At 73.8% G+C, this 230,686-nt stretch carries 203 protein-coding genes, 2 tRNA genes, 3 rRNA genes, 2 pseudogenes and 2 riboswitches (1 of these 212 cut by a window edge); of the genes and pseudogenes, 77 read left to right on the top strand and 133 right to left on the bottom strand.

The annotated features are described in order from the left end of the window. The 5 genes from OG994_RS01055 to fabF all read left to right on the top strand — a co-directional run. Positions 1–510, top strand: partial view of a PucR family transcriptional regulator gene (locus tag OG994_RS01055; RefSeq protein ID WP_120330357.1) — the 3' end only. It extends 768 nt beyond the left edge of the window; only the last 510 of its 1,278 coding nucleotides appear in the window; the start codon falls outside the window, past its left edge; it ends in the stop codon at positions 508–510. A gap of 78 nt (positions 511–588) precedes the next feature. Next, entirely contained in the window at positions 589–1,758 is a 1,170-nt protein-coding gene (locus OG994_RS01050) for an acyltransferase domain-containing protein (protein ID WP_328851921.1), read from the top strand. 136 nt (positions 1,759–1,894) lie between these two features. Beyond that, a complete protein-coding gene (locus OG994_RS01045; protein WP_328851920.1) occupies positions 1,895–2,839 on the top strand; it encodes a beta-ketoacyl-ACP synthase III in 945 nt (314 codons plus the stop codon). Between the two features lie 91 nt (positions 2,840–2,930). After that, positions 2,931–3,170, top strand: a complete 240-nt coding sequence (locus tag OG994_RS01040) for an acyl carrier protein (RefSeq protein ID WP_007072348.1) — start codon at positions 2,931–2,933, stop codon at positions 3,168–3,170. Positions 3,171–3,172: 2 nt separating this feature from the next. Further along, complete coding sequence (gene fabF, locus OG994_RS01035; RefSeq protein ID WP_120330354.1) at positions 3,173–4,399, top strand: beta-ketoacyl-ACP synthase II; 1,227 nt, start codon at positions 3,173–3,175, stop codon at positions 4,397–4,399. A gap of 115 nt (positions 4,400–4,514) precedes the next feature. Here the strand turns inward: fabF and OG994_RS01030 are convergent, their stop codons facing one another. Next, on the bottom strand, positions 4,515–4,733 hold the full coding sequence (locus OG994_RS01030) for a hypothetical protein (protein ID WP_120330353.1): 219 nt from the start codon (positions 4,731–4,733) through the stop codon (positions 4,515–4,517). Between the two features lie 94 nt (positions 4,734–4,827). Between OG994_RS01030 and OG994_RS01025 the strand changes: the two genes are divergently transcribed. Further along, a complete protein-coding gene (locus OG994_RS01025; RefSeq protein WP_120330352.1) occupies positions 4,828–5,730 on the top strand; it encodes a helix-turn-helix domain-containing protein in 903 nt (300 codons plus the stop codon). A gap of 48 nt (positions 5,731–5,778) precedes the next feature. Here OG994_RS01025 and OG994_RS01020 read toward each other — a convergent pair whose 3' ends face one another. Then, complete coding sequence (locus OG994_RS01020; RefSeq protein WP_328851919.1) at positions 5,779–7,503, bottom strand: glycoside hydrolase family 3 protein; 1,725 nt, start codon at positions 7,501–7,503, stop codon at positions 5,779–5,781. A 75-nt stretch (positions 7,504–7,578) separates the two neighbouring features. Next, positions 7,579–8,070 carry a DUF3145 domain-containing protein gene (locus OG994_RS01015; RefSeq protein WP_120330350.1) on the bottom strand — a complete coding sequence of 164 codons (492 nt, stop codon included), beginning with the start codon at positions 8,068–8,070 and terminating at the stop codon, positions 7,579–7,581. Between the two features lie 321 nt (positions 8,071–8,391). On the opposite strand from OG994_RS01015, the gene OG994_RS01010 reads away from it, so the two are divergent. The 6 genes and pseudogenes from OG994_RS01010 to OG994_RS00985 all read left to right on the top strand — a co-directional run bounded on the left by OG994_RS01010 (position 8,392) and on the right by OG994_RS00985 (position 14,257). Further along, positions 8,392–8,721, top strand: a complete 330-nt coding sequence (locus tag OG994_RS01010; protein WP_328851918.1) for a hypothetical protein — start codon at positions 8,392–8,394, stop codon at positions 8,719–8,721. A gap of 175 nt (positions 8,722–8,896) precedes the next feature. Beyond that, a complete protein-coding gene (locus OG994_RS01005) occupies positions 8,897–9,835 on the top strand; it encodes an alpha/beta fold hydrolase (RefSeq protein ID WP_328851917.1) in 939 nt (312 codons plus the stop codon). 116 nt (positions 9,836–9,951) lie between these two features. Continuing rightward, positions 9,952–12,063, top strand: a complete 2,112-nt coding sequence (locus OG994_RS01000) for a HelD family protein (protein WP_328851916.1) — start codon at positions 9,952–9,954, stop codon at positions 12,061–12,063. A 45-nt stretch (positions 12,064–12,108) separates the two neighbouring features. Then, positions 12,109–12,257, top strand: a pseudogene (locus OG994_RS00995) (cation diffusion facilitator family transporter); the annotation flags it as partial. A gap of 170 nt (positions 12,258–12,427) precedes the next feature. Continuing rightward, positions 12,428–12,560, top strand: a riboswitch (cyclic di-AMP (ydaO/yuaA leader). Between the two features lie 4 nt (positions 12,561–12,564). Further along, the gene (locus OG994_RS00990) at positions 12,565–13,626 is read left to right on the top strand and encodes a coiled-coil domain-containing protein (RefSeq protein WP_120330347.1); all 1,062 of its coding nucleotides are present in this window, start codon (positions 12,565–12,567) and stop codon (positions 13,624–13,626) included. Positions 13,627–13,741: 115 nt separating this feature from the next. Then, positions 13,742–14,257 (top strand): hypothetical protein, encoded by a 516-nt coding sequence (locus OG994_RS00985; protein WP_120330346.1) that lies wholly within the window; start codon positions 13,742–13,744, stop codon positions 14,255–14,257. A gap of 4 nt (positions 14,258–14,261) precedes the next feature. Here the strand turns inward: OG994_RS00985 and OG994_RS00980 are convergent, their stop codons facing one another. Continuing rightward, positions 14,262–14,732, bottom strand: a complete 471-nt coding sequence (locus tag OG994_RS00980) for an SRPBCC family protein (RefSeq protein ID WP_328851915.1) — start codon at positions 14,730–14,732, stop codon at positions 14,262–14,264. 157 nt (positions 14,733–14,889) lie between these two features. Between OG994_RS00980 and OG994_RS00975 the strand changes: the two genes are divergently transcribed. Beyond that, positions 14,890–15,903 (top strand): PfkB family carbohydrate kinase, encoded by a 1,014-nt coding sequence (locus OG994_RS00975; RefSeq protein ID WP_240033086.1) that lies wholly within the window; start codon positions 14,890–14,892, stop codon positions 15,901–15,903. Continuing rightward, a complete protein-coding gene (surE, locus tag OG994_RS00970; protein WP_328851914.1) occupies positions 15,900–16,724 on the top strand; it encodes a 5'/3'-nucleotidase SurE in 825 nt (274 codons plus the stop codon). Before OG994_RS00975 ends, surE begins: the two co-directional genes overlap by 4 nt. A 180-nt stretch (positions 16,725–16,904) precedes the next feature. Here surE and OG994_RS00965 read toward each other — a convergent pair whose 3' ends face one another. Further along, positions 16,905–17,267, bottom strand: coding sequence for an STAS domain-containing protein (locus tag OG994_RS00965; RefSeq protein ID WP_120330343.1), 363 nt, complete (start codon positions 17,265–17,267; stop codon positions 16,905–16,907). Between the two features lie 351 nt (positions 17,268–17,618). Between OG994_RS00965 and OG994_RS00960 the strand changes: the two genes are divergently transcribed. Next, the gene (locus tag OG994_RS00960) at positions 17,619–17,756 is read left to right on the top strand and encodes a hypothetical protein (protein WP_158610131.1); all 138 of its coding nucleotides are present in this window, start codon (positions 17,619–17,621) and stop codon (positions 17,754–17,756) included. Positions 17,757–18,176: 420 nt separating this feature from the next. After that, positions 18,177–18,584, top strand: a complete 408-nt coding sequence (locus OG994_RS00955; protein ID WP_120330342.1) for a hypothetical protein — start codon at positions 18,177–18,179, stop codon at positions 18,582–18,584. Between the two features lie 172 nt (positions 18,585–18,756). Here OG994_RS00955 and OG994_RS00950 read toward each other — a convergent pair whose 3' ends face one another. Beyond that, positions 18,757–19,395 (bottom strand): maleylpyruvate isomerase N-terminal domain-containing protein, encoded by a 639-nt coding sequence (locus OG994_RS00950; RefSeq protein WP_328851913.1) that lies wholly within the window; start codon positions 19,393–19,395, stop codon positions 18,757–18,759. A gap of 175 nt (positions 19,396–19,570) precedes the next feature. Here OG994_RS00950 and OG994_RS00945 point away from each other — a divergent pair, with 175 nt between their 5' ends. The 3 genes from OG994_RS00945 to OG994_RS00935 are packed head-to-tail and all read left to right on the top strand — an operon-like array spanning position 19,571 to position 21,354. Continuing rightward, a complete protein-coding gene (locus OG994_RS00945) occupies positions 19,571–20,257 on the top strand; it encodes a BON domain-containing protein (RefSeq protein WP_120330340.1) in 687 nt (228 codons plus the stop codon). 54 nt (positions 20,258–20,311) lie between these two features. Beyond that, a complete protein-coding gene (locus OG994_RS00940) occupies positions 20,312–20,809 on the top strand; it encodes a redoxin domain-containing protein (RefSeq protein ID WP_120330339.1) in 498 nt (165 codons plus the stop codon). After that, complete coding sequence (locus OG994_RS00935) at positions 20,806–21,354, top strand: DsbA family protein (RefSeq protein ID WP_120330338.1); 549 nt, start codon at positions 20,806–20,808, stop codon at positions 21,352–21,354. The genes OG994_RS00940 and OG994_RS00935 overlap by 4 nt, the downstream gene beginning before the upstream one ends. 63 nt (positions 21,355–21,417) lie before the next feature. On the opposite strand, the gene OG994_RS00930 is transcribed toward OG994_RS00935, so the two are convergent. After that, on the bottom strand, positions 21,418–24,381 hold the full coding sequence (locus OG994_RS00930; RefSeq protein WP_120330418.1) for a LuxR C-terminal-related transcriptional regulator: 2,964 nt from the start codon (positions 24,379–24,381) through the stop codon (positions 21,418–21,420). Positions 24,382–24,555: 174 nt separating this feature from the next. On the opposite strand from OG994_RS00930, the gene OG994_RS00925 reads away from it, so the two are divergent. From OG994_RS00925 to serS, 3 genes are all read left to right on the top strand, one after another. Continuing rightward, the gene (locus OG994_RS00925) at positions 24,556–25,749 is read left to right on the top strand and encodes a saccharopine dehydrogenase family protein (protein ID WP_328851912.1); all 1,194 of its coding nucleotides are present in this window, start codon (positions 24,556–24,558) and stop codon (positions 25,747–25,749) included. Between the two features lie 70 nt (positions 25,750–25,819). Next, positions 25,820–26,896, top strand: a complete 1,077-nt coding sequence (locus OG994_RS00920) for a DNA polymerase III subunit beta family protein (protein WP_328853635.1) — start codon at positions 25,820–25,822, stop codon at positions 26,894–26,896. A gap of 82 nt (positions 26,897–26,978) precedes the next feature. Next, positions 26,979–28,265 (top strand): serine--tRNA ligase, encoded by a 1,287-nt coding sequence (serS, locus tag OG994_RS00915; RefSeq protein WP_120330336.1) that lies wholly within the window; start codon positions 26,979–26,981, stop codon positions 28,263–28,265. A gap of 156 nt (positions 28,266–28,421) precedes the next feature. On the opposite strand, the gene OG994_RS00910 is transcribed toward serS, so the two are convergent. Together OG994_RS00910 and OG994_RS00905 are read right to left on the bottom strand one after the other, a co-directional pair. Further along, the gene (locus tag OG994_RS00910) at positions 28,422–29,888 is read right to left on the bottom strand and encodes an NADH-ubiquinone oxidoreductase-F iron-sulfur binding region domain-containing protein (RefSeq protein WP_328851911.1); all 1,467 of its coding nucleotides are present in this window, start codon (positions 29,886–29,888) and stop codon (positions 28,422–28,424) included. Beyond that, the gene (locus OG994_RS00905) at positions 29,885–31,624 is read right to left on the bottom strand and encodes a hypothetical protein (protein WP_328851910.1); all 1,740 of its coding nucleotides are present in this window, start codon (positions 31,622–31,624) and stop codon (positions 29,885–29,887) included. The genes OG994_RS00910 and OG994_RS00905 overlap by 4 nt, the downstream gene beginning before the upstream one ends. Before the next feature lie 282 nt (positions 31,625–31,906). Between OG994_RS00905 and OG994_RS00900 the strand changes: the two genes are divergently transcribed. Both OG994_RS00900 and OG994_RS00895 read left to right on the top strand, forming a co-directional pair. Beyond that, positions 31,907–33,352 (top strand): alpha-amylase, encoded by a 1,446-nt coding sequence (locus tag OG994_RS00900; RefSeq protein WP_328851909.1) that lies wholly within the window; start codon positions 31,907–31,909, stop codon positions 33,350–33,352. A 161-nt stretch (positions 33,353–33,513) separates the two neighbouring features. Next, a complete protein-coding gene (locus tag OG994_RS00895) occupies positions 33,514–34,431 on the top strand; it encodes a L,D-transpeptidase (protein WP_328851908.1) in 918 nt (305 codons plus the stop codon). 63 nt (positions 34,432–34,494) lie between these two features. Here OG994_RS00895 and OG994_RS00890 read toward each other — a convergent pair whose 3' ends face one another. From OG994_RS00890 to OG994_RS00870, 5 genes are all read right to left on the bottom strand, one after another. After that, on the bottom strand, positions 34,495–35,118 hold the full coding sequence (locus tag OG994_RS00890; protein ID WP_328851907.1) for a response regulator transcription factor: 624 nt from the start codon (positions 35,116–35,118) through the stop codon (positions 34,495–34,497). Further along, positions 35,115–36,242 carry a sensor histidine kinase gene (locus OG994_RS00885; protein WP_147427277.1) on the bottom strand — a complete coding sequence of 376 codons (1,128 nt, stop codon included), beginning with the start codon at positions 36,240–36,242 and terminating at the stop codon, positions 35,115–35,117. The genes OG994_RS00890 and OG994_RS00885 overlap by 4 nt, the downstream gene beginning before the upstream one ends. 26 nt (positions 36,243–36,268) lie before the next feature. Beyond that, positions 36,269–37,075 carry an ABC transporter permease gene (locus OG994_RS00880; protein WP_328851906.1) on the bottom strand — a complete coding sequence of 269 codons (807 nt, stop codon included), beginning with the start codon at positions 37,073–37,075 and terminating at the stop codon, positions 36,269–36,271. A gap of 2 nt (positions 37,076–37,077) precedes the next feature. Further along, positions 37,078–37,977 (bottom strand): ABC transporter ATP-binding protein, encoded by a 900-nt coding sequence (locus OG994_RS00875; RefSeq protein ID WP_120330329.1) that lies wholly within the window; start codon positions 37,975–37,977, stop codon positions 37,078–37,080. Positions 37,978–38,085: 108 nt separating this feature from the next. Next, positions 38,086–39,552 (bottom strand): MFS transporter, encoded by a 1,467-nt coding sequence (locus OG994_RS00870; protein WP_328851905.1) that lies wholly within the window; start codon positions 39,550–39,552, stop codon positions 38,086–38,088. A gap of 111 nt (positions 39,553–39,663) precedes the next feature. On the opposite strand from OG994_RS00870, the gene OG994_RS00865 reads away from it, so the two are divergent. The 3 genes from OG994_RS00865 to OG994_RS00855 all read left to right on the top strand — a co-directional run bounded on the left by OG994_RS00865 (position 39,664) and on the right by OG994_RS00855 (position 42,617). Next, entirely contained in the window at positions 39,664–40,380 is a 717-nt protein-coding gene (locus OG994_RS00865; protein ID WP_328851904.1) for a TetR/AcrR family transcriptional regulator, read from the top strand. A gap of 179 nt (positions 40,381–40,559) precedes the next feature. Next, on the top strand, positions 40,560–41,414 hold the full coding sequence (locus OG994_RS00860) for an alpha/beta hydrolase (protein WP_328851903.1): 855 nt from the start codon (positions 40,560–40,562) through the stop codon (positions 41,412–41,414). A gap of 57 nt (positions 41,415–41,471) precedes the next feature. Beyond that, entirely contained in the window at positions 41,472–42,617 is a 1,146-nt protein-coding gene (locus OG994_RS00855) for a site-2 protease family protein (protein WP_120330327.1), read from the top strand. Positions 42,618–42,621: 4 nt separating this feature from the next. On the opposite strand, the gene OG994_RS00850 is transcribed toward OG994_RS00855, so the two are convergent. The 6 genes from OG994_RS00850 to OG994_RS00825 all read right to left on the bottom strand — a co-directional run bounded on the left by OG994_RS00850 (position 42,622) and on the right by OG994_RS00825 (position 49,582). Beyond that, complete coding sequence (locus OG994_RS00850; protein WP_328853634.1) at positions 42,622–43,860, bottom strand: FAD-binding protein; 1,239 nt, start codon at positions 43,858–43,860, stop codon at positions 42,622–42,624. Positions 43,861–44,018: 158 nt separating this feature from the next. Beyond that, the gene (locus tag OG994_RS00845) at positions 44,019–44,873 is read right to left on the bottom strand and encodes a hypothetical protein (protein WP_328851902.1); all 855 of its coding nucleotides are present in this window, start codon (positions 44,871–44,873) and stop codon (positions 44,019–44,021) included. A gap of 165 nt (positions 44,874–45,038) precedes the next feature. After that, positions 45,039–45,968 carry an LLM class F420-dependent oxidoreductase gene (locus OG994_RS00840; RefSeq protein ID WP_328851901.1) on the bottom strand — a complete coding sequence of 310 codons (930 nt, stop codon included), beginning with the start codon at positions 45,966–45,968 and terminating at the stop codon, positions 45,039–45,041. Positions 45,969–46,096: 128 nt separating this feature from the next. Beyond that, complete coding sequence (locus tag OG994_RS00835; protein WP_328851900.1) at positions 46,097–46,759, bottom strand: response regulator transcription factor; 663 nt, start codon at positions 46,757–46,759, stop codon at positions 46,097–46,099. Then, positions 46,756–48,867 (bottom strand): sensor histidine kinase, encoded by a 2,112-nt coding sequence (locus OG994_RS00830; RefSeq protein WP_328851899.1) that lies wholly within the window; start codon positions 48,865–48,867, stop codon positions 46,756–46,758. The genes OG994_RS00835 and OG994_RS00830 overlap by 4 nt, the downstream gene beginning before the upstream one ends. A 25-nt stretch (positions 48,868–48,892) precedes the next feature. Beyond that, the gene (locus tag OG994_RS00825; protein ID WP_328851898.1) at positions 48,893–49,582 is read right to left on the bottom strand and encodes a hypothetical protein; all 690 of its coding nucleotides are present in this window, start codon (positions 49,580–49,582) and stop codon (positions 48,893–48,895) included. A gap of 211 nt (positions 49,583–49,793) precedes the next feature. On the opposite strand from OG994_RS00825, the gene OG994_RS00820 reads away from it, so the two are divergent. Next, positions 49,794–51,023 carry an acyl-CoA dehydrogenase family protein gene (locus OG994_RS00820; RefSeq protein ID WP_240033084.1) on the top strand — a complete coding sequence of 410 codons (1,230 nt, stop codon included), beginning with the start codon at positions 49,794–49,796 and terminating at the stop codon, positions 51,021–51,023. A 99-nt stretch (positions 51,024–51,122) separates the two neighbouring features. Here OG994_RS00820 and OG994_RS00815 read toward each other — a convergent pair whose 3' ends face one another. The 3 genes from OG994_RS00815 to OG994_RS00805 all read right to left on the bottom strand — a co-directional run bounded on the left by OG994_RS00815 (position 51,123) and on the right by OG994_RS00805 (position 53,534). Further along, the gene (locus OG994_RS00815; RefSeq protein ID WP_328851897.1) at positions 51,123–52,160 is read right to left on the bottom strand and encodes a hypothetical protein; all 1,038 of its coding nucleotides are present in this window, start codon (positions 52,158–52,160) and stop codon (positions 51,123–51,125) included. After that, positions 52,160–52,429, bottom strand: a complete 270-nt coding sequence (locus tag OG994_RS00810; protein WP_120330320.1) for a hypothetical protein — start codon at positions 52,427–52,429, stop codon at positions 52,160–52,162. Before OG994_RS00810 ends, OG994_RS00815 begins: the two co-directional genes overlap by 1 nt. A 310-nt stretch (positions 52,430–52,739) precedes the next feature. Further along, positions 52,740–53,534 carry a class I SAM-dependent methyltransferase gene (locus OG994_RS00805; RefSeq protein ID WP_328851896.1) on the bottom strand — a complete coding sequence of 265 codons (795 nt, stop codon included), beginning with the start codon at positions 53,532–53,534 and terminating at the stop codon, positions 52,740–52,742. A 120-nt stretch (positions 53,535–53,654) separates the two neighbouring features. Between OG994_RS00805 and OG994_RS00800 the strand changes: the two genes are divergently transcribed. The 6 genes from OG994_RS00800 to OG994_RS00775 all read left to right on the top strand — a co-directional run bounded on the left by OG994_RS00800 (position 53,655) and on the right by OG994_RS00775 (position 59,917). Then, positions 53,655–54,161, top strand: a complete 507-nt coding sequence (locus OG994_RS00800) for an SRPBCC family protein (RefSeq protein ID WP_158610130.1) — start codon at positions 53,655–53,657, stop codon at positions 54,159–54,161. 60 nt (positions 54,162–54,221) lie between these two features. After that, positions 54,222–55,292: a sigma-70 family RNA polymerase sigma factor gene (locus tag OG994_RS00795; RefSeq protein WP_456238362.1), complete on the top strand. Its 1,071-nt coding sequence runs from the start codon at positions 54,222–54,224 to the stop codon at positions 55,290–55,292. Then, positions 55,289–55,828: a dihydrofolate reductase family protein gene (locus OG994_RS00790; RefSeq protein ID WP_328851894.1), complete on the top strand. Its 540-nt coding sequence runs from the start codon at positions 55,289–55,291 to the stop codon at positions 55,826–55,828. The genes OG994_RS00795 and OG994_RS00790 overlap by 4 nt, the downstream gene beginning before the upstream one ends. A 366-nt stretch (positions 55,829–56,194) precedes the next feature. Beyond that, positions 56,195–58,381 (top strand): MMPL family transporter, encoded by a 2,187-nt coding sequence (locus OG994_RS00785; protein ID WP_328851893.1) that lies wholly within the window; start codon positions 56,195–56,197, stop codon positions 58,379–58,381. A 26-nt stretch (positions 58,382–58,407) separates the two neighbouring features. Then, on the top strand, positions 58,408–59,427 hold the full coding sequence (locus tag OG994_RS00780) for a carboxymuconolactone decarboxylase family protein (RefSeq protein ID WP_328851892.1): 1,020 nt from the start codon (positions 58,408–58,410) through the stop codon (positions 59,425–59,427). Then, the gene (locus tag OG994_RS00775; protein WP_328851891.1) at positions 59,420–59,917 is read left to right on the top strand and encodes a DUF1772 domain-containing protein; all 498 of its coding nucleotides are present in this window, start codon (positions 59,420–59,422) and stop codon (positions 59,915–59,917) included. Before OG994_RS00780 ends, OG994_RS00775 begins: the two co-directional genes overlap by 8 nt. 76 nt (positions 59,918–59,993) lie before the next feature. On the opposite strand, the gene OG994_RS00770 is transcribed toward OG994_RS00775, so the two are convergent. The 3 genes from OG994_RS00770 to OG994_RS00760 form a co-directional block, all read right to left on the bottom strand. Then, positions 59,994–60,686, bottom strand: a complete 693-nt coding sequence (locus OG994_RS00770) for an aldehyde dehydrogenase family protein (protein ID WP_328851890.1) — start codon at positions 60,684–60,686, stop codon at positions 59,994–59,996. A gap of 188 nt (positions 60,687–60,874) precedes the next feature. Then, a complete protein-coding gene (locus OG994_RS00765) occupies positions 60,875–61,681 on the bottom strand; it encodes a MerR family transcriptional regulator (RefSeq protein WP_328851889.1) in 807 nt (268 codons plus the stop codon). Next, positions 61,674–62,204, bottom strand: a complete 531-nt coding sequence (locus OG994_RS00760) for a VOC family protein (RefSeq protein WP_328851888.1) — start codon at positions 62,202–62,204, stop codon at positions 61,674–61,676. Before OG994_RS00760 ends, OG994_RS00765 begins: the two co-directional genes overlap by 8 nt. A 136-nt stretch (positions 62,205–62,340) precedes the next feature. On the opposite strand from OG994_RS00760, the gene sigJ (OG994_RS00755) reads away from it, so the two are divergent. After that, positions 62,341–63,282, top strand: a complete 942-nt coding sequence (sigJ, locus tag OG994_RS00755) for an RNA polymerase sigma factor SigJ (RefSeq protein WP_328851887.1) — start codon at positions 62,341–62,343, stop codon at positions 63,280–63,282. Between the two features lie 86 nt (positions 63,283–63,368). Further along, positions 63,369–64,304, top strand: a complete 936-nt coding sequence (locus OG994_RS00750) for an NAD-dependent epimerase/dehydratase family protein (RefSeq protein ID WP_328851886.1) — start codon at positions 63,369–63,371, stop codon at positions 64,302–64,304. Between the two features lie 194 nt (positions 64,305–64,498). Here the strand turns inward: OG994_RS00750 and OG994_RS00745 are convergent. The 4 genes from OG994_RS00745 to OG994_RS00730 form a co-directional block, all read right to left on the bottom strand. Continuing rightward, a tRNA-Ile gene (locus OG994_RS00745) sits at positions 64,499–64,575 on the bottom strand. Between the two features lie 313 nt (positions 64,576–64,888). Beyond that, entirely contained in the window at positions 64,889–66,151 is a 1,263-nt protein-coding gene (locus tag OG994_RS00740; protein WP_328851885.1) for an NAD(P)/FAD-dependent oxidoreductase, read from the bottom strand. Next, positions 66,141–68,261 carry an MMPL family transporter gene (locus OG994_RS00735; RefSeq protein ID WP_328851884.1) on the bottom strand — a complete coding sequence of 707 codons (2,121 nt, stop codon included), beginning with the start codon at positions 68,259–68,261 and terminating at the stop codon, positions 66,141–66,143. Before OG994_RS00735 ends, OG994_RS00740 begins: the two co-directional genes overlap by 11 nt. Positions 68,262–69,009: 748 nt before the next feature. Further along, positions 69,010–69,085: transfer RNA gene (locus tag OG994_RS00730), tRNA-Asn, on the bottom strand. Between the two features lie 285 nt (positions 69,086–69,370). Here OG994_RS00730 and OG994_RS00725 point away from each other — a divergent pair. From OG994_RS00725 to OG994_RS00710, 4 genes are all read left to right on the top strand, one after another. Continuing rightward, on the top strand, positions 69,371–69,763 hold the full coding sequence (locus OG994_RS00725; protein WP_328851883.1) for a hypothetical protein: 393 nt from the start codon (positions 69,371–69,373) through the stop codon (positions 69,761–69,763). Between the two features lie 491 nt (positions 69,764–70,254). After that, positions 70,255–73,635 (top strand): ThuA domain-containing protein, encoded by a 3,381-nt coding sequence (locus tag OG994_RS00720; RefSeq protein WP_328851882.1) that lies wholly within the window; start codon positions 70,255–70,257, stop codon positions 73,633–73,635. Between the two features lie 86 nt (positions 73,636–73,721). Continuing rightward, the gene (locus OG994_RS00715; protein WP_192902223.1) at positions 73,722–74,792 is read left to right on the top strand and encodes a sugar phosphate isomerase/epimerase family protein; all 1,071 of its coding nucleotides are present in this window, start codon (positions 73,722–73,724) and stop codon (positions 74,790–74,792) included. A gap of 104 nt (positions 74,793–74,896) precedes the next feature. Beyond that, positions 74,897–76,081, top strand: a complete 1,185-nt coding sequence (locus tag OG994_RS00710) for an ROK family transcriptional regulator (RefSeq protein WP_328851881.1) — start codon at positions 74,897–74,899, stop codon at positions 76,079–76,081. Between the two features lie 114 nt (positions 76,082–76,195). Here the strand turns inward: OG994_RS00710 and OG994_RS00705 are convergent, their stop codons facing one another. The 20 genes from OG994_RS00705 to OG994_RS00610 all read right to left on the bottom strand — a co-directional run bounded on the left by OG994_RS00705 (position 76,196) and on the right by OG994_RS00610 (position 102,679). Next, a complete protein-coding gene (locus OG994_RS00705; protein ID WP_120330304.1) occupies positions 76,196–77,203 on the bottom strand; it encodes a sugar phosphate isomerase/epimerase family protein in 1,008 nt (335 codons plus the stop codon). 336 nt (positions 77,204–77,539) lie between these two features. Beyond that, positions 77,540–79,657 carry a lectin gene (locus OG994_RS00700; RefSeq protein WP_328851880.1) on the bottom strand — a complete coding sequence of 706 codons (2,118 nt, stop codon included), beginning with the start codon at positions 79,655–79,657 and terminating at the stop codon, positions 77,540–77,542. 72 nt (positions 79,658–79,729) lie between these two features. Then, a complete protein-coding gene (locus tag OG994_RS00695) occupies positions 79,730–82,600 on the bottom strand; it encodes an RICIN domain-containing protein (RefSeq protein ID WP_328851879.1) in 2,871 nt (956 codons plus the stop codon). A gap of 367 nt (positions 82,601–82,967) precedes the next feature. Further along, positions 82,968–84,035: a polyprenyl synthetase family protein gene (locus tag OG994_RS00690; protein ID WP_120330301.1), complete on the bottom strand. Its 1,068-nt coding sequence runs from the start codon at positions 84,033–84,035 to the stop codon at positions 82,968–82,970. Next, on the bottom strand, positions 84,032–85,441 hold the full coding sequence (locus OG994_RS00685) for an alkaline phosphatase family protein (protein WP_192902222.1): 1,410 nt from the start codon (positions 85,439–85,441) through the stop codon (positions 84,032–84,034). Before OG994_RS00685 ends, OG994_RS00690 begins: the two co-directional genes overlap by 4 nt. Further along, on the bottom strand, positions 85,438–86,775 hold the full coding sequence (gene eboE / locus OG994_RS00680; RefSeq protein WP_328851877.1) for a metabolite traffic protein EboE: 1,338 nt from the start codon (positions 86,773–86,775) through the stop codon (positions 85,438–85,440). The genes OG994_RS00685 and eboE overlap by 4 nt, the downstream gene beginning before the upstream one ends. Beyond that, complete coding sequence (locus OG994_RS00675; RefSeq protein WP_328851876.1) at positions 86,775–87,641, bottom strand: TatD family hydrolase; 867 nt, start codon at positions 87,639–87,641, stop codon at positions 86,775–86,777. The genes eboE and OG994_RS00675 overlap by 1 nt, the downstream gene beginning before the upstream one ends. Then, positions 87,641–88,264, bottom strand: coding sequence for an EboA domain-containing protein (locus OG994_RS00670; RefSeq protein ID WP_120330298.1), 624 nt, complete (start codon positions 88,262–88,264; stop codon positions 87,641–87,643). The genes OG994_RS00675 and OG994_RS00670 overlap by 1 nt, the downstream gene beginning before the upstream one ends. Positions 88,265–88,353: 89 nt before the next feature. Next, on the bottom strand, positions 88,354–89,385 hold the full coding sequence (locus OG994_RS00665; RefSeq protein ID WP_120330297.1) for a sugar phosphate isomerase/epimerase family protein: 1,032 nt from the start codon (positions 89,383–89,385) through the stop codon (positions 88,354–88,356). After that, positions 89,382–90,335: an SCO3242 family prenyltransferase gene (locus OG994_RS00660; protein ID WP_120330296.1), complete on the bottom strand. Its 954-nt coding sequence runs from the start codon at positions 90,333–90,335 to the stop codon at positions 89,382–89,384. The genes OG994_RS00665 and OG994_RS00660 overlap by 4 nt, the downstream gene beginning before the upstream one ends. Then, entirely contained in the window at positions 90,319–91,485 is a 1,167-nt protein-coding gene (locus OG994_RS00655; RefSeq protein WP_120330295.1) for an inositol-3-phosphate synthase, read from the bottom strand. The genes OG994_RS00660 and OG994_RS00655 overlap by 17 nt, the downstream gene beginning before the upstream one ends. A gap of 618 nt (positions 91,486–92,103) precedes the next feature. After that, complete coding sequence (locus OG994_RS00650; RefSeq protein ID WP_407942590.1) at positions 92,104–93,321, bottom strand: Gfo/Idh/MocA family protein; 1,218 nt, start codon at positions 93,319–93,321, stop codon at positions 92,104–92,106. A 37-nt stretch (positions 93,322–93,358) separates the two neighbouring features. Beyond that, on the bottom strand, positions 93,359–94,420 hold the full coding sequence (locus OG994_RS00645; RefSeq protein ID WP_120330293.1) for a substrate-binding domain-containing protein: 1,062 nt from the start codon (positions 94,418–94,420) through the stop codon (positions 93,359–93,361). 95 nt (positions 94,421–94,515) lie between these two features. Beyond that, a complete protein-coding gene (locus tag OG994_RS00640) occupies positions 94,516–95,631 on the bottom strand; it encodes an ABC transporter permease (protein ID WP_120330292.1) in 1,116 nt (371 codons plus the stop codon). Between the two features lie 67 nt (positions 95,632–95,698). Then, positions 95,699–97,213 (bottom strand): sugar ABC transporter ATP-binding protein, encoded by a 1,515-nt coding sequence (locus tag OG994_RS00635; protein WP_328853633.1) that lies wholly within the window; start codon positions 97,211–97,213, stop codon positions 95,699–95,701. Positions 97,214–97,391: 178 nt separating this feature from the next. Beyond that, on the bottom strand, positions 97,392–98,570 hold the full coding sequence (locus OG994_RS00630; protein WP_120330291.1) for an ROK family protein: 1,179 nt from the start codon (positions 98,568–98,570) through the stop codon (positions 97,392–97,394). Positions 98,571–98,776: 206 nt separating this feature from the next. Then, entirely contained in the window at positions 98,777–99,823 is a 1,047-nt protein-coding gene (locus tag OG994_RS00625; protein ID WP_328851874.1) for a YihY/virulence factor BrkB family protein, read from the bottom strand. Positions 99,824–99,887: 64 nt separating this feature from the next. Further along, on the bottom strand, positions 99,888–100,697 hold the full coding sequence (locus OG994_RS00620; protein ID WP_120330289.1) for an ABC transporter permease: 810 nt from the start codon (positions 100,695–100,697) through the stop codon (positions 99,888–99,890). Between the two features lie 11 nt (positions 100,698–100,708). Continuing rightward, positions 100,709–101,509, bottom strand: a complete 801-nt coding sequence (locus OG994_RS00615; RefSeq protein ID WP_120330404.1) for an ABC transporter permease — start codon at positions 101,507–101,509, stop codon at positions 100,709–100,711. Positions 101,510–101,746: 237 nt separating this feature from the next. Next, positions 101,747–102,679, bottom strand: coding sequence for an ABC transporter ATP-binding protein (locus OG994_RS00610; RefSeq protein ID WP_328851873.1), 933 nt, complete (start codon positions 102,677–102,679; stop codon positions 101,747–101,749). A 94-nt stretch (positions 102,680–102,773) separates the two neighbouring features. On the opposite strand from OG994_RS00610, the gene OG994_RS00605 reads away from it, so the two are divergent. Together OG994_RS00605 and OG994_RS00600 are read left to right on the top strand one after the other, a co-directional pair. Continuing rightward, on the top strand, positions 102,774–105,089 hold the full coding sequence (locus tag OG994_RS00605) for a TRAP transporter permease (RefSeq protein WP_328851872.1): 2,316 nt from the start codon (positions 102,774–102,776) through the stop codon (positions 105,087–105,089). Beyond that, positions 105,086–106,105, top strand: coding sequence for a TAXI family TRAP transporter solute-binding subunit (locus OG994_RS00600; protein ID WP_328851871.1), 1,020 nt, complete (start codon positions 105,086–105,088; stop codon positions 106,103–106,105). Before OG994_RS00605 ends, OG994_RS00600 begins: the two co-directional genes overlap by 4 nt. A 63-nt stretch (positions 106,106–106,168) precedes the next feature. Here the strand turns inward: OG994_RS00600 and OG994_RS00595 are convergent, their stop codons facing one another. The 10 genes from OG994_RS00595 to ppdK form a co-directional block, all read right to left on the bottom strand. After that, a complete protein-coding gene (locus OG994_RS00595; protein ID WP_328851870.1) occupies positions 106,169–106,702 on the bottom strand; it encodes a hypothetical protein in 534 nt (177 codons plus the stop codon). Further along, positions 106,703–108,595, bottom strand: coding sequence for a DNA primase (gene dnaG / locus OG994_RS00590; protein ID WP_120330285.1), 1,893 nt, complete (start codon positions 108,593–108,595; stop codon positions 106,703–106,705). A 99-nt stretch (positions 108,596–108,694) separates the two neighbouring features. Further along, positions 108,695–108,946: a helix-turn-helix transcriptional regulator gene (locus OG994_RS00585; RefSeq protein ID WP_120330284.1), complete on the bottom strand. Its 252-nt coding sequence runs from the start codon at positions 108,944–108,946 to the stop codon at positions 108,695–108,697. A 10-nt stretch (positions 108,947–108,956) separates the two neighbouring features. Continuing rightward, a complete protein-coding gene (locus OG994_RS00580) occupies positions 108,957–109,811 on the bottom strand; it encodes an ABC transporter permease (RefSeq protein ID WP_120330283.1) in 855 nt (284 codons plus the stop codon). Next, complete coding sequence (locus OG994_RS00575) at positions 109,808–110,779, bottom strand: ABC transporter ATP-binding protein (protein ID WP_120330402.1); 972 nt, start codon at positions 110,777–110,779, stop codon at positions 109,808–109,810. The genes OG994_RS00580 and OG994_RS00575 overlap by 4 nt, the downstream gene beginning before the upstream one ends. A 92-nt stretch (positions 110,780–110,871) precedes the next feature. Then, positions 110,872–112,512, bottom strand: a complete 1,641-nt coding sequence (locus OG994_RS00570; RefSeq protein WP_328851869.1) for a BCCT family transporter — start codon at positions 112,510–112,512, stop codon at positions 110,872–110,874. An 89-nt stretch (positions 112,513–112,601) separates the two neighbouring features. Further along, positions 112,602–113,432 (bottom strand): siderophore-interacting protein, encoded by an 831-nt coding sequence (locus OG994_RS00565; protein WP_328851868.1) that lies wholly within the window; start codon positions 113,430–113,432, stop codon positions 112,602–112,604. 15 nt (positions 113,433–113,447) lie between these two features. Next, a complete protein-coding gene (locus OG994_RS00560; protein WP_407942589.1) occupies positions 113,448–114,779 on the bottom strand; it encodes a deoxyguanosinetriphosphate triphosphohydrolase in 1,332 nt (443 codons plus the stop codon). A gap of 45 nt (positions 114,780–114,824) precedes the next feature. Beyond that, complete coding sequence (locus OG994_RS00555; protein ID WP_120330280.1) at positions 114,825–115,175, bottom strand: VOC family protein; 351 nt, start codon at positions 115,173–115,175, stop codon at positions 114,825–114,827. Between the two features lie 223 nt (positions 115,176–115,398). Then, the gene (gene ppdK / locus OG994_RS00550; RefSeq protein WP_120330279.1) at positions 115,399–118,107 is read right to left on the bottom strand and encodes a pyruvate, phosphate dikinase; all 2,709 of its coding nucleotides are present in this window, start codon (positions 118,105–118,107) and stop codon (positions 115,399–115,401) included. A gap of 310 nt (positions 118,108–118,417) precedes the next feature. Between ppdK and OG994_RS00545 the strand changes: the two genes are divergently transcribed. Both OG994_RS00545 and OG994_RS00540 read left to right on the top strand, forming a co-directional pair. Continuing rightward, a complete protein-coding gene (locus tag OG994_RS00545) occupies positions 118,418–120,304 on the top strand; it encodes a beta-N-acetylhexosaminidase (protein ID WP_328851866.1) in 1,887 nt (628 codons plus the stop codon). A 1,579-nt stretch (positions 120,305–121,883) separates the two neighbouring features. Further along, a complete protein-coding gene (locus tag OG994_RS00540; protein WP_120327401.1) occupies positions 121,884–122,540 on the top strand; it encodes a C39 family peptidase in 657 nt (218 codons plus the stop codon). Between the two features lie 69 nt (positions 122,541–122,609). Here OG994_RS00540 and dusB read toward each other — a convergent pair whose 3' ends face one another. The 4 genes from dusB to OG994_RS00520 all read right to left on the bottom strand — a co-directional run bounded on the left by dusB (position 122,610) and on the right by OG994_RS00520 (position 126,270). Then, positions 122,610–123,782, bottom strand: coding sequence for a tRNA dihydrouridine synthase DusB (dusB, locus tag OG994_RS00535; protein WP_120331080.1), 1,173 nt, complete (start codon positions 123,780–123,782; stop codon positions 122,610–122,612). A gap of 64 nt (positions 123,783–123,846) precedes the next feature. Further along, the gene (locus OG994_RS00530) at positions 123,847–125,226 is read right to left on the bottom strand and encodes a glycine--tRNA ligase (RefSeq protein ID WP_120331081.1); all 1,380 of its coding nucleotides are present in this window, start codon (positions 125,224–125,226) and stop codon (positions 123,847–123,849) included. Between the two features lie 108 nt (positions 125,227–125,334). Further along, complete coding sequence (locus tag OG994_RS00525; RefSeq protein WP_328851865.1) at positions 125,335–125,904, bottom strand: hypothetical protein; 570 nt, start codon at positions 125,902–125,904, stop codon at positions 125,335–125,337. Positions 125,905–125,928: 24 nt separating this feature from the next. Next, complete coding sequence (locus OG994_RS00520; protein WP_328851864.1) at positions 125,929–126,270, bottom strand: antibiotic biosynthesis monooxygenase family protein; 342 nt, start codon at positions 126,268–126,270, stop codon at positions 125,929–125,931. 26 nt (positions 126,271–126,296) lie between these two features. Between OG994_RS00520 and OG994_RS00515 the strand changes: the two genes are divergently transcribed. The 8 genes from OG994_RS00515 to OG994_RS00480 all read left to right on the top strand — a co-directional run bounded on the left by OG994_RS00515 (position 126,297) and on the right by OG994_RS00480 (position 130,920). After that, a complete protein-coding gene (locus OG994_RS00515) occupies positions 126,297–126,554 on the top strand; it encodes a DUF6703 family protein (protein WP_120331084.1) in 258 nt (85 codons plus the stop codon). A 54-nt stretch (positions 126,555–126,608) separates the two neighbouring features. After that, a complete protein-coding gene (locus OG994_RS00510; RefSeq protein WP_328851863.1) occupies positions 126,609–127,556 on the top strand; it encodes a metal ABC transporter substrate-binding protein in 948 nt (315 codons plus the stop codon). Further along, on the top strand, positions 127,553–128,314 hold the full coding sequence (locus OG994_RS00505) for a metal ABC transporter ATP-binding protein (RefSeq protein ID WP_120331086.1): 762 nt from the start codon (positions 127,553–127,555) through the stop codon (positions 128,312–128,314). The genes OG994_RS00510 and OG994_RS00505 overlap by 4 nt, the downstream gene beginning before the upstream one ends. Positions 128,315–128,316: 2 nt before the next feature. Then, positions 128,317–129,189: a metal ABC transporter permease gene (locus tag OG994_RS00500; protein ID WP_120331087.1), complete on the top strand. Its 873-nt coding sequence runs from the start codon at positions 128,317–128,319 to the stop codon at positions 129,187–129,189. A gap of 71 nt (positions 129,190–129,260) precedes the next feature. Then, positions 129,261–129,557 carry an ArsR/SmtB family transcription factor gene (locus OG994_RS00495; protein WP_120331088.1) on the top strand — a complete coding sequence of 99 codons (297 nt, stop codon included), beginning with the start codon at positions 129,261–129,263 and terminating at the stop codon, positions 129,555–129,557. A 31-nt stretch (positions 129,558–129,588) separates the two neighbouring features. Continuing rightward, positions 129,589–129,987: a Fur family transcriptional regulator gene (locus tag OG994_RS00490; RefSeq protein WP_120331089.1), complete on the top strand. Its 399-nt coding sequence runs from the start codon at positions 129,589–129,591 to the stop codon at positions 129,985–129,987. A gap of 150 nt (positions 129,988–130,137) precedes the next feature. After that, positions 130,138–130,743, top strand: coding sequence for a hypothetical protein (locus OG994_RS00485; protein WP_328851862.1), 606 nt, complete (start codon positions 130,138–130,140; stop codon positions 130,741–130,743). A gap of 9 nt (positions 130,744–130,752) precedes the next feature. Next, entirely contained in the window at positions 130,753–130,920 is a 168-nt protein-coding gene (locus tag OG994_RS00480; protein ID WP_192902268.1) for a hypothetical protein, read from the top strand. Positions 130,921–130,952: 32 nt separating this feature from the next. Here OG994_RS00480 and OG994_RS00475 read toward each other — a convergent pair whose 3' ends face one another. The 5 genes from OG994_RS00475 to OG994_RS00455 all read right to left on the bottom strand — a co-directional run bounded on the left by OG994_RS00475 (position 130,953) and on the right by OG994_RS00455 (position 135,632). After that, positions 130,953–132,959 (bottom strand): acyl-CoA dehydrogenase family protein, encoded by a 2,007-nt coding sequence (locus OG994_RS00475; RefSeq protein WP_120331090.1) that lies wholly within the window; start codon positions 132,957–132,959, stop codon positions 130,953–130,955. 115 nt (positions 132,960–133,074) lie between these two features. Continuing rightward, positions 133,075–133,578 carry a DUF6328 family protein gene (locus OG994_RS00470; protein ID WP_120331091.1) on the bottom strand — a complete coding sequence of 168 codons (504 nt, stop codon included), beginning with the start codon at positions 133,576–133,578 and terminating at the stop codon, positions 133,075–133,077. Positions 133,579–133,768: 190 nt separating this feature from the next. Beyond that, the gene (locus OG994_RS00465) at positions 133,769–134,518 is read right to left on the bottom strand and encodes an SIS domain-containing protein (protein ID WP_328851861.1); all 750 of its coding nucleotides are present in this window, start codon (positions 134,516–134,518) and stop codon (positions 133,769–133,771) included. After that, positions 134,515–134,811: a hypothetical protein gene (locus OG994_RS00460; RefSeq protein WP_328851860.1), complete on the bottom strand. Its 297-nt coding sequence runs from the start codon at positions 134,809–134,811 to the stop codon at positions 134,515–134,517. Before OG994_RS00460 ends, OG994_RS00465 begins: the two co-directional genes overlap by 4 nt. After that, on the bottom strand, positions 134,808–135,632 hold the full coding sequence (locus OG994_RS00455; protein WP_120331094.1) for an alpha/beta fold hydrolase: 825 nt from the start codon (positions 135,630–135,632) through the stop codon (positions 134,808–134,810). The genes OG994_RS00460 and OG994_RS00455 overlap by 4 nt, the downstream gene beginning before the upstream one ends. A 100-nt stretch (positions 135,633–135,732) precedes the next feature. Continuing rightward, a riboswitch (TPP riboswitch) is annotated at positions 135,733–135,837 on the top strand. A 75-nt stretch (positions 135,838–135,912) separates the two neighbouring features. Between OG994_RS00455 and OG994_RS00450 the strand changes: the two genes are divergently transcribed. From OG994_RS00450 to OG994_RS00440, 3 genes are all read left to right on the top strand, one after another. Further along, on the top strand, positions 135,913–136,497 hold the full coding sequence (locus tag OG994_RS00450; protein WP_120331095.1) for an ECF transporter S component: 585 nt from the start codon (positions 135,913–135,915) through the stop codon (positions 136,495–136,497). Positions 136,498–136,641: 144 nt separating this feature from the next. Next, positions 136,642–138,078: an ABC transporter ATP-binding protein gene (locus tag OG994_RS00445; protein ID WP_120331096.1), complete on the top strand. Its 1,437-nt coding sequence runs from the start codon at positions 136,642–136,644 to the stop codon at positions 138,076–138,078. Beyond that, the gene (locus tag OG994_RS00440; RefSeq protein ID WP_120331097.1) at positions 138,075–138,875 is read left to right on the top strand and encodes an energy-coupling factor transporter transmembrane component T family protein; all 801 of its coding nucleotides are present in this window, start codon (positions 138,075–138,077) and stop codon (positions 138,873–138,875) included. The genes OG994_RS00445 and OG994_RS00440 overlap by 4 nt, the downstream gene beginning before the upstream one ends. 8 nt (positions 138,876–138,883) lie before the next feature. On the opposite strand, the gene OG994_RS00435 is transcribed toward OG994_RS00440, so the two are convergent. Both OG994_RS00435 and OG994_RS00430 read right to left on the bottom strand, forming a co-directional pair. Then, entirely contained in the window at positions 138,884–139,534 is a 651-nt protein-coding gene (locus tag OG994_RS00435) for a response regulator (RefSeq protein ID WP_120331098.1), read from the bottom strand. Continuing rightward, complete coding sequence (locus OG994_RS00430; RefSeq protein WP_328851859.1) at positions 139,531–140,730, bottom strand: sensor histidine kinase; 1,200 nt, start codon at positions 140,728–140,730, stop codon at positions 139,531–139,533. The genes OG994_RS00435 and OG994_RS00430 overlap by 4 nt, the downstream gene beginning before the upstream one ends. Before the next feature lie 154 nt (positions 140,731–140,884). Between OG994_RS00430 and OG994_RS00425 the strand changes: the two genes are divergently transcribed. Further along, positions 140,885–141,580 (top strand): hypothetical protein, encoded by a 696-nt coding sequence (locus tag OG994_RS00425; RefSeq protein ID WP_328851858.1) that lies wholly within the window; start codon positions 140,885–140,887, stop codon positions 141,578–141,580. A 131-nt stretch (positions 141,581–141,711) separates the two neighbouring features. Here the strand turns inward: OG994_RS00425 and OG994_RS00420 are convergent, their stop codons facing one another. Next, positions 141,712–141,954: a hypothetical protein gene (locus OG994_RS00420; RefSeq protein WP_328851857.1), complete on the bottom strand. Its 243-nt coding sequence runs from the start codon at positions 141,952–141,954 to the stop codon at positions 141,712–141,714. A gap of 371 nt (positions 141,955–142,325) precedes the next feature. On the opposite strand from OG994_RS00420, the gene gndA reads away from it, so the two are divergent. Further along, entirely contained in the window at positions 142,326–143,768 is a 1,443-nt protein-coding gene (gndA, locus tag OG994_RS00415) for an NADP-dependent phosphogluconate dehydrogenase (RefSeq protein WP_328851856.1), read from the top strand. Positions 143,769–143,778: 10 nt separating this feature from the next. Here the strand turns inward: gndA and OG994_RS00410 are convergent, their stop codons facing one another. From OG994_RS00410 to recO, 4 genes are all read right to left on the bottom strand, one after another. Continuing rightward, on the bottom strand, positions 143,779–144,009 hold the full coding sequence (locus OG994_RS00410; RefSeq protein ID WP_120331171.1) for a thioredoxin reductase: 231 nt from the start codon (positions 144,007–144,009) through the stop codon (positions 143,779–143,781). A 203-nt stretch (positions 144,010–144,212) separates the two neighbouring features. Continuing rightward, positions 144,213–144,398 carry a hypothetical protein gene (locus tag OG994_RS00405; protein ID WP_120331102.1) on the bottom strand — a complete coding sequence of 62 codons (186 nt, stop codon included), beginning with the start codon at positions 144,396–144,398 and terminating at the stop codon, positions 144,213–144,215. A 142-nt stretch (positions 144,399–144,540) separates the two neighbouring features. After that, complete coding sequence (locus OG994_RS00400) at positions 144,541–145,317, bottom strand: isoprenyl transferase (protein ID WP_192902272.1); 777 nt, start codon at positions 145,315–145,317, stop codon at positions 144,541–144,543. A gap of 32 nt (positions 145,318–145,349) precedes the next feature. After that, positions 145,350–146,165: a DNA repair protein RecO gene (recO, locus tag OG994_RS00395; protein WP_328851855.1), complete on the bottom strand. Its 816-nt coding sequence runs from the start codon at positions 146,163–146,165 to the stop codon at positions 145,350–145,352. 102 nt (positions 146,166–146,267) lie between these two features. Here recO and OG994_RS00390 point away from each other — a divergent pair, with 102 nt between their 5' ends. Next, positions 146,268–147,092: a DUF4097 family beta strand repeat-containing protein gene (locus tag OG994_RS00390; RefSeq protein WP_328851854.1), complete on the top strand. Its 825-nt coding sequence runs from the start codon at positions 146,268–146,270 to the stop codon at positions 147,090–147,092. Here OG994_RS00390 and OG994_RS00385 read toward each other — a convergent pair. The 8 genes from OG994_RS00385 to OG994_RS00350 form a co-directional block, all read right to left on the bottom strand. Beyond that, complete coding sequence (locus OG994_RS00385) at positions 147,073–148,227, bottom strand: acyltransferase family protein (RefSeq protein ID WP_328851853.1); 1,155 nt, start codon at positions 148,225–148,227, stop codon at positions 147,073–147,075. The two genes, OG994_RS00390 and OG994_RS00385, sit on opposite strands and share 20 nt — an antisense overlap. Positions 148,228–148,451: 224 nt before the next feature. Next, the gene (gene era / locus OG994_RS00380) at positions 148,452–149,351 is read right to left on the bottom strand and encodes a GTPase Era (protein WP_328851852.1); all 900 of its coding nucleotides are present in this window, start codon (positions 149,349–149,351) and stop codon (positions 148,452–148,454) included. Next, positions 149,348–149,734 carry a cytidine deaminase gene (locus OG994_RS00375; RefSeq protein ID WP_120331107.1) on the bottom strand — a complete coding sequence of 129 codons (387 nt, stop codon included), beginning with the start codon at positions 149,732–149,734 and terminating at the stop codon, positions 149,348–149,350. The genes era and OG994_RS00375 overlap by 4 nt, the downstream gene beginning before the upstream one ends. Further along, positions 149,727–151,133, bottom strand: a complete 1,407-nt coding sequence (locus OG994_RS00370; protein ID WP_192902273.1) for a hemolysin family protein — start codon at positions 151,131–151,133, stop codon at positions 149,727–149,729. The genes OG994_RS00375 and OG994_RS00370 overlap by 8 nt, the downstream gene beginning before the upstream one ends. Next, positions 151,109–151,582: an rRNA maturation RNase YbeY gene (ybeY, locus tag OG994_RS00365; RefSeq protein WP_120331109.1), complete on the bottom strand. Its 474-nt coding sequence runs from the start codon at positions 151,580–151,582 to the stop codon at positions 151,109–151,111. The genes OG994_RS00370 and ybeY overlap by 25 nt, the downstream gene beginning before the upstream one ends. A 15-nt stretch (positions 151,583–151,597) precedes the next feature. Then, entirely contained in the window at positions 151,598–152,656 is a 1,059-nt protein-coding gene (locus OG994_RS00360; RefSeq protein WP_120331110.1) for a PhoH family protein, read from the bottom strand. Between the two features lie 211 nt (positions 152,657–152,867). Further along, on the bottom strand, positions 152,868–154,214 hold the full coding sequence (locus tag OG994_RS00355) for a serine hydrolase domain-containing protein (protein WP_407942588.1): 1,347 nt from the start codon (positions 154,212–154,214) through the stop codon (positions 152,868–152,870). 26 nt (positions 154,215–154,240) lie between these two features. Further along, positions 154,241–154,600 (bottom strand): histidine triad nucleotide-binding protein, encoded by a 360-nt coding sequence (locus OG994_RS00350; RefSeq protein ID WP_120331112.1) that lies wholly within the window; start codon positions 154,598–154,600, stop codon positions 154,241–154,243. Between the two features lie 91 nt (positions 154,601–154,691). On the opposite strand from OG994_RS00350, the gene OG994_RS00345 reads away from it, so the two are divergent. Beyond that, positions 154,692–155,453, top strand: coding sequence for an SDR family NAD(P)-dependent oxidoreductase (locus tag OG994_RS00345; protein WP_328851850.1), 762 nt, complete (start codon positions 154,692–154,694; stop codon positions 155,451–155,453). A 25-nt stretch (positions 155,454–155,478) separates the two neighbouring features. Here the strand turns inward: OG994_RS00345 and OG994_RS00340 are convergent, their stop codons facing one another. From OG994_RS00340 to hrcA, 3 genes are all read right to left on the bottom strand, one after another. Continuing rightward, entirely contained in the window at positions 155,479–156,213 is a 735-nt protein-coding gene (locus OG994_RS00340) for a 16S rRNA (uracil(1498)-N(3))-methyltransferase (RefSeq protein WP_328851849.1), read from the bottom strand. Between the two features lie 50 nt (positions 156,214–156,263). After that, positions 156,264–157,409, bottom strand: coding sequence for a molecular chaperone DnaJ (gene dnaJ / locus OG994_RS00335; protein WP_192902275.1), 1,146 nt, complete (start codon positions 157,407–157,409; stop codon positions 156,264–156,266). 71 nt (positions 157,410–157,480) lie between these two features. Next, a complete protein-coding gene (gene hrcA, locus OG994_RS00330; protein ID WP_120331116.1) occupies positions 157,481–158,503 on the bottom strand; it encodes a heat-inducible transcriptional repressor HrcA in 1,023 nt (340 codons plus the stop codon). A gap of 249 nt (positions 158,504–158,752) precedes the next feature. On the opposite strand from hrcA, the gene OG994_RS00325 reads away from it, so the two are divergent. Next, positions 158,753–159,427, top strand: a complete 675-nt coding sequence (locus OG994_RS00325; RefSeq protein ID WP_328851848.1) for a DUF4870 domain-containing protein — start codon at positions 158,753–158,755, stop codon at positions 159,425–159,427. A gap of 40 nt (positions 159,428–159,467) precedes the next feature. On the opposite strand, the gene hemW is transcribed toward OG994_RS00325, so the two are convergent. Then, positions 159,468–160,691 carry a radical SAM family heme chaperone HemW gene (gene hemW / locus OG994_RS00320; protein WP_328853632.1) on the bottom strand — a complete coding sequence of 408 codons (1,224 nt, stop codon included), beginning with the start codon at positions 160,689–160,691 and terminating at the stop codon, positions 159,468–159,470. 19 nt (positions 160,692–160,710) lie between these two features. Here hemW and OG994_RS00315 point away from each other — a divergent pair, with 19 nt between their 5' ends. From OG994_RS00315 to OG994_RS00305, 3 genes are all read left to right on the top strand, one after another. After that, on the top strand, positions 160,711–161,496 hold the full coding sequence (locus OG994_RS00315; RefSeq protein WP_120331118.1) for an enoyl-CoA hydratase family protein: 786 nt from the start codon (positions 160,711–160,713) through the stop codon (positions 161,494–161,496). A 414-nt stretch (positions 161,497–161,910) separates the two neighbouring features. Further along, positions 161,911–162,768: a hypothetical protein gene (locus OG994_RS00310; RefSeq protein WP_120331119.1), complete on the top strand. Its 858-nt coding sequence runs from the start codon at positions 161,911–161,913 to the stop codon at positions 162,766–162,768. A 219-nt stretch (positions 162,769–162,987) separates the two neighbouring features. Further along, the gene (locus tag OG994_RS00305; protein WP_120331120.1) at positions 162,988–163,893 is read left to right on the top strand and encodes a phytanoyl-CoA dioxygenase family protein; all 906 of its coding nucleotides are present in this window, start codon (positions 162,988–162,990) and stop codon (positions 163,891–163,893) included. 130 nt (positions 163,894–164,023) lie between these two features. Here OG994_RS00305 and OG994_RS00300 read toward each other — a convergent pair whose 3' ends face one another. From OG994_RS00300 to OG994_RS00265, 8 genes are all read right to left on the bottom strand, one after another. Then, positions 164,024–164,665, bottom strand: coding sequence for an MOSC domain-containing protein (locus tag OG994_RS00300; RefSeq protein ID WP_328851847.1), 642 nt, complete (start codon positions 164,663–164,665; stop codon positions 164,024–164,026). A gap of 166 nt (positions 164,666–164,831) precedes the next feature. Next, positions 164,832–165,662 (bottom strand): carbohydrate ABC transporter permease, encoded by an 831-nt coding sequence (locus OG994_RS00295; protein ID WP_120331122.1) that lies wholly within the window; start codon positions 165,660–165,662, stop codon positions 164,832–164,834. Further along, positions 165,659–166,645 carry a carbohydrate ABC transporter permease gene (locus tag OG994_RS00290; protein ID WP_120331123.1) on the bottom strand — a complete coding sequence of 329 codons (987 nt, stop codon included), beginning with the start codon at positions 166,643–166,645 and terminating at the stop codon, positions 165,659–165,661. Before OG994_RS00290 ends, OG994_RS00295 begins: the two co-directional genes overlap by 4 nt. Next, positions 166,642–167,931 (bottom strand): sugar ABC transporter substrate-binding protein, encoded by a 1,290-nt coding sequence (locus OG994_RS00285; protein ID WP_120331124.1) that lies wholly within the window; start codon positions 167,929–167,931, stop codon positions 166,642–166,644. Before OG994_RS00285 ends, OG994_RS00290 begins: the two co-directional genes overlap by 4 nt. A gap of 213 nt (positions 167,932–168,144) precedes the next feature. Next, positions 168,145–168,432, bottom strand: a complete 288-nt coding sequence (locus tag OG994_RS00280; protein WP_328851846.1) for a GlsB/YeaQ/YmgE family stress response membrane protein — start codon at positions 168,430–168,432, stop codon at positions 168,145–168,147. A 231-nt stretch (positions 168,433–168,663) separates the two neighbouring features. Continuing rightward, positions 168,664–168,948: a GlsB/YeaQ/YmgE family stress response membrane protein gene (locus tag OG994_RS00275; RefSeq protein WP_120331126.1), complete on the bottom strand. Its 285-nt coding sequence runs from the start codon at positions 168,946–168,948 to the stop codon at positions 168,664–168,666. Positions 168,949–169,254: 306 nt separating this feature from the next. Beyond that, complete coding sequence (gene lepA, locus OG994_RS00270; protein ID WP_120331127.1) at positions 169,255–171,132, bottom strand: translation elongation factor 4; 1,878 nt, start codon at positions 171,130–171,132, stop codon at positions 169,255–169,257. An 87-nt stretch (positions 171,133–171,219) separates the two neighbouring features. Next, positions 171,220–171,756 (bottom strand): DUF4240 domain-containing protein, encoded by a 537-nt coding sequence (locus tag OG994_RS00265; RefSeq protein ID WP_120331128.1) that lies wholly within the window; start codon positions 171,754–171,756, stop codon positions 171,220–171,222. A gap of 173 nt (positions 171,757–171,929) precedes the next feature. Here OG994_RS00265 and OG994_RS00260 point away from each other — a divergent pair, with 173 nt between their 5' ends. Further along, a complete protein-coding gene (locus OG994_RS00260; protein ID WP_328851845.1) occupies positions 171,930–172,925 on the top strand; it encodes a phosphotransferase family protein in 996 nt (331 codons plus the stop codon). Positions 172,926–173,239: 314 nt separating this feature from the next. Further along, entirely contained in the window at positions 173,240–173,506 is a 267-nt protein-coding gene (rpsT, locus tag OG994_RS00255; protein WP_120331130.1) for a 30S ribosomal protein S20, read from the top strand. A 153-nt stretch (positions 173,507–173,659) separates the two neighbouring features. On the opposite strand, the gene OG994_RS00250 is transcribed toward rpsT, so the two are convergent. The 10 genes from OG994_RS00250 to nadD form a co-directional block, all read right to left on the bottom strand. Beyond that, a complete protein-coding gene (locus tag OG994_RS00250; RefSeq protein ID WP_328851844.1) occupies positions 173,660–174,109 on the bottom strand; it encodes a hypothetical protein in 450 nt (149 codons plus the stop codon). Further along, positions 174,106–175,086, bottom strand: a complete 981-nt coding sequence (holA, locus tag OG994_RS00245) for a DNA polymerase III subunit delta (RefSeq protein ID WP_328851843.1) — start codon at positions 175,084–175,086, stop codon at positions 174,106–174,108. The genes OG994_RS00250 and holA overlap by 4 nt, the downstream gene beginning before the upstream one ends. Before the next feature lie 132 nt (positions 175,087–175,218). Continuing rightward, complete coding sequence (locus OG994_RS00240; protein ID WP_328851842.1) at positions 175,219–177,609, bottom strand: ComEC/Rec2 family competence protein; 2,391 nt, start codon at positions 177,607–177,609, stop codon at positions 175,219–175,221. Then, positions 177,606–178,622: a ComEA family DNA-binding protein gene (locus OG994_RS00235; protein WP_328851841.1), complete on the bottom strand. Its 1,017-nt coding sequence runs from the start codon at positions 178,620–178,622 to the stop codon at positions 177,606–177,608. The genes OG994_RS00240 and OG994_RS00235 overlap by 4 nt, the downstream gene beginning before the upstream one ends. A 197-nt stretch (positions 178,623–178,819) precedes the next feature. Next, positions 178,820–179,593 (bottom strand): hypothetical protein, encoded by a 774-nt coding sequence (locus tag OG994_RS00230; protein WP_328851840.1) that lies wholly within the window; start codon positions 179,591–179,593, stop codon positions 178,820–178,822. A 113-nt stretch (positions 179,594–179,706) separates the two neighbouring features. After that, a complete protein-coding gene (locus OG994_RS00225; RefSeq protein WP_328851839.1) occupies positions 179,707–180,474 on the bottom strand; it encodes an SDR family NAD(P)-dependent oxidoreductase in 768 nt (255 codons plus the stop codon). A 347-nt stretch (positions 180,475–180,821) separates the two neighbouring features. After that, complete coding sequence (locus OG994_RS00220; protein ID WP_328851838.1) at positions 180,822–181,685, bottom strand: DegV family protein; 864 nt, start codon at positions 181,683–181,685, stop codon at positions 180,822–180,824. Between the two features lie 126 nt (positions 181,686–181,811). Beyond that, a complete protein-coding gene (locus OG994_RS00215; protein ID WP_120331136.1) occupies positions 181,812–182,441 on the bottom strand; it encodes a histidine phosphatase family protein in 630 nt (209 codons plus the stop codon). Next, positions 182,438–182,845, bottom strand: a complete 408-nt coding sequence (gene rsfS, locus OG994_RS00210; RefSeq protein ID WP_120331137.1) for a ribosome silencing factor — start codon at positions 182,843–182,845, stop codon at positions 182,438–182,440. Before rsfS ends, OG994_RS00215 begins: the two co-directional genes overlap by 4 nt. A gap of 110 nt (positions 182,846–182,955) precedes the next feature. Beyond that, entirely contained in the window at positions 182,956–183,552 is a 597-nt protein-coding gene (nadD, locus tag OG994_RS00205; protein ID WP_120331138.1) for a nicotinate-nucleotide adenylyltransferase, read from the bottom strand. A gap of 173 nt (positions 183,553–183,725) precedes the next feature. On the opposite strand from nadD, the gene OG994_RS00200 reads away from it, so the two are divergent. Together OG994_RS00200 and OG994_RS00195 are read left to right on the top strand one after the other, a co-directional pair. Beyond that, complete coding sequence (locus OG994_RS00200) at positions 183,726–184,373, top strand: PadR family transcriptional regulator (protein WP_120331139.1); 648 nt, start codon at positions 183,726–183,728, stop codon at positions 184,371–184,373. Between the two features lie 190 nt (positions 184,374–184,563). Then, positions 184,564–185,751 (top strand): NAD(P)/FAD-dependent oxidoreductase, encoded by a 1,188-nt coding sequence (locus tag OG994_RS00195; RefSeq protein ID WP_328851837.1) that lies wholly within the window; start codon positions 184,564–184,566, stop codon positions 185,749–185,751. A gap of 123 nt (positions 185,752–185,874) precedes the next feature. Here the strand turns inward: OG994_RS00195 and pepN are convergent, their stop codons facing one another. Beyond that, positions 185,875–188,391: an aminopeptidase N gene (gene pepN / locus OG994_RS00190; RefSeq protein WP_328851836.1), complete on the bottom strand. Its 2,517-nt coding sequence runs from the start codon at positions 188,389–188,391 to the stop codon at positions 185,875–185,877. A gap of 67 nt (positions 188,392–188,458) precedes the next feature. On the opposite strand from pepN, the gene OG994_RS00185 reads away from it, so the two are divergent. Further along, positions 188,459–188,677, top strand: coding sequence for a DUF397 domain-containing protein (locus OG994_RS00185; protein ID WP_091346888.1), 219 nt, complete (start codon positions 188,459–188,461; stop codon positions 188,675–188,677). An 11-nt stretch (positions 188,678–188,688) separates the two neighbouring features. On the opposite strand, the gene OG994_RS00180 is transcribed toward OG994_RS00185, so the two are convergent. Then, positions 188,689–189,120 carry a hypothetical protein gene (locus OG994_RS00180; RefSeq protein WP_328851835.1) on the bottom strand — a complete coding sequence of 144 codons (432 nt, stop codon included), beginning with the start codon at positions 189,118–189,120 and terminating at the stop codon, positions 188,689–188,691. Between the two features lie 467 nt (positions 189,121–189,587). Here OG994_RS00180 and OG994_RS00175 point away from each other — a divergent pair, with 467 nt between their 5' ends. Next, positions 189,588–190,835 (top strand): cytochrome P450, encoded by a 1,248-nt coding sequence (locus tag OG994_RS00175; protein ID WP_328851834.1) that lies wholly within the window; start codon positions 189,588–189,590, stop codon positions 190,833–190,835. Between the two features lie 76 nt (positions 190,836–190,911). Here the strand turns inward: OG994_RS00175 and OG994_RS00170 are convergent, their stop codons facing one another. The 5 genes from OG994_RS00170 to OG994_RS00150 form a co-directional block, all read right to left on the bottom strand. Then, on the bottom strand, positions 190,912–192,087 hold the full coding sequence (locus OG994_RS00170) for a zinc-dependent alcohol dehydrogenase (RefSeq protein WP_328851833.1): 1,176 nt from the start codon (positions 192,085–192,087) through the stop codon (positions 190,912–190,914). Continuing rightward, entirely contained in the window at positions 192,084–192,719 is a 636-nt protein-coding gene (locus tag OG994_RS00165; protein WP_328851832.1) for an SRPBCC family protein, read from the bottom strand. The genes OG994_RS00170 and OG994_RS00165 overlap by 4 nt, the downstream gene beginning before the upstream one ends. A gap of 288 nt (positions 192,720–193,007) precedes the next feature. After that, positions 193,008–193,658 (bottom strand): DUF3618 domain-containing protein, encoded by a 651-nt coding sequence (locus OG994_RS00160; protein ID WP_328851831.1) that lies wholly within the window; start codon positions 193,656–193,658, stop codon positions 193,008–193,010. Beyond that, positions 193,655–194,101, bottom strand: a complete 447-nt coding sequence (locus OG994_RS00155) for a phage holin family protein (RefSeq protein ID WP_328851830.1) — start codon at positions 194,099–194,101, stop codon at positions 193,655–193,657. The genes OG994_RS00160 and OG994_RS00155 overlap by 4 nt, the downstream gene beginning before the upstream one ends. 31 nt (positions 194,102–194,132) lie before the next feature. Continuing rightward, positions 194,133–194,900, bottom strand: coding sequence for a hypothetical protein (locus OG994_RS00150; RefSeq protein WP_328851829.1), 768 nt, complete (start codon positions 194,898–194,900; stop codon positions 194,133–194,135). 259 nt (positions 194,901–195,159) lie between these two features. On the opposite strand from OG994_RS00150, the gene OG994_RS00145 reads away from it, so the two are divergent. Both OG994_RS00145 and OG994_RS31500 read left to right on the top strand, forming a co-directional pair. Further along, positions 195,160–195,642 carry a DUF4383 domain-containing protein gene (locus OG994_RS00145; protein ID WP_120331148.1) on the top strand — a complete coding sequence of 161 codons (483 nt, stop codon included), beginning with the start codon at positions 195,160–195,162 and terminating at the stop codon, positions 195,640–195,642. A 116-nt stretch (positions 195,643–195,758) separates the two neighbouring features. Then, positions 195,759–196,419: pseudogene (locus tag OG994_RS31500) on the top strand (DUF6766 family protein). A 106-nt stretch (positions 196,420–196,525) separates the two neighbouring features. Here OG994_RS31500 and OG994_RS00130 read toward each other — a convergent pair. From OG994_RS00130 to OG994_RS00080, 11 genes are all read right to left on the bottom strand, one after another. Then, positions 196,526–196,975 carry a GNAT family N-acetyltransferase gene (locus OG994_RS00130; protein ID WP_120331150.1) on the bottom strand — a complete coding sequence of 150 codons (450 nt, stop codon included), beginning with the start codon at positions 196,973–196,975 and terminating at the stop codon, positions 196,526–196,528. A gap of 70 nt (positions 196,976–197,045) precedes the next feature. Next, on the bottom strand, positions 197,046–198,530 hold the full coding sequence (obgE, locus tag OG994_RS00125) for a GTPase ObgE (RefSeq protein WP_328851828.1): 1,485 nt from the start codon (positions 198,528–198,530) through the stop codon (positions 197,046–197,048). Between the two features lie 89 nt (positions 198,531–198,619). Next, positions 198,620–198,874 carry a 50S ribosomal protein L27 gene (gene rpmA, locus OG994_RS00120; protein WP_120331152.1) on the bottom strand — a complete coding sequence of 85 codons (255 nt, stop codon included), beginning with the start codon at positions 198,872–198,874 and terminating at the stop codon, positions 198,620–198,622. Between the two features lie 11 nt (positions 198,875–198,885). Beyond that, positions 198,886–199,200 carry a 50S ribosomal protein L21 gene (gene rplU / locus OG994_RS00115; RefSeq protein WP_120331153.1) on the bottom strand — a complete coding sequence of 105 codons (315 nt, stop codon included), beginning with the start codon at positions 199,198–199,200 and terminating at the stop codon, positions 198,886–198,888. A gap of 165 nt (positions 199,201–199,365) precedes the next feature. Next, positions 199,366–199,914, bottom strand: a complete 549-nt coding sequence (locus OG994_RS00110; RefSeq protein WP_328851827.1) for a hypothetical protein — start codon at positions 199,912–199,914, stop codon at positions 199,366–199,368. Positions 199,915–200,061: 147 nt separating this feature from the next. Further along, on the bottom strand, positions 200,062–203,304 hold the full coding sequence (locus OG994_RS00105; RefSeq protein WP_328851826.1) for an Rne/Rng family ribonuclease: 3,243 nt from the start codon (positions 203,302–203,304) through the stop codon (positions 200,062–200,064). Between the two features lie 130 nt (positions 203,305–203,434). Beyond that, on the bottom strand, positions 203,435–204,154 hold the full coding sequence (locus OG994_RS00100; RefSeq protein WP_328853631.1) for a TIGR03936 family radical SAM-associated protein: 720 nt from the start codon (positions 204,152–204,154) through the stop codon (positions 203,435–203,437). A gap of 392 nt (positions 204,155–204,546) precedes the next feature. Next, entirely contained in the window at positions 204,547–206,043 is a 1,497-nt protein-coding gene (mycP, locus tag OG994_RS00095; protein WP_120331155.1) for a type VII secretion-associated serine protease mycosin, read from the bottom strand. A 10-nt stretch (positions 206,044–206,053) separates the two neighbouring features. After that, a complete protein-coding gene (locus tag OG994_RS00090) occupies positions 206,054–207,517 on the bottom strand; it encodes a hypothetical protein (protein ID WP_328851825.1) in 1,464 nt (487 codons plus the stop codon). A gap of 13 nt (positions 207,518–207,530) precedes the next feature. After that, positions 207,531–207,977 (bottom strand): hypothetical protein, encoded by a 447-nt coding sequence (locus tag OG994_RS00085; RefSeq protein ID WP_120331157.1) that lies wholly within the window; start codon positions 207,975–207,977, stop codon positions 207,531–207,533. A 205-nt stretch (positions 207,978–208,182) separates the two neighbouring features. Further along, positions 208,183–210,168: a TIGR03960 family B12-binding radical SAM protein gene (locus OG994_RS00080; RefSeq protein ID WP_120331158.1), complete on the bottom strand. Its 1,986-nt coding sequence runs from the start codon at positions 210,166–210,168 to the stop codon at positions 208,183–208,185. A 213-nt stretch (positions 210,169–210,381) separates the two neighbouring features. Here OG994_RS00080 and OG994_RS00075 point away from each other — a divergent pair, with 213 nt between their 5' ends. Together OG994_RS00075 and OG994_RS00070 are read left to right on the top strand one after the other, a co-directional pair. After that, the gene (locus OG994_RS00075) at positions 210,382–212,361 is read left to right on the top strand and encodes a hypothetical protein (protein ID WP_328851824.1); all 1,980 of its coding nucleotides are present in this window, start codon (positions 210,382–210,384) and stop codon (positions 212,359–212,361) included. Between the two features lie 67 nt (positions 212,362–212,428). Then, a complete protein-coding gene (locus OG994_RS00070) occupies positions 212,429–213,901 on the top strand; it encodes a cryptochrome/photolyase family protein (protein ID WP_328851823.1) in 1,473 nt (490 codons plus the stop codon). Positions 213,902–213,911: 10 nt separating this feature from the next. Here OG994_RS00070 and OG994_RS00065 read toward each other — a convergent pair whose 3' ends face one another. Further along, entirely contained in the window at positions 213,912–214,607 is a 696-nt protein-coding gene (locus tag OG994_RS00065; RefSeq protein WP_120331160.1) for a lysophospholipid acyltransferase family protein, read from the bottom strand. A 292-nt stretch (positions 214,608–214,899) separates the two neighbouring features. Then, complete coding sequence (locus tag OG994_RS00060) at positions 214,900–216,456, bottom strand: alkaline phosphatase D family protein (protein ID WP_328851822.1); 1,557 nt, start codon at positions 216,454–216,456, stop codon at positions 214,900–214,902. A 188-nt stretch (positions 216,457–216,644) separates the two neighbouring features. On the opposite strand from OG994_RS00060, the gene OG994_RS00055 reads away from it, so the two are divergent. Together OG994_RS00055 and sigJ (OG994_RS00050) are read left to right on the top strand one after the other, a co-directional pair. After that, a complete protein-coding gene (locus OG994_RS00055; RefSeq protein WP_120331162.1) occupies positions 216,645–217,085 on the top strand; it encodes a carboxymuconolactone decarboxylase family protein in 441 nt (146 codons plus the stop codon). After that, positions 217,082–217,960 carry an RNA polymerase sigma factor SigJ gene (sigJ, locus tag OG994_RS00050; RefSeq protein WP_328851821.1) on the top strand — a complete coding sequence of 293 codons (879 nt, stop codon included), beginning with the start codon at positions 217,082–217,084 and terminating at the stop codon, positions 217,958–217,960. Before OG994_RS00055 ends, sigJ (OG994_RS00050) begins: the two co-directional genes overlap by 4 nt. Positions 217,961–217,969: 9 nt before the next feature. Here the strand turns inward: sigJ (OG994_RS00050) and ndk are convergent, their stop codons facing one another. Next, positions 217,970–218,395, bottom strand: a complete 426-nt coding sequence (gene ndk, locus OG994_RS00045) for a nucleoside-diphosphate kinase (protein WP_120331163.1) — start codon at positions 218,393–218,395, stop codon at positions 217,970–217,972. A 143-nt stretch (positions 218,396–218,538) separates the two neighbouring features. Between ndk and OG994_RS00040 the strand changes: the two genes are divergently transcribed. Then, a complete protein-coding gene (locus tag OG994_RS00040; protein ID WP_328851820.1) occupies positions 218,539–219,837 on the top strand; it encodes a VOC family protein in 1,299 nt (432 codons plus the stop codon). Between the two features lie 62 nt (positions 219,838–219,899). Here OG994_RS00040 and OG994_RS00035 read toward each other — a convergent pair whose 3' ends face one another. Genes OG994_RS00035 through OG994_RS00025 form a run of 3 tightly spaced genes read right to left on the bottom strand, consistent with a single transcriptional unit; the run spans position 219,900 to position 224,205 of the window. Then, positions 219,900–220,259, bottom strand: coding sequence for a DUF4233 domain-containing protein (locus tag OG994_RS00035; protein WP_120331165.1), 360 nt, complete (start codon positions 220,257–220,259; stop codon positions 219,900–219,902). After that, complete coding sequence (locus OG994_RS00030; RefSeq protein WP_240033159.1) at positions 220,256–221,527, bottom strand: bifunctional folylpolyglutamate synthase/dihydrofolate synthase; 1,272 nt, start codon at positions 221,525–221,527, stop codon at positions 220,256–220,258. The genes OG994_RS00035 and OG994_RS00030 overlap by 4 nt, the downstream gene beginning before the upstream one ends. A 59-nt stretch (positions 221,528–221,586) precedes the next feature. Further along, the gene (locus OG994_RS00025) at positions 221,587–224,205 is read right to left on the bottom strand and encodes a valine--tRNA ligase (protein WP_120331167.1); all 2,619 of its coding nucleotides are present in this window, start codon (positions 224,203–224,205) and stop codon (positions 221,587–221,589) included. A gap of 70 nt (positions 224,206–224,275) precedes the next feature. Here OG994_RS00025 and OG994_RS00020 point away from each other — a divergent pair, with 70 nt between their 5' ends. Continuing rightward, on the top strand, positions 224,276–224,959 hold the full coding sequence (locus OG994_RS00020; protein WP_328851819.1) for a hypothetical protein: 684 nt from the start codon (positions 224,276–224,278) through the stop codon (positions 224,957–224,959). Between the two features lie 382 nt (positions 224,960–225,341). Here OG994_RS00020 and rrf read toward each other — a convergent pair. From rrf to OG994_RS00005, 3 genes are all read right to left on the bottom strand, one after another. Beyond that, a 5S ribosomal RNA gene (gene rrf / locus OG994_RS00015) occupies positions 225,342–225,458 on the bottom strand. Between the two features lie 89 nt (positions 225,459–225,547). After that, positions 225,548–228,659, bottom strand: a 23S ribosomal RNA gene (locus OG994_RS00010). Between the two features lie 368 nt (positions 228,660–229,027). Continuing rightward, positions 229,028–230,541, bottom strand: a 16S ribosomal RNA gene (locus OG994_RS00005). Together the 16S, 23S and 5S rRNA genes form the textbook arrangement of a ribosomal RNA operon. Between the last annotated feature and the right edge of the window lie 145 nt (positions 230,542–230,686).

The raw sequence follows: 230,686 nt of genomic DNA, 5'->3' as shown, positions 1-230,686 counted from the left end.
TTCGGCGACGGACCGGTGGTGGTCGGGCCGGCGGTGCCGAGCCTCGACACGGCCACCGAGTCGGCCCGGGCGGCGCTGGCCGGGTTCCGCGCGGCGCCCGCCTGGCCGGACGCGCCCCGGCCGGTGCCCGCCTCCGACCTGCTGCCCGAGCGGACGCTGGCGGGGGACGCGGAGGCCCGCCGGCGGCTGCGCCACGACGTGTACGGGGTGCTGCTGCGCGTCGGCGGCGAGCTGCTGGAGACGCTGGACGCCTTCTTCGCGGCCGGGGGCACGCTGGAGAGCGCGGCCCGGTCCCTGTTCGTCCACCCGAACACGGTGCGTTACCGGCTGCGGCGGATCGCCGAGGTGACCGGGTTCTCGCCGCTCAGCCCGCGGGACGCGTTCGCGCTCCAGGTGGCCCTGACGGTCGGCCGGCTCGACCCAGTGGCCCCGGTGGTCCCGAGCCAGACAATGAGCCCAGCTGCGAGCAAAACATCACAGACAAGTGACGATCGCCGCCGATCTTTGTAGGATCCCCCCAAACCAGCTAGTGCGGTTTGGTCGAGGGCGGCACAGCGCTACCCACGCGTATCCGGGAGAGTCATAGACGTGCTCGCCGTACTTTCGCCCGGGCAGGGTTCCCAGAAGCCCGGCTTCCTGACCCCCTGGCTCGACCTGGCCGGCGCCGAGGCGCGGCTGCGCTGGTGGTCCGCCCTGGCCGGGGTCGATCTCGTGCACCTCGGCACCGTGGCCGACGCCGAGGAGATCAAGGACACCGCCCGCACGCAGCCGCTGCTGGTCGCGGCCGCGCTGCTCGCCGCCGAGCACCTGCCCCTGCACGACGTCACGGCCACCGCCGGGCACAGCGTCGGTGAACTGGGCGCCGCCGCCCTGGCCGGGGTGCTCACCGCCGAGTCCGCGATCACGCTGGCCGGCGTACGCGGCCGGGAGATGGCGGCCGCCTGCGCGCTGGAGCCCACCGGGATGGCCGCCGTGCTCGGCGGGGACCCCGACGAGGTGCTCGCCGCCATCGAGGCGCACGGGTTGCACCCGGCCAACCGCAACGGCGCCGGCCAGATCGTCGCCGCCGGCGCGCGGGACAACCTCGACAAGCTCGCCGCCGAGCCGCCGGCGAAGACCCGGATCATCCGGCTCCAGGTGGCCGGCGCCTTCCACACCCCGTACATGGCGCCCGCCGAGGCGGCGCTCGCGGCCGTGGCCGGCGGCATCGTCACCGCCGAGCCGGCCCGGATCCTGCTGTCCAACCGCGACGGCGCCGCCGTCGCCCACGGCCGTGAGATGCTGCAGCGCCTCGTCCGCCAGGTCACCGCGCCGGTCCGCTGGGACCTGTGCATGCGGACGCTCGCCGACCTCGGCGTGACCGGTGTGGTCGAACTGCCCCCGGCCGGCACCCTGGCCGGGCTGGTGAAGCGGGAGCTCAAGGGCCCCGACGCCCCCGAGATCGTCACCCTGAACACCCCGGACGACCTGCCTGCCGCGCGGGACCTCATCGCGCGGCACGGCGCGCGGCCGCGCCACGAGCCGGCCCCGTCGTTCCGGGTGGCGGTCGCCCCGTCGGCCGGCACCTTCGGGCGGGCCGAGGGCCTCGCCGAGGGTACGACGGTCCGGGTCGGCCAGGTCATCGGCCACGTCGCCACCCGACAGGGGCCGGTCGAGGTGACCGCCCACGGCGACGGCGTCCTCACCGAGTGGCTCGCCGGCACCGACGACCCGGTCGCGCCGGGCCAGCCGCTCGCCCGCATCGGCGGGCACCTGTGAACGCCGCGACGAGCGAGCCGGGTCCACGAGCCCCGCAGCCGCGAGCCGCGCGGTCACGCACACACGACATCGCTGTGAGTGCGACCAACGAGCCGGGCCCGCGGGCCCCGCGGTCGCGAACGAAAGGCATGAACTGATGGCCGGAAGCCGGATCGTCGCCCTCGGGCACTACCAGCCCTCGCGGGTGGTCACCAACGACGACCTCGCCCGCATGGTCGACACGAGCGACGAGTGGATCCGGGACCGGGTCGGCATCGTCACCCGACGGATCGCCGACAACGAGACCGTGGCCGACATGGCGGCCGCCGCCGCCGGCAAGGCGCTGGCCGCCTCCGGCCTCACCGCCGCCGACATCGACCTGGTCGTGGTGGCCACCTGCACGTCGGTGGACCGCAGCCCCAACGTGGCCTGCCGGGTGGCGGCCAAGCTCGGCATCAACGCGCCGGGCGCGTACGACATCAACACCGCCTGCTCGGGCTTCTCGTACGCCCTGGGCACGGTCGACCACGCCATCCGGGCCGGCGCGTCGCGCAACGCGATCGTCATCGGCGCCGAGAAGCTCTCCGACTTCACCGACTGGACGGACCGCTCCACCTGCATCATCTTCGGCGACGGCGCGGGCGCCGCGGTGGTCACCGCCGCCGGCGAGGACGAGCCGGCCGGGGTCGGCCCGGTGCTGTGGGGCTCGGTGCCGGAGAAGAGCGACGCGGTGCGGATCGAGGGCTGGCGGCCGTACGTCCAGCAGGAGGGCCAGGCGGTGTTCCGCTGGGCCACCACGGCGCTCGCCCCGCTGGCGCTGCAGGCGTGCGAGCGGGCCGGCGTGGCCCCCTCCGAGCTGGCCGCGTTCGTGCCGCACCAGGCGAACGCGCGCATCATCGACGGCATCGCCAAGCGACTCGACATCCCCGACGCGATCATCGCGAAGGACATCGTCGAGTCGGGCAACACCTCGGCGGCGAGCGTGCCGCTGGCCCTGTCCAAGATGGTCGAGCGGCGCGAGGTGCCCTCGGGGGCGCCGGTGCTGCTGTTCGGCTTCGGCGGCGGCCTGACCTACGCCGGCCAGGTGGTCCGCTGTCCCTGAGTCGCGACTCGGCGCGTAGCGTCGAGGCGAACCCCGGTCGGCGAGGCCGGCCGGGTGTGATCAAACCCCCGATGAGAGGAATCATCCGACAATGACCCGTGACGAGATCACCGCCGGCCTCGCCGAGATCCTCGAAGAGGTTGCCGGGGTGAACCCGGACGACGTGGCCGAGGGGAAGTCCTTCACCGACGACCTGGACGTCGACTCGCTCTCCATGGTGGAGGTCGTGGTGGCGGCCGAGGAGAAGTTCGGCGTCAAGATCCCGGACAACGAGGTGCAGAACCTCAAGACCGTCGGGGACGCGGTCAGCTACATCGAGGCGCAGTCCTGATCATGACCCGCCCCGACGTCGTCGTCACCGGGCTCGGCGCGACGACCCCCCTCGGCGGGGACGTCGCGTCGACCTGGGACGCCATGGTCGCCGGCCGCTCCGGGGTGAGTGCCCTCACCCAGGAGTGGGCGGCGGAACTGCCGGTACGGATCGCCGCGCAGCTCGCCGTCGAGCCGTCGGAGGTCCTCGACCGGGTGAAGCTGCGCCGGCTGGACCGCTCCGAGGCGATCGCCATCGTCGCGGCCCGGCAGGCCTGGGCGGACGCTGGACTGGCCGACTCCGGGCTGGACCCGGAGCGGCTGGCCGTCAGCGTGGGCTCCGGCATCGGCGGCGCCACGACCCTGCTCGCCCAGGACGACATCCTCGAGGCGTCCGGGCCGCGCCGGGTCTCCCCGCACACGGTGCCGATGCTCATGCCGAACGGCCCGGCCGCCTGGGTCGGGCTGGAGCTGGGCGCCAAGGCCGGCGTCCACTCGGTGGCCAGCGCGTGCGCGACCGGTGCGGAGGCGATCGCGCTCGGCCTGGACATCATCCGGTCCGGCCGCGCCGACGTGGTGGTGGCCGGTGGCACCGAGGCCGTCATCCACCCGCTGCCGATCGCCGGTTTCGCCTCGATGCGGGCCATGTCCACCCGCAACGACGAGCCGGAGAAGGCCTCGCGTCCGTGGGACAAGGGGCGCGACGGCTTCGTCCTCGGCGAGGGCGCGGGCGTCGTCGTCCTGGAGCGGGCGGACCACGCGGCCGCGCGCGGGGCCCGGGTGTACGCGCGCCTCGCCGGCGCCGGCATCACCTCGGACGCGTACGACATCGTGCAGCCGCACAACGAGGGTGAGGGCGCCATCCGGGCCATCTCGAAGGCGATCGCCGACGCGGACGTGGCCAAGCGGGACATCGTCCACGTCAACGCGCACGCCACGTCGACCCCGATCGGCGACATGCTGGAGATCGGCGCGCTGCACAAGGCGCTCGGTGACCACCCGGTGCTCGCCGCGACCAAGTCGATGACCGGGCACCTGCTCGGCGCGGCCGGCGCCCTGGAGTCGATCGCCACGATCCTCGCCATCCGGGACGGTGTGGTTCCTCCGACGATCAACCTCGACGACCCCGACGAGGACCTCACCCTGGACGTGGCCGCCCACAAGGCGCGGCCCATGGAGATCCCCGCCGCGTTGAACAACGCGTTCGGCTTCGGCGGCCACAACGTGGCTCTCGTCTTCGCGAGGGCCTGAGCCTTCGGCGGGACACCGGCCGCGTCGTCCGCCGCCCGCGGCGGCGACATCCCGCCCCGGCCCTCGTACTCCGAAGGGGCCCGCGCTCGACGAGCGCGGGCCCCTTCCACGTCGCTCACCCCTGGTTGCGCGGGTGCCGCCGGGCGGTCCGTTCGTTGCCCCGGCGGTAGTTGCCGGTCCAGCGCGCCATCACGAGCTGCGGGTCCTCGTCGACCTCGGCGAGGAAGCGCGCGGCACGCCCACCGCGCAGGGTGGCCGCCACCTGCCCGTGGTGTGTGATCAGCACGCTGCCGTCGGCGCGTTCGGTGTACCGGAATCCCTGCGCTGCACCCATGGGGGCGAGGATGCCAGGGGCGGCTCGACCGGCGCGACGCGGTTTCCGGCGGCGAGTTGACTCTCCAGCGGCTGGAGACGGGAGGCTGAACCGCGTGAACGACCGCACCGACCTGTTCAGCATCGGGCAGCTCGCCCGCCGGACGGGACTCACCGTCCGGACCATCCGTTTCTGGTCGGACCTCGGCCTGCTGCCGCCGACCGCCCGGTCGGCCGGTGGCTACCGGCTGTACGACGCGGCCGCGGTGGCCCGCCTGGAGCTGCTGCAGAGCCTGCGCGAGCTGGGCATCGGCCTGGACGACGCCCGCCGGATCCTGGACCGGCAGGCGAGCGTCCGGGACGTGGCCCGGGCGCACGTGCGGGCGCTGGAGGCCGAGATCCGGACGCTGCGGCTGCGTCGGGCGGTGCTGCGGTCGATCACCCGACGGGACAGCACGACCGAGGAGTGGAGACTCATGCACGACCTGGCCCGCCTCTCCGCGCAGGAGCGGCAACGGATCATCGACGACTTCGTCACGGAGGTCTTCGCCGGCCTGGACGGCAGCCCCGGGGCCGGCCTCGCGCAGGCCATGCGCACGATGCCGGCGGAGCTGCCGGACGAACCCACCGACGAGGAGGTGGACGCCTGGCTGGAGCTGGCCGAACTGGTCGCCGACCCGGACTTCCGCCGCCGGGTACGCGAGATGGCGGTCGCCGGGTCGGCGGGCGGCGACACCCCGCCGCCGGGACCGATGCTGCGGATCGACTCGGCCCGGGCCGCGCTGGCCGCCGGTGTCGCGCCCGACTCCGACGAGGCCCGCGCGGTGGTGGACGAGATGGTCGACCCGGCGCTCACGCCCGAGGAGCGGCGGAAGCTCGCCGACGAGATCGCCGCGTTCACCGACCGCCGGGTGGAGCGGTACTGGCAGCTGATCGGGGTGCTCAACCGCCGCGAGCCCTTCCCGCCGGCCGTGCCGGCGGCGGAGTGGCTGATCGCGGCACTGCGCGCCGCCCGGTGACCGGGTACGGCCGCGGCCACACCCGCCGGGGGTGGCCGCGGCCGGCGGTCAGCTGTCGCAGGTGCTGGCGGGCAGGCCCGGCACCGTGACCGGGGACCGGCCGCCGGGGCGAGCCTTGCCGGCCAGCACCTTCGCGAGGGCCGTCATCGAGGCGGGGCTCGACGAGTAGGTCGCCAGGAGCGTCGGCGACTTCGCGGCCGACAGCACGTACGGGGTGTCCATGGCGACGGTCACGGCGGCGTCGGCGCGCAGGTCGCCGGCGCCGTCGCCGTAGCCGACCAGGTGCACCACCGTCCCACCCCGGGGCACCACGCGCACCCCGGCGGCGGTCAGGGCGTCGGTGAGCAGCGCCCGCGTGCGGTCCCGGCCGCCGGAGGAGGTGACCGTCACCGGTCCCCGCACCCCGGCGGTGCCGCAGGAGCCGCGCAGCACCGTGACGGCGGCGGCGGCGAGCGCGTCGGCCGCCTTCCGGTGCGCCGGGTCGTTCAGGGTCGACATCGGGGGCGCCGCCGGGCCGGCCAGCCGGAACTTCATGGTCAGCACCCGGGTCGCCGCGTCGACCAGCCGGGCCCGGGGCAGCGAGCCGTCGCGGAGCGCGGCGAGCAGGCCGTCGTACGCCTGGCCGACGTTGGGGGTCATGAGGATCAGGTCGTTGCCGGCGTTGAGCGCCCGCACCGCGGCCTCCCCCGGCGACCAGCGCTTCGCCGGCGCCATGTTCATCCCGTCGGTGATCACGACGCCCTGGAAGCCGAGCTGGCCGCGGAGCACGTCGGTGAGGAGCTTGCGGGAGAACGTCGCCGGGGTGCCCGGGTCGACCGACCGCACGTCGAGGTGCGCGGACATCACGGCCAGGGTGCCGGCGTCGATGCCGGCCTTGAACGACGGCCACGCCCCGGCCTCCAGGGCCGCCCGGGACTGGGTGAGCGCCGGCAGTTCCTCGTGGGAGTCGTCGGCGCTGTGCCCGTGCCCCGGGAAGTGCTTGAGGGTGGCCGCCACGCCGGCGCTCTGCAAACCCCGTACGGCGGCGCCGACCTGCGGCGACACGCGCTTCGGGTCGGCGCCGAACGACCGCGACCCGATCACGGCGCTGCGGGTGGCGAGCACGTCGGCGACGGGCGCGAAGTCCAGGTTGATCCCCATGGCGGCCAGCTCCGCGCCGGCGGCCCGCCAGGCGGCCTCGGTCAGCGCCGGGTCACCGGCGGCGCCGGCGGCCAGCGCGCTGGGCAGCGTGGTCACCCCGTCGGTGATGCGGGTCACCACCCCGTACTCCTGGTCGGTGCCGACGAGGAACGGCGCGGCGCCGGTGGGCAGCTTCGCGGCGGCCTCGCGCAGCCCGGTGGTCAGCTCCCGGACCTGGGCCGGGCTGTCCACGTTGGTGGTCTCCTGGTTGCCCTGCGTGGGGTCGTCGGCGCTGAAGCCGACGAGGATGAGGCCGCCGAGCCGGTACCGGGCGATCATCTCCGCCGGGGTGTCCACCCCCGCGAGCGCCCGGTTGCCGGCGGCCGACCCGGGCGAGACGCGGGTCGCGGAGCTGCCGTAGGCGTACGGCATCAGCACCTGGCCGACGAGGTCCTCGTCGGCGAGCGTGGCCACCAGCGCGGCGGCCCGCGACGCCGGGTCGTCGGCCGGCGCGGCGCTCGGTGTCGGGCCCGGCGGCGCGGTCGACGCGGACGGCGCCGGGTCCGGGCGGCGCGGGGCGTCCGAGCAGCCGGCGAGGAGAAGGGCGGTCAGGGTGACGAGGGCGGCGTGGCGGCGGAACGACACGCCGCCCATCCCACCAGTTCACCCCGTATCGGGGCAACTTGACCTTCGCTCGCCGCGACGGCGCCCGGGCCGGGACGTCCCCGGTCAGCCGACCCGGGTGAGCAGCGTCACGGGGGCGCCGTCCCCGGCGTACCGGTAGGGCTCCAGCTCGGCGTCCCAGGCCGTGCCGAGCGCCTTGTCGAGGGCGTGCGCGATCGCCTCCGGGGCGCGCGCGGTCGCCAGGATGCTGCGCAGCCGGTCCTCGCCGAGCTGGATGTCACCGGCGGCGCCGACCGTGGCGCGGAAGAGGCCCCGGCCCGGGACGTGCATGAAGCGCTCGCCGTCGGCGCCGGGACTCGGCTCCTCGGTCACCTCGAAACGGATCATCGGCCACTGCCGGAGGGCAGCGGCCAGCTCGGCGCCCGTCCCCGGGCGGCCGGTCCAGCCGCACTCGGCCCGACGCGCGCCGGGGTCGACGGGCTGTGCGGTCCACTCGAGGTTGACCGGCGCGGCAAGGACGCGCGCGATCGCCCACTCGACGTGCGAGCACACGGCGAGCGGGGTCGAGTGGACGTATACGACGCCACGCGTTGGCACGGAGACCTCCCGGAGAGCGAGGTGCGTCTTCCCCTACGACCTCGACCACCCGAGTGGCTCCTGCAACACATGATGACTGGTGGGGCGGATGGTGCGCCAGAGAATCGGAAAATTCGCCGGCCCGATTCGGGGTGGAAATAGCCGGACGGGTGGTCGCCGTTGGAACCCTCGACGCCGCGATGACCAGCAAGACATCGTGGTCGTGTACAGTTCCATCGGCGGCTTGTGCCGCGCACGTCTTTCGCGGGCCCATCCATCCGGTGTCGTCCGCACAGCCCCCGGACGTCCAGTCCTCCCGTACGTCTTGCAAGGAGTACCTCCGTGGCGAGCAACACCTCTAAGACCGCGCGCGCGTCCGTCCGGGCCGGCCAGGCTGGCCAGGGTGGCGCCCTCAGCGTGCTGGGCGAGTTCAAGTACCTCATCCCGCTCAACGGCGGCAAGCACGCCTACGTGCGGAACCTGACCAACGGCAAGACCGCGCACCTGCGCACCGACTCCGAGGCCTTCATCGAGGAGATCCGGACGCTGGCCGCCGCGGGCCACGCCGCCAAGATCCGGGCCGAGATCAACACCCTGGCCGAGACGCACCCCGGCGACGGCTGGGACGCCACCGAGAAGCGCCTGGTCGAGGCCGGCGTCTTCGAGGCCTGAGCCTCGCGCTCACCGCACCTTCCGAGAACCGCCCGTCGGGAACACCCGGCGGGCGGTTCCGCGTCTGGCAGCGGATCTTTCCCGCGTCGTGGTTGGCGTGCTGTCATGGCGGGTAGCCGGTGTTACCGCCGGGTTTCCCCGGCGGTGACGGATCGGGCGGCCCGGGGAGGTGGCGATGCCGGAGCAGTCGGAGGTGCACCTGCCCGACGGCGTACGCCTGCACGTCGAGGCGTCCGGGCCGGCGGACGCGGAGGTCACGGCGATCCTGCTGCACGGCTGGACGCTGGACGGGCGTAGCTGGCACCGCCAGCGCGCCGCGCTGGACGAGGCGCTCGGCTCGGCGGTGCGGGTGGTCGCGTACGACGCCCGGGGCCACGGCCGGTCGAGCTGCATGCCGCTGCGGACGGCGACTCTGGCCCAGCTCGGCGACGACCTCGCCGCGGTGGTCGACGCGGTCGCCCCGACCGGCCGGGTGGTGCTGATCGGCCACTCGATGGGCGGCATGACGATCATGGAGTACGCGCACCGGCACGCCGCGCACTTCACCGAACGGGTGGCCGGGCTCGCCTTCGTGTCGACCACCGCCGAGGGGCACACCCACACCGTCTACGGGCTCTCCCCGCGCATCGCCCGGCTGATCCGGCTCGCCGAGACCACCGGCGCGGGCGTCCTGGCCCGCTGCGGGTCGTGGCGGCCACCCCGGGCGCTGCTGCGCGCCCTGCGGCCCAGCATCCGGTGGCTGCTCTTCGGCGACCGCTGCGATCCCGCCGACATCCGCCTGGTCACCTCGGCGGTGGCCCGGGCCTCGCTCCGCTCCATCGGCGGGTTCCGCGCCTCCATCGGGGCGCAGCACCGGCTGGAGACACTGGCGGACCTCGCGCACCTGCCGGCCGCCGCGCTCGTCGGCGACCGGGACCGGCTCACGCCGCCGCCGTGCGCCGAGTCGATCGCCGCCGCGCTGCCCGCCACCGAGCTGACCGTCTGCCCCGGCGCGGGCCACATGCTCATGATGGAACGGCCCGACGAGGTGAACGCCGCCCTGCTCGGGGTGCTCCGTGAGGTGCTCGGCCGGCCCGCTCGGGACGGCCGGTCCGCTCCCGCCCTCGGAGCCTGAGCCGACGGCGGCGCACCTCGGACGCGGTACGACCGGCCGGGGCGTACCCTCGTTCGGTTGGCCCGGCGCGCGGCCCGCGAGCCGCGGGCCCGCGCCGACGGGGATCAGGAGCGTGTGTGACCGACCAGACCACCCTGGAGCAGGAGATCGCCGTCGAGCAGCGGCATCTCGACCGGGTGTACGCCCGACTCGCCGAGCTGCGGCGGGCGGCGGTCCGCGCCGAGCGGGACGGCTACCGGCTCGCCCGGGTCGGCAATCTCGGTGCGCTCGTCGAGCGCGACGCCATGGTGTTCCACGCGGCGCAGCGACGGCACGTCCTGGACGCCGAGCACGAGGGGCTCGTCTTCGGCCGCCTCGACCTGCGCGACGGCCAGGTGCTGCACATCGGCCGGCTCGGCATCCGGGACGAGAACGCGGCGAGCCTCGTGGTGGACTGGCGGGCCCCGGCCGCCGCCGCCTTCTACCGGGCCACCCCGGCGCAGCCGCTCGGCGTGGTGCGCCGCCGGACCATCCAGTCCAGCGGCGAGCGGGTCGTCCGGATCGAGGACGACCTGCTCGACCCGGCCGCCGCCCCGCCGGACCTGGCAGTGGTCGGCGACGGCGCGCTCCTGGCGACGCTCTCCCGGGCCACGGGGCGGGGCATGCGCGACATCGTGGCCACCATCCAGCGGGAGCAGGACGAGGCCATCCGCTCCCCCGGCTCCGGCGTGACGATCGTCTCCGGCGGGCCGGGCACCGGCAAGACGGCGGTGGCCCTGCACCGGGCCGCGTACCTGCTCTACACCGACCGCAGCCGGTACGCCGGCGGCGGAATCCTCGTGGTCGGGCCCTCCTCCGTCTTCGTGGAGTACATCGCCTCGGTGCTGCCCTCCCTCGGTGAGGAGACCGCCACCCTGCACTCGCTCGGCACGCTCTTCCCGGGCATGAGCGCCACCCGCACCGATCCGCCGGAGGTGGCGGCCGTGAAGGGGTCGCTGCGGATGCGCCGCGTGCTGGAACGCGCGGTCCGGGACGCGGTGCCCGACGGCCCCACCGAGCTGCGCCTGCTCTACCGGGGTGCGCTGCTGCGGCTGGACCGCAAGGAGCTGGACGGGATCCGGGAACGCGCGCTGCCACGGGGCGCCCGCCGCAACGAGGTGCGCCGGGCCGGCTTCGACGGCGTCTTCGCCGCGCTGTGGGCGCAGGCGCGGCGGCTCGACATCGCCCGCCTGCCCGAGCAGCGGGCCTTCGAGGACGAGATCGCCGACCGGCCGGAGTTCCGGGAGTTCCTCAAGGCCTGGTGGCCCCGGCTGCACCCGCGCCACGTGCTGGGCTGGCTGGCCCGACCGGAGCGGCTGCGCCGGTACGCCGGCGGCGTCCTCTCCGGGGCGGAGATCCGGCTGCTGGCCGAGGCGTACCGGAGCCTGGACACCGAGGGGCTGACGGTCGCCGACATCGCCCTCCTGGACGAGCTGGACGCGCTGCTCGGCAAGCCGGTGCAGCCGCGCCGGCCGAGGCGTGACCCGTTCCAGCTCGCCGGCGGGGTGCGGGAGCTGAGCACGCACGCCGACCGGCAGCGCGCCGCGCGGGAGGCGGCCCGGGAGCGCCCGGCGGACTACCGGGAGTACGCGCACGTCGTGGTGGACGAGGCGCAGGACGTCTCGCCGATGCAGTGGCGGATGATCGGCCGGCGCGGCCGGCTGGCGTCCTGGACGGTGGTGGGCGATCCCGCCCAGACGGCCTGGACGGGTGACCCGGCGGAGCTGACCCGCGCCCGGGACCAGGCGCTGGGGCGCCGCCGCCGGCACCACTTCACGCTCACCACCAACTACCGCAACTCGGCGGAGATCTTCGCGGTGGCGGCCGCCGAGATCCGCCGCCTCGACCCGGACCTGCCGCTGCCCACCGCCGTCCGCTCCACCGGCGTCGAGCCGGTCGAGCTGACGGTGCCGGCGGGCGAGCTGGAGACCACCACGGTGGCGGCGGTGACGGGCCTGCTCGCCGAGGTGGAGGGGACGGTCGGGGTGATCACCCCGGTGTCCCGCCGGGACGAGGTGGCCGGCTGGCTGGGCGGCCTCGGCGCGCCCCGCCTCCAGGTGGTGACCAGCCTGGAGGCGAAGGGCATGGAGTACGACGGGGTGGTGCTGGTGGCGCCGGGCGAGATCCGCGCCGATGCCGGCGTCCGGACGCTCTACGTGGCGCTGTCCCGGGCGACCCAGCGGCTCACCACGATCGAGCCGACCGCCTGAGGCGAACGTCGGACGGGCCGGGTCGCGCCTTCTCCGACAACTGCCCTGGAGGTGCCGGGCGACCTGCTCGGCGTGATCGCCGTGGCGGCGCTCATCGCGGCGACCGGCTGGTGGTGGGCCGACCCGGTGGTGGCGTGGCGATCGGCGTTCTCATCCTCCCCCGCACCTGGCGCCTCGGCCGCACCGCGCGGCGCCGGGCGCCTGCGGCGCCATGGAGTGGTGACGAGCACACGCCCGTCTAGCCCGCTTTTGCGCCATTTTTCCGTGTCTGGGTAGACACACAGAGTCACATCTGCTGCATCAACCACACTGGCCCCGGTAGGCTCGGTCCCGGCCTCCGCCAGGCGGCGCCCACCGGCGCCGGCGGCGGCCGTCGCCTAATCGCCGCGACGCGGCGAGCCGGGGAACCATGTTCGTGGGGTGCATCCGCGCCAGCGGTAGGGATCTTCCGTCCCGAACCCGTCAGCTAACCCGGTCGGCGGCTGACGGAAGGACATGTGCATGCCAGTAGTGGCACCCGTACGACGACATGCCGCCCGGATGGCGGCCCTGATCGCCGCGACGCTCGCCCTCGGCGTCGCGATCGCCCCCGGCACCGCCGAGGCCGCCCCGGTGGCCCGCGCCGCCGCCCCCGGTCAGGACCCGGAAGGTGGCACCCCCTCCCTGCGGGCGCAGCTCGACGCGGCCAGCAAGGGCTGGCTCGACGCCAAGGCCGCCCTCGCCCGCTCCGTCAAACGGCAGCAGGAGCTCACGGCGCAGCTCAAGACGACCGAGGCGGAACTCGCCCAGCGCAGCGGCAAGGTCGGTGAGATCGCCGGGGTCGCGTACCGCACCGGCCGCCTCGGGCCCGTGTCGGCGCTGCTCAACAGCAACACCCCGGAGGGTTTCCTGGACCGCGCGGCGGCTCTCGAGGCCGTCGCCGCCAACGAGGACCGCGCCCTGCGCGACCTCATGGAGACCCGCGACCAGATGACCCGCACCCGGGCGGCGCTCGACGGCGAGATCCGCGAGGAACGCAAGCAGGTCGCCGTGATGGCCAAGCGCAAGGAACAGGCCGAACGCGCGCTCGAGGTGGCCAACGCCAAGGCCGCGCGCACCACCGACAGCTCCAACCGCGGCACCTCCACGGCGAACGCCGCACCGGCCCCGCGCAACTCCGACGGCTCCTGGCCGAAGGAGTCGTGCAGCGTCAACGACCCCACCCCCGCGAACGGGTGCATCACCCCGCGCATGCTGCACGCGCTCAACCAGGCCAAGGCCGCCGGCTTCACCCGCTACGTCTCCTGCTACCGCAGCGGCGGCTCCGGCGAGCATCCCAAGGGCCGGGCCTGCGACTTCGCCGCACAGAAGAACGGCTTCGGCGGCGACGCCACCGGCGGCGACAAGACGTACGGCAACAACCTGTCGGCGTACTTCATCCGCAACTCCGACCGGCTCGCCGTGCTCTACGTGATCTGGTACCGCCAGATCTGGCTGCCCAGCAGCGGATGGAAGTCGTACAGCGGGGCGGGCGGGGACCCCTCCAGCGACCACACCAACCACGTGCACCTGTCGGTGTACTGACCGCGGCGGGTGGCCCGTCCCCGTGCCGGGCCACCCGCACTACGTCCCGGAGCGTAGGAGCGGTGTCGTTCCTCGCCGGACGCCCGGGCGGGCCGGCGCGGGCAGCATCGCGGACATGACCCGGACACCGCGCACCGCCCGCAAGGCCCTGCTCACCCTGCACCTCGTCACCTCGCTGGGGTGGCTCGGCGCCGACCTGGTGCTGCTGACCCTCGGCGTCGCCGTGCTGCGCGGCGCCGACCCCGACGTCGTCTACCCGGTCGCCGCGCTGGTCGGCACGGCGCTGTTCGCCCCGCTCAGCGTCGTGGTGTGGGTCGTCGGTGTGCTCAGCGCCCTGCTGACGCCGTGGGGACTGCTCCGGCACCGCTGGGTGCTCGTCAAGCTGCTGATCACCACGGTGATGGTGCTGCTGGTGCTGTTCCTGCTCACGCCGAACCTGCGCGCCGCCGGCGAACTCGGCGCCGCCCTGCCGCCCGGCGACCGGGCCGACCTGGTGATCGCGCCCACCGTGTCGACCAGCCTCATGGTCGTCGCGACAGTGCTCTCCACGTACAAGCCGTGGGGGCGGCTGCGGCGGGCCACGCCCCCGCCGCGCCGGCGCGCCACGGTGACCGGGCGCACCGGCGGCTGACCGCTCAGGCCGCCGGGGTCGGGCCGCCCGCCTCGCGGTCGAGCGCCGCGCCGAGCCGCGTCGCCAGCGCGAGGTGGGCGGCGCGGGCCTGCCGGAAGGCGTACGGGAACAGCGGCGCCGGCGCCGCGAGGGTGATCTCCACGTCGATCCGCACCAGGCCACCCGGCTCGGTGTGCAGGCGGGTGTGGTTGCGCACCGTGGTGGCGGGCCACTGCCGGGCCACCGTCACGATCTCGTCGTCCCCGCTCGTCAGGACGTCGGCCTGGTAGGTGACCGGGAACCGCAGCGGCCCGGCCGCGAGCCGGTCGGTGACGGCGTAGCTGGCCAGCGCGCCCGGCCGGGGCGGCACCCGGCGGACCCGGACGATCAGCGGATGCAACTCGCCCTGCCGCGTGAGGTCACCGAGCAGCGCCATGGCGTCGGCGAGCGCGCACCGCGCCTGGACGGTGTAACTGAACGAATCCCGCCTGAGCACCCCGTCTCCCGCCGACGTCGCTCGGCCGATCCTCACCCACGGCGGCGGGGCTGGCAACAACGCGGGGAGCGCGGCGCGGATGCCGCGCCTTCGGATACCGGTCGCATGACGGTCACCAGGCGGGGAACTGCGACGTCACGGGCCGACGGAGGGGCGCATGGACGGTACGGCGGGCGAGCGCGCGGGCACGGGCACGAACGGGCACGTCATGGTCTTCGCGCCCACTCCCCTGCTGACGGTGACCGTGGACCAGCCGGCCGGCCAGCCGGAGATCCACCTGCACCCGGGCGGGCAGGGGGTCTGGCAGGCCCGGATGATCATGTCGCTGGGCGGCGAGGTGGTGCTCTGCACGGCCCTCGGCGGCGAGATCGGCCAGGTGCTGGAGCCCCTGCTGGTGAGCGAGGGGGTGGACCTCAAGGTGGTCGTGCGCGACTCGGGCAGCGGCGGGTACGTGCACGACCGGCGCGGCGGCACCCGGCGGGAGATCGTCGACGTGCCCGGCCAGCCGCTCGGCCGGCACGAGCTGGACGAGCTCTACAACCTGGCGCTCGGGGAGGGCCTGCGGGCCGCCGTCAGCGTGCTGAGCGGCCCCAACGACCCCACGCTCGTCCCGCCGGAGCTGTACCGGCGGTTCGCCGCCGACCTGGGCGCCAACGGCGGGCGGGTCGTGGTCGACCTGTCCGGCGAGCACCTCACCGCCGTGCTGGACAGCGGGGTCTTCTTCCTTAAAGTGAGCCACGAGGAGCTGATCCGGGACGGCCGCTCCGCCGGCGACGACGAGGACCAGCTCGCCCGCGCCATGTACGACCTGCACGCCGCCGGGGCCGAGAGCGTCGTGGTCAGCCGGGCCGACCGGCCGGCGCTGGCGCTGGTCGACGGCGAGGTGTTCGAGGTGGAGATGCCGCGCCTCCAGGCGGCCGACCCGCGGGGCGCGGGCGACTCGATGACCGCCGGGGTGGCCGCCGTGGTGGCCGGCGGGGGCGACCTGCGCACGGCCATCCGTACGGGCGCGGCCGCGGGAGCCCTGAACGTCACCCGGCACGGGCTCGGCACCGGACGGCTCGACTCGATCAGCGGCCTCGTCGACCGGGTGCGGCTGGTCCCGGCCGTCGCCCGGCCGCAGGAGCGCACCACCCCGGACGAACTGGCCGACCGGGCGGCCGAGCGATGACGCTGCGGGTGCTCGTCACCAACGACGACGGGATCGGCGCGCCCGGCATCCTGGCGCTGGCGCGGGAGGCCGTGGAGCGCGGCCTGGACGTCGTGGTCGCCGCCCCGCTCGAGGAGGCGAGCGGCATGAGCGCCGCGATGACCGCGGTGGAGCAGGAGGGACACGTCGTCGTCCGCGACCACCCGCTGGTCGAGCTGCCGGGCGTCCCCGCGTACGGGGTCGGCGGCTCGCCGGGCTTCATCGCGCTCATCGCGATGCACGGCGCGTTCGGGCCGCCGCCGTCGGCCGTGCTGTCCGGCGTCAACCGGGGCGCCAACGCGGGGCGCGCCGTCCTGCACTCCGGCACCGTCGGCGCCGCCTTCACGGCCGCCGCGAACGGCTGCCGGGCGATGGCCGTCTCGCTCGACGTCCTGTCCGCAGGGGAGGCCACCGCGGCGAGCGGCGGCGCCGCCGTGACCGCCGCCGCGCGGGTACGCGACACCGACCGGCACTGGTCGACCGCCGCCCGGGTCGCCCTCGACCTGCTGCCCCGGCTCACCGCCGCCCCGGTGGAGAGCGTGCTCAACGTCAACGCGCCCGACCTGCCGCACGAACGGCTGCGCGGGGTACGCCGGGCCTCGCTCGCCACCTTCGGCCAGGTGCAGATGACGGTGGCCGAGGCCGGGCACGGCTTCGTCCGTACCTCCCTGGAGGAGCCCGGCCAGGCGGCGCAGGCCGGCACGGACGTGGCGCTGCTCGCCCAGGGGTACGCCTCGGTGACGGCCATCCGGGCGGTCACCGAGGTCACCGACGTGGACCTGTCCGACCTGGACGGGCGCTGACCACGCCCGAGCGGCGGCGCCGTGAAGTGCCGGCCCGGGGCGCTGTCCCGGCCGTCCCATGACGGCGGGCGTGAGGCGGGCGTCAGACGGCGGCGGGCGTCAGACGAGAGCGCGGGCGTGAGGCGGGCGTCCCGCGGCGGCGCGGCCTTCAGACGGGAGCGCGGGCGTCAGTGGCGCGGGTCAGGCGCCCGGGAGCACCTCGGGCTGCGCGGTGCCCGCGTAGTAGGGCTCCGGTGCGCCGAAGAGCCCGAGCAGGCCGGTCACCCAGAGCTGCCGGTGCACGAACCGGCTGGGCTCGGTGACCACCAGCTTGACGCCGCTGACCTCGGCGGTCTGGAAGCCGGCGACCATCGCGCTGATACCGACGGAGTCGATGAACGTGACCAGTCGCATGTTGAGCTCGATGCGGGTCGGGCGGCCCTTGGCCAGGACCTCGGCGATCGCCTCGCGCACCTCGTAGGCGGTGTCGACATCGATCTCGCCCCGCGGGGCGATCTCCACCACACCACCGGACAGAACCGACTTCACGATCGACAGGCTCACGCGAGCACCTCCACCCGCCCGTCCCCCGGGCGCCTCGTCAGTACGCGGGCCGCGACCGAGCGTATTCCTCCGACGGCCTCGGTCGCCACCCCGGGGGATGAGCAATTCGCGGATCAGGGCACGACTCGTCACCCTTGTCCGGACTCTTCTGTTCGTCACTTCGTTCACCGGTTCGCCAGGACCGGCGGTCGCGGACCCAGAGTAACCGGTGGCGGCCAGGGGGGTCGAAACGGCGCGTCCCGGGCGCGTCCACCACGCCCCGGAACGGGACGATCCGGGCAGCACGCCCGGGCCGGAGGTTGCCCGGGCTGCCTAGCATCGGCCGGGAGCCCACGACGGAGAGGACGATCAATGATCAAGAAACTCGCCGGGCTGGCCGGTGTCACCGCGCTGCTCGCCCTCGTACTGGCCTGCGGCTTCGGCGGCGGGGACGACGACGATGACGACGACGACTTCGCCCGCGGCCCGGTGGTGGTCCTGGTCCGCTGACGTGACCACCGGCGCCCGTCGGCGTCCGTGAGAGCAACGCCGGCGTCGCCCGCGAAGCGTCGGGGGCGCGGGCAGCGCCGGGCGCGGGCGGCTCCGGCGTCGCCGGGGACCCTCGCGGGCGGGGGCGTCCCTGCCGCCGGCGCGTGAGCGCGCGGGGAGCATCGGGCGTGGGCAGCGCCAGCGTCGCCGGGCAGCGCCGGGTGCGGGGAGCGTCCGCGCCGCTGGCGCGTGGGGCGCCTTCGGGGCCTCGATGCGTGGCGAGGCGTCTACGGCCGGCCGTCGCGTACCGACCGCCGACGCGGCCGACACGTGGGGAGCGTTTGCGGCGTCGACGGGCGGGGCACTGGCGGGTAGGCCAACCCGCGACGCGCCGGACGCGGCGGCTGCCGCCGCGTCCGGCACCCCGAGGAGGTAAACCCGATGTTCGGAAGCACCCTGCTGGACCGCCGCAGCAGACCGGAACGGATCGCGGACCAGGCGTGGCAGAACCTGCTCTCCGCCGTGAACGCCGCCGGGGACAGCGTCCGCGACACCGCCCGCTCCGCCCGGCGCGGCGGCAACCGGCTCGGTGACGGCGCCGGCGAGCTGGTCGGCTCCGCCGCCGAGGAGGCACGCCGCCGGGCCGTCCTCGCCTTCGACGCGCTCGCCGGCCGGCGGCCGGCGCTGCCGTGGACCCTGCTGGTCGGCGTCGCCCTCGCCGGCGTCGCGATCGGCTGGGCCGTGGGTACGGCCGCCCGGGCGGCGGGCAGCCGGGAGGACCACGCCGTGGAGGACATCGAGTTCGTGGACGTCGACCGCCCCAACTCCCCCGTCAACCTCGACACCTGACCCCACCCTCCGCCCTACCCACCCCGCCCCCGCGCCCACCGGGGTCGATCATGAGGTTATTGCCGCGACACGCCGCGCGGGCCGGCAATAACCTCATGATCGACGCGCAAGGGCCGCGGGAGGACCGCGCAAGGGACGCGGGAGGACCGGGCGGGCCGGGCGGGCGGGCGGGTCAGAAGGCGTTGATCAAGGTTGGGGCGCGCTCGGCTCGGGTCAGGGCGCGCAGGACGGCGGGCTGGCCGTGCCGGCGTACGGCGAGCCGGGCGAGCAGGGACAGCACCGGCTCGATCACCTCCTCGGGCAGCTCCGGCGTGGGTACGCCGACGCTGACCGCCAGGTCGTCGGAGTGCACCGCCAGTTCCATGAGCCGGGTGGTCAGGAAGTCGTCGAGGGTGAGCGACCACGGCCCCCGGGCCAGATGCACGACCCGGTCGGCCGGTTCGCCGGGCAGCGCGCCGGCCAACCGTTCCACCGCCGCCTCGGTCCGCGTGACGAGGGCGGCGGCGCCATCCTCGGCGATCTCCTCCCCCACCCGGCGGATGCCCACGTTCACCTCGTGGTCGACGCCGGCCCCGGCCCAGGTGCCCCGCGCGTAGTGGTCGAGCAGGCCGATGGGTTCGCCCGGCGGCACCGGCGCGGCGAGCATGGTCTCGACCTGGAAGACCTGCGAGGCGAGGTGCCCGGCGAGACCGGCGACGCGGAACTCGGCCAGCGCGCTGGGCGTGTCCCAGCGCGCGGCGACGGCCGGGTCGGCCAGCAGCCGTACGGCTGACCGCGCGGCGGTGAGGTATGACGTCCGGATCGCCGTCATGGCGTACCTCCTCAAGGGGTGGGATCCGACGAGCCTATGACCCTCCATGATCGGCGGCTCGCCGGCCGGGGAGGTCACCCGGCCCGGGCGAGGGCGGCTCACCCGGACCGGCGGCAGCATCGCTGCAGGCGAGGGTGCGTGCCGGAGCCGCCCCACCCGACCGGAGGAGGGAGAGATGGCCACCGAGACGACCACCCGTACGGACCAGGACATCCAGTCCGACGTCCTCGACGAGCTGACCTGGGAACCGCGGGTCCGACCGCACGAGATCGGGGTGACCGTGTCCGAGGGCGTGGTGACGCTCACCGGGCGTGTGGACAGCTACGCGAAGAAGTGGGCCGCCGAACGCGCGGCGCACCGCGTGCCGCGGGTACGCGCGGTCGCCAACGACGTCACCGTCCAGCTGCCCGGCGGTGCGGAGCGGGCCGACCCGGAGGTCGCCGCCGCGGTCGGGCACGCGCTGGAGTGGGACGCGTTCGTGCCGATCGAGCAGGTGCAGGTCACCGTGTCGGGCGGCTGGGTCACCCTGCACGGCGAGGTCGAGTGGGAGTACCAGCGGCGGGCCGCCGAACGGGCCGTGAGCCGGCTGGCCGGCGTACGCGGGGTGAGCAACGGGATCACCGTCCGCCCCTCGGTCCGCCCCGACGGGCGTGAACTGACCGAACGGATCGTCGACGCCCTGGCCCGCAACCGGGCCACCGAGGCCGAACGGGTCACGGTGCGGGTGCATGGCGACACGGTGGTGCTCACCGGGCTGGTGCACTCGATGCCCGAGCGCGCCGAGGTGGAGCGGGTGGCGTGGTCCGCCCCGGGGATCCGGGAGGTGCAGAACCGCCTCGCCGTCGCCCCGGTGCTGCGCTGAACCACCCGGCCGGGGTGAGCCGCCCTCACCCCGTCGCGCGCGAGCGTGGGAGTCATGACTGATTCGAACGGGCTGATCGAACCGGGGCGGCGGGCGCCCGACTTCTCCCTGCCCGCCACCCCGGACGGGCGGCACACCGGACCGGCGCAGTACCGCGGCCGGCCGGTGGTCCTCGCGTTCTACCCGGCCGACTGGAGCCCCGTCTGCGGTGACCAGATGGTGCTCTACCAGGCCGCCAAGCCGGAGTTCGACCGGTACGGGGCGGCGGTGCTGGGCATCTCGGTCGACAGTCTCTGGTCGCACCGGGCGTTCGCGCAGAGCCAGGGGATCGAGTTCCCGCTGCTGGCGGACTTCGAGCCCAAGGGCGCGGTGGCCCGCGCGTACGGCGCCTACACCCCGCGTGGCGAAGCCGCCCGGGCGCTGGTGGTGCTCGACCCGGACGGCACGGTTGCCTGGAGCCACATCTCGCCGCCGGAGGTGAACCCGGGCGCGGACGGCATCCTCGACGCACTGGAACGGCTGCGCAGCGGCCGGGAGGTGATGGCCGGATGACGACCCCCCTGCAGGTCACCGCCCGTCTCCGGACGCCGGTGACCGGAGCCGACCACGTCCGGGGCGCGGCCGACGCCCCGGTGACCGTCGTCGAGTACGGCGACTTCCAGTGCCAGTACTGCGGTGCGGCGTACCCGAACCTGACCGAGCTGCTCCGGCAGCGGGAGGGAACGGTACGCCTCGTCTACCGCTACTTCCCGATCGCCAACGTGCACCCGTACGCCGAGCGTGCCGCGGAGGCCGCCGAGGCGGCCGGGGTCCGGGGCCGGTTCTGGGACATGCACGACTGGCTCTACGAGCACCAGGACCAGCTCGACCCCGTGCACCTGTCGCTCGGCGTCGAGCAGCTCGGCCTGCCACCCGACGAGATCGCCGCCGAGGTGGACAAGCAGGCGCACGCCGACCGGGTGCGGCGGGACTTCGTGGGCGGGATCCGCAGCGGCGTGAACGGCACGCCCACGCTCTTCGTCAACGACGTCCGTCACGACGGGGGCTACGCGCTGCCCGAACTGCTCGCCGCGGTCGACGCCGCCGCGGACACGTGACCGTGCAGGCCCGGCACCCGACGTCGCCGCCCGCGGCCCGCCAGGGTCGCGGGCGGCGCGTGCTCAGATCAGCCGCAGCTCGCGTGCCCGGCGCACCGCCTCGCGCCGGCGGGTCGCGTCGAGCTTGCGGTAGATGTTGCGCACGTGCGTCTTCACCGTGTTGACCGACAGTGACAGCTCGCTGGCGATCTCCACGTTGGAGAGGATGCTCTGCAGGTAGCGCAGGATCGTGAGTTCCCGCTCGGTGAGCGGCTCCTCCAGCGTGGGGCCCGGCTCGGCCGCGCCCCGCTCGGCCGGTTCGTCGGCGACCCGGACCAGGTCGCTCACCATCGACCAGTGGGCGGTGCCGCTGTCGAGGTGGGCGGCGAGCAGGTCCCGCACCGCCGGGTCGGCACGGGTGAAGACCCGGCGGAAGCCGTCCGGGGCGGCCAGGTCGAGCACCTGTTCGAGGAGCCGGCCCGCGCGGCGTGCGTCCCCGTCCCGACCGGCGAGGGCCGCGTGCAGCAGGCCGGCCTCGAGGCGTACGGGCAACGGCCAGCCGGCCGCGTCGGTCCCCTCCCAGTCCGGCAGCACCCGCCCGGCGGCCCGGGGATCGCCGGCGCGCAGCTCGACGCGGGCCAGTGCCACCGCGAGCGGCGCCACCGGCTCCACCCGCTCGTGGACCGGCCCGGCGAGCAGGTCGCGCGCGGCGTCGAGGTCGCCGCGCGCGCCGAGCAGGTCGGCGTCCGCGGCGAGCAGCCGGTGTGTCAGCTCCGCCGCCTGCGGCCGGCCGGCGAGCCGCTGCCGGGCCTCGGCGAGGATCCGGTGGCCGGCGGCGGGTTCGTTGCGGTCGTGCAGCAGCAGCGCCCGGCAGAGCGCCCCCACCGCGGCGGCGGCCGTCTCCGCCTCCCCGGGTCCCGGCGCCGCACCGGGCTCGCCGCCGGTCGCCGGCCCGGCGAGCGCCAGGTCCGCCGCGGCCTCCTCGGGCCGGTCGCGGTGCAGCGCCACGAGGGCCAGGGCCAGGTGGGCGTACGCGCAGTCGAGCCGGCACGCCCAGCCGTGGCAGGGCGGCATCGCGAGGGCCGCCCGCGCCGACGTCTCCGCCGCGCGCAACTCCCCGCGCATCGCCTGCAGCAGCGCGGACCGGCTGAGGCAGACCAGTTCGGTGCGGGGCCGTCCGGCCTCCCGCGCCGCGTGCAGGGCCCGGGCGAAGCGCGCGGCGGGCAGCTGCCCCTCGGCCAGCTCGACGAGGCCGAGCGCCGTGCCGGCGAACGCGCGCAGGTCGGCGTCCTCGGTGGCGCCGCCCCGGGGTCCCGCCGTGCTCGGCGCCAGCGCCTCCGGGACCTCGTTGGCGGTCGACGTCCGTGCCCCGGCCACCCCGGTCCCGGGCGGCGGCGTCCGCGGCTCGGCTGCCTCGCCGGTACGGGGAGAGACCTCCGGGCGCGCCACCCCGCCGCGCGCGGCAACCTCGCCCACGGCTCCGGGGGCGGGGGACGGCGGCGGGGCGCCCCGGGCGCGGATCAGGCGGGCGGCCGCGGCACGTACCTCGTGGTGGTCGCCGGCGAGCCGGGCCAGGGTGAGTTCCACGGCGGTCGCGAGCCGGAGGAACCGGTCCCGGCGGGGCGTGGGCAGCGTGCCAGCGTACGCCGCGGCGGCCCGCAGGTGCGCGGCGGCCGCCGCCCCGTCACCGGCGTTCGCCCGCTCGGCCGCGCAGGCGAGGGCGAGTTCCGGGTCGCGGCGTACGGCCTCGGGCGGCGGGGGCGTCGGGGCGGGACCGGCCGGTTCGCCCCCGTCGTACGGGGCCAGCTCGGGCCACCGCGCGACGAAGAGTTCGGTCGCCCGGTCCCAGTGGCCGGCGGCGAGCGCGTGCCGCAGCCCCTCGGCGGGCCGCCCGTTGTCGGCGTACCAGCCGGCGGCCCGCAGGTGCAGCTCCCGCACCTCCTCGTCGGGCAGCCGGGCCAGCTCGGCCCGGAGCAGGTCGGCCAGCAGCGGGTGGCACCGGTACCACGGCGGTCGGCTCTCGTCGCGGCTGAGCAGCCCGCCGTCGCCGGCCAGGCCGGCCAGGACCCGCTCGGCGTCGGACCCGCCGGTGAGGGCGTCGGCCAGGTCGGCGCAGACGGTCTCGGCCAGCGCGGTGCGGCGCAGCAGGTCGCGGGCGGCCGGGTCGACGGCCGCGAGCACCTCCTCGTGCAGGTACCCGGCGATGTCGGGCTGGTCCCCGCCGAACTGCTCGACCCAGCGGGCCGGGTCGGGCTGCCGGCGCAGCGCCAGCGCGGCGAAGCGGAGCGCCGCCGGCCACCCACCGGACCGCGTCCGCAGCCGGCGCAGGGACTCCCCCGGCAGCGTCACGCCGTGCGCGGCCAGCAGGTCGGCCACCTCGTCGTCGGTGAACGCGAGATCGTCGGGGCCGATCTCGGTCAGCTCCCCGGACAGCCGCAGGCGGTGCACCGGCAGCGGCAGCCCGGCCCGCGCCCCGATGACCAGGCGCAGCCGCTGCTCCGTGTGGCGGAGCAGGAAGTCCAGGCCGGAGAGCGCCGCCGGGTCGGTCACCCGGTGCAGGTCGTCGAGGACGAGCAGCACCGGCCGCTCGCGGGCGGCGAGCGCGGCGGCGAGCAGTTCCAGCTGGTCGGGGCGGGGTGGCCGGTCCGGGACGGGAGCGTCGTCGTGCGCCGGACCCGCGCCGGCGCGCAGGGCCGCCGCGAGGTACGACCAGAGGCGGTCGCCGTCGTCGCCCGCCTCGACGGACAGCCACGCCGGTGCGGGACGGTCGCTGTCGGCGACGCTGCCGTCCCCGCGTACGTCGGCGCCCTCGCCCGCGCTGGCGCCGGCCAGGCGGGTCCAGGCGGCGAGCAGCGTGGTCTTCCCCCAGCCCGCCGGCGCGCTGACCAGCGTGACCGGTCCGGCGGCGCCCGCGTCGAGCCGGCGCAGCAGCCGGGGCCGGGCCACCACCGGCTCGGGCGGCGCGGGCGGCGACAGCCGGGACGCGAGCAGCGGCGGACCGAGCCGGCGCGTGGCCTCCACCCGTACGTCACTTGCCTGCTCCGGCATCCGGCCCACCCCCACGGACGCGTTCCACCCCCGGTCGGCGGGCGGTTACCCGGCGCGGGGCGGTTCACCCCTTCGGGGCGAGCGGCGGGAGCCCGCCGCGTCGCGTGGGACGGACGCCCGGGGACGATCCGGACGCGGACGGCGTGCGAGGCGGACCGGTGGCAGACTCGCGGGATGGCCGGGGAGCGGACGTACGACGTGGTGCTGTTCGGGGCGAGCGGGTTCACCGGCGGCCTGACCGCCGAGTACCTGGCCCGCCACGCGCCGCCCGGGCTGCGGTGGGCGTTGGCCGGGCGTGATCCGGACAAGCTCCGCGCCGTCCGCGACCGCCTCGCCGCCGTCGACCCCGCGCTGGCCGGGCTGCCGATGCTGACGGCCGACGTGTCCGACCCCGGCTCGGTGCGGGCCCTGGCGGAGCGCACCCGGGTGGTCGCCAGCACCGTGGGCCCCTTCATCCGGCACGGGGAACCGCTGGTAGCCGCGTGCGCCCGGGCGGGCACCGACTACGTGGACATCACGGGCGAGCCCGAGTTCGTCGACCTCATGTACCTGCGGCACCACGCCGAGGCGGTGCGCACCGGGGCGCGGCTCGTGCACGCCTGCGGCTTCGACTCGATCCCGCACGACCTGGGCGCCTGGTTCACCGTCCGGCAGCTCCCCGCAGACGTGCCGATCACCGTGGACGGGTTCGTCCGCGCGGGCGGGCGGTTCTCCGCCGGGACGTACCATTCGGCGCTCATCTCCTTCTCCCGCACGTCGGAGGCGAGCCGGGTGGCCCGCGAGCGACGGGCGGTCGAGCCCCGGCCGCGGGGGCGGCGGGTCCGCGCGGTCCCGGGCCGGTTCTCCCGCTCCCCCGAGCTGGGCATGTGGGCGGTGCCGCTGCCCACCATCGACCCGCAGGTGGTCCGCCGGTCGGCCGCCGCCCGCCCGGAGTACGGTCCGGACTTCCGCTACCGGCACTTCGCCGCGGTGAAGCGGCTGCCCACCGTGCTGGCCGCCGCCGTGGCGCTCGGCGGCGCCGCCGGGCTCATGCGGCTGGGGCCGAGCCGGCGCTGGCTGCTCGGCCGGCTCGCCTCCGGGCAGGGGCCCACGCCGGAGCAGCGGGCGCGCTCGTGGTTCCGGGTCCGCTTCGTCGGTACGGGCGGCGGCCGGCAGGTCCGCACCGAGGTGGCCGGCGGCGATCCCGGTTACGAGGAGACCGCGAAGATGCTCGCCGAGTCGGCGCTCTGCCTCGCCCTGGACGACCTGCCCCCGGCCGCCGGTCAGCTCACGCCGGTCACCGCCATGGGCGAGGCGCTGCTCGACCGGCTCACCCGCGCGGGGATCACGTTCCGGGTGCTCGGCCCGACCGCCGGGACGCCGTCGTGACGTGTCCACAGCTCGTGGGTTGACCCTCGACCAGGTTGAGAGGGCAGGATCGGTCGGCGTGGAGAGCGGACTGCGCAGCATCGGCGAGCTGGCCCGGGCCAGTGGCCTCACGGTCAGCGCCCTACGGTTCTACGACTCGGCCGGGGTGCTCGTCCCGGCGCTGGTCGACCCGGTGACCGGCTACCGCTGGTACACCGACGACCAGGTGGCCCCGGCCCGCCTGGTGGCCGGCCTGCGCCGCGTCGGCATGCCGGTCCCCGAGATCGCCGCCGCGGTCCGGTCCGAGCCGGCCGCCGTGCACCGCCTGCTGGACGCGCACCTGCGCCGGCTGGAGGACGGTCTCGCCGACGCCCGCCGGGAGCTCTCCCGCATCCGTACGCTCGTCGGCCCCGAGGAGCCCGCCGTGGCCACCCGCCTGATGTTGTCCCGCACCGACCTGGCGCGGGCCGTGGACGCCGTACGGTTCGCCGTCGGCACCGACCCGGAGCTGCCGGTGCTCACCGGTGTCCTCCTCGACGTCGAGCCCGACGCCGTCCGGCTGGTCGCCACCGACCGGCACCGGCTGGCGCTGGCCCGGGCCGACGCCGCCCGGACGGAGGGGCCGGCGGTCCGGGTCCTCGTCCCGGCCGGCTTCGTCGACGAGGTCCGGGCCCTGCTGGACACCGACGCCGGGAGCACCCCGGAGGCCCACCTGACGGTGGAGGGCACGCGGGTCGCGGTGTCGGTCGCCGGCCGGTCCGCGAGCGCGACGGCCCTGCCGTACGACTTCCCGGACTACCGCCGGCTCGTCCGGGCCGCCACCGGCGACGGTCCGGCGCACCGCATCCCGGTCGACGCGGCGGCGCTGCGGGCCGCGCTGCGCCGCCCCGACGCCCCGACCGTGGCCCGCGACCACGACGGCGTGCCGGTCGCGGTGACCGTGCTCGGCCTCGACGACCGGGGCGGGCTGCGGCTGCTCGACCCGGGCCAGGGCGGTCCGGACGGCGGGCTGCGGATCGGCGTGAACGGCGACTACCTGCTCGACGCGCTGGACGCCGCGGGCGGGCCGCAGCTCGTGCTGGAGCTGGACGGCCCCATCGCCCCGCTGGCCGTACGCCGCCCCGACGACGAGGAGTCCTTCTCGATCCTCATGCCGATCCGGCTCTGACCGGCCGGCCCGGGCCGGGGCGGGGCGCGACGGTAGCATCTGGTGGTCCACCCGACTGCCGGACGGAGGCGTACGGAGCAGCATGCTCGACATGGAGTTGATCCGGAAGGATCGCGAGGCGGTGGCGACCGCGCTGGCGAAGCGTCTGGATCCCGCCGAGGTCAACCGGGCGCTGGACGAGATTCAGCGGCTCGACCAGGAGCGCCGTGCCCTGATCGGCGAGATCGACGCCGAGCGGCAGCGCCGCAAGGCGGAGGCGCGGGCGTACGCGGAGGCGAAGCGCGCCGGCCGTGAGCCGGAGGTCGTCGCGTCCGAGACGGGCCGCAAGCAGCTCTCCGAGCTGGAGTCCGAGCTGGACGAGGTGCAGGGCCGGCTGCGTACCGCCATGAGCGAGCTGCCCAACCTGCCCGCCGACGACGTGGTGGCCGGGGGTAAGGAGGCCAACCGGGTCGTCAGGACCTTCGGCGAGCAGCCGACCATCGAGAAGGTCCGCGACCACGTCGAGCTGTCCCGGCTGCTGGGTCTCGTCGACCACGAGCGGGGCGTGAAGCTCGGCGGCTCCGGCTTCTGGATGTACACGGGGATGGGCGCCCGGCTGGAGTGGGCGCTGCTGAACTTCTTCGTCGACGAGAACGTCCGGGCCGGTTACGAGTTCCTGCTGCCGCCGCACCTGCTGCTCGACACCGCCGGGTATGCGGCCGGCCAGTTCCCGAAGTTCTACGACGACGTCTACCACCTCGACCGGGAGTCGGCGCCGCGCGGGCAGTTCCTGCTGCCCACGGCCGAGACGGCCATCCTCGGGGCGTACCAGGACGAGATCCTCGACCGGGCCGCGCTGCCGCTGAAGCGGTTCGCGTACACGCCGTGCTACCGCCGAGAGGCGGCCGGCGCGCACTCCGACGAGCGCGGCACCGTGCGGGGCCACCAGTTCAACAAGGTGGAGATCTTCCAGTTCACGTTGCCCGAGCAGGCGGACGCGGCGCTGGAGGAGATGGTCCGCCACGCCGAGAGCCTGGTGGAGAAGCTGGGGCTGCACTACCAGCGCAGCCTGCTGTCGGCCGGCGACGCCAGCGCGTCCATGCGCAAGACCCTCGACATCGAGGTGTGGATGCCGAGCATGGGCAAGTACAAGGAGGTGTCGTCGGTCTCCTGGGCCGGTGACTACCAGGCGCGCCGGGCGGCCATCCGCTACCGGGAGCCGGGCGGCAAGCAGACCCGCTTCGTGCACACGCTCAACGGCTCGGCGCTGGCCACCAGCCGGCTCCTGCCGGCCGTCCTCGAACAGTTCCAGCAGCCCGACGGCTCGGTGCTGGTGCCCGAGGTGCTCCGCGACCGGCTCGGCACCGACCGCCTAACCCCAGCCCGCTGACCCACCCCCCGCCCCCCGCCCCCGCGCCCGCCTCCCCGCCCCGCCGATCTTGCACTTTCGGCCCTTGATTCGTGGTGAATCGCGGCTTTTGCCGGGGCGGAAACTGCAAGATCGACGGGAGCGGGGCGCGGGGGCGCGGGCGCGGGGGGCTTGGGGCTACTCGGCCTTGGTTAGGCGTAGGGCTAGCTCGGGGCAGACCTTGACGGCCTTCCGGGCGCCCTCGCGCAGCCACGTCGGCACCGGAGTCGGGGGGAAGGCCGGGTAGCCGTTGGCGTCGAGTCGGATGAAGTCCGGCACGACGTGCGCGCACAGCCCGTGCCCGTCACAGCGGGACCAGTCGAGGGTCAGCGTCTGCGGGTTGGGGTCGGGGGCGCCGGGCAGCCCCATCACACCCTTCACCCGCCGACCGCACCCGTCGCCGGTGGAGTGCAGGCGCAGGTCGTCGGCGAAGACCTCGATGGCGGACAGCGCGAACCGCGCCGTGCCGTCGGGGTGGCTGCACGCCCCGCGCCCCTTCACCTCGCCGGCGGCGGCGCGGACGATGTCGGCGGGCTGGCTGCCGGCGACCGCGAGGTCCACGGCCCGGGCGAGGTCGGGCAGGCCCCGCTTGCACGGCCCGCACTGTCCCGCGGACTCGCCGGCCAGGTAGCGCACCACCTGCGCCGCCTCCCCGAGCGGGCAGGTGTCGGCGGCGAGCGGCACGATGATGCCGGCGCCGAGGGTGCCGCCGACCGCGGCCATCCCCTTGCGGGAGATCTCGGCCCGGTCCGCCGCCTCCGCCGTGATCCACTTGCCGTGGTAGCCGCCGGTGAGGATGCCGGGCCCCTCGGGCACCTCGCAGAGGTCGAGGATGTCCCGCAGCGGGGTGCCGGCCGCGCACTCGACCACGGCGGGCCGGCCGGCCGCGCCGGTGACGGTCAGCAGGACGGTGCCGGGTTCGTCGTCCGTGCCGAGCGCCGCGTACTCGTACGCGCCGAGCCGCGCGGCGACCGCGAGCTGGGCGTACGTCTCCGCGTTGGAGAGCAGTGTGGGCAGACCGCTCACGCCGGAGTCGCTGGAGCGCTTCTTGGTGCCGGGCGGGATGTGCGGCAACCCGTTGATGCCGTTGACGAGCGCCCCGCCCTCCCCGGAGATGAACCGGTGCGGGACGGTGACCACGCTCGCCGGCACCGGCATCCGTCGCTCCGCCAGCGCCTCCAGGAGCGAGTCGCGCCCCACGCCGTCGTCGGCGACGCCGATCACGATCTCCTCGGCGTCCAGGGCGTACGCGGCCAGGGCCGCGCCGTCGAGGACGAGGTGGGGCGCCCGGGTGAGCAGCACCTTGTCCTTCCAGCTCGCCGGCTCCCCCTCGGTGGCGTTGACGACCACCACGGCGCCCAGGTCCTGCCGCTCGCAGGACTCCAGCACCGCCCGCACCTTCCGGGCGAACGGGAAGCCCGCGCCGCCCTTGCCCTTGAGCTGGATCCCCTCGGCGAGCCGGAGCAGGCCGGCGGGCTCCAGCGGCCGGACGGGCCCGTGCACCTCCTCGTGCGCGGCCAGGTCCAGCCGGCCGAACTCGGCGAAGCCGGCGGTCAGCCGGGGCTCGCCCACGCAGGCCACCGGGGGCACGGTGGTCCGCTTCACTTCGCCTCACCCCGCAGCCCGGCCCAGTACGCCCCGTCCACCGCCTCGGCGTTGGCCCGGCGCCGGCGCGCCGAACGGCCCTCGCCGGCGGCCCGCCGCGCCCGCCGGGACGCCAGGTCCACGAGCGTCGGGGTGTCGTCGGCCGGCACCTCCTCGGGCACGTACCGGGCCGGCGGGCGCCAGTAGTCCGGCTCCTCCGGCACGTCGTCCTCGGCGCTGTGCCGGCCGCCGCCGCTGCGCGGCATCGCGGAGATCGGCTCGGCGGAGACCGGCCCCGCCGAGATCGGCCCGACCGAGATCGGTGCCGCCGTCACCGGTTCGGCCGACACCGGTTCGGTCTCCCAGCGACGCGGGCTGGTCCACGGCTCCTCCGGCCGGTCGGCGCCGAGCGTCGCGTACCAGGCGTCGTCGGCCTCGCCGCGGTCCTCGGCGCGCCGGCGGGCCGCCGGCGCCGCGCCCCGGCCGCGCCGGGTCGGTTCGGGCTCCTCGGCACGGCGTCGCCGCGACCGCCGCGCCGGCGACTCGTCGGCGCCTCCCGCCACCGGGGCGAACTCGTCGTCCCGCGGCGGCGCGGGCTCGTACTCCTCCTCGCGGTACCGGGCGGCCGGCCGCGCGTCCCGCGAACGCCGGCCGCGACTGGCCGCATCGTCGGCCCGCCCGCGCCGGCCGCCGGGCTCGGCCGCCACCTCGGCCCGCCCACGCCGACCACCGGAGTCGGCCGCCACCTCGGCCCGCCCGCGCCGGCCACCGGACTCGGCGGCGACCTCGGCCCGCCCGCGCCGGCCGCCGGGCTCGCGGAGGCTGCCCGGCTCGGGAACCACGGGAACCGTGAACCGGTCGGCGTCCCGCCGCCGGCCGGCCGCCGGCACGGACAGCTCGGCGGTGGCCTGCGCCCACTCGGCCTCGCGCCGCCGCCGGGCGATCTCGGCGGCCCGGGCCGCGCCCCGGCGGCCCCACCCGGCCAGGACCGACCGGCCGCGGCCGTCCTCGGCCGGTCGCCCGGCGAGCGCCGTGTTCATGGCGGCGGCCTGCTGCTGCTCGCGGCTGCGCCGGCCGAGCGTGACCGAGAGGCGGACCAGCAGCGCCAGCACGACCAGCACCACGCAGGCCAGGTAGCTCAGCACCACCCAGGAGCTGGCGGGCCGCCCGGCGTTGAGGCCGTGGACGAGGGCGAACGGCCAGGAGACGTACGCCGTCGAGTGCAGCGCCCGCCACAGCCACCTCGGGCCGACGCCGGCGAACCGGGCCCGGACGATCCCGGTCCAGAGCACGCTCACCATCAGCAGGGCGGCCACCGTGCCGAGGCCGACGTAGAGCCCGGCGCCGGAGACGAACGGCACCACGGCGTCGGTGCTCGCCGCCCGGCCCGTGGCGATCTTGGTGAGCACGTGGAACCCGAGCCCGACGACACCGAGGACGCCGGTGGCCCGGTGCGCCGACTGGAGCAGTACCCGGTGCCGGATCAGCAGCACGAGCCGGTCGGTGGCGAGCAGGCCGAGCATGACCGTGAGGCTGAGCGCGACCAGGGTCACCACCCCGGCGAAGAACTCGGTGAAGAAGAAGCCGTACGCGTACGCCCGCTGGCCGGCACCGGTCAGCATGACGGCGGCCCACAGCGCGGCGAGCGTGGACACGATCAGCACGCCCACGGCGGACCGGGACGGCGCCCGTACCCCCCGGCTGCTGGTGCTGGTCCGGACCGCCGTCGCCTTCTGGTTCTCCCTGACCCGGGCCATCTGCTCCTCGATCGTCCACGGCGGCGGACCGCCGGCCGACTCCGCTCCCCCCGTCAGTACGGAGCGGGCCCGTGGACGGATCACCGGGGCCGGGGAAATTTCCCGCGCGATCGAACCGCGCGGTGTCCTCGCGCGTGTAGCGGCACCCGAGCGCCGGCGATAGACGAGCATCCATTGACACTCGCTGCAACGCGCTTGTAACCTTTCCGAAAATTTCAGCTCCTGCTGCAAGGTTCCGGCAGCAGCCCCCGCTGCCCCACCCCCGTCCCCCAGGAGTCACCGATGACGCGTCGCCGTCGATGCCGCTCGGCGATCCTCGCCGCCGGCATGCTCGCCAGCCTGCTCGTCCCCACCGCCGTGACGGCGCCCCCGGCCGCCGCAGCCCCCACCGGCAACAAGAAGGTGATCGTCCAGCTCTTCGAGTGGAACTGGCCCTCGGTCGCCGCCGAGTGCCAGAGCACCCTCGGCCCGAAGGGCTACGGCTTCGTCCAGGTCTCCCCACCCCAGGAGCACGTCCGCGGCTCCCAGTGGTGGGTGGCGTACCAACCCGTCAGCTACCGCATCGAGTCCCGCAAGGGCACCCGGGCCCAGTTCCAGGCCATGGTGAACGCGTGCCACGCGGCCGGCGTCAAGGTGATCGTGGACGCCGTGGTCAACCACATGTCCGGGCAGGACGCCGGCGGCACCGGGTGGGCCGGCTCGTCGTACGGCCACTACGACTACCCGGGCACCTACCAGACGCAGGACTTCCACCACTGTGGCCGCAACGGCAACGACGACATCGTGAACTACCAGGACCGCTACGAGGTGCAGAACTGCGAGCTGGTGAACCTCGCCGACCTGAGGACCGAGTCGACGTACGTCCGCGACCGGCTCGCCGCGTACCTCAACGACCTGCTCTCCCTCGGTGTCGACGGCTTCCGGATGGACGCCAGCAAGCACATGCCCGCGGCGGACATCGCGGCGCTCAGGGCGCGGCTCTCCCGCCCCGCGTACCTCGTGCAGGAGGTCATCCACGGCGCGGGCGAGCCGATCCAGCCCGAGGAGTACACCGGAAACGGCGACGTGCACGAGTTCCGCTACGGCCGGGACCTGGCCCGGGTCTTCCGGTCGGAGCGGCTGGCCTACCTGCGCAACTTCGGCGAAGGCTGGGGCCACCTGCCCAGCGGCTCGGCGGCGGTGTTCGTCGACAACCACGACACCCAGCGCGACGGCGGGGTGCTCACCTACCGCGACCGGGGCATCTACGCGCTGGCCAACGCCTTCATGCTGGCCTGGCCGTACGGCTCCCCGACGGTGATGTCGAGCTACACCTTCGGCAACCGCGACCAGGGGCCGCCCTCGGACGGCGCCGGCCGCACGCTGAACACCACCTGCTACTCCGGCTGGGAGTGCGAGCACCGCTGGCCGGTGATCGCCAACATGGTCGGCTTCCGCAACGCCACCGAGGGGGCCGGCGTCGCCAACTGGTACGACAACGGCAACAACCACATCGCGTTCAGCCGGGCCGGCAAGGGCTACATCACCATCAACGACGAGGACCACGCCATCACCGGGCGCTCCTACCACGCCGGGTTGCCCGCGGGCCGCTACTGCGACGTCATCCACGGCACCTGGAGCAACGGCTCCTGCAGCGGGCCGGTGATCACCGTGGACGGCAACGGATGGTTCGCCGCCGACATCCCGGCGCACGACGCGGTCGCCATCCACGTCGGCGCCCGCCTGTAGCACCGGACCGGGCGGTCCACCGGCCCACGCGCCGGCCGGACCGCCCGGCCACCCCGGCCCGCCCGGGCCGTGCCACGCCCGGCCGGTGCGCGCGCCGGTCCGCACGGCGCGTTTCGCGGCATCGGCCTGTTCGGGGCGTTGATACCTCGTACAGTGCCTTTGTGCCGTTTGACCGAATGAGCCCTCGGGGCCGTCGGGGCTGGATCGCCGCCGGCCTCGGCGTACCGGCGCTGCTCGTGACCGCGCTGCTCACCGGCCTGGCCCTGACGCCCCGGGCGGAGCCGGTGGCCCGGCAGGCCGCACCGGCCACGTCCGTGCCCGGGCCCGAGCCGAGCGACGTCGACCAGGGCGCCGAGGAGACCGTGCCGCCCGCCGCGCCGGCGCCGCCCGGGCTGCCGGTGGTCACGTACGATCCCGCGCCCGCCGGCTTCCCGGCCGATCCCGCCACCATGGACACCACCCCGCTGACGGAGGCGCTGCGACCCAGCCGGAAGATCGCGGCGTACGACGCCCCGGGCGGGCGGCCGGTGGCGTACCTCGCCCCGACCATCAGCGGCGTCGACCTCACCATGCCGATCGCCGAGCGCCGCGCCGGATGGACGGCCGTGCTGCTCCCCTCGGCCAACCGCCGGCTCGCCTGGCTCCCGCCCGGCGGGTTCACGACGGTGCCGCTGCGCGACCAGATCGTCGTGGAGCGCCGCCACCACCGGCTCACCTGGTACCGGGCCGGGCGGGCGGTGCGGTCGTGGGAGGTGAGCCTCGGCCAGCGCGGGCAGGAGACGCCGCTGGGCCGCACCTTCATCCTGGGCCGCACCCCGCCGCCGCAGGACGTGTACGGCGGGGTGGACATCTTCGCCCTCGGCTCGGTGCCCGACGACCCGGACGCGGTGCCGACCGGCCTGCGCGGGGCGCACATCGGCCTGCACACCTGGTACCACGACGGCGAGCTGGGCGAGAACACCACGAACGGCTGCATCCGGCTGACCCGCAGCGGGCAGCGGGAGCTGCTCGCCGAGGTACGCCCCGGCAGCAGCGTCGTGGTGGTCGAGGAGCTGCCCGAACCACCCCCCACGGCCTGAGCGCCCCGCCTCCCCTCTCCGTCCGGCGCGAAGGACCGGGACCACAGCGCCGGCGGGGCGGGTTCAGTCGCCCAGCAGCCAGCCGTTCTGCTCGGCGATCCGCACGGCCTCGGCCCGGTTCCGGGCGCCGGTCTTGCCGATGGCCGCCGACAGGTGGTTGCGCACCGTCCCCTCCGACAGGTGCAGCGCGGCGGCCAGGTCGGCGACCGTACCCCCGTGGCGGGCCGCGCGCAGCACGTCGGTCTCCCGCTCGGTGAGCGGGCTCGCGCCCGTGGCCAGCGTCTCCGCCGCCAGCGTCGGGTCGACCACCCGGAGCCCGGCGTGCACCCGGCGCACCGCCTCGGCGAGCTGCCGGGCCGGGGTGTCCTTCACCACGAACCCGTTGGCGCCAGCCTCCATGGCCCGCCGCAGGTAGCCGGGGCGGCCGAACGTCGTCACCACCAGCACACGGCAGGTCGGCAGCGCCGCGCGCAGGGCGGCGGTGGCGGCGATCCCGTCGAGCCCCGGCATCTCCACGTCGAGCAGCGCCACGTCCGGCGTGGTCCGCCGCGCCTCGGGCACCACCTCGTCGCCCCGGCCCACCTCCGCCACCACCGTGAGGTCCGGTTCGAGGGAGAGCAGCGCGGCCAGCGCGCCGCGGACCAGCGCCTGGTCGTCGGCGAGCAGCACCCGGATCGGCTCGCTCACCGGGCACCCGCCGGCAGGCCGACCCGCAGCACGAAGCCGGGCCCGTCCGGGCGCCGGCCGACGGTCACCGTGGCGTCGAGCCGCTGCGCCCGCTCGCGCAGGCCGACCAGGCCGTGCCCGGCCGTCGCGGCCTCCGCCGTCGGGCCCCGCCCGTCGTCGCTGACCTCCACGGCGTCCGGGCGCACCCGGACCGTGCAACGCCGTGCTCCGCTGTGCCGGACCACGTTGGTCACCCCTTCCCGTACCGCCCACGCGAACAGTTGGTCCCGCTCCGGCGGCAGCGCCGGCAGCTCGGCCGGCAGGTCGGCGGCGATGCCCGCGGCGGCCAGCGCGGTACGGGCGCCGGCCAGCTCCTCGACCAGCCGCACGTCGCGGTACGCCCCGACGGTCCGCCGTACGTCGGCCAGCGCCGCGCGGGCGAGCTGCTCGACCTCGGCGATCTCCGTGGCCGCCCGGGCCGGGTCCACCTCCACGAGCCGTCCCGCCAGCTCGGCCTTGATCGCCACCACCGTGAGCGAGTGGCCCAGGATGTCGTGCAGGTCCCGCGCCGTCCGGGCCCGTTCCTCGGCGACCGCCAGCCGGCGGATCTCCTGTTGCGCCGCGCGCAGTTCGCCGTTGCGCTGGGCCAGGGCGGACACCCCGAACATGGCGAACGAGGCGAGCAGGACCGCGAAGACGATGGTGCTCTCCGTCGCCCAGGCGGGCACCAGGTAACTCAGCACGACCGGCACCAGCACGGCCAGCACCACGACGACCAGCGCCCACACCCGGGGCAGCAGGAACACCGCGGCCGCGGCGACGAAGACCAGCGTGGTCATCCAGTCCCCGTCGGTGCCCGGGATGCCGAGCACGCCGAGGGCGAGCAGCCCCAGCAGGCCCGCCACGGCCGGCGCCGGCGGGATCGGCCGGTTCCGCTGCCGATGCGAGCGGGCCCACTCGAACAGCAGCACGTACGCCACGCCGAAGGCGATCAGCGTGCCCACGCCGAGCGCCCTGCGCCAGATCTCGTCCTGGCGCAGGGCGGTGGCCAGCGGCACGTTGAGGAAGAACAGCCAGACGGCGGCCAGCAACCAGCCGAGGAGCCGCCACTTGCGGCCCACCGGCTGGTACGGGCCCGTCGTCATCGCGTCCACGCTAGCGGTCGGCGCGGTCAGACCCGCGCGGTGTCCCGGCGGAACAGCCGGGCGGCGCCGACCGCGAAGACGACCGTCCACACGGTCAGGTTGGCGATCGCCCCCGTACTCACCCCGTCGCCGGTCAGCGGGGCGCGGGCGAGTTCACCGACGCCGTAGACCGGGGTGAACCGCGCGACGTGCTGGAGCACGTCGGGCAGCACCTCGAGCGGGACGAAGAGTCCGCCGAACATGGCCAGCACGGCCAGGATCGGGCCGATGAACTGCATGACGTTCTCCGCCGGGAACAGGTAGCCGACGAAGAGGCCGAAGGCGGCGAAGACGAGCGAGCCGAGCCAGGCGCCGAGGCCGGTGAGCAGCCACACGTCGGCGGACAGGCGCACGCCGGCGGCGGCGCCCACGGCGAACTCGACGCAGACGGCGATGAGGCCGAGGGCCATCGCGGTGACCACCTTCATGGCGACGTACGCGGTCGGGCGCAGCGGCGTGAGCCGCAACTGCCGGCTCCAGCCCAGTGCCCGCTCGGTGGCGACCGCCGCGCCGATGCTGGTGGTGGCCACCATGGCCGCGTACACGGCCAGGCTGACCATGATGTACGCGATCACCGAGTTGCCGCTGTCGAGCTGCTGCCCGCGCTGCGGCAGGCCGAAGATGAGGAAGAAGACGGCCGGCATGATGAGCGTGAACGCGAGCGTGCGGCGGTTGCGCAGCACCCGGCGCAGCTCGATGCGGAGCGCGGCCGGGGAGAACCCGCCGAGGGCGGGCGGCCGCCGGTCGGCCTGGACGCCGCGGTCGGTGGCGGTGGTGGGCAGGGCGGTGGTCATCGTCAGGCTCCGGTCTGGTCGGTCGTGAGGGCGAGGAAGGCGTCCTCGAGGTTGCGGGAGGTGATCTCGACGTCCCGCGCCTCGGTCCGCGTGAGCAGGTGCCGGGCGATCCGGTCGGAGTCGGAGGTGTGCACGAGCACGCTGTCGCCGCGTACCTCGACGGCGTCGACGCCGGGCAGCGCGGCGAGCGCGGCCTGGTCGGCGCCGGGGAGGGTGGCCCGGACGAGCCGTCCGGCGGCCAGGTTCTTGATCTCGGCGGTGGTGCCGTCGGCGACGATCCGCCCCTGCCGGACGAGCACGATCCGGTCGGCGTACGCGTCGGCCTCGTCGAGGTAGTGGGTGGCGAAGATGACGGTCCGCCCGGACCGGGCGTCGTGCCGCAGCGCCTGCCAGAACTCGCGCCGCCCCTCGACGTCCATGCCGGTGGTCGGCTCGTCGAGCACCATGAGGTCCGGGTCCGGCAGCAGGGCGAGCGCGAAGCGCAGCCGCTGCTGCTGGCCGCCGGAGCAGCGCCCGACGACCCGGTCGGCGATGTCGGTGATCCCGGCCCGCTCGAGCACCTCCTCGGCGGAACGGCTGTGCCGGTAGAAGTTGGCGGTCAGGCGCACGGTCTCACCGACGGTCAGGTCCTTGAGCAGCCCGCCGGTCTGGAGCACCGCGGCGACCCGGCCGCGGGCGATCGCGTCCGCCGGGCTGCCGCCGAGGATCCGCGCCGACCCGGCGTCCGGGCGGGCCAGGCCGAGCAGCATGTCGATGGTGGTGGTCTTGCCGGCGCCGTTCGGGCCGAGGAAGGCGACCACCTCGCCGGGCTCGACCCGCAGGCTCAGCCCGTCGACGGCGGTGACGGCGCCGAAGGTCTTGGTGAGGCCGCTCAGCTCGACGGCCGCGTGCGTACTGGTCATGGCAGCCATGCTCCGGCGGGCCCGGCGCCCGCGCCCCGAGCGGCCGTCACGTTCCGGCCATGACATTTGTCAGGGCGGGGGCGACCTCGGCCGCCCCCGCCCGTCGGGTCAGTGCTGGCCCGGTTCCGGCTCCCGGGCCTGCCGGGGCAGCAGGAACGCCGCCGCCACCGTGACCGCGAGCAGCGCGGCCTCCACCCAGAGCGTGGCCCGGACCGCGCTGCCCGCGCCGTCGTCGGGCAGCCGGGCGAAGAAGACGGTGCCGAGCAGCGCCACGCCCAGCGCGCCGCCGAGCTGCTGCACGGCGGTGAGGGTGCCGGAGGCCGAGCCGGTCTCGGCCGGTTCCACCCCGGAGAGCACGATGTCGAAGAACGGGGCCATCACGAGGCCCATCCCGAACCCGACCACGAGCAGCGCCGGGACCAGCCGCCACGGCGTGACGTCCGGGCCGGCCAGCCGCAGGGTCAGCAGCATCCCGCCGACGCCGGCGAGCACGACGAGCAGGCCGGCGTGGATGAGCGTACGGCCGAGCCGGCGGGCCAGGCCGGCGCCGGCGATCACGAAGGCGATCACCATGCCGAGCGCCTGCGGCACACCGGCCAGGCCGGCGTGCAGCGGCGAGTACCCGAGGCCGAGCTGGAGGTAGAGGCTGAACACCAGGGAGAAGCCGGTGAGGGCGGTGAAGAACGCCAGCCCGGCCACGAGTCCGCCGGTGAACGCCCGGCGCCGGAACAGCGTCGGCACGACGAGCGGGTCGCGGCCGGCGCGCTGGCGGCGTACCTCGTAGCGGGCGAAGATCGCGAAGACGACGGCCGCGGCGGCGAGCATGGCGAACATCCAGCCCGGCCAGCCCTGCTCCCGGCCCTGCACGAGCGGGTAGACGAGCAGCACGGCGCCGACCGCGACCAGCCCGACGCCGGGCAGGTCGAGCCGCGAGGCGTGCGTCGAGCGCGACTCGGGTAGGAAGCGCAGCGCCCCGAGCGTCGCGAGCAGCCCGATCGGCAGGTTGATCAGGAAGATCGCGCGCCAGCCGGTGCCCGCGATGTCGGCGTCGACCAGCCAGCCGGCGAGGATGGGGCCGCCCACCGCGGAGATCCCCATGACCGGGCCGAACGCCCCGAAGGCGGCGGCCATCTCCCGGGGCGGGAAGACCTCCTTGATGATGCCGAGACCCTGCGGGATGAGCACCGCGCCGAACAGGCCCTGCGCCACCCGGGACGCGACAAGCATGCCGGGGGCGACGGAGAGGGCGCAGAGCGCCGAGGCGGCCGTGAAGCCGAGCACCCCGACGAGGAACATGCGGCGGCGGCCGTAGAGGTCGCCGAGGCGGCCGCCGGTGACCAGGCCGACGGCCATGGCGAGCGTGTAGCCGGCGCCGAGCCACTGGATCAGGGTGGCGGAGCCGCCCAGGTCGGCGCGGATCGCCGGGCCGGCGAGGTTGGTGACGAGAGCGTCGAGGAGGTCCATGACCTCCGCGGCGAGGATGACGGCGAGGGCGAGCCACCGCCAGCGGTACGGCGCGGGTGTGGTGTCGGTGGACGGGGCGACGCCCGTCTCCCCCAAGGCGGCCTGGGACATGGGATCTCCTCGGAACCAGAGTCGAACACCGTTCGTTAACGAACACTGTTCTATCAACGAACAGGGTTCGTCGGCAAGTACGATGTTCGTGTCCCCGACCCGGAGGTCCCCGTGAGCGAACTGCCCGACCCGCCCTGGCGCACCCCGTCCCGCGGCCGCACCCGCCGCCCCCTGAGCCAGGAGGCGGTGGTGGACGCGGCGCTGGCCGTCCTCGACCGCGAGGGTCTGGGCGGGCTGAGCATGCGGCGGGTCGCCCAGGAGCTGGGCACCGGCCCGGCCTCCCTCTACGCGCACGTCTCCGGCAAGGAGGAGCTGCTGGAGCTGCTTCTGGACCGGGTGAGCGCCACCATCACCGTCCCCGAACCGGACCCGCGGCGCTGGACGGAGCAGATCAAGGACGTGGCCTGGCAGGCGTACCGCGTGTACGCCGCCAACACCCACCTCGCGCTGGCCTCACTGGCCACCATCCCCACCGGCCCCAACGCGCTGCGGGTCACCGAGGGGATGCTGGCCATCCTGTTCGCCGGCGGCGTGCCGCCCCAACCGGCGGCGTGGTTCCTCGACCGGCTCTTCCTCTACATCGCCGGCGACGCGTACGAGGGGGCACTGTTCGGCGAGAAGGTCCGCGCCTCCGGCAAGGACGTCGGGGGGTACTGGACGGGGATGCTCACGCAACTGCGCGAGTACTACCTCAGCCTGCCGGCCGAGCGCTTCCCGCACACCCTCGCGAACCTGGACGCCCTGATGGCCGGCGGCGGCGACGAGCGCTTCGCGTTCGGCCTCGACCTGCTCGTGCAGGGCGTGGCCCGGTACGCCGAGCCCGCCTGACCGCCCCGCGCACGAGCGCTCCCACCCGAGGCAGACGCGGCCCGTGCCCTGCGCCGGCCCGGGCGCGTCCTCGCCGCGGGACGGCCACCCACCACCCGGCACCGGACCGGCCGGCAGGATTCCCGCCGCGCGAGCCGGGTAACCGCCGGTCCGCACGCGGACACGGGGAGGGGACGCTCATGGGCAGCGCGCCGCAGGGGGACGCCGACACCGTCGTACTGATCCACGGGCTGTGGATGACCCCCCGCAGCTGGGAACACTGGGTCGACCGCTTCACCGCCCGTGGCCTGCGGGTGCTCGCGCCCGCCTGGCCCGGCATGGAGGGCGAGGTCGAGCAGCTGCGCGAGGATCCCACCCCGATCGCCGGGCAGCGGCTCGGCCGGATCGTCGACCACTACGCCCGTACCATCCGCGGCCTCATGCGCCCGCCGATCATCATGGGCCACTCCTTCGGCGGGCTCGTCACCCAGATCCTGGTCGGCCAGGGGCTCGGCGCGGCCGGGGTGGCCATCCACCCGGCCCCGATCAAGGGGGTCGTCAAGCTGCCCCTGAGCACCCTGCGCTCGGGCTTCTCGATCCTGCGCAACCCGGCCAACCGGCACCGGGCCGTGCCGTTCACCCAGGACGACTTCCACTACGCGTTCGGCAACACCATGAGCCGGGCGGACTCCGACCGGGCCTGGGAGCGCTACGCCGTCCCCGGCGCCGGGCACGTGCTCTTCGAGTCGGTCTTCGCCAACCTCGACCCCAACTCGGCGGCCGAGGTCGACACCCGCCGCGACGACCGGGCCCCGCTGCTCCTGATCGCCGGCGGCGCCGACCACGTGATCCCGCCGGGTGTGGTGCGCAGCAACGCGGCCCTGTACACGAAGTCCCGGGCGCTGACCGCGTACCACCCGTTCCCCGGCCGGTCCCACTTCACCGTCGGTCAGGACGGCTGGGAGGAGGTCGCGGACTACGCGCTCGACTGGGCACAGCACGCGGCCGCCATGCCCCGCGAGTCCACCATCTCCAGCGAGAACCCCCGCCGCTGACGGGAGCCGGACCGCCCGTCTCCGCATGGCGGGGCGCTCACCGGGTACCACCGGACCATGAGGGCGAGTTTCCGGCTCGGCCGGGTCGCGGGTGTACCCGTCGGGGTCAACTGGAGCGTCCTGGTCATCTTCGCGTTGATCTGGTGGGGCCTGTCCGCCAGCCAGTTCCCCCGTTCCTACCCGGACCGTCCGGTGATCCTCTACGTCCTGTCGGGGCTGGTCGCGGCCGTGGTCTTCTTCCTCGGGCTGCTGGCGCACGAGGTGTCCCACGCCATCGTGGCGAAGAACAACGGCCTGGAGGTCGGCGGCATCACCCTCTGGCTGTTCGGCGGGGTGGCCGAGCTGCGCGGCGAGGCGAAGAGTCCCGGCGCGGAGCTGCGGATCGCCGGCATCGGCCCGCTGGTGAGCCTCATCATCGGTGTCGTCTTCGGCGCGTTCGCGATCATCCTGGCCCAGGTCGGGTACCGCGGGCTGCTGCTCGGCGTGCTGGCGTGGCTGGCCGGCATCAACATCCTGCTGGCCGTGTTCAACGTCCTGCCGGCGGCCCCGCTGGACGGCGGCCGGCTGCTGCGGGCGGGGGTCTGGCGCTGGACCGGCGACCGGACGAAGGCGTCGGTGGTGGCGGCGCGGGCCGGCTGGGTGCTCGGCGCGCTGCTCATCGTCGTGGGTCTGTGGCAGTTCATCGCCGGCCGGGGCTTCGGCGGGCTCTGGCTGGCGCTGATCGGCTGGTTCCTCATCGGCGCCGCCGGGATGGAGGAGCGGCAGGCCCGGATGGGCAGCGCCCTCCAGGGTGTCCGGGTGGCCGACGTGATGACCCCGCAGCCGCAGACGGCCTCGGGGGACATGACCGTCGCGGACTTCGTCGACCACTACCTGTTCGCGTACCGGCACTCGGCCCTGCCGCTCACCGAGGACGGGGGCCGGCCCGTCGGCCTCGTGACCCTCGACCGGGTACGCGGCATCCCGGCCGACCGCCGGCCGGCGACCACGCTGGCCGAGGTGGCCTGCCGGGAGGAGCAGCTCGTGCTCGCGACGCCCGACGAACCGCTGAACGAGTTGCTGCCCCGGCTCAGCGAGTGCGCCGACGGGCGCGCCCTCGTGGTCACCGAGGGCAGGCTCGTCGGCATCGTCTCCCCCAGCGACATCAGCCGCGCGGTGCAGCACGGCAGCCTCCGCGACCAGATGGCCGACCGGCCGGGCTGAGCGGTCAGCGCGGGAAGTACCGGTCGAGCAGCGCCGTCCGGAAGACGCCCTCCGGGTCCATCCGGCGCAGCAGGTCGGCGAAGTCCGCGTACCGGGGGTAGGCGGCGGCCACCTGCTCCGGGGCCATGTCGAAGACCTTGCCCCAGTGCGGTCGGGGCCGCCACGGCGCCAGCCGCTCCTCGACGGCCGCCACCACGGGCAGCACGGCGTCGGCGTCGTCGATCCACGTGAAGTGGACGGCGAGGCTGTCGCGGTCGTGGTTCGGGCTGAGCCACAGCGGGTCGGCCGCGACCGCGCGCAGCTCGCAGATCTGCAGCACCGGGGCGATGAGGTGCGCGATCGGGTCGAGCGCCGCGAGCACCTCGGCGGCCGCGGCGCGCGGCACGTGGTACTCCGACTGCAACTCGTCGCCGCTGCTCGGGGTGAAGCCGAGCCGGAAGTGCGGCAGCCGCTCGTGCCAGGGCCCGGGCACACCGAGCTGCCGCGTGCAGTTCTCCGCCGGCATGCCGGGCACCGGGTGCAGGGGCGCGCCGGCCGCCGTCGTACCGAGCCAGCCGGCCGGCGGCGCCGGCTGGTCGGCCCGCTGCTTGCGCCACACCTGGTTGATCCGGGGGGTACGCCAGTCGGTGAAGAGGCTGACGCTGTACGCCGAGGCGAACGCCGGGTCCAGCTCCTCCCGGGGCAGGTTGAGGTGGACGTACTGCCGGATCTCGAAGGCCGGCACGAGGTCGAGGGTGACCCGGGTGACGACGCCGAGCGCGCCGAGGTTGACCACCATGCCGGCGAACGTGTCCCCGTCGGCGTCGCGGTCGACGCGCAGCAGGTCGCCGTCGGCGGTGACCAGTTCGAGCCCCGCCACGGCGGTCGCCAGGTTGCCGTTGCCCTCCCCCGAGCCGTGCGTGCCGGTGGCGACCGCGCCGGCCACCGAGATGTGCGGCAGCGAGGCGAGGTTGGCCAGTGCCCACCCCTCGGCGTGCAGGTGGGTGGCCACGTCCCCGTACCGCAGGGCGGCGGCCACCGTGACGCGCCGCCGCTCCCGGTCGATGCTGATCTCCGGCGGCAGCCCGGCCAGGCTGACGAGGTCGCCGTCGGTGTCCCCCAGCCGGTTGAAGGAGTGCCCGCTGCCCACGGCCCGCACCCGCCGGCTGCCGGCGACCAGCCGCCGCAGCTCGTCGACGCTGGTCGGCCGGTGGTACGCCCGGGCGGAGTACCGCACGTTCCCGGCCCAGTTCCGCCGGGGCACACCGCCGCCGGTCACGCCATCGCCGCCGGTCGCGGCACCGTCGGCGGTCACGGCGCCGGCGGCCGTCGCGCTGCGCGGCACGCTCGCGGCCGGCACGGGCGCGTCCGGTGCGACGGCCTCCACCTGACGCGGTACGGCGGGGTCGGTGCGTTCGTGGGTCACGTGCTCGGCTCCCGATCGGTCGTGCGGTCGTCGGCGAGGGCGGCGCTGAGCGACCGCAGCGCCTCGTCGACCTGTGCGGTGCTGTAGCCGCGGGCGGCGACCGTGAGACCGGCCGCCCGGGCCTGCTCGACGGCGGCGCGGGCCGCCTGGCGTTCCGGTGCCCCACCCCAGGCCAGGGCTTCCTGCCCCTGGCGGATGAGGCGGTCGACGGGGTTCGTCTCGTAGCCGCGCAGCCCCATCGTGAGGTCGTCGACCGGGAAGGCGGCCCGCCGGCGGGCGAGCAGGTCGACGAACCGCTCCCCGCCGTGCCGGGCCAGCGCGGCGGCCACGTCGTCGGGCCTCTCCCGCACCTGGCCGAGGTCGAGCAGCTCCACCGCGGGACGGCCGTCGACGGGGTGCCGCGCGGTGGCCGGCGCGCCGAGGGCCACCCCCGGGGCGGGCACCACCAGCAGGCGGGGCGGGGCCGGGACGCCCGCGACGGGCGGCGGCGCGTCGAGCACGAGCGCCTGGATCTCCGTCCACCGGATGAGCCGGCGCAGCCCCGGCCGCCGTACCGTGATCCCGTCCGGCCCGATGCCGAAGCGGAACGGACGCAGCGCGCCGAGCAGCACCACACCGCCCAGGGCCACGGCGCCGATCGCCACGAGGTTGCGCAGCAGCGACCGCTCGCTCGGCAGGGCCAGCAGGACCACGCCGCCCAGTACGCAGACCGCCGGCAGCACCAGCGAACCGTGGTTGCGGCGCAGTTCCACGTCCTGACCCCCGTCCTGACCGTGGTCGTCGGTGTGCGCATCCTCCCGGCGGGCCGGCCGGTGCGGCACCCGCCGATCGGGCACGGTTGGCACCGGCATCCGGGGGAACCCTACGCCCATGAGCAGTCACCGACTCCCGCGACGTTCCGGGGGGTTCCCGGACGCGTCGTCGCCCGGGCCCCGGCCCACGCCGGCGCCCCCGCCGGCCCCGACGCCGGTGCCGACCCCCGCGCCGCCGCCCCGGCGGGAGCACCGTCCGGGCGGTCAGAGCTTCGACATCACCTCGGCGGCGACCAGCTCGATGTGGTCCAGGTCGCTCAGGTCGAGCACCTGGAGGTAGATGCGCTGGCTGCCGACGGCCGCGTACTGGCCGATCTTGTCGACGATCTCCGCGGGCGTGCCGGCGAGGCCGTTGGCGCGCAGCTCGTCCGGCTCCCGGCCGATGGCCGCGGCCCGGCGGGCCACCTCGGCGTCGTCCCGCCCGCAGCACAGCACCAGCGCGTTCGACCAGCACAGCTCGGCCGGGTCACGGCCGATCTCGGCGCACGCCGCCCGGACCCGGTCGAACTGGGCCGCCGAGTCCGCCACCGAGGCGAACGGCAGGTTGAACTCGTCGGCGTACCGGGCGGTGAGCTGCGGGGTGCGCCGGCGACCCATGCCGCCGAGCAGGATCGGCGGGCGCGGGGACTGCACCGGCTTCGGCAGGGCCGGCGAGTCCGCCACCGGGTAGTAGCGCCCGTCGTAGCTGAACGTCTCGCCGCGCGGCGTCGCCCAGAGGCCGGTGATGACGGCCAGTTGCTCCTCCAGCCGGTCGAACCGCTCGGCCAGCGACGGGAAGGGGATGCCGTACGCGGTGTGCTCCTCGGCGAACCAGCCGGTGCCGATGCCCAGCTCGACCCGGCCGCCGCTCATCTGGTCGACCTGCGCCACGGTGATCGCCAGCGGGCCGGGAAGGCGGAAGGTCGCGGCGGTCATCAGGGTGCCCAGCCGGATGCGGCTGGTGTCGCGGGCCAGGCCGGCGAGGGTCGTCCACGCGTCGGTGGGGCCCGGCTCCCCGCTCACCTCACCCATCTTCAGGTAGTGGTCGGAGCGGAAGAACGCGCCGTAGCCGGCGTCCTCGGCGCAGCGGGCCACGGCGAGCAGGTCGTCGTAGGTGGCGCCCTGCTGGGGTTCGGTGAAGATCCGCAGTTCCATGCCCCGAGCATATGGAGCCGGTCCGGGCGCCGCCCGGGCGACCGGCCACTCGGGCCGGCGCCACGGCGCGCCACCGGCGGGGCCGGCGGCACACCGGCGCACAGCCCCGGCCGCTCGTCGACGACCTCTCAGACCTGGCCCAGCCCGGCCTGCCGGGCCCGCTGGATCGCCTGGCCTCGGTCGGCGACCTGGAGCTTGGTGAGCACGTTGGAGAGGTGGTTGCGCACGGTCTTCGGGCTCAACGTGAGCCGGCGGGCGATGACCACGTTGCTCAGGCCCTGGGCGACCAGGTCGAGCACCTCGCGTTCCCGGTCGGTGAGTTCCGGGAACGGCACCGGGCCGGCCGTGCGCGCCCCGGCCAGGAAGCCCACCGCCCGGCTGGCGATCACCGGGCCGAGCAGCACCTCGCCGTTGGCGACCGCCCGCACGGCGCGCTCCACCTCGGCCGGCGCGGCGCCCTTGAGGAGGTAGCCGCGGGCGCCGGCGCGCAGTGCCGCGAAGACCGAGTCGTCGTCGTCCAGCATGGTGACCACGAGCACGCCGATGTCCGGGTGCCGCCCGACGATCTCCCGGGTCGCCTCCACGCCGGAGCGCCCGCCCAGGTGCAGGTCCATGACCATCACGTCGGGGCGTACGGTGTCGGCGACCCGCAGCGCGCCGTCCGCGTCCGCCGCCTCGCCGACGACCCGCAGCCCGGCCGTGGACGACAGCAGCGCGGTCATGCCCAGCCGGAACACCGGGTGGTCGTCGACGACGGCCACCCGGATCTCGTCCGCGCCGCCCGTGCTCACGACGGCACCGCCGCCGGACGCGCGACCGCCGCCGCGTCCGGGTCGCCGGCCACGGCGCACCGGTCGTCGGGGACGTGCACGGTCACGACGGTGCCACCGGCGGGGCCCGGGCCGATCCGGCAGCTGCCGCCGATCCCCTCGGCGCGTTCCCGCATGGACAGCATCCCGATGCCGGTCGGCGCCCCGGACGGGATGCCTCCGCCGTCGTCGCCGACCCGGACCGTCACGCCGGAGGCGTCCCGCTCCACGCTGATGTCGCAGTTACGGGCGCCGGAGTGCCGGTACGCGTTGGCCATCGCCTCGGCGACGATCCCGTAGACGGCGGTGGCCACGGGCTCCGGCAGCGGCAGGGCGGGCGCCGCCACCCGCACGGTGAGACCGGACCGCTCGTACCGCTGGGCCAGCTCGTGCAGCGCGGGCGCCAGGCCGCGCTCGCCGAGCACCGGGGGGAGCAGGTCGCGGGCCAGGTCGCGGATCTGCTCGACGCCCTGGTCCAGCTCGTCCCGCAGGCGTTCGAGCAGGTGGCCGGCCGCGGCCGGGTCGGTGGTGAGCAGGTTGCGGGCGGCCTGGAGGCCGAGCGCGACGCCCGCGAGGGCGGGGCCGAGCCCGTCGTGGAGATCGCGGCGCAGCTTGCGGCGCTCGGAGTCACGCGCGTCGGCCAGCCGCGCGCGGGAGGCGACCAGCGCCCGGCTGGTCGCGGCGAGGCTGGCCGCCGAGGAGACCACCGGCACCAGGTCCACGAGAGCGGCCCTGGTCCGCCCGTCCAGCCGCTCGCCGGCCGGGGCCCACGCGGTGAGCCGGCCCACCTCCCGGTCACCGCGACGCAGCGGCAGGACCAGGGGCTCCCCCACCGGTCCGGCGGACGCGTGGTGGGCCGTGCACGGCTCCGGTCCGTCCACGACGATCCCGCAGGCGCCGAGGCGGAGCAGGTCGGTGAGGCTCTGCGCCACCCCGGTCAGCACGTCGGCGGGGTCCTCGGCGGCGCTGATGCGGTGGCCCACGCGGCGTACGACGCCGAGGGGCTCGGCCGCGGCGCCGTGGATCAGCCGGTCGACCCAGCGCTGCACCCGGATCCGGCCCGGCTGCACGCCGGCCGCCACGAGCGCGGTGACGAGCACGCCGGGCACGGCCGGGGTGGTCGGCAGCAGCGCGTCGAGCGCCGAGACCCCCAGCACGTACGCGGCGACCAGCAGGAACGTCATGAGGAACCAGACCAGGGTGCGGCGGACGGCGATCTCGATGCCCCAGAGCCGTTGCCGCAGCACCACCGCGAGGACGGCCGCGGGGAAGAACGCCTGTGAGGCGAGCATCGCCGTGGGCGCCAGCCAGTCGGCCAGGTGCGCGACCGGGCCGGCGGGCAGCGCCACCGGACCGAAACTCAGGGCGAGCAGCACCGTGCCGACGGCCAGCCAGCCCAGACCGACCCGCTCGGTGGCCGGGCCGGCCCGCCAGCGCCACGCCACCCCGGTGGCGGCCACCAGGCCGAGCAGCGGCACGGCCGCCATCACCACCGGCTGGACCGCCACGATGAGGTCCGCCCAGGCGGCGCTGCGGATCGGCAGCGGCGCGCGCGGACCGGAGGTCGGGCCGGGCCACGTGAGCTGGAACAGCTCGAAGGTGGCGACGACCAGCGTGCCGGCGAGCACCGCCGCCCGGGCGGGCCACGGCAGCCGTCCCTCCCGGACCAGCCAGGGCAGGACGACGATGAGCGAGAGCATGCCGGGCGCCCAGGCCCAGTACTGCGCGGAGGTGAGCAGCACCGGGTCGGGCAGGGTCGGATGCACGGTGAGGAGGTCGGCGTACTGGGCGCTGAGCGCGCTGACCCCGCCGCCGACCCCGGTGGCGGCCAGCAGCCACGCCACCGGGTGACCGCGGCGCAGCAGGATCAGCCAGGCCACCGCGCCGTAGACGGCGCAGTCGGTGAAGTCGACAAGGAAGTACAGCTGGGACAGCCCCCACGGCCGGCGGGCGGCCGCCCAGCAGACCGCGGTGGCGACGACGAGGAGCGCGCACCCGACGAGAACCGACCACGCGGCGGCCGGGTGGCGACGGTCGCCACCGGCCGCCGCCCGGTCCGCGGCGTCCGGTCCGCCCGGCTGAACTGGCATGCCCGGAATCCTGGCAGCCGAGCGGTCAGTTGCCGATCCTCCGACGCTCCAGCGCGAATGTCAGTCCGGCGACAGTCGCCCACAGGCCGCCCGGCACCAGCGCGAGGTACTGCAACGGGACCAGCTGGGTGGCGGCCACCAGCAGGGCGACCAGCAGGCTGAACACCGCGAACCAGCGGCTCACGGCGCGGCGGCGCAGCCCGGCGACCGCCACGGCGGCCGCCGTCAGCCCCACACCGGCCCACACCCACGGGAACGTGTTGTAGCCGGCGGCGAGGCCGGCCAGGGTGTCCGGGTCGGTCTCGTCGAGGTGCAGCAGGCCGAAGTACAGCTCGGTGGCGACGCCGCCGCCGACCAGCAGCAGCGCCGCGGTCAGCAGCAGCCCCACGGCGGCCACGTCGGGAAGCAGGCCGCCGGCGGGTTCCCGCGCGGCCAGGCGGCGCCGCAGGCCCGCCGCGAAGACGGCCAGGCAGCCGGCGGCCAGGCTCGTCACGATCTGGTACGCCCAGACGTACGCCTCGTTGCCGGCCAGTGAGCCGACGTAGCGGGCGTTGTCCGCGAACAGCGCGGTGTCGGCGTCGGTGGCCGCGACCGTGACGAAGAGCCCGACGAGCCCGGTGAGACCGCCCACCGCGCCGGCCAGTGCCCAGCCGCGTCCGTGGGACGCGGCGGTCGTGGCGGCCGGGGTCGGGACGGTGTCGACGGAGACGGACATGCGGTACCTCCTCGGGACGTGCGCCGCCGCGTGCCGGCCGCGCTCTGCCCGCGAGCGTCCACGTCCCGGTGTCCCGGCCGCATGTGCGCGGTGTCCCGACCGCCCGGGCGTCTTCCGCTCGTCGCCGGACTCCGGCCGTTCGGACGTCCGCGGGATCCTCCTCGACGTCCCGGCCGGACGGTGCCGATGTCCCTGGCGGTCGGGTCGCCCGGTGCTCCACGGTGGAACCCGCCCGCCGGGGGCGGCGGAGCGGGCCGACGAGCGCGAGGAGGAGCCGATGGAGCAGCAGGACCGGCTGGTCGAGGCCGTGACGGAACTCGCGCCGGAGCTGTCGCGGCGCGCCGGCGAGATCGAGGCGGCCCGCGACATCCCGGGCGACCTGCTCGACGCGCTGCGGGCGGCGGGCTGTTTCCGGATGTTCGTGCCGCGCAGCCACGGCGGGTACGAGGCGGACCTGCGGACGGGGCTGCGGGTGCTGGAGACGCTCGCGCGGGCCGACGGCTCCACCGGGTGGACCGTGATGATCGGTTCGGAGACGCCGCACCTGCTGGCCATGCTGCCGAGGGAGCGGTTCGACAAGATCTACGCCGACGGCCCGGACGTGGTGGTGGCCGGCGGGTTCGCCCCGCAGGGCCGGGCGGAGCTGGCCGACGGCGGTTTCCAGGTGACCGGGCGCTGGGCGTACGCGAGCGGCAGCCGGCACGCCGACCTGATCTTCGGCAACTGCGTGCTGACCGGCGACGGGGAGCCGCTGCCCGGGCCCTCGGGCGCACCGCCGGAGCTGCGCTCGATGCTGTTCCCGGCCGGCCGGGTCACCGTGCACGACACCTGGCACGCGCTCGGCCTGCGCGGCACCGGCAGTCACGACATCGAGGTGTCGGACGAGTTCTGCGCCGCGAGCGACAGCTTCGACCTGTTCACCGGTACGCCCTGCGTGCCCGGGCCGGGCTTCGTCGCGCCGCTGGTCCACTTCGTGCTGCACCTCGGCGCGGTGGCGGTCGGCATCGCGCAGGGAGCGCTGGACGACATGGTGGCGATGCTCGACGGCGGCCGGCAGCGGCTCTACGCCCGTCAGTCCCTGGCCGACTCACCGGCGTTCCGGATCCAGCTCGGTCGGGCGGAGCTGGACGTGCGGGCCGCGCGGACGCTGCTGCGCGAGCTGGCCGACGACCTGTGGGCGGCCTGCGCCACCGACCCCGCGGCGGTGGCCGGGCTCCACCCGCGGGTCTCCGCCGCGCTGCCGTGGGTGACCGAGCGGGCGATGGCCGCGGTGGACACCTGTTACCGGGCGGCCGGGGGCGGGGCGTCCCGGGACGGCGCACCGCTGCAACGCCGGTTCCGGGACATCCACACGTTCAGCCAGCACGCCGCGGCGGCCGAGGGCTGGCTGGGCAACAACGGCGCCCGCCTTTTGGGTCGCCCGGTGGAGCTGGCGTACTGAGTTCCCGCTCCGGGCACCGGGGGGTTGCCCGCGAGCGGGTGGAAGGCGCGGCCGGCCGCCCGGGGCACCACGGGCGGCCGGCCGTCGCCGTCGTGGCGGTCAGACGTACGGGCGGGTGGCGTACGCGGACTTGAGCGCCGCGAGGCCCGGCGCCTTGGGCGACAGCGTGCCCCAGCCGGAGTTGAAGTAGTTCGTGCGGACGATCCTCGGCCCCCGCTCGGCGTTCAGCTTCGCGATGGCCGCCGGGACGGTGGCGATCCAGGCTGCCTGGTTCGGGATCTCCGCCACCCGGACGCCCCACTCGGCGATGATCACCGGTCGGGAGAGCGCGACGGGGCCGAGGTCGGCGACGGCCCAGTCCCTCGTACGCCGGAAGCGGTCCAGGGCGGTGTGGTTGGCGGCGGTCGCGTAGACGTTCCACTGGAGGTGGTCCAGGCGCGACATCAGCGACTCGGGGTGGGTGCGCTGGAAGCACGCGCGGTCGAAGCCGCCGACCCCGACGGAGAACGTCGTGCCGGCCGGCAGCGAGCGCGCCCGGAACCAGTTGACGATGTACGTCATGGCCTGCACCGCCCGGGCGTCCGACTCCGCCCAGGTGTACGCCCGGCCCGCCTCGGACGTGCCGAACTCGTGGTCGGTGTCCAACTCGGAGGCGAGCTGGATGTTCACCGGGAAGCCCAGGGCGCGGTACTGGGACAGCGCGCGGGCCAGCAGGCCGTCGCACTGCCCGGCGAGCACCTGGCCGTAGCCGTACGCCTTGGGCCAGGTCGTCCCGGGGCGCTGCTGGATGGTCATGGCGGGCGCCGGGACGGTGTACGACGTGCCGTCGACGGCGAAGGTCTGCGGGCCGGCGTTCGGCGCGCCGTAGTGCTTCAGCTCCAGCACCATGTTGACCTGGACGCCCGACCTGCCGAGCGTCGTGAGCCACTGTTTCTGGTAGCCGGGGAACACGTACCCGTCGGCGAGGCTGCGGTACTGGGTGAGCGAGCGGATGTTGCCGCCCGCGATGTCGGCCGTCGGGTCGGCGCCGCCGGAGAGGTAGTAACCGCCCAGCACCGGCGCGGCGATCGCGTAGTCGGCGGTCGCCGTGGCCGTGCGCCCGCCGGAGTCGCGCACCGTGACCGTCACCCGGGGCATCACGCCACCGCCCGGTAGACGGCCACCGCGCCGTTGTCGGACAGCCGGGCCCAGGATCGGCCGGAGTCGTCGGTGACGGTGACGGTGAGCGGGTCGATGACGGCGGCCACGCGGACGGGGGCGCTGCTGTTGCCCTGGGCGTCGGTGACCACGATCGTGACGGTCAGCGGTCTCGTGTCGGCGTCACCGTAGGTGACGGTGAGGGTCATCTGGTCGCCGGATGAGTAGGTCGACGCGTTCAGGGTCGCGGTCGCGGTGGGAGCGGCCATGCCGGCCCCTCCTTCCTTCCTCGGCGCCGGACCGGCTCGTGGCCGGCGGACCGGCGGTGGTCGTGGGTTGCGGCAACGACCGGAGCTGCCGGGGCGTGGTCCGCCGCGGCTCCTCCGGGATGCCAGGTTCCGGCCGGCCGGGGGCCGCTCGTGCGGGCGGGTGGCCGGTGGCGCGGCGGTGCGCCGGTCCTGGTGGCGGTGGCTCGGGCGCCTCTGACCTGCTACAACAGTGCGACGTGAAGCCGCCCGGCGTCCTGTCCGTTATCAGACAGATCAGCCGGTACGCGAGAACTGCCCGCGTTGTCGCGCGTCAGGCCGGCACGGTGCCGCGTACGGCCCACGCTCGGGCGGTGAGGCGGATCGCGCCGTCCGGGCCGGCCGGCACCCGGGAGGCCAGCAGGTCGCGCAACGCGTCGCGGTGCGGCGCCGGCAGCGCCATGAGGTACGCGGGCGCCGCGCCCTGCCCGCCGAGGAACGGCCGCCAGTAGTCGTCGAAGTCCGCGAAGTCGGTGGGCACCTCGATGGGGCGCACCGTCACGGACCGTAGACCGGCGTCCGCCCAGAGGGTGCCGAGGGGCGTCGGCGCGCAGATCGCGAAGCGGGCGGCCTCGTCCAGCTCGGCCGCGAGCGGGTCGAGTTCCGCCGCGGCGTCCCAGAAGTGCCGCATCAACGCCATGCCGTCGGCGTAGTCCCACACGTACGCGGCGACCGTCCCGCCAGGCCGGACGACGCGGGCGAACTCGGCGACGGCGGCCGCCGGGTCGGGGACGAAGTTGAGCGTGAGCCCGCTGGCCACGACGTCGACGCTGCGGTCCGGCAGCGGCAGCGCACGGGCGTCGCCGACGTGGAAGGCGGCGCGCGCGTCGGCCACCCGGTCCCGCGCGTGGGCCACGAACCCGTGGGACGCGTCGACGCCGGTGACCCGCGCCGGCTCGGCCCGGTCGAGGACGGCCGCGGTCAGCGCGCCCGTGCCGCAGCCCACGTCCAGCCACCGGCGGCCCGACGGCGGGGCCAGCCAGCGGACGATCTCGGCGGCGACCAGACGGCTCCACCGGCCCACGTACGCCTCGTACGCCTGCCCGTCGGCCCAGACCTCGCGCGTCATGCCGGAACCCTACGCCCGGACCGGCCGGCCGACCATCGGCGGATCCTCCGTGAGCAGGTTTGACGGGCGGGTGCCCGGGCAAGCGCCACCGACGAGCCGGACGAGCCTGTGGAGGTCGCCGTGCGCCACCCACCCCGCCGGGACGGCTCGGCGGTCGAGGCGCGGGTGACCGTGGAGCGCCCGGTCGCCGACGTCTTCGGCTTCTACCGCGACCTGGAGAACCTGCCCCGCTTCCTCGGTGACGTCACCGAGGTCCGGCGGACCGGGCCGGCGACCTACCGCTGGACCGTCGTGGGCCCGCTCGGCGTCCGGGTGCGGTCCACGATCAGGCTCACGGAGGCGCGCGCCGACGAGCTGATCCGCTACGAGACGACCGGCCCGCCCGGACTGCGCGCCCGCTGGACGGTCCACTTCACGCCCGGCCCCGGGCGCACGGAGGTGCACCAGGTCCTGGCGACGCCGCTCGGCGCGGTGGGCCACGCCCTGCTGCGCCTCGTCGGCAAGCCACCGGGCGCCGAGGTGGCGGCGAACCTGCGCCGGTTGAAGCAGGTCCTGGAGACGGGCGTGGTGACCGACACCGACCACGCGGTCGCCGGCAAGTTCGGCCGCCGCCCGCCGGAGCGCTGACGCTGACCGGCCTCCCCCGCCGGCGTCGACGCGACGGGTTCGGCCGGGCGGCGGGGTAGCGTGCGAGGCGTGAGCGACGACGGGGCCACCACCGGGAGCGCCCTGGCCCGGGACGCCTTCGCCGAGGTCGCCGAGCGGTACCGGGGTGAGCTGCGGGTGCACTGCTACCGGATGCTCGGATCGTTCGACGAGGCCGAGGACCTGGTGCAGGAGACGCTGCTGCGGGCGTGGAAGGGCCTCGACGGGTTCCAGGGGCGCTCGTCGGTGCGCGCCTGGCTGTACCGGATCGCGACCAACGCCTGCCTCGACGCGCTCGACGGCCGGGCCCGGCGAGCCCTCCCGCACCACGTCGGGCCGCCGTTCGACGGACGCCAGCCGCCACGCGACGGCGTCGACGTGCCGTGGTTGCAGCCGTTCCCGGACCGTCTGCGGGAGCCCTCCGCGCCGCCCGCCGACGGGCCGGCGGAGGCGGTGGTCGCCAGGGAGACCCTGGAGCTGGCGTTCCTCGCCGCGATCCAGCACCTGCCGCCGCGGCAGCGGGCCGCGGTGATCCTGCGCGACGTGCTGGGCTGGCCGGCCCGGGACACGGCCGACGTGCTGGGCAGCAGCGTCGCGTCGGTCACCAGCGCCCTGCAACGGGCCCGCGCCACGCTGCGGGAGCACCTGCCGCCGGGCAGGGCCGACTGGGCGCCGCCCGCGCCACCCACCGAGGAGCAGCGGGCGGTGCTGCGCCGGTACATGGCCGCGGTCGAGCGCGGTGACCTCGCCGCCATCGCCGATCTGCTGGCCGAGGACGTGCGTACGTCGATGCCGCCGTACCCGCAGTGGTTCGCCGGACGGGCCGCGGTGCTCGCGGCGCTGGCGACGAGCTGGGACGCCGGCTCGCCGGAGTACGTGGGGATGTTGCGCATGGTGCCGGCGTACGCCAACGGCCAGCTCGCCGCCGCGACCTACGCGCGGCGACCCGGGGAGTCGTCGTACACGCCGTTCGGGATCGGGGTGGTGAGCGTCGAGGGGGGCCGGATCGTGGAGATCGTCGCCTTCCACGACCCGGCGCTGTTCCCGGCGTTCGCGCTGCCGCCCACGTGGACCGATGAGCTTTTCCGGCAACCACCGTCTCCACACACATGACCAAGGTTCTCTACTCCGCCACCATGTCGCTCGACGGGTTCATCGCCGGCCCCGGCGGCGACATGTCCTGGCTCACCGAGCACGTCGGCGGCCCCAACCCGCTGGCCGACGACCTCCTCGACCGGATCGGCGCGCTGCTCGTCGGCGCCCGCAGCTTCCACGGCGACGACCCGAACCGCGGCACCGACAAGGAGGGCGCCTTCGGCGGCGCGTGGAAGGGACCGCAGTTCGTGCTCACCCACCGGCCGCCGGCCGACCCCGTGCCCGGGGTCACCTTCGTCAACGACCTGGAGCGCGCGGTGACCGCGGCCAGGGCCGCCGCCGGTGACCGGTACGTCAACGTCATCGGAGCGAACGTCGCCGCGCAGTGCCTGGCGGCGGGCCTGCTCGACGAGATCCTCGTGTTCGTCGCGCCCGTGCTGCTCGGCGACGGCGTGCGGCTGTTCGACCACCCCGGCGGCACCCGCGTACGACTGGACCCGGTCACCGTCGCGGCGGAGCCGGTGCCGGCGTTCTGGATGTCGGTCCGGCGGTGAGGCCGGCGGGCGCCTGTACCGCCGGCAGGTGGTGCGGACGCCCGGCGTGCCACCGAGCGGCGTACCGCGTACGTGGTAGGGGGCGGCGCGCCGTGCGGCGGGCACAGTAGGCACGTACCACGTGGGCAGTAGGCACGAGTGTCCACGTCCGCGGGACGCCCGGCGGCAGCTTCGCGACCACGATCAAGTCACCGGCGAACACCGGCCTGATCGTGGGAGGACTCACGTGCCTGAACTGACTGGACGCGGCGTATCCCGGGCCGTCGGCCCGGGCCGCGCACCGGGCGTGGCGGAACGAGGATGGGCGACGGCCGCCGTCACCGCGTCGCCGGCCGACGACGCCCGCGCACGCGACGAGGACGCGTGATGCGGGGACTCACCCGGTGGGTCCTGTCCCACCGCCTGCTGGTGACCCTCGTCTGGGTGGTTCTCGCTGTGGCGGGCGGCGCCACGGTGAGCGGCACCATCGACAGCCTGAGCAACGAGTCGCGGCTGCCGGACGCACCCGCCCAGCTCGCCAACGACGCGATCGACGAGCACTTCTCCGGCACCGGCGGCAAGAACGCGCCGCTGCTGCTGACCGTCACGGCGCCCGACGGCGTACGCCTGGACGCCGCACCGTACCGCGAGCAGTGGGGCGAGCTGGTCGAACGGGCGACCCCGGCCGGCGGACGGAGCGTCTCGTACGCCGACAGCGGCGGAGGGCAGTCCCTGTTGTCGCCCGACGGGCGCAGTACCGTCGCGCTGATCTATCCGCCCGCGGCCCCGGGCCCTGCTCCGTACGCCCAGTCGCTGCCGGCGATCCGGCAGGCGATCGCAGGCGCGCGGATCGCCGGAGCGCCTGTCGAACTCACCGGCCAGCCCCTGCTGTCCGGCCGCGACAGTGGCGCACCGCGCAGCCCGATCGTCGAGACGCTGATCGGCGCGGTCGGCGCCCTGGTCGTCCTCGCGGTGGTGTTCGCCAGCGGCCTGGCCGTCGTGCCGCTGCTCATCGCGGCGGTCGCCATCCCCACCACGTTCCTGCTGGTCCGGCTGCTCACCGGCGTGACCGAGGTGTCGTTCATCGTGCAGTACCTGGTGGCGCTCATCGGTCTGGGCATCGCCATCGACTACGCCCTGCTCGTCGTCACCCGCTGGCGTGAGGAACGGAGTCGGATCGATGTGACCGACCCCGGGCAGCGCCGGGCCGCCATCGTCGCCGCCGCCACCAGCGCCGGGCACGCGGTCGCCCTGAGCGGTGCCACCGTGGCGATCTCCCTGGCGGCACTCGTCGTCCTGCCCGTGCCGTTCCTGCGCAGCGTCGGCTACGCCGGCCTGCTCATTCCGCTGGTCAGCGTCGCGGTCGCCCTGACCCTGCTGCCCGTCCTGCTGCACACCCTCGGCGGACGGCTCGACCGGCCACGCCGTGCCTACCGCGCCGACAGCCGGCTGTGGACGCGCATCGCCCGGCTCACCACCCGCCGCCCGGTCCTCGCCGCCGTGGTGAGCGGTGGACTGCTGCTCGCCCTCGCCGCGCCGGCGTTCACCATCCGCCTGGGTCAGCCGGACACCAGCACCCTCGGCCACGGCGGTCGGCCCGCCGCCGTGTACGCCCAGCTCGTCGAGGCCGGACTCGGCGCGGGCATCGCCCGGCCGGTGGAGGTGCTGACCACGGCCGACCCGGCGGCGACGGCGAACCGGCTGCGGAGCGTCGACGGCGTCGCCGGAGTGGCCGCGCCCGCGGACTGGTCGACGGCGGACATGCACGTGATCGACGTCTGGACCGTCCACGATCCGGCCGACGACGCGGGACGCGACGCGGTGGCCGAGGTCATCGCGAGCGCACGTTCCCAACCCGGCACCCTCGCCGGCGGCGGCGCCCCGCTGGACACCGACTTCGTCGACGCCGTCTACGGCTCCCTGCCGCTCATCCTCGTCGTGGTCGCGCTGCTCACCTTCCTCGTCCTCGCCCGCACCCTGCGATCGGTGCTGCTCCCGCTGAAGGCCCTGGTCCTGAACGGGCTGTCCACCGCCGCCGCCTACGGCGCCGTGGTGCTCATCTGGCAGCAGGGGTACGGCAGCGACGCGCTCTTCGACACACCCGCCACCGGCGCGATCACCATCTGGGTGCCGATGGCGGTCTTCGCGTTCCTCTTCGGCCTGTCCATGGACTACGAGGTGTTCATCCTGCACCGCATCCGTGAGGCGCACCTCGACCTGACCCGACAGGGAGGGCGGGACACCACGGCGGCCGCGACGGTCACCGGCATCAGCCGCACCGGCCGACTGGTGACCTCCGCCGCGCTCATCCTCTTCCTGGCCTTCACGGCCCTGTCCACCATCCCGATCACGGATGTGAGGATCTTCGCCACGGCGCTCGCGGCGGGCATCATCATCGACGCCACCGTCGTACGAGGGCTGCTGACGCCCGCGCTCGTCGCTCTGCTGGGCAGGGCCAGCTGGTGGTTCCCCGCGCCACTGGCCCGTGTGCTGATGACCCGGCCGGAGCCCTCGCCTCCCGCCGCGGCGACCCCGACCACCGACACCCGCGCCGAACTCGCGGGTCGTCCGTAACTCCCGTAACCCCTCTGGAGGACACCATGTCACCGTACGTACGGCACGTCACCCCCGTCGCTCCCGAGCAGGCCAGCGGCCTGGTGGCCCGGGTCTACGACCAGGTCGACGCCGAGGCGAGCAGCATCGGTCCCGCGGTCCGGATGACCTCCCCCGCACCGGAGATCCTGGCCGCCGGATGGGTGCTCAACCGCGAGGCGCAGTTCGTCGGCACCGCTCCCGTCCTCGACAAGACGCTGGTGGCGCTCGGCGTGTCCCAGGCGAACCGCTGCGACTACGACACCCTCGCCTGGCTGGGCGCCCTGCGGCTGCTCGGTCGGCCGGAGCTGGCCGACGCCATCGAACAGGGCGAACCGCTCGCCGACGCCCGGCTCGACACGCTCCTGCGCTGGGCCCGCTCGACCGCCACCGCCGGGGCGCCCGCGCCGCTGCCCGGCGAGCCGGTCGCCGAGTACGTCGGCACGGCGCTGTTCAGCCACTTCATCAACCGCATGGTGCTCGCCATGCTCCCTCCGGGGCTCACTCCCGGCACCCTGGACCCCGCCGACGAGCCCGCCTTCGAGGGAGCCCCGGTGTTCCGACGGTGGGAGCGCGATCGGACCCCGGGTTCCAGCCTGTCCCTGCTGGCCGGCCTGCCCAAGGGACGGGTGCCGGAGTGGGCGGGTGACGCACCGGCGGGCCGGGCGTACGCCACCCTCGCCGCGGTCTCCCGCCAGGGAGCCGGACTGCTCGGCGAGGCGGCACGCGACGTCGTGCACGAGGTCGTCGCGGCGCATCGAGGCCGTCGTACGGCGGACGTCGACCGACTCGACGCGCCGCTCGCGACACTGACCGAGCGGGACCAGACGGGGGCGCGCGTCGCCATCCTCGCCGGCCTCGCTCCCGAAGCCCTCACCGACGAGCAGGTCGCCGCCTGGCGGGCCACCGACCCGCGGTACTCCGACCACTGCACCGTCTACCTGCTCGCGTACGGCGCGATGGCCGCCGTCGGTCATGTCGAGGCGGACCTCGCCGCGGCGCGCGGCGCCGGAGCGGCGGATGCGTGACCGGCTCGCCCTGGGCTCCGCCCTGCTCTCCACCGGGCTGCTCGCCGGCGCCTTCTCCTATGCCCTCGTCTCCGTCGTGCCGACCTTCGACGCGGTCCCGCTGGACGTCCACCTGCAGTACCGCACGGCTCTGATGCGCATGAACGGCATCTTCATGCAGGCGCTCATGGCGGTGAGCCTGCTCACCTCGTTCTGGCTCGCCGTCACGATGCGGGCCAGGGCCCGGTGGTACGCCGCCGGAGCCGGCCTGCTCGCGCTGACCTCGCTGCTCGTCACCCGCTTCGGGAACGTCCCGATCAACGGGAAGATCAAGACGTGGTCGGCGGCTTCGCTCCCGCCCGATCACGCCGAACTCCTGCGGCGCTGGGAGGTCTTCCACAACGTCCGTACGACTACCGCCGTCGCCGCCTTTCTCCTGCTGGTCGTCCTCGTCAACGCGGCACGACGGGGCCCGGCGGGCAGCCCGCGGACGGGCCTCGCCGTCCGCTGACCGCGGCCGGGACCCCGTGCCGGAGGTGCGCCACGAGGTGCGGACGCACACCAGTCACGGGGTCCCGCCGCGCCCGTCACCGCATCACGGACCGGGGCTCCAGGAAGCCCTCGAGGCCGAAGCTGCCGTACTCCCGCCCGAGGCCCGACTGCTTGAACCCTCCGAACGGGGACAGCGGCTCGTACCCGCCGTTGACCGACACCCGGCCCGCCTCCAGACGGGACGCGACGCGGCGTGCCCGCGCCGGGTCGCCGGAGAACACGTAGGCGTGCAGGCCGTAGGTGGTGTCGTTGGCGATCTCGACGGCGTGGTCCTCGTCGCGGTAGGTGATGACCGACAGGACCGGTCCGAAGATCTCCTCCCGGGCGATCGTCATGTCGTTGGTGACGTCGGCGAACACCGTCGGCCGCACGTAGTAGCCGTCGGGGAGTCCGTCGGGACGACCGGGTCCGCCCACCACGATGCGGGCGCCTTCCGCCAGGCCACGGTGGATGTAGGACTGGACCCGTTCCCACTGCCGCTGGCTCACCATCGGCCCGATGCGGGTCGCCGGGTCGCGCGGGTCACCGACGGGGTGGTCGGTCGCCACCTTCCTGGCGATGAGCGCGAGGACGTCGTCGAGCTGGTTCTCCTGGACGAGGATGCGGGTGCCGGCGGTGCACGCCTGCCCGCTGTTGACGAATCCGACCCCATGGTCCGCCCGACCTCGGCGGAGCCGCTGTCCGCGCCCACCCCTCCCCCGCGCCCAACCCTCCCCGCGATCTTGCACTTCCTGCCCCGGCGAAAGGGGATAGATGGGTCATTTCAAGGGCACAAACTGCAAGATCGGCGGGGCGGGCGGGGGCCGGGGTGGGCGGGGCCGGGGCGGGGCGGGGCCGGCAGGCGGCGATCGTCCCGGCGCCGACGGGCGGCGATCGTCCCGGCACCGCGCCTCGTCGGCGGCGTCCGGCCCGCGCTCTACTGCCAGGTGGCCGTGTCGGGGTCGATGCCGTGGGCGCGGGCGCTGGCGTCGATGCTGCGACGGAACCACGTGGCAAGGCCGGCGCGGATGCCATCGTAGTGGGCGGCGAAGGCCGGATCGGCCTCGAACATGCGGCCGAGACAGACCTGCATCTGCCTCGTGAGGGGGAAGTACGACGAACTGAACAGCTCGCGGTGCCGCTCGACGAGGTGATCCGCTTCCGGGCTGCCAGGGGTCACACCGGCGTCGACCGCGTACCCGAGGGCACGGTCGAGGTCGGCAACGGCGTCGGCGACGGCCTGCCATTCCTCGGCACTGCGCGAGGCGGAGCGTTCGGCGTACTGCTGCCACTGCGCCGTGTCTCCGTAGCGCTGACGGGCCTGCGCGTGCTGGTCCGCGTTCCACTCCGGGCCGAAGATCGCGGCCTGCTGCTCGGCGGTCAGCAGCAGGCCGCGCTCGTGGGCGTCGATCATCCGGTCCAGCCCGGCGCTGAGCTGCCGGAGGCGGTCGATCCGCTGGGCAACCTGGGTGCGCTGCGCGCGCAGGGCGCCGAGCACGTCCGCGGTCGGGTCGTCCAGGACGGCCCGGATCCTCTCCAGGCCGAGGCCGATCTCCCGGTAGACGACGATGCGGTGCAGGCGTTCCAGGTCGCCGGCGGTGTAGAGCCGGTATCCGGCCGCCGTACGCAGCGACGGCCGTGCCAGACCGATGTCGTCCCAGTGGTGCAGCGCGCGGACCGTCACGCCCAGCCGCGTCGAGACCTGACCGACGGTCAGGCCATCGGCGTCGGCGGCATCAGGCATGCTCCCCATTGTCGCCGCGGGCGTCCGGGTGGGTGATCCCGACGGCGGCGAGGTCGCGCGCCTCCTGACTGGCCGGATCCCACGGCTTCGCCGCCGTGAAGACGATCCGCGCGTTCTCCGGAGTGATCACTTCCACGTCCCGGGTGTTCCAGGGAGTGTCCCGTGGGCCGTCGACCGAGTTCGGGCGCAGCGCACGACAGGCCTCGACGATGCCGTCGACCTGATTGAGCACGCAGGAGAAACTGACGCTCAACGCCGGCGTCTGCTCCGGAACGCTCGCCGCCGGGACGAGGAGCACGTCCTGGAACGCCCACCGGCGCAGATGCACCACCTGCTCGGTGCCGAACAACTCGATGAACCCGAGCCCGCGAGTCCAGAACTCCACCGACGCCGCCAGATCGGCCGTGGGGATCCGCACGAACGCGGGCATTCCGTAGATGCCCCGGAACGGCTCCGGCGCGACGGCGTCCGGGCCGGGAGTGGGCACGGGGCTGATCTCGAAAGCGTTGTAGTAGTCGCTCATGTGCCCCACCCTCCTGCCTCACGCGGCGTGAGGGTCAAGCCCGGCGTGCGGTGCCGCGACCGACGTCGGGGCCGGGTACCGCCGGCGTGGGGTCTCCGCCTGGGGCGGGAGGCGTTGCGGGAAATAGGATCAGGTCATGCCTCTGACCGCGGACGACGTCGCCCGATTCGAGCTGTCGAGGCGCCGTCTGGAGGCCATCGCCTACCGCCTCCTCGGGTCCGCGGACGAGGCGGAGGACGTGGTGCAGGAGACGTTCCTGCGCTGGCAGGCCGCCGACGTCGACCACGTCGAGGTTCCCGAGGCCTGGCTCACGAAGGTCCTCACCAACCTGTGCCTCAACCAGCTCACCTCCGCGCGGGCCCGCCGCGAGACCTACGTGGGCCGTTGGCTCCCCGAGCCGCTGCTCGCGGGGGACCCGATGCTCGGCCCGGCCGACACCGCCGAGCAGCGCGAATCCGTGTCGTACGCGGTCCTCACCCTCATGGAGCGTCTGTCCCCCAACGAGCGGGCCGTGTACGTGCTGCGGGAGGCCTTCGACTACCCGCACCGGGAGATCGCCGAGATCCTCGACATCACCGAGGCCGCCAGCCAGCAGATCTTCCACCGCGCCAAGAAGCACGTCGCGTACGGCAAGGCCCGCACCGAGATCGACCAGTCCGCCGCCCGGCGGATCGTCGAGGAGTTCCTCGCGGCCGCCACCAGTGGCCGGACCGACGAACTCGTGCGCCTGCTCACCAAGGACGCCATCTCCGTCGGCGACGGCGGTGGGAAGGTGCCGGCACGCACCAAGGCGTTCGAGGGCGCCGTCGCGGTCGCGACGTTCGTGCGCGCACTGTTCACGCCCGCCCAGGCCAAGCGTGCCATCGTCGGCGGCTCGCCCGAGCTGTACGCCTGGGCCGCCAACGGCGAACCCGCCGTCGTGGCCGTCGTGGAAGGCCGGGTCGTCGCCATCATGTGCCTGGAGGTCACCGCCGAGGGCATCACTGCCTGCCGTACGCAGGCGAACCCCGACAAGCTCGAACGCGCGACCGCACAGTGGGCCGCGACCCACCACGGGGAGCCCCTGCTCGTGCTATGACGCGCGTCACCCTCGCCTCCTGTCAGGGATCGGCGGGCCATCCGGTTCAAGTGGCAGATCCGAACCGGACAGCAAGGGAGCCGACGATGAGAGTGCTGGTGGCAGGAGCGACCGGGGCGATGGGCACGGAACTGGTGCCGCGGCTGGTCGATGCGGGACACGAGGTGTTCGCCATGGTCCGCAGCGAATCCAGCAGGGCCAGGGCATCGCAGCTGGGCGCCGTACCGGTCGTCGCCGACGCGCTGGACCGCGCCCAGGTCGAGGCGGCCGTGCGCCAGACGGCCCCCGAGGTGATCGTCAACCAGCTGACCGCCATCGGGCACATCGACACCCGGCGCTTCGCGCGCAGCTTCGCGGCCACCGACCGGCTGCGCACCGAGGGCACCGACAACCTGCTCGCGGCCGCACGCGCCACCGGAGTACGACGGTTCGTCGCCCAGAGCAACGGCGCGTTCGCCTACACGCGGACCGGCGGGCCGGTCAAGACCGAACAGGACCCGCTGGACCGCTCGCCGGTCGCCGAGATGGCCTCGATGATCGCCGCGGTCGAGCACCTGGAGAAGGCCGTGCTGGGCGCCACCTGGGTCGAAGGGATCGTGCTGCGCTACGGCGCGTTCTACGGCCCCGGCACCTCCATGGCGCCGGGCTCACAGCAGCTCGAGATGATCCGCAGGCGCAAGTTCCCGATCGTCGGCGACGGCGGCGGGGTGTGGTCCTTCGTCCACGTCGCCGACGCCGCCGAGGCCACGGTCGCGGCCGTGGAGAAGGGCGGCCGTGGTGTCTACAACATCGTCGACGACGACCCCGCCCCGGTCGCCGAGTGGCTGCCGGAACTGGCCGCGATGCTCGGCGCCAAGAAGCCGCTGCGCGTGCCGCGGTTCGTCGGACGGCTGGCCGCCGGAGAGGCCGGCGTCGTCCTCATGACCGAACTGCGCGGCGCGTCCAACGCCAAGGCCAAGCGCGAACTGGGCTGGCACCCGAAGCACCCCACCTGGCGCCGCGGCCTCCAGGTGGCGTCGTGACCCGCTGAGCGTCGTCTTGCACGTCAGCAGGTGTTCGGGGAGTTCGAGAGCCGGTCGGGAGGGCGGTCCGGTGAGGAGGGCCGCCCTCCGACCGTTCGACCTGTCGCTGCTCGTGCGGAAACGGTGCGGACCGAGGGCGGCGGCCCTGACGCGCTCCCGCGTCGCCGTCGGCACGCCTGACCAGCCGTTTTTCGTGGTGGGGCGGGCGGGACTCGAACCCGCGACCGAGGGATTATGAGTCCCCTGCTCTAACCGGCTGAGCTACCGCCCCCAGCACCGCGCCGGATCCTATACCCGCCGAACGATCACGGACCAGGGGCGAATCGGGCGCTGTCGCTCATCGGCGTCCGGCTCAGCAGCACGATGGGCAACGCGAGGATAACAGCGCGCAGCCGGCGCGGCGGGGCCACCGCACCGGCTGGCGGCGACCGGCCGGCTCAGGCCCCGGAGCCCTGGCGACGGCCGATTCAGCCGCGAGGCCCCGGCTCACGCCCCGGGTCGTGGCGACCGGCCGGCTCAGCCCTCGATGCCCTGGCCACGAGCCGTCGCCCACGCTCACCGCGCTGGCGAGCCGTCGCTCGCGTTCACCGGGCCGGCGAGCCGTCCCGCCCCTGTGCCCGCAGCTCGGCGAGCACCGCGCCGGCGGCCCGCCACCCGCTGGTTAGCGCGCCCTGGATGGACGGGCTGTCGCGGTGGTCGCCGGCCACGAAGATCCCGTCACCGAGCGCCACCGGCTTGCGCAGCCGCCCCTGGGGCGGGGGCGCGGCGGGCAGCGCGTGGGGAACGGTGACCGTGGTCAGGTGCGTCCAGTCGGCCGTGGAGCGGCCGTAGAGCCGGGTGAGTTCGGCCCGTACGGTCGGCTCGGGCGGCGGTGTCGGACCGACCACCGAGGTGGCCACCAGGTGCCGCCCGGCCGGGGCGTACGTGGGCGCCGCGTTGCTCACCACCACCGTGTTGGCGATCAGCTCGCGGCGGTCACCGTCGAGCACCAGGGTCGGCTCGTCCAGGGGAGGCCGCCCGGTGGCGTGGTAGTAGGTCGTGTAGCTGTGCATGCGTACGCCCGGAAGAGCCGGCAGGAGCGCGGCCGCCGTCGGCGGGTCGACGGCGACCACGACGGCGCGGCACCGGATGTCACCGGCCTGGGTGCGGACCCGGCGGGGCGCGACCTCGGCGACCGGGGTGTCCAGGGCGACGAGGTCGGTCGGCAGCGGTTCGGCGATGGCCCGGGGCAGCGCCGCCATCCCGTCGGCGGGCAGGCCGATCCGGCCGCGGGCGAACGAGCGCAGCACCATGGCGAACACATGGCTGGAGGTTTCCAGCTCCCGGTCGATGAGGACGCCGGAGAGGAACGGGCGGAGCAGTTCCTCGACGATCGCGTCGGAGAGGCCGGCTCGGCGCAGCGCGACCTCGGTGGTGGTCTCCGGAGCGGCCAGCAGCCGGGCGGCGGGCAGGGTGGCGCAGCCGGCGGCGAGCCCGGCCAGCCGGAGCCGGTCGCGCAGCGTGCCCACGTCGGCGAGCGCGGTGCCGGGCGCGCCGGCCGGCTCCCGGAGCGGGTTGACCAGCCGGATCAACCGGTCCCCCTTGCGCACCAGCACGCCGGAGGTGAAGTGCCCGAGGCGCAGGCGGCCCAGGTCGAGCAGGGTGCCGAGCCGCGGGTAGGCGGTGTTGAGCACCTGGAAGCCGCGGTCGAGCAGGTAGCCGTCGACGGCGTCGGTGGCGATCCGGCCACCGAGCCGTCCGCCGGCCTCCAGGAGCCGCCAGGGCACGCCGGCGCGGTGCAGCCGGCGGGCGGCGGCGAGCCCGGCGAGGCCGCCGCCCACGATGACCACGTCCGTGTCAGCCAGCATTCCGCGCCACCTCCACATGGTTCGTCCGGGCCAGCCGGCCCGGCCACCAGACGACCGGCCCGATGTCGTACGCGAGCGCCGGCACCAGCAGCGAGCGGACGACGATGGTGTCGATGAGGACGCCCACCGCGACCGCCGTGCCGAGTTCCACGAGCACGACGAGCGGGAGTACGGCGAGCGCCGAGAACGTCGCGGCCAGCACGATGCCGGCCGAGGTGATCACCCCACCGGTCACGGCGAGGCCGGCCAGCACCCCGGCCCGGGTGCCGCGCCGCACCGCCTCCTCGCGGACGCGGCTCATCAGGAAGATGTTGTAGTCGATGCCGAGGGCGACGAGGAACACGAACGCGAAGAGCGGGAACGCCGCGTCCACCCCCGGGAAGTCGAAGACGTGCCGGAACAGCAGGCCGCAGAGCCCGAGCGTGGCCGCGAAGGAGAGCAGCACGGTCGCGATCAGCAGGACGGGCGCGACCAGCGCGCGCAGCAGCAGGGCCAGGATGACGGCGATGACCGCCAGCACCACCGGGATGATGACGTTCTGGTCCCGTTCGGCGGCCGTGGCGGTGTCCACGTTGATCGCCGTGAAGCCCCCGACCACGACGTCCGCGTCGGGTACCCGGTGCACCGCGGCGCGCAGCTCCCGGACGGTCCGCTCGGCGGCGTCGCTGTCCGGCGGGTCCGCAAGCGTCACCTCCAACTGGACCCTGCCGTCCACCACCAGCGGCGGGCCGGCCGGTCCGGCGCCCGCCGCCCGGTCCCGCGTGAGAGGGCGTACGGCCGCCACGCCCGGCGTGGCCCCGGCCGCCTCGGTGACCTGCCGTGCCGCTTGAGCGTTGGCGATGACGGTGGCCGGGCTGCCGGTGCCGCCCGGGTAGTGCCGGGCGATCGCCTCCTGGCCCGCCACCGACTCCGTACGCGTGGTGAACAGGTCGGACTGGCCGAGCGTGGTGGTGCCGAGCTGGGTGAGGCCGAGCGCGAGGACGCCCAGCGCGACGGCGGTCACCACCCAGAGCAGCCGGGCACGCCGGGCCACGAAGCCCGCCACCCGGGCCCAGAGACCGTGCTCGACCTGCGGTTCGGCCCGGTCGTACCGGGGCCGGCGTGGCCAGAACGCCCAGCGTCCCCCGAGCACGAGCAGCGCGGGCAGGAACGTGAGCATCACGAGCAGGGTCGCGGCGATGCCGACGGCGGCGACCGGGCCGAGCGCCCGGTTGGAGTTCAGGCTGGACAGCAGCAGGCAGAGCAGGCTGAGGATGACGGTGCCGCCGGAGGCGACGATGGCGGGGGCGGCGCCGCGCCACGCGGCCCGCATCGCCTCCCACGGGCGGCCGTGCCGGTGCAGCTCCTCGCGGTAGCGGGCGACGAGCAGGAGCGCGTAGTCGGTGCCGGCGCCGAACACCAGCACCGTGAGGATGCCCTGCGCCTGCCCGTTCAGGGTGACCAGGTCGGCGTCGGCGAGCAGGTAGACGAGCAGCGACGCGAGGGCGTACGACATCCCGGCCGACAGCAGCGGGAAGACCCAGAGCACCGGGCTGCGATAGACGACGAGCAGGATGACCAGCACCACGCAGAGGGTCACCAGCAGCAGCGTCCCGTCGATGGCGGAGAAGACCTCGATGAGGTCGGCGAGCAGGCCCGCCGGCCCGGCCACGTCGACGGTCAGCCCGCCGCTCCCGCCGCCGGTGATCGCGCGCAGCCGCTCCACGACGTCGCCGATCCGTTCCCCCTCGGCGTCGTCGATCGGCACCACCAGCTGGAGCGCCTGCCCGTCCGCGCTGGGGATGGGCGGTGGCAGCGGCCCGACCACCCCCGGCACCTCGGCGAGACGGGCGGCGTCGGCGGCTGCCTTCTGCCGGTCGGCCTCGGTGAGCCCGGAGCGGCGTTCGTAGACCACGAGGGCGGGAGTGGTCTGCCGCGCGACGAAACCGCGGGACAGCTCCTGCGCCCGGGTGGCCTCGGCGTCGGCGGGGAGGAACGCGGCGTTGTCGTTCGTCGCCACGTCACCGAGGCGCCCCGAGTACGGGCCGGCGACCGCGCCGACGGCCAGCCAGGCCAGCACCACGACCGCCGCGATCAGCGTGGCCCGGCCGCGGCCCACCGCTGCGGACATCCGCCCCCATCCGTGATTCACGATCGACGCGGCTGAACCCGAATCGACGCCCCCATCCTGCCGCAGACCACAACTTTCCGGGCAAAAACCCCCTTCTCCGCTCCCCGCTCCAAGGCCCCACGGAGACCCCGAACCCAACCCCGCCCTGCCCCGGTCCCTGTCCGAGCCATGTCCGAGCACTGTCCCTGTCCTAGCCCCACGCCCGCGCCCGCTCCCCGCTCCCCGCTCCCCGCTCCCCGCTCCCAGCTCCCAGCTCCCGTCGATCTTGCAGTTTGTGCCCTCGAAATGACCCTTATTGCCCCTTCTATCCGGGCCGAAAGTGCAAGATCGCGGAGAGGAGTGGGCGCCGCGGGGACGGGTTGCGCGTGTTAGCACGGGGGGCCGGGCGCGGGACACGGGGACCCGGGCATCGGGAGCCCGGGCGCGGGAGCCCGGGTACGCGGAGCCCAGGGGCCGGAAGCACGAGGCACGGCGAGCACGGAGAGCACCGAAAGCGCACGGTCTCGCACCCCTGCTCTCGCCCAGCCCCGCCCCGTCCCGTCCCGCGATCTTGCAGTTTGCGCCCCTGAAATGACCCGTATCGCCCCCTTTGCCAGGGCAGAAAGTGCAAGATCGCGGGGAGCGGGGGCGGGGCGGGGCGCGGGGCGGAGTGCGGCGAAGGGTGGGGCGGGGGAGGGTGGAGCGCGCGAGCGCGAGCCGAGAACGGCGGACGCCCGCTGGCCTCGGGCACAGCGGGCGTGAAGTGGAGTGGCTCCCCCGATTGGACTCGAACCAATAACCTGCCGGTTAACAGCCGGCTGCTCTGCCAATTGAGCTACAGGGGACTGCAGCCACACGTCAACGGATCACTCCGACGCCGTGCGACGGGACAAGAGTACAGGACACCCGGGGGTGTTGGTCCAGGGGGTTACCGAGCGCGCGGCGGGACCGGCAGCACGGACAACAGACTCAACATTTCGGACAAATCGCCATCACGGCACAAGGAGGCATGAGCGCGGAGCAGGATGGGTAGTTAGCTGCGGACGACAGGACGCAGGCGCGAGTTTGGTCGTACCCGCCGGGGTACTCCCCGACGGGGCGACGGCGCGTCAGGTACGGAAGGAGCCGCCATGCGCGGAAAGATCATGTTTCTTGGCGGGCTGGCTGCGGGATTCGTCCTGGGCGCCCGTGCCGGCCGGGAGAAGTACGAGGAGCTGGTCATGCGGGGCCGCAAGGTACTCGACCACCCCACCGTGCAGGAGGCGGCGGGCGTCGCGCAGGCCCAGGCGACCCGGCTCTACAGCGAGGGCAAGGACAAGCTCGGCCAGACCAAGCTGGGCGAGAAGCTGAGCGGCAACGGCAGCAAGCAGCCGCTGACCGCCGCCGACGACGCGTTCGCCGGCACGCCGGCCACCGTCGGCGCGAAGACCGGTGGCAGCTCGTCGGCCGGTGGCTCGACCTCCGGGTCGACCTCGTCGACCGCCGCCACCCCGCGTTCCAAGCCGTCCGGCTCGGGCAGCTAGTCGCCGCACGTACGGGCCCGGTCGCCATCTCGGCGGCCGGGTCCGTAGCGTTTCCGGGCCCTCCGACGCTGTTCCTCACGACAGGTCCACCAAGCCCCCGCAGTCACACCACAAGCCCCCGCACTCCCGGCGACAAGCCCCGCACCCCACACCACAAGCCCGCCAAAGCCCCGCACCCCACACACGACAGCCCCGCACCCCACACACGACAGGGCCGCGGCCCACCACACTCCCCACGGCAGCTCGCCAGGCCCGCCGCACCACTTTCGCTCTGGGCAAGCCGATCTATCGCCACAACACTGGGAGACTTTCTCCGGTTTGGAGCAAAAGCTCGGCCGTACGGTCAGAAACTTTTGCTGGTTACCTCTTCTCTTTAGTGCCGCTCGCAAATATCGTCCTGCGTAGATCCTGGCCAGGCTCTCGGAACTCCCCCGGACCCCCTCAGCGGTGCCGACCGCTGGGGCGGACCCGCCCGACCAGAGCGAGGTTCGATGCGCAGATCCATCGGCCGAAGAGCCGCGACCCACCTCAGCCTGCTCACCCTCGTCGGCGCGACCCTCGTGGCGACCGGCCCGCAGCAGGCCGCGTCGGCACAGGCAGCCGCCGCACAGGCAGCCCCCCTACAGGCGGCCCCCGTACCGGCGGCCCCCGCGCCGGCGCCGGACGACAACGGCATCCAGTACAAGGTCCTCGTCTTCACCCGGTCGGCCGACGGCGGCCACGCCGCCACCACGGCGGGCGTCGAGGCGATCCGGCAACTCGGCAAGGACCGGCGGTTCACCGTCGAGGTGACCGACGACGCCCGCAAGTTCGACGAGCCGCACCTCAAGCAGTTCCGCGCCGTGGTGTTCCTGAACACCTCCGGCGACGTGCTGAACGACGCCCAGCAGGCCGCCTTCGAGCGCTACTACCGCGACGGCGGCGGCTTCGTCGGCGTGCACTCCGCCATCGAGGCGGAACCCGGCTGGGCCTTCCTCGACAACGTGCTCGGCACCCGCGCGGCGGGCGCCCCCACGGAGGCCAGCGCGGCCACCGTGACCGTCGCCGACCGGGTGCACCCGGCGTCCGCGTCGCTGCCGGAGCGGTGGACCACCACCGACCGGTGGTACAACTTCGCGGCGAACGTGCGGGGCGTCTCGCACGTCCTGGCCACGGTGGACGAGAAGACGTACGCCGGCGGCGCCATGGGCTTCGACCACCCGATCACCTGGTGCAAGGACTACCAGGGCGGGCGGTCGTTCTACACCGGACTGGGTGCCACCCCGGAGAGCTACGGGAGCGCCGACCTCCGCGCCCACCTGGGCGGGGCGATCCAGTGGGCGGCGGGCGTCACCGACGGGGACTGCGGCGCCACCGTGCTCGCCAACTACCAGATGACAGTGATCGGCGCGCAGCCCAACGTGAACGAGCCGATCGGCTTCGACGTGCTGCCCGACGGGCGGGTGATCCAGACCGACCGCCGCGGCGGCGTACGCCTGCACGACCCGGACACCAACGAGACCACCGTGCTGGCGCAGATCCCGGTCTACACCCACAGCGAGGACGGGATGTACGGCCCGGCGATCGACCGGGACTTCGCCACGAACAGGTGGGTCTACCTGTACTACGCCCCGCCGCTGGACACGCCGACCGGCAGCGCCCCGACCACGAGCACGGACCCGGCGGCCTGGGACCGGTGGAAGGGCTACTTCCAGCTGTCCCGGTTCAAGTTCGTCGACGGCGAGAACCCGACCCTCGACCTGGCGAGCGAGCAGAAGATCCTCCAGGTCCCGGTCGACCGGGGCGCCTGCTGCCACGTGGCCGGCGACATCGCGTTCGACTCGCACAACAACCTCTGGCTGGTCACCGGGGACGACACGCCGGCCGGCGGCGGCGGCTCCGGCGGGTTCTCCCCGCACAACGACTCGGTGAGCGCCACCGGCGTCTACCAGGCGCCGTTCGTGGACGCCCGGCGCAGCTCGGCCAACACCAACGACCTGCGCGGGAAGATCCTGCGGATCACCGTCCAGCCGGACGGGAGCTACACGGTGCCGGACGGGAACCTGTTCCCCGAGGCGCAGGATCCGGGCGACAAGACCCGGCCGGAGATCTACGCGATGGGCTTCCGGAACCCGTTCCGGATCACCCTCGACAAGAACGACGTCGCGTACGTCACGGACTACTCGCCGGACTCGTCGACGGCGGCGGTGGGCCGGGGACCGGCGGGCACCGGCCGGATGATGGTGGTCGACAAGCCTTCCAACTACGGCTGGCCGATGTGCGTGCAGCCCAACCTGCCGTACATCGAGATGAACTGGACCACCAACCCGATCTCGCCGATCGCGCCGTTCGACTGCGCGGCGCCGCGCAACACCTCCCGGCACAACACGGGCCTGACGGACCTGCCGCCGGTGGAGAAGTCGGAGCTGTGGTACTCGTTCCAGGCCCCGACCCCGTGTCCGGAGTCCTACCTGTCCACCCCCACGCAGACCTGCCCCGTGCTCTTCCCCGAGCTGGGCACCGGCGGCGTGGGACCGCACGGCGCGGCGCGCTACGACTACGACCCGGAGCTGAGGTCGGAGACGAAGTTCCCCGCGTACTTCGACGGGTCGATCTTCTTCGGCGAGTTCACCCGGGACACGCTCAAGGAGATCCGCCTCGACGGCCAGGGCGACATCCTGAAGATCAACAATGTGTTGAACTGCGGGCAGGCGCCGACCACCCCGTCGCGGCCGTTCCTCTGCGACAACCCGATGGACATGAAGTGGGGCCCCGACGGCAACTTCTACCTGCTGACGTACGGGGACGGCTTCTTCAACGTCAACCCGGACGCGGCGATGCTGAAGTTCAGCTACGTCAAGGGTCTGCGGGCGCCGATCGCCGCCCTGTCGGCCGACCGCACCAACGGCACGGCGCCGCTCACCGTGGCGTTCAGCAGCGAGGGGTCGCGCGACCCCGACCCGGCCGACTCCATCTCGTTCGCCTGGGATTTCGACGGCAACGGCACCACCGACTCCGTCGACCCCAACCCGACGTACACCTACACCGCCAACGGCGTCTACACGGCGCGGCTCACGGTGACCGACTCCAGCGGCAAGACCGCGTCGGCCAACACCACCATCACGGTCGGCAACACCGCGCCGACGGTCACCGTCGACACCCCGCTGGAGGGCGGCTTCTTCCGCTGGGGTGACAGCATCCCGTGGTCGGTGACCGTCACCGACCCGGAGGACGGCCCGGTCGACTGCGCCAAGGTCGAGGTGACCTTCGTCCTCGGCCACGACAGCCACGGGCACGGGCAGGCCAACCAGTTCGGCTGCTCGGGCGTCCTGCCCACCCTCGCCGACGACGCCTCGCACGGCGGCTACATCTACGGCGTCGTCAGCGCGTCCTACACCGACGGGGGCGCCAACGGCCAACCGGCCCTCACCACCGTCGACCAGCAGATCATCCAGGACAAGCGGCAGGAGGTCGAGTTCGCGGCCGACCAGTCCGGCACCACGGTCGGCACCACCGCCGACACCGGTGGCGGCCAGCAGCGCGGCAGCCTCGACCCGGGCGACTGGATCGCCATCAACAACACGGTGAACCTCCACCAGATCCAGTCGGTCACCCTGCGCACCTCGGGCGGTAGCGCGGCCACCGCCGGGCAGCCCCGGTTCGGCGTCCAGTTCCGGCTGGACTCCCCCACCGGACCGCTGCTGACCACCGCCGTCGTCAACGCGACCAGCGGCAACAACGCGTACGCCAGCACCACCGTGCCGATCACCGACCCGGGCGGCACACACCGGCTGTACCTCGTGTTCACCACCATCCCCGGCGGCCCGACCAGCGGTTTCGGAAACCTCAACTGGGTCGAGTTCACCGGTCCGGGCATCGGCGTCACACCGTGACGTCCGTGGTCGCGGGTCCGCCGGCGCGGACCCGCGACCACCGCCCGCCCCGTCCCCCCGGCACCACCCGAGAAAGGCAGCAGCAGATGAACGACAGTCAGCACGGCCTGAGCCGGCGCAGCATGCTCGGCGCCCTGGCCGGCCTCGCCGGCGCGGCCGCCGTCGGCGGCGCCGCCCTGGGCTCCCCCGCCTTCGCGGGCAACGGCCTGCTCGTCCCGGCCGGCAAGCGCGGCATCATCCTCTACAGCGTCCGGGACCGGATCGGCGCCGCCCCGGACGGCACCGGAGTGCCGTACGGCTTCGAGCGGGTGCTCGCCCGCCTCGCCGAGATCGGCTACAAGGAGGTCGAGTTCGCCGGCTACACCCAGCACACCTCGATCCTCGGCCGGCAGATCACCCCGCAGGAGATCCGCAAGATCCTCGACGACAACGGGCTGCGGGCCAACGGCTCGCACGCCTCGATCCCGAGCACCGTCAACCCGACCACCATCGCCCAGTTCGAGCAGACGCTCGACACCGCCGAGATCCTCGGCATGAGCCACATCGGCACCGGCAGCGACCCGACCGGCAGCAACTACAAGGCCGACTGGGACGCCGCCGTCGACCGGTGGAACACCTTCGGCGAGATGGCCGCCGCCCGCGGGCTGAAGCTGTACACGCACAACCACGACGCGGCGTACAACTTCCTGCTCGACAGCGGCCCGCTGGACGCGCAGGGCCGGCCGACCCGGTCCTCCGGCGTCCGCAAGCTGGAGTACTTCATCGCCCGCACCAACCCGGAGTGGGTGTGGTTCGAGATGGACATCTACTGGGCGCACGTGGCCCAGCACCGCTTCCGCACCTACACCGACCCGGACGGGGTGACGCAGACCAGCATCTTCGACCCGCTGGCCGTGGTCGCCGCCCAGCCGATCCGGTTCCCGCTGTTCCACGCCAAGGACGGCGCGTTCAACCCGGCCAACAGCGCCGGGTACGACATGGTGCCGCTCGGCCAGGGCGACATCGACTACGGGCACTTCTTCGCCAACATGGGCGCGAAGGGCTACCACAACCCGATGTGGGAGCAGGACAACGCGCCGGGCGGCGCCGCCGACCCGGGACGCTCCCTGCGTTACGCCGAGGTCAGTTTCCAGCACATGTCGGGTCTGCGGGGCTGACCGACCCGGCACGTACGCCAGGGGCCGCACCTGCCGGGTGCGGCCCCTGGCCGCTACAGGGCCGAAACACCGACCTGCGAGACTCGGGTCCGGAGGTGGTGGTGATGGCCCTCGTCCGGCTGGAGAACGCACACCAGGCGCGGTTGGTCCGGTTGCTGCGCGACGACGGCCCGCGGTCACGCGTCGAACTGGGCGACGCGCTGGGCCTGTCCCGGTCGACGTTGACGAGCGAACTGGACCGGCTCGTCGCGCACGGCCTCGTCGAGGTCGCCGGGCCGGCGGCCTCCCGGGGCGGGCGCCGGTCCTCGCTGCTGCGCCTCTCCGGCGGGATGCGCTTCGCGGGCGTCGTCGTGGCACCCGACCGGATCCGCGTGGCGGTGACGGACGGCGAGCTGAACGTCCTGGCCGAGGCCACCGAGCCGTCCGACGTGGGCGACGGGCCGGAACCGGTGATCGGCCGGGTCGTCGACCTGGTCGAGAAGCTGCGGGCCGAGGTGGGGGCGGCCGAGCTGACCGGCGTCGGCGTCGCCCTGCCCGGCCCCGTGGACACCGAGTCCGGCACCTCGGCGGCGCCCGCGGCGCTGCCCGGCTGGCAGCGGTACCCGGTGCGGGACGCGTTCGCCGCCGAGCTGCGCTGCCCCGTGCTGGTCGACAACGACGCGAACCTGCTGGCCCTCGGCGAGCAGCACGCCGGCATCGGCCGGACGTTCGACGACTTCCTCTACCTGAAGCTCGGCACGGCGGTCGGCAGCGGCCTCGTGCTCGGCGGCGCGCTGTACCGGGGCGCGACCAGCAGCGCGGGGGACATCGCGCACCTGCCGCTGGGCGAGGACGGCCCGGTCTGCGCCTGCGGCGAGACGGGCTGCTTCGAGGCGTACTGCGGCGACGCCGCGCTCGTCCGGTCGGCGCTGGACGCGGCCCGGTCGGGACGGTCCGCCGCGCTGGCCGACCGACTCGCGGCGGCGGGCTCGCTGACGGTACGGGACGTGGCGGCGGCCGCCACGGCCGGCGACCCGGAGGCGCAGACGCTGGTCCGGGACGCGGCCCGCCGGATCGGCCGGGTACTGGTCGGCCTGGTCAGCTTCTTCAACCCGGGCATCGTGGTCATCGGCGGGGCGGCCGACGGCCTCGGGCACATCCTGCTCGCCGAGATCCGGGCCGTGGTCTACCGCCGGTCGGCGCCGCTGGCCACCGGCACCATGCCGGTCGTGCTCTCCGACCTGGGCGAGCGTGCCGGTCTGGTCGGCGCGGCGCGCCTGGCCAGCGAGCACGTGTTCGCCGCCGCGTGACCCGGGACGCCGTCGGGCGGGCGGACCATCGACCGGCCCCGAGCGCTGCCGGTGCGGACCGCCGGGTGACCCGGGGACACCGCCGCGCGGGCGGGCCCCCGGGCCAGCGTCGGCTCAGCCCTTGCTGCTGAACGCCGCGTCGAACGCGGCCGCCGGGGCGTCGAAGGCGAGCCGGCGGACGAACTGGAGCGCCTCCGGGGCGCCGACCAGCCGGTCCATGCCGGCGTCCTCCCACTCGATCGAGATCGGCCCGTCGTAGCCGATCGCGTTCAGGGCGCGGAAGCAGTCCTCCCACGGCACGTCACCGTGGCCGGTGGAGACGAAGTCCCAGCCGCGGCGCAGGTCCGCCCACGGCAGGTGCGAGGAGAGCCGGCCGCGCCGCCCGTCGCCGGTGCGTACCTTCGCGTCCTTGCAGTCGACGTGGTAGATCCGGTCGGCGAAGTCGAAGATGAAGTTGACCGGGTCCAGCTCCTGCCACACGAAGTGCGACGGGTCCCAGTTCAGCCCGAACGCGGGCCGGTGGCCGATCGCCTCCAGCGTCCGCTTCGTCGTCCAGTAGTCGTACGCGATCTCACTGGGGTGCACCTCGTGGGCGAAGCGCACACCGACCTCGTCGAAGACGTCGAGGATCGGGTTCCACCGGTCGGCGAAGTCCTGGTAGCCGCGCTCGATCATCGACGGCGGCACCGGCGGGAACATCGCCACGGTGTGCCAGATCGACGAGCCGGTGAAGCCCACGACGGTGCGCACCCCGAGCTTCGCCGCCGCGCGGGCGGTGTTCTTGATCTCCTCGGCGGCTCGCTGGCGTACGCCCTCCGGCTCGCCGTCGCCCCAGATGCGGGACGGGAGGATGTCCTGGTGCCGCTCGTCGATGGGGTGGTCGCAGACCGCCTGGCCGACGAGGTGGTTGGAGATCGCGTAGACCTTCAGGTTGTGCTTGGCGAGCGTTTCCAGCTTGCGCTCGACGTACGAGTCGTCGGCCAGCGCCTTGTCGACCTCGAAGTGGTCGCCCCAGCAGGCGATCTCGAGCCCGTCGTAGCCCCACTCCGAGGCGAGCCGGCACACCTCGTCGAACGGAAGGTCGGCCCACTGGCCGGTGAAGAGCGTGATGGGTCGCGCCATTGTCCTTCTCTCCCCTGTGGTGATGGGGATTCCGTGCGGGCGGACCGGGGCGAGGGTGACCGGTCGAACCGGTGCGGCGGGCCGTGACGGATCGCCGGCGGGGTGGCACCCCGAACCCGCCGGGTTGCGCCTCCCGACGGGCCACCGGCGCCCTGCACGGTCGCCGCCCCCACTCTAGGTGCCGTACGAGCGCCAGGAAACCCCCCGAGCCCCGCCCCCACCCCCGCGATCTTGCACTTTCGGCCCCTGTTTCGCGGCTTTTGCCAGCTATGCCGGGGCACCAAGTGCAAGATCGCGGGGAGGGTCGCGGGGAGGGTCGCGGGGAGGGGCGGGGGCCTAGGGCAGGGTCCACTTCTGGTTTGCCGCGCCCGTGCACGTCCACAGGTGTACCGGCGTGCTGTCGGCCGAGTTGTTGCCCGACACGTCCAGGCACTTGCCCGACTGCGGGTTACGCAACGTCCCGTCGGCCTGCGCCGACCAGTTCTGCGCACCCGTACCGTTGCACGTCCACAACTGGATCTTCGTACCGTCCGCCGACCCACCACCGGACACGTCGAGACACTTACCCAACGCCCGCACCGTCGAGTTCGGCGTCACCGACCACGTCTGCGCGGCGCTCCCGTTGCAGGTGTAGATCTGGATCTGCGTACCGTCGGCCGTACCGCCGCCCCGCACGTCCAGACACTTGCCCGCGAGACCCCGGATCGGCCCGGTGCCGGGCGTACCCCCGCCGCCGTCACCCCGCACGAGGGTGAAGTCGTCGACGTCGAAGAGCCCACCGCCGGACCCGGTGAAGGTCAGATAGAGGTTCTGCGTACCCGACGGCACGCTCGACAGCGCGGTCGTGACGTCGGCGAACGTCGTCCAGCTGCCCGTGTTGGGCACGGCCACCGAGCCGAGCACCGGGCCGCTGGTCGAGCCGGTGCGCACCTGGATGGTGCCGCCCGGCCCACCGGAGACGACCCGCGCCCGGAACGACGTCACGCCCGTGAGGTCGACCCCGTTGTACGCCGCCCAGTCGCCCGGGTCGATGTAGCCGAGCGTCTGGCCGCCGTTCGCGCCGGCCTTGGCGAACGGGGTGACCCCGCTCGCCGAGCTGAACGCCTCGGCCTGGACGGTGGTGTTCCCGCCGCCCGGCGTACCCCCGAGTTCCTTGATCCGGACGTTGCGGAACGAGACGTCGTCGCCGGTGCCGTGGTTCTGCAGGCCGATGTGCCCGGCGAGCGAGCGGGCCGGGTCGGTGTTGGTGAAGTCGTTGATCTTCACCCCGTTGAGGAACACCTGGAGCCGCTCACCCTCGACGAGCAGTTCGTAGGTGTTCCACTCCCCCGCCGGGTTGAGCGCCGCGTCCCGGGCCGCCAGGTCGGCCGACTTGAAGGTGTAGACGGCCCCGGTGGTCCGGTCGGGGGCGTCGGTGGGGTCGATCTGCACCTCGTAGCCGTTGTTCACGGCCGACCAGGGGTCGCTCGACGGCGGGAAGCCGATGAACACGCCCGAGTTGTCGTCGCCCGCGAGCCGCCAGTCCAGCTTGAGGGAGTAGTTGGTGAACTGCTTCGCGCTGTACCAGAACAGGCCCATCCCGCCCACGGAGGTGAGGGTGGCGTCGGCGTTCGTGAAGCTGCCCGGCCCGGCCTGCGACCAGCCGATGGTGGAACCGTTGTAGAGGGTCGTGTAGCCGGTCTCGGGGCGGCAGTCGGCCTTGGCCCGGCCGGCCGCGTACCGGATGCCGCCGAGCAGGTGCGCGCGGAACGCCGGCTCGGCGTACGACGCCTGGGTGTGGCCGCCGCCGGTGTAGAAGGCCCGGCCGCCGTTGTACGTCTTGCACCAGGAGTGCGGGTGGTCCCCGCCCATCGAGCCGCCGGAGTACGACGACTCGTCGAGGGTGGCGAGCACCCGGGCGGTCGAGCGGGCGTTGGTCTGGTAGTTGTACCACTCGTCGGTGCGGGTCCACGTCTGCGGCAGGTGGGCCGTCGCCGCGTGGGCCCGGTTCTCGACCTTGACGTTCGCCTGCTGGATGGCCGGGTGGGAGGCGAAGTACGCGCCGACGAGGTTGCCGTAGAACGACCAGCCGTACTCGGTGTCGGCGGCCGCGTGCACCCCGACGAAGCCGCCTCCGCCGCCGATGTACGACTCGAAGGCGCTCTGCTGGCTGGCGTTGAGCACGTCGCCGGTGGTGTTGAGGAAGACGACGGCCTCGTACTGGGCGAGGTTGCCGGTGGTGAAGGCCGCGGCGTCCTCGGTGGCGGTCACCGTGAAGTTGTTCGCGGCTCCGAGGTCGCGGATGGCCTGCGTGCCGACCGCTATCGAGTCGTGCCGGAAGCCGGCGGTCTTGGAGAAGACGAGCACGTCGTACGGGGTGTCGGCGGCGTTCGCCGGGTTGGCCGGGGTCGTGCAGGCGATGACGGCGAGGGCGGCGGTGGCCCCGCCGAGGACGGATCGCAGGAGTCTGCGCATCTCAGCTCTCCTCAGGTTGACAGGAGGGGCCCCGGGACAACGCTATCCGTTGAAAGGGCCCCTCCGCGCACATCAGGGCAGGGTCCACTTCTGGTTCGCGGCGCCGGTGCACGTCCACAGGTGCACGGGCGTGCTGTCGGCCGAGTTGTTGCCCGACACGTCCAGGCACTTGCCCGACTGCGGGTTACGCAACGTCCCGTCGGCCTGCGCCGACCAGTTCTGCGCACCCGTACCGTTGCACGTCCACAACTGGATCTTCGTACCGTCCGCCGACCCACCACCGGACACGTCGAGACACTTACCCAACGCCCGCACCGTCGAGTTCGGCGTCACCGACCACGTCTGCGCAGCGGTCCCGTTGCAGGTGTAGATCTGGATCTGCGTACCGTCGGCCGTACCGGCGCCCCGCACGTCCAGGCACTTGCCGGCGAGGCCCCGGATCGGGCCGGTGCCGCCGCTGCCCGCGCCGGTGTTGAGCGTGAACGCGTCCACGTCGTAGAGCGCGCCGGTGCCCGACCCCGCGAACGTCAGGTAGAGCGTCGTGGTGCCGGCCGGCGGGCTGCCGACCGTGCCCGTGACGGTGGTGAAGGTGTCCCAGGCGCCGGTCACCGGCACGGTGGCCGAGCCGATGACGGTGCCCGTGGGCGAGCCGGTGCGCAGTTGGAGCGTGCCGCCGGCGCCAGCCGACGAGACCCGGGCCGTGAACGAGGTGACGTTGCCGACCCGGTACGGCTGGAACGCGATCCAGTCGCCGTTGTGGATGTCACCGACGGTCTTCCCGCCCTCGGCGGTGGCCTTGTCGAACGTGTTGATCCCCGACGAGGTCTTGAAGTGCTCGGCCTGGCGGTGCCGGGGCTGGAGCGTGTGCTGGGTGTGGGTGGTGAGGCCGCCCGCGTCCGTGTACTCCGCGTCGAAGATCGCGAAGATGTTCGCCGCCTCGTCGTGCTCGCCGTCGACCGGGATGGTGATCGCGCCCGTGCACCCGTTCTGCGAGGTGATTTGGTGCCCGTGCTGGTCGTGCCCGAGCACGTAGGTCATCTTCACCTTGGCGCAGTCGATCGTGCCGTCCTCCGGGTCGGTGACGGTGATGCTGAACGGCACGGTGTCGCCGTAGGAGAAGAGGCTGCCGTTGCCGGGGCTGTTGACGGTCACCGTGGGCGCCGTGTTGCCCACGCTGACCACCACACTCGCGCTGCCGGTCGCGCCCTGCGGGTCGCGTACGGTCAGGGTCGCCGTGAACGTCCCGTTGGCCGTGTACGTCTTCGTCGGATTCGCCGCCGTGGAGGTGGTGCCGTCGCCGAAGGCCCACGCGTACGTCAGCGCACCGCCCTCAGGGTCGGACGAGCCGGCCGACGAGAACGCCACCGTCAGCGGGGCCGCGCCGGAGGTGCGGTCGGCGGTCGCCACCGCGGTCGGAGCCCGGTTGCCGCCGCCGATGTAGTCGAAGCGGTAGAGCGCGGAGTTCGCGTCCCCGTTGAAGTACCCGGTGCCGTAGTCGAGCACGTAGTACGCGCCGTCCGGGCCGAACGCCGAGTCCATGACCTGCTTGCCCGTCCAGGGGAAGCTGTCGATGGTGCCCCGGGAGCCGTCGGCGTTGACGTGGATCGGCTTGATCCAGCCGCGGCCGAACTCGGTGGCGAAGAACTGGCCGTCGAAGGACTGGGGGAACTTCGTGGCCGAGGGGTTGGCGGCGTCGTACCGGTAGACCGGGCCGCCCATCGGCGACTCGGACCCGCCGCCGAACTCCGGCGGGCTGCCGGCGTCGCCGCCGTACCGGATCCAGGCCGGCTGCGCGGGCGGCAGCGTGGACCGGCCGGTGTTGCGGAACGAGTTGTTGGTGGGCCCGCCGGCGCAGTTGAACTTCGGGCCGCTGGTGTTGGTGGCGAAGTCCCACTCGTTGTAGGTCTCGGTGCTGGTGTTGGTGCCGGTGCAGTACGGCCAGCCGTAGTTGCCCGGCCCCGTGACCCGGTTGAACTCGACCTGGCCGGCGGGCCCACGGGTGGCGCTGGTCGAGCCGGCGTCCGGCCCGTAGTCGCCGACGTAGACGATGCCGGTGGCCTTGTCCACGCTCATCCGGAACGGGTTGCGGAAGCCCATCGCGTAGATCTCCGGGCGGGCGCCGGGCGTGCCGGCCGGAAAGAGGTTGCCGGCCGGGATCGAGTACGTCCCGTTCGCGTTCACCTTGATCCGCAGGATCTTGCCGCGCAGGTCGTTGGTGTTGCCGGCGCTGCGCTGCGCGTCGTACCCGGGGTTGCGGTTCGTGCGTTCGTCGATCGGGGCGTACCCGGCGGAGTCGAACGGGTTCGTGTCGTCGCCGGTGGAGAGGTAGAGGTTGCCCGCGGCGTCGAAGTCGATGTCGCCGCCGACGTGGCAGCAGAGGCCCCGGTCGGCCGGTACGTCGAGCACGTCGACCCGGCTGGCCTGGTTCAGGGTGAAGTCGGCGTTCAGGGTGAACCGGGACAGCCGGTTGACCCCCTGCCAGGCGGAGAAGTCGCTCCCGGTGGCCGGCGCGTCCCCGGCGGGGGTGGACAAGGGCGGGGCGTAGTACAGGAAGATGTGGCGGTTGCTGGCGAAGTTCGGGTCCACCCCGACGCCCTGCAGCCCCTCCTCGTCGTGGGTGTAGACGGGGATCGTGCCGATCACCGTCGTGGTGCCGTTCGCGTCGGTGCGGCGCAGCGTGCCGTTGCGGGCGGTGTGCAGCACCGAGCGGTCGGGCAGCACGGCCAGCGACATGGGCTCGCCCATCTCGGCGACGCCACGGGCCAGCTCGACCTGCTGGAAGTCGGTGGCGTTGATCGGGTGGGCCTGTGCCGGGGCGGGACCGCCGATTGCGGCGGGACCGGCGCCGAGGGCGACCGTGCCGGCCGCGGCGACCAGCAGCAGCGCCGAACCGGCGGGGAACCATCGTCGGGGTCGGTGGTGCGATCTGTCCGAGTTGGACATGGTGAGCTGTCCCTCCTGACGACTGACCGCCAGGGCGGGGCGCGCGCCGACGCGCCGGGGTGCCGTGGCGGGGGTTGCGGTGGGGGCCCGCCGGGGTGCCGACCCGGCCGGCCGTGAGCACTCCGCACGGTGGAGCCACGTGCTCGGAGGTCACCAGTCGATGGGTTACCGCGCCGCCGGTTCACCTCGACGAAACAGTGGATGCTGGGCACGACCTTAAATTACGTACTTAAATATGTCCATACGTTCTGCCGATCCGGACCTGACTTTCGCTGGATCGGTCGAAAGTCGCGGGGGTGTGCGCCGCGCCGGAACGGACGGCGGGCCGACCGGCGGACCCCGCCGGGGCCCGGCCCGGCCGGGTCCCTCAGGAGCGGCGGTCGATGGCCAGCCCGGCCAGTTCGACGAGCGCCGCGCGGGTCTCGTCGCCGACCGGTGCGCGCTCCAGGGCCGCGAGGGCGGCGTCGGTGCGGACGCGGATCATCTGCTCGATGCGGTCGCGGGCGCCGGTCGCCTCGATGATCGCGCGCAGCTCGGCGGCGCCGTCGGCGTCCAGGTCCGGGTTGCCGAAGAGTTCGCGCAGCCGCGCCGTCTGCACCCGGTCGGCGGCGCTGCGCGCCAGCGCCATCATCACCGTGGGCTTGCCCTCGCGCAGGTCGTCGAGGATCGACTTCCCGGTGACCGCCGGGTCGCCGAAGACGCCCAGCACGTCGTCGCGGAGCTGGAACGCGTCGCCCAGCGGGTCGCCGAACTCCGCGAGCGCGTCGACGAGCTCCGGCGGCCCGCCCGCCAGGGTCGCGCCGATCTGCAACGGCCGGGTGACCGTGTATCGGGCCGCCTTCATCCGGATCACCGTGAGCGCGCTGGCCACCGAGCCGTCCCCGACCCCCGACACGAGGTCCAGGTACTCCCCCGCGATCACCTCGGTACGCATCAGCGCGAACATCGCGTACCCCCGGTGCACCTGCTCGGTGGTCAGCCCGCACTCGTGGAACATCTGGTCCGACCAGGCGGCGCACAGGTCACCACAGAGCAGCGCCGTGTTCCGGCCGTACGCCTCGGGGTCGCCGCGCCAGGACGAGCGCGCGTGCAGGTCGGCGAAGAGCCGGTGCACCGACGGCTCGCCCCGGCGGCGGTCGCTGCCGTCCAGGATGTCGTCGTGGATCAGCGCGAACGCGTGGAACAGCTCCAGCGCGGCCGAGGCCACCACGATCGGCGTGCCGTCCTCGCCGCCGGCGCCCCGCCAGCCCCAGTAGCAGAAGAGCGGGCGCAGCCGCTTGCCGCCGGCCAGCACGAAGCGCTGCAGGGCGGTGAACACCCCGCGCGGCGCCCCGTCGGGCCAGTCCGGCCCCTGCCGCTCCAGGAACGCGGCGAGCTCGGCGTCGAACCGTGCCCGCAGGCCGCTCGCGTCGGTCGGCGCCACGGTGACCGTCACGGCGCCTCCCCCCGCGTCCCGGACGCGGTGAGCCCGGCGAGCTCCAGCAGGAGCCCCTTGACCTCGGTGGCCGCGATCCGTTCCCGGGCCGCGGACCGGTCCGAGCAGAGCAGCACCGGGCCGTCCGCCGGATGGGCCGGCAGCCGGCCGTGTGAGCCGCGGACCGCCCGCGCGCCGGCGTCGAGGCCCACGACGTTCATCAGGTACCGCATGCCGAGCTTCTTGCGGGCCAGCGCCACCGCGGCGCGGCGCTTGGCCGCGGCCGGGGCCGCCGGGTCGAAGAACAGCTCGGCCGGGTCGTAGCCGGGCTTGCGGTGGATCTCCACGAGCCGCGCGAAGTCCGGCGCGCGCGCGTCGTCCAGCCAGTAGTAGTAGGTGAACCAGGCGTCCGGTTCGGCCACCAGCACCAGCTCGCCGGCCCGCGGGTGGTCCAACCCGTGCGCCGCCTTGCCCTCGGCGTCGAGCACCTCGGCCACGCCGGGCAGCCCGGCGCAGAGCTTCGCCACCGCCGGCACGTCCGCCGGGTCGCGGACGTAGACGTGCGCCACCTGGTGGTCGGCCACGGCGAACGCCCGCGACGTCCACGGGTCGAGGTACTCCATCCCGGCCTGGGTGTGCACCCGCAGCAGCCCCTCGGCGCGCAGCAGGCGGTTGACGTCGACCGGTCGGGAGGCGTCGGTGATGCCGTATTCCGACAGCGCCACCACTGTCGCGTCCCGGGCCTCGGCGGCGTCGAGCAGCGGGCCGAGCACGCCGTCCAGCTCGGCCGCCGCGGCGGCGGCCCGGGGCGACGACGGGCCGTACCGTTGCAGGTCGTAGTCGAGGTGCGGCACGTAGACGAGGGTCAGGTCCGGCGAGTGGTCGGCGAGGATCTGCTCGGCCGCCCGGCAGATCCACGCCGAGGAGGCCAGGCCGGCGCCCGGCCCCCAGTAGCTGAACAGCGGGAACGTGCCGAGGCGGCCGGTGAGCGCGTCGTGCAGCTGCGGCGGGTCGGTGTAGCAGTCGGGCTCCTTGCGCCCGTCCGCGTAGTAGACGGGCCGTGGGGTGACGGTCCAGTCCACGTCCGCGCCCATGGCGTACCACCAGCACACGTTGGCCACCGTGTAGCCGGGCTCGGCGCGCCGGGCCGCCTGCCAGAGCTTCTCACCGCCGACGAGCGCGTTGTGCTGCCGCCACAGCAGCACGTCGCCGAGGTCGCGGAAGTACCAGCCGTTGCCCACGATCCCGTGCCCGGAGGGCGGCTCGCCGGTCAGGAACGTCGACTGCACCGAGCACGTCACCGCGGGCAGGACGGTGCCCAGCTCCGCCCGGAAACCCCGCTCGGCCACCGCGCGCAGGCGCGGCATGTGCGCCAGCAGCCGCGGGGTCAGCCCGACCACGTCCAGCACCACCAGTCGGCGACTCATGCCGGCACCTCGCTCCGCTCCACGCCGCCGCGCGGCGTACCCGACTCGTCCCGCTCGACGCCGCCCGGCGCCGCCGTATCGTCCCGCCCGACGCCGCCCCGCGCCGCCGTATCGTCCCGCCCGACGCCGCCCCGCGCCTGCGCGTCCGCGCCGTCCCGCCGGTCGCCCGGCGCGAGGCCGAGCGCGACCAGCTCCGCGCGGGCGAAGGCCAGCTCGGCGGCGATCCCCCGGGCCAGCTCGGCGTCGGTGCGCGGGCGCCGCGCCTCCGGCAGCACCCCCCAGGTGTACGTCTCGACGTCGAGGTGGTCGCAGCCCGCGCCCGGACCCTCGTAGAGCGCGGCCAGCGCGGCGCGCAGGACCGGGAGGGTGGACCGGAGCGGCTCCTCGGGCGGGGCGTGCAGCGGCACGTGGTAGTGCACCCGCCACGGCCCCGGCAGCTCCGCGTCGAGCGCGGCGTCCAGGTCGTCGGCCGCGTACGCGGGATCGGCCGGGTCGGCGCCGCCCGCGCACCCGGCGGCCCGGGTCTGGTGCAGGAACCGGGGCTCGACCCACCGCCGCAGCGCGTCGGCCGCGCCGCCCGGGTCGGGCGCCTCCAACGCCGCCGAGACCTGCACCTTCACCACGGGCAGGCCGGCGGCGCGCAGCCGGGCGAACGCCTCGGCCGGCTGCTCCCAGGCGCAGGCGAGGTGCGCGAGGTCGACGCACACACCGAGACGGTCGGTGTCCACACCGGACAGCAGGCCGGCGGCCTGTCCCGTGCTCTCGACCACGCAGCCGGGCTCCGGCTCGAAGGCGACCCGGATCCGCCGCCCGGTGTCCCGCTCCACGTCGGCGAGGCCGGCGGCCAGCTCGTCCAGCCGCCGCCGGGCCGCGTCGGCGCGGGCCGCGTCCCACGGGTGCCGCCAGGCCAGCGGCAGCGTGGAGATCGAGCCGCGGGCCGCGTCGTCGGGGAGCAGGTCGGCGAGCACCCGGGCCAGGTCGAGGGTGTACGCGAGCCGCTGCGGCGTGGTCCAGTCGGGGTGGTAGACGTCGCCCTTGACCACCGGGGCCTGGAACGCCGCGTACGGGAAGCCGTTGAGGGTGACCACCTCCAGCCCTCGTGCCGTGAGGTCGGCCCGGAGCCGCCGTCGGGCGGACGCGTCGGCGGCCAGCTCGGCGGCGACCGGGGCGGCCAGCCACAGCCCCAGGCCCAGCAGCTCGGCGTCGAGCGCCTCCCGGACCGGCACCGCGTACGTGTCGAGCTGGGCGCGGATGCCGGCGAGGTCCTCGGCCGGGTGCACGTTGGTGCAGTAGCCGAGGTGGACGGTCTCGCCCGAGGAATGTCGCAGTCGCATCAGCTGCCCCCGCGCAGGATCGAGTTGCCGGCGAACGTGCCGGCCGGCCCGTCGGCGTCGGCGAGGTCCGGCTCGGCGAGGTCGAGCCGCCCGGACTGCCCGTAGAACTCCACGGGGTTGCGCCAGAGCACCCGGTCGACGTCGTCGTCGCTGAAGCCGGCCATGAGCATCGCCTCGCCGGTGGCCCGGGTGAGCAGCGGGTCGGAGCGACCCCAGTCGGCGGCGGAGTTCACCAGCATCCGCTCGGTGCCGTGCTCCCGCAGGATCTCCACCATCCGTGGCGGCGACATCTTGGTGTCGGGGTAGATGGAGAAGCCGAGCCAGCAGCCGCTGTCCCGGGCCAGCTTCACGGTCACCTCGTTGAGGTGGTCGAGCACCACCCGACCCGGGTCAATGCCGGACTCGCGGACCACCGCGAGGCTGCGCTCGACGCCCCGGGCCTTGTCCCGGTGCGGCGTGTGCACCAGCGCCGGCAGGTCGTGCGCCACGGCCAGGGCGAGCTGCGCGGCGAACGCCTCGTCCTCCTCCGGGGTCATCGAGTCGTAGCCGATCTCGCCGACCGCCACGACCCCGTCCTTGTCGAGGTAGCGGGGCAGCAGGTCGAGGACAGGCCGGCAGCGCGGGTCGTTGGCCTCCTTCGGGTTCAGCGCGATCGTCGCGTGGTGCCGGATGCCGAACTGTCCCGCCCGGAACGGCTCCCAGCCGACGAGCGAGTCGAAGTAGTCGGTGAACGACGCGGGGCTGGTGCGCGGCTGCCCGAGCCAGAACGCCGGCTCCACCAGGGCGCGGACGCCCGCGGCGGCCATCCGCTCGTAGTCGTCGGTGGTGCGCGAGGTCATGTGGATGTGCGGGTCGAAGATTCGCATCACGCCTCCCGGGCGGCGGTGGGTCGGCCGGAGCCGGCGGTGAGTCGGTCGAGCAGGTCGGTGGCGTCGGCGGGCATGGTGCGGCCGGCGGCGTGCCGTTCGTCGGCCAGGCCGGTGAGCATCGCGGCCAGTTCCCCGTCGGCGCGGGCGTCGAGGTCGGCCACGACGGCCAGCGGCACGCCGGTGAAGACGCACTTGAGCACCGCCTGCCGCCAGGCGGCGGCGTCCAGGTGCCGGGCGTACGGGCCGAGGGCCGCCGCGAGCAGCCGGGTGTCGTTGGTCCGGATCGCGTCGTGCAGCAGGGGCACCGCGTCCGGGCCGATCGGCAGCAGCGGCAGCGCCTTGAGCACGGCACGCTTCTCGGCGGCGTCGCCCTGGCGGTAGAGGGTGTCGGCGTACCGGGCGTGGTCGCCGGGGAGCGTGGCGAGCAGGAGCGCGCGGGCCGCCTCGTCGGCGGTCCAGCCGGGCGCGTCGGGCAGGGCGGCCCGGCCGCAGCGCCGGCCGGCGGCCGGGAAGAACCGGGTGATCGTCGCGGGCTCGTCGGCCACCTGCCGCAGCGCGGTGTCCAGCCAGTCGGGATCCGGTACGCCCCGCAGGGCCGTCCGGAGGTGCTCCGGTGTCATCGTGCCTCCCCTCGGCGCCGGTCCGACCGGCGCCTGCGCGGTCTCGCCGTGGGCGCCCGGGCGTCGCCCGGACCCCCTCTGCTCCGCCCCTACATACGCACCGGGGCCGTTCCGCTCGACGGTGCGTCCGAGGGTGCGGAGCTGAGGGGCGCGGAGGCGTGCGCCGGGGCCGGCGCGGCGGCCTGCGCCGGTACCGCCGCGTGGGCGCGCGTGCCCGTGCGGGGCGGCAGGGTCCGGGCCCGGGCCGCGGCGGCCCGGAGGAACTCCAGCGACCGCGCGGCGACGGTGGGCGCGGCGTGCGAGTGCCGGGGCAGTTCCACCGCGATCAGGCCGCGGTAGCCGGCGTCGCCCAGGGCACGCAGCACGGGCGGGAAGTCGATCTCACCCTCGCCGAACTCGAGGTGTTCGTGGACGCCGCGGCGCATGTCGTCGATCTGGACGTTGACCAGGTGCGCCCCCACCTCGTGCACGCAGTGGGGCACCGGTTGGGGCTCCAGGCAGCGGCAGTGCCCGATGTCGAGGGTGATGCCGAAGCAGGGCGGGTCGTCGAGGGCGGCGCGCAGCCGCCACCACCCGGCGATGTCCTCGACCAGCATGCCGGGCTCCGGTTCGAAGCCGAGCCGCACCCCGGCCCGGTCGGCCGCGTCGGCCACGGTGGCGCATCCGGCCACGAGCCGGTCCCAGGCGGCGCGGGGCGGAACCGGGTCGGGGCGTACGCCGGCCCAGAACGAGACCGCCTCCGCCCCCAGGTCGGCGCCGACCCGGACGGCGCGCCGCAGGAACTCGACCCGCCGCGTCGGGTCGTCGTGCAGCAGTGTGGGCGCGTGCTTGTGCCACGGGTCGAGCAGGTAGCGGGCGCCCGTCTCGACCACCACGGCGAGGTCGAGGGAGTCCAGCCGGCGCCGCAGCGCGGCCACCCGGCGCACCAGACCGGGCGCGAACGGGTCGAGGTGGTCGTGGTCCAGGGTGAGCGCCACCCCCTCGTACCCGAGGTCCGCGATGACGGCCAGCGCGTCGTCGAGCCGGTGGTTGGCGAAGCCGTTGGTGCCGTAGCCGAAGCGCGGCGGGGCGGGATCGGCCGGCGACGTGGCGGGCGCCGGGTCGGGGGGTGGGGCGCTCATGTCGGCGAGACCTTCCGGGCCAGGCGCCGACCGATCGGCGCCGCGGCGGCGACCACGAGCCCCAGCAGGCCGGCCCCGCCACGGGCGGTGAGCGCGCCCTGGAGCGCGGGCAGCCCGGTGATGCCCGCGCCGACCGCCGCCCGGACCCGCCCGGCCGTGGGTTCGGCGACCACGCGGGCCTGCGCCGCGCCGTAACCCGTGGCGTACCAGGTGGCCAGCGCGGCCGGCACGAGCGCGGCGAGCGCGCCGCGACGCGACGCCTCCCTCGGCGTACGGGCACCGCGCCGCCCCGCCGCGGCGGAGGCGTCGGCCGGACCGGGGGTGGCGGTCGCGGGGGTACGGCGTGCTGCCCGGGCCGCGGTCGCCGCGACGACGGCGGTGCCGGCGAGGGTGCCGAGCGGCAGGGTCGGGTCGGTGCCGGTGACCTCCCGGCGGGAGAGCGCGGTGACCGTCCAGGTGTGCGCGGCCACGGTGAGCGCCGCCGGCAGGGCGCGGGCCGGCCGGCCGCCGGTGGCGGCGCCGAGCAGCACGTCCAGCCCCCGGCAGGCGGCCATCACGGCCGGGCCGGCGGCGGTGTTCTTCGCGCGCAGGTCGTACCCCCAGACGGCCGCGGCCAGGGGCACCGCGACCGCCGCGGCGCGCCGGCCCCCGGCGGCGGTGGCGAGGGCCAGCCCGGCCGCGGTGAGGCCGGCGGCCAGCCCGACCGCCGTGCCGGGGCGGACCCGGCCGCTGGGGATCGGCCGTTCGGGCCGCTCGACGGCGTCCAGGTCGCGGTCCGCCCAGTCGTTGGCGGCCATGCCGGCCCAGTACAGCAGCACCGAGGCGCCGGCCAGGGCGGGCGTGCGCCGGTCGAGTGCTCCAGCCGCCGCGGCGCCGGCGACGACGTCACCGGGGACCGAGAGCGCGGCCGGCGCGCGGACCAGCTCGGCCAGGTCAGCCAGCGTGGCCATCGGCGTTCTCCTTCCCGGCGTGCAGGTCGCGGGTGAACTCCGTGAGCCGCGCCCACTGCTCGGCGAGCGAGTGGGTCGGCGCTCCGAGCGGGTCCTTGAAGAAGAACGCCAGCTCGGTCAGCGGGCCCACGCGGCCGGCCGCGTGGGCGGCGGCGGTGAGCCGGGCCAGGTCGAGCACGAGCGGCGCGGCGAGCGCCGAGTCGCAGCCGTGCCAGGTGAACTCCATGCGCATCCGGGTGTCGAGGAAGCCGGTGAACGTGACCAGGTCCCAGGCGGTCTTGAAGTCGCCGAGGTCCTCCACGTAGTCGATGCGGGTCTCGCCCTGCGGCACGTAGCCAAGCGTCTCGCCGAGCACGCGCTGTTTGCTCTCCACCTTGGCGGCGTTGGCGGCCGGGTCGGCCAGGTTGGCGCCGTCGCCGCCGCCCAGCAGGTTCAGGCCGGACCAGGAGCGCACCCGCAGGTGGCGCATCGCGAACATCGGGGCCAGCACCGACTTGACGAGGGTCTCCCCGGTCTTGCCGTCGTGGCCGGCGTACGGCAGGCCGCGCTCGACGGCCAGCGCGTGCAGCGCCGGCAGCCGGGCGCCCGTGGACGGGGTGAAGTCGACGTAGGGGCAGCCGGCCTGAAGCGCCGCGTACGCGTAGAGCGAGCTGGCCGGCAGGACGTCGGGGGTGTCGGCCAGCGCGTCGCGCAGCGCGGCCAGGTCGGCGTGCGCGGGGTGCGGGTGCGCCGCCGGTTCGGTGGACGACACGTTGACCACGACCACCCGGTCCAGCCGGTGCCGGTCGCGGAAGTCGGTGAGGTCGCGGACGACGGCGGCGACCCGGTCGGCCGGGGTGTCGCCGCCGGGCGCGCAGCGCAGCTCCTCCTCGACGGCGGCCAGTTCGTCAGGGAGCGCGGCGACCAGGCGGCCGGGCAGGACACCGGCGGCGGCCAGCGTCTCGGCGCGCTTGGCCAGCGGGGTCGTGGCCACGTCGTGGCCGCCGAACACCAGGTCGGCGAAGGCCGGGAGCGCGGGGCCGCGCAGCTCGGGGAGTTCGGTGACGCATCCGGTCGGCCCCGCGAGGTGGGCCCGCAGGGCGAGACCTCCGACGATGCTCGTGGTCGCGACCGAGCCGCGCGCCCCCACCAGCCAGACACCCGTACGCATGGCGCCCCTTCCCCGGTCAAGGAGGACCGTTGTGCATCGAATTATATTGATATCAGAAGTTGCTCCGGAAAACTATGGGTGTGAGCGGATGGGCCCCGTCCGCCCGTCCGCCCCGGAGCGGCCCGGCGTCGACGTCGGCGGCGACGGCGCCGGACCGGCGACCCGGTGCGGGTGCGGACGGACGGGGCTGGCAGGCAGGGTCGGTCGGCGTCGCGACCCTGCCTCCCCCGTATCCGCGTCGGGGCGGTGGCCCGCCGCCCCGGCCGGACGTCTCAGCGGCCGCGGCCCGCGGCGGGTGGGCGGGACAGGTCGGTGACGGTCGCGCGGGAGGCGGGCGGTGCCATCTGCTCCTCCGGATCGTCGTGGGTGGTGGCGGCCCTCCGGTGCGGCCGGGGAATCCCGGTCCGGCCACACCGGACGGCCGTCCTGCGTGTGCCACCGGGCACGTCGCCCGGGTGCACGCCCTTTCGGACCCGACCTCGTCCCGGCCGCGGGGCGCAACCGCGGCCGGCCCTCGCCGGTCGGTCCGGAAAGGTTCTCGGGCGGGGCGGTGTCGTCACCGCCCCGCGGGCGGACAGGGTCTCCGGCCCGGCCGGGCGGACCCGGCCGGGCCGACGGTCAGACCGCCACCGCGGTCAGGGCCGGCTCCACGTCGGTCCACGACGAGCCCAGCTCGGCCGAGCGGACCACGGCGTCCAGCACGAGCTGGACCTGGAGGGCGTCGGCGAAGGACGGCTCCGAATCGGTGCCGGTGGCGATCGCCTCGATGAAGTCACGCATCTGGTGCGTGAACGAGTGCTCGTAGCCGATGATGTGCCCCGGCGGCCACCAGGCCGACATGTACGGGTGGTCGCCCTCGGTCACCAGGATGCGGCTGAAGCCCTGCTCGGCGGTGGGCAGCGTCGCGTCGTAGAACTCCAGCTCGTTGAGGCGCTCCAGGTCGAACACCACACTGCCCAGCGAGCCGTTGATCTCCACACGCAGGGCGTTCTTGCGCCCCGTGGCGAAGCGGCTCGCCTCGTACGTGGCCAGCGCGCCGCCGTCGAGCCGCGCCACGAACAGCGCGGCGTCGTCGACGGTGACCGGACCGGTGGCCGGGCCCGCGCCGTCGGCGTGCCCGTCCACCGAGCCGTCCACCGTGGCCGCCAGCCCGCTCGACCCCGCCGGCAACGGCCGCTCCTTGACGAACGTCTCCGTCACGGCGCTCACCCCGGTGATCCGCTGGCCGGTCACGTACTGGGTCAGGTCGATGATGTGCGCGCCGATGTCGCCGAGCGCGCCGGAGCCCGCCCTATCCTTCTGCAGCCGCCACACCAGCGGGAACTGCGGGTCCACGATCCAGTCCTGCAGGTAGGCCGCCCGGACGTGCCGGATCACGCCGAGCCGTCCGTCGGCGACCAGTCTGCGCATCATCGCGACCGCGGGCACCCGGCGGTAGTTGAAGCCGCACATCGACCGCACACCGGAGGCCCGGGCCGTGGCCGCCGCGGCGGCCATCGCCCTCGCCTCCTCCACGGTGTTGGCCAGCGGCTTCTCGCACAGGACGTGCTTGCCGGCGGCCAGCGCGGCGAGCGCGATCTCGGCGTGGCTGTCGCCCGGTGTGCAGACGTCGACCACGTCGATGTCGTCCCGGCTGACCAGGTCACGCCAGTCCGTGGTGTACGCGTCCCAGCCGAGCCGGTCGGCGGCCTCCGCCACGTTCCCGGCGTCCCGGCCGCAGATCAGCGCCATCCGGGCCCGCGCCGGCAGGTCGTACACCCGGTTCACGGTGCGCCAGGCCTGCGAGTGCGCGGCGCCCATGAACGCGTAGCCGACCATGCCGACCCGCAGTTGCATGTCTGTAGTGGACAAGGTGGGTCTCCCCCCAGATGTGTCAGAACCCGAGCTTGAGGTAGTTGCTCACGTTCTCCTTGGTGATCGTTTCGGAGGCGAGGATGATCTCCTTGGGCACCTGGAGCTCGACGAGGTCCGACATCCCCTTGCCCTGGGCGATCAGCCGGGCCAGCGAGATGGCCGAGGACGCCATCGACGGGCTGTAGGTGACGGTGGCCTTCAGCACCGTGTTGTCGGCCTGGATGTCCTCCATCGCCTTCTTCGAGCCGGCGCCGCCGACCATGAAGAACTCCTTGCGGTTGGCCTGGTTGATCGCGGCCAGCACGCCGATGCCCTGGTCGTCGTCGTGGTTCCAGATCGCGTCGATCTTCGGCAGCGCCTGGAGCAGGCCGGTCGCCGCCTGCTGGCCGGAGTCCGCGGTGAACTCGGCGGCCCGCCGGTTGGCGACCTTCAGCCCGTGCTGGGCCAGGGTGTCCGCGAAGCCCTTCGAGCGCTCCTGCGTCAGCTCCAGCGAGTCGATGCCGGCGATCTCGCCGATCACCGGGTTGCTGACCCCCTTGGCCTTGAGCTGCTCGGCGATGTACGTCGCCGCGGCCACGCCCATGCCGTAGTTGTCGCCCTTGATCTGGAGCCGGTACGCCTTGGCGTCGGGGAAGGCGCGGTCCAGGTTGACCACCGGGACGCCGGCCTGCATGGCCTCCAGGCCGAACGCGTTGAGTTCCTTGCCGTCGTGCGGCAGCAGCACGATCACGTCCGGCTTCTGGGACAGGAGCGTGGACAGCGCCGCCCGCTGGGCCGCCGCGTCGGCGCCGGCCTCGACCGTCTTGAACTCCACGTCGGAGTACGCGGCGGCCTGCGCCTTGGCGTTGTTGGTGATCGCGGCGATCCAGCCGTGGTCGGCGGCCGGGGCGGAGAAGCCGATGGTCACCCGCTCGCCCGGCGCGGCGTTGCCGCCGGCCGCGGCGTCGGCGCCCTTGGTCTGCGCCGTGGTCGGCTCCTGGCTCTCGTTGCTGGTGCAACCGGCCAGCAGCACGCCGGCGCCGACGGCGGCCCCGCCGAAGAGCAGGCGGCGGCGTGACAGGTCGCGACTGTGCTGGGTCATGACGACCTCCTGTATTCGCGGTGGTGGGAGTGGAAAGGGTGTGCGAGGCCCGGCCACCGTCGCCTGCGCGGTGGCCCGGATGTGCGGTGGTGGGGTCAGGTGGTGGTGAGCCGGTTGCGGCTGAGGAACTGGGTGAGGCTGCGGAAGTGCACCTGCTGGACCAGGACGGCCGCCACGATGATGCCGCCCTTGACCATGTTCTGGGCCTCGGTGGAGAGGCCGTTGATCGCGAAGAGGTTGGTGATCGTCGAGAAGATGATCACCCCGAGGAGGGAGCCGATGATGGTCCCCCGCCCGCCGCTGAGCAGCGTGCCGCCGATGATCGCGGCGGCGATCGCGTCCAGCTCGTACAGGTTCGCCATCGCGGCCTGGGCCGAGGTGGCCTGGGCCGTGAGCATGATCGCGGCGATGCCGCAGCAGAGCCCGGACAGCGCGTAGAGCAGCAGCGTGTGCCGCTTGACGTTGATGCCGGCCAGCCGCGCCGCCTCCGGGTTGCCGCCGACCGCCACCGTCCGCCGGCCGAAGGTGGTGCGGTTGAGCAGCACCCAACCGGCGATGACGACCGCCGCGAGGATGTAGACCAGCAGCGGGATGCCGAGCAGGTTCGTGCTGGCGATGCTGTTGATCGTGTTGTTGTCCGACACCTGGGTCTGCTTGTTGGAGATCTCCGCCGCCAGACCCCGCGCCGCCACGAGCATCGCCAGCGTGGCGATGAACGGCACCAGCCGGCCGTACGAGATGAGCAGGCCGTTGACGAGGCCGACACCGAGGCCCACGGTCAGCGCGCAGAAGATCATGCCGCCGGCGCCGTAGCTCTGGGTGGCCACCGTGGTGGCCCACACCCCGGCCAGTGCGACGATCGCGCCGACCGAGAGGTCGATGCCACCGCCGATGATCACGAAGGTCATGCCGACGGTCACCACGCCGACCACGGACGCCAGCTTCAGGATGGTCAGGAAGTTGCTCCACACCCAGCTCGAGTCGCCGTAGAGGTCGGGCCGGGTGACGATGCCGATCACGATGAGGGCCACCAGGACCCCGATCAGCCCGAGGTTGCGGCGGGCGCCCTCACCACCGTCGCCGCGCCACCAGGAGAGCCGGCCGGTGGCCGCGTGGCCCGCGGCCGCGGTCTCGGCCGGGTCCACCGGCGGCGACTGCGCCGGCAGCTTTGCCGCCCGCTCCGCGGCGGGGGTCTCCGTCACCTCGCTCACGCCGCCACCTCGGTTCCGCTCCACAGCGGCCCGACGCCCAGCCGCGTTGTATGGACGATCCGCTCGCTCATGCCGCCGCGCCTTCCATCAGGGACCCCGCCATGACGAGGTCGAGGACGGTGTTCTCGTCAAGTTCGCCGGCGGGGGCCTCGCGGACGACCCGCCCCTCGCGCATCACCAGGACCCGGTCGGCGAGACCGAGCACCTCCGGCACCTCGCTGGAGACCAGCAGCACCCCCACGCCCTGCTCGGCGAGGGACCGGATGACCTGGTACAGCTCGGCCCGGGCGCCGACGTCGACGCCCCGGGTGGGCTCGTCGAGCAGCAGCAGCTTCGTGTCGCCGAGCAGCCAGCGCCCGACCACCACCTTCTGCTGGTTGCCGCCCGAGAGCGTGCGTACCGGCCGGCGGACGTCGCGCGGGCGCAGCTCGAGGCTGTCGGCGATCCGGTCCGCCTCGGCGCGCTCCCGCCCGGCGTCGGTGAAGCCGGCTCGCGCGTACCGGGCGAAGGTCGCCAGCGTGACGTTACGGTAGATGGGCTCGCCGAGCAGCAGCGCCTGACTCTTGCGCTCCTCCGGCGCCATGCCCATCCCGGCCCGGACCGCCGCGCCGACGCTGCCGGGGCGCAGCACCCGGCCGCCCATCCGCACCGTCCCGGCCTCGGCCCGGCGCGCGCCGTAGATGGTCTCCAACAGCTCCGAGCGGCCGGAGCCGACCAGCCCGGCGATGCCCACGATCTCCCCGGCCCGCACGCGCAGCGACACGTCGGCGAACTCGCCGGACCGGGTCAGGCCCCGCACCTCGAGCAGGTCGGCCCCCGCCGGCTCCGCCTCGGCCGCCCGCTCCGGGAAGACGTACTCGATGGTGCGGCCGGTCATCCGGCTGACCAGGTCGCGGGTCGGGGTGTCGCGGGCCGGCAGGTTCGCCGCCGTGGTCCGGCCGTCCTTGAGTACGGTGACCCGGTCGCCGATCTCGCGGATCTCCTCCAGCCGGTGCGAGATGTAGATGACCGCGATGCCCTGGGCGGTCAGCTCCCGGATGATCCGGAACAGGTTGCCGACCTCGTCGTGGGCCAGCACGGCGCTCGGCTCGTCCATGATGATCAGTCGGGCCTCGTGCGACAGCGCACGGGCCATGCTGACGACCTGCTTGCCGGCCGCCGGCAGCGAGCGCACCATCCGGTTCGGCGGGATCTCGGCGTGGCCCAGCCGGCCGAGGATCTGCCGGGTCCGCCGGGCCATGTGCCCGCGGCGGACGAAGCCGAACCGGCGGGGTTCGTGGCCGAGGAACGCGTTCTCCGCGACGGAGAGGTCCTCCACCAGGTCGAGCTCCTGGTAGATCGTGGCGATGCCGGCCCGCATGGCAGCCTGCGGATTCGGGAAGGTGACCGGCTGCCCGCGCCACTCGACCTGGCCGGAGTCCGGGCGGTGCACGCCGGACAGCACCTTGATGAGGGTCGACTTCCCGGCGCCGTTCTGCCCGAGCAGGCAGTGCACCTCGCCGGCACGGACCTCCAGCTGCACACCGTCCAGGGCGCGTACGCCCGGGAACGTCTTGACCACGTCGGTGAGGCGCAGCACCACCTCGCCGGCCACGGCGTCGGCCGGGGCCTCGACCAGCGGAGCGTCCACGCCCGGACCCTCCGCACCGCCGTCCGCCGGGCTCGCGTGCCCTCCGGTCACCGCACCCTCCTCCCGTTCGCTCACCGTGCCTGCTCCGTTCGCGAACGCCGGGCTCGCCGACCCGGCTCGCTCCCCGCGCTCATGACGCCTCGCCGAACGCCACGTCGCTGGCGAGCACCGCCGCCCCCGCGACACCGGCTCGCGGGCCGAGTTCGGAGAGGACGACGGGCAGGTTGCCGGTGGCCAGCGGCAGCGACCGCCGGTAGACCACGCTGCGGATCTCGGCGAGCAGGATGTGGCCGAGCTGGGCGAGGCCGCCACCGATCACGATCATGGACGGGTTGGCGAAGCTCACCAGCCCGGCCAGCACCCCGCCGACCCGCCGTCCCCCGTCGCGGATCAGCTGGATGCAGGTCACGTCCCCCTCGACGGCGCCCTCGGCGACGTCGAGCGCGGTGACCGCGCCGTTGGCGGCCAGCCGCTCGGCCAGCGCCGGGGAGATCCCGTTGCGGGCGGCGGCGGTCGCGTCCTTCGCGAGCGCGGCGCCGCTGAAGAGGGCCTCCAGGCAGCCGATGTTGCCGCACGAGCACATGGGACCGTGCGAGTCGACCTGGATGTGCCCGATGTCGCCGGCGCAGCCGTCGGTGCCCCGGTAGACCTCGCCGCTGAGGTAGATGCCGCAGCCGATCCCGGTGCCGATCTTGACGAAGAGGAAGTCGTCGACCGAGTGGGCGACACCGCCGTGCCGCTCGCCGATCGCCATGATGTTGACGTCGTTGTCGACCACCGCGGGGCAGCCGTGCTCGCGGGTGAGCAGCTCGCGTACGGGGAACCGGTCCCATCCGGGCATGATCGGCGGGGACACGGGCACCCCGTCGCGGAAGCTCACCGGCCCCGGCACGCCGATGCCGACCGCGTCGAGCCGCTCGTACGCGCCGTCCACCTTGGCCTTGTGCAGCAGCTCGTTGACCCGCTGGAGGGTGACCTTCGGGCCGGAGCGGATGTCGGCCGGCTCCGCGTACGCGGCCACCGGCTCCAGCCGGCCGTTGACCACCTCGACGTCGATCGAGCTGGCGCCCAGGTCGACGGCGGCGAAACGCAGGCGCGGGTTCAGTTCCACCAGGGTGGACCGCCGTCCGCCCCGGGACGCGGCCAGCCCGGCCTCGGCCACGTAGCCGAGGCTGACCAGCCGCTCCAGCTCGGCCAGGAGCCGGGGGCGCGGCATCTGCAGCCGGTCGCCGAGCTCGGCCCGGGAGACCGCCCCCTCGTCGCGCAGCAGCCGCAGGAGGCGTACGTGCAGCGGGTCCTCCGTCCGCACCGGGACTCACCTCCGCATCGGCGTCGCTCACATCGACGCAACGGCAATGTGTTGTGCCCGACACAGTAGGAGGGTTCCGTGCCGCATGTCCAGAGCTTCAGCCAATCTTGATCCAACTTTTGTCCGAACGAACAAAAGCTAATAGTGGACCAAGTAAAGCGGGTGGCCGCCCGTGCGAGCGGCCACCCGGATGTGCGTACGGCGGATCAGCGCTGACGCTTCTTGCGGAGCTTGCGGTCGTCGCGCAGCTCCACGTAGGGCTCCTTGTCCGCGGGGTGCCCCGCCGAGATGGCCCGGCCGCGTTCCAGCTCCGCGTCGAACTCCGCCCCGAGCAGGATGGCGATGTTGGTCAGCCACAGCCAGATCAGGAAGATGATGACGCCGGCCAGGGTGCCGTACGTCTTGTTGTACGAGCCGAAGTTGGTCACGTAGAGGGCGAACAGACCCGAGACGACCAGCCAGATCACGACGGCCAGCACCCCGCCGGGGCTGACCCAGCGGAAGCCGCCGTGCCGGGCGTTCGGCGAGGCCCAGTAGAGGATCGCGAACATCAGGCTGACGAGGATCAGCAGGACCGGCCACTTGGCGATGTTCCAGACCGTCACGGCCGTGGAGCCGAGCCCGATGGCGTTGCCGGCGGCCTCGGCGAGGCGGCCGGTGAAGACCACGATCACCGCGCTGACCAGCAGCATCACGCCGATCACGGCGGTCACGCCGACCCGGATCGGCAGCGTCTTCCAGATCGGCCGCCCCTCCGGCACGTCGTAGATGGCGTTGGAGGCGCGCATGAAGGCCGCGATGTAACCGGAGGCGGACCAGAACGCGGCGAGCAGACCGAGGACCGCGGCGAGGCTGGCCAGGCCGCCGGACTGCTTCGCCTGGTCGATCGCCCGTTCCAGGATGCCCTGGATGTTGCCCTCGGGGATCGCCTGGGTGACCGTGTTCTTGACGGTCTCGGTGGTCTCCGGCCCGAGCAGGCCGAGGATGGAGACGAGCACGAGCAGTCCGGGGAAGATGGAGAGCACCCCGTAGTAGGTCAGTGCGGCGGCCCAGTCGGTGAGCTTGTCCTCCTGGAACTCCCGCACCGTCCGGCGCAGCGTCGCCATCCACCCCGGGCCGGGGATCTGGGCGGGGCTCTGCGGGCCCTCGTCCGGGCCCACGGGCCGGGCGTTCCGAGGTGGGTCGGGCCGGTCGGCGGCCCCTCCCGCGGCCGCCGCGTCGCGGTCGCGGCCGGCAGACTCGTCGGCGGTCATCCACCCCTCCTCGTCGTCGCGAAAGTCCCGAAGGACATGCCCCGACAACGGCGGTGATAACCACCTACCTGTAGAGCAACCGGCCCATCCGGCGCGCCGCCACCAGCAGACCCACGGTCATCACGGCGACCAGGTAGAGCACGTCGAGCAGCGACGACCAGCCGCCGGTGCCGAGCGCGACGCCCCGGATCAGGTGCACCGCCCGGTAGAGCGGGGTGACCTCCACGAGCCACCGCACGATCGCCGGGTAGGCCTCCGCAGGGACGAACGTGCCGGAGAAGAGGAAGAGGGTGAACTGCGCCGAGCCCATCAGGTCGAAGTCCTGCCAGCTCCGCATGAACGTGGCCAGCGCCATGCCGAGCGCGCCGAACGCGAATCCGACGAGCACCGCGGCCGGGAAGGCGGCCGCCGCCCGACCCACGGTGGTGAGGTCCATGGCGGCCATCACCACGAGGAAGGCGGCCGAGTACGCCCCGCCCCGCAGCATCGCCCAGCCCAGCTCACCCAGCGCGATCTCGAACGGCTGCACCGGGGTGGCGATCACCCCGTCGTACAGCTTCATGTACTTCATCTTCCCGAAGAAGTTGAAGGTGGTCTCGGCGAGCGCGCCGGTCATCGCGGAGGACGCGAGCATCGCGGGGGCCACGAACGCCGCGTACGTCACCACCTGGCCACCGGGGAGCGTGAGGTCGCCGACCAGCGCGCCGACTCCCACGCCGATGGAGAGCAGGTAGAGCAGCGGCTCCACGAAGCCGGAGACGAGCAGCAGCCAGTAGACCGACTTCAGCGCCGCGATGTTGCGCTCGGCCACCGACGCCGACCGCCGGGACGCGGCGGAGACGTCGACCAGCCGGGGCAGGACCAGGCTGACCACGGCACTCCTCCCTAGACGACGAGCGTGCGGCGGAACACCCGGCGGGCCAGCAGCGCGCCGCCGAGCGCCCAGGCCGCGAGGTAGAGCAGGTGACCGGCCACCGACCACTGCGGAGCCACGCCGAGGGTCGCCGCTCGGCAGAGGTCGACCGCGTGCCAGAGCGGCGTCGCGTACGCCAGTTGGCGCAGCCCCTCCGGCAGGCTCTCGACGGGGAAGAACACCCCGGCGAAGAGGGTCATCGGGATGACGCCGAAGCGGAACAGCATGGCCAGCCAGCTGTCGCTGGAGACGGACGCGCTGTAGGCGAACGTCGGCGCGGCGACGGCCAGGCCGAGCAGCGCCACGACCGGCAGGGTGGCCAGCGCCCACGGTGAGCGCAGCGCCCCGAACAACCCGGTGACCAGCAGGAACGCCGCGATGGTGGTGAGCACCCGGAACAGCACGTAGAGCAGGTGCCCGGCGAGGATGTCACCGACCCGCAGCGGGGCGGCGCTCTGCGCGTAGTACGTCTTGACCCACTGGAAGTTGCTGAACACCGGCCAGGTCGAGTCGCCGAGCGCCACCTGCAACGCGGTCGACGCGATGAGCCCGGGCACCAGCCAGTCGAGGTAGGGCACCCCGTCGACGCCCTGGTCGATGTAGGCGCCGACGCCGAGGCCGAACCCCAGCACGGTGAGCACCGGCAGCAGGAACGACGAGAAGACCCCGGCCCGCCAGGTGCGCCGGTAGCCGACCAGGTAGTAGTGGAGCACCGCGAACGCCGGCACCCGCGACCGCGTCGGCCGGGCCCGCGCCGATGACGCCACGTCCACCACGATCACCGCCCCCGACTCGCCGTCCACTGCCTTCCTACCCCGGGGGTACGACAGGCCGGAGCCACCCTACGGCCGGCCGCCGGTGCTGTCGCGGCAGTTTCGGGCACGGCGCCGACCATGGCTCCCACTGGACAACGCGCACTCTCCCGTGATCGGTGGCAGCTCAGCCGGTCGGCACGCGCGCCAGATGCCGGCCGGGCCGCCAACGATCGTGGCGGGCCCCGCCGGACGGGCTCACTCGACCAGCGTGCGGCCGGTGAGGTGCAGGAACACGTCCTCCAGGCTGCTGCGCCGGACCAGCACGTTGGCCGGGGTGAGGCCGAGCGCCTGCACCTCGGCCACGGCCGCGTCGCCGTCGGCGACGTAGAGCAGGACCCGGTCGGGCAGCACCTCGACCCGCTCCCCCAATCCGTCGAGCTTGCCGGCGAACGCCTCCTGCGACTCGGCGGCGAAGCGCAGCTCCACCACCTCACGGGTGGAGTAGCGCTCGATGAGGGCGCGCGGTGAGCCCTCGGCGACGATCCGGCCGCCGTCCATGACGACGAGCCGGTCGCAGAGCTGTTCGGCCTCGTCCATGTAGTGGGTGGTGAGCACCAGCGTCACGCCCTGCTGCTTGAGCCGGAACAGCCGCTCCCACACCAGGTGCCGGGCCTGCGGGTCAAGCCCCGTGGTCGGCTCGTCGAGCAGCACGATCTCCGGCTCGTTGACGAGCGCCCGGGCGATCGTGAGCCGGCGCTTCATGCCGCCGGAGAGCGGCTCGACCTTGCTGTCGGCGCGCTCGGCGAGCTGCACGAAGTCGAGCAGCTCGCGCGCCCGCTCCCGGGCGACGCGGCGCGGGATGCCGAAGTAGCGCGCGTAGGTGGTCAGGTTCTCCTGGACGGTCAGCTCGGGGTCGAGGTTGTCGAGCTGCGGGCACACCCCGAGCCGGGCCCGGATCGCCGGCCCGTCACGCACCGGATCCATGCCGAGGATGCGCAGCTCGCCGCCGCTGGGCGGGGAGATGCAGCCGATCATCCGCATGGTGGAGGACTTGCCGGCGCCGTTGGGACCGAGGAAGCCGAACGCCTCACCGGGAAGCACCTCGACGTCGATGCCGTCGACCGCGGTGAAGTCACCGAACCGCTTCACGAGCCCCCGGGCCCGGATGAGTGGCTGAACCGTGGTCACCGCCCGACCCTAACGGCCGGGTCCGACAGCGCCACCGGATTTACCGGCTCCGCGCGGCCCCCGCCCGCCGCGTATCGACGTGTATCGTCCTGTTGTGTCGCCGATCCGTTCCTCCGACGGTCCGTCGCCGACGCGCGAGGCCGGCGAAGCCCCGGCGGCGTCCACCCGCGACCCGGGCGCGGTCTCCGAGCTGGCGGCGCAGTTCGAGGACGAGAAGCCCGGCCGGGTGCTCGCCGGCCGCACCGGCGCGCTCGTCGCCGCCGTGGCGCTCGTGGTCGGCGCGCTCGCCCTCTGGCAGGTCTTCCGGCCACTGCCCCAGGGGAGCAAGTACTACCTGATCATCTTCCTCGCGGGCGTCCTGCCGCTGGTCTTCCTCGCCTACCCCGCCGACCTGCGCCTGCGGCCCCGGCTGCGTCGGCTCGCCCGCCGCCACGACACCCCGGCGCGCGTCCCGCCGCGCCAGCGCGCCGCCGACGCCGCGCCGCCCGAGCACGACAGCGCCGCGCCACCCGAGCACGCCCCACCCCGAGACAGCGCCGCGCCACCCGATGACAGCGACACGCCACCCGATGACAGCGACACGCCACCCGGAGACACCGCCGCGCCACCGTCCGCCGCGGGCCGGTCCCGTCCCACGCCGGCGGACTGGGCCCTCGCCGCGCTGGCGCTGGCCGCCTGTCTCTACCCGGTCCTGCCGTTCTCGATCGGGTCCGGCGGGGGCGGGTACGACGCCTTCCTCGACCGGCAGGGGCTGCTCGTCCCGGCGGACCTCGTGATGGGCACCGTGCTCCTCCTCCTGCTGCTGGAGGCGTGCCGGCGGACCACCGGCTGGATCCTGCCGGCGGTCTGCCTGCTGTTCCTCGGCTACGGCTACTACGGGGGGCTGCTGCCGCAGTCGTGGCCGGTGGCCCACGCCGGGCTCGACTTCAGCCAGCTCGTCGACGCCTTCTACAACTCCGACAGCGGCTTCTACGGCACCCCGCTGGACGTCGCCGCGTCGTACATCGTGCTGTTCACCATCTACGGCGCCGTGCTCGACCACTCCGGCGCCGGGCGGTTCTTCGTCGAGCTGTCCACGGCCGCGTTCCGCCGCTCACGTACGGCCGCCGGGCGCACCGCCGTCGCCTCCGGTTTCCTGCTCGGCACCGTCTCCGGGTCCGGGGCGGCCACCACGGTGAGCATCGGGGCGGTGACCTGGCCGATCCTGCGGCGGGCCGGATACCCGGCGGAGCGGGCCGGCGGCATGCTGGCCGCGGCCGGCGTGGGCGCGATCCTGTCCCCGCCGACGCTGGGCGCGGCGGCGTTCATCATCGCCGAGTACCTGGGCGTCTCCTACCTCCAGGTGCTCGGCTGGGCCACCGTGCCGACGATCCTGTACTACCTCGGCATCCTCCTCGCCGTGGAGATCGACGCCCGCCGGTCGGGTGTGCGTCCGGTGGCGATCGACGCGGCGTCGCCGTGGCGGCTGCTCGCCCGGTTCGGCTACCACTTCGCCTCGCTGGTCGTCATCGTCGTGCTGCTCGCGCTCGGCATGTCGGCGACCCGGGCCGTGGTGCTCGCCACCGCGCTGGCCGCCGTGCTGTCCTTCCTGGACCGGTCCCACCGGCTCACCCCGGCCCGGCTCGTGGGCTCCCTGGTCGCCGGCGTACGCGGCGTGCTGGCGGTGACCGCCGTCTGCGCCGCCGCCGGGATCATCACGGCGACCACGACGAAGACCGGGCTCGGCCCGCAGGCGGCGGCGCTGCTGGTGGACGGCGCCCGGATGCTCACCAGCGACCCGGCCGCCGTCCTCGTGCTCACCGCGGTGCTCGCGGCCGTCGCGCTCAGCCTGCTGGGGCTCGCCGTGCCGGTCACCGCCTCGTTCGTCATCGGCTGGGTGATCATCGGCCCCGCGCTGCTCGACCTGGGGGTGGCGGCGCCGGCCGCCGCGATGTTCGTCTTCTACTTCGCGGTCCTCTCCGAGGTCTCCCCGCCCACGGCGCTCGCCGCCGTCGCCGCGTCCGCGGTGACCGGCGGCCGGCTGGTGCCGACCATGTGGCAGGCCCTGCGGTACGCGCTGCCGGCGTACCTCATCCCGATCGCGTTCGTCATCACGCCCGCCGGGCTCGGGCTGCTCGGCATCGGCGGCGTACGGCGGGTCGTGGTGGCCGCCGTGGTCCTCGCCGTGAGCGTGGCCGTGCTCGCCGTGGCGGCCGGCGGCTGGCTGCCCGGCGTCGGGCCGGCCGGGGTGCCGGAACGGGTGGTGGCCGCGCTCGCCGGGGTGTTCCTGCTGCGGCTGGAGGCGGTGCCGGTGGCGGTCGGCGTCGGGCTGGCCGTCGTGGCGGTCGCGGGCGTGCTCGTACGACGTGGATCCGCCGGCCGGTCCGGCGGGCCGACCGGAACACCGGAGCTGAGGGAGGTAGCACAGTGAGCGGGAAGAAGGTCCGGCTCGTCGCCGGCGTCGGCGTCCTCGCCGTCGTCGCCGCGGGGACGGTGGGCTGCGGCGGCCGGCAGGGCGGCGCGGCCCGGGACGACACGGCCAGCGAGGTCACCTGCGAGGTGACCCGGGACACCCGGGTCGGCATCGCGACCGGCAACGCGACGGGCGTCTACTACGTGGTCGGCAACGCCCTCGCCGGGCAGCTCGCCGACGCCACCGGCGGCAGACTGACCGGCACGGCCGCCGAGACGGGCGCCTCCGTGCAGAACATCGAGCAGCTCGTCGCCGGCCAGTACGACGTGGCCTTCTCGCTCTTCGACACGGCCGTCAACGCGGTGCAGGGCAGGGAGAGCTTCACGTCGGCCCAGCCGGTGCGGGCGCTGACCCGGATCTACGACAACTACACGCAGGTCGTGGTGCGCAGCGACGCGGGCATCGCCTCGGTGGCCGACATGCGGGGCAAGCGCATCTCCACGGGCTCGCCGAAGTCCGGCACCGAGGTGATCGCCCACCGGCTGCTCCAGGCGGCCGGTCTCGACCCGGCGAAGGACGTCCAGGCGCAGCGGCTCGACCTCACCAAGACCGTCGAGGGGATGAAGGACGGCAGCATCGACGGGTTCTTCTGGTCCGGCGGGCTGCCCACCGGCGGCCTCACCGACCTGTTCACGACGGCCCGCGACCGGGTCCGGTTCCTCGACATCAGCCCCCTGCTGCCGAAGATGGCCGAGCTGAACCCCGCGTACCAGGCCGGCACGATCGGCCGGGACGCGTACGGCACGGCGGCCGACACCCCCACCATCGTGGTGCCGAACGTGCTGCTGGTCCGCGAGGACCTGGACGCCAACGTCGCGTGCGCCATCACCCGGACGGTGTTCGAGCGGCGGGACGCGCTGGCCCAGGCGAACCCGGCCGCGAAGGGCATCACGCTGGAGAACGCCCGCCGGACGGACCCGGTGCCGCTGCACCGCGGCGCGGAGAAGGCGTTGCAGGACCTGGGCGCCCGCTGAGCACGGCACCGTCGCCCGCCGACGGCCCGGGAGGTGATTCCGCGCCGGCGGCCGTCCCGCCGGTCAGACGTCGGCGGGGGCGGTCGCGGCGCGGGCCGCGGCGACCAGCCGGTCGGTCTCCGCGACCACCTCGGCGTCGTCGGTCGGGGTGCCCGGGTCGTAGCGGACGGTCCACGTCAGACCGTCCACCCCGGGGACGCGCCGGGCCGCGATCCGGCCGGCGCCCGTGGGCAGCCGGTGGTGCTGGGTGTACGCCACCGAGCGGGTGACCCGGGCCCGCACCTGGTGCGGCAGGTCACCGGGATCGAGCAGCAGGTACGTCTTCGGGTCGGCGTCGGCGACCACCAGGTAGCCGTCCCGTTCGGCGACGTTCTCGGCCGGGGTGACCGTCAGCTCCCGGCCGGACCAGACCGCCTTCAGCAGTTCGTGCCAGCCCAGCCGCTCGTCGCCGGGCAGCCAGAGCCCGCGGTTGGTGGCCACCAGGACGCCGTTGCCCGTCCCGTCTCCGGCCGCCGCCCACGCCAGCACCCGCTCGTCGGACCCCAGCGGCGGGCGGTCGGCCGCGGGCAGCTTGGGTCGGCGGTTGAACAGTCCCATCTACAGCCCTCCCGCGGCCTGCTCCCGCAACGCCCGGGCGTGCTGCTCCAGCGAGAGCAGCTCACCGAAGAGCGCGAAGTACTCGTCCTTGTTGCTCACCGGGTTGATCCGCTGGATCCGGGACTTCAGGTCCTTGATCCGGCCGGTGACCGACCCCCACTGGAGCCGGGCCATCGTCACCGAGACGTACCGCGGATCCGGCTCGCCGTCGATGCGCAGCGGCTCGACGGCGAGTTCGGCCACGAGGGCCTGCCCGGCGAGGTCCGTGCAGGCGTCGCGCACCGACTCGATCCACACCGCGCCGCCGGTGGCCGCCGCGACCCCGCCGGCCGCCGCGATGGCCTCGCGGACGGCCACGTGGACGGGGTGCCGGTACTCCGCGGCCTCCACCGCGTCGAACATCGGCCCGGCGAGCACCGGCTGCTGGAGGGCGAGCTTCAGCGCCTCCCGCTCGACCATCGACTGCGGGCTGTCCACCGCCGGCTGGGCCGCGGAGCGGGTGGCCGGGGCGGGAGCCTCCCGGCCGGCGCCCGTCGACAGGGCCGCCTGCACGGCACGCTGCACCGGCTCGATCTCCATGCCGAGGTCGCCGGCGAGCTTGCGGACGTACTCCGGGCGCTTCTCCCGGTCCTTGATCTTCGCGACCAGCGGCGCGGCCCGGCGCATCGCCTCCACCCGGCCGTCGACGGTGTCGAGGTCGAAGCGGCTGATGACGTGGCGCAGCGCGAAGTCGACCAGCGGCTCCCGGCGGGCGACGAGGTCGCGCACCGCGAGGTCGCCCTTGGCCAGCCGCAGCTCGCAGGGGTCCATGTTGTCGGGGCTGACCGCGATGAACGTACGCCCGACGAAGCGCTGGTCGTCGTCGAACGCCCGCAGCGCCGCCTTCTGCCCGGCGGCGTCGCCGTCGAAGGTGAAGATGATCTCGCCGGCGCGTTCGTCGCTGTCGAAGAGCACCCGGCGCAGGACCGAGATGTGGTCGGCGCCGAACGCCGTGCCGCAGGTCGCCACGGCCGTGGGCACGTCGGCCAGGTGGCAGGCCATCACGTCGGTGTAGCCCTCCACCACGACCACCTTGCCCTGCTTGGCGATCTCCCGCTTGGCCTGGTCGATGCCGTAGAGGACGTGCGACTTCTTGTAGATCGGGGTCTCGGGGGTGTTCAGGTACTTCGGGCCGTCGTCGTCGTCGAACAGCTTGCGCGCCCCGAAGCCGATCACGTCGCCGGTGATGTCGCGGATCGGCCACATCAGGCGGCGGCGGAACCGGTCGATCAGCGTGCCCGACCGGGACGGGCGGGACAGCCCGGCGGTGACCAGCTCGTCGGCGGTGAAGCCGCGCTGGCGCAGGTGCTTCGTGAGTTGGTCCCAGGCGTCGGGGGCGAACCCGCACGCGTACCGCTCGGCCGCCGCCCGGTCGAACCCGCGCGCGGCCAGGAACTCCCGGGCCGGCCGGGCGGGCGCCGTGGTGAGCTGCGACCGGTAGAACTCGACAGCGGCGGCGTGCGCGGCCACCAGGCGCTGACGCTGCCCCTGCTGCGGGCGGCTCCGCGGCGCGGACGAGTCCGACTCCACGTACCGCAGCTGGATGCCGGCGCGGGCGGCGAGCCGCTCGACGGCCTCGACGAAGCTGAGGTGGTCGGCGTCCATGAGGAACTTGATGGCGTCGCCGCCGGCGCCGCAGCCGAAGCAGTACCAGACGTTGCGCGCCGGCGAGACGTTGAACGACGGGCTCTTCTCGTCGTGGAAGGGGCAGAGCCCCTTTAGGTTGCCGCCGCCGGCCGACCGGAGGGTCACCGTCTCGGAGATGATGTCCGCGATCGAGGTGCGCTCCCGGACCAGCGCGATGTCCTCGTCCCGGATCCGCCCCGCCATGTCCGCCACCTCCTCGGCGTACATCCTGCCCTGCCGGACCGACGATCCGCCGCCGGGGGCGTGGCGTGTGACGGGCGACCGCGACGCGGCACCCTCCGGGCAGGGTCGCCCGGAGGGTGGCGGTCACGCCGTGCGGCCGGCCTCCGCGGCGGTGTCCCCGATCCGGGGGAACGGTTCGATCGAGAAGACCACCTCGACCGGCACCTCGAAGTACGCGGCGATCCGCAGCGCCAGGTGCAGGCTGGGGCGGAACTCGCCGCGCTCCAGGTAGCCGACCGTCTGGTAGTGCACACCCAGCGCGTCGGCGAGCTGGCGCCGGGAGATGCCCCGCTCGGCGCGCAGCACCGCGATCCGGTTGTGCACGGTCTCGCTCATCGGCACCCTCTCACATGATGGCCTGCTGCATCGCCCGCTCACGGCGGGCGGCGACCCGGGAACCGGACTCCCGGCGCGCCATCCGCCGCAGCACGACGGGGGCGAGCACCAGCCCGAGCACCGCCCACGCGCCGAGCACACCGAGCGTCTCCAGGTGCCGCCACGAACCGCCGAGCTCGACCGCCGCCAGGTTGTCCGGCAGCAGCGCCGAGCGCATCCCCAACCCTAGCCAGTAGATCGGGAACACCTGGGCGACGGCCTGGACCCACCCCGGGTAGCCGTTGATGGGATAGAAGATGCCCGACAGCGCGATCAGACCCATCATCGGCAGCATGACGAGCCCGAGGTTGCGCGGGTTCTCGATAAGCGAGCCGATCACCGCGCCGATGGGCAGCGTGGCGACAAGGCCGATAACCACGACCCAGAGCAGGGTGAACCAGGCGCTCGCCTCGGTCAGCCGGAGCCCGTCCACCAGGAACAGCGCCGGCACGAGCTGGATGACCATGCTCACCAGCGCGACCGTCGAGATCGACGTGAGCTTGCCGACCAGGTAGCCGAGCATCCCGTTCGGCGTGGCCTTGGCCCGCAGGAGCGTCCCGTCCTCGCGTTCGACGACGAGCTGCTGGGCGAGCGTGATCAGGCCGCCGAACGCCAGCCCCATGCCGAGGATGCTGGGCAGCGTGCGGGTGCCGAGGGAGAAGCCGGTGCCGGGCACCGTCGCCCCGCGCATGAAGAAGATGGTGACCAGCAGGATGAGGGTCGGGAAGACGTAGCCCCACAGGTCCTGCGCGTTCGTGAAGCTGTTGCGCAGCTCGGTGAGGCCGCGCTGGACACCGGCCCGGACGGCCGCTCTGGTCGGGTTCATGCCTCGCTCCCCTGCTTCCACACGGCCGCCGCGCCGGCCCGGCCGCCGGATTCCTGCTCGTGTACGAGCGCGATGTACGCGTCCTCCAGGCTGGCCCGGCGGACCTCCAGCTCCTGCACGCCGTCGCCGTACTGCCGGAACAGCTCCCGCAGGAAGGCGGTGGCGTCGGCCGCGGAGTGCACGAACCGCTCGCCGTCCCGGGTCCAGCGGATCTCGGCGTTGCCGGCCACGCGGCGGGACAGATCGTCCGGCGTGCCCTCGGCGATGATGCGGCCACCGGCCAGGATGAGGATCCGGTCGGCGAGCTTCTCCGCCTCGTCCAGGTCGTGCGTGGTGAGCAGGATCGTCGTGTCGTCCAGGTCGGCCAGCCGGTGCACCAGCTCGTGGAACTCCCGGCGGGCGGCCGGGTCGAAGCCGACCGTCGGCTCGTCGAGGAACAGCAGCTCGGGGCGGCCCACGATGCCGACGGCCACGTCGAGCCGGCGGCGCTGCCCGCCGGAGAGCTGGTTGACCCGCTTGCCCGCGTGGGCGGTGAGGCCGACGGTGTCCAGCAGCTCGTCGACCGGCCAGGGCCGGGGGATCCGGTCGGTGGAGTACGGGGCGTAGAACGCGCCGAGGTGCGCCAGCAGCTCCCGGACCCGCCACTTGCCGTGGTCCCGCCAGGACTGGAGCACGACGCCCAGCCGGGCGCGCCAGCGCTCGTCGCCCCGCCCCGGATCGACGCCGAGGACGCGGACGTCACCGGCCGATCGCATGCGGAACCCTTCGAGGATCTCGATCGTCGTCGTCTTGCCGGCGCCGTTCGGCCCGAGCAGCGCGATGACCTCACCCCGCCGGGCGGTGAGGTCGACGCCGTGCAGCACGTCGACGGTGCCGTACCGCATGCGCAGGTCGCGGACGTGGAGGACCACGTCCTCGTCGGGTGGGTGCGGAGTCGAGGCGACTCCCGGGAGCTCGACCGCAGTCATGACCATCCCCCAGTTGGCGAATTACTGCGGCAAAATGTAGCACCCCTACTACATATCGAGGTACACCCGCTCTCGGTCGGGGGCGCGACACCTCATCCCGGGCGCCGGTGGAACCACCGGGTCACCGGCGGCGGATCCTCCTCCTCGTACGACCGGGCGGCGCGCACGGCGGCGGCCAGGCCGGACCGGCGCATCCGGGGTGGCGGGTTGACGGCGGGATCCCGCGCCATGTCCCGGAGCAGCGCCGCCGCGAGGACGAGCATCACGAGCACGAACGGCAGCGCCACGAGGATCGTCGCCTGTTGCAGGGCGTCCAGCCCGCCGGCGAGCAGCAGCACGGCGGCCACCGCGCCGATCAGCACGCCCCACACCACGACGAGCCAGCGGCGCGGGCGCAACGTCCCCCGGGAGGTCAGCGAGCCGAGCACCAGCGCGGCCGAGTCGGCGCCCGTCACGAAGAAGAGGGCCACGAGCACCATCGCCAGGACCGACGTCAGCCCGGCCAGCGGCAGCGCCTCCAGCAGCCCGAACAGCGCCCGTTCGGTGCCCGCGCGGACGTCGGCGACCAGGTCGCGGGTGCCCGTGGCCTGGGTCCGCAGCGCGCTGCCGCCCATGATCGCGAACCAGACGACGCTGGCCCCGCTCGGCACCAGCAGCACGCCGGTGACGAACTGGCGGACCGTGCGGCCACGGGAGATGCGGGCGATGAAGATCCCGACGAACGGCGCCCACGAGATCCACCACGCCCAGTAGAAGATGGTCCAGGAGCCGAGCCAGGCCGGGTCGGAGAAGGCGCCGGTACGGGTCGACATGAACACGAGGTTGGTCAGGTAGTCGCCGACCGAGGCCGGGAGCACCTCCAGCGTGTAGACGGTCGGCCCGACCACGAACACGAAGATCATCAGCACGACGGCCAGGACGACGTTCGTGGTGGAGAGCCACTTGATGCCGCGGTGCAGGCCGGACACGGCGGAGACCACGAAGGCCAGCGTGAGCGCGGCGATCACCACGAGCTCGACCGCCACCGTGTCCGGCACCCGGGTGACCAGGCCGAGCCCGGCGGCCACCTGGAGCGCGCCGAGGCCGAGGCTGGTGGCCGAGCCGAAGACGGTGGCGAAGACCGCCAGCAGGTCGACCACCCGGCCCAGCACACCGTCGGCACGGGCGCCGAGCACCGGCCGGAACGCGGCGGAGAGGCGGTTCTCCCGGCCCTTCCGGAAGGTCGAGTACGCGAGCGCCAGCGCCACCACCGCGTAGATCGACCACGGGTGCAGCGTCCAGTGGAAGAGCGTGTACTGCATGGCCGCCGCGCCGGCCGCGCCGGTGTTCGGCGCGACCCCGGTGGCCGGGGGCGGGACGGCGAAGTGCTCGATCGGCTCGGCCACCGCGTAGAAGACCAGCCCGATGCCCATCCCGGTGCTGAACATCATCGACACCCACGCGAGCGTGCTGAACTCGGGCTCGTCGTCGTCGGCGCCGAGGCGGATCCGGCCGAAGCGGCTCGCCGCGATCACCAGCGAGAGCACCACGAAGGCGTCGGCCGCCACGACGAAGAACCAGCCGAAGGTGCTGATGACCCAGGCCAGCCCCTCCCGGCCGGCAACGGCGAGGGATCCCCGGGCCAGGACGCCCCACAGCACGACGGCCAGCACCCCGCCGGCGCTGAGCGCCAGCACGACCCGGTCGACCGGTCGGTTCGCGCCGGCCCCCGGCTCCTCCACCTGCTCGCTCATGGGCACCCCCTGCCCATCCTCGGCAGCGGGAGGGCGTCACAGGGTGCATATCGGGCGAAGCGTCGGCGACCGACACCCGCCGGGGCGGGTCAGGCGGCGAGCGCCTCCTCGGCCTCGACCTGCCGCTTCCACTCGGGCTTGCTGGCCCGCCAGCCCTCGTCGTCCATGCCGAGGCGCCAGTAGCCGGAGATGGAGAGCATCTCCCGGGGCACGCCGCGCTCGATCCGCAGCAGCCGGCGCAGCTCCTTCACGAACGTCGCCTCGCCGTGCACGAACGCGTGCACGGCACCGGGCGGGAAGTCGAGGTCCCGCACGGCCGCCACGAGGGCGTCGCCCACCCGCCGGGCGCCCCGGTGCAGCCAGCACAGCTCGACGGCGCCCCGGCTGTGCAGCGCCAGCTCGTCGGCCGGCCCGTCGACCTCCAGGAACACCTTCGCCGGCGCGCCGGCCGGCAGCCGCTCCAGCGCCGCGGCGATCGCCGGCAGCGCGCTCTCGTCGCCCACCATCAGGTGCCAGTCCGCGTCCGGGCTCGGGGCGTACCCGCCGCCGGGGCCGACGAAGCGCACGGGGTCACCGGGGCGCAGGCGGGCCGCCCACGGCCCGGCCAGCCCCTCGTCGCCGTGGTACACGACGTCGACGGTGAGCTCCCCGGCCCACGGGTCGAAGGCCCGCACGGTGTACGTCCGCAGCCGCGGCCAGTACGCGCGGGGCAGTTCGCGGCGGATCGCGTCGAGGTCGAACGGCACGGGGTACGCCACACCGGGCTGCGGGAAGACCACCTTGATGTAGTGGTCGGTGAACTCTCCCACGGGCAGCCCAGCCAGCTCCTCCCCGCCGAGGACGAGGCGGATGAGGCGCGGGGTGGGCCGCTCGGTGCGCAGGACCCGGGCCGACGTGACCTTCGTACGGCGTTCCGACATGTTGGTTAGGCTACCCTAACTTCGCGGGCCGGCCGCCGTGGGGTCGGTCCGGGCGGCTCGACCGCCCTCGCCGACCAGGCGGGCGTGCCAGGCCACCGCGGCCGGGTCGGTGAGCGAGGCCACCTGGTCGACCACCACGCGCAGCCGGGCGGCGTCGTCCGGCGCGGCCCGCCACAGCGGGGCGAAGACCGGGTCGAGCCCGTCCGGCGCCCGGTCGGCCAGGACGGCCACCAGCTCGGCCAGGACCGCCCGCTGCCACTCGTAGCGGGCGTGCGCACCCGGGCGCCGCATCACGTAGCGCAGCGCGATCCCCTTGAGCAGCGCGCACCGCGCCCGCACCGGTCGGGGCACCACGAGGTCGGCGGCGTACCGGCGGTGCGGGCCGGGGCCGAACCGCTCCTCCGTGGCCGCGACGGCCGCCGTGACGAAACGCCCGGTCAGCACACTCGTCGTCGTCTTGAGCGCGGCCTGGGCACGGTGGCTGCCGTCGTAGCCGGCCAGCGGCGCGAGGACCGGGTCGGCGAGCAGTTCGACCAGCACCTCGGCGAGGTCGGACGGGGACTCGCCGGAGTAGGTGGCCGCCACGTCGGCGCAGAGCGCGGCCCGCTCGTCGGCGTCGACCAGCAGCGGGCGCAGCGTCACGTACCCGCCGTGGATGCCGTCCTCGACGTCGTGCACCGAGTACGCCACGTCGTCGGCCCAGTCCATCACCTGCGCCTCCAGGCAGCGTCGCTCCCCCGGCGGCGCGCCCGCCCGGATCCAGGCGAACACGTCGGCGTCGTCGGCGTACACCCCGAACTTGCGCTCCCCCGGCCGGCGCGGCCAGGGGTACTTGCCGACCCCGTCGAGCGAGGCGCGGGTGAGGTTCAGCCCGGCGGAGGAGCCGTCCGGGGCGAGCACCTTGGCCTCCAGCCGGGTGAGCACCCGCAGCGTCTGCGCGTTGCCCTCGAAGCCGCCGCACGGGGCGGCCAGCAGGTCGAGCGCGGCCTCCCCGTTGTGCCCGAACGGCGGGTGCCCCAGGTCGTGGGCCAGCCCGGCCACGTCCACCACGTCCGGGTCGCAGCCCAGCCGGGCACCCATCTCCCGGGCGATCTGGGCGACCTCCAGCGAGTGGGTCAGCCGCGTACGCAGGAAGTCGTCGGTGCCGGCCGTGTGCACCTGGGTCTTGGCGGCGAGCCGGCGGAACGCGGCCGAGTGCAGCACCCGGGCCCGGTCCCGCTCGTACGGCGACCGGCCGTGGCCGGTGTCCTTGGGCGGCTCGGGCACCCGGCGTTCCGCGTCCGGCGCGCCGGGAACGTCCGCGTTCCGTACGGCACGCCCGTCCCGCTCCCGGCCGGCGTCCGGCACGGTGCCGGCGCCCGGAGGCGGCTGCCCGCTCAACCGGTCACCGGCCTAGCCCCGCTGCTGGAGCACGCAGAACTCGTTGCCCTCCGGGTCGGCGAGCACCGTCCAGCCGACGTCGCCCTGGCCGATGTCGACGTGCCGGGCGCCCATGTCGACCAGCCGCTCGACCTCGGCCTCCCGGTCGCTCGGGCGCAGGTCGATGTGCAGGCGGTTCTTGGTCTCCTTGGCCTCCGTGACCGGCACGAAGACGATGCCCGGGAGGCGGTCGGCCGACGGGCGGATCTCCACGGCGTCCGGCTTCTCGGTGACGATCTGGTAGCCGAGGGCCTCGGCCCACCAGCGGGCAAGCCGCGGCGGATCGTGGGCGTCGACGGTCAGGCTCTCCCAGACGCTGGTCATGCAGCCACCCTTCCGCATCCACGGAGTACGAGCGAGCCAAGGTTACGCCCGCGGCAGCCGTACGGCGCGCCGGGCGACCGCACCGCGCCACGCCGAGCGGGCGCCGGGCGATCGCACCCTGCCACGCCGAGCCGCGACCCCGGCGCCCTCCGCACGCCAGCCCGTCGAGAGGGGCCCCGCGCCACCACGGGTGGACAAGGGGCCCCCACCAGGACGTCGGCGATCAGCGGCTGTCCGAGCCGGCGGTCTCCACGGCGGCACGGCCCGCCTCGAGCCGCGCCACCGGCACCCGGAACGGGGAGCAGGAGACGTAGTCGAGGCCCACCGAGTGGAAGAAGTGCACCGAGTCCGGGTCGCCGCCGTGCTCGCCGCAGACGCCGAGCTTCAGTCCGGGCCGGGCGGCCCGCCCCTCCTCGGCGGCGATGCGCACGAGCCGGCCGATGCCCTCGGCGTCGATCGACTCGAACGGCGAGATGCCGAAGATGCCCAGCTCCAGGTAGCGCCAGAAGAACGCCGCCTCGACGTCGTCGCGGGAGAAGCCCCAGCCCATCTGGGTGAGGTCGTTCGTGCCGAAGGAGAAGAACTCGGCGGCCTCGGCGATCTGGCCGGCGGTCAGCGCGGCCCGCGGCACCTCGATCATCGTGCCGATCAGCACCTCGACCCCGCTGTCACCGACCACCTCCGAGATGATCTTCTCGGCCTCGGCGCGGACCGTCTCCAGCTCCTGCACGGCGCCGACCAGCGGGACCATGATCTCCGGGCAGGCCGAGCCGCCCTCGCGCACCACGGCCACGGCGGCCTCCGCGATCGCGCGGACCTGCATGGCGAACAGGCCCGGGATGACCAGTCCGAGCCGTACGCCGCGCAGCCCGAGCATCGGGTTCTCCTCGTGCATCCGCCGGACGGCGGCGAGCAGCGCCTCCTCCTTGGCCACGTCCTCGCCCCGCTCCTGCGCGACGGCCACGTTGACGGCGAGCTGTTCGAGCGGGGGCAGGAACTCGTGCAGCGGCGGGTCGATCAGCCGGACGGTCACCGGCATCCCGTCCATCGCCCGGAAGATGTCCACGAAGTCGGCCCGTTGCAGCGGCAGCAGCGCGGCGAGGGCCGCCTCGCGCTCGTCGTCGGTGCGGGCCAGGATGAGCCGCTCGACCAGCTCCCGCCGGTCGCCGAGGAACATGTGCTCGGTGCGGCACAGCCCGATGCCCTCGGCGCCGAAGCGCCGGGCACGGGCCGCGTCGTCGGCGGTGTCGGCGTTCGTCCGCACCGCCAGCCGCCGCCGCTGGTCGGCGTGGGTCATGATCCGGTGTACGGCGCGGACGAGCGGGTCGTCGGTCTGCTCCGGGTCGAGGGTGCCCTCGAAGTACTGCACGACCTCGGACGGCGTGACCGGCACCTCGCCGAGGTAGACCTTGCCCGTGGTGCCGTCGATGGAGATGACGTCGCCCTCGTTCACCGTCCGCCCGCCGACGGTGAACCTCCGCTGCGGGATGTCCACGTCGAGTTCGTCGGCGCCGGACACGCACGTCTTGCCCATGCCCCGGGCCACGACGGCCGCGTGGCTGGTCTTCCCGCCACGGGAGGTGAGGATGCCCTTGGCGGCGATCATGCCGTTCAGGTCGTCGGGGTTGGTCTCCCGCCGGACGAGGATCACCGACTCGCCCTGCGCGGCCATCTCGACCGCCCGGTCCGAGCTGAAGACGGCCTTGCCGGACGCGGCGCCCGGGGAGGCGCCGACGCCCTTGGCCACCGGCTCGAAGTCGTGGTCGAGCCGGAACCGGGGGAACATCAGCTGGGCCAGTTGCGCGCCGTTGACCCGGTGCAGCGCCTCGTCCAGGTCGATGAGGCCCTCGTCGACGAGCTGCCCGGCGATGACGAACGCGGCGGCGGCCGTCCGCTTGCCGACCCGGGTCTGGAGCATCCAGAGCTTGCCCCGCTCGATGGTGAACTCGATGTCGCAGAGGTCCTTGTAGTGCTCCTCGAGCCGGGCCATGTAGCCGAGCAGCTCGTCGTACGACTTCTTGTCGATCCGCTCCAGTTCCTGCAACGGCACGGTGTTGCGGATGCCGGCCACCACGTCCTCGCCCTGGGCGTTGGCGAGGTAGTCGCCGTAGATGCCCTGGGCGCCACTGGCCGGGTCGCGGGTGAAGGCGACACCGGTCCCGGAGTCGGGGCCGAGGTTGCCGAAGACCATGGTCACCACGTTGACGGCGGTGCCGAGGTCGGCGGGGATCCGCTCCTGCCGGCGGTAGACGACCGCCCGCTCGGCGTTCCACGACTCGAACACCGCCCGGATGGCGAGGTCCAGCTGTTCGCGCGGGTCCTGCGGGAACTCCCGCCCGGTGTGCTTGGCGAAGATCTTCTTGTACGCGTCGACGAGCGCGCGCAGGTCGTCGGCGTCGAGGTCGAGGTCGCTGGTGGTGCCCTTGGCGCGCTTGGCCTCGTCCAGCGCCTGCTCGAACTCCTCGCCCGGCACGTCGCAGACCGTCTTGCCGAACATCTGGATGAGGCGGCGGTACGAGTCCCAGGCGAACCGGTCGTTGCCGCCGGCCTGGGCGCTGAGCCCGATGACGCTGCGGTCGTTGAGGCCGACGTTGAGGACGGTCTCCATCATCCCGGGCATCGAGAACTTGGCGCCGGAGCGTACGGAGACCAGCAGCGGGTCGTCCGGGTCGCCGAGGCGGCGGCCCATCTCCCGCTCCAGCGACTCCAGGTGCGCCTCGATCTGGTCGGCGAGACCGGCCGGCTCCTCACCGGTCGCGAGGTACGCCTTGCAGGCCTCGGTCGTGATGGTGAAACCGGGCGGCACCGGAAGGCCGAGGTTGGTCATCTCGGCCAGGTTGGCCCCCTTGCCACCGAGCAGGTCCTTGAGATCCTTGTTGCCCTCGGCGAAGTCGTACACGTACTTGTGGTCGACCGTCTCTTGCGCTGCCACCAGACCCTCCAACGCGCGCCATTGACACTTAACGAAGGTTCAGTTCGGACATACCCCGAGGGCGACCACCGGCAATCCGGCGTCGTCCAACGATCGGTGGGCGAAGGTTAAGCGAACATCGGGTGGCCTGGGACCGTTCGGTGACAATAGGCACAGCCATCACCACTATCCGCGTTCGTACCGGTTTTTGGGAACGCTTCCACGCGCATGATCACGCAATCGCCCCTGCCGCCGTACGCTTGAGGGCACTGGTTCTCGCTGAACCTGACCTTTGCCATATCCCGCCCGAATACACCCGGGAGCCCTCGCCGTGACGACCACCCCCGCCACCCCGCCCGAGACCGGCCCCGACCCGCTCGACGAGCTGGGCGTGCCCACCCGGCGTCCGGCCGCCGCCGAGCTGGCCCGGAGCGCCGCCCACCGCGCCGGCGACCTGCTCGCCCCGCCCGCACCCGTCCGGCTGGGTGACGTCGTCCCCGCTCCCGAGTTCGTGGCGCCCGACCCGGCGGCCGACTTCACGCTCACCGCCGACGCGGCGGTCCGGGTCAGCCCCGCGGGCCGGGACGTCGCCGAGGAGCTCGCGTCGCTGCTGCGGCCCGCCACCGGCTTCCCGCTGCCCGTCGCGGACGCGGCCGGCACCGAGGGCGACGGCCCGCTGGTCCTCACCGTCGCCACCGACCCGCTGGAGGCGGGGGCGGCCCCCCTTGGGCAGGACGTCGACGTGCCGGCGGTGACCGGCGGTGGGGAGCTGGGCGACGAGGGCTACCGCCTCGACGTGGCGCCGCACGGGATCCGAATCGTCGCCGCCACCCCGGCCGGGCTCTTCTACGGCGTGCAGACCCTGCGCCAGCTGCTGCCGCCGGCGATCGAGAGCCGGACGCCGGTGACCGAGCGCTGGACGGTGCCCGGCGGGTCGATCGTCGACCGGCCCCGCTTCGCGTACCGCGGGGCGATGCTCGACGTGGCCCGCCACTTCTTCCCGGTTGCCGACGTGCTGCGCGTCGTCGACCACCTGGCGCGCTACAAGCTCAACCACCTGCACCTGCACCTCACCGACGACCAGGGCTGGCGGATCGCCGTCGACTCGTGGCCGCGACTCGCGGAGGTCGGTGGCGTCACCGAGGTGGGCGGCGGGCCCGGCGGCTCGTACAGCGGGGAGGACTACCGCCGCATCGTCCGGTACGCCGCCCGCCGTCACGTCACCGTGGTGCCGGAGATCGACCTGCCCGGGCACACGAACGCCGCGCTGGTCGCGTACCCGGAGCTGGCGCCCGGCAAGGTCGCGCCGCCGCCGTACACCGGCACCGAGGTCGGCTTCAGCTACGTCGACCCCGCCGACGAGCGGACGTACGACTTCGTCGCCGACGTGCTCGGCGAGGTGGCCGCGCTCACGCCGGGGCCGTGGCTGCACATCGGCGGCGACGAGGCGTTCAAGGTGCCGGCGGACGTCTACCGGGGCTTCATCGAACGGGCCCAGCGACTGGTGGCGGCGACCGGGAAGACCGTGGTCGGCTGGCACCAGCTCGCCCCGGCCGCGCACGCCGACGGGCGGGTCCTCCAGTGGTGGGGCACCAACGGCGAGGACCCCGAGACGGCCGACGCCGTACGCCGCGGCGCCCGGCTGATCCTCTCCCCCGCCAACCACGCCTACCTGGACATGAAGTACACCCCGGACACCCCGATCGGCCACGACTGGGCGGGCCTGATCGACGTCCGCCGCGCGTACGACTGGGATCCGGGCACCCACATCGCCGGCGTGCCCGCCGAGGCGGTGCTCGGCGTGGAGGCGCCGCTCTGGACCGAGTCCGTGGCGACGCTCGCCGAGGTCGAGTTCATGCTCTTCCCCCGGCTGCCCGCCGTGGCCGAGCTGGCCTGGTCGCCGCGGTCGGCCCACGACTGGGCCGGCTTCCGCGAACGGCTGGCCGGGCACGGCCCCCGCTGGGCGGCGGCCGGAATCACCTTCCAGCCGTCGCCGGAGGTGCCCTGGCCGCCGAGCGAGACCACCGCAGCCGCTCCGGCAGCGGTGGCCCCCGCGTCGGAGCCGGCAGCAGCAGCTTCTGCGACGGAGCCCGCGGCAGCCCTTCCCGCGACGGAGCCGGCAGCTGCTGCGACGGAGCCGCTGACGGCTGCCCCGGCAGCAGCCGCCGACCCCATTCCCGGCCAACCGGCACCGGACACCACGGCCGAACCGGTCTAGCTGCCGCTGGGCACCCAGCTCGCGGCAGGCCACGGCCTATCCCTGGCCAGCGCCGTCCTATCCCTGGCCAGCGCCGTCCTATCCCTGGCCAGCGCCGTCCTATCCCTGGCCGGCGCCGTCGTGTTCGACCCGCTGTCCGCCGGCAGGGCGGTATCCCCGTCACCCGGTCACCGCCATGCCACCGGCATCGAGGTCGACCAGACGCGCCCAACCAGCCGGGCGCACACCGGTCGGGTGGACGCTATCGACCTGCCCCATATCTGGGGCACCACGGCCTCAGCGGCAACACGGGCCTACGGGCCCGGATCGAACGGCAGTCAAGGTCCGCCGATCGACGCGGACGAGGGTGCGGACGTCCCAGCCAGGGCACGGGGTCGCGTCTCCCAACCTCACGCCATCGCTGACGCACACCGCCCATGGCGATCGGAGGGTCGACCACGCGGCCACCTGGCGCTCCCAAGTCCCTACGCGCGGGGATGCTGAGCAGCATGTCCCATATCTGGGGCAGCTCGACAGGACACGAGCACACGTCTGTCCGCTGTGACAGGCGACGGCGCGGCATGTCACTACGCGCGGGGATGCTCGCAGCATGTCCCATATTTGGGGCAGCTCGGCAGCGCACGAGCACATGTGCCTGCTGTGAAAGACACACGCCGGGCGCCATGTTGGTTGCTCAACCGCCCGGGAGGGGACGCGCCCCATGCGGGCATAGTGTGCCTCGGCGTGCGCGCCGAGGCCGAGTCGCACCCGCCGGTCATGGTGTGCCCCGGGGCGGCGCGCCGAGGCCACAACATCGGGGATGTTGTGGCCTCGATCGCCCCTCGATGCGACAACATCCAGGAAATTGCGCGATCTTGTCGAGCGATCGGCGCGCGGGGGGCGTCGTGCGTGGCCCCGCAGGTGGCCTCGGCGGACGACGAACCGGGAACGACACCGGGCTCGCACCCGCAACGCGCGGGGTCGCACAGGATTACGCGGGATGGGGGCTGGGCGTGGCCGGCGATGTCGGAGCCGATTCAGCTCTAGAGGACCGCCCAACCCCGGTGGCCGCGGCGACGAACGTGGAAGGACGGGGCCTGCGCCGGGAACACCCATACGGGCCCGATCTGCGCCAACGGGCCCGGCTGCGGCTGGCGATGTCGGAGACGATTCAGCTCCAAAGCCCCGACCCGCACCCTTAGCTCGCCGCAGGCGACCCCGCGACGCCCGCGGCGGGCCGCCCCATCTGGGGCCGGATGTCCGGTTCACCGGCCACCCGACTGGGCGTCATGTCCCCTTATCAGGTCGGGTGTGCCGTGGTCGGGGCCACCCCCACGGCGGAATCATGCCCACCCCCGCGTCGTTGAACATGCCGACGCCGGGCCGAGCAGCCACCGGCCAGCAGGAACGTCCGCCGCAGCCCCCGAGCCCGCCCCGCCGCGGGCCCCCAGGCTCGGTGGAATGCATCCCCGGCCCGGACCGTTACACCCCCGAGGCGCCGAGCAGGCACCACCCCCAGGCGCCCCCCGAATCCTCACGGCACACCCCCGCGCGTGTGCCACACACCCCCGAAACACCCCCGACCAGAGAGGCACCCATCATGCGTACCGATCTGATCCGCAAGACCGCCCTCACCGCCGCGACCATCGCCGCCACCGGCGGCGGCATCGCCGGCCCCGCCATCGCCGCCCACGCCGCCCCCGCCGAGGGCAAGCCCGCCGCCCAGGTCCAGAACCGCAAGGACCACGGCCAACGCGAACTCAACGTCCGCTACGAGGCCCAGCCCAACTTCTACTACTGCGGCCCCGCCGCCACCCGCAACGCCCTCTCCGTCCAGGGCAAGGACATCAACGTCGACGCCATGGCCAAGGAAATGGGCACCACCGAAGCCGGCACCAACTCCATCAACGACATCACCCCCGTCCTGAACAAGGAAACCGGCAAGAACGCCTACCACAGCGTCGAGATCTCCAGCCCGACCGCCGATGAGAAGCAGACCGACAAGCTGCGCACCGACATCGTCGACACCGTCGACGACGGCCGCGCCGTGGTCGCCAACATCGCCGGCACCGCCGTCGACACCGACGGCAACACCCACTCCTTCGAGGGCGGGCACTACATCAGCGTCGTCGGCTACCGCGACGGCGGCCACGAGGTGAAGATCGCCGACTCGGCCGACCCGGCCACCGCCTCCTACTGGATGAGCGTGGACAACCTGGCCGACTGGATCGCCACCCGCGGCTACAGCGCCTCCTGACCCACGAGGCCAGGAGCAACCACGAAGGGCCGACCCCCACCAGGGGTCGGCCCTTCGTCGTCTCCGAAGTCAGCCGCCGGAGTCGGCGAGCTCGGCGCCCTCGGGGACGGTGTCGTCGTCCCGGTCGGCCAGCCATCCGTCGGGCAGGAACACCTTGCCCGGCGAGTTCGTGCGGCCGCGCGGCTGACCCAGGGTCTCCACCGGGAACGGCACGCTCGGGTCGAGCTTGCCGAGCAGGTCGTCGAGCTGGGCCAGGCTCTCGATCATCGCGAGTTCGCGGCGCAGCTCGCCCCCGACCGGGAACCCCTTGAGGTACCAGGCGACGTGCTTGCGGAAGTCGGTGCAGCCGTCCCGCTCGCCCCGGCCCGGCGTACGCGACCCGGCCGTGAACTGCTCGACCAGCAGCTCGGCGTGCCGCCGCATCGTCACCGCGACCTCGCCGAGGGTGGGCAGCCGCCGCTCGGGCCGGCCGTTGAACGCGGCCTCCAGGTCGGCGAAGAGCCACGGCCGACCCAGGCAGCCGCGGCCGACCACCACCCCGTCCACCCCGGTGTGCGCCACCATCCGCAGGGCGTCGTCCGCCTCCCAGATGTCGCCGTTGCCGAGCACGGGCACGTCGAGCGCCTGCTTGAGGGTGGCGATGGCGTCCCAGTCGGCGGTGCCCGAGTAGCGCTGGGCGGCCGTACGACCGTGCAGGGCGACGGCGGCCACACCCGCGTCCTGCGCGGCGAGCCCCGCCTCGACGTACGTCAGGTGGTCGTCGTCGATGCCCTTGCGCATCTTCACCGTGACCGGCACCCCGGCGGGCGACGCGGCGTCCACCGCGGCCTTGACCAGCCGGGCGAAGAGCCGGCGCCGCCACGGCAGGGCCGCGCCGCCGCCCTTGCGGGTGACCTTGGGCACCGGGCAGCCGAAGTTCAGGTCGATGTGGTCGGCGAGGTCGCGCTCGACCACGATGCGGACGGCGGCCGCCGTGGTCTCCGGGTCGGTGCCGTAGAGCTGGAGGCTGCGCGGGCTCTCGTCCTCGCCGAACGCGATCATGCGGAGGGTCTTCGGGTTCCGCTCGACCAGCGCGACCGTGGTGATCATCTCGCAGACGTAGATGCCACCGCCCTGCTCCCGGCAGAGCTGCCGGAACCCGACGTTGGTGATGCCCGCCATCGGCGCCAGCACCACCGGCGGCCACACCTGATGCCGCCCGAGCGTGAGCGGGCGCAGTCGGGGCAGGGTCGCAGCGGTCACCGGACAAGTGTACGGGGCTCCGACCGGCGCTCCTGCGCGCCGCCGAAGCCCCGTACGCCGCTGGTCAGCAGCCGGGAAGGCGCTCGATGAGGTAGCGCTCGACCTGGTCGAGGGAGATCCGCTCCTGGGCCATGGTGTCCCGGTTCCGCACGGTCACCGCGTTGTCGTCGAGCGTGTCGAAGTCGACGGTCACGCAGAACGGGGTGCCGATCTCGTCCTGCCGGCGGTAGCGGCGGCCGATGGCCTGCGAGTCGTCGAACTCCACCACCCAGCGCTTGCGCAGGTCGGCGGCGAGCTGCTTGGCCTTCGGCGAGAGCGCCTCGTTGCGGGACAGCGGCAGCACCGCGACCTTCACCGGCGCGAGCCGCGGGTCGAAGCGCATGACCGTCCGCTTGTCGACCCCGCCCTTGGTGTTCGGCGCCTCGTCCTCGTCGTACGCCTCCAGCAGGAAGGCGAGCACCGCCCGGGTGAGGCCGGCGGCCGGCTCGATGACGTACGGGATCCAGCGCTCACCCTTGGTCTGGTCGAAGTACGACAGGTCGACCCCGGAGTGCTTGCTGTGCGTGGAGAGGTCGAAGTCGGTGCGGTTGGCGATGCCCTCCAGCTCCGCGAACTCGCTGCCGCCGAACTGGAAGCGGTACTCGATGTCGACGGTCCGCTTCGAGTAGTGCGACAGCTTCTCCTTCGGGTGCTCGTAGAAGCGCAGGTTCGACTCCGACAGGCCGAGGTCGATGTACCAGTTCCAGCGCTCGGTAAGCCAGTACTCGTGCCACTGCTCGTCGGTGCCCGGCTCGACGAAGAACTCCATCTCCATCTGCTCGAACTCGCGGGTGCGGAAGATGAAGTTGCCGGGGGTGATCTCGTTGCGGAACGACTTGCCCGTCTGCGCGATGCCGAACGGCGGCTTCTTGCGGGCGACGGTCTCGACGTTCTTGTAGTTGACGAAGATGCCCTGGGCCGTCTCGGGGCGCAGGTAGTGCAGCCCCTCGTCGCTCTCGACCGGGCCGAGGTAGGTCTTCATGAGGCCGTTGAACATCTTCGGCTCGGTGAAGGTGCCCTTGTTGCCGCAGTTGGGGCAGTTCAGCTCGGCGAGCGAGGTGAGCGGGCGGCCGTGCCGGGCCTCGTACGCCTCCTCCAGGTGGTCGGCGCGGAACCGCTTGTGGCAGGACTGGCACTCGGTGAGCGGGTCGACGAACTCGGCGAGGTGCCCGGAGGCCTCCCAGACCTTGCGGGCCAGGATCACGGCCGAGTCCAGGCCGACCACGTCGTCGCGCTGCTGGACCATGGTCTTCCACCACTGCCGGCGGACATTCTCCTTCAGCTCCACGCCGAGCGGACCGTAGTCCCACGCCGACCGGGTGCCTCCGTAGATCTCGCTGGAGGGGAAGACGAAGCCTCGGCGCTTGGCGAGGCTGACGACGGCGTCGATACGGTCGACTGGCATGTTTCCTCCTACGCCGGCTGGCGGTCGGCGGGGACTGATAGGGACGCGACGATTCGGGACAACGGTACGACGGCAGGGTCCCGAGCCCAGCACAATACCGGGGACGCCTCACTTGATCCCGCAGACCTCCAGGCCACCGGTCTGCTGGTCCTGGCCGAGGACCACCTGCTGGCGCTCCCGGCGGCCGCCCTCGAGGGTCACGTCCACCGGCACGGTGAGGTTCGTGGTGTCGACCTCGCCGACCCGGTACGCGGTCACCTGCGGCTCCGCGGCCACCCGCTGCTCGAACTCCGACCGCGACTCGCGGCGCTGCGCGTCGTCGCAGAGCTGGTCGTACGCCTCGGCGTAGTCCCGGTCGACGAGCGCCTGGTAGTAGTCGGTGGAGACCGTGCGGCCCTGCTCGCGGACGGCCTGCACCCCGCTCACGGCGAGCCCCACCACGGCGGCCCCGCCCCCGCCGCAGCACAGGAGCACGGCGAGCGCGCCGACGCCGAGGCCCAGCCAGAGCCGGGCGCGGCGGCCCTCGGTGGGCGGGGCGGCGAACGGCGGCGACACCCCGGGACCGGGCGGCGGGGCGGGTGGCTCCGACGGCGGACCGGGCACGGCGGGGGGTTGTTCGCCGGGCGGCCCGGGCGGCACGGGATGCGGCGGTGGGGCTGCCGGTCCGGGAGCGGTCATACGAGCAATCTAGTGCCCGACGGCTCAGCGGTGAGGATCCGCGGCGCGATCACTGGCGCTCACCACGACCGCGCCACCGGGCGGGGCGGTGGCCAGCGTCTCGTACGCGGACGGCTCGTCGACCGACTGGGCGAGCAGCGGGACGGCGGTGACCTTGACCTCGAAGCCGCCGAGCGCCCGCCGGTACGCCCCGACGGACTCCCACTCGGTGACGAGGCACCAGTGCCGTGGGTCGTCCAGCGCGCGGACGAGCCGGCCGCGCAGGTAGCCGGGGCGGGCGGCCAGCGCGGTGAGGGCGGCGTGCGCCCGCTCGGTGAACTCGTCGGCGACATCGACGTCGACCACGAACCGGTTGGTCACCAGCACGGGCACCTCCTCGTAGAGTCTGTGGGATGCAGCGTACGCAGAGCCCCCTGCTGGCCCGACTGGCCCGGGCGAACCCGACGGCGGTGTTCCTGGTCACCCTGGCGCTGGTGCTGGTCGCCTTCTTCGCCCCCGGCGTGGTCGGCGGGGTGCTCCTGCTGGCCCTCGCGGCCGGGCTGGTGGCGCTGATGGCCACGACCTGGTCGGTGCAGGCGCCGCAGACCCGCCTCATCCGGCTCCTGATGCTGACTCTGCTGGTGGCGGTGGCCTTCGCCAAGCTGCTGTGACATGCACTCATGCGTTTTTGACAATCATTGTCGTTACCACGGACAGTTGACGGCATGAAGAAGCGCGTCACCGTCCGTACCCTCGCCGCCACCACCGCCCTGCTCGCTCTCGGCGGCGCCGCCGCCTGTTCGTCCGGCGGCCCGGCCGGCGACCCTCAGCGGGTGGACGTGGTGGCCGCCTTCTACCCCCTCCAGTTCGTCGCCGAACGGATCGGCGGGGACGCCGTCCGGGTGACCAACCTCGTGAAGCCGGGCGCCGAGCCGCACGACCTGGAGCTCAACCCGGGCCAGGTCGGCGAGGTCAGCGAGGCCGAGCTGGTCGTCTACCTGAAGGGCTTCCAGCCGGCGCTGGACGAGGCCATCGCGCAGAACGCCGCCGACCGGGCCTTCGACGTCGCCACCGTCGCGCCGCTGCTGGACGCCGCCGCGGGCGGCCACCAGCACGAGGGCGAGGAGGCCGAGGAGGAGGCGGCGTCCGGCGGCAAGGACCCGCACTTCTGGCTCGACCCGACCCGGCTCGCCACCGTGGCCGACCAGCTCGCCGAGCGGCTGGGCAGAGCCGACCCGGACCGGGCCGCCGACTTCACGGCCCGCGCCGGCGACCTCCGCGCCGAGCTGGAGAAGCTGGACGGCGAGTACCGGACCGGCCTCGCGACCTGCCAGCGCCGGGAGATCGTGACGAGCCACACGGCCTTCGGCTACCTGGCCGACCGCTACGACCTGGAGCAGGTCGGCATCACCGGCCTCACCCCGGAGACCGAGCCCTCCCCGCAGCGGCTCGCCGAGGTGGCCGAGGAGGCGCGGGAGCACAAGGCCACGACGATCTTCTTCGAGACGCTCGTGAGCCCGAAGATCGCCCAGACCATCGCCGACGAGGTCGGCGCGACGACCGCCGTCCTCGACCCGATCGAGGGCCTCACGGCCGACGGCGGTTCCGCGGACTACCTTTCAGTGATGCGTACGAACCTGCAGGCACTGCGTACGGGGCTGGGCTGCTCGTGAACGCGCCCGTCATCGCCGTCCAGCACGCGGCCGTCGGCTACGACGCCCGCACCGTGCTGCGGGACGTCTCGCTGACCGTCACCGCCGGCGAGGTGGTCGCCGTCCTCGGCGCCAACGGCTCCGGCAAGTCCACGCTGATCCGCGCCGTGCTCGGGCTCGTGCCGCTGAGCGCCGGGTCGGTCACCCTCTTCGGCCGCCCGCTGCGCCGCTTCCGGCAGTGGGAGCGGATCGGGTACGTCCCGCAACGCCTCGGCGCCGGCGGCGGCGTACCGGCCACCGTCCGGGAGGTCGTGGCCTCCGGCCGGCTCGCCCGGCGGGGCATCCTCCGCCCGCCCGGCGCCGCCGACCGGGCCGCCGTCGACGGCGCGCTGCGGGCGGTCGGGCTCGCCGACCGGGCGGACGACGCCGTCGCCACCCTCTCCGGCGGCCAGCAGCAGCGCGCCCTGATCGCCCGCGCGCTGGCCGGCCACCCCGAGCTGCTGGTGCTCGACGAGCCGACGGCCGGGGTGGACGCCACCAGCCAGGAGGCGTTCGCCGGGGCGCTGCGCGAGTTCGTCGACGGCGGCGGGACCGTGCTGCTGGTCGCCCACGAGCTGGGCCCGCTGCGCCCGTTGATCGACCGGGCGGTCGTCGTCCACGCCGGCGAGATCTGCCACGACGGCCCGGTGCCGGAACCCGCCGGCCACCACGCCGAGCCCGACCACGACCACGTGCACCCGCACTGTCCCGACGAGCCCGTCGGGCTCTGGAGCAACTGACCATGGAACTCTTCCAGTACCCCTACATGCAGCGCGCCCTCATCGCGGCGCTGGTCATCGGCCTGGCGGCGCCGGCGCTCGGGATCTACCTGGTGCAGCGCCGGCTCGCGCTGATCGGCGACGGCATCGGCCACGTGGCGCTCACCGGCGTCGGCGCCGGTCTGCTGCTGAACCGCTCCCCGGTGCTCGTCGCGGTGATCGTGGCGAGCCTCGGCGCCGTGGCCGTCGAACTGGTCCGCTCACGCGGGCGCACCTCCGGGGACCTGGCGCTGGCGCTGCTCTTCTACGGGGGCATCGCCGGTGGCGTGATGCTGGTCGGGCTCTCCGACAGCACCCCGAGCAACCTGCTCGCGTACCTGTTCGGGTCGCTCGTCACCATCTCGCCGCCCGACCTCGTGACCATCGTGGTGCTGGGCGCGGTGATCCTCGTCCTCATGGTCGCGCTGCGGCCGGCGCTCTTCGCGGTCTCCCACGACGAGGAGTACGCCCGGGTCTCCGGCCTGCCCGTACGCGCGCTCAACATGCTGATCGCGATCACCACGGCGGTGACCGTGACCATCGCCATGCGGGCCGTCGGCGTGCTGCTGATCAGCGCGCTGATGGTGGTGCCGGTGGCCGCCGCCCAGCAGGTCGCCCGCGGTTTCCGCGCCACCATGACGGCCGCGATGGCGCTCGGCCTGTTCGCCGCGGGCTCCGGGGTCTGGGTGGCCGCCACCGCGAACACCGCCCCCGGCGCGTCGGTGGTGCTCATGGCGATCGCCTCGTTCCTCGTGGTGGCGCTGGGCGGGGCCGCCTGGCGGGCGGTACGCCGGCACCGCGTGCCGGCCGCGGCGCCGGCTCCCGAACCGCACGAGGTGGTGCTCGAGTCGTCGTGATCGACCGCACGGGGTCGTGCCCGGGTCACGGTGATCGACGCGACGCCGACGGGATTGGTTACCGTTACGGGGTGAACGTCGGATCGGGTCACGACGGCTTCGAGGGGGCCAGCGAGCTACTGCGCGCCCTGTCGGCGCCCATCCGGCTCGCCATCGTCAGCGAGCTCGCCGCGGGCGAGCGGTGCGTGCACGAGCTGGTGGAGAAGCTCGGTGTGGCGCAGCCGCTGGTCTCCCAGCACCTGCGGGTGCTGCGGGGCGCGGGCGTCGTACGCGGCGCCCGCCGGGGCCGGGAGATCGCCTACTCGCTGGTCGACGAGCACGTGGCGCACATCGTGGCGGACGCGGTCAGCCACGCCGGAGAGAGATGATGGAGCAGCGACCGGTCGGAGGTGGTACGCGATGAGCGAGAGCGGCGCCACCGTACGCAACACCCGCCAGCGCAGCGCCGTGAGCGCCCTGCTCGGCGAGGTCGAGGGGTTCCACAGCGCGCAGGACCTGCACGCGATGCTCCGCGCCCGGGGCGAGCGGGTCGGCCTCACGACCGTCTACCGGACGTTGCAGGGGCTCGCCGACGCCGGTGAGATCGACGTGATGCGCCCGCCGGGTGGCGAGCACCTCTACCGCCGGTGCAGCGAGGGGCACCACCACCACCTCGTGTGCCGGTGCTGCGGGCGGACCGTCGAGGTCGCCGGGCCGGCCGTGGAGGACTGGGCCGACCGGGTGGCGGCCCAGCACGGGTACGCCGACGTGAGCCACACCCTGGAGATCTTCGGCACCTGTCCCGCCTGCGCGGGCTGAGGTCGCGGGCGCGGCCCGCCCGCCGACACCGCCGCCGGATGCCGGAGGGCGCCGCCGCCGCCGGATCGCGCCCCGCCGCCGGAGGCCGCCGGCCCGAGCGCGCCCCGCGACCGGATGCCGGCGGGCGCCGGCCGTGGCACGCTGTCCGGCGTGAAGATCTACGCCGATCGTTTCCCGACCGCCGCCCGCCAGTTCCTCACCGACCTGCTCGTCGTCGCCTGGGTGTACGCGGCCGTCCGCGGCGCGCTGTGGCTGCACGACCTGGTCCAGAAGCTCGCCGTGCCCGGGCAGAAGCTGGAGGGGGCCGGCGGCGGGCTCGCCGACAACCTGGCCGACGCCGGCGGCAAGGTCGGCCGGGTGCCGCTGGTCGGTGACGAGCTGACGGCGCCGTTCACCCGCGCCGCCGGCGCGGCCCGGGCGCTCGCCGAGGCCGGCCGCGACCAGCAGGAACTCGTCGACCAGCTGGCCCTCGCGCTCGCGGTGGCGGTGCTGGTCTTCCCGCTCGGTCTGGTGCTCGTCGGCTGGCTGCCGCTGCGGGTGCGCTGGATGCGCCGCGCCGGCTCCGCCGCCCGGCTGGCCTCCGCGCCGGCCGGACGCGACCTGCTCGCCCTGCGCGCGCTCACCAGCCAGCCGCTGGACAGGCTGGCCCGGATCGCGCCCGACGTGGCGCAGTCCTGGCGGCGGGGCGACGACGCCACCGTCGACGCGCTCGCCGCACTGGAGCTGCGACGACTGGGGCTGCGGGACGGCCGCTAAGGTCGTCGGGTGTTTGTCTTCCTGGTCGTCATCGCCGTCCTGCTGCTCGGCTACGCCGCCGTGCTGGTCGCCTACGTCCGCAAGGGCCGCCGCATCCCGCCCGCGGCCTACCTGGGTCTCGCGGCGCTCAACGGGCTGATCCTCGCCGCGATCCTGGCCTGGGCGATCGCCCGCTGAGCCACGACGACCGTCGCCGCGGCCACCGGCCGTCAGCGGGACGGCGGGATCCGGCGGCGGACGTCGGTCGCCGTCGACGGGCCCGCCGACCACCCCGTCACCCAGGGCAGGTCGGCCGGCGGGGTGATGACGCCGGACTCCAGGTCGGCGTAGCGGCCGGCGAGGATGCGCTTCGCGGCCGCGACGTCGACCGAGTCGGTGTTGTCCCAGAGGGACGTGAAGAGGGCGTCGACGCGTACCCGCGCCTGCCGGCAGAACAGGTCGGCCAGCTCGACGTTCTCCGGGTGGTCGTCCCGCTCGGCGTGGGCGCGGACGCAGACGGCGGCCATCGCGAACAGTTCCGCCCCGATGTCCACCACCCGGCCGAGGAACGCCTGCTTGCGCTCCATCCGGCCCTGCCAACGGGACATGGCGTAGAAGGTCGACCGGGCGAGCTTGCGCGAGGCCCGCTCCACCTGCCGCAGGTGGCCGGCGAGCGGGCCGAACTCGGCGTACGCCCGGGGGCTCTGGCCCCGGCCCACGGCGAGCGTGGGCAGCCACTTCGCGTAGAAGACGCCGGCCCGCGCGCCGGCCCGCGCCTTGCGGCCGAGGCCCGCGTCGGGGTCGATGATGTCGCCGGCCACCGAGAGGTGCGCGTCGACCGCCTCGCGGGCGATCAGCAGGTGCATGATCTCGGTGGAGCCCTCGAAGATCCGGTTGATCCGCAGGTCCCGAAGGATCTGCTCGACGGCGGCAGGACGCTCGCCCCGCGCGGCCAGCGACTCGGCCGTCTCGTAGCCGCGACCGCCGCGGATCTGGATGAGGTCGTCGGCGATCCGCCAGGCCATCTCGCTGGCGTACAGCTTGACGAGCGCCGCCTCGATCCGGATGTCGTTGCGGTCGTCGTCGGCCAGCCGGCAGCACAGGTCCAGCATGGTCTCCATGCCGTACGTGGTGGCGGCCATGAAGGCGAGCTTCTGGGCGACCGCCTCGTGCTCGCCGACCGGCCGGCCCCACTGCACCCGCTCGGCGGACCACTCGCGGGCGACGTTCAGCGACCACTTGCCCGCGCCCACGCACATGGCCGGCAGGGACAGCCGCCCGGTGTTGAGGGTGGTCAGGGCGATCTTCAGGCCCTTGCCCTCGCCCCCGATCACGTTCTCCTTCGGCACGAAGACGTCGTGGAACCGGGTGAGGCTGTTCTCCAGGCCCCGCAGGCCGAGGAACTCGTTGCGGCGCTCCACGGTGATGCCCTCGGCGTCACCGTCCACGACGAACGCCGTGATCCCGCCGCGCCGCCCGTCGGCCGCCGGCACCCGGGCCATCACCACGAGCAGCGTGGCGACCGTGCCGTTGGTGGCCCAGAGCTTCACACCGTTGAGCCGGTAGCCCGTGCCGTCCTCGGTGGGCTCGGCGGTGGTGGCGAGCCGGGCCGGGTCGGAGCCCACGTCCGGCTCGGTGAGCAGGAACGCGGAGACCTCGCCGGCGGCGAGCCGCGGCAGGAAGCGCTGCTTCTGCTCCGGGGAGCCGAACAGCTTCAGCGGCTGCGGCACGCCGATCGACTGGTGCGCGGAGAGCAGCGCGCCGATGGCCGGGCTGACCGAGCCGGCCAGCATGAGCGCCCGGCAGTACTGGAGGTTGCTCAGCCCGAGGCCGCCGTACGCGGGATCGATCTTCATGCCGAACGCGCCGAGGCGGGCCAGCCCCTGGAAGACCTCGTCGGGGATGCGGGCGTCCCGCTCGATGGCCGCGCCGTCCACCTCCGTGGTGAGGAATTCGCGGAGCCGGCCGAGGAACTCCTCCGCGCGGGCGTCCGCCTCGGCGTCGGAGCGCGGCCACGGGTTGATGAGGTCGAGCCGGAACCGGCCGAGGAAGAGTTCCTTGCCGAAGCTGGGACGGTCCCAGGTGGACTCGCGTGCCGCCTCGGCGACCTGGCGGGCCTCCTTCTCGGAGACCTGGCCGGCCTCGCCGGGCAGCGGGGCGGCCGTGCCGCCGGTGGGTCGCTCGGGTACGCCGCCGGACTCGTCCGGCGCGGGTCGGCTGTTCTGTGTCGTGGTCACGGCTGCCCCCTCGAACCTCGGTCCGCTGCGTCAACGTGCTCGACAAACGTCACGCTACCCCCGGGTGTTACCCAGGGGTAGCTCCACGTAAAGATCGAGTTTCGGCGATGGCGGCTCAGTCGATGGCGGACGGGCGCGGGTCGTCGTCCTCGTCGTCGATGTCGTCGTCGCCCCAGTTGCGGCGGGCGAACGGCAGCAGCGCCCAGAAGGTGAGGAACCAGATGCCGGTCAGCGCGCTGATCACGAAGGCGATGGGCCGGTCGAGGACGAAGTCGGTGATGAGCAGCACCGCACTGACCATCGAGATCAGCATGAACGCGAGCCCGCCGGTGGCCATCCGGTGCGCGAACCGGACCAGTTCCGGCTTGCGGCCCTGGCGGAACAGCGCCCGGTGGAAGGCCACCGGCGAGATGATCAGCGCGGTGGCGGCCGCCGCGGCCAGCAGCGAGACGACGTAGACGTCCTTCTGGAAGGCGGTCGTGCGGGTGAACCCGTTGCTGAACGGCAGGGTCAGGAGGAACGCGAAGAGGATCTGCACGCCGGTCTGCGCCACGCGCAGCTCCTGGAGCAGGTCGGCGAAGTTGCGCTGCCAGCGCTGCTTCTCGGTCTCCTTCGACACGCGCTACCTCCGCTGTGACGGTACTGCCGCCGGCGCCCGGCCGACGGCAGCAACGGCAATGCCCGATCGCCCGTCACGCGAAACCGCCTCACGAAGGCCGACCCGCGGCCCGCCCGGACGCCCGCCGCGTCGATCCGTCACCGCGTCGGGAGGGGATCCCTCCGCTACCGGAGGGATCCCTCCTCGCACGTCAGGCGCCGCGGCGGATGCGGCCGGCGTAGCGGGCCTCCAGGGCGTCGTTGTGCTCGTCGCCGCCGGCGATGTTGGCCGACAGGTAGACCGGGGGCTTCTCCCCCGCGGCCAGCAGGCGGGCCACCACCTCGACGGTGATCTGCTGCCCGAGCAGGGCCGCGGTGATCGACGAGACGGCGCCGACCGCGCCGCCCTCGGGCAGCGGCAGCGTGGCGTCGCCGTACGGGGCGCCGTTGTCGAGCACCACGTCGGCGAAGTCGGCGAGCTTGCGCCCCGACGGGTGGCGGGAGGTCATCTGCCCGGAGTGCTGCGCCGAGGTGATCGCGATCAGCGCGTGGCCCCGGTCCTTGACGACCGACGCGAACTCCACCATGGCGCCGTTGACCCCGGAGTTCGAGGCGAGCACGAAGACGTCCTGCGGGCGGACCGGGGCCAGCTCGTAGAGGCGGTGCGCGACCTGGGGGTCGCGTTCGAGCTTCGGACCGAGCACGTCGGCCGGCTCGCCGCCGTGGAGCACCAGGTCGCGCAGGGCGATCCGGTTGGTCGGGGCCAGCCCGCCGGCCCGGCCGGCGATCTCCATGGCGAGAGCCTCGGAGTGGCCGGTGCCGAACGCGTGCACCACCCCGTCGGCCCGGATCGCGTCGGCGATCAGGTCGGCCGCCCGGCCGACCGCCTCCCGCTGGGTCGTGGCCACCCGGTTCATCGTCTCGGTCACCACGGCCAGGTAGCCCTCGGCGCTCAGCGTCATCGTTCCTCCGTCCGTCGCTTCCCGGTCGGCCGGTCCACCGCGTGGTCGACCGCCGCCCGCTGCCTCGTCGACCGGCCCGTGCCGTCGCCGGCCGGGCCGAACCGGACCGCCCCGGCGTCCTTTACGTGGACGCCGAGCCGGCCGCCGTCGCACCGTACGTCGTCCCACCGCACCCGGTTCCGGCCGCCGTCCGCGGTGGGTGCCGCCCCGCCGGGGCGTACGCCGAGGGCGCGGAGCGGGGCGGCGAGCGACGCGCGGGCGCACGGCCGGGCCGGCGCGGACGCCGCGCTCATGCGCCCGCCCGCGCGAGGATCGCCTCGGCCAGCGCCCCCGGCGCCTCGTCGGGGATCCAGTGGGTGACGCCGGCCAGCTCCACGAAGCGGTAGTCACCGGTCACGTGGGCGGCGCACGCCTCGGCGGCCGTCCGCCCGATCGCGACGTCCCGGTCGCTCCACACGAAGGTGGTCGGCACGGCCACCGGCTCGACCGCCGCCAGGTCCACCCGGGACATCGCCCGGTACCAGTTGAGCGCGGCGGTCAGCGCACCCGGTTCGCGCATCGGGTCGGCGTACCGGGCCACCCGCGCGGCGTCACCCACCCCGGCCAGCATCCGCCGCAGCCCGGCCGCACCCAGCGAGAGCAGCACCTTCTCCGCCGTGCCCGGCTTCCGGAACAGCGTCATGTAGGCGGAACGGGCCTTCTGCTGCGGGTCGGTGGCGAGCGCGTGGGCCATCGCCGCGGGGTGCGGGACCGATACCGCCGTCAGGGTGCGGACCCGCTCGGGGTGCGCGGCCGCCAGGCCCCAGGCCACGATCGCGCCCCAGTCGTGCCCCACCAGGTGCGCGGCCGTCACGCCGAGGGCGTCGAGCACGCCGGCCGCGTCGGCCACCAGCTCCGGGATCCGGTACGCCTCGACCGCGACCGGCCGGGCGCCGGGCGAGTATCCGCGCTGGTCCACCGCGTACGTGCGCAGCCCGGCGGCGTGCAGCGCGGGCACCACGGCGTCCCACTCGCCGGAGTGCTGCGGAAAGCCGTGCAGCAGCAGGACCGGGTCGCCGGCCTCGGGACCGCCCGTGCGTACCTCGAACGTCAGACCCCGCGCGTCGACCCGCATGATCGGCAGCCTACCCACGACCCGGCCGGCCGGTGTGGTCCCGACCGCCCTGCTGGGCCGGTGGGCGGGGTCGGTGCTAGCGTCTGCCCAGAGACAACTTCACATCCGACAGGGGAGCGCACAGCGCTGAGAGTGCGGGCACGCCCGCAGACCCTCGAACCTGATCTGGGTAATGCCAGCGCAGGGAGTTCGGTCGACCTCCAGCCGCGCCGCCGTCCGGGAGTTCCGGGCGCGGCGTGCGTCTTCTCCTGGTTCCTCCGGTTGAACTGGGAGCGATCAGATGAACCACACCGACACCAACCGTTGGCGGACGATCGACATCGTCGTCGCCTCGGTGATCGCGGTCGCCTTCGGCGTCATCTTCTGGGCCTGGGGCCTGCTCTGGAACGGCCCGGCCGACGCCATTCCGCTGCCCGGCCGGGCGGTCCTGTACGGCGTCTGGCTCGTGCCGGCCGTCCTGGGCGGGCTCATCGTCCGCAAGCCGGGCGCGGCCTTCTACACGCTCACGATCGCCGCGCTGGTCTCCGTGGCGCTGGGCAGCAGCTGGGGTTGGACGCTCGTCATCCAGGGCCCGCTGGAGGCGGCCGCCGGCGAGCTGGCCTTCGCGCTGTTCGGCTACCGGAACTTCCGGGCCCCCGTCGCCCTGCTCTCCGGCACGCTCGCCGGCATCGCGGCGGCCCTGTACGACGTCTTCGTCTGGTACCCGGACACCGCGTGGGGCAGCTTCCGGCTGCCGTACATCCTGATCACGGCCGCCAGCTCGCTGGTCGTCGCCGGTGTCGGCGGCCTCGCCCTCACCCGGGCGCTGGTGGGCACCGGCGTCCTGGACCGCTTCCCCGCCGGCCGGGAACGCACGGCGATCTGACGGCCGGCGCAGCCGGGCGCCGCCCGTCCCCCGCCGATCATGAAGTTGTTGCCACGACACGCCGGTGGCCGGAGCAACAACTTCATGATCACGCCACGGGACGGCGGGGCGGCGGGAACGGGGAGAGGGAGGGAGGGGTTTCGGGTGGGGGCGGTGACGCTTCGGGGGTTCGGGTGGCGGCACGCCGGGCGTAAGCGCTGGGCCGTCCGCGGTGTGGACCTGCGCGTCGAGGCCGGCGAGCGCGTGCTGCTGCTCGGCCCCTCCGGCGCCGGCAAGAGCACCCTGCTGGCCGCGCTCGCCGGGCTGCTGCCCGAGGACTCGGGCGAGCAGGAGGGCACCGTCGAGATCGACGGGCTCGACCCGCGCAAGGCCCGGGAACGGGTGGGCATCGTCTTCCAGGACCCGGAGACCCAGCTCGTCATGGCCCGCTGCGGCGACGACGTCGCGTTCGGGCTGGAGAACCGGGGCGTACCCGCCGACGAGATCTGGCCCCGGGTCGACGAGGCCTTGCGCCGCGTCGGCTTCCCGTACGACCGGGACCGGCCCACCGCAGCGCTCTCCGGCGGTGAGCAGCAGCGCCTCGCGCTGGCCGGCGCGCTCGCGCTGCGGCCCGGGCTGCTGCTGCTCGACGAGCCGACCGCCAACCTCGACCCGCCCGGCGCCGCCCTGGTCCGCACGGCCGTCGCCGGTGCCCTCGACGCCGACACCACCCTCGTCCTCGTGGAGCACCGGGTCGCCGAGGCGCTGCCCCTGGTCGACCGGGTGGTGGTGCTGGAGCCCGGCGGCGGTGTCCGCGCCGACGGCAGCCCGGACGAGGTCTTCGGCGCCCACGGCGACGCGCTCGCGGCCGAGGGGGTCTGGGTGCCGGGCCGCACCGTGCCCGCGCGCCGCGGCACCGCGACCCCCGGGGAGGTGCTGCTCACCGCCGACCGGCTCGGCCTGCCACCCCGGCTGGCCCCCACCGACCTTCAGGTACGCGCCGGCGAGGCGCTCGCCGTGCTCGGCCCGAACGGCGCCGGCAAGTCCACGCTGGCGCTGCTGCTGGGCGGCCTGGTGAAGCCCGGAACGGGTACGGTGGCCGCCAGCGCGGCGCTCGCCGGCCGGGACGCCCGCACTCCCCCGCACCGCTGGCGCGCGCCGGCCCTGGCCACCCGGATCGGCTCGGTCTTCCAGGACCCCGAGCACCAGTTCGTCACCGGCACCGTCTTCGACGAGCTGGCGCTCGGGCCGCGGCGTACCGGCCGGCCGGAAGCGGAGGTGCGGTCCACCGTGGACGACCTGCTCGCCCGGCTGCGGCTCACGGCGCTCGCCGGTGCGAACCCGTACACCCTCTCCGGCGGCGAGGCCCGGCGGCTCAGCGTGGCGACCGCCCTGGCCACCGCGCCCCGCCTGCTCATCTGCGACGAGCCCACGTTCGGCCAGGACCGGCGCACATGGCTGGAGCTGGTGGATCTCTTCGCCGACCTGCGCGACGCCGGGCACGGGGTCGTCGCGGTGACGCACGACGCCGAGTTCGTCGCCGCGCTGGCCGACCGGCAGCTCGCCCTGAGCCGCGGGCCGTCGTCCGGGGCGACCCCGTGATCGGCCCGCAGCCGGTCGCCGTCGCCTCGGCGCCGCTGGCCCGGCGCAACCCGGTGGCGAAGCTCGCCGCCGCGCTGCTCTTCTCGGTCGTCCTCATCGCCACGCTCGACCCGGTCGCGCCGGCGATCGCCATCGCGGTCGAGCTGGCGGTGCTGCCGCTGTTCGGCGTCCGCTACCGGGTGCTGGCCCGGCGGGCCTGGCCGTTGCTGGTCAGCGCGGTCGGCATCGTGGTGACGCTGGTGCTCTTCGCGGCCGAGCGCTCCGGCCGGGTGCTGGTCGAGGCCGGGCCGGTCGCGGTCACCTCGGGCGTCCTGCTCACCGCGCTCGGCCTGGTGCTGCGGATGATCGCGGTGGCGTTGCCCGGCGTCATCGTGTTCGCCACCACCGACGCCACCGACCTGGCCGACGCCCTGATCCAGAACGCGAGGGCGCCGGCCCGGTTCGCCATCGGCGCGCTGGCGGCGTTCCGCCTCGTACCGCTGCTCGGGCAGGAGTGGCAGGCGATCAGCATGGCGCGGCGGGCACGCGGCGTCGACGCGGGGCGCAACCCGGTGGCGAAGCTGCGGCTCTTCGTCTCGACCGCGTTCGCCCTGCTCGTCGGGGCGATCCGGCGGGGCACCCGGCTCGCGGTCGCCATGGACGCCCGGGGCTTCGACGCCGGTGTCCCGCGTACGACCGCCCGGCGGCAGCGCTTCACGGCCGCCGACGCGCTGCTGGTGGCCGGCGCGGTGGCGCTGGGGGGCGCCGCCCTGACCGCGAGCATCCTGCTGGGCACGTTCCGCCCGCTCATCGGCTGACCCGCCGGTCACCGCCGCAGCTGGGCCACCCCGCTGCGGTACGCCAGCACCACCGCCTGCACCCGGTCCCGCACCCCGAGCTTGGCGAAGATGCGGTTCACGTGCGTCTTCACGGTCGCCTCGCCGACGAAGAGCTGCTCGGCGATCTCCCGGTTCGACAGGCCGAGCGCCATCATCCGCAGCACCTCGGTCTCCCGCGCGGTCAGCTCCGCGAGGCCCGGGTGCGCCACCACCGACGCCGTGGCCGTGTAGTGGTCGATGAGGCGCCGGGTGATCGACGGGGACAGCAGGGCGTCGCCCCGGGCCGCGATCCGCACCGCCTCGGCCAGCTCGCGGGGCGGGGTGGTCTTGAGCATGAACCCGGAGGCGCCGGCCCGCAGCGCCCGGTAGACGTACTCGTCGAGGTCGAACGTCGTGAGCATGATGACGCGGGTCTCGCCGCGCGCTGCCAGGATCCGCTCGGTGGCCGCGATCCCGTCGGTCGGCGCCATGTGGATGTCCATCAGCACGACGTCGGGCGCGTACCGGGTCGCGAGCTGCACGGCCTCCTCGCCGTCGGCGGCGTCGCCGACCACCTCGAGGTCCGGCTGCGCCGTGAGGATCATGCGGAGGCCGCCGCGCACCAGCGCCTCGTCGTCGGCGATCAGCACCCGGGTCACCGCGTGACCCCCGCCGGGGCGAGCGGGCCGACCGACGCCTCGGCGTCGAACGGCAGCTCGACGCGTACCTCGAAGCCGCCCTGCGGGCGCGGGCCGGCGGTCACCGTGCCGCCGAACAGCTCGACCCGCTCGCGGATGCCGGTGAGGCCGTGCCCCGTGCCGGCGCTGCGGCGGGCCGCGCCGGTCCCGTCGTCGGTGACGCGCAGCCGGAGCGCGTCGGCCGCCACCTCGATCGAGACGCGGACGGCCGCGCCCGGCGCGTGGCGGGCGGCGTTGGTGAGCGCCTCCTGGAGGATCCGGTACCCGCTCACGTCCGCGGCGGCCGGGATCGCGTCGAGGTCACCCGTGACGGCCACGTCGACCTGCCCGCCGGCGAGGCGCACCCCGGTGGCCAACGGTTCCAGCCGCCGCAGCGAGGGCAGCGCCTCCGGGGCCGGCTCGGCGCCGCGGAGGACGACGAGCAGTCGGCGCAGCTCGGTCACCACCTCACGGCCGACGTCCTGCACCGCGTCGAGGGACCCGCGGGCCCGGGCCGCGTCCGAGTCGAGCACCGCCTGCGCCGCGGCGGCCTGCAGCACCATCACCGAGACCCCGTGCGAGACGATGTCGTGCAGCTCCCGCGCCACCCGCAGCCGCTCGTCCGCCCGGGCGGCGGCCTCCCGCTCGGCGGCGAGCGCCACGAGCCGGGCCGCCTGCGCCCGCCGCATCCGCACGGCGTACCCCGGACCGAGCACGGCGAGCCCGACGAACAGGATGAACACCCAGTCGGAGTCGCCGGCCACGGTGTTCTCGATTCCCAGCGGGACGAAGTAGCTCGTTGCGGCGACCGGGAAGGCGGCCCGGCCGCCCAGGGCCACACAGCCGAAGGAGGCGGCGAGCAGCGCCAGCAGCGGCACGACCGGCCACTCCGGCAGGACCGGCGTGAAGCTCTGCGCCGCGAAGCAGGCGCCGGCGAGGACGGCCGCCGCCCGGGGGTACGTCGTGCAGCCGGCCACCGCGAGGCAGTAGCCGACCAGCAGCACGGTCAGGACGGCGAGCCAGCCGGCGGGAAGCGCGGCGAGGTCCGGCCCCTCCCCCTCGACGTAGCCGGCGAGCGGGACGTGGATCTCGGCCAGGCCGAACGCGAGCAACGCGGCACCGGCGAGCGAGGTGACCCCCTCGCGCCACCGGGCCCGGACGGCGAGGGTGGCTGACATGCCGGAAGGGTAGCGACGGCGGGCCCCGTTCCGCGTCCACCCACGGGTGTAGCGACCACCGCCGAGGCTCCACCCCCGGATCAACTTCCGCACCGACGACCCGGCCCGCCGCGGCTCCTAGCGTCCCTGCCACGACTTCGGAAAGGAGCCACCGATGGACGACAGCACCGGACGGGACCGGAGCCGGCGGCTCACGGCGGCCGCCCTGCTCGCCGGCGGCGTCGTGTACGGCGCCGGGAACGCCTTCTACTGGCTGATGTTCCCCGACGACGTGTCCGACACGGCGGAGAACGTGTTGGCGGCCGCCGGGCACCTGGGCGCGTGGCGGTTCGAGACCGTCCTGTTCGCCCTGGCCCATCTGCTGCTGCTACCGGCCACACTCGGGCTGGCCGCCACGCTGGGCCGGCGCAGGCCGCTGGCGGCCACCGTGGGCGGCGCCGCGGCGCTGCTCGGGCTCTACTTCTCCACCGTCCACCTGTGGCAGTACAACGCGTTCTTCGGTGCGCTCGCCGGCGCCGGCGTGGACGCCGACACCGTCCGGCCGGTCACCACCGCGATCGACGGGGACGCCTTCGTGACGACGTCGTTCGCCGTGTGGCTGCTCGGCTGGACGGTCGGGCTCCTCGTGCTCGCGTTCGGCGCGTGGCGCGCCCGGCTGGTGGCGCTCTGGGTGCCGCTCGTCCTCACCACCGGGCAGGTGCTCGACCTGGTCGGCACCGGTGTCCCGCTCAAGATGGTGGTGAGTGTGCTGGTGGTGGCCGGTTTCGTCGGTCTGGCGCTCGGCGTCGGGCGGTCCCGTGCCGTCGAGGCACCGGCCGGAGCCGCGACCCCGGCGCCCGCGACGGCCTGAGCCGTGGGAGCGGGCGGGGGCCACGGGAGCGGGCGGGCCACGGGTCCGGGGCGGGACGTGGCCCCGCCCCGGACCGGCTCGGCCCGGCCGGTGCGGGGATCCGCGGCCCGGCCGGGCGGGGTGAGCCCGTGTCAGCTCCGCCGGAAGGCGTAGAACCGCTGCTGGCCGGCGCGCTGGCTGCGCCCGCTGAGGCGGGCGTCGCGGCCGGCCGGCGGGCCGGCCTTCGGCGGCGGCGGGGTGTCCGGCCGCCCGGGCAGGGCCACCGGCGCGACGGGAGCCACGGTGAGGGCGTCGAGATCCGGCGGGGTCACGTCCACCTGGGACGACGCCGGTACGGGCTTGCGGGACTTCTTCGGACTGCGCTTGGCGGGCATACGCTGCCTCCTGACTGTCGGGGCGCCGGACGGGCGCGGCGAGCGGGCAGGCCCCGGGGTCCGACAGGAGACGCCGCGAGTGACGGCGGCGGAAGGATGCGGACGCCCGGAGCGGACGGGTCCGCGGCGCGAACGGCGGCGGACCGGGGCTCGGTGGAACGGGCGTCAGTTACGCATGCCGACACGCTAACCGGACGCCCGCCGTCGCGCAGCCGAATTACCGCACCGGTTGGCGGAACCGAGGCGGACCGGCGGAGGCGAGCACCGATCGTCACCCCCTCCGCACCGGGCGTCGACATCCCGGGCCCGCGTCCGCACCGCCCGCGCTACGGTCGCAGCACGGGCAACCGGACGGGAAGGGTGGCGTGGGCATGGCGGAGCGGGCGACGGCGCAGATCGGGGTCACCGGGCTGGCGGTGATGGGCCGCAACCTGGCCCGGAACCTGGCTCGCAACGGATTCACGGTGGCGGTGCACAACCGCTCGCCGGAGCGCACCCGCAGTCTCGTGGCGGAACACGGCGGCGAGGGCCGGTTCGTGCCCGCCGAGTCGATGGCCGACTTCGTGGCGGCGCTGGAACGCCCCCGCGCGGTGATCGTGATGGTGAAGGCCGGCGGACCCACCGACGCCGTCATCGACGAACTGGTCCCGCTGCTCGAACCGGGCGACATCGTGGTGGACTGCGGCAACGCGCACTTCGCCGACACGCGCCGCCGGGAGGAGGCGTTGCGCGACCACGGCCTCCACTTCGTCGGCACCGGGGTGTCCGGGGGCGAGGAGGGCGCGCTGCACGGGCCGAGCATCATGCCCGGCGGCTCCGACGAGTCGTACCGCAAGCTCGGGCCGATCTTCGAAAAGATCGCGGCCCAGGTGGACGGCGTCCCGTGCTGCCGGCACATCGGCCCGGACGGCGCCGGCCACTTCGTGAAGATGGTCCACAACGGCATCGAGTACGCCGACATGCAGCTCATCGCCGAGGCGTACGACCTGTTGCGGGCCGGCCTGGGCGCGGAGCCGGCCGAGATCGCGGAGATCTTCCGGGGCTGGAACGGCGGCGAGCTGGAGTCCTTCCTCATCGAGATCACCGCCGACGTGCTGGCGCACACCGACGCGGCCAGCGGCCGCCCGTTCGTCGACGTCGTGCTCGACCGGGCGGAGCAGAAGGGCACCGGCCGGTGGACCGTGCAGAGCGCCCTCGACCTGGGCATCCCCATCACCGGCATCGCCGAGGCGACGTTCGCCCGCTCGCTGTCGGGCCACGCCGACCAGCGCGAGGCGGCCCGTGCGGCGTTCCCCGACGCGGGGGCGACGTGGCGGGTGGACGACCGGGACGCGTTCGTCGAGGACGTCCGGCGGGCGCTGCTCGCCAGCAAGATCGTGGCGTACGCGCAGGGCTTCGACCACATCCGCGCCGGCAGCCGGGAGTACGACTGGAACATCGACCTCGGGGGCACGGCCACCATCTGGCGGGGCGGCTGCATCATCCGGGCCCGGTTCCTCGACCGCATCCGGCAGGCGTACGACGAGCAGCCCGACCTGTCCACGCTGCTGGTGGCTCCGTACTTCGCCGACGCGGTCGCCGCGGGTGTGCCGAGCTGGCGGCGGGTCGTGGCCGACGCGGCGCGGGCCGGCGTGCCGGCGCCCGCGTTCGCCTCCTCGCTGGCGTACTTCGACGCGCTGCGCGCGCAGCGGCTGCCCGCCGCGCTGATCCAGGGACTGCGGGACAACTTCGGCGCGCACACCTACCACCGGGTCGACCGGGAGGGCACGTTCCACACCCTCTGGGCCGGGGACCGGTCCGAAGTGGAGGCCTGAGCCGCCGGCCTCACCAGGCTCGCTGGGTCTCCTCCGGCGCGGTGGGCGCCCAGCCGGCGGCCGGCTCCCCGTGGGCCAGCTCGCCGATCTCGCCCGAGCGGATGGCGGGCGTGTGGCCCAGCTCGGCGCAGTAGCGCTCGGCCACCCCGGCGCAGACCTCGGCGACCCGCTCCCGCTGGGCGGCGTCGACCAGACCCTCGCCGGCCAAGGCGGCCGTCATCTCGTACCGGAGATCCCGCATGCCCACCCCCGCGTCGGGGCGTACCCCCGCGACACGCCCCGCGCTGTCGATCCTAGGCGTCGCAGCCCCGCCCGACCCCGCCAACGCCGGACCCCGCCCCGCCCGCCCAGCCCCGTAGATCATGCGGTTGTGGTGCCCGTTCCGTACGGACACGCCGCCTTCGCGGGGCACCACAACCGCATGATCGGCGAGACCGGAAGCGGTTACCAGAACCGGCGGCGCTTGGCCTTCCGCGGGCGTAGGAGGTCGGCGCCCTTGGTGAGCAGCCGGGTCACCCCGGAGGGACCGCGACGGGCCTCCAGCGTGTGGCTGAGCCGGCGGGCGCCGGCCGCGGCCAGCGGCACGGCCACCGCCATCAACGCCCACTGGGCGATGCGCTTCTGGATCATGTGGGTTCACCTCCGTCAGTGGCTCCTGCGCAGAGTGATACCCAGCGTGACGACCAGGTAAGCGTCGGCGGGGCGGCGACGCCGGCGGGCACGCGACCGGGCCCGGGTGGACGCGGGCCCCCGGCGCGCCCGGAGGCGCGACTCAGGTCGAGGGCGCGACCGGGTTGGGCAGCGCGCCGCCGAAGCGACGGTCACGCTGCGCGTAGAGCTCGCAGGCGTACCAGAGGTGCCGGCGGTCGAAGTCCGGCCAGAGCGTGTCGAGGAAGACCAGCTCGGCGTACGCGCTCTGCCAGAGCAGGAAGTTGGAGGTCCGCTGCTCCCCGGACGGGCGCAGGAAGAGGTCCACCTCCGGGACCTCGGGGTGGTACAGGTACCTCGCCACGGTCTTCTCGTTGACCTTGCCCGGGTCGAGCCGGCCGGCCGCCACGTCCCGGGCGATGGCCGCCGCGGCGTCGGCGATCTCCGCCTGCCCGCCGTAGTTCACGCAGAACTGCAGCGTGAGCGTCGAGTTGCCCCGCGACATCTCCTCGGCGGTCTGCAACTCGGAGATGACGCTCTTCCACAGCCGCCCCGCCCGCCCCGACCACACCACCCGGACGCCCAGGTCGACGAGCTGGTCGCGACGGCGGCGGATCACGTCCCGGTTGAAGCCCATGAGGAAGCGGACCTCGTCCGGCGAGCGCCGCCAGTTCTCGGTGGAGAAGGCGTACGCCGACAGGTACGGGATGCCCAGCTCGATGGCGCCCTCGATGGTGTCGAAGAGCGAGAACTCCCCCGCCTCGTGGCCCTTGGTGCGCGGCAGCCCGCGCTCCTTGGCCCAGCGGCCGTTGCCGTCCATCACCACGGCGACGTGCCGGGGCACCGCCTCGGGAGGCAGCGCCGGCGGCCGGGCACCCGACGGGTGCGGTGTCGGCGGCACCGGCTGACGCCGGTCGGCCCTCGCGGATCGGATCACTCGCTACTCCCTGACTCCCTGCTCGCGCCACCGGCACTGGACGCCGGGGCGCCCCGGTCGACCAGCGGCAGCGAGCGTAGCGCGCGCTCCAGGTGCCACTGCAGGTGCGCCGCGACCAGGCCACTGCACTCCCGGCGTACGGCCGCCTCCGCGGCGTCGGCGGTCCGCCAGTCGCCGCTGCTCAGCGCGGACATGAGGTCGACGGTGGCCGGGGCCGGGTGGGCAGCGCCGGGCGGGCGGCAGTCCGGGCAGACCACGCCGCCGGCCGGGACGGAGAAGGCGCGGTGCCGCCCCGGCGTGCCGCAGACCGCGCAGGCGACCAGCGCCGGGGCCCAGCCCGCGAGGGCCATCCCCCGCAGCAGGTACGCGTCGAGCACCAGGGTCGTGGCGTGGCCGCCTTCCGCGAGCGCCCGCAGCGCGCCGAGCGTGAGCTGGAACAGCCGCAGCGAGGGCTCCCGCTCGACCGGGGTGAGCCGTTCGGCGGTCTCCGCGATGGCGCTGGCGGCCGTGTAGCGGGGGTAGTCGCCGAGGAAGCGTTTGCCGTAGAGGTCGATCCCCTCGACCTGGCTCACGGTGTGCAGGGAGCTGCCCTGGTTGCCCTTCGGGTCGCCGGCGAGCTGGAGGTCGACGTGCCCGAACGGCTCCAGCCGGGCCCCGAACCTGCTGGTGGTGCGCCGCACCCCGCGGGCGACCGCCCGGATGCGCCCGTGCCGGCGGGTGAGCAGCGTGATGATCCGGTCGGACTCGCCGAGCTTCTGCACGCGCAGCACCACCGCGTCGTCGCGGTAGAGCTGACGGCGGTACCCGGCCATACGGGCATTCTCCCTCGGGGTCCGAAATCAGGGTCGGCTCGGGGTGCGGGGCCGGACGAACCCGGATGCGTCCCCGGCGGGGCCGGCCGTAGCGTGCTCGCCATGACCCTGCAAGCCACCACCGACGGCGTCCACCGCGGCCCCGGGAACCGGCGCCGTGCCGCCGCCCCGGTCGCGCTCGGCGCGGCCGCCGCGCTCATCCTGCTCTCCGGGTGCGACAACCTGTCGTACCGGCGGCTGGACTTCGACAACACCGAGACCGCCCGGATCGACACGATCCGGGTGCTGCCCGGCGCGGGCGACGTCGTGGTGCGGGCGACGGGCCCCGAGTCGGAGGTGCGGATCAAGCGGGTGGTGCGCTACCAGGGCGCCGAGCCGGACGCGAAGTACGAGGTCAAGGGCAGCGAACTGGTCCTGGACACCGAGTGCGGCATGCGGTGCACCGTCTCGTACGAGGTGACCGCTCCCGCGGGCGTGGCCGTGAAGGGCGAGACCAGCTCGGGCGACGTCGAGCTGACCCACGTCGGCGCCGTGGAGCTCCAGGTGCGGTCGGGGGACGTCCGGCTGAGCGGCGCCACCGGCCCGGTACGGGTCGAGGCGAGTTCCGGCAACATCGACGTGTCCGAGGCCACCGGCGCGGTGACGCTGCGCGCCTCCTCCGGTGACATCTCCGCCCGCCGGGTCGAGGGCGCGCTGGACGCCGAGGCCCGGTCCGGCAACGTCGTCATCGAGATGGAGAAACCGGCCTCCGTCCGGGCCCACGCCACCAGTGGCGACGTCGACGTCGTCGTACCGGCCGGCCCCTACCGGGTGCGTGCCCACGCCAACTCGGGCGACGAGCACGTGACGGTCACCAACGACCCGGCCGCCACGCTGATGCTGGACGTGAGCACCACCAGCGGCGACATCAACGTCGGCCAGCGGTGACCTCGGCCGTGACCGTCTCCGGCGTGGTCCGCTGCGCCGGAACCCGGTCCGCGTCCGGCCGTGCGGCGGCCGTCGCCGGCGGAGCGGACGTCGCCGGCGGAGCGGACGTCGCCGGCGGAGCGGACGTCGCCGGGCGTCGGCCGCCGGGGAGCAGTTCCGGTCGCCGCCGGGCGGCCAGGTCCTCCACCCACCCGACGGCCAGGGTCACGAGACCGACCAGGGCGAAGACCAGCACCACCCGGATCGCCAGGCCGCGCGGGTCCTCGTGGGACCAGCCCACCCCGTCGAACAGCGGGGTGAGCACCACCACGAACGGCATGTGCCAGAGGTAGATGGTCAGCGCGCGCCGGTTCAGCACGGTCACGGCCCGCCCGAACGGGGCGAACCGGTCGACCCACGCCGCACCGGAGGGCCCCCGTCCGAGCACGACCAGGATGAACGCCGCCGACCAGAGGGCGTTGCCGAGGTGGTTGTCGTTCAGGTCGAAGCCGCGGGGACCGGGGTGGGTGAGGATCCAGGCCCCGCCGGCCGCGGCGAGGGCCAGCGCCACGGGCACGAGCACCCGGTTGGCGAGCCGGCGCAGCATCCCCGCCTGGTGGGCGAAGCCCAGCATCCAGGCGCCGAAGTAGAGGCCGAACTCGCGGTACGGGCCGGGCGCCGTCGGCCACAGCCCCGACTCGATGACCACCAGCAGGACGTACGGCGCCAGCAGGGTGGGCAGCGGCGCCCGGCGGAAGAACCAGAGCGCGATCGGCGAGGCGAACACGAACCAGAGGTAGTCGCGCAGGTACCAGATGGGGCTGAGCGCCAACGCGCCCCAGTCGTTGGCCGGCGGGTCGGAGACCGGGAACAGCCACAGCAGGACGCGCGGCGTCAACGGCAGCCCGCTGAGCAGCATCGCCGGCACGACGACGGCGGCCAGCACCCACAGCGAGGGCAGCAGGCGACGCAGCCGGCGCAGGACGGCCGCCGACCCGGACCGGGCCAGCGAGGTGGCCATCAGCGACCCGGCCAGCGCGAACATGACCGACATCGCCGGAAACACCAGGGTCAGCGAGGCGAGGCCGGTCACGTGGTAGACGACGACGCGGACGATGGCCAGGAAGCGGAGCAGGTCCAGGTATCTGTTTCGCATCAGCCTGCATCTGGTCGGGGGCGCGACGGATCTCTCCTACCCTCCGCCCCGCGGCCGGCAAACGGCCAGACTCCCCATCCAGAGGTGAAAAGGCCCATAGCAGGGACCGATCCGGATCACCGTGGCCGCCGTCCGGGTCGCGTCCGCCGACCCGATGACCGATGCCGATCAGCTGTTCGGACGGGCCGCCCGGCCGATCGTCGAGCGAACCTGTCGCGCCGGCGTCAGAAGCCGAGCTTGCGCAGCTGCTTCGGGTCGCGCTGCCAGTCCTTGGCCACACGGACGTGCAGGTCGAGGTAGACCCGCGTGCCGAGCAGCTCCTCGATCTGGCGGCGGGCCGTGGTGCCCACCTCCTTGAGCCTGCTGCCCCGGTGGCCGATCACGATCGCCTTCTGGCTGGGCCGCTCGACGTAGACGTCGGCGTAGATCCGCATGAGCTGGCCCTCGGGGATCATCTCCTCCACCACCACGGCGATGGAGTGCGGCAGCTCGTCGCGGACCCCCTCCAGCGCCGCCTCCCGGATCAGCTCGGCGACCAGCACCTGCTCGGGGTCGTCGGTGAGCATGTCGTCCGGGTAGAGCTGCGGGGAGGCCGGCAGGTAGCCGGTCATCACGTCCACCAGGGTGTCGATCTGGTGCCCGGAGACGGCGCTCACCGGCACCACGTCGGCGAACTCGCCCAGCTGGCTCACCGCGAGCAGTTGCTCGGCGAGCCGCTGCCGGTCCACGAGGTCGGTCTTCGTGACGACGGCCAGCACGGTGGCCTTCAGCTCGGCCAGCTCGCCGCTGATGAACCGGTCACCCCGCCCGACCGGCTCGTCGGCGGGGATGCACAGCCCGATGACGTCGACCTCGCTCCAGGTCTGCCGGACGAGGTCGTTGAGACGCTCGCCGAGCAGCGTCCGGGGGCGGTGCAGGCCGGGGGTGTCGACGAGGACGAGCTGCGAGTCCGGCCGGTGCAGGACGGCCCGGATGACGTGGCGGGTCGTCTGCGGCTTGTTCGAGGTGATCGCGATCTTCTGGCCGACGATGGCGTTCGTCAGCGTGGACTTGCCGGCGTTGGGCCGGCCCACGAAGCAGGCGAAACCGGCCCGGTAGGGGCGCTCCTGCGGGCTGCCGGTCACTCGACCACCGTGCCGAGGACGGCCCCGTCGGGCGCGGCCACGTGGATCGGCGCGTCGGTGGCGAGGTCACGGACGGCGGCGTGGCCGGCGCCGTCGAGCGTCGACGCCTCGGTGACGACCGCGGCGGCCTCCAGCCGGGTCGCGCCGGCGGCGACCGCCGAGGCCACCGCCAACTGGAGCGCGGTGAGGGTCAGCGAGGGCAGCGCCACGCTGGCCGCCGCGTACGTCCGGCCGTCCTGGTCGCGGACCGCCGCGCCCTCCACGGCTCCCACCCGGCCCCGGGCGCCGCGGGCCAGGACGACCAGCTTGGCGTCCTCGGCGCTCAGCTCGACCGGTGCGGCCGGGGTGGGCCGGGCGGCGGGTGCGGCGGGCGACTCAGGCATCGGCGGGTTGCCTCTCCTCGATCTGGTTCTCGGTGCCCCGGGACTCGGTGCGCCCCGGGCTCTGCTGCTCGTCGGCCGGCTCGACGCGGCTCACGAGCACGGTGTCGATGCGGTTGCGCCGGCCCGTGGTGCCCTCGGCGAGCAGCCGCAGACCGGCCACCTCGACCCGGGCCCCGGGAATCGGCACCCGACCCAGGGACTGGGCCAGCAGGCCGCCGACCGTCTCCACCTCGTCGGTGGGCAGCTCGGTGTCGAACAGCTCGCCCAGGTCCTCCACGGGAAGCCGGGCGGTGACCCGCACCGACCCGTCCTCCAGCCGCTCGACCGGCGGGCGCTCGACATCGTACTCGTCGGTGATCTCGCCGACGATCTCCTCGAGGATGTCCTCGATGGTGACGAGGCCGCCGGTGCCGCCGTACTCGTCGACGACAATGACCAGGTGGTTGCGGGCGGCCTGCATCTCCGAGAGGAGGTCGTCGACGGGCTTGGACTCCGGCACGAAGGTGGCCGGGCGCATCAGCTCGGAGACCGGCAGCTGCTCGGCGGCCGGGTCGCCGCCGCGCACCCGCCGGATCAGGTCCTTGAGGTAGAGCACGCCCAGCACGTCGTCCACGCTCTCGCCGATCACCGGGATGCGGGAGAACCCGGAGCGCAGGAACAGCGCCAGGGCCTGGGAGAGCGTCTTGCCCTCCTCGATCCACACCATCTCGGTACGCGGCACCATCACCTCCCGGGCGATGGTGTCGCCAAGGGCGAAGACGGAGTGGATCATCTGCCGCTCGCCGTGCTCCACCACGCCGCGCTGCTCGGCGAGGTCGACCAGCTCGCGCAGCTCGACCTGGGTGCCGAACGGGCCCTCGGGGAAACCACGCCCCGGCGTCACCGCGTTGCCGATGAGGATCAGCAGCGAGGCGAGCGGGTTCAGGGCGCGCCCGAGCCAGCGGACCAGCGGCGCCACGGCCCGGCCCACGGGATAGGCGTGCTGCCGGCCGAGGGTACGCGGGGCGACCCCGACGACCACGAAACTGACCACGGTCATCGCGCCCGCGGTGACGAGCGCCGCCCGCCACCCCGCGCCGAACGTGTCGACGGCGACCAGCGCCACGAGGGTGGTGGCCGTCAGCTCGGCGAGCAGCCGCAGCAGCAGGAGCAGGTTGAGGTGCCGGACCACGTCGCCCGCGACGACCTGCAACGCCCGGGCGCCGCGCGCGCCGTCGCGGGCCAGTTCGGCGGCCCGGGCCGGCGAGACCGTGGCGAGCGCCGCCTCGGTCATCGCGATCAGCCCGGCGAGCACCACCAGACCGGCGGCGAAGACGATGAGTTGCAGGTCCGGGAGGCCGGCGGTGGCGCCGGCTGCGGACGCCTGGACGGACATCACTGTGACCGGCTCGACCGCCAGCTGGACAGCAGTCGGGCCTGGAGCGCGAACATCTCCCGCTCCTCCTCAGGCTCGGCGTGGTCGTACCCGAGCAGGTGCAGCACCCCGTGCACGGTCAGCAGGTGCAGCTCGTCCGCGGCCGAGTGGCCCGCGGTCGCCGCCTGCTTGGCCGCCACCTCGGGGCAGAGCACGATGTCACCGAGGAGGGCCGGCTCGCCGGAGGCCGGGGCGCTCTCCCCGGGCCCGTGGTCGACGCTGCCCTCGTCCATGGGGAACGCGAGCACGTCGGTCGGCCCGTCGCCCCCCATCCAGCGGTGGTTCAGCTCGGTCATGTAGTCGACGTCGACCAGCAGCACGGAGAGCTCGGCGAGGGGGTTGACCCCCATCTCGTCGAGGGCGTGGCGGGCGACGGCGAGCACGGCGTCGGTGTCGACCTCGACACCGGACTCGTTGGCGATCTCGATGGACAACTGGATTCCCCTGATCTAGCGGCGCCGGCCGGACCGGCCGCCCTCGGCGGCGCGCCCCGGCACGGCGTGCACGCTCTTCGCCTGCTGGTTCTCCCGCTCGGCGTCCCAGCGGGCGTACGCGTCGACGATCTCGCCGACGAGCCGGTGCCGTACGACGTCGGAGCTGGACATCTGGGCGAAGTGGACGTCGTCCACGTTCGCCAGGATGTCCCGGACCACGCGCAGGCCACTGGTCGTGCCGCCGGGCAGGTCGACCTGGGTCACGTCACCGGTCACGACGATCTTGGAACCGAAGCCGAGCCGGGTGAGGAACATCTTCATCTGCTCGGGCGTCGTGTTCTGCGCCTCGTCGAGGATGATGAACGCGTCGTTCAGCGTCCGACCCCGCATGTACGCCAGCGGCGCGACCTCGATCGTGCCGGCCGCCATGAGCTTCGGGATCGAGTCGGGGTCGAGCATGTCGTGCAGCGCGTCGTAGAGCGGCCGCAGGTACGGGTCGATCTTCTCGTTGAGCGTGCCGGGCAGGAACCCGAGCCGCTCCCCCGCCTCGACGGCCGGGCGCGTGAGGATGATCCGGTTGACCTGCTTGGCCTGGAGCGCCTGCACGGCCTTCGCCATGGCGAGGTAGGTCTTGCCGGTACCGGCCGGGCCGATGCCGAAGACGATGGTGTGCGAGTCGATGGCGTCGACGTAGCGCTTCTGCCCGAGGGTCTTGGGACGGATGGTGCGTCCGCGCCGGGAGAGGATGTTGAGCGTCAGGACGTCGGCGGGCCGCTCGGTGCTGCCCTGCTCGAGCATGCCGACGGTACGCCGGACGGCGTCAGTGGTCAGCGTTTCGCCTTTCTCGATGAGTTCGAGCAGCTCGGTGAAGAGGCGCTCGGCGAGGGCGTTGTCCGCGGGCGCACCGGAGATGGTGATCTCGTTACCCCGGACGTGCACGTCACTGTTGACCGAGCGTTCGACGAGTCGCAGGATCTCGTCACCCGCACCGAGCAGATTGACCATGATCTTCGGATCGGGGACCGTGATCCTGGTCTGCACCTGGGGCGGGCCGGGAGGTGGGGTGCCGGTCATAGATCGGGCCGAGAGGCCCTGTGCCACCTGCTCTCGATCTCGGCGCCGGCCCTGCTGGCGCGGCGTACGGACGTTCCATCCATCGTATCGGTTCAACAGCCGCGGCACCGTGCGCATTTCGCCCCCGTCGACCCGCCCGCAGCTCCGGGGCGAAATGCGACAAAGACGACGTCCGGCGGGCCGGATCACGGGCCGGCCCGCCGGGCTGGCGTCACTCTCCGGCGCGGAAGTCGTACCGCTCGAAGGTCTCCTGGTTGCGGGTGAACCGGTACGTCGCCCAGTGCATCCGCACCACCGCGCCGTGCTCGTCGCGGGTCAGCCGCAGCAGCTCGCCGACCTCCCGGCCGGAGACCGTGCGGAACACGTCCGGCTGGTCGGGCACCGGCGCGAAGACCGCCGGCGGCCGGCCCGGCGGGTCGCCGGCACCGCGTGCCCGCAACGACCCGTCGTGCCAGGTGAAGACGTACTCGTACCCCTCGCCCCACCAGCGGCCCAGGACGCCCCGCAGTCCGGCGGGCGCCGGCGGGCCCGGCCGCCACGGCTCGATGTCGGCCGGGTCGTGCTCCACGGCCGCGGCGAGCAGCCGGTGGGGCAGGTCCAGCGCCTCCGCGGCGGTGCCGGAGGAGACGAGCACGGCGGCGCCCATCGCCCCGGGCGTGCCCTCCCCGCCGCGCCGGCCGTAGACGCCGGCCAGGAAGCCCGGCATCGCGCCGTCGTGCCCCACGTGCACCACGCGCTCGCCCTGCGGCACGAGGATCAGCCCGAGCCCGAAGCCGCCGGTCCAGAGGGTCTCGTCGGTCACCGTGACCGGCCAGCGCATCTCGTCGAGGGTCGCGGCGGCGAGCACCGCGCCGGCCGGGTCCACGGCCGCCGGGTCGGCCAGGAACGCGGCCCAGCGGGCCATGTCCCCGGCCGTGCTCCAGAGCTGGGCGGCGGGCCCCACGGCGGCGAAGTCGGTGGGCGGCTCCGGGTGCGCCTCGTCGGAGTACGCGTCCACGAGGAACCCGGTGGCGGCGGTCGGCCCGGGGGTGACCGTCGTGGCGGTCAGCCCCAGCGGTGCCAGCACCCGGTCGTCGAGCACCTCGGCCCAGGTGCCGCCACGCAGCCGCCCGACCAGTTGCCCGAGCAGCGCCATGCCGAGGTTCGAGTAGTGGAAGCGGCGGGCCGGTGGCAGCACCCGCTCGGCCCGGGCCAGGTCGGCCAGGAGCTGGTCGGCGTCCGGGGGGCTCAGCGTGTCCCACACGTCGCCGTACGGCTCCCGTTGCAGACCAGCCGTGTGCGACAGCAGCCGCCGCACGGTCAGCTCGCCGTGCGCCGGCAGCTCCAGGTGCCGGCCCACCGGGTCGTCCAGGTCGAGCAGACCGTCGTCGCGGCACTGCATCGTGAGCACGGCCGTGAAGGTCTTGGTGACCGAGCCGATCCGGAACTGGGTTCCGGGATCGAGCGGCCGGTCGGTGCCGGTGTCGCCGACCGTGCAGGTCCACAGCGGGCGGTCGGCCCGGTGCAGCGCCGCCGACACCGCGGGGATCCGGGCGTCCGCCTGGACCCGGCGCACCATCCGGTCCAGCCGGTCCGTCGGGACGCTCACGCGAGGTTCCGGGCCAGCATCGGGCCCAACGGCGCGCCGCCGAGCAGGTGCGCGTGCACGTGGAACACCTCCTGGCCGGCGTACGCCCCGGTGTTGAACATCAGCCGGAAGCCGTCGCCGAGCAGACCCTCGTCCTCGGCCACGGCGGTGGCCGTGGCGAGCACCTCGCCGGCCAGCGCCGGGTCGCCCTGCGCGAGCGTGGCGACGTCGGCGTAGTGCTCCTTCGGGATCACCAGCACGTGCACGGGCGCCTGCGGGCTGATGTCGCGGAAGGCGAGGGTGGTGGGCGTTTCCCGGACGACGGTCGCGGGGATCTCCCCGGCGACGATGCGGCAGAACAGGCAGTCGGATCCCATCCGCGCAGTGTAAGGGCCTCCCCGCCGGCGCTCCCGGGACGGGAAGGGCCCCTCGTCGACGGCGCCGACCCCGTCCGGCAGGATGGCGCGCGTGACTTCACGGGCGGTACTGGTGACGGGAGGCTCGCGCGGCATCGGGCGGGCCGTGGTGAGGGCGTTCGCCGCCGGCGGCGACCGGGTGGCGATCCACCACCGGGACTCGGCGAAGCTCGCCGAGGAGCTGCGGGCGGAGCTGCCCGGCGAGGGCCACGTGGTGGTCCGCGCCGACCTCGCCGACCCGGACGCCGTCAAGGCGATGGTCGACGAGGCCGCCGGGCTGCTCGGCGGGCTGGACGTGCTCGTGAACAACGCGGGCGTGTTCGGGCCCGCCGACCCGCCGCACCCGGTCTTCGGCAGCAGCTACGAGCAGTGGCGGCAGCGCTGGCGCGAGGTGCTCGACACGAACCTGCTCGGCGCGGCCAACGCCGCCTGGTGCGCCGCGCAGCACATGCGCGACCGGGGTGGCCGGATCGTCAACGTCTCGTCCCGGGGCGCGTTCCGCGGTGAGCCGGCCAACCCCGCGTACGGGGCGAGCAAGGCGGGGATGAACGCCATGGCCCAGTCGTTGGCGGTGGCGCTGGCCCCGTACGGCATCGCGGTGGCCACCGTCGCGCCCGGCTTCGTCGAGACCGACATGACCAACGAGCACCTGAAGGCCGAGCGGGGCGCGGCCGTCCGGGCGCAGAGCCCGTTCAACCGGGTGGCCCGCCCGGAGGAGATCGCCGCGGCGGTCCACTGGCTCGCCTCCCCCGAGGCGGAGTGGGCCTCCGGCACCATCGTCGACCTCAACGGCGCGTCCTACCTGCGCACCTGACCCGCACCCGGCCCGGGCGGACGGGTCACCAGCGGGAGAGGCGGGTGGCCAGCACGCTCAGGGCGGCGACGCCGGCCGTCGAGGTGCGCAGGACCGACGGGCCGAGGCGTACGGGGCGGGCGCCGGCCGCCGCGAACGCCTCCAGCTCGGCCGGGGCGATGCCGCCCTCCGGGCCGACCACCAGCACGATCTCGCCGGTGTCGGGCAGCGGCGCGGTGGTCAGCCGGTCGTCGGCCTCCTCGTGCAGCACGAACGCGCCCGCGGCCCCGCCGATGCGCCGGGCCACCCGGTCGGTCGACTCGTCGGGCGACCCGGCCACCACGGGCAGCCACGGCCGCCGGGCCTGCTTGGCCGCCTCCCGGGCGGTCGCCACCCACTTCTCCCGGGCGCGTACGCCCCGGTCGCCGCGCCACTGCGCGACCGAGCGGGACGCCGCCCACGGCACGACCTCGTCGACCCCGACCTCGGTCATCGCCTGCACGGCCAGCTCGCCCCGGTCACCCTTGGCGATGCCCTGCACCACGACGAGCCGCGGGACGGGCGCGTCCACGTACCCCCGGGAGGTCAGCTCCAGTTCCAGGCTGCCCCGGCCGACGGCGGTGACCACGGCGGTGGCCGTGCCGCCCCGGCCGTCGGCGAGCAGCAGTTCCTCGCCCACCCGCAGCCGTTGCACGGTGGCCGCGTGGTGCCCCTCGGGACCGCCGAGGGTCAGCGAGTCGGCGGTGGGCAGCGAGTCGACCAGGAAGAGCGGCGCGGACACGGTCAACAGGCTAGCCGCCGCGGCACGGGCCGGGACGGCGAGCCGGCCGCTCAGGCGTGGCCGTTGAAGGCGTCCCGCATCCGCGAGAAGAAGCCGCCCTGCTTGGTCAGCTCGGCGACCTCCTCGCCCCGGGTCTTGGCGAACTCGCGCAGCATGCGCTCCTGATCGGCGTCGAGCTTGGTGGGCGTCCGCACGTCGAGGTGGACGTAGAGGTCGCCCCGGCCGGTGCCGCGCAGGTGCGGCACGCCCCGCGCGCGCAGCCGCAGCGTGCTGCCCGGCTGGGTGCCGGGCTTGACGTCGACGGTCTCCTCGCTGTCCAGCGTCTTGATGGTCAGCCGGGTGCCCAGCGCGGCCGCCGTCATCGGCACCGTGACGCGGCAGTGCAGGTCGTCGCCCTTGCGGGAGTACACGTCGTGCGGGCGCTCGTGGATCTCCACGTAGAGGTCGCCGGCGGTGCCACCGCCCGGACCCACCTCGCCCTGCTGGGCCAGGCGGATCCGCATCCCGTCCTCGACGCCGGCCGGGATCTTCACGGTCAGCGAACGCCGGGTGCGTACCCGGCCGTCGCCCGCGCAGGTCGGGCAGGGGTGCGGGATGGTGGTGCCGTACCCCTGGCAGACGGTGCAGGGCCGGGCGGAGACGACCTGGCCGAGGAAGGTGCGCTGGACCGACTGCACCTCGCCGCGGCCCCCGCACGCCTCGCAGGTGGCCAGGTGGGTGCCCGCGGCGGTTCCCGCGCCGGAGCAGGTGGTGCACAGGACGGCGGTGTCGACGGTGATGGGCGCCTCGACGCCGAACGCGGTCTCGTGCAGGTCCAGTTCCAGGCGCAGGATGGCGTCGGCGCCGGGCCGGGTACGCGGCCGGGGACCGCGCGAGCCGCCGGCGGCGCCGCCGAAGAACGCGTCCATGATGTCCTGGAACCCGACGAACGGACCGGCGCCGCCGGGGCCGCCCGCGCCACCGGGACCGCCGCCGCCCGGAGCGAGCGGGTCGCCGCCGAGGTCGACGATCTGCCGCTTCCGGTCGTCCGAGAGGACCTCGTACGCGGCGTTGATGTCCTTGAACTTCTCCTGGGCCTCCGGGTCCGGATTGACGTCCGGGTGGTACTTGCGCGCCAGCTTGCGGTAGGCGCGCTTGATCTCGTCGTCGGAGGCGTCCCGGCTCACGCCGAGAATGCCGTAGTAGTCCCTGGCCACTGCGTTCCGTGTCCTCATGTTCGTCTCGCGTTGCGCCGGCCGCCGGCGGCAAGCCCGCCGGACGGTACTGCCTAGTTCTGGGCCAGCAGGTCGCCCACGTAGCGTGCCACGGCCCTCACCGTGGCGATGGTGCCGGGGTAGTCCATCCGGGTCGGCCCCAGCACACCGAGACCACCGACGATCGTCGAGCCCGGCCCGTAGCCGGTGCTCACCACGGAGGCGGCGCGCAGGTTGTCGATCTCGTTCTCGTCGCCGATACGGACGCGCATCGTGCTCGGCTCGACCTCGCCGATCAGCTTGAGCAGCACGACCTCCTCCTCGAGGGCCTCGAGGATCGGTCGCAGCGAGCCCTGGAAGTCGAGCAGCCCGCTGCGGGCCAGGTTGGCCGTGCCGGCCAGCGCGATCCGCTCCTCGTGCCGCTCGACCAGCGTCTCCAGCAGCACGCTGGAGAGCGCGGCCATGGCCGGCCGCCGGTCGGGGCTGGCCTCGTCGACCAGCGCCTGCACCAGCGGCGGCGTCTCGGACAGGCGGGTGCCGACCAGCTTCTCGTTGACCAGCCGGCGCATGTCGGTGACGTCGTCGGCGAGGATCGGCGCCGGCATCTCCACGAGCCGCTGCTCGACCCGGCCGGTGTCGGCGATCATGACGAGCATCAGCCGCGTGGTGGAGATCGGCACCAGCTCCAGGTGCCGGACCGACGAGCGGGCGAGGCTCGGGTACTGCACGACGGCCACCTGCCGGGTCAGCTGGGCCAGCAGGCGCACCGTGCGGTGCACCACGTCGTCGAGGTCGACCGCGCCGACCAGGAAGCGCTCGATGGCCCGGCGCTCGGCCGGGCTGAGCGGCTTGACCTTCGACAGGCGGTCGACGAAGAGCCGGTAGCCGCGGTCGGTGGGCACCCGTCCGGCGCTGGTGTGCGGCTGCCGGATGTAACCCTCCTCCTCGAGCACCGCCATGTCGTTGCGGACCGTCGCCGGGGAGACCCCGAGTTGGTGCCGCTCGACCAGCGCTCGGCTGCCGACCGGCTCCTGGGTCGCGACGTAGTCCTCGACGATCGCGCGGAGCACGGCGAGCTTGCGGTCGTCGAGACCCATCCTCCCCACCTCCTACGCGCATCGGCCCCCGGCGCTCGGCACCGCGGGCGGCGTTCCTGGCACTCGACTGTAGCGAGTGCCAGTCTACGTCGGCGGGGCCGCCGACGCGATGATCAACGACGCACCGTCGGTGCGCCCCCGGCCACGTCACGGCGCCCGGCGCCTCCGGTCGCACTCGGCCGAACGGCCGGTCCGACCCGGCGGTGTCGCCCTGGCGTGCCGTTGCGGACGGCCCCTACCGTGACGTCCATGACTGAACCACCTCGCCCTCCCGGCGGTGGTCACCCCGACGATCACCCGTCGGACCCGACCCAGCCGCCGGCAGCACCCGGCCCGTCCGCCGCGGACGAGCCGCCCACCGCACCACTGTCCGGCGCGCCGGGACCGGCTGGCTATCCCCCGCCCGGTGGCTATCCGCCGCCCGCCGGGGACCAGCCGCCGTCCGGCGGCTACCCGCCCCCGGGCGGCAATCCACCCCCGGGCGGCTATCCCCCACCGGGCGGGTACCCGCCGCCGGGCCCCGGCTACCCGCCGCCGGGAGCGGGCTACCCGGCCGGCGGCTACGGCCCGCCCGCCGGTTACGCCAACAACGAGGACAAGACGTGGGCCCTGGTCGCCCACTTCGGCGGTGCCGTCGGCGCCCTGATCAGCTTCGGCCCGCTCGGCTTCGTCGGCCCGCTGATCGCCTACCTGGCCCGCGGGCAGCAGTCCCCGACCGTACGGGCGCACGCGGTGGCCGCGCTGAACTTCCAGATCCTGTGGTCGGCCATCGCCTTCGTCCTGCTCTTCGTGAGCTGGTGCCTGCTGTTCCTGCCGAGCATCGCCGTCGTGGTGATCCAGATCGTGTTCGGCATCGTCGCCGGCATGCGGGCCAACGAGGGCACGACCTACCGCTACCCGATGTCGGCGAGCTTCATCAAGTGACCCCGGTCGGCCGCTCCCCCGGCCGGCCGGAGCCCGGCCGTTAGGGAAGCAGGTCCCGGACGACGGCGTCGGCCAGGAGCCGGCCGCGCAGGGTGAGCACGGCGCGGCCGGCCGCGTACTCGGCCGGGGCCAGCAGACCGTCGGCGAGCGCCCGCTCCGCGCCGGCCCGCCCGGCGGGATCCAGCGCGTCCAGCGGCAGCCCCGACACGAGACGCAGGCGCAGCATCACGTCCTCCATGTGGGCCTCGTCCGGGGTGAGCACCTCCCGGGCGAGGCCGGGCGAGCGCCCCTCCGCGAGCCGCTGGGCGTACGCCGCCGGGTGCTTGACGTTCCACCAGCGCACCCCGCCGACGTGGCTGTGCGCCCCCGGCCCGAGCCCCCACCAGTCGCCGCCGGTCCAGTAGAGCAGGTTGTGCCGGCAGCGGGCGGCCGGCGTGCGCGCCCAGTTGGAGACCTCGTACCAGGAGAAGCCGGCCCCGCCGAGCGCGGCCTCCGCGGCCAGGTAGCGGTCCGCGGCCACGTCGTCGTCGGGGTACGGCAGCTCGCCGCGGCGCATCCGGGCGGCGAGCCGCGTGCCGTCCTCGACGATCAGGGCGTACGCGCTGACGTGGTCGACCCCGGCCGCGACCACCTCGTCCAGCGAGCGGGCGAAGTCCTCGGGGCGCTCGCCGGGCGTGCCGTAGATGAGGTCGAGGTTGACGTGGTCGAAGCCGGCGTCGCGCGCCTCCCGCGCGGCGGCGGTGGCCCGCCCGGCGCTGTGCCGGCGGTCGAGGACCGCCAGTACCCCGGGCGCGGCGGACTGCATGCCCAGCGAGATCCGGGTGTAGCCGGCCGCCCGCAGCGCCTTGAGGGAGTCGGGGGTGACCGACTCCGGATTGGCCTCGGTGGTCACCTCGGCGTCGGCGGCGAGCCCCCAGGTGCGGTCGATGCCGTCGAGGATGCGGGCCAGGTCGTCGGCGGGGAGCAGCGTCGGGGTGCCCCCGCCCACGAAGACGGTCTCCACCCGCCCGGGCGGGGCGTCGCCGAGCACGCGGGCGGCGAGGCGCAGCTCGGCCAGGACGGTCTCGGCGTACTCCTCACGGGTGGCACCCCCGCCCAGCTCGGAGGCCGTGTAGGTGTTGAAGTCGCAGTAGCCGCAGCGGCTGGCGCAGAAGGGCACGTGGACGTACACGCCGAAGCCCCGCGCGCCGACCTCGCGGAGCGCCGTGGCGGGCAGCGAGCCGTCGACGGGGACGGGCTCGCCTTCTGGAAGGACGCCGGGCATGGCCACTAGTGTGCCCGGCATGACCTCTCCCGACGCGCTCGTGCGGGTCGCGACGGCCCGTGGGGTGACCACCCTCACCCTCGACAGCCCGCACAACCGCAACGCGCTCTCCACGCCGCTGATGACGCAGCTGCTCGCCGGCCTGGCCGACGCGGTCGCCGACGAGTCCGTCCGGGTCGTCGTGCTCGACCACACCGGTCCGGTCTTCTGCTCCGGCGCGGATCTCAAGGAGACGGCCGCCGCGTACGCCAGCGGGACGGTGCCGGCCGGCATGCTCGGCGACGTGCTGGCCGCCGTCTGGGAGTGCCCGAAGCCGGTGGTGGCCCGGGTGGCCGGCCCGGCACGCGCCGGCGGCCTGGGGCTGATCGCCGCGGCCGACGTGGCGGTCTGCGCCGAGGAGGCGACGTTCGCGTTCACCGAGGTCCGGATCGGCGTGGTGCCGGCGGTGATCTCGGCGACCGTGCTGCCCCGGCTGGCGCCACGCGCGGCGGCCGAGCTGTACCTGACCGGAGACACGTTCGACGGCCGCCGGGCCGCCGAGATCGGCCTCGTCACCGCGGCGGTGCCCGCCGACGGGCTGGACGCGGCGGTGCGGCGGTACTGCGATTCGCTGGTCCGGGGCGCGCCGGGGGCGCTCGCCGGCGCCAAGGAGCTGCTGCGCCGGCCCGCCCCCGGCGACCTGCGCACCGAGATCGCCGAGCTGGGCGCCCTGTCGACCCGCTACTTCCTCTCCGACGAGGGGCGCGAGGGCGTGCTGGCGTTCCGGGAGAAGCGGCCGGCCCGGTGGGTGCCCGCGGACGACTGACACGCGGGTGGTCCGGCGGGGCCGGATCACCCGTCCGGGACGTGCGGCGGCGGGTCGGGAACCCCGGGGTCGCGGCCCGGGTCACGGTCGCGCCGCCGCCGACCGCGCCGGTGATGTACGAAGCCCGGTCGGAGGCAACCCGGTCGACGGCCTCCTGGCGATCACCCTCGGTGACGCTCGTGACAGGGCCGGCCACCGGCACGTACGGTGCTCTCGCCGGGGACGGTGATCTCCTGGCCGGGCCACGAGGAGGGGCCCCGCCGTCACCGGACGCACCGGACGCCGGTGCGATCCGTGCGGGTGAGACCGCAGCCGGGGCGGGAATGCGGTACCCGGCCCGGCCGGCCCGAACCGGCCGGACGGCCCCGGGAGGGCCGACGAGGGACGTACGCTTGGCAAACTGTCGAACAGGGGGTGTGGGTGCGAACTCGGGCGGTGGTGGCCGGCGGCGTGGCTCTCGTCCTGCTCGCCGTGGTCGGCGCCCTTGTCCTCGTCCGGCGCATCGGCGGTGAGCTGCGCCTGCCGCTGACCAGCCGGACCTGCACGGTGCAGGCCGACGGCCGCGTGGTGCTCGACGCCGACCAGATGGCCAACGCGGCGACGATCGCGGCCATCGGGGCGCAGCTCGGCATGCCGGAGCGGGCCGTGGTGGTCGCGCTGGCGACCGCCTACCAGGAGTCGGGCCTGCGCAACCTCCCGGACGGTGACCGCGACTCGATCGGCCTGTTCCAGCAGCGTCCCAGCCAGGGCTGGGGCAGCCCGCAGGAGATCCGCGACCCGCGGTACGCGGCCAGGCGGTTCTACACGGCGCTCAAGAAGGTCCGGGGCTGGGAGCGGATGCGGATCACCGACGCGGCCCAGCGCGTGCAGCGCTCCGCCTTCCCCGAGGCGTACCAGAAGTGGGCCGACGAGTCGGCCGTGCTCGCGCGGGCGCTGCTGGGCGACGCGACCGGCGCCGTGGCGTGCACGCTCATGGGCACGCCGGTGATGCGGGGCGCCACGGCCGTGGCCGCCCTGACCCGGAACCTCGCCCTCGACTGGGGGTTGCCGGGCGACGACGTACCGACGGATCTGACCGGGCTCACGCTCGCGGCCGCCGACCAGCGGGACGGCTGGCGGTACGCCCACTGGCTCGTCTCGCACGCCAGGGACCACGGGGTGAAGCGGGTGCGCTTCGGCGACCTCGAGTGGACCGCACGCAAGGGCTCCTGGACCGCGGTGGGCGGGGAGTCGGAGGCGCGCGTGGTCGCCGAGGTCTACGCCGACAGTTGATCGGCCCGGATTTCCCTACCCTCAGTCATCGCACAATCCGTCAATTCGGGCGTGCTGGCCTATAACGCGCCTTGCCCATGACGATGCGTGTCCGTACGGTTTCCGAAGGTCCCGAACCGGCGGAAGGCCGCCTCCTCGCCCTCCCGGGCCCACGGCTGGGCGCGTTACGATCGGCGGCCTGTGCCAGAAGTGGGTTCACCTCATGGGGAGGGGTACGACGTGGCGTTCGACTACGGCGGCCGGACCGGTTACGAACCGATCAGCGACACTGACCGCAAGGAGTTCCACGAGCAGGGCTTTCTCCTGCTGCGCAATGTCCTGACGGAGGACCACCGGGCGGCGCTGGAGGCGGCGGTCGACCGCGTCTACGCCGAGGAGAAGGCCAAGGGCAACACGACGAAGGACGGCACCCTGCACCTGCTGGGCTTCGTCGAGCGGGACGAGCTCTTCGGCGAGCTGCTCACCCACCCGATCACCTTCCCGTACATGTGGGGCCTGGCCGGGTGGAACATCTACACCCACCACAACCACCTCGACGTGACGCCGCCGGCGCTGGAGCCGGAGAAGCCGTACTGGGGTTGGCACCAGGACGGGTACCGGCAGAACTCCGACCCGGAGACCATGGACCCGAGCGTCCCGCGGCCGATGTTCTCGCTGAAGGTCGCCTACGTGCTCTCCGACCTGTCGGAGACCGGGCGCGGCGCCACCAAGGTCATCCCGGGCAGCCACCTGTGGAACTCGCTGCCCCGCCCGGACGACCTGACCGTGCACAACCCGGACCCGGAGGGCACGGTGGAGATCACCGCGAACCCGGGTGACGCGTTCATCTTCGACCGTCGCCAGTGGCACTCCCGGTCGACGAACCTGTCGAACATCACCCGCAAGATGCTCTTCATCGGCTACACCTACCGGTGGATCCGGCCGCTGGACGAGCTGCACATCGACAAGGACGGCGAGTGGTGGGCCAACCGCACGCCGGTGCAGCGCCAGCTCTGCGGTGAGGGCACGCACACCGCGAACTACTGGGGCATCAACTGGGACGGCTACATCGACGACGAGATCCCGCTGCGCAAGGAGCTCAAGGAGCGCGGCCTTCTCGACCGCAACATCCCCTGGCTCCGCTGATCGCGTAGCTTGAGGGCCCCCTGTCGACGCCCACGGCGCGACAGGGGGCCCTTCGCGTGCGCCGGTCCCAGATCCGGCGCTCGGCACCGGAACCGGCGCTGGGCGTCAGACCGGGCTCACGAGGCGGCCGTCAGACCCGGCTCCCGAGGCGGCGGCGCGCCTTCTCCCGTAGCGACTCCGGCAGGTCGGCGGCGTCCAGCAACCGGGGCAGCAGCTCCGGTTCCAGGTTCAGCGCCCGGAACACCTCGCCGATCGTCACCCCGTGCGCGGGCCGCTCGACCACCCGCACCGGATCGCCGGCGGCCGCCTCCCCCTCCCGCAGCACCCGCAGGTACGCCCCGGGCATCGCCCGCGCCGTGAACCGCTTGATCAGGTCGGGCACGCCCCAGAAGCCGGCGAACGTGGTGCACGGCGTACGGGGCTTGGTCACCTGGAGCAGGGCGGACCCGACCAGCCACTGCTCGCCGATCACCGCACCGGTCACGTCCACCGCGTACGTCGTGAGGTTCTCGCCGAGGTTGCCGGGCCGCACGGGCCGGCCCAGCTCGGCCGCCCACCAGCCGGCGTCCTCCTCGGCGTACGCGTAGACCGCCTGGTCGGGGCCGCCGTGGTGGGCGCGCTCGCCGATGAAGTCGCCGGTCACGCCGTCGGCGCGGAAGAGCACCGGGCCCTCGGCGGGCCGCTTGTCGATGCCGCTGCGACCGCTCGCGTCGCCGGCCCAGTCCGCCTCGGTGACCACACCGAGGTTCACCGCCACCACCCTGCCCGTCATGGCGGCCAGCCTAGCCCTCGGCGCGGGTCGGTGCGGCGGCGAGCGGGGCGATCTCGACGGCGGGGTCCGCCGCCGTCGACCTTGACGACCCCCGCCGTCGGCCCTTGACGGCCCCCGCCGTCAGCCCTTGACGACCCGCGGTGTCGGCCCTTGACGACCCCCGCTGTCAGCCCTTGACGGCCCCCGCCACCAGCCCGGAGACCATCCGCCGCTGCACGAGCAGGAAGAAGACGATCACCGGGAGGGTGAACAGGGTGGACGCCGCCATCACCGGGCCCCAGGCCGTGTCGTCGCGCCCGAAGAAGAACGTCATGGCGACGGGCAGGGTGTAGCGGTCCTGGTCGTTGATGAACGTGAGCGCGAAGATCAGCTCGTTCCAGGCGGTGATGAAGGAGAAGATGCTGGTCGCCACGAGCCCGGGGGCGACCAGCGGGAAGAGGACCCGCCGGAAGATCTGCGCCCGGCTCGCGCCGTCGATGGCCGCCGCCTCCTCCAGTTCCTTGGGCACCGCCGCGACGAAGCCGCGCAGCATCCACACCGCGAACGGCAGCGAGAAACCGAGGTACGTGAGGATCAGGCTGGGCAGGGTGTTGTAGAGCCCGAGCCGCTGGATCATCAGGAAGAGCGGGATGACGAGCGCCTCCAGCGGGATCATCTGCACGACGAGCAGCATGATCAGGAAGCTGGTGCGCAGCCGGAACCGGAACCGGGCCACGGCGGTGGCCGCCAGCAGCGCGACCAGCCCGCTGAGGACCACGGTCGTGACGGCGACGAGCGCGCTGTTGAGGAAGAAGTCGGCGAAGGTCACCCCGGGGATCAGGTTCCCGGTGAGGATCTCCCGGTAGTGGTCGAGCGTGGGGTGGGCCGGCACCGGCTGGGGCGTGCTGGCGAAGATGTCCCGGCTGGGCTTCAGGGATGTGGCGATCATCCAGTAGACGGGGAAGGCCGCGAAGAGCGCCACGAGCAGCCCGGCGCCGTTGAGGGCTACCTTCTTCACGACTCGTCCTCCTGCTTGAGCACCATCCGCACGTAGACGCCGGTCACCACGAGCAGGATCAGCGTGAGGATCACCGCGATGGCCGCGCCGAGGCCGTACTTCGGCGGGGGCGAGAAGGCCTCCGCGTACGAGTAGATCGAGAGCATGAACGTCGGCCGGTCCTGGGTGCCGCCGGCCAGGACGAACTGCTGCGTGAACACCTTGAAGTCCCAGATCGTGGAGAGGACGATCAGGATCCCGAAGACGGGGCGCAGCAGGGGGAAGGTGATCCGCCAGAAGACCCGCCACGGGCCCGCGCCGTCGACCCGGGCGGCCTCGTGCAGTTCACTCGGGACGCTCTTCAACCCGGCGAGCACGCTGACCGCGATGAACGGGAACGAGTGCCAGACCACCACCAGCGTCAGGATCGAGAAGAACAGCAGCGGGGAGTTGAACCAGCCGTACCCGGTCCAGTCGCTGCGCCCGAAGAGCGTCTCGGACACGCCGTCGGGCAGGGCGTTGAACAGCCAGGTGACCAGCCCGCTGGTGTCGTCGAAGATCCACTTCCAGACGATCGTGCCGGTCAGCGCCGGGGTGGCCCAGGCGAGCATGACGCAACTGGCCACGAACGTGGCCATCTTGCGGCCGAGGCGGTTGAGCAGCAGGCCGACGAGGGTGCCGAGGATCATGGTGAGCACCACGTTGGCGACCGCGAAGAGCACGGTGTTGCGCAGCACCGTGAGGAAGAACGGGTCACCCAGGATCTGGGTGTAGTTCCCGAGCCCGACCCACGGCCACTCCCGGTCGCCGCGCAGCTGCCGGACGTTGTTGAGCTGGTGGAACGACATGACCACCACCTGGCCGAGCGGCCAGAGCAGCAGGACGCCGATGACGACCAGGCACGGCAGGAGCAGCAGGTAGGGCAGGCGGTCGACCGGGCGACGCCGCCGCACGGGGATCTCCCGCGCGGCGGGCGTCTCCGGCGCCTCGGTCAGCGTGGTCACTTGGCGTTGAGGATGCTTTCCATCTCGGCGGCCGCGTCGGCGGTAGCCTTCTCGACCGTCTTCTGACCCTTCATGACCGAGCTGTTCATCGCCTGCGTCACCGTCTTGGTACGGCTGACCTCCACCCACTTCGGGGTGAGCGGCGTGACCTTCGTGTTTTGCATCGCGGTCGCGAACGCCGACATGATCTTGTCATCGGTGTACTTGGAGCCGCCAACCAGGTCCCGGTAGACGGGAAAGAAGCCGAGGCTGTCGGCGAACGTCTGGGCGTTCTTCTTGTTCAGCAGGACGGTCACGTAGTCCCAGGCCAGGTCCTGCCGCTCGCTGTCCTGCCAGATCGCGATGTCCGAGCCACCGGCGAACGCGGGCGCCGGCTTGCCGTCCGGGCCGGGGATCGGGAAAGTGCCCCAGACCTTCTCGATCTCCGGGTTGTCCTTCTTGATGGCGCCCTGTTGCCAGCTGCCGGCGAAGGCCATGGCCGCCTTGCCCGTGGCGAACTGGGTCCGGGCGTCGATCTCGTTCCACCCGGCCGCCGCCGGCGGGGCCACCTTGTGCACGGTCACCAGGTCGGTCCAGAACTTGACCGCCCGCTGCGCCTCGGGCGTGGTGTAGCCCGACTTCCAGGTGCCGTTCTGCTCGGTGGCGATCTCCGCGCCCGCCGCCCAGAGGAAGGAGTAGAAGGGCAGCTCGGAGTTCCCGGGCACGGCGATGCCGTACGTGTTGGGCTTCTTGGCCTGCACGGCCTTGGCCGCGCTCACGAGTTCGTCCCACGTGGTCGGCGGCTTCACACCGGCCTCGGCGAACCAGTCGGTGCGGTAGTAGATCCCCCGGACGCCGGCGTACCACGGCACGCCGTACTGCTTGCCGTCGAGCTGGGCGTTGCGCACCAGGTCCGGCAGGAGGTCCTTGCCGTCGGCCCAGCCGTTCATCCGGTCGCTGATGTCGGCCAGCGCCTCCTGCGCCGCCCAGCCCTGCGTCTCGGTGTTGCCCAGCTCCGTGACGTCCGGCCCCTCACCGCCGGCGAGGGCGGCCTGGAACTTCTTCGGCGCCTCCAGCCACGGGATGTACTGCACCACCACGTCGGTGTCCGGGTGCTTCTGCCGGAACTCGGCCTCGACGCCGTCGAGGAACTTCGTCTGCTCCTCGCTGCCCTCGCCCATCATCCAGACCGTCAGCTTGCTGGTGTCGCCCGCGTTCTCGTCACCGCCGCCGCCGCAACCGGCCAGCACCATCGCGGCCGAAGCCACCACGGCGGTGACCGGGGCCAGCCGCTTCCACCTGTTCACGCCACATCTCCCCTCGGGCCGCCTGGCACTAACCTTCTCCGCCGCACCTTAGTAGGAAAAAATCCTTTACGACAGTGGTGGCCGGCGAGGCGACGCGACCGTACCGCAGGTGGGCGACGCGGGGCAGTCTCCCGGCGGGGACGAATCCGGCGGCATCCACACGAAGGGCGCCCGGCCGGTTGGCGGGGCGCCCTTCGTGTGTGCGGGTGGGGATTACCGGTACGTGACACTGCGGCGTCGGCCGAAGCCGGCCACCAGCGCCACCGCGATGGCCGCCAGCACGACCTGCACCAGCAGCTCACCCCAGTCGATCCCGGCGGTCTCCGTCGCGATGCCCAGCGCCCGCGCCAGCACCGTGCCGAGCAGCGCGGCGCCCACACCGATCAGCATGTGCAGCCACATCGGCATGTCCTGCCGTCCCGGAACGACCAGACGGCCCAGCGCCCCGACGATCAGACCGACGATGAGCGCGGTGATGATGCCCCTGACGGTCAGCTCCACGGTCGCCCTCCTTCTCGACAGTCCTGCTTGACAGTCGTCTCGTTCGTCGTTGCTTCCTGTCCTGACCGCCAAGGTTCCCGATCGGCGTGAGCGGCAAACCGGCTTTCCGGGACACTGTCGCCCGACATGCGCGTACCAGCATGTTTCCGGCACACCACACGCCGACGGGCGCCCGACCTGCCGGTCGGACGCCCGTGACGGAACTCTGGTCGTACGGCGCGCCGCGGTCGTTTACCGCGTCACGCTGCGGCGTCGGCCCACGCCGGCCACCAGCGCCACCGCGATGGCCGCCAGCACGACCTGCACCAGCAACTCACCCCAGTCGATCCCGGCGGTCTCCGTCGCGATGCCCAGCGCCCGCGCCAGCACCGTGCCGAGCAGCGCGGCGCCCACACCGATCAGCATGTGCAGCCACATCGGCATGTCCTGCCGTCCCGGAACGACCAGACGGCCCAGCGCCCCGACGATCAGACCGACGATGAGCGCGGTGATGATGCCCCAAACGGTCAGCTCCACGGTCGCCCTCCTTCAAGAATGTGTTCACACGAGGTGTGTGCTTCCTGTCGTGGGCGCTAAGTTCCCGAGCCGCGAGAACGCCAAACCGGCGGCGGGCAACAAGGTCGGCGGACGTCAATGCGAAACCGTCGGCGCAATTTCGCCGGCCGCACCGTCCACCCAGGTCGCGCACGGTGTGGACGGTCTCCGGCCGGACGCCGGGAGCCGTAGAAAATTTTCCCGCCGCACCGGCGTACGGCGACGTCCGGCACCGTCCGGAGGCCGGCGACCACGCAGGTCGCGGCCCGGGCCGGTGCCGGCCGTCGGCTACTTCTTCCCGCCGCCCTTGGCGTCGCCGGAGTCGGAGGAGAGCGCGGCGATGAAGGCCTCCTGGGGGACCTCCACCCGGCCCACCATCTTCATCCGCTTCTTGCCTTCCTTCTGCTTCTCCAGCAGCTTGCGCTTACGGCTGATGTCGCCGCCGTAGCACTTGGCGAGCACGTCCTTGCGGATCGCGCGGATCGTCTCCCGGGCGATCACGCGGGTGCCGATCGCCGCCTGGATCGGCACCTCGAACTGCTGCCGCGGGATCAGGTTGCGCAGCTTCGCGGCGATCGAGACGCCGTAGTTGTACGCCTTGTCCTTGTGCACGATGGCGCTGAACGCGTCCACCGGCTCGCCGTGCAGGAGGATGTCCACCTTGACCAGGTCCGACGACTGCTCGCCCGAGGGCTCGTAGTCGAGCGAGGCGTAGCCCTTGGTACGGCTCTTGAGCTGGTCGAAGAAGTCGAAAATGATCTCGGCGAGCGGCAGCGTGTAGCGCAGCTCCACCCGGTCGGCGGACAGGTAGTCCATGCCCAACAGCGTTCCCCGCCGCCCCTGGCAGAGCTCCATCACCGCGCCCACGTAGTCGTTCGGCGTCAGCACGGTGGCCCGCACCGTCGGCTCGTACACCTCGGCGATCTTGCCGGTCGGGTACTCGCTCGGGTTGGTGACCACGACCTCCCGGCCGTCCTCCTGCACGGCGCGGTAGACCACGTTCGGTGCCGTGGAGATGAGATCGAGGTTGAACTCCCGCTCCAGCCGCTCCCGGATGATCTCGAGGTGGAGCAGGCCGAGGAAGCCGCAGCGGAACCCGAACCCGAGCGCGCCGGAGGTCTCCGGCTCGTAGGTCAGCGCGGCGTCGTTGAGCTTCAGCTTGTCGAGCGCGTCGCGCAGGTTGGGGTAGTCGGACCCGTCGATCGGGTAGAGGCCCGAGTAGACCATCGGCTTCGGGTCCTTGTACCCGCCCAGCGGCTCCGAGGCCGGGTTGGCGTTGATGGTGACCGTGTCACCGACCCGCGACTGGCGGACGTCCTTCACACCGGTGATGAGGTAGCCCACCTCGCCGACGCCGAGCGCGTCGGCCTTCTCCATCTCCGGCGAGATGACGCCGATCTCCAGCAGCTCGTGGGTGGCGCCGGTGGACATCATCTTGATCCGGTCGCGGGCGCTGATGCGGCCGTCGACCACCCGGACGTACGTGACCACGCCGCGGTACACGTCGTACACCGAGTCGAAGATCATCGCGCGGGCCGGAGCGTCGGCCACGCCGACCGGCGGCGTGAACTGCCGGACGATCTCGTCGAGCAGGTGCGGCACACCCTCGCCGGTCTTGCCGGAGACCTTGATGCAGTCCGCGGGGTCGCCGCCGATCAGGTGGGCCAGCTCCTCGGCGTACTTCTCGGGCTGGGCCGCCGGCAGGTCGATCTTGTTGAGGACCGGGATGATGTGCAGGTCGTTCTCGAGCGCCAGGTAGAGGTTCGCGAGCGTCTGCGCCTCGATGCCCTGCGCGGCGTCCACCAGCAGGATGGCGCCCTCGCAGGCGGCCAGCGACCGGGACACCTCGTAGGTGAAGTCGACGTGGCCGGGGGTGTCGATCATGTTGAGCACGGCCTGTTCGCCGGCCCGCTCACCCTCGCGGATCGTCCACGGCATCCGGACGGCCTGGCTCTTGATCGTGATGCCGCGCTCACGCTCGATGTCCATCCGGTCCAGGTACTGGGCGCGCATCTGCCGCGGGTCGACCACACCGGTGAGCTGCAGCATCCGGTCGGCCAGGGTCGACTTCCCGTGGTCGATGTGGGCGATGATGCAGAAGTTCCTGATGCGGGCCGGGTCGGTGGCACCAGGAGCGTTCGCGCCGGAATCGAGCGTCGGTGGCACAGCTGTCCGTTCTGGTCGGCTGACGTGAGCAGGCCGGCGCGGAGCCGGCCCCCTCTATGCTCCCACGCCCTCCCGGGCGCGGTCGGATCACTCCTGCGGCGGCTCGACGAACAGCGCGGCGAGCCGCGGCAACCGCCGCCGGGCCTCGTCCTCGTCGTCGAAGTCCCAGAAGTCGTCGAGGTCCGGCGCCACGACGGGGTCGGGCTGCGCCGGCAGGTCGGTGGCGGTCGCCTTGCGGTACGCCTCACCGGGCACCGCGAGCATCTCCTCCGACCCGAACTCCTCTCCGGTGAGCGCGGCCGACCGGATCCGGGGCAGCTCGGCGAGGGAGTCCGGATCGGCGACCGCCCGGGCGAAGACCGCCCGGCCCTGGGTCATCAACCAGCCCCGGAAGTGCGCGAAGCCGTCGTCGGAGGCGCCACCGTTGACGAGGTAGGCGGCGCCCCAGAGGTCGGCCGTGTAGGAGGCGGCCAGCACCCGCGCCTGGTGCCGCGCGTACCCGACGATCTCGGCCGGGTCGCGCTCGGCCAGCAGCGCCACCGCCCGGGCGGCCACCGCGTGGGCCTCTCCCCCACCGCCGGCCCGGGCCTGGTCGATCAACTGCCAGAAGTCGTCGGTCCTCATGGCCTGGCAGTCTCCCAGACCGGTCGCGCCGGCGCCGTCTCCCGGGCGCGGCCTGTGGCGCGTCACGTCGGCCGGGGCACCGCCGCGGTGGCCGGTCACGCCGGCCGGGGTGCCGCGTCGTCGGTGGCCGGTCACGCCGCGTCGTGTCGCCCGGGGCTCGGCGAGGGGGCAGCATGGACGGCGTGCCCGCGCCGTCGCCGCCCCCCGTGCCGTACGACGCGACGGCCCGGCGCCCCCACTGGGACGAGCTGCCGGGGGCGCTGCGGACCGCCCTCGCCGACCGGCTGGGCGCCCCGGTGGTCGCCGTCCGCACCGCCGGCGCCGGCTTCACCCGGGGCTTCGCCGGCGTGCTCGACACCGCCGCCGGCGAGCGGGCCTTCGTGAAGGCCGCGCCCGCCGCCGGTCAACCGCACCTCGTCGACTGGTACGCGCGGGAGGCCGCCGTCCTCGAACGGCTCCCGGCCGGCCTCCCGGCGCCCCGCCCCCGCTGGACGCTGAGCGTCGCCGGCTGGTTCGCCGTCGCGCAGGAGGCGATCGACGGCCGGACGCCCCGGCTGCCCTGGGACCCTGCCGAGCTGACCGCGACGCTCGCCGCGTACGCCGAGGTCACGGCCGCCCTCGCCGACCCGCCGGCCGGCCTGGTCGCGCTGGGCCTGCCCCACCTCGCCGACCTGGCCCGCGACGACATCCTCTGGTGGGGCGAGGTCGCCGCCGGCCGGGAGCCGGCGCCACCGCTGCCCGCCGCCGCGCGCGGCCGGCTGCCCGAACTCGTCACGCTGGAGTCGCGCCTCCCGGCGTACGCCGCCCGCGGCACCGGGCTGATCCACGGCGACCTCCGCCTCGACAACGTCCTCGTGGGTGGCTACGGGCGGGCCTGGCTCTGCGACTGGACCTGGCTCTGCCACGGGCCGGCCTGGTTCGACCTGACGACCCTGCTGATCACCGCGTACGCCAGCGGGCTGGACGCCGACGCCCTCTTCGCGCGCCACCCGGCCGCGGCCGACGCCCCGCCGGACGCGCTGGACGCCACCCTCGCCGCGCTGGCCGGGTACTTTCTGACCGGCGCCGCGGCGGCACCACCGACGGCCTCCGCGTCGCTGCGCGCCCACCAGCGCTACAGCGGCGAGCAGGCGCTCGCCTGGCTCGCCCGCCGGCAGGGCTGGGCCTGACCACGGTCGGGGCGGACCCGGGTGCGACGCGGGACGGACCTGGGCACGGTCGGGGCGGACCTGGGCACGTCGCGGGCCGGACCTGGGCGCGGTCGGGGCGAACCTGGGCACGTCGCGGGGCCAGGCGGCTGTCGCGGCGGTGGACCGCGGTCGCGGCGCGGGTCGGGCCGCTCTCCAGGGCCGGACGGCTGTCGCACCCCCGCCGTTTTGGCTCGTCCCGGCCGACCTGGTAACCTGGCTCTTCGCGCGGCGATGACGCATGCTCGTCGTGCGGAGAAGCTGACCAACCCGAGCTATCAAGACGAGGCTGTCGCGTGGCGAACATCAAGTCCCAGATCAAGCGCAACCGGCAGAACGAGAAGCGCCGGCTGCGTAACAAGTCGGTCAAGTCGTCGCTGAAGACCGCCATCCGCAAGTTCCACGAGGCCGCCGAGGCTGGCGACGTCGAGCAGGCCACCGCCCTCATGCGGGACGCCTCGCGCAAGCTCGACAAGGCCGTCAGCAAGGGCGTGATCCACGCCAACCAGGCCGCCAACCGCAAGTCCGCGATCGCCAAGCGCGTCGCGTCGTTCTCCGCCTGACCCAGGCGGCGACAGACCTCGCCGGAAGCCCCCGGGCCACTGCCCCGGGGGCTTCCGGCTGTCTGTTTCCCGAGCTGTGGCCGGTGACGGGTCCGCGGTGGACGAGGGCGGGCGTCCACTCCCCCTGTCGGCTCAGCGCCACCACGTGCCGGATCAGGAGGACTCGCGACCCGGCCGGCTGCTCGTCGGAGCGTCGGACCGGACCGCCGGAGCGGACGGATCGACGGACACGACGACGCCGGGCACGCTGTGGGTGATCCACTCGACCCGCGCGCGGCCCACCACGGGCTCCATCTGCCGCCGGAACCGGTCGCGCTCCTGCTCGGGTACGAGCGCCGCGGACCGGATCACGACGGCGGCCACCATGTCGTTGAGCTTCACCATGACGGCGACCGTTGCGGGCAGGATCACGACGGCCCACCAGCTGACCAGCTCGGCGAGGGCGAGCAGCGCCGCCAGCGCGATCACGCCTTCGAAGAAGAGGAAGCAGAGCACGCCACCCGGGTTGACGAACCGCAACCCGAGTACCCGCGCGTACAGCGGGCGGTACTGATCCTCGTCGGCCGGGATGGTGGCCCACGCCGTGCGGACCGGTCCGCTCACGGGGCGCCACCCCGCCGGGCGGCCGCCACGGAGAAGACGGCCCGCTCCAGGGCGTACGCACGGTCGTCGGAGCCGCCCTTCACGGCCGCGTTGCACTCGGCGGCGACCTGCATGGCGCGGACCAGCCCCTCCGGCGTCCAGCCCCGGCTCTGCCGCTGCGCCCGCTCGATCTTCCAGGCCGGCATGCCGAGGGTGCTCGCCAGCTGGTACGGGCTGCCCCGGCCGGCCGACGCCACCCGGGCCACCGTCCGCACGCCGTCGGCCAGGGCGTCGGCGATCGGCACCGGGTCGACGCCGACGTGCAGCGCCCAGCGCAGCGCCTCCAGCGCGGCCGGGACGTCGCCGACCATGGCGGCGTCGGCGACCGTGAAGCCGCTCACCTCCACCCGACCCCGGTAGTACCGGGCGACCGTGTCGGCGCCGATCCGCCCGTCGGTGTCGGCGATCAACTGGGAGCAGGCGGCGGCCAGTTCCCGCAGGTCGTTGCCGACCGCCGCGAGCAACGCCTCGGCGGCGCTCTCGGTGCACGTGCCGCCGCCCCGGCGGATCTCGTCGCGGACGAAGGCCACCCGGTCCCGGTGCCCCTTCAGCTTCCCGGCCGGCACCACCGTCGCGCCGGCCGCCTTCAGCCCGTCGGCGAACGCCTTCCCCTTGGCCCCGCCGAGGTGCAGCACGACCAGTTGCACCTCGGGGTCGGGGTTCTTCGCGTACGCCAGCAGGGCCGCCACCAGGTCCTTGCGGGCGTCCTGGCCGGAGCGCAGCACGAGCAGCCGCCGCCCGCCGAACAGCGACGGGCTGAGCATCTCGGCGATTTCCCCCGGGGTGAGCGCGCCGGCCTGGTACTCGCGGACGTCCACGTCGGGGTCGACGCTGCGCGCCTTCGCGACGGCTTCGGTCACGGCGCGCGTGGCGAGCAGCTCCTCATCGCCGAGGACCAGCAGAATGGGGGCGAGGCTGGCGGGGGTCACGTCGCCCATATTCGCACGCCCGGCAACGGGATCGTGCCTGCTCATCGACGCCCCAGGCGGCGGAGCCCGCAGTCAGTGCGAATCCAGACATTTATGTCAATCCACCATGCAGCGACACAAGACCCCCGCGTCTGGGCCGCGTCACGGCGGGCGACCGGGCGGTGAGCCTCGGGCGACGACCGCGAGCCCGCCGTCCCGCCGCACCGCGGCGACGTCGCCGTCCACGTCGGTCCGCAGCACGCGGGCGCCGTTGCGGGCCAGCCGCGCCAGCAGGCCGGGACTGGGGTGCCCGTAGTCGTTGCCGGCGCCCACCGGCACGAGCGCCACGGCCGGGCGGACCGCGTCGAGGAACTCGGGATCCTGGTAGGCCGACCCGTGGTGGGCCACCTTGAGCACATCGGCCCGCAACACGTCGTGGGGCACCCGGTCCAGCAACGCGCGTTGTTCCTCGGTCTCGGCGTCCCCCGGCAGCAGGAGCCGTACGCCCCGGACGGTCGCGCGCAGCACCAGCGAGTTGTTGTTCGGGTCCGAGCGCGTCCCGCGCAGCGGATAGGGCGGACCGAGCACGACGAGTTCCGCCCCGCCCGCCCGGTACGTCGTGCCCGCCGTCGCGGTGAGCAGCCGGGCGTCACCGCCGTCGGCCGCCTCGCGTACCAGGGCCTGGCCGGTCTCCGGCTCGGTCAGCGCCGGTGTGAGCACGGCCGCCACGCGCCGGCCGCGGAACACGCCGGCGACCCCACCGACGTGGTCGACGTGGAAGTGGCTCACCACGAACAGCGGCACCTCCCGGACTCCGAGCCGCCGCAGGCAGGCGTCCACGGCCGCCGGTTCCGGGCCGGCGTCGACCACCACCGCCCGCCCGGACGCCGCCGGGAGCACCACGGCGTCGCCCTGGCCGACGGCGCACGCCACCACGATCCAGCCGGACGGCGGCCAGCCGCGGGCCACCAGGCGGACCGGCACCGCACCGAGGACCGCCGCGACGCCCACGACCGCCACCAGCCGGCGCACCACGGGCCGCCGGACGGCGACGAGCAGCGCCACGGTCGACGCGGCCAGCAGCAGGGCTCCCCACACCCCACCTGGCCAGGGCAGCGTGCCCGCCGGCAGGCGAGCGCCGTACCGGGCCACGAGCACGAGCCACCACGCCGGCCAGCTCGCCAGCCAGGCGGCGAACTCGGCGCCCGCCGGCCAGATCGGTGACAGCACGGCGGCCAGCACCCCGAGCACCGTGGCGGGCGCGATGGCCGGTACGGCCAGCAGGTTGGCCGGCACGGCGACGACGCTGACCGTGCCGGAGATTCCCGCCACGACCGGTGCGCAGGCGAGCTGGGCGGCGGCCGGCACCGCGAGCGCCTCGGCCAGGCCGGCCGGTACGCCGCGGCGGCGCAGTCCGTCGCGCCAGCGCGGGGCGAGCAGCAGCAGTCCACCGGTGGCCAGTACGGAGAGCGCGAAACCGGCGTCGCCGGCGAGCGCGGGATCCACCAGGATCAGCACGGTGACGGCCGCGGCCAGCGCCGGCAGGGCGGCACGCGGACGGCCGGCGGCCAGCGCGGCCAGCCCGATGGCGCCCATCGTGGCGGCGCGTACCACGCTGGGCGACGGACGCACCAGGATCACGAAACCCACGAGGGCGACACCGCAGAGCCCGGCGGCGAGCCACGGACCGGCCCGGCACCACCGCGCGACGAGCAGCACCGCACCGACGACGATGGCCACGTTGGAGCCGGAGACCGCGTTCAGGTGTGTCATGCCGGTGGCCCGGAAGTCCTGCTCGACGGTGGGCAGCAGCCGGCTGGTGTCGCCGACCACCAGCCCCGGCAGCAGGCCGCCCTGCGCGTCGGGCAGGGGCGCGCACGCGCGTTGCAGCCCGGCGCGGAGCGAGCCGGCGGCCCGCTGCGCCCACGACGGCGAGCCGTGCCGGACGGGCGGGCCCGTGGCGCCGAGCACCACGGCGGTCAGGTCGCCACCCCGGGGGACGTCCAGGCGCCCCTGCGCGCTGAGCCGCTGCCCGGGCAGCAGCCCTCGCCAGGCGGGATCGGTGGCGAGGACGAGGACCCGGACCGGGGCGGCCACCCGCGGGCCGTCCCGCTCGGCGAGCCGGACGAGGTCCGTGGCGACGAGCAGGGTGGCCGGACGCCCGGGCGCGGTCCGGATCGGCCGCGGGTCGTCGCGGACCACGAGGTCGGCGGTGACGCTCGCCCGTTGCTCGGCGAGCGCGCGCAGGGTGTCGGCGTCGCGTACGGCCAGCCGGGCGCCCGTCGCCGCGCCGCCACAGACGACGCCGAGGCCGACCGCGACGGCGATCCAGCCGTACCGCTGGACGCGAGGCGTGGGCCGGCCGAGCACCTGGAGCAGGTGCAGCGCGCCGATGGTCGAGAACACCGCGCCGAGTGCCGCGAGCAGCAGCGCGGCCCCCGCACCGAGGTGCAGCCCGGCCAGGGCGGTAAGCCACGCCGCGACCGCCGATCCGGCCAGCCGCAGATCCGGTCCGCCGTCGCTCGGCGACGCCTCCGCGATGCGGGTGCTCACACCGTCACCAGGTCCTTGAGCTGCTCGTAGCGGGCGTCGCCGATGCCGTCGACCTGCCGCAGGTCGCCGACCGACCGGAAGCCGCCGTGCTGCTCACGGTGGGTGAGGATGCGCTGGGCGAGCACCGGGCCGACCCCGGGCAGCGCGTCGAGCTGCGCGAGGGTCGCCGTGTTGAGGTTGAGCTTCCCGCCGGCGCCGGGGATCCCGGTCGGTGCCGGCGCGCCCCCGGGTGCGGGCGGCACCTGGCCCGCGGCGGCGGGCGGCGCGGTCACGCCGACCAGGATCAGCTCGCCGTCGGCCACCCGGCGGGCGGGGTTCAACAGGGCCACGTCCACCCCGGGCAGCGCCCCGCCGGCCGCCTCGACCGCGTCGGCGAGGCGAGCGCCCGCGGGCAGCCGCACCAGGCCGGGGCGGCGTACCTTGCCGGCGACCGCCACGACGAGTTCACCGGCCGGGCTCGCCCCGGATCCGGCGACGTCCTCGGCCACCGGCACCGCGGTGCCGACCGCCGGCGCCGCGGTGTCCGGCACCGGCTCCGCCCGCGGTCGTGACCGCCACGCCCAGAAACCGGCGCCCAGCACCACGAGCGCGGCGACGGCGGCGAGGACGCGCACCCCGCGACGCCCCGGGTCGAACGCGCCGGGACCGGGAAGGCGGCGGCCGCCGGAGGACTCCGGCTCGGTCGCCGGGTCGTCTCCCGTCACGGCGTCCTGCAGAGCCGATGCCGACGGCAGGGCGCCGGGCGGGTCGCCCGCGTACCCGTCGGGCACCGCGACCCGGCGCGGACCGCCGCCGTCACCGGCGACACCGCGTGCCGAGCCGGCCACGAACGCCGGACCGGCCAAGAACTCCGAACCGCCCGTAAGCGCCGGGTCGCCCGTGAGCCCCGGGTCGCCCGTGAGCCCCGGGTCGCCCGCGAGCCCCGGGTCGCCCGCGAGCGAGCTGTCCGGTGGCGTCTGCCCGGCCAGCCGCCACAGGCGTCGGCGTACCACGGATTCGTCGTCGTGTGACACGGCGTGACGCTACGGCGATCCACGCCCGGCGCGGGCGTCCCGGACCGTCACCTGTGGACGGCGCCGCCGCCTGTGGACAACGCCCTGATCATGCCGCCGTCTGCTATGAGCCGGACACGGGCCCGGAGGCGGTCCCGCCCCGCCGTCGCGGGACGGGACCGCCGACCCCGGTCACGGGACGGGACCGCCGACTCCGATCAGTAGTAGCGCATCGACGAGGCGACGTCGTTCCAGCCGAAGACGCCCAGGTCGGGGTACAGGCCGGGGCCGTCGACGCCGTTGCCGTTGTAGAGCCAGAGCTGCTGGCCCTGCAACTCGATGTGCTCGAACAGGATCGTGTACGGGATGTACGGAATGTTGCCGTCGATGTAGCTGACGTTGGTGTCGACCGACGACACCTTGTCGTTGATGTTGCTGCACCACAGGAAGCAGAAGACGCTGCGGAAGTCGCGCTGGCTACCCCAGTCGGCGTTGAACTGCCACTTCCCTCCCTGGTAGTGCCAGTGCTCGTGCAGTACGACCATGCCGCCGACCGGCCCGTAGTAGCCGATGCCGGCGTTCGTCGTGTAGTCCCCCGCCGCCTCCGGCGCCCGGGCGGGCTGCGTCGGCGGTGCCGGGCGGCTGCGCGGCCCGAGACTGGCCCGGGTGAAGCGCTGCTGCACGTCGGCAACGTACTCGTTGGCCGCCTCCGGACGGCGGAACACCTGCAGTTCCCCGTCGCGGAACGTGTCGGGCGTGACCACGTACCGCAGCGGTTCGTGGGCGTGCCGCGCCAGGTTCCGCGGCTCGACCTTGCGGCCGTCCAGTCGTACGGGCAGTTGCGGCGGTTGGATCTCCGCCTTCGGTCCGGCGGGTGCGGTCGGTGCCGCCGTGGCCCGCCTCGCGCCGGACAGGGACTGCCCGGCTCCGAGGAGGGCCCCGGCCGCGAGGCCCGCGGCGATACCACCGAACGCTCTTCTCGTCGTCACCATTTCCCCCACGGTGTGCGATGAACGATGCGGAAGATTCTTACGAGTCGATCCCGTGGGGCGGCATCTTCTGTCCGAGGCGGGACAGTCGCGAACTGAACAGATGCGATCAACGCTCAGTGGGCCTCCGGGTCCAGCCCCAGCACCGCCCGTCCGCCGTCCACGGGCAGGGTCACCCCGTTGACGAACCCCGCGGCGGGGGACAGCAACCAGACGATCGCGTCGGCGGCCTCCTCGACCCGGCCGATGCGGCCCAGTGGGTGCAGGCGGGCCAGGTCCGCGTCGATCCGGGCCGCCTCGGCCGGTTCCTGGCCGGCCAGGAACCCGGCGTGCCGTTCGGTGGCGATCGACCCGAGCGCCACCGCGTTGGCCCGGATGCCCCGAGGCCCGTACTCCACGGCGAGCGCCCGGGTCATCCCCTCCACGGCGGCCTTGGCGGTGGCGTACGGCAGGCAGCCGGGCACCGGCCGGGCCGCCTGGTGGGAGGACACGTTCACGATGGCCCCGGCCGTGCCGGCCGCGAGGAAGCGGCGCACCGCCGTCGCGGCCCCGGCCAGGGCCGGCCGCAGGTTCCGTCCGATGAGGTCGGCCACCTCCGCGACCGGTGTGCCGTGCACCGAGGCGTCCCGGAACACCGCCGCGTTGTTGACCCAGCCGGTCAGCGGCGCGGCCCGTTCGGCGAGGTCGGCGGCGTGACCCGCGACGGCCTCGTCGCCGGCGTCACCGACGACGCCGACCAGCCGGTCTGCGGCGGGGTGCCGGGCGAGCCAGTCGAGCGCCCCGGCGTCCCGTTCGACGACGACCACCGTGCCGCCCGCGGCGGCCAGCCGCTCGACGACCGCCCGGCCCACGCCCCGGCCTCCGCCGGTCACCACGCAGGACACTCGCCTCCCCCTTCCGCCGGCCACCCGCCGACCGCGGGTCGCCCCGTCGCCGTCACCCGCCGGCCGCGGCTCAACCCCCGTCGCCCTCACCCGCCGGCCGCCCGCCCGCCGCGGATCGGCGCCTCGTCACGGACCCGCCGGCCGCACGCGACGTCGGTCACCGACGGCACGCCACTCCACCCTCGCAGCCGCCGGCAGCGACGGGCAACGGCCCTGCGGGCCTGCCCCAGATCCGGGGCAGCTCGACAGCGTCGGACCACACCCCGCTGCCCACCCCGTACACCGACCCTCGGCCCGCCTCCGCGGGGCGTGGGTCGACCCGCGCCGGCAGCCGCGGCCCGCACCGGTCAGGCCGCGCCGAGCGGGGCCCGGCGGTGCACGACGACGCAGGCCAGCCCGGGTCCGGCGTGCGCGGCGACGACCGCGCCGGCCTCCGAGACGTACGTCTCGCGGATCCGGTCGCCGAGCCGCTCGGCGAGCGCGTCCAGCAGCGCCCGCGCCCGCTCCGGGGCGGCGAGATGGTGTACGCCCAGATCGACCTCGGCGTCCCCGGCCGCCTCGACAGCCAGGTCTACGAGGCGGGCGATCCCCCGGCTGGCCGTGCGCACCTTGTCCCTGAGCACGATCGCCCCGTCCGGCATGTGCATGATCGGCTTCACCGAAAGCGCCGTGCCGAGCAGCGCCTCGGCGGCGTTGATCCGTCCGCCCCGGCGGAGGAACTCCAGCGTGTCGACGTAGAAGAAGATGGCCGTCCGGTCGACGGCCTCCACGGCGGCCCGGCGTACCCCGTCGAGGTCCGCACCCCGCTCGGCGGCCTCGGCGGCCGCGAGCACCGGGAAGCCCAGCCCCATGCCGGTGGCGCGGCTGTCGACCACGGCGACCCGGTCGTCCAGGCCGTCGGCGGCCAGCCGGGCCGCGTCGACGGTCCCGGAGAGCTCCGCCGACAGGTGCACCGACACCACGCCGTCCGCGCCGGCGTCGAGCAGCCGGCGGTACGTCCGGGCGAACTGCTCCGGGGCCGGGCGCGACGTGCTCGCCGAGACCCGCCGGCCCTGCAGGGCCTGGGTCGCGTCGGCCGGGAAGATCTCCACTCCCTCGAGCCCCTCCGCGCCGTTGAGCACGACGGTCAACGGCACCACGGTCAGCCGGTGCGCCCGCACCAGTTCGGGCGGAAGGTAGGCGGTGGAGTCGGTGACGACCGCGACGGGCATGCCCGGCACGCTAGCCGATGCCGCCGGCCACCACGAGGGCGCGTCGCGCGCGGCCGGACCCCGCGAGACGGCCGGGCCGCGCGAGGCTGCTCGACCCCGGGATGCGGCCGGGCCGGCGGCGTGATGTCAGAGGGCGTCGGCGACGGCCGGGGCGACGATGAGGCCGACGTTGTGGGCGCGCAGGTGCCACCCCCGCACGTCGTCGTGCCGCAGTTCGCTCCAGTGGCAGTTCTGCAGCGACCCGACGGCGCGCAGCACGGCGGCGTCCCAGCCGAGCACGTGTCCCATCCCCTGCCGGGCGCCGCCGCCGTGGGTGGCGACGACGACGGTGCCGCCCGGGGCCGCCTCGGCGGCGTCGATGAGGGCGCTCCCCACCCGCTTGCCGAGGTCGTCGAGGGTCTCGATCTCCGAGCCCGGGTCCGGGTCGCCGGCGCGCCAGCGGGCGTACTCGGCCGGGAAGCGCTCGGCGACCTCGGTGAGGAGGAGCCCCTGCCACCGGCCGAAGTGGCGTTCCCGGAGCCGGGCGTCGGTGCGGACCGTCAGCCCGGTCACGGCAGCGAGCGCGGCGGCGGTCTCCGCGGCCCGGCTGAGGTCGCTCGCCACGATGGCGTCGGGGCGCAGGGCGGCGAGCAGCGGCGCGGCGGCGCGGGCCTGCTCCCGGCCGAGGTCGTTCAGCGGGACGTCGGTCTGGCCCTGGACGCGGTTGGCGGCGTTCCAGTCGGTGTTGCCGTGCCGCCAGACGATCAGCCGCGTCATTCCGCGGCGGAACCGGCGCCGGACTCGGCGTCCACCAGGGCCCGGTCGACGAACGGGATGGTCGGGCAGTCCTTCCACAGCCGGTCGAGGGCGTAGAACTCCCGCTCCTCGGTGTGCTGGACGTGCACCACGATGTCGACGTAGTCGAGCAGCACCCAGCGCCCGCCGCGCTCCCCCTCGCGCCGCACCGGCTTGGCCTTCTCGGGAAGCTCCAGCAGGCGCTCCTCGATCGCATCGACGATGGCGAGCACCTGACGCTCGTTCGGGGCCGCGGCGAGCAGGAACGCGTCGGTGATGGCCAGCTGGTCGCCCACGTCGATGATGACGATGTCCTGCGCCTTCTTGTCGGCGGCGGCCTGGGCCGCGGCGGTCGCCAGCTCGTACGCGCGCTCGGAAACTGTCACCGTTCTCCTTCGATCAACCGTGCGATCCTCCAAGGGTCTCACACGCGGCGTCGTTCCGACTTGTCAGTTCTGGCGTGTAACCCGCTGGACCGGGGACATAACGGGCACGGTCAGCGCTGGTAGAGGCGGCGCTTGGCGATGTACTGGACCACACCGTCGGGCACCAGGTACCAGACGGGTTCGCCCCGGGCGACGCGGGCACGGCAGTCGGTGCTGGAGATGGCCATGGCGGGCACCTGCACGAGGCTGACCGTGTCGGCGGGCAGGTGCTTGTCGGTGAGTTCGAAGCCGGGCCGGGTCACCCCGATGAAGTGGGCGAGTTCGAAGATCTCGTCCAGGTCCTTCCAGGAGAGGATCTTCTCCAGCGCGTCCGCCCCGGTGATGAAGTAGAGCTGCACCTTCGGGCCGTACTCGGCGTGCAGGTCGCGCAGGGTGTCGACGGTGTAGGTCGGGCCGCCGCGGTCGATGTCCACGCGGCTCACCTGGAAGCGCGGGTTGGAGGCGGTGGCGATCACCGTCATGAGGTAGCGGTCCTCGGCGGGGCTGACCGGCACGTCGGCCTTCTGCCACGGCTGGCCGGTGGGCACGAAGACCACCTCGTCCAGCCCGAACCGGTCGGCCACCTCACTGGCCGCGACCAGGTGCCCGTGGTGGATCGGGTCGAAGGTGCCACCCATGATCCCGATCCGCCGGATATCTTCCTCCACCCCGTGATCGTAGGCCGGTCGCCCGCGCCGGCACCCCCGGCGGTGACGTGGCCCGCACCACGCTCGCCACCGGCGGCACGCGACGGGGGCGCGGACCGGACGGGGTCGCGCTCGGTTGCTCGCACCCGTACACTCGTTTGCGAGTAATCGGGGACGAGCAACAGGAGGACGGCATGCCGAAGCGGCGCAAGGTCGGAAACCTGCTCGCCCTCGCGTCGCTCTCCGCCCTCGTCCAGCGGCCCATGCACCCGTACGAGATCGCCACCGCCCTGCGCACCTGGGGGAAGGACCAGGACATGGAGATCAAGTGGGGGTCCTTCTACACGGTGGTCCGCAACATGGAGCGGCACGGCCTCATCGAGGCCGTGGAGAGTGTCCGGGCGGGCCGGCGGCCCGAGCGGACGGTCTACCGGATCACCGACGCCGGGCGGGCGGAGCTTGTCGACTGGGCGCGCGAGCTGGTGTCCACGCCGGAGCCGGAGCACCCGCGCTTCCGCGCCGGGCTCAGCGTGCTCGCCGCCCTGCACCCCGACGAGGCGGTGACGCTGCTGCGGCGGCGCCTGTCCCTGCTCGACGAGGGGATCCGCGCCGCGCGCGACACGCTCGCCGAGGAGGGGCGGCGGATCCCGCGGCTGTTCCTGGTCGAGTCGGAGTACGACCTGGCCATCCGGGAGGCCGAGGCGGCCTGGGTCCGCGGCCTGCTCGCCGAGCTGACCGCGGGCACCTATCCGGGGCTGGACCAGTGGCGGGCGTTCCACGAGACCGGCGAGATGCCACCGGAACTGACCGAACTCACGGAGAGGGGCGACGGCACACAGTGACACGACGGCCCCGGCGCGGTGCGCCAACACCGCGCCGGGGCCCTACCTCGGTACCGCACCTGGACGGTGCCCGGCCCGAAGCGGCAACCACGAGGATAGCCGGGCCTCCTCCCAGGTCGGTGCCACACGCGCGCCCACGACTGCCGTGGGCGCGGCGGACGAACGAGCACCCACGACCAGGGAGACAACCATGCCCACAGTCAGAACGGCGATCGTGATCGGCGGCGGCGTCGCCGGCCCTGTGACGGCGCTGGCGCTGCGCCGCGCCGGCATCGCCGCCACCGTGTACGAGGCATACCCGACCACTGCCGACGGCGTCGGCGGCACCCTCGCGCTGGCGCCCAACGGCGTCGCCGCGCTGCGCGTCGTCGGAGCGGACCGCGCGGTCACCGACATCGCCACCCCGATCCACCGCACGGCCATGGCCGTGGGCCGCAGGCGGTTCGACCTTCCGGGGCTGGCGGACGTGCCCCCGTTGCAGGTGGTGCACCGCGCGGCGCTGCACCGGGCACTGCACGACAGGGCCCTGGCCGAGGGGGTGGTGATCGAGCACGGCAGGCGCCTCGTCGACGTACGGGAGACCGCCGACTCCGTCACCGCCCGGTTCGCCGACGGCACCACCGCCACGGCCGACGTCCTCGTGGGCGCCGACGGGATCCGCTCGACGGTGCGTACGCTCATCGACCCGGACGCGCCGGGGCCGCACTACACCGGGCTGCTCGGCTTCGAGTCGGTGGCCCGACACGAGGTGGACGTCGCACCGGGCACCATGACGTTCGCCTTCGGCCGGCGGGGCTACTACATCTACTGGCCGGAGCCGGGTGGCGGCACCCGGTGGGGCGTCAACCTGCCGCAGGACCGGCCCATGACGCTCACCGAGGCGCGTGCCGTGCCCGCCGAGGAGTGGCTGCGTACGCTGCGCGCCGCGTACGGCGACGACGACCCCGGCGGGCAGCTCATGCGCACCAGCGACGCGGACGGGCTCCAGGTGGTGGGCTCGCTGCTGATCATGCCGCCGGTGCCGCGCTGGCACCGGGGGCGGATGGTGCTGGTCGGCGACTCGGCCCACGCGCCGTCGAACAGCTCGGGCCAGGGCGCGTCGCTGGCGATCGAGAGCGCCGTGCAGCTCGCGCGCTGCCTGCGGGACCTGCCCGACGTGCCGTCGGCGTTCGCCACCTACGAGCGGCTGCGGCGGGAGCGGGTGGAGAAGGTGGCCGCCCGCGCGGCGCGGATCAACCGGGCCAAGGCGCCCGGTCCGCTGGCCCGGGCGCTCATGCCCCTGCTCATGCCGCTGCTGGTGCGCACGGCCATGAACCCGGAGAAGACGATGGGCCACGAGCAGCGCTACGTCATCGACTGGGACGCCGCGGTGCGCTGACCCCGAGCGACACTCCTCGTCGATCTTGCACTTTCGGCCCGCGAAACGCGAGGCATGTACCTTTCGTCGGGGCCGAAAGTGCAAGATCGCGGGGGCTCGGGACGGCTGTGGCTGGACGGGCTGTCAGGCCACGGTGGCGGCCACCGCGGTGCGTGCCACGAGCGCGCGGCGCATGTCGTCGTCGGCGTCGGTGACCACGCGGCGCAGCCCCGGGGTCAGGTCGTCGCGCGCCAGCAGCGCGGCCGCCGCCTCCCGGGTGGACTGCGCCACGGCGTAGCGGGGGTACGCGAGGCTCGCCACCCGCTCCGCCGTCCAGGCCGTACGCCGCCGGGCCGTGGCGGGCATGTCCGCGAAGTACCGGTCGACGTACTCGGCGGTCAGCTCGGCCTGCTCGGGCTGCCAGAAACCCGCCGCGGTCGCCTCGACCAGCCGGTTGGACAGCTCGGTGTTACGGGTGACGATCTCCCAGGCGGCCCGCTTGGCGTCGGCGTCGGGCAGCGCCGCCCGGCACCGGGCGGCCCGTTCCGCGCCCGCCGCGCTGCGGTCGGCCGCCTCCTCGGCGGCGATCTCCGCTTCGCCGGCCGCGCCGAGCACGACGAGCCGGCGCAGCACCGCCCAACGCAGCTCCGCGTCGACGGCCAGTCCGGGCGGCACGTCCCGGCCGGCGAGCCAGCCGGTCAGCAGGTCCGCGTCGGCGGTGGCCTCGACGAGCCCGCGCGTGGCGGCGAGCTGCAGGGAACCGCCGGGCGGCGCGCCGCGCAGCAACGCCGCGCAGGCCTTGGCCATTCGGGCCAGCGCCGCCTCCCGGCTCGCGGGGTCGAGGTAGCGGTCGACGAGCGACCGGCTCATCGTGAGCACGTCCTCGGCGATGATCACCTCGGTCTCGGTGGGCAGCGCCGCGGCGATCAGCGCGACGACGGCGGACACGGGCCGTTCCCCGTCGGTCGCCGCGTCCAGCGCCTCACCCCACAGCAGCGCCCGGGCCAGCGGATCGGCCAGACCCGGCAGCACCAGCGGTACGGCGTCGGCCGAGGCGGGGTCGAGGCGCACCTTCGCGAAGGTGAGGTCGCCGTCGTTGGGCAGCAGCAGCCGGGCTGCCGGCGCGCCGGCCAGCGTGCCCAGCACCGTCCGTCCACCGTCGGCGTCCGGGTCCAGGTCCACCTCGATCCGCTCGACGCCGCCGTCCACGGCGTACCGGCCGACGCCGATGCGGTGCGGGCGCAGCACCGGATGGGACGGCGGCGCGGTCTGCACCACGGCGACCTCGCGGTAGCGCCCGTCGGCGTCGACCCGCACCTCGGCGCGCAGCGTGTTGACCTGCGCCCGGCGCAGCCAGCGCTCGGCCCAGTCGGTGAGGTCCCGACCGCTGGCCGCGCTGAGGCTGGCGAGCAGGTCGGCCAGCGTGGCGTTGCCGAACCGGTGCGCCGCGAAGTGCGCGTTCAACCCCGCCAGGAAGGCGTCGTCGCCGAGCCAGGCGACCAGCTGCCGCAGCACGCTCGCGCCCTTGGCGTACGAGATGCCGTCGAAGTTGAGCAGCGCCTGCGCCGCGTCGGCGACCTCCTCGGGGGCCACGGGGTGGGTGGAGGGGCGCTGGTCGGCGGCGTACCCCCACGCCTTGCGGCGCAGCGCGAACGTCGTCCAGGCACCGCCGAACCGGGTCGCCTCGGCGGTCACCCGGGTGCCCAGGTACTCGGCGAAGGACTCGTTCAGCCACAGGTCGTCCCACCAGCGCATGGTGACGAGGTCGCCGAACCACATGTGCGCCATCTCGTGCGCGATCGTGGTGGCCCGCAGCTCCCGCTGGCTGTCGGTCACCGCCGAGCGGAACACGTAGTCGTCGCGGATCGTGACGAGACCCGGGTTCTCCATGGCGCCGGCGTTGAACTCCGGCACGAACGCCTGGTCGTACTTGCCGAACGGGTAGCGCTCGGCGAACAGCTCGTGGAACCGGTCGAGGCACTGCTTGGTGACGGTGAAGATCTCGTCGGCGTCCGCGTCGAGGTGCTCGGCGAGCGACCGCCGGCAGTAGACGGCCAGCGGAACGCCGTCGTGCTCGTCCCGCCGGACGTGGTACGGCCCGGCGATCAGCGAGAAGAAGTACGTGGCCAGGGGCCTCGTCGGGGCGAACTCCCAGCGCCCCGGGCGCGGGGTGGCCGCGAGCTGCCCGTTGGCCGCCACCGTCCACTCCGGCGGCGCGGTGACGGCGAGGGTCACCGGCGCCTTGAGGTCGGGCTGGTCGAAGGCGGCGAAGATGCGCTGCACGTCGTCGAGGAAGGACATGGCGTAGAGGTAGGTCTCGCCGTCGGCCGGGTCGACGAAGCGGTGCATGCCCTCCCCGGTGTTCGAGTACGCCATCTCCGCCTCGACCGTCAGCGTGTTGTGCTCCCGCAGCCCGGCCAGCGGCAGCCGGTTGTCGTCCAGGTCGCCGGGGTCGAGGGCGCGGTCGTTCAGGCGTACGGCCAGCAGCTTCGCGGGCTTCACCTCGGCGAACGTCGCGGAGCCGGGGGTCGCCCGGAACCGGATCGTGACGCGGGAGTGGAACAGCTCCCCGCCGCCGGTGAGGTCGAGGTCCACGTCGTAGGACTCGACGGTAATCGCCGCGCCACGCGCGGTCGCCTCTACACGGGTCAGGCTCGGCATCCGCTTATCCTGCCCGATGGGGATCCGCACGTGTTTCCCCCGCGACGTGTGCACTGGAGGAATGACCATGGCTCAGCACCCCAAGGGCGACTTCGACCTGTCCCGGGCGGTCTGGCAGCGGGCCGAGGGGGACACCTCCGAGAGCGCCGTGGAGGTCGCCTTCGTCGACGACCTGATCGGCATGCGCAACTCCGCGGAGCCGGACGGGCCGGTGCTGGTGTTCACCCAGGCGGAGTGGGACGCCTTCGTGGCCGGCGCCCAGGACGGCGAATTCGACCTGGACTGACCGCGACCGGTTCACGTGTCGCCGTCGCCCCAGCCGAGGCCGCCCGGGCCGGGGGCGTGGTGGAAGCCGGGGTGGTCGGCGACGTCGGCGCAGCGCTCGCCGTCCGGACCGACGGCGCCGCAGAAGAGGCGCTCGGCCCGGTGCCAGGCGTCGGCCCCGGAGAGGGCGGCCGCGCCGAGCGCCAGCTCGGGCCGCAGCAGGCTCAGCGCCTCGGCGTAGCCGACGGCCAGCTCACGGGCCTGCTCCGGGTTGGCGGCCGTGAAGCCCAGGTGCACGGTGTAGTAGCGGGGACCCGGAGCCGGCCGTCGCGGCGCGGCGATCAGCGGGGTGTCCGCCCCACCCGGGCCCGTGTCGCCCCGGCCGATCCCCAGGCTCCGGCCCGGGCCGCCTCCGTGCGCTCCGGTCGACCGCCGCCGCCACTGCGCCGAGTCGTTCCCCCGCATGACCGTCCTCCCGTCGTCGTCGTGCCGTCCGTGCCGCGCCGCGTCGGCTCCGGTACGCCCCGCCGGTGCCGTGGCGGGCCCGTCTCCGCAAGCCAACCAGATTTCCGCGCTGCTGGGAGGGGCCAGCGGGCACGGCGTCGAGGGGCGGAATCGCCGCTCCGAGAGCCCGGGAACGGGGTCGACACGCCGCTGCGGCTGGCCCCCTCCCCCGGCCGACACGCCATGGTCGCTGGCCCCCTCCCTACGGCGCGTCGCGACCGCCACACGCGCCCGGGAGCCGCCCCGGCGACCGCCGCAGGCGCCCGGGAGCCGCCCCGGCGACCGCCGGAGGCGCCCGGGACCCGCCGCCGCGTCGCCGGCACGGGTGGTGCCCCGCCACCGCGCCCGGCGGGATTCAGCGGCCCGGACCCGGGTAGACGCCACCGGCCGGGGCGGCCCGCCGCCGGCGATCCCATGAGGAGGCCCCGATGGCGAGCACCCCGGCCGACCGCAGCCCGGACAGCACGCTCGCCCTGCTCCGCGAGGGCTACCGGTTCATGGGTTCGCGCTGCGACCGGTACGACAGCGACGTCTTCCAGACCCGGCTGCTGCTGCGGCGGACGATCTGCCTGCGCGGACACGCCGCCGCGACGCTCTTCTACGACCAGGACCGCTTCGAGCGGGCCGACGCCCTGCCGCTGCGGGTGCAGCGGACGTTGACCGGGCGCGGCGGGGTGCAGGGCCTCGACGGCCCGGCGCACCGGGACCGCAAGGCGATGCTCATGTCGCTCATGACGCCGACCGCCATCCGGCACCTGGGCCAGCTCTTCGACGACGAGTGGCGGGCCCGGATCCCGGTGTGGGAAGGGGTCGGACCGGTCGTGCTCCACCGGGAACTGGGCCTGATGCTCACCCGGGCGGTCTGCGCGTGGGCCGGCGTGCCGCTGGCGGAGGGGCAGGTCGGACGGCGTACCGCCGACCTGCACTCGATGATCGACAGCGGGGCGGCGGTCGGACCGAGGCACTGGCGGGGGCTGCTCGCCCGCCGGCGTGGGGAGCGGTGGGCCGGCGACCTCGTCGACCGTACGCGCTCCGGCGCCCTGCCGGCACCCACCGGCAGCGCCCTGCGCGTGATCGCCGACCACCGCGACGCGCGCGGCCGCCCGCTGCCCCGCCGGATCGCCGCGGTGGAACTGCTCAACGTGCTACGCCCCACCGTCGCCGTCGACCGGTTCGTCGTGTTCGCCGCGCTCGCCCTGCACGACCATCCGGCGTGGCGGGAGCGGGTCCGCAGCGACGACGAGGCCACCGAGCTCTTCGTGCAGGAGGTCCGCCGGTACTACCCGTTCTTCCCGGCCGCCGCCGCCCGGGTACGGCGCTCCTTCGACTGGCACGGCCACCACTTCCCGCGCGGCCGCCGGGTGCTGCTCGACCTCTACGGCACCAACCACCATCCCGCGCTGTGGCCGGAGCCGGAGCGGTTCCGGCCGGAGCGCTTCGCGGGCCGCCCGCCGGACGCGTTCGCGCCGATCCCGCAGGGCGGCGGTGAGCACCACACCGGGCACCGCTGCGCCGGCGAGTGGCTCACCATCGAGCTGATGAAGCGGGCGGTCACCAACCTGACCAGCACCATGCGGTACGACGTACCCCCGCAGAACCTGGCGGTGAGCCTGCGCCGGATGCCGGCGCTGCCGCCCAGCGGCTTCGTCGTCACCAACGTCCGCCGGACGGCCTGAGGCGGGCGATCCCCGCCCGCCTCAGGCATGCCTGCTCGTCCCGGCCCGCCGCGCCGGACCCGCCGGCGCGGCCCGCTCATCCCACCGGGTGCAGCACGGTACGCAGACAGCCGTCCCGCTTCTTCTCGAACAGCTCGTACCCGCGCACCCCCTGGTCGAGCGGCAGCGGGTGCGTGGCCAGGTAACCGGGATCGATCTCGCCGGCGGCGAGCCGGTCCAGCAGCATCGGGATGTAGCGCTGGGCGTGCATCTGCCCCATGCGCAGCACCAGCGCCTTGTTCATGGCCGCGCCGAGCGGGAACTTGTCGACCAGGCCGGCGTAGACGCCCACGATGCTCACCGTGCCGCCCTTGCGGCAGGCCATGATCGCCTGGCGGACGGAAGTCGGCCGGTCGCTCTGCAGGCGGGCCGACTGCTTCACCCGGTCGTACGCGTAGGTCGGCCCCACGTCGTGCGACTCCATGCCGACGGCCTCGATGCAGGCGTCCGGTCCCCGCCCGGCGGTCATCTCGCGCAGCGCCTCGAGCACGTCGGTGCGCGCGTAGTCGATCGTCTCGACGCCGAGCCGGGCGGCCGCGGTGGCGAGCCGCTCCGGCAGCCGGTCGATGACGATCACCCGCTCGGCGCCGAGGATCTGGGCGCTGCGCGCCGCCATCTGCCCGACCGCGCCGGCGCCCCAGACCGCCACGACCTCGCCGCCCTTCAGCCCGCAGAAGTCGGCCGCCATCCAGCCGGTGGGCATCGCGTCGGAGGCGAAGACCGCCGCGTCGTCGGGCACCCCGTCGGGCACCGGGAACGCGCCGACGTCCCCGAAGGGCACCCGGATGTACTCGGCGTGGCTGCCGGCGTAGCCGCCCGCGGCGTGGGAGTAGCCGAGGATGCCGGCCGGCGAGTGCCCCCAGAGCTTCTCGGTGAGGACCGGCTGGGGGTTGGAGTTGTCGCACAGCGAGAACTGCTCGGTACGGCAGTACCAGCAGCCGCCGCACGCGACCACGGACCCGACCACCACTCGGTCACCGACGCGCAGCCGCTGCACTCCCGGCCCGGTCTCCACGACCTCGCCCATGAACTCGTGGCCCATGACGTCCCCCTCCCGCATCGCGGGGAGGTATCCGTTGATCAGGTGCAGGTCGGAGCCGCACACGCTGCTCGCCCGCACCTTGACGATGATGTCGCCGGCCGCGCGGATCCGGGGCTCCGGCACGTCGCGTACGGCCAGCTTGCCGACACCTTCCCAGCACAGCGCCCTCACGCGCGTCCTCCCGTCGTGAGCTTCTCCCGGACCTTGTCGGTGGCCCGCTCCTGCCGTTCGCTGCGCCCGGACGGGTCACGCCGGGTGTCGATGATCTGGCCGCACTCGACGAGCGACTTCACCCGGCGCAGGGTGTCCCGGAGGGCCAGGTCCGGCTCGTCGCCCCCGACCAGGCCGAACGCCCGGCGTACCGGCCCGGAGCGGTAGCGCAGCTCGGCGCGGATCTCGGTGCCGCGGTCCTGCGGGGCGTCGACGAGTTCGACCCGTCCCTCCTGCCGGACGGGCCCGTCGACGACCGTCCAGCGCAGCAGCCCCGGCCCCTCGACCGTGATCTCCGCCTGCCAGGCGGTGCCTCCGCCGGCCGGGTCCGCCGCCACGCACCGCCAGCGGTCGCCGTCGATCCGTTCGAGGGTCGCCCACTCGGCCAGCGCCCGGTCCAGCCGTTCGCGGTCGGTCCAGAAGCCGATCACCGCGTCCCGTGGCCGGTCCACGGTGATGCCGCGGCGCACCACGTACCACCCGTCCTGCCGCTCGGGCTGGTGCCGCCGGCGGCGTCGGGCCACCAGCCGCCCCACCCCGACGACGCCGACCGTGCCGACGCCGGCCAGCGCCCACCTCGTCGCCCTGCTCATCATCACGCCTCCTCAGGAACCCCCGGGTCCACGCCAGCGCTACCCGCAACAAACCCCCCAAAACCAACCCCACCCGCCCCCTCCCCGCCCCCTCCCCGCCCCTCCCCGCCCCCGCGCGCCCCCAAGCCCCGCGATCTTGCACTTTCTGCCCCGGCGAACCGGGCGTAAGCCGCGAACCGCGGGCCGAAAGTGCAAGATCGCGGAGGTGGGAGGGGGCGGGAGCGGGGGGCACGCGGGTTCGGGGGCACGCGGGGCCGGGGGTGGGCGGGGTTCAGGGTCAGGTCGGGGTCAGGGGGTGACGTGCTGGCGGGCCTGGTGCGCTTGGTCGCGTACGTCCTGGGCGGCCGACCGGGTGTCGTCCTTCACGGCGGCGACCGCCTCCTGGGCGGTCTCCCGGACCGACTCGGTGGCGTGCCGCGCGGGTTCGCGCAACTCCTGCTTCAGCTCGCTCGCGACCTCGCCGAGCTTCTGCGTGACGGCGCCGCCGTGCTCGCTCGCCTTCTCCCTGACCTGCGTCGCCACCTGCTGCTCGCGGCGCGTCGCCGGGATCAGCGAGGACGCCAGCCAGCCCACGCCGAAGGCGATGAGGCCGGCCGCGAGGGGGTTGCCCTGCGACGTACGCCGGACGGCCTGCGGTGCGCGGTGCGCGGCGTCACCCACCGTGGACGCGGCCGAGTGCGCGGCGTCGCCCACCGTGGAGACCGCCGACGAGGCCCGGTCGCCCACCGCGTGCGCGGCGTGGCCGGTGGCGTGGCCGAGGTCGGACGTGGTTCCCATGACCCTGTCCCTCACATTCTGCAGAGCGGTACGGACCCGCTGCTTGCGGTCGTCGACGATGCGGCCGGGGCTGACCTTGTACGCCAGCGCGTCCACATCGGAACTCAGGCTGTTGCGGGTGGCTTCGATCTCCCGGCGGATCTGGTCGGGATCGGTGCTCATCGGGTGACTCCCTCCGGACGTGGCTTGAGCGCGTCGGGGATGCGCTGCACGCTGTCGCTGGTCTGCGCGAGGCCCCGCACGCTCCGCGCGTGCTGCCGGGCCTTCGAGTAGAGGACGGCGGCGATCGCGCCCCACACGACGGCCACGATGAGGGCCGCCCAGCCGGCGTCCATCACGTTGGACAGCCCGGCCCAGAGCGCGAGCGAGAGGAAGAGGGCGACCATGTAGCCGCCGAAGCCGGCGCCGCCGAAGAGCCCCGCGGCCTTGCCGGCCTTGCGGCCCTCCTCGCGGATCTCCGCCTTGGCCAGCTCCACCTCCTGCCGCATGAGCGTGGACAGGTCCGTGGTGACCTGGCGCAGCAGCTCACCGATCGAACTGCCGCGGACCTCGTCCGCGGTGTGCCGGGCGCCGTCCAGTCCGGGCCCCTGCGTCGGCACGCTCATGCCGCCGCCTCCTTCCGGACGCTCGGGCCGCTCACGGACGCACCGTCCCTTGCGACGGCACGCCGGGCAGCGGGTCCGTGTGGGTCACCGGAGGAAGCGGCTGACCGGTGCCGCCCGCCGGGTCGGCGTAGCTGGTCGTGGTCCGCGGGTCGGGGTACGCGACGGGGGCCGGGTCGAGGTAGCCGTCCACCTGGCCCGACGCCTGGCGTACCGACGGCGGGGTGGGGGTCGGGATCACCGCGGTGCGGTCTGGGTCGTCGTACGGGCCGGGGGCCGCGTGCGAGGAGTCGTCGCCGGCGCTGGCGGCGAGGTTGCGGGTCAGCCGGCCGGCGAGCACGCCGAGCACGGCCGCGCCGACGAGGAACGTCGCGGGGTTGCGTCGGGCGTAGTCGCGCACCTCGGAGACGAGGTCGCCGGGCTCCCGTGACTCGAGCCAGCCGGCCACACCGTGCACGCGGTCGGAGGCCTGGCGGGCCAGCTCGCTCACCGGGCCGGACTGACCGCCGTGCTCGGCCATCGCGCGCATCTCGTCGGCGAGCGACCGCAGGCCGCCGGCGGCTCGGCGCTGCTGCTCGCCGGCCTGCGTGACGACCTGGTTGCGGGCCTCGCCGTAGAGGTCGCGGGCCTGCCGGGCGGCCTCACGGCCGACCTCCCGGCCCTGCTCGCGGGCCGTCTCGGCTACCGCGCCGCCCGCGTGGGCAGCCTCCGAGCCGACCTGGCGCGCCTGCTCGCGTACGCCGCCGCCGTTGGCCGAGTCCGGCCCGTACGGGGCCGTCGTGGGTGACAGATCGTAGGTCATGATGTCCCTTCCGCTCGATAAGTCGTCGCGGTGGTGCTTGGGGGAGATGGCGGGGAACGCACCGCCGTCACCGGATGACCTACCCTCCGTCGCCGGGTCCATACCTGTTCCGGCGTTTCTCTGCGCCACGCCCGGTCCGGACTTCAAAATGGAGGATCGTCGGCTGCGTCACGTCGCCGCCACGGAGCGTGACCCACACGGTCCGTACGACCAGTGCCCGGAGCATCCGCGGGCGGAGCAATCCACGGAGGTGGCATCGATGGCACGGGACGCCCGCGGTGGCCGACCGGCGGGGTCGAGGCCCCTGGTCCAGCTGGCCGCCGCGGCGGTCGGCGCGGTGTTCCTCCTGGTCGGCGTGCTGGGCTTCGTCCCGGGGGTGACCACCGGCTACGACCAGCTCACCGCCGCCGGGCACCACTCGGGCGCGAAGCTGTTCGGCGTGTTCCAGATCTCGATCCTGCACAACGCCGTGCACCTGCTGTTCGGGGTGCTCGGCCTCGCGATGGCCCGCACCATCGGGGCGTCCCGCCTGTTCCTGGCCGGCGGCGGCGCCCTCTACCTCGGCATCTGGCTCTACGGGTTCGTGATCAAGCACGAGAGCGCGGCCAACTTCCTGCCGCTCAACAACGCCGACAACTGGCTGCACCTGGGGCTGGGCTTCGGCATGCTCGTGCTCGGGCTGCTGCTCTCCAACCAGTACGGCACGGGCGGCCGGCTGGACACCCCCGTCGACCGTCCCTGAAGGCCACGACACCCGACCGGCGGGTGGCTCGACCGGGGTGGTGCCTGCCGTACGGCGTTTGCCGAGTGATCCGGTAGGGCAACGGAGAGTCACGGATCACCGCCAAGGAGGTCGAGATGCCGCGCTGGCTCCGCAACAACGCTCTCACGATCGCCATGTTCGGCGCGTTCTTCGTCTTCCTGACGTTGCAGAGCGTGTTCGGCTGGCAGACCCACAACGAGGAGCTGGCCGAGTTCGGCGCCGCACCGCTGAGCTGGCCCGCGTACCTGGGCACGGGCCACTTCGCCGAGGCGGTCTTCGAGAACTGGGAGTCGGAGTTCCTCCAGATGGGCGGCTACGTCCTGCTCACCGCGTACCTGGTGCAGCGGGGGTCGGCCGAGTCGAAACCGGAGGGACCAGACGGACCGGCCCGAGGACGACGAGCGCCGCGCCACGCCCGCCTCGCCCTGGCCGGTCCGCGTGGGCGGGGTGCCGCTGCTGATCTACCGCAACAGCCTGTCCCTCGCGCTGCTGCTGATCTTCGCGGGCTCGTTCCTCGGGCACCTGCTCGGCGGCACGGCCCAGTACAACGCCGAGCAGGCGTTGCAGAGCGGCGCCCCGCCGATCAGCGCGCTCCAGTTCCTCGGCACCAGCGACTTCTGGTTCCAGTCGATGCAGAACTGGCAGAGCGAGTTCCTGGCGGTCGGCACGCTGATCGTGCTGAGCATCTTCCTGCGCCAGCACGCCTCGCCCGAGTCGAAGCCGGTCACCGTGGCGCACGCGCAGACCGGAGCCTGAGCCGGGGTGAGGCGTCCGCCCGCGCCCGGCCGTCGTCAGGCCGCGCCCGGCCGACGCCGTCAGGACCGGCAGCCGCCCGCCGTCACCGCGCGGCCGCCGGGCTCGATCAGGCCCGCACCGGCAGGCGCTTGGCGAAGCAGACGCTGTACGGGTTGCCGACGTACGGGCCGTAGACGGGGATCGGCTCGTACCCGCACGAGGTGTAGAGCCCGATGGCGGCCGGCAGGTAGGTGCCCGTCTCCAGGCAGATCCTCGTGTGGCCGCGCTGGTAGGCCAGTTCCTCCAGCGCCGCCAGCAACTGGCGGGCGATCCCCCGGCCGCGCAGCGCCGGCCGGACGTACATCCGCTTGACCTCGCCGGTCTCCTCGTCGAGCGCCTGGAGGCCGCCGCAGGCGACCGCCCGGCCGTTGACCACCACCGCGAGGTAGCGGATGTCGTCGTGGGTCGCCGTCGCCTGCCCGTCCAGCCCGCCGTCGGCTTCGCGCAGCTCACGCTGCTGGGCGGTGACGAGCGCGGCGATCTCGGGGTCGGTGGCGGGGCGGGACTCGATCAGCACCCTCTCACGGTATGCCGGGCGGATTTCCGCCAGGTTTCCGCGGAACGGCCCGATCGCGGACGGTACGGGGCTATTCGGCGTCCTCGCTGCCGCTCGCCACGTCCGCCCCGACCCCGTCCGCCTCGACCCCGCCCGCCTCGATCTCGTCGGCCGGACGCTGCCGGCGGGCCTTGCGGGCGGCCAGCCGCTCGGCCGCGGTGGCCCGCGTCGGCCTCTCCTCCAACCGCTGGTCGGTGCCCCGGACGCCGGGGACGAAGTCGGCGCCGGCGTAGAGGGTGGGCTGCCAGTCGAACTCGCGCTCCCCGATCCGCACCAGGTCCCCGGGCTGGGCACCAGCCTTGGCGAGCTGGTCCTCGACGCCGAGCCGGGCCAGCCGGTCGGCGAGGTAGCCGACCGCCTCGTCGTTGTCGAAGTTCGTCTGCCGGACCCAGCGCTCCGGGCGCGCCCCGCGCACCGTGTACGAGCCGTCGGGCTCCGCCTCCACGGTGAAGCCGGCGTCGTCCACGGCGGTCGGCCGGATCACGATCCGGGTGGGCTCGGCGACCGGCGCCGCGGCGCGGGCCGCCTCGACCAGCTCCGCCATGGCGTACGTGAGCTCCTTGAGCCCTTCCCGCGTGGCGGTGGACACCTCGAACACGCGGAACCCGCGCGCCTCCAGATCGGGCCGGACCATCTCCGCGAGGTCACGGCCGTCCGGAATGTCGATCTTGTTGAGCGCCACGAGCCGGGGCCGGTCGGCGAGGCCGCCGTACTCGTTCAGCTCGGCCTCGATGGCGTCGATGTCGGCCAGCGGGTCGCGGTCGAGCTCCAGCGTCGCGGTGTCGATGACGTGCACCAGCACGGCGCAGCGCTCGATGTGCCGGAGGAACTCCAACCCCAGGCCCTTGCCGCTCGCCGCGCCGGGGATCAGGCCGGGCACGTCGGCGACCGTGAACGTGTGGTTGTCGACGCGCACCACGCCCAGGTTCGGCACCAGGGTGGTGAACGGGTAGTCGGCGATCTTCGGCTTGGCCGCCGAGATCACCGAGATGAGGGAGGACTTTCCGGCCGACGGGAAACCGACCAGCCCGACGTCGGCGACGCTCTTCAGCTCCAGCACCACGTCGAGCTTCTCGCCCGGTTCGCCCAGTTCCGCGAAGCCGGGCGCCTTGCGCCGGGCGTTGGCCAGCGCCGCGTTGCCCCGGCCGCCGCGGCCGCCGCGGGCCACCTCGAAGGTGGTGCCGGCGCCCACCATGTCGGCCAGGACCGTGCCGTCGAGGGTCTGCACCACGGTCCCGTTGGGGACCTTGAGCACCAGGTCGGCACCGTTGGCGCCGTCCCGGTGCGAGCCGGCGCCGCCCTTGCCGTTCCCCGCCTTCACGTGCGGGCGGAAGTGGAAGTCGAGCAGCGTGTGCACCTGCGGGTCGACGACGAGCGACACGCTGCCGCCGTGCCCACCGTTGCCGCCGTCCGGGCCGCCGAACGGCTTGAACTTCTCCCGGTGGATCGAGACACAGCCGTGCCCGCCGTCGCCAGCCTGCAGGTGCAGGACGACCCGGTCAACGAACGTCGTCACGCCGTCAATCCTTCCAGCGGGGACCGCCCCGCATCAGAAAACGCGAAGCGGGCCGGGACACCAGGTCCACGGCCCGCAACGCCGGAGAACTACTGCTGCGGCACGATGCTGACGGTCTTGCGACCGCGCTTGGTGCCGAACTGGACCGCACCGTCGGCCAGCGCGAAGAGCGTGTCGTCGCCACCGCGGCCGACCAGGTCACCGGGGTGGAACTTGGTGCCCCGCTGCCGGACGAGGATCTCGCCGGCGCTGACCACCTGACCACCGAAGCGCTTCACGCCGAGCCGCTGCGCCGCGGAGTCACGGCCGTTACGCGAGCTGGACGCACCCTTTTTGTGAGCCATCTGTGGACGACCTACTTCCCGCTGGAGATGCCGGTCACCTTGACCTGGGTCAGCGGCTGGCGGTGACCCTGGCGCTTGTGGTAGCCGGTCTTGTTCTTGAACTTGTGGATCCGGATCTTGGGGCCCTTGGTGTGCGCGGCGATCTCGCCGGACACCGCGACCTTGGCAAGCTGGGCCGCGTCGGTCACCAGGTCGTCACCGTCGACGAGGAGCACCGCGGTGAGCTGCACCGCGTCGCCGGGGGCGCCGGCGAGCTTCTCGACCTCGATCACGTCGCCCTCGGCGACCTTGTACTGCTTGCCGCCGGTCTTGACGATCGCGTACATCGGAGGCGGACTCCCTGTCGTTGAGGCTGCTGGTGGTCGTCCCCGCGGCGGCTCGCCGGGTAGCAGTGGCACGGCGGCGCGGGCACGCGGGAACTCGGCACACAAGAGTGCGCCGCAGGCAAGCGTACGCCATGGGCCCGCCCCGCCCCAAACCGACCCGGCCGATCAGCCCCGGCAGAGCTGGTCGAGGCGCTGCCGGAGGCGGTCCAGCTCGGTCTCGTCGAGCCCGCCCACGTCGGTGCCCATCGCCGCGACCTCGGCGTCCAGGTCGCGCAGGAGCGCGGTGAGCGACGGGTCCGCGGCCCGCGCCGACTGCTCCCGGAGGGTGCGCCGCCAGCCGTCGAGCGCCGCCTCGGCCCGGCGCCGGGCGGTCTCGGCGGCCGTGTGGTCGCTCGCCCCGATGGCCGCGACCATCCTGCCGAGTTCCTCGTCGTACGCCCGGATCGCGGTGGCCTCCGCCCGCTGGACCGCGGCGCAGACCGCCGGGGCGTTCCCGCCGGCCGGCGCACCACCCCCGGCGGCCGGGCCGGCGGTCGGAGCCGCGGGCGGACCGCTCCCGGTGGCCGGACCCGCGGTCGGACCGCTCCCGCTCGTGGCCGGCGCGGTCGGGCCCGGCGCGGTCCCGGTCGGCGACGCCGCCCCCGGGCCGGTGCCGCCGCAGCCGCCGGCCGCGCAGAGGCCCGTGACCAGCACGGTGGCGACGAGCAGACGCATCGGCATCCCTCCGCGAGGTCCCGGCCGCGGACGACAGCCCCGCCGGCGACGACCAGCTCCGCCGCACGGACCGGGCCCCGTCCCCGCATCGTGCCGGGGATGGGGCCCTGCCGTCCACTCGCCGGTCCGCCCTCGTGGGCAGGGCCGCTACGGGCGGGTACGCCGCCGGGCGCCGCCACGGCGGGATCGCCGCCGGCCGGTGCCGCCGACCTCCTCGTCGCCCTCGTCGCCGAGCGCGTCCGGGTCGTCCGCGGCCGCCAACCGCGCCGCGTCACCCGCCTGGCTGTCGGCGACCGCCGGGGCGGCCTCCGTGTCCGTCTCGTAGCGGGAGAGGTCGTAGCCCATCGTGTCGTAGTAGTCGGCCTCGTGGCTGGTGGCCGCGTCGGACCCCGTGACGGCGGCCGCGCTGGTGGTCGCGTCCGCGGCGGTGGTGTCGGCGTCGGTGTCGGCCTCGCTGACCTCGGCCACGGCGCGCTCCACCGGGGCGCTCTTGCGCGCCCGGCGCCGCGAACCGGCACCGCCGGACTCGGCGACCGGGGCGGCGACCGCCGAGGCCACCGCCTTGACCTTCTCGCCCGCACCGCCCGTACGCGGCTTCTCCGGCACCGGCTCGGTGTGGATGATCACGCCGCGGCCCTTGCAGCACTCGCAGGTCTCGCTGAACGCCTCCAGCAGCCCGGCGCCGATCCGCTTGCGGGTCATCTGCACGAGGCCCAGCGAGGTGATCTCGGTGACCTGGTGCTTGGTGCGGTCCCGGCCGAGGCACTCGGTCAGCCGACGGAGCACCAGCTCCCGGTTCGACTCCAGCACCATGTCGATGAAGTCGATCACGATGATGCCGCCGATGTCGCGCAGCCGGAGCTGCCGGACGATCTCCTCGGCGGCCTCGAGGTTGTTCCGGGTGACCGTCTCCTCCAGGTTGCCGCCGGCGCCCGTGTACTTGCCCGTGTTGACGTCGACCACGGTCATCGCCTCGGTCCGGTCGATCACCAGGTGGCCGCCGGAGGGAAGGAAGACCTTGCGGTCGAGGCCCTTGAGGATCTGCTCGTCGATCCGGTACTCGGCGAAGACGTCGGTCGTGCCGACGTGCCGGCGCAGCCGCGGCACCAGGTCCGGCGAGACGTGCGACAGGTACGACTCGACCATGTCGTACGACTCGTCGCCCTCGATGACCAGTTCGCGGAAGTCCTCGTTGAACAGGTCCCGGACCACGCGGATGACCAGGTCGGGCTCCTCGTAGAGCAGCACCGGCGCGCCGCCCTCGGCCGCCTTGGCCTGGATGTCCTCCCACTGCGCCTGGAGCCGCTTGACGTCCCGGGCCAGCTCGTCCTCGCTGGCGCCCTCGGCGGCCGTCCGGACGATCACACCGGCACCGTCCGGCACCAGCTTCTTCAGCACGTCCCGCAGCCGCTTGCGCTCGGTGTCCGGCAGCTTCCGGCTGATCCCGGACGCGTTGCCGTTCGGCACGTACACGAGGTGCCGGCCGGAGAGCGCGATGTGGCTGGTCAGCCGGGCGCCCTTGTGCCCGATCGGGTCCTTGGTGACCTGGACGAGCACCGAGTCGCCGGACTTGAGCGCCTGCTCGATCGAGCGGGCGCGGCCCTCCAGGCCGGTGGCGTCCCAGTTGACCTCGCCGGCGTACAGCACGGCGTTACGGCCCCGCCCGATGTCGACGAACGCCGCCTCCATGCTGGGCAGGACGTTCTGCACCTTGCCGAGGTAGACGTTGCCGGCCATCGTGGCCGACGAGTTGCGCGTGACGTAGTGCTCGACGAGGACGCCGTCCTCGAGCACCGCGATCTGCGTACGGTCGCCGCGCTGCCGGACCGCCATCACGCGGTCCACCGCCTCCCGGCGGGCCAGGAACTCGGCCTCGCTGAGGATTGGCGGGCGCGTACGCCGCTGCTCCCGGCCGTCCCGGCGGCGCTGGCGCTTGGCCTCCAGCCGGGTGGACCCGGAGACGCCCTGCACCTCGTCCACGGTCCGGCGGGGCTCCCGGATCTTGACGACCGTCGGGACGCCGTCGTCCGCGACCGTCGCCTCGGTGTCACCGGCACCCCGGCGGCGGCGCCGCCGGCGACGCCGGGTCAGCCCCTCGCCGCCGTCGGTGTCCTCGTCCTCGGCCTCCTCGACGGCCTCCTCCGGCTCGGCCTCGGCCTGGGCCGCCGCCTCCTCGGACTCCTCGTCCTCGGCCTCCTCGACGCCGCCCCTGCCCCGGCCGCGCCCGCGGCGGCCACGCCGGCGCCGGCGCCGGCCCGCCAGGGACTCGTCCTCGTCCTCCTCCGCCTCGGCGGCCTCGACGGCCTCCTCGGTCGGCTCCTGCTCGGCCTCGACGGCCTCCACCGGCTCGGCCTCGCGGCGACCCCGGCGGCGACGGCGGGGCTGCTCGGCGGGCTCCTCGCCGGCCGGCTCCTCGCTCGGGCCGGGCTCCACGACCCGGACGAGGGGCACCGCGTCCGGCTGCGGGGGCATGAAGAGCACGGTGGGCGCGGACAGCGCGGCCCGCCGGCGGGGCGTACGCCGCTCCTCCGGCTCGGCGGCCTCGGCCGGCTCGGTCAACCGCTCGGCGGCCCCGGGCACGGCGACACCGGGCGGCACCTCCCCCGACTGGGGCTCCGCGCCGCTGGTGGGCCGCTTCGTGGCCGCCTCGGCGGCCGGCGGAGCCTCGCCGGGCTTCCCGCCGGCGGTCTCCTCGGTGGCCGCGCCGGCCTCGGCGGTCGCCGGTCCCGCCTCGGCGGCCGGCTCCTCGGAGGTCTCGGCGGGCGTCTCCGCCACCGGCTCGGCCGACTCCTCGGTGGTGTCGGCGGGCGTCTCCGCGGCCGGTCGGGTCGGCTCGGTGGCGGTCTCCGCGGCCGGCTCGGCCTCGGTGACCGGCTCGCCCGGCAGGCCGGCGGTCTCGGCGGGCGTCTCCGCCGCCGGCTCGGCCGCCGCGGGCGCGGTCTTGCGCCGCCGCGTACGGGTGACCTTGACGGGCGGGACGACCTCCGCGGAGGCCTCCTCGGCGGACGCCGCGACCACCGGCTCCTCGACGGCCTTCGCGGCGGTCGCCTTGCGGCGCCGACGCGGGGTCTTCGGCGCGTCGTCGAGGTCGCCGGAGAGCGGCGCGAAGACCTCCGCCTGGGGGGACTCCGCGCTGCCGGTGCCGGTGGCGGGCGCCGCGGCCGGCGCGTCGACCTGCTCCGGCTGGTTCACCGGTGTGGCACGCCGCCGGGTGGCCCGGGCCCGTCGGGCGGGTGGGGCCTCGGCGGCCGGGGCCTCGTCGGCGACGCCCCGCGTGCCGGTCGCCTCGCCGGCGGCGCCCCCGTCCACGGGGTTCTTCTGCTGTTCGGCGGTCTCGCCGGCCGGCTGTGAACCGGGCCGTTCGCCGCCCTCGGGCTCGTTCTCGAGCATGGACGTTCTCCAGTTCTGGCTGCCCCGGGCGCGGGTGAGCGCTGCCACGCAGGGTCGCCGCAAAGGTGTTTCCGCCGGCGCGCGAGGTGCGCGACGGCCGAAGTCTGCCTACCTGAACGCCGACCGTCGGTCAGCGTTCACCGATGGTTGCCCCGTCGCGGTCCGCATCCAACGGATCCACGATCTCGCCCTGCGCGGTCAGCGTGCCCTGAGCCAGCCGGGTCACACGCGGCGGAACCGGCGGCTCCAGGCCGGCCACCACGCGGAGGCCGGAAAGGACGTCATCGGGCCGTACGGACGGGGTGACCTGCCGCACGACCACTTCGAGTATCGCACACGGTACGGCCGGTCCCCCGGAAGGCGTCTCCGTCGGTGCCGCCACATCGATGGCGATGACCGCCCCTCGCGCGTCGAAGGTGCGCCGGCCCTGCTTGGTCATCCGCTCGACCAGCACCTCTCCGGCGGCGGTGAACGCGTCGACCGCGGCGCGGAGCGCGGACGGGTCCACCTCCGGCAACTCCACCCGCCAGGACGACGCCTCGATCCGGTCGGCCAGGCTGCCGCCGGTCGCCACCACCGCGTCCACCACGTCGAGCCCCGGCGAGAGCGCCGCGTCCAACGCGATCCGCAGCTGTTCCGGGTCGACCGGCGCCTGAAGCGCGATCTCCAGGTATTCCGCCTCGCTCGCCACACCCGTCGGGGCGGCGCTCGCGTACGAGATCTTCGGGTGCGGGGTGAAGCCCTGCGAGTAGGCCACCGGTACGCCGGCCCGGCGTACGGCCCGCTCGAAGGCCCGGGCGAAGTCCCGGTGCGAGGTGAACCGCAGCGGCCCCCGCTTGGCGTACCGGATCCGGACGCGCTGGACGACCGGCGCCTGGCCGCCCTCGGGTTGAGGCTTTCTGGCGATCGTGAGCTCCTCGGGTGAACCTGCGTGTCCGTTCCATCCTGGCGCAGGGCCCGGGACGGGACGCGGCCGGGGCAGCCGGACCCCGGATGAACCGGCACGAAGCGGTCGTCCCGGCCCGGCGGGAACCGCCTCCCAGAGCGCGGTGACCGGCCGGTGATCGGCCCCGAAACCGTGCGGTTCGTCACTTGGAGGAGGGGCACCGAATCGGCCAGGCGTGGCACACGTGGCCGGCCGGCACGCCCACCCCCGCGGCCGATCGGGACCACACGCCCCGGCCTCGCTGCGGCCACGCCGGCGGCCCGCCGAGACGCACGGTCCCCGGCGGGCCACGACGGTCAGGACGGGTTGCCACTCCCCGGCGGCGGGTACGACCCCGGCGGTGCGGGAGGCGCGCCGGGCGGGGCGTACGGGCCACCCTGCGGGGGCGGCTGGTACCCGCCGGCCGGCGGCCCGTAACCGCCCGGAACGGGCGGCGCGCCCGGGGAGCCGTAGCCGCCCGGGGTCGGGGGACCGTAGCCGGGGGCCGGGGAGCCGTAGCCGCCGGGGGCCGGCGGCGCGCCCGGCGGGAGGTGACCGGCCGGGACGGGTGGCCCACCGGGCTGCCCGTAGCCGTGACCGGCCGCCTGGTCGAGCGCCTCGTCCGGGACGTCGGCCGCCCGGGCCGCCTCACGCCGGTACCTGCGGCGGTTCCAGATCAGGAACACCACCAGCGCCACCAGCACCACGAGCGCCACGGCGATGCCGATGCCGATCACCATGACCTGCTGGTCGGTGGGGCCACCCCGGTCGCCGTACTTCGTGACGTCGAACTCGTCGTCCTCGGCCGCCTGGTCGGGAGCCGCGCTGGCGCTGGCCGCCGGGCCGAGCAGCGGGTTCGCGGAGACCCGCGGCACGTCCGCGGTCAGCGCGGCGACCGGGTCGATGAGGCCGAAGCCGTACTGAGGGTCGCGGCCGGTCGGACCCGCGTCCCGGGCGGTCCGGATGATCCGGTTGATGACGTTCGGCGCGTCGAGATCCGGGTGCTCCGCGCGGATCAGCGCCGCGACGCCCGAGACGATGGCCGCGGCGTCCGAGGTGCCGTCGCCCCACCCGTAGCCGTGCTCGGGCCCGATGTTGAAGATGCCGTCGCCGGGAGCGGCGATCACCGCCTCCGGCCCCTGGACGGAGCCCGACCAGAAGCTGCCGCCCCGGGTCGTGCCGGTCACCGCGATGACGCCGGGCGTGTTCGCGGGGCTGCTGACGTCCACCGCGCCGTCGGCCGTGTTGCCGGCGGCGGCGATCACGACGACGTCCTTCTCCAGCGCGTACCGGATCGCGCTCTCCTGGTCGGGGTCGGACATACCGGGCGCGCCGAAGGACATGTTGATCACCTTGGCGCCGGCGTCGACCGCCATCCGGATGCCGAGAGCGACCGCCTCGTTGCTGTTCTGGCCGGTGCCCTTGCGCAGCTTGATGGGGAGGATCTTCGCGTCGGGCGCGACCCCGACCACGCCGTCGCTCCCGGCGTTCCGCGCCGCGATGATCCCGGCCATGTGCGTGCCGTGGCCGTCCTCGTCGGCGCGCCCGTCTCCCGGGGCGCCGTAGCTGCGCGCCCCGGGAAGCACCTGGCCACGAAGCTCCGGATGGGTGGCGTCGACGCCGCTGTCCAGCACCGCCACGACCACTCCGCGGCCGGTGGAGACCTTGTGTGCCCGGTCGATGCGCAGCTCGTCCAGGTACCACTGCTCGGCCCGCCGGTCGGCCGCGGCCGCCGGTTGGGCGGCCCCCAGCACCATCAGCCCGGCCAGCAGGCCGGCTGTGATCGGCCGGAGTGCGCCGACGTTCACCCTCATCCGTCCGTCCTTATCGCAGGATGCCCGGGGACGCGGAGCCGTCGCTGCCCCACGGATCGTCGTCCTCAGTCAACCACGACGAGTGCTCGCTGCCGGAGCTGCCGGCGCCGGCGCCGTGACCGCCCATGCCACCGCCCATCATGCCGGCGCCCATCATCCCGGCGCCCCGAGCACCGCCCGCGCCCGCGCCCGCGGCGCCGGCGCCACCGGCCGCGGCACGCAGGGCGTTGGCGGCGCTGGTCATGGGCGGCACCTTGCCGTTGCCGCCGCCCATCATGCCGGGGACGGCGCCCACGCCGATCCCGCCGGCCGCGCCGACGCCACCGCCGCCGATCCCGCCGGCCGCACCCACGCCGCCGCCGCCGATCCCGCCGGCCCCGGCGCTGCCCAGCCCGGGGCCGCCCGCGCCGCTGTACCCGCTTCCGATGGTGCTGGGCGGTGAGGCGCCGGCGAGGCCGGTGCCGAAGTCGCTGTCGCCGGTGCCCGGGTAACCGGCGGACGGCGGCGTGAGGCTGCCGGGGCCGCCGCCGATGCCACCCGTGCCGCCACCTCCGTGGTCACCGCCGCCGATCGTCGGCGGGGTGATCTTGGGAGTGTCGCCGCGGTACGGGCCGGGGTCGCCCATCTTCGGGGTCGAGCTGTCGATGGAGGGGCGGACGCTGCTGGGATCGGCTCCGCCGTCGAAGCCGCCGCCGATGTCGGGGCGGCCCGTCGGCGGGACGCGGTCCTCCGGCCGGTAGCCGCCGTAGTCGTCCTGGCCGGACGGCGCCCGCACGATGAGCTTCGGGCGCTCGTCGACCACCGCGGTGGGCAGCGGCGACATGGCCTTGTTGGCCGCCGACATGTTGTCGTTGTACCAGTTGTCCAGGTGGGACTTGGTGTCCCACAAGCCGCCCCGCTTGTTGTCACTGGCCTGGCCGTCGACCTTCATGGTCGCCTCCAGGTCATCCGCCTTGTCGCGGAACGCGCCGTCGGCGTACGACGCGGGGTTGCTCTGGTAGTCCTTGCGCAACGCCGCGAGGAAGCCCGACTGGCTCTCGCCGTCGCGCGCGTCGTCGAGCTCGGTGCCGTTGGGCAGGCTCCACTCGTTCCAGCCGAAGTCGTCCATGAGCGGGATCGGGATGCTCGCGACGGCCTTGCGGATGTCGGCCTCGATCCGGGTGAGCGCCCCGCTCACGTTGCTCGCGTCGGTGATGAGCTCCTCGATGTCCTTGCCCATCTCACCGAGGTGCTCGCGGTACGCGTCACCGCCGCTGCCCTTCCAGCCGGCGAGCATGCCGGGCAGACCGCCGACGTTCGGGCGCTCCGTGCCGGGCGCGACCGGCCCGATGAACGAGCGCCCGGCCAGGGCGTCGCGCAGGTAGCCCAGCGCGGTCGACAGGTTCTTCCAGCCCGCGCCGACCGAACCGACCGTCTCCGGATCCGCCGAGAGCGTCACCTCGCGGACGCACCGCTCCCACGTTCCTCCAGCCATGACCCTCTCCCCCTCAGGCCGTGTACGGGTAGGTGGACGGCGGCGTTCCGCCCGCCTGCGGCGGCGGAGCGGCGGACTCCAGCATCCGTTCGATCTCCTTGCCCGTGGCGGCGTTGCGCGCCTCGACGTCGCGGAACGCCTGGGCGATGTCCTCGGTGCCCTTCTTGAGCGCGGCGAGCCGGGTGGAGAGCTGCTTGATGTGAGCCTCCATGTTGGCCGTCGACGTGGTCAGCGCCTGCCACTGCATCCGGGCGTCCTCGTACGCCCCGAAGGGCGTGCCGTTGGGGACCGTCTGACCGTGCTCGCTGTCCCCCTTCATCCGCTCCTTGATGCGCTCCATCTCGTAGGTGATGGTCTCGTCGACGTACTGCTTCAAACGCTCGACGTACGCCGCCGCCGCGTCGAGGTCCTCGACGCTGACGGTCAGATCGCCGACGTCCGGCGGTCTGATGTCACCCATGTTGCTGCCCTCCCCGTCGCCGACCGGCCAATCGGTCCATGTGGGACGCAGCGTATCCATTGACGGCCAGTCGGGTCACCCCCACCCCGTGTCATGGTAGGTGGGCGGCAAGACAGGGCCCGGACACGCCGGAGCGCGGGAACCGTGCCGGTTCCCGCGCTCGGTGTTGGTCGGCGACGCCGCCCGGGACGAGCCCGCGTCGGCGCTACCGCTGCGCGCCGGTGGGCAGCTTCAGTCCCTTGACCGGCGTCAGCGGCAGCAGCTTCCGGCCGGTGGGGCCGATCTGGATCTCGGTGTCCATGGACGGGCAGACGCCGCAGTCGAAGCACGGGGTCCACCGGCAGTCGTCCTGCTCGTACTCGCTGAGCGCGTCCTGCCAGTCCTGCCAGAGCCAGTCCTTGTCGAGGCCGGAGTCGAGGTGGTCCCAGGGCAGGACCTCCAGCTCGTCGCGCTCCCGCGTCGTGTACCAGTCGAGGTCGACGCCGTAGGCCGGCAGCACCTCGGCGGCGGCGTCCACCCACCGCTGGAACGAGAAGTGCTCGCTCCACCCGTCGAACCGGCCGCCGTTCTCCCAGACCTTGCGGATCACCGCGCCGACCCGGCGGTCGCCCCGGCTGAGCAGGCCCTCGATGAGCGACGGCTCCCCGTCGTGGTAGCGGAAGCCGATGGCCCGGCCGAGCGAACGGTCCGCGTTGATGGCGTCCTTGAGCAGCTTGAGCCGGCGGTCGATGACCTCGGGCCGCTCCATGGCCGCCCACTGGAACGGCGTGTGCGGCTTCGGCACGAACCCGCCGATGGAGACGGTGCAGCGGATGTCCTTCGAGCCGGTGGCCGCCCGCCCCGCCTTGATGACCTCGTGGGCCATCCGGGCGATCTGGAGCACGTCCTCGTCGGTCTCGGTGGGCAGGCCGCACATGAAGTAGAGCTTCACCTGCCGCCAGCCGTTGGTGTACGCCGTCACGACGGTGCGGATGAGGTCCTCCTCCGACACCATCTTGTTGATCACCCGGCGGATCCGCTCCGACCCGCCCTCCGGGGCGAACGTCAGGCCCGTCCGCCGGCCGTTGCGGGACAGCTCCTGGGCCAGCTCGATGTTGAACGCGTCCACCCGGGTCGACGGCAGGGAGAGCGAGACGTTGGTGCCCTCGTACTGCTGCGCCAGGCCGGAGCACATGTCGCCGATCTCGGAGTGGTCGGCCGACGACAGCGACAGCAGGCCCACCTCGTGGAAGCCGGAGAACTCCAGCCCCTGCTGCACCATCTGGCCCACCGTGGTGATCGAGCGCTCCCGCACCGGACGGGTGATCATGCCCGCCTGGCAGAAGCGGCAGCCGCGGGTGCAGCCGCGGAAGATCTCCACCGCGTACCGCTCGTGGACCGTCTCGGCGAGCGGCACCAGCGGCTTCTTGGGGTACGGCCAGGCGTCCAGATCCATGGTGGTGCGCTTGTGCACCCGGAACGGCACGTCCGGGCGGTTCGGCACGACCCGCTGGATCCGGCCGTCCGGCAGGTAGTCCACGTCGTAGAAGCGCGGCACGTAGACGCTCTCGGTGCGGGCCAGCCGCAGCAGCAGCTCGTCGCGACCGCCCGGGCGGCCCTCGGCCTTCCAGTCCCGGACGATGGCGGTGATCTCCAGGACCGCCTCCTCGCCGTCACCGAGCACGGCGGCGTCGACGAAGTCGGCGATCGGCTCCGGGTTGAACGCGGCGTGCCCGCCGGCCAGGACCACCGGGTCGGCGTCGGTCCGGTCGGCGGCGAGCAGCGGGATGCCGGCCAGGTCGATCGCCGTGAGCAGGTTGGTGTAGCCCAGCTCGGTGGCGAAGGAGACGCCGAACACGTCGAAGTCGCGCACCGGGCGGTGGGCGTCGACGGTGAACTGCGGCACGCCGTGGGCGCGCATCAGCTTCTCCAGGTCCGGCCAGACGGCGTACGTCCGCTCGGCGAGCACGTCGGGCAGCTCGTTGAGCACCTCGTACAGGATCTGCACGCCCTGGTTGGGCAGGCCGACCTCGTACGCGTCCGGGTACATCAGCGCCCAGCGCACGGCCGCCGCGTCCCAGTCCTTGACCACCGCACCCAGCTCACCACCGACGTACTGGATGGGCTTGGTCACCTGGGGCAACAGCGGCTCCAGTCGGGGCCAGACGGAGTTCGCCGCGACGGGGCGCGAAGTCGTGGACGGGACGCTCATGATGCCCAAGGGTACGCGCCCGCCCGAGCGCGACCACGCGCGCGGCGGGATCCGCCGTGGCGTGGTCGACCCCCACCCGGTCACCCCGACCGCCGCAGGTCAGCGGGTCGCCGCTCACGCAGGCGCGGGCACGGTCCCGGCGCGCGGTGGGCGGATCCCCACGGTTGGCGGGCCGGTACTAACCTCGGGTCGGCGCGAGAGGAGATTGCCGCGATGCCGCAGCCGGGGACGGACCGGCCGGCCCACGGGAGCACCCCGGGCACGGGGCCGGACCGTGATCCGGCCGTCGCCGGGGACGCGACCTCCCCCGTCGTACCCCAGGCCGACGCCACCGCGGCCCCGACCGCGCCGGAGACACCGACGACGAGCGCCGACGCCGCGGCGCCGACCGTGCCGGAGGCGGCGGCGAGCGCCGACGCCGCGGTGCCCGCCGACGCCGCGAACGCCGCCGACGCCAGGCCGACGGACCGCGACGCCACTCCGACGGACGCCGCCACGGCCGGCACCGACACCACGCCAGACGCGGCCGCCGCGGATGCCACGCCGGCCGACGGCGCCGCCGCGGCGGACCCCGACGCGGACGCCGCCACGCCGCGTGCCGACGCCAGGCCGGCGGACGGCGACGCCGCCACGGCCGGCACCGACACCACACCGCCGGGCTCCGCCGCACGGACTGACGCGGCCACGCCGCGCGCCGACGCCACGCCGGCAAGGGACGCCGCCGCCACGGCGGGCACCGACGCGACGCGGGCGATCGCCGACGCCGCCCCGGAGCCGACCGACGGCACCGACGTAGCGCGGTCCACCGCCGACGCCGGACCTGCCGTACCCGAAGCCACCCAGCGGCTCGACGGACCCGCGCCGGCCTCCGCGCCGGACGGGCCGGCCTCCGCGCCCGAGGTCGGGCCCACGGGCACCCGGCGGATGCCCGCCGTCGAGGTTCCCGACCCCGCGCCCCGGTGGAGCGGGTCCGCCCCCGTGCCGCCCCCACCGCCCCGCCGGCGCTCCTGGGGCGAGTCGGCCGAGCCGACCCCGCTGCCGCCGCCCCTGCCGGACGCCCCGGAGCACCAGGTTCCCGTCGACCCCTGGGCCGGCGCGGACACCGGCGGCTGGGAACTGCCCTCGGCCGAGCTGCCGGCGTTGCCGCCCCTGCCGCCGACGCTCCCCTACCCGGCACCGCCGCCCACGCGCCCCTACTCCGGGCCGCCCGCTGGCGCGCCGCCGGTCGCTCACCCGCTGTCGCCACCGCCGGGTCGCCCCGTGCTGCCGGGTCACCCCGTGCCGCCGCCCGCGCGTCCGGTGCCGGGTCACCCCGCGCCGCCGCCCGGTCACCCCGCGCCGCCGCCCGGTCACCCCGCGCCGCCGCCCGCGCGTCCGGTGCCGGGTCACCCCGCGCCGCCCCCGTCGGCCGCTCACCCCGTGGCGCCCCCGCCGGTCGTCCACCCGGTGTCGCCGCCGGCCGCCCGGCCTCCGGTCGCACCACCTCCGATGGCGCCGCCGCCTGTCGCACCGCCGGCCGGCCGCCCGCCGGTACCGGCCCCCGCGACGACGCCGACCCCACCACGGCAACGCCGGTCGAAGCGGCGCCCGACCGCGCCGCCGCCCGACTGGCAGGCCCCGAAGGGGTACGTGCCGGTCCGCCGGCGACGCCGCTGGCCGTGGGTGCTGCTGCTCACCATCGCCTGCTGCTGCGGCTGCCCCGCGTACTACGGCCGGCCGATCTGGTCGCAGTACCCCGTCCACGCCTCACTCCCCGCCCAGGTGGCCGACCTGTCGCTGCGGGACGACAACCGCAGCGAGGAGACCGCGCGCCGGCTGGAGACGGAGGTACGCAAGGAGCACTGGCTGGCCGAGGAGACCTTCGCCGGTGTCTACACCGACCCGAACGGCAAGCAGGTGACCGTCTTCGGCGCGACCGGCGTCCGGCTCGACCCGGAGGGGGACGCGGACGACGAGATCGCCCGCCTCGCCGGCACGTACCGGCTCGGGGAGGTCGAGAAGATCGACACGGGCGTACGCGGCCGGCATCAGCGCTGCGCCGTGGGCCGCGCCGACGGCGGGACGGTGGTGGTCTGCACGACGGTCGACCACGGCAGCATCGCGACGGCCGTCTTCACGCGCCTCTCGGTGCAGGACAGCGCGGCCCTGCTCGAGACGCTGCGGGCGCGGATCGTCACGCCCGGCCGAAGCTGAGCCGACACACCCTCGGTTTTCACCTTCGTTACGACCGTTAAGACGCCACAAGAACCACAATTGGGACATGTCGCGGCGTTGGCTCTTCGCCGATCAACTGGGACCGCACTTCCTCGACGAGCGTCGCCAACCGGTGCTGCTGATCGAGTCGAAGGCGGTCTTCCGGCGCCGCGCGTTCCACCGCCAGAAGGCGCACCTGCTGCTGTCCGCCCTGCGCCACCGCGCCGCCGAACTCGGGGACCAGGCGATCTTCCTGCGGACCGAGACGTACGGCGAGGCGCTGCGCCGGGTGCCCGGGCCGCTGGAGGTGTGCCATCCGACCTCCCGGTCGGCGTTGCGGTTCGTCCGCGGGCTGGACCGGGTCGCCGTCCTGCCGCCGCGCGGCTTCGTGACGACCATCGACGACTTCGCCGAGTGGGCCGACGGGCGCCGGGGCGCGCTCCGGTTCGACGCGTTCTACCGGTTCGCCCGGCAGCGCCACCGGGTGCTCCTCGACGGGGACGAACCGGTGGGCGGCCGCTGGAGCCCGGACCCGGGGAACCGGGGCCCGCGTCCGAAGGGGGTTCGCCGGCTCGACGTGCCGCCGCCGCCCGTGCCGACCGAGGACGACATCGACGCCGAGGTTCGGGCGGACCTCGACCGGTGGGAGCGGGAAGGGGTGCGGTTCGTCGGGCGGGACGGCCCGCGCCGGTTCCCGGCGACGGCCGCGGAGGCCAAGGCGCGGCTGCGGCACTTCCTGCGGCACCGGCTGGCGCACTTCGGCCCGTACGAGGGCGTCATGCTCGCCGCCGACCCGTGGCTGGCGCACAGCCTGCTCTCCACCTCCCTGAACCTGGGCCTGCTCGACCCCATGGAGGCCGTACGCGGGGCCGAGCAGGCGTACCGCCGGCAGGGCGCCCCGCTCTCCAGCGTGGAGGGCTTCATCCGGCGGATCCTCGGCTGGCGGGACTTCGTCTGGAACCTGTACTGGTACGTCGAGCCGGACCACCTGGGCGGCGACCGGCTCGCCGTACGCCGGCCGGTGCCGGACTGGTTCCGGGACCTGGACGCCGACGCGGTGCGGGCGCGCTGCCTCTCCGACGTCCTGGCGGAGGTGCGCGACCACGGCTGGGTGCACCACGTCGCGCGGCTCATGGTGCTGGGGAACTACGGACGGCAGCGCGGCTGGCGGCCGGCCGAGATGGTGGACTTCTTCCACCGCAGCTTCGTCGACGGGTTCGTCTGGGCGATGACGGTGAACGTCGCCGGCCCGAGCCAGTACGCCGACCTCGGCCGGACGGCCACGACGCCGTACGCCGCCGGCGGGTCGCCCATCGACCGGGCGAGCGACTACTGCGGCGGCTGCCGGTACGACCCGGGGCAGCGCCTCGGCGGGAACGGGTGCCCGTACACGGCGGGCCACGTCGCGTTCCTGGCGCGCAACCGGGACCGGCTGCCGCCCGACGCGCGGACGGCCCGGCAGCTGGCCCAACTGGACCGCCTGCCGGACGTCGACGAGGTCGTCGCGCAGGAGGAGCGCCGCGGCGCCGACCCGCCGTGACCGCGGTCGGTCAGGCGGGGCCGTCGCGGGTCGGGTCGGGGTGGGCGCGCGGCGGGGCGTACCGGGGGACGTACTCCTGGCCGGTGAGCTTCTGGATCTCGCTCATGACCTCGTCGGTCATGGCCCGCAGCGAGGTCCGGTCGTCGGAGCGGCCCGTGAAGTCCAGCGGCTTGCCGAACCGGACGGTGATCTTCGCGGCGCCGGGCCGGGGCATCCGCGCCCCGATCGGCTGCACCTTCTCGGTGCCGATCGTGCCGACCGGGATGATCGGCACGCCGGCGGCCAGCGCGAGCCGCACGGCGCCGGTGCGCCCCCGGTAGAGCCGCCCGTCGGGCGACCGGGTCCCCTCCGGGTAGACGACCACCAGGTCACCGGCCTTGAGCGCCGGGATCGCGGCGTCGAAGGCGGACAGCGCCGCCCGCCCGCCGGCCCGCTCGACGGGGATGGCGCCGAGACCGGTGAGGACGAACTTGGAGAACGCGCCCTTCAGTCCGACGCCCTTGAAGTACTCCGACTTCGCCCAGAACGCGAGGTGCCGCGGGACGACCGTGCCGAGGAAGAGCTCGTCGGCCACGGAGAGGTGGTTGCCGGCGAAGATGGCGCCACCGGTCTCCGGCACGTACTCCAACCCCTCCACGGTCGGACGGAACGCCAGCCGCAGCGCGGGCGCCACGGTGAGCTTGCCGATGGTGTAGAGCAGCGGCACTGTTCCTCCGGCGGATCGTGTGCGAAGCAGGCGGTGTCACGGTAGCGGACGCCGCCCCGCCGCACCGACGGGGTGGCGAACCGGCCGGCGGCTGGTCGAAAGACGCCGGGCCACCGCCCACCTGCTATCTCATACCCGACCGAGGCCCCCCGGTCACCCGTCGAGGCGCACCCCCGCGCCCCACCCCCTTCTCCCCGCGATCTTGCACTTTGGGCCCTCGTTTTGCCGGTCTGAGCCCGGTTTGCCGGGGCAGCAAGTGCAAGATCGCGGGGGTGAAGCCCGGGGCGCGGGGTTAGCGGACTGGGGGTGGGAGGGTGCGGGTCCAGAGGGAGACGCCGGCGCGGTCGCGCAGGTGGACGGTGAGCGCGCCCGTGGCGCCGTCGATGCTCACCTCACCGAAGTGCTGGTATCCCTCGGCCGGCGACGTGTTGGCCCGCGGCGGGGCGTGCACGAAGACGGCCTCCGGACCGAACGTGCCGTCCAGGGCGTTCGGGCCGAACGCGCCGGCGTGCGCCGGCCCGGAGACGAACTCCCAGAACGGGGTGAAGTCACCGACCGCCGCGCGGGCCGGGTCGTAGTGGTGCGCCGCCGTGTAGTGCACGTCGGCCGTGACGAAGACGACGCCGGTCACCCCGGCCCGGTGGACCGCCCGCAGCACCTGCGCGAACTCCAGCTCCCGCCCGGCCGGCGCGCCCGGGTCGCCCTGGGCCACGCCCTCCTGGGCGCCCGGCCCGTCCGGCACCACCAGCCCGATGGGGAGGTCGGCCGCGATCACCTTCCACGTGGCGCGGGACCGGGTCAGCTCCCGGACGAGCCACTCGCGCTGCTCCCGGCCGAGCAGGCCGCGGTTCGGGTCGGCGTACGTGTTGCCGTCGTTCGGGTCCTTCCAGGTCCGCATGTCCAGCACGAAGACGTCCAGCCGCGACCCGTACGACAGGCGCCGGTAGAGCCGGCCGTCGCGCGGGGTGGGCACCCACTCCCCGTACGCCCGCCGGGCCCGGGCCGCCAGCACGTCGACACGGCGCTCGGTGTACCGGTCGTCGGTGAGGATCTCGCCCGGGTACCAGTTGTTGGTCACCTCGTGGTCGTCCCACTGGTTGACCTGCGGCACCTCGGCGAGGAACCGGCGCAGGTGCTCGTCGAGCAGGTTGTACGCGTACTGGCCCCGGTACTCGGTCAGCGTCTCGGCGACCTTGCTCTTCTCCGGGGTGACGATGTTGCGCCAGATCCGCCCGTCGGGCAGCGCCACGGTCTCGGTGAGCGGCCCGTCGGCGTAGACGTTGTCGCCGCTGCACAGGTAGAAGTCGGGGCGGGTGGCCCGCATGGCGCTGAAGATCGACATGCCGCCGAAGTCCGGGGCGATGCCCCAGCCCTGGCCGGCGATGTCGCCCGTCCAGACGAAGCGGACGTCCCGCCGGTCGTGCGGGCGCGCGGCGGTGGTGAGGGTGCCGGTCAGCGGCTCGCTCACCAGCCCGTGCCGGTCGAGGCTCTCCACCCGCACCCGGTAGTGCAGCCGCTCGCCGGCGGGCAGGCCGCGCAGCCGCACGGTGCCGGTGAAGTCGCCGGACGGGTCGAGCACCGGTCCGGTGACCCGCCGGGCGCCCCGGAAGTCGGGGCGGCGGCTCACCTCCACGAGCATCCGCCCGGGGCGGTCTGCGCGGGTCCACACCAGCGCCGAGTCCGCCGTCGCGTCGCCGCTCTGCACGCCGTGCGTGAGCACGGGACGCCCGCTGGGCCGCCACGCGGGCGCGGCCGGCGCGGCGCCGCCGCCCAGCAGGCCGCCACCCACCACGCCGGCGCCGGCCACCAGGCCGGCCCGCAGCACCGTACGTCGATCAAGCTCGGTCATCGTTCCTCCCGGATCGGGGACTGACCCCGTGGGTGTACCGGGCGGACATGACCGGTTCCCGCGTCCCGGGTGTCCACGGCCGGAACGCCGGCTGACCGGCAGGACATGATCGGCGTCACAGCCCTTGTTGTCACACCGCGACCCGGCGGACCCGTCGTACCGGTGTCACACCGACACGGGAGGTTGTCATGCAACGGATGGACGTGACCACGGTGGCGCCGGAGGCGTACCACGCCGTGCTGGGCCTGGAGAAGTACGCCCGGTCGAACGTCGACCACACGGTGTACGAGCTGGTCAAGATCCGGGCGTCGATGCTGAACGGCTGCGCGTTCTGCGTCGACATGCACACCACCGACGCGCTGGCCGCCGGGGAGTCGAGCCGGCGGCTGTTCGCCCTGGCGGCCTGGCGGGACGCGCCCTTCTTCACCGAGCGGGAGCGGGCCGCGCTGGCGCTCACCGACGCGGTCACCCGGCTCGGCGAGCACGGGGTGCCGGACGAGGTCTGGGACGAGGCGGCGAAGGTCTGGTCGGAGAAGGAGCTCGCCGACCTGATCGTGGCCATCGCGACAATCAACGTGTGGAACAGGATCTCGGTGACCACCCGGAAGCAGCCTCCGACGCAGGAGTGACCACCACCGACGCCGTGGCGGCGGCCGGTGCGCTCGACGCGCACCGGCCGATGCTGCTCGGCCTGGCCTACCGCCTGCTCGGCAGCCGGCACGACGCCGAGGACGTGCTCCAGGAGGCGTACCTGCGTTGGGTGGCCGTCGACCGGACCTCGGTGGCCGAGCCACGGCGGTACCTCTCGCGGGTGGTCACCCGCCTCGCCCTGGACCGGCTCCGGGCGCGGCAGGCCGCCCGCGAGACGTACGTGGGGCCGTGGCTGCCCGAGCCGGTGCCGACCGAGCCGTCCCCCTTCGGCCCGCTGGACCGGGCCGAGCTGCGCGACTCCCTCGCCACCGCGCTGCTGCACGTGCTGGAACGGCTGAGCCCGCCGGAGCGCGCGGTCTACGTGCTGCACACGGCGTTCGACCTGCCGTACACGGAGATCGCCGAGATCCTGGACCGCTCCCCCGCCGACTGCCGGCAACTGCACCACCGGGCCGAGGCCCGGGTGCACCAGGACCGGCGCCGCTTCACGGCGGACCGCGCGGAGCAGGAGCGGCTGCTCGACGCGTTCCTGGCCGCCGCCCGCGAGGGCGACCTCGCGACGCTGACCGGCCTGGTCGCCCGCGACGCGATCGCCTGGACCGACGGGGGTGGACGGGTGAAGGCCGCCCGCAACCCGATCATCGGTGCGGAGCGGGTGATCCGCTTCGCGGCCGGTGTCTACGGCCGCAGGCCGGTGCGGACCCGCTGGCTGGAGCTCAACGGCCAGCCGGGCGCTCTCGTCGAGAAGTCCGACGGCACGGTCTACGCGCTCACGCTCGCCGTGTCGGAGGGCCGGATCACCGACCTGTACATGGTGGGCAACCCGGCGAAAATGCCCGGGCTGCCCGACTGAGCCGCGGCGTCAGGAGAGTTCGGGGAACCAGAGCGCGATCTCGCGCTTCGCGCTGTCCACCGAGTCGGACGCGTGCACCAGGTTCTCCCGGTTCGACAGGGAGTAGTCGCCACGGATCGTGCCGGCCGCCGCCCGGCGCCCGTCGGTGGCCCCCACCAGGCCCCGGACCACGTCGATGACCTGGTCGCCGGAGAGCACCATGGCGACCAGCGGGCCGCCGGTCATGAAGGTCTTCAGCGGCGGGTAGAAGGGCTTGTCGACGTGCTCCGCGTAGTGCTCGTCGGCCAGCGCCGCGTCCATGGTCCGGGTCACCATGGCGTCGATGCGCAGCCCCTTGCGCTCGAACCGGGAAATGATCTCGCCGACCAGCCCCCGGCGGACCGCGTCGGGCTTGATCAGTACGAGCGTGCGCTCATCGGGGCTGGTGCTGGACACGCTGGGTTCCTCCTGTGCGCGGAAGCCGGGCTGTCTGGGTACGGTCAGCCTAGCGACCCGGTCCCGGCGCCGGCGCGGCGGCCGGCCTTCCCCCCGGCGGCCCTTCCGGCCTAGCCTGGCCCTTGACCCCCGGGAGGTCCACTGTGGCGAACGGCGGCAGCCGACCCATCGCGCCGGTACGGAAGCTGATCGCCGCGGTGCTCGGCACCGTGGCCACCTTCGTGATGCTCTTCGGCCTCGGCATGACCAGCTGGGCCATCGTGGCGCTCGGGGCCGCCCTGCTGGTGCTGGCGATCGCGCTGGCCACCGTCCGGGCCGGCGGGCGTACGTGGGTCGTCGGCGAGGGGCACGTGCACAGCGCCTCCGAGCCGCCCACCCAGTACGCCTTCGGCCGCTGCGAGCTGCAACTGGTCATCGACGCGCCGGGGCTGCCGCCCCGCAGCAAGAAGATCATCGAGCCGCGCGTCCCCGTGTCAAAGTGGCCGTCGCTCGGGCAGACCCTGCCGATCCGGGTGGCGCTGGACGACCCCCGGCACGTCCGGGTGCTCTGGGACGAGGTGCCCACCCACGCCGAGACCGCGGCGGCGGCCACCGCCGACCTGCCGCCCGAGTACGCCGACCTCGACCCGGTGGACGAGGTGCTCATCGAGCAGGACGCGCCGCCGTGGGCCGGCCGCTCCGCCGAGGACGACTTCCGCGGCCCGCTCGGCGATCCGCTGCCCGACGACCCGGGTGTCCCGCGGGACGAGCGCGAGCCGGTCGTCGTGCACCAGCGCCCGGGCGGCCCGGTCGTGCTGGAGGGGACGCTGGTCGAGCCGCAACCGGCCAACCCGCTGCCCCGCCGGGCCACGCCCGCTCCCCGGTCCCCCGCCGAGGAGGACTTCGACGTGCCCGCCGCGGCGGCCCCCGCGCGGGAGGATCCGGCCGACCCGCTCGACCTGCCGCTGGACGACCCGGCGACGCCCCGCGAGCCGCGGGACGAGCCGGTCAGCGCGGCCGAGCTGGACGAGGCGATCTTCGGCTACGAGCCGGCCGGCCCGGCCGACGAGCCGTCCGACCCGGTCGGGCCGATCAGCGGCGTGGGACTCACCCTGCTGGTGACCGACCTGTCCCGCTCGCTGGGGTTCTACCGGGACGTGCTGGGCTTCACCGAGGTCGACCAGGGCACGGGCAACGCCGTGCTCGCCTCCGGCTCGACCCGGCTGGTGCTGCGTCAGGTCACCGAGGCCGCGCCGGTCAGCCGCCGGCTGGTGCACGTGAACCTGGAGGTCGACGACATCGAGGCGGCGTACGAGCGGCTGCGCGACTCCGGCGTCCGCTTCACGTACGCGCCCCGGGTGGTCAACCGGGGCACGAAGCTGGAGGTGTGGGCCGCCGCGTTCCGCGACCCCGACGGCCACGGCATCGCCCTCACCCAGTGGCGGGAACGCGCCGACGCCTGAGCCCGCCGGGGCCGCGACGGGGGGCCGCCTCGGCACCCCGGGGCCCGCTGTCTGCTGCGGCCCTAGCCGAGGATCACCCGGCGTACGTGCAGGGCGTAGCCCCAGACCAGGGCGAAGATGACGCCGAGCACCAGCAGCGACCAGTGCAGCAGGCCGGACAGCATCAGCAGTCCCTGCAGGACGGTGCCGGCGTTCCAGGCCCACGGCCGGCGGATCAGGCCGGCCAGCACCACGGCCACCACGGCGAGCGCCACCACGGCGCCGATCGCGGTACCGCCGAGGTCACCGCCGACCACCCGGATCGGCTGGATGGCGAGCAGCAGCACCAGCGCCTCGAGGGTCAACGTGGCCGCCCCAAGGCCGCGCACCGCCCGCTGCGGGTCCCGCAGCCCCGACCGGCGTGGCTGCTCGGGGCCGCTCATCGCTTCAGCAGCCGGCGGGCGTCGGCCACGGTCACCACCGATCCGGTGATCAACACACCCACTCCGCTCAGCTCACCCGGCACGTCCTCCTCGGCCAGGGCCACCGCCGCCTCGATGGCGTCCGGCATCTCCTCGGCCACCTCGACCCGTTCCGGACCGAACACCTCGGCGGCCAGGGCGGCCAGCTCGCGGGCCGGCATCGCCCGCGGCGAGCTGTTCCGGGTGACCACCACCTGGTCGACCACCGGCTCCAGCAGCTCCAGCAGGGCGGCCGCGTCCTTGTCGCCGAGCACACCGACGACCGCCACCAGCTTGCTGAACGCGAACTCCTCCTGGAGCGCGGTGACCGTCGCGGCCATCCCGTGCGGGTTGTGCGCGCCGTCGAGCAGGATCGTCGGGGCGCTGCGCACCCGCTCCAGCCGGCCCGGCGAGCTGGTCGCCGCGAACCCCTCGCGTACCGCCTCGACGTCGAGCTGCCGGCGGGCGCCGGCGCCGAGGAACGCCTCGACCGCTGCCAGCGCCACCGCCGCGTTCTGCGCCTGGTGGGCGCCGTGCAGCGGGACGAAGACCTCCTCGTACACGCCACCGAGCCCCTGCAGGGTCAGCACCTGGCCGCCGACCGCGACCGCCCGGCGCAGGACGCCGAACTCCGACCCCTCCCGGGCGATGGTGGCGCCCACCTCGGCGCACCGCTCCAGGATGGGCCGGGCCGCCTCCTCCTCCTGCGCGGCCGAGATGACCGTGGCGCCGGAATGGATGATGCCGGCCTTGTGCAGGGCGATGTCCTCGATGGTGTCGCCGAGCCACTCGGTGTGGTCCAGCCCGATCGGGGTGATCACCGCGACCCCGGCCTGGAGCACGTTCGTCGAGTCCTCCGCCCCGCCGAGCCCCACCTCGACGACCGCCACGTCCACCGGCGCGTCGGCGAACGTGGCGAACGCCAGCGCCGTGGTCATGTCGAAGTAGGTCAGCGGCTCCGCGGACCGCTCGTCGACGAGCCGGGCCAGCGGGGCCACCTCCCGGTAGGTGGCCACGAACCGCTCCTCGCTGACCGGCTCCCCGTCCAGGCTGATCCGCTCCCGGACCGTCTCCAGGTGGGGGCTCGTGTAGCGGCCGGTGTGCAGGCCGAACGCGCGCAGCAGAGAGTCGATCATCCGGGCCGTCGACGTCTTGCCGTTGGTCCCGGTGAGGTGGATCGACGGGTACGCCCGCTGCGGGCTGCCGAGCAGGTCGAGCAGGGACTCGATCCGGTCCAGCTCGAAGACCATCCGGGTGAAGCCCCGCTCGGCCAGCTCGGCCTCCACCCGGGTGAAGGCGTCGTGATCGGTCACGAGGGCAGCGCCTCCAGCGCGGCGTCGATGCGGACCAGGTCCGCCTCGGCCACCGCGAGCCGTTCCCGGATCTTCGCGACCACGTGCTCGGGGGCCTTGCCCACGAACGCCGGGTTGTCGAGCTTCGCCCGTGCCTGCGCGGCCTCCTTCTCGGCGGCCGCCCGGTCCTTGCCGAGCCGCGCCCGTTCGGCGGCCACGTCGATCGAGCCCCGGGTGTCCAGCGCCACGCTCACCTCGCCGGGCATGGCCAGGGTGGCGCTCGCCTGGAAGTCGTCGCCGGCCGGGTCGAGCCGGGCCAGCGAGCGGATCAGCGTTTCGTGCGCGGCGATGCCCGCCGCCGCGAGACCGTCGAGCCGGGCGACCACACGCTGGGTCGGCCGCAGCCCCTGGTCGGCGCGGAACCGCCGGATCTCCGTGACCACCCGCTGGAGGGTGGCGACCTCGCTCTCCGCGGGGTCGTCGACGAGCGTACGGTCGGCCACCGGCCAGGCGGCGACCATCACGCTCTCCCCGCCGGTGAGCGCGGTCCACAGCTCGTCGGTGACGAACGGGATGACCGGGTGCAGCAGCCGCAGCAGCTGGTCGAGCACGTGACCCAGCACCCGGCGGGTGGCGTCGGCGGCCGGCCCACCCGCGGCGAGCACCGGCTTGCTCAGCTCGACGTACCAGTCGCAGACGTCGTCCCACGCGAAGTGGTAGAGCAGGTCGCAGACCTTCGCGAACTCGTACGCCTCGAACTGCTCGTCCACCTCCGCCGTGACGTGCGCGAGCCGGGAGAGGATCCACCGGTCGACGGTCGAGAGCCGCTCGGCGGCCGGCAGCGGCCCGTCGGTGTGCGCGCCGTTCAGCAGCGCGAAGCGGGTGGCGTTCCAGAGCTTGTTGCAGAAGTTGCGCGAGCCCTGGCACCACTCCTCGCTGACCGGCACGTCGCCACCGGGGTTCGCGCCCCGGGCCAGGGTGAAGCGGGTGGCGTCGGCGCCGTACCGGTCGATCCAGTCCAGCGGGTCGACCACGTTGCCGAACGACTTCGACATCTTCTTGCCGTGCTCGTCGCGGACCATGCCGTGCAGGGCGATGACGTCGAAGGGCTGCGTGCCGTCCATCGCGTACAGGCCGAACATCATCATCCGGGCGACCCAGAAGAAGAGGATGTCGTACCCGGTGACGAGGACGCTGGTGGGGTAGAACTTCGCGAGGTCCGGGGTGCGCTCCGGCCAGCCGAGCGTGGAGAACGGCCACAGCCCGCTGGAGAACCAGGTGTCCAGCACGTCCTCGTCCTGGCGCCAGCCCTCACCGGTCGGCGGCTCCTCGTCCGGGCCGACGCAGACGACCTCGCCCTGCGGGCCGTACCAGACCGGGATGCGGTGCCCCCACCACAGCTGCCGGGAGATGCACCAGTCGTGCATGTTGTCGACCCAGGCGAAGTACCGCTTGGCCAGCTCCGCCGGCTCGATCTTCACCCGCCCGTCGCGGACCGCGTCACCGGCCGCCTTCGCCAGCGGCGACGTGTTGACGAACCACTGCAGCGACAGCCGGGGCTCCACCGTCGTACGGCACCGCGAGCAGTGGCCCACCGCGTGCACGTACGGCCGCTTCTCCGCCACGATCCGGCCTTGCTCGCGCAGCGCCGCGACGATGGCGGGGCGGGCCTCGAACCGGTCCAGGCCCTGGAACGGGCCGTGCGCGGTGATGACGCCCCGCTCGTCCATGATCGTGAGCGAGGGCAGGTCGTGCCGCTGGCCGATCTCGAAGTCGTTCGGGTCGTGCGCCGGGGTCACCTTGACCATGCCGGTGCCGAACGAGGGGTCGACGTGCTCGTCGCCGACGATCGGGATGCGGCGGCCCGTCAGCGGCAGTTCGACCTCGGTGCCGATCAGGTGCCGGTACCGCTCGTCGTCCGGGTGCACGGCGACCGCGGTGTCACCGAGCATGGTCTCGGCCCGGGTGGTCGCGACCACGACGTCGTCGCTGTAGCGGATCGAGACCAGCTCACCCTCGTCGTCGGTGTGCTCCACCTCGATGTCGGAGAGCGCCGTGAGGCAGCGCGGGCACCAGTTGATGATGCGCTCGGCCCGGTAGATGAGCCCGTCGTCGTACAGCTTCTTGAACATGGTCTGGACGGCGCGCGACAGGCCCTCGTCCATGGTGAAGCGCTCGCGGGTCCAGTCGACGGAGTCACCGAGCCGGCGCATCTGGCCGAGGATCGCGCCGCCCGACTCGGCCTTCCACCGCCACACCCGCTCGACGAACGCCTCCCGGCCCAGGTCGTGCCGGGACAGGCCCTGCGCCGCGAGCTGCCGCTCCACCACGTTCTGGGTGGCGATGCCCGCGTGGTCCATGCCGGGCAGCCACAGCGCCTCGTAGCCCTGCATGCGCTTGCGTCGCACCAGGGCGTCCTGCACGGTGTGGTCCAGGGCGTGGCCCATGTGCAGGGAACCGGTCACGTTCGGCGGCGGGATGACGATGGTGAACGGGGGCTTGTCGCTCTCCGCCGACGCCCGGAAGTGGCCGGCGGCTACCCACTGCTCGTACCGTCGCTGCTCTACCTCACCCGGCTGGTACTGGCCGGGCAGGGTGGGGGCGTCGGGGCGTCGGGCATCCAGTCTCTCGGTCACCCGAGAAAGTCTACGGAGGGCTTCGGCCGACCCGACGTGCGCCACCTGTCATTCGCGTACGGTGTCGGCTATGTCCGACGCACATCTCACCGATCGTCGGTTCGACGACGGACCGGAGCCCCTCGAGCTGACCGAGGAGCCGATCCAGCTGAGCACCCGGGACCCGGGTGGCGCTCCGCGGCAACGGACGGCGCGGTCACGGCGGCGACGGATCGCGTGGGCGGCAGCGCTCGCCGTGGGTCTCGCCGGCGCCGGCGCGCTGGGGACCATGGGCTGGCGGGTGGCCCAGGAGAAGGACACGAGGATCACGTCGCCGGACCAGGTGGCCGGCCTGACCCGCGACGACAGCGAGCGGGCTCGCAGCACGGCGGACTACCTGCGCAGCGGCATCGCCGCCGACATCGACCTGGACCGCAGCTTCGGCACCGTCTACCGCGACCCGGCGGACGAGAAGCGCTCGGTCCTGATCTTCGGGGGCACCACCCTCCTCTGGCAACCGGAACGCGACCTGGACACCCTCTTCGGCCTCATGGGCGACGAGACGGGCCGGGTGACGGGCCTCCGCGAGGTGCCGGCGGGCGAACTCGGGGGCGTCATGAAATGCGGTACGACCAGCGGCGAGGGCGGCGACTTCGCCGTCTGCGGCTGGGCCGACCACGGCAGCGTCGTCATGGCGATGTTCCCGGGCCGGACGGTCGACGCCGCCAGCGCGCTGTTCCGCGACATCCGGGCGGCCGTGCAGACGCGCGGCTGACCGCACGTTTGCTACGCGCGGCGCCTCTGGTCCTCCCCGGCGCCTTCCGGTTCTTCCCGGCCTCTCCCCGGCGGCTTTCGGTTCTCCGGGCGCCTTCCGGTTCTCGCCGACGCCTTTCGGTTCTCCCGGTGCGACCCCCGGCGGTCCCGCTCTCCGGCTGATGGGCGTGCGCCGGCCGCTCGTGGGGCAATGCGCCCTCCATCTGATGTGGCGGGCGCCCGCCGCTCGCCTGTGCTCGGGCAGTCGCGAATCCCAGGGAGGCCGACTAGTCACCGGCGCTTTCCGCGGGCACGCGGCCAGGCGGCGGAATGCGTCCGGAAAAGGGTGCGTAAACGGTGTCAGGGCCACCCCCTGTAAAGGGGGTGACCCTGACCGAAAGAATGTCCGGCGGCGTCCTACTCTCCCACACCCTCACGAGTGCAGTACCATCGGCGCTGGAGGGCTTAGCTTCCGGGTTCGGAATGTGACCGGGCGTTTCCCCTCCGCCATGACCGCCGTAACTCTATCGACATATCAAACAACACCAACCACCGTTCGGGTGTGTTGTTCGTTTGTCGGGAGTTGCACAGTGGACGCGTAGCAGCTTTGTAAGTCAAGTCCTCGGCCTATTAGTACCGGTCGACTGAACCCGTTACCGAGCTTACATCTCCGGCCTATCAACCCAGTCGTCTAGCTGGGGGCCTTACCCACTAATAGTGGTGGGATACCTCATCTTGAAGCGAGCTTCCCGCTTAGATGCTTTCAGCGGTTATCCCTTCCGAACGTAGCTAACCAGCCGTGCCCCTGGCGGGACAACTGGCACACCAGAGGTTCGTCCGTCCCGGTCCTCTCGTACTAGGGACAGCCCTTCTCAAGTATCCTACGCGCACGGCGGATAGGGACCGAACTGTCTCACGACGTTCTAAACCCAGCTCGCGTACCGCTTTAATGGGCGAACAGCCCAACCCTTGGGACCTGCTACAGCCCCAGGATGCGACGAGCCGACATCGAGGTGCCAAACCATCCCGTCGATATGGACTCTTGGGGAAGATCAGCCTGTTATCCCCGGGGTACCTTTTATCCGTTGAGCGACACCGCTTCCACACGCAAGTGCCGGATCACTAGTCCCGACTTTCGTCCCTGCTCGACCCGTCAGTCTCACAGTCAAGCTCCCTTGTGTACTTGCACTCAACACCTGATTGCCAACCAGGCTGAGGGAACCTTTGGGCGCCTCCGTTACCCTTTAGGAGGCAACCGCCCCAGTTAAACTACCCACCAGACACTGTCCCTGAACCGGATAACGGTCCGAAGTTAGATACCCAAATCAACCAGAGTGGTATTTCAAGATTGCCTCCACCCGCACTGGCGTACGAGCTTCACCGGCTCCCACCTATCCTACACAAGCCAATCCGGATACCAATGTCAAGCTGTAGTAAAGGTCCCGGGGTCTTTCCGTCCTGCCGCGCGTAACGAGCATCTTTACTCGTAGTGCAATTTCGCCGGGCCTGTGGTTGAGACAGTGGGGAAGTCGTTACGCCATTCGTGCAGGTCGGAACTTACCCGACAAGGAATTTCGCTACCTTAGGATGGTTATAGTTACCACCGCCGTTTACTGGCGCTTAAGTTCTCCGCTTCGCCCCCGAAAGAGCTAACAGGTCCCCTTAACGTTCCAGCACCGGGCAGGCGTCAGTCCATATACATCGAATTACTTCTTCGCATGGACCTGTGTTTTTAGTAAACAGTCGCTTCCCCCTGCTCTCTGCGGCCATACAACGCTCCACCCGCGCGGGGCTTCACGTCTCCGGCCCCCCTTCTCCCTAAGTTACGGGGGCAATTTGCCGAGTTCCTTAACCACAGTTCGCCCGATCGCCTCGGTATTCTCTACCTGACCACCTGTGTCGGTTTGGGGTACGGGCCGCTCGGAACTCGCTAGAGGCTTTTCTCGGCAGCATAGGATCACTGACTTCACCTGAATCGGCTCGGCATCACGTCTCAGCCTCATGGCGTGCGGATTTGCCTACACGCCGGCCTACACGCTTACCCCGGCACAACCACCGGCCGGGCTCAGCTACCTTCCTGCGTCACCCCATCGCTTGACTACTACCCGCCAGGTTCCCACGCTCCCCGCAGTCGGTCCGAAGACCGCCCACAGTTCGGGTGGTTAGCACAACGAGGTTCGTCAGGGTCGCTCCTACGCGGGTACGGGAATATCAACCCGTTGTCCATCGACTACGCCTCTCGGCCTCGCCTTAGGTCCCGACTCACCCAGGGCGGAATAACCTGGCCCTGGAACCCTTGGTCATCCGGCGGAAGGGTTTCTCACCCTTCTTTCGCTACTCATGCCTGCATTCTCACTCGTGCCGCGTCCACAACTCGGTCACCCGGCTGCTTCACCCCCGGCACGACGCTCCCCTACCCACCCACACACCTGCACCAGACCCCCAAAGGAATCCGGCGAAGTACCTGTGTGAGTGCCACAGCTTCGGCGGTGTGCTTGAGCCCCGCTACATTGTCGGCGCGGAACCACTTGACCAGTGAGCTATTACGCACTCTTTAAAGGGTGGCTGCTTCTAAGCCAACCTCCTGGTTGTCTATGCGACCCCACATCCTTTTCCACTTAGCACACGCTTAGGGGCCTTAGCTGGTGATCTGGGCTGTTTCCCTCTCGACTACGAAGCTTATCCCCCGCAGTCTCACTGCCGCGCTCTCACTTACCGGCATTCGGAGTTTGGCTGATTTCGGTAAGCTTGTGGGCCCCCTAGACCATCCAGTGCTCTACCTCCGGCAAGAAACACACGACGCTGCACCTAAATGCATTTCGGGGAGAACCAGCTATCACGGAGTTTGATTGGCCTTTCACCCCTAACCACAGGTCATCCCCCAACTTTTCAACGTTGGTGGGTTCGGCCCTCCACGCGGTCTTACCCGCGCTTCAGCCTGCCCATGGCTAGATCACCCCGCTTCGGGTCTAGGACACGCGACTCAACGCCCTATTCAGACTCGCTTTCGCTACGGCTCCCCCACACGGGTTAACCTCGCCACATGCCACTAACTCGCAGGCTCATTCTTCAAAAGGCACGCCGTCACCCCGAAAGGCTCCGACGGATTGTAGGCGAACGGTTTCAGGTACTATTTCACTCCCCTCCCGGGGTACTTTTCACCATTCCCTCACGGTACTCGTCCGCTATCGGTCACCAGGAAGTATTTAGGCTTACCAGGTGGTCCTGGCAGATTCACGGCAGATTTCAGGAGTCCGCCGCTACTCGGGAACACCCACAGAAGACCAGCAGCTTTCACCTACCGGACTATCACCGTCTACGGTCAGCCTTTCCAGACTGTTCGACTAACCACTGGCTTTATCACTCCTCGAGTGCATGTCAGTACACTCAGCAGGGTCCCACAACCCCGACCACGCAACCCCTGACAGGTATCACACGCAGCCGGTTTAGCCTCAATCCGCTTTCGCTCGCCACTACTCACGGAATCACATGTTGTTTTCTCTTCCTACGGGTACTGAGATGTTTCACTTCCCCGCGTTCCCCCCACACACCCTATGAGTTCAGGTGCGGGTGACTGGACATGACTCCAGCCAGGTTCCCCCATTCGGACACCCTGGGATCACAGCTCGGTTGACAGCTCCCCCAGGCCTATCGCGGCCTCCCACGTCCTTCATCGGCTCCTGGTGCCAAGGCATCCACCGTCCGCCCTTGACAACTTGACCACAAAGATGCTCGCGTCCACTGTGCAATTCTCAACAAACGGCCAACCCACAACCCACAGCCCCACACCTGGACCCAAACAAGATCCCGTTTGCGAGACCAGGCCATGCCTGGCGCCCCTCAAGGCTCAACGCCTCAAGCTTCGGCTCTGAAAGACAACCACCGGTTGTTCTTTCAGGACCCAACAGGGTGCTATCCGTCTCCACCCAGCCGCACCAGGACCTCCGTTCCACACCACCGAGGTGGCCGTACTAGAAGAACCCAGCCGTTGCCAGGAAAGACTCGCCAGTGTCTCCGCCATTGAGCACCCCGCCACCACACTCGGGCAGCGCGGGCTCCATGCCAGCTTTCGCTGGATGGTGCTCCTTAGAAAGGAGGTGATCCAGCCGCACCTTCCGGTACGGCTACCTTGTTACGACTTCGTCCCAATCGCCAGCCCCACCTTCGACGGCTCCCTCCACAAGGGTTGGGCCACCGGCTTCGGGTGTTGCCGACTTTCGTGACGTGACGGGCGGTGTGTACAAGGCCCGGGAACGTATTCACCGCAGCGTTGCTGATCTGCGATTACTAGCGACTCCGACTTCACGGGGTCGAGTTGCAGACCCCGATCCGAACTGAGACCGGCTTTTTGGGATTCGCTCCACCTCACGGTATCGCAGCCCATTGTACCGGCCATTGTAGCATGCGTGAAGCCCTGGACATAAGGGGCATGATGACTTGACGTCATCCCCACCTTCCTCCGAGTTGACCCCGGCAGTCTTCGATGAGTCCCCGGCCGAACCGCTGGCAACATCGAACGAGGGTTGCGCTCGTTGCGGGACTTAACCCAACATCTCACGACACGAGCTGACGACAGCCATGCACCACCTGTGACCGCCCCCGAAGGACCCGACATCTCTGCCGGTTTTGCGGCCATGTCAAACCCAGGTAAGGTTCTTCGCGTTGCATCGAATTAATCCGCATGCTCCGCCGCTTGTGCGGGCCCCCGTCAATTCCTTTGAGTTTTAGCCTTGCGGCCGTACTCCCCAGGCGGGGCGCTTAATGCGTTAGCTGCGGCACAGAGAACCGGAGAGGCCCCCCACACCTAGCGCCCAACGTTTACAGCGTGGACTACCAGGGTATCTAATCCTGTTCGCTCCCCACGCTTTCGCTCCTCAGCGTCAGTATCGGCCCAGAGACCCGCCTTCGCCACCGGTGTTCCTCCTGATATCTGCGCATTTCACCGCTACACCAGGAATTCCAGTCTCCCCTACCGAACTCTAGCCTGCCCGTATCGACTGCAGGCCCGCAGTTGAGCCGCGGGTTTTCACAGTCGACGCGACAAGCCGCCTACGAGCTCTTTACGCCCAATAAATCCGGACAACGCTCGCGCCCTACGTCTTACCGCGGCTGCTGGCACGTAGTTGGCCGGCGCTTCTTCTGCAGGTACCGTCACTTGCGCTTCGTCCCTGCTGAAAGAGGTTTACAACCCGAAGGCCGTCATCCCTCACGCGGCGTCGCTGCATCAGGCTTCCGCCCATTGTGCAATATTCCCCACTGCTGCCTCCCGTAGGAGTCTGGGCCGTGTCTCAGTCCCAGTGTGGCCGGTCGCCCTCTCAGGCCGGCTACCCGTCGTCGCCTTGGTAGGCCATCACCCCACCAACAAGCTGATAGGCCGCGAGCCCATCCCAGGCCGAAAAACTTTCCACCAAGCGCCATGCGACGCCAGGTCCTATCCGGTATTAGCCCCGGTTTCCCGGGGTTATCCCAAAGCCTAGGGCAGGTTGCTCACGTGTTACTCACCCGTTCGCCGCTCGAGTACCCCGAAGGGCCTTTCCGCTCGACTTGCATGTGTTAAGCACGCCGCCAGCGTTCGTCCTGAGCCAGGATCAAACTCTCCAACAAAAACTTGGAAAATCATCCCAGCAACAAAAGTTGCCAAAGGAATCCCCACCAGCCAAACCAAAAGGCCCGACCAGCACGGGGCAATAAATCAAATTGGCACTGGCTTATCAAGCACCCTGTTGAGTTCTCAAAGAACAACCACACA

It is taken from the genome of Micromonospora globbae (assembly GCF_036184225.1).
GTDB classification, from domain to species: domain Bacteria; phylum Actinomycetota; class Actinomycetes; order Mycobacteriales; family Micromonosporaceae; genus Micromonospora; species Micromonospora globbae.
Note: the sequence above shows the minus strand (reverse complement) of the source record. Positions and strands in the feature narration are given on the sequence as shown.

Bases quoted from the DNA above. Each gene is read 5' to 3' on its own strand.
- OG994_RS00300 (WP_328851847.1), bottom strand. From the start codon at position 164,665: ATGACGGGCAGGGTGGTGGCGGTGAACCTCGGTGTGGTCACCGAGGCG.
- OG994_RS00540 (WP_120327401.1), top strand. From the start codon at position 121,884: ATGCGTACCGATCTGATCCGCAAGACCGCCCTCACCGCCGCGACCATC.
- OG994_RS00355 (WP_407942588.1), bottom strand. From the start codon at position 154,214: ATGGTGCGCCGGGTCCAGGCGGACGCCCGGATCCCCGCGGTGTCGGCG.
- OG994_RS00565 (WP_328851868.1), bottom strand. From the start codon at position 113,432: ATGTCGGAACGCCGTACGAAGGTCACGTCGGCCCGGGTCCTGCGCACC.
- OG994_RS00035 (WP_120331165.1), bottom strand. From the start codon at position 220,259: ATGAGCGGCCCCGAGCAGCCACGCCGGTCGGGGCTGCGGGACCCGCAG.
- OG994_RS01030 (WP_120330353.1), bottom strand. From the start codon at position 4,733: ATGGGTGCAGCGCAGGGATTCCGGTACACCGAACGCGCCGACGGCAGC.
- OG994_RS00490 (WP_120331089.1), top strand. From the start codon at position 129,589: ATGAGCGAGAGCGGCGCCACCGTACGCAACACCCGCCAGCGCAGCGCC.
- OG994_RS00825 (WP_328851898.1), bottom strand. From the start codon at position 49,582: ATGTCCGTCTCCGTCGACACCGTCCCGACCCCGGCCGCCACGACCGCC.
- OG994_RS00215 (WP_120331136.1), bottom strand. From the start codon at position 182,441: ATGACGCGGCTGATCGTCTGGCGGCACGGCAACACCGACTGGAACGCC.
- OG994_RS00580 (WP_120330283.1), bottom strand. From the start codon at position 109,811: ATGAACCCGACCAGAGCGGCCGTCCGGGCCGGTGTCCAGCGCGGCCTC.
- OG994_RS00410 (WP_120331171.1), bottom strand. From the start codon at position 144,009: ATGCGGGATCTCCGGTACGAGATGACGGCCGCCTTGGCCGGCGAGGGT.
- OG994_RS00090 (WP_328851825.1), bottom strand. From the start codon at position 207,517: ATGGCTGGAGGAACGTGGGAGCGGTGCGTCCGCGAGGTGACGCTCTCG.
- OG994_RS00885 (WP_147427277.1), bottom strand. From the start codon at position 36,242: ATGACGACGGGCCCGTACCAGCCGGTGGGCCGCAAGTGGCGGCTCCTC.
- OG994_RS00855 (WP_120330327.1), top strand. From the start codon at position 41,472: ATGAGGGCGAGTTTCCGGCTCGGCCGGGTCGCGGGTGTACCCGTCGGG.
- OG994_RS00665 (WP_120330297.1), bottom strand. From the start codon at position 89,385: ATGAGCGCCCCACCCCCCGACCCGGCGCCCGCCACGTCGCCGGCCGAT.
- OG994_RS00500 (WP_120331087.1), top strand. From the start codon at position 128,317: ATGGAACTCTTCCAGTACCCCTACATGCAGCGCGCCCTCATCGCGGCG.
- hemW (WP_328853632.1), bottom strand. From the start codon at position 160,691: ATGCCCGGCGTCCTTCCAGAAGGCGAGCCCGTCCCCGTCGACGGCTCG.
- OG994_RS00725 (WP_328851883.1), top strand. From the start codon at position 69,371: ATGCGCGGAAAGATCATGTTTCTTGGCGGGCTGGCTGCGGGATTCGTC.
- OG994_RS00675 (WP_328851876.1), bottom strand. From the start codon at position 87,641: ATGCGAATCTTCGACCCGCACATCCACATGACCTCGCGCACCACCGAC.
- surE (WP_328851914.1), top strand. From the start codon at position 15,900: ATGACGCTGCGGGTGCTCGTCACCAACGACGACGGGATCGGCGCGCCC.
- OG994_RS00930 (WP_120330418.1), bottom strand. From the start codon at position 24,381: ATGCCGGAGCAGGCAAGTGACGTACGGGTGGAGGCCACGCGCCGGCTC.
- OG994_RS00030 (WP_240033159.1), bottom strand. From the start codon at position 221,527: ATGGTCTTCGAGCTGGACCGGATCGAGTCCCTGCTCGACCTGCTCGGC.
- OG994_RS00925 (WP_328851912.1), top strand. From the start codon at position 24,556: ATGGCCGGGGAGCGGACGTACGACGTGGTGCTGTTCGGGGCGAGCGGG.
- OG994_RS00165 (WP_328851832.1), bottom strand. From the start codon at position 192,719: ATGAGCAGGGCGACGAGGTGGGCGCTGGCCGGCGTCGGCACGGTCGGC.
- OG994_RS00110 (WP_328851827.1), bottom strand. From the start codon at position 199,914: ATGCGTCTGCTCGTCGCCACCGTGCTGGTCACGGGCCTCTGCGCGGCC.
- OG994_RS00645 (WP_120330293.1), bottom strand. From the start codon at position 94,420: ATGACCCAGCACAGTCGCGACCTGTCACGCCGCCGCCTGCTCTTCGGC.
- OG994_RS01040 (WP_007072348.1), top strand. From the start codon at position 2,931: ATGACCCGTGACGAGATCACCGCCGGCCTCGCCGAGATCCTCGAAGAG.
- OG994_RS00935 (WP_120330338.1), top strand. From the start codon at position 20,806: ATGACGACCCCCCTGCAGGTCACCGCCCGTCTCCGGACGCCGGTGACC.
- OG994_RS00945 (WP_120330340.1), top strand. From the start codon at position 19,571: ATGGCCACCGAGACGACCACCCGTACGGACCAGGACATCCAGTCCGAC.
- gndA (WP_328851856.1), top strand. From the start codon at position 142,326: ATGGCGGAGCGGGCGACGGCGCAGATCGGGGTCACCGGGCTGGCGGTG.
- OG994_RS00950 (WP_328851913.1), bottom strand. From the start codon at position 19,395: ATGACGGCGATCCGGACGTCATACCTCACCGCCGCGCGGTCAGCCGTA.
- recO (WP_328851855.1), bottom strand. From the start codon at position 146,165: ATGGCCGGGTACCGCCGTCAGCTCTACCGCGACGACGCGGTGGTGCTG.
- OG994_RS00860 (WP_328851903.1), top strand. From the start codon at position 40,560: ATGGGCAGCGCGCCGCAGGGGGACGCCGACACCGTCGTACTGATCCAC.
- OG994_RS00175 (WP_328851834.1), top strand. From the start codon at position 189,588: ATGGCGAGCACCCCGGCCGACCGCAGCCCGGACAGCACGCTCGCCCTG.
- pepN (WP_328851836.1), bottom strand. From the start codon at position 188,391: ATGCCGAGCCTGACCCGTGTAGAGGCGACCGCGCGTGGCGCGGCGATT.
- OG994_RS00585 (WP_120330284.1), bottom strand. From the start codon at position 108,946: ATGAGCGAGACCGTGCACAACCGGATCGCGGTGCTGCGCGCCGAGCGG.
- OG994_RS00405 (WP_120331102.1), bottom strand. From the start codon at position 144,398: ATGATCCAGAAGCGCATCGCCCAGTGGGCGTTGATGGCGGTGGCCGTG.
- OG994_RS00985 (WP_120330346.1), top strand. From the start codon at position 13,742: ATGACCCGGACACCGCGCACCGCCCGCAAGGCCCTGCTCACCCTGCAC.
- OG994_RS00660 (WP_120330296.1), bottom strand. From the start codon at position 90,335: ATGGCCACGCTGGCTGACCTGGCCGAGCTGGTCCGCGCGCCGGCCGCG.
- OG994_RS00155 (WP_328851830.1), bottom strand. From the start codon at position 194,101: ATGAGCGTGCCGACGCAGGGGCCCGGACTGGACGGCGCCCGGCACACC.
- OG994_RS00020 (WP_328851819.1), top strand. From the start codon at position 224,276: ATGTCCGACGCACATCTCACCGATCGTCGGTTCGACGACGGACCGGAG.
- OG994_RS00735 (WP_328851884.1), bottom strand. From the start codon at position 68,261: ATGTCCGCAGCGGTGGGCCGCGGCCGGGCCACGCTGATCGCGGCGGTC.
- OG994_RS00710 (WP_328851881.1), top strand. From the start codon at position 74,897: ATGGCCCTCGTCCGGCTGGAGAACGCACACCAGGCGCGGTTGGTCCGG.
- OG994_RS00080 (WP_120331158.1), bottom strand. From the start codon at position 210,168: ATGAGCGTCCCGTCCACGACTTCGCGCCCCGTCGCGGCGAACTCCGTC.
- OG994_RS00220 (WP_328851838.1), bottom strand. From the start codon at position 181,685: ATGCCCGTCGCGGTCGTCACCGACTCCACCGCCTACCTTCCGCCCGAA.
- eboE (WP_328851877.1), bottom strand. From the start codon at position 86,775: ATGCGACTGCGACATTCCTCGGGCGAGACCGTCCACCTCGGCTACTGC.
- OG994_RS00905 (WP_328851910.1), bottom strand. From the start codon at position 31,624: ATGGCCCGGGTCAGGGAGAACCAGAAGGCGACGGCGGTCCGGACCAGC.
- OG994_RS00510 (WP_328851863.1), top strand. From the start codon at position 126,609: ATGAAGAAGCGCGTCACCGTCCGTACCCTCGCCGCCACCACCGCCCTG.
- OG994_RS00780 (WP_328851892.1), top strand. From the start codon at position 58,408: ATGTCACCGTACGTACGGCACGTCACCCCCGTCGCTCCCGAGCAGGCC.
- OG994_RS00515 (WP_120331084.1), top strand. From the start codon at position 126,297: ATGCAGCGTACGCAGAGCCCCCTGCTGGCCCGACTGGCCCGGGCGAAC.
- OG994_RS00525 (WP_328851865.1), bottom strand. From the start codon at position 125,904: ATGACCGCTCCCGGACCGGCAGCCCCACCGCCGCATCCCGTGCCGCCC.
- OG994_RS00720 (WP_328851882.1), top strand. From the start codon at position 70,255: ATGCGCAGATCCATCGGCCGAAGAGCCGCGACCCACCTCAGCCTGCTC.
- rpmA (WP_120331152.1), bottom strand. From the start codon at position 198,874: ATGGCTCACAAAAAGGGTGCGTCCAGCTCGCGTAACGGCCGTGACTCC.
- OG994_RS00460 (WP_328851860.1), bottom strand. From the start codon at position 134,811: ATGAGCGCGGCGTCCGCGCCGGCCCGGCCGTGCGCCCGCGCGTCGCTC.
- OG994_RS00845 (WP_328851902.1), bottom strand. From the start codon at position 44,873: ATGCCGGTGCCAACCGTGCCCGATCGGCGGGTGCCGCACCGGCCGGCC.
- OG994_RS00805 (WP_328851896.1), bottom strand. From the start codon at position 53,534: ATGACGCGCGAGGTCTGGGCCGACGGGCAGGCGTACGAGGCGTACGTG.
- OG994_RS00465 (WP_328851861.1), bottom strand. From the start codon at position 134,518: ATGACGCTGAGCGCCGAGGGCTACCTGGCCGTGGTGACCGAGACGATG.
- OG994_RS00145 (WP_120331148.1), top strand. From the start codon at position 195,160: ATGGCACGGGACGCCCGCGGTGGCCGACCGGCGGGGTCGAGGCCCCTG.
- OG994_RS01005 (WP_328851917.1), top strand. From the start codon at position 8,897: ATGCCGGAGCAGTCGGAGGTGCACCTGCCCGACGGCGTACGCCTGCAC.
- OG994_RS00940 (WP_120330339.1), top strand. From the start codon at position 20,312: ATGACTGATTCGAACGGGCTGATCGAACCGGGGCGGCGGGCGCCCGAC.
- OG994_RS00350 (WP_120331112.1), bottom strand. From the start codon at position 154,600: ATGGGATCCGACTGCCTGTTCTGCCGCATCGTCGCCGGGGAGATCCCC.
- OG994_RS00450 (WP_120331095.1), top strand. From the start codon at position 135,913: ATGAACCACACCGACACCAACCGTTGGCGGACGATCGACATCGTCGTC.
- OG994_RS00695 (WP_328851879.1), bottom strand. From the start codon at position 82,600: ATGTCCAACTCGGACAGATCGCACCACCGACCCCGACGATGGTTCCCC.
- OG994_RS00650 (WP_407942590.1), bottom strand. From the start codon at position 93,321: ATGCAACTGCGGGTCGGCATGGTCGGCTACGCGTTCATGGGCGCCGCG.
- sigJ (WP_328851887.1), top strand. From the start codon at position 62,341: ATGCCTCTGACCGCGGACGACGTCGCCCGATTCGAGCTGTCGAGGCGC.
- OG994_RS00055 (WP_120331162.1), top strand. From the start codon at position 216,645: ATGCAACGGATGGACGTGACCACGGTGGCGCCGGAGGCGTACCACGCC.
- rplU (WP_120331153.1), bottom strand. From the start codon at position 199,200: ATGTACGCGATCGTCAAGACCGGCGGCAAGCAGTACAAGGTCGCCGAG.
- OG994_RS00570 (WP_328851869.1), bottom strand. From the start codon at position 112,512: ATGAGCGAGCAGGTGGAGGAGCCGGGGGCCGGCGCGAACCGACCGGTC.
- OG994_RS00740 (WP_328851885.1), bottom strand. From the start codon at position 66,151: ATGCTGGCTGACACGGACGTGGTCATCGTGGGCGGCGGCCTCGCCGGG.
- OG994_RS00390 (WP_328851854.1), top strand. From the start codon at position 146,268: ATGACCCTGCAAGCCACCACCGACGGCGTCCACCGCGGCCCCGGGAAC.
- OG994_RS00425 (WP_328851858.1), top strand. From the start codon at position 140,885: ATGGACGACAGCACCGGACGGGACCGGAGCCGGCGGCTCACGGCGGCC.
- OG994_RS00670 (WP_120330298.1), bottom strand. From the start codon at position 88,264: ATGACACCGGAGCACCTCCGGACGGCCCTGCGGGGCGTACCGGATCCC.
- OG994_RS00385 (WP_328851853.1), bottom strand. From the start codon at position 148,227: ATGCGAAACAGATACCTGGACCTGCTCCGCTTCCTGGCCATCGTCCGC.
- OG994_RS00760 (WP_328851888.1), bottom strand. From the start codon at position 62,204: ATGAGCGACTACTACAACGCTTTCGAGATCAGCCCCGTGCCCACTCCC.
- OG994_RS00180 (WP_328851835.1), bottom strand. From the start codon at position 189,120: ATGCGGGGGAACGACTCGGCGCAGTGGCGGCGGCGGTCGACCGGAGCG.
- OG994_RS00260 (WP_328851845.1), top strand. From the start codon at position 171,930: ATGGACGGCGTGCCCGCGCCGTCGCCGCCCCCCGTGCCGTACGACGCG.
- OG994_RS00375 (WP_120331107.1), bottom strand. From the start codon at position 149,734: ATGCCTGAGTCGCCCGCCGCACCCGCCGCCCGGCCCACCCCGGCCGCA.
- OG994_RS00700 (WP_328851880.1), bottom strand. From the start codon at position 79,657: ATGCGCAGACTCCTGCGATCCGTCCTCGGCGGGGCCACCGCCGCCCTC.
- OG994_RS00200 (WP_120331139.1), top strand. From the start codon at position 183,726: ATGCCGAAGCGGCGCAAGGTCGGAAACCTGCTCGCCCTCGCGTCGCTC.
- OG994_RS00085 (WP_120331157.1), bottom strand. From the start codon at position 207,977: ATGGGTGACATCAGACCGCCGGACGTCGGCGATCTGACCGTCAGCGTC.
- OG994_RS00775 (WP_328851891.1), top strand. From the start codon at position 59,420: ATGCGTGACCGGCTCGCCCTGGGCTCCGCCCTGCTCTCCACCGGGCTG.
- OG994_RS00810 (WP_120330320.1), bottom strand. From the start codon at position 52,429: ATGGCCGCTCCCACCGCGACCGCGACCCTGAACGCGTCGACCTACTCA.
- OG994_RS00185 (WP_091346888.1), top strand. From the start codon at position 188,459: ATGGCTCAGCACCCCAAGGGCGACTTCGACCTGTCCCGGGCGGTCTGG.
- OG994_RS00990 (WP_120330347.1), top strand. From the start codon at position 12,565: ATGCCAGTAGTGGCACCCGTACGACGACATGCCGCCCGGATGGCGGCC.
- OG994_RS00105 (WP_328851826.1), bottom strand. From the start codon at position 203,304: ATGCTCGAGAACGAGCCCGAGGGCGGCGAACGGCCCGGTTCACAGCCG.
- OG994_RS00160 (WP_328851831.1), bottom strand. From the start codon at position 193,658: ATGAGCACCGATCCCGACCAGATCCGCCGGGAGATCGAAGCCACCCGC.
- OG994_RS00575 (WP_120330402.1), bottom strand. From the start codon at position 110,779: ATGACTGCGGTCGAGCTCCCGGGAGTCGCCTCGACTCCGCACCCACCC.
- holA (WP_328851843.1), bottom strand. From the start codon at position 175,086: ATGGGCGACGTGACCCCCGCCAGCCTCGCCCCCATTCTGCTGGTCCTC.
- OG994_RS00360 (WP_120331110.1), bottom strand. From the start codon at position 152,656: ATGACCGGCACCCCACCTCCCGGCCCGCCCCAGGTGCAGACCAGGATC.
- serS (WP_120330336.1), top strand. From the start codon at position 26,979: ATGCTCGACATGGAGTTGATCCGGAAGGATCGCGAGGCGGTGGCGACC.
- OG994_RS00060 (WP_328851822.1), bottom strand. From the start codon at position 216,456: ATGACCGAGCTTGATCGACGTACGGTGCTGCGGGCCGGCCTGGTGGCC.
- OG994_RS00075 (WP_328851824.1), top strand. From the start codon at position 210,382: ATGCCGCAGCCGGGGACGGACCGGCCGGCCCACGGGAGCACCCCGGGC.
- OG994_RS00955 (WP_120330342.1), top strand. From the start codon at position 18,177: ATGTTCGGAAGCACCCTGCTGGACCGCCGCAGCAGACCGGAACGGATC.
- OG994_RS00960 (WP_158610131.1), top strand. From the start codon at position 17,619: ATGATCAAGAAACTCGCCGGGCTGGCCGGTGTCACCGCGCTGCTCGCC.
- OG994_RS00750 (WP_328851886.1), top strand. From the start codon at position 63,369: ATGAGAGTGCTGGTGGCAGGAGCGACCGGGGCGATGGGCACGGAACTG.
- OG994_RS00815 (WP_328851897.1), bottom strand. From the start codon at position 52,160: ATGCCCCGGGTGACGGTCACGGTGCGCGACTCCGGCGGGCGCACGGCC.
- OG994_RS01020 (WP_328851919.1), bottom strand. From the start codon at position 7,503: ATGGGCGGCGTGTCGTTCCGCCGCCACGCCGCCCTCGTCACCCTGACC.
- OG994_RS00830 (WP_328851899.1), bottom strand. From the start codon at position 48,867: ATGCCAGTTCAGCCGGGCGGACCGGACGCCGCGGACCGGGCGGCGGCC.
- OG994_RS00685 (WP_192902222.1), bottom strand. From the start codon at position 85,441: ATGAGTCGCCGACTGGTGGTGCTGGACGTGGTCGGGCTGACCCCGCGG.
- OG994_RS00870 (WP_328851905.1), bottom strand. From the start codon at position 39,552: ATGTCCCAGGCCGCCTTGGGGGAGACGGGCGTCGCCCCGTCCACCGAC.
- OG994_RS00875 (WP_120330329.1), bottom strand. From the start codon at position 37,977: ATGACCAGTACGCACGCGGCCGTCGAGCTGAGCGGCCTCACCAAGACC.
- OG994_RS00625 (WP_328851874.1), bottom strand. From the start codon at position 99,823: ATGACCGCCGACGAGTCTGCCGGCCGCGACCGCGACGCGGCGGCCGCG.
- OG994_RS00430 (WP_328851859.1), bottom strand. From the start codon at position 140,730: ATGTCAGCCACCCTCGCCGTCCGGGCCCGGTGGCGCGAGGGGGTCACC.
- OG994_RS01045 (WP_328851920.1), top strand. From the start codon at position 1,895: ATGGCCGGAAGCCGGATCGTCGCCCTCGGGCACTACCAGCCCTCGCGG.
- OG994_RS00070 (WP_328851823.1), top strand. From the start codon at position 212,429: ATGTCGCGGCGTTGGCTCTTCGCCGATCAACTGGGACCGCACTTCCTC.
- OG994_RS00595 (WP_328851870.1), bottom strand. From the start codon at position 106,702: ATGGGACTGTTCAACCGCCGACCCAAGCTGCCCGCGGCCGACCGCCCG.
- dnaG (WP_120330285.1), bottom strand. From the start codon at position 108,595: ATGTACGCCGAGGAGGTGGCGGACATGGCGGGGCGGATCCGGGACGAG.
- OG994_RS00530 (WP_120331081.1), bottom strand. From the start codon at position 125,226: ATGCCAGTCGACCGTATCGACGCCGTCGTCAGCCTCGCCAAGCGCCGA.
- OG994_RS00265 (WP_120331128.1), bottom strand. From the start codon at position 171,756: ATGAGGACCGACGACTTCTGGCAGTTGATCGACCAGGCCCGGGCCGGC.
- OG994_RS00785 (WP_328851893.1), top strand. From the start codon at position 56,195: ATGCGGGGACTCACCCGGTGGGTCCTGTCCCACCGCCTGCTGGTGACC.
- mycP (WP_120331155.1), bottom strand. From the start codon at position 206,043: ATGAGGGTGAACGTCGGCGCACTCCGGCCGATCACAGCCGGCCTGCTG.
- OG994_RS00455 (WP_120331094.1), bottom strand. From the start codon at position 135,632: ATGCGGGTCGACGCGCGGGGTCTGACGTTCGAGGTACGCACGGGCGGT.
- OG994_RS00555 (WP_120330280.1), bottom strand. From the start codon at position 115,175: ATGACCAGCGTCTGGGAGAGCCTGACCGTCGACGCCCACGATCCGCCG.
- OG994_RS00705 (WP_120330304.1), bottom strand. From the start codon at position 77,203: ATGGCGCGACCCATCACGCTCTTCACCGGCCAGTGGGCCGACCTTCCG.
- OG994_RS00655 (WP_120330295.1), bottom strand. From the start codon at position 91,485: ATGCGTACGGGTGTCTGGCTGGTGGGGGCGCGCGGCTCGGTCGCGACC.
- OG994_RS00325 (WP_328851848.1), top strand. From the start codon at position 158,753: ATGACTGAACCACCTCGCCCTCCCGGCGGTGGTCACCCCGACGATCAC.
- OG994_RS00230 (WP_328851840.1), bottom strand. From the start codon at position 179,593: ATGGTGACGACGAGAAGAGCGTTCGGTGGTATCGCCGCGGGCCTCGCG.
- OG994_RS00715 (WP_192902223.1), top strand. From the start codon at position 73,722: ATGAACGACAGTCAGCACGGCCTGAGCCGGCGCAGCATGCTCGGCGCC.
- OG994_RS00790 (WP_328851894.1), top strand. From the start codon at position 55,289: ATGACCAAGGTTCTCTACTCCGCCACCATGTCGCTCGACGGGTTCATC.
- OG994_RS00900 (WP_328851909.1), top strand. From the start codon at position 31,907: ATGACGCGTCGCCGTCGATGCCGCTCGGCGATCCTCGCCGCCGGCATG.
- OG994_RS00840 (WP_328851901.1), bottom strand. From the start codon at position 45,968: ATGGAACTGCGGATCTTCACCGAACCCCAGCAGGGCGCCACCTACGAC.
- OG994_RS00420 (WP_328851857.1), bottom strand. From the start codon at position 141,954: ATGCCCGCCAAGCGCAGTCCGAAGAAGTCCCGCAAGCCCGTACCGGCG.
- OG994_RS00880 (WP_328851906.1), bottom strand. From the start codon at position 37,075: ATGACCACCGCCCTGCCCACCACCGCCACCGACCGCGGCGTCCAGGCC.
- OG994_RS00975 (WP_240033086.1), top strand. From the start codon at position 14,890: ATGGACGGTACGGCGGGCGAGCGCGCGGGCACGGGCACGAACGGGCAC.
- OG994_RS00195 (WP_328851837.1), top strand. From the start codon at position 184,564: ATGCCCACAGTCAGAACGGCGATCGTGATCGGCGGCGGCGTCGCCGGC.
- fabF (WP_120330354.1), top strand. From the start codon at position 3,173: ATGACCCGCCCCGACGTCGTCGTCACCGGGCTCGGCGCGACGACCCCC.
- hrcA (WP_120331116.1), bottom strand. From the start codon at position 158,503: ATGGGTCTCGACGACCGCAAGCTCGCCGTGCTCCGCGCGATCGTCGAG.
- OG994_RS00150 (WP_328851829.1), bottom strand. From the start codon at position 194,900: ATGACCTACGATCTGTCACCCACGACGGCCCCGTACGGGCCGGACTCG.
- OG994_RS00765 (WP_328851889.1), bottom strand. From the start codon at position 61,681: ATGCCTGATGCCGCCGACGCCGATGGCCTGACCGTCGGTCAGGTCTCG.
- OG994_RS00315 (WP_120331118.1), top strand. From the start codon at position 160,711: ATGACCTCTCCCGACGCGCTCGTGCGGGTCGCGACGGCCCGTGGGGTG.